The sequence below is a fragment of the Paraburkholderia sp. BR13439 genome (assembly GCF_040948805.1).
GTDB classification, from domain to species: domain Bacteria; phylum Pseudomonadota; class Gammaproteobacteria; order Burkholderiales; family Burkholderiaceae; genus Paraburkholderia; species Paraburkholderia youngii.
This window is the reverse complement of sequence record NZ_JBFPKN010000008.1, coordinates 115,343-323,391: the sequence shown is the minus strand read 5'-3', so window position 1 is coordinate 323,391 and position 208,049 is coordinate 115,343. Positions and strand designations below refer to the sequence as shown.

Below are 208,049 nucleotides of genomic sequence, written 5' to 3'. Positions count from 1 at the left end.
CGCTCTGAATGGTCAGGACAGCAAACTGCACTGCCATCGTCCCACTCGAACGGATGTGCCCTGCGGATGATCCCGGAGTCGAAGTCGCCAGCCAACCGCCTCCTCCCGCGTCAGCGGGTTAGTTCAATTCCGGTTATCGCCGCGATCCGCCGGCCCCCGTCCCGCCCACGCATGCCAGGCTGATCCCGACGCCCGCCGGGGCAGCAAGTGCGCCCCACTGCCGCCGGCGCCCCGTCCGGCCTTCCGGGGCATCTGACGGAGCAGTGCGGACATCCGGGCCGGCGTTTCAGTGACAGTAGATCGGCCATTGCCGACATTCGAGCGGACGGGGTCTATGTCGGCAATGTGGCCCATTGCCGACGATGGTGACGTCAAGTAGTGATAGCGGGCACGACGTGGCTGTGCTCGTCACCGAGCAGGGGCTTGCCGATCTGCGCGGGCTTTCGCCGAAGCAACGGGCTCGGCAGGTCATCGCGCAATACGCGCATCCCGACTACCGCCCTATGCTGCAAGACTATTTCGATCGGTCCTGCCGCGAAAGCTATGGCAAACACACTCCGCATCTGCTTGATGAGGCGTTGTCCTGGAACCAGCGCTATGTCCAGCGCGGCTCGATGCATGAAACATGCGGTCTAGCAACGGATCGGGTGGCGCTGTTTGGAGAATTGGCAGAGGGCAGGCAGTAATGCGCATGCTGCGTGGAAGGCCTACTATGAGAATCGCGGCGTCGAAATCCGATTCAGTGGCTAGATGCGGTAACCGATACTGACCAGCCAGCCATTCGGGGATTTGCACCATCGAATTCTTCCATCTTGGTACAGTGCGGAGAACCAGCGCCACAGCGAAGTGTCCTCTCTGTTCGCATGTTGACCCGCCTGTAAACGGATATCGTCATATAAAGTCACGAGCATATGCGCTTGCCTTAGGTCGATGCACTCGATCGGTGACGGGAAGTTAGTCACGAATCAGTTGTTGGCGACACGCACCTGCAAACCATAGGTCCTCCAGCATTCATCCCCGACCAAGCCCCATCGGCGGCAGCGTGACGCAGTGAATTCATCGCGTGCGAAATCCCGCAGATGCTTTTCAGAGAGTCCTTCGACCAATAAAATCCAATCTTCGGCAAAGCGATTGCCGCTTTGACGACTTTCTTCCGTTACATGCGTTGAAGCGATCTGGTCAGGCTCTGCGAAAGCAATTCGCACAATGCCGGGCCGTCTGCACCAATCGTTTAGTAGCTCCGACGTGATCTCTTCCTTTAACGCCAGTGCATCAAGCGATCGCACGCGGACCATCATCACAAACGCTGCTTCCGCGTTCCCAGAATCCGCCAGCAACCGGTATGCTGAGCGCAGGCCATCTTGGAAGGTCGGAAGGGTGGCGCGAGTCCATGTAGTGGGGTTATTCAGACGTTCGAGATAATCCGGCCGGGAAAGCACGGAAAGACTCTCGACATCGTAGAGAATCAAATAGCACCGTTTTGCATCCGTGCGCTCGAAGCGCCGGCCGCGTAGAAATCCAGGAATTGCAAGGCGCTCCGGAAAATGCTCGCGCGTGTGCCAAGCGACGAAGTTTTCTTCGTCGCATTCGCGTATGGTAAGCGTCGCACAGAGGATAGCTTGGCCGGATCGTGTCATGTTGTACCTTCGATTGAAACTACCACTCGACCGGCAATGAAACCAGTCCGAACACATTGCCGTTATGCTTGAACTCGAGTGCGTCGAAAGGCACAGCGAGACGCAGTGTTGGTAGCCGCTTGAACAGCGTCTCGAACAACACCTGAAGTTCAAGGCGCGCAAGCGGTTGCCCCAAGCACTGGTGCACGCCGAACGAGAACGCGACATGAGATGCACCCTTGCTATCACGACGAATATCGAACCGGTTGGGCTCCGAAAATGCCTCGGGATCGTGATTCGCCGCCTGCACCGGTGCGAAGACACCCTCGCCCTTGCGAATGAGCTGGCCCCCAATCATGACATCGGCGGTCGCCACACGGGCGGAATTCATATGCGTAATCGAATGAAAGCGCAGCATCTCCTCCACCGCGCTCCGCACCAGCGAGGGGTCCGCATTCAGCGCTGCCACTTGCTCGGGTTCCTGCAGCAAGCTTAGCAAACCAAGGCCAATCTGGTTCGCGGTGGTTTCGTGTCCGGCGAGGTACAGCAAAGCGCCCATTTGCACAGCGTCGGAGTGCGACAGCTTGCCTGGGTTGATCCACTCAATGGCGAGACGACTCAGCAGGTCGCTTCCTTCACCAGGATTCTCCTCCTTCTCGCGTAGAAGGCGGTCGATATATTGCTCCATTTCCTGAGCAGACCGCCTGAGCAATTCCGGGCTGATGTCGAGATTCATGCGATTGCTGCTTAGCATCTGCAACCGCGCGTGATCTTGATAAGGTACACCGAGCATGATGGAGATGACCATCGAGGGAAGCGGCAGCGCAACATCCTGAATGAAGTCGGCGGGCGCCCCCTTCTCGATCATCTGATCGAGCAAGTCATCGAGCGTCTTTTGCACGAACGGCCGCAACTCGTCGATTCGCTTCATCATGAATTCTTTGGTCAGCGTGCGCCGATACTGACCATGCTCCGGCGGGTCCATCGTGATAAATGTCTGATAGGACCTCGACTGCGCCGCGCGCGCGGGCGACACTGAAGGGTATCCAGGTGTCTCCGGCGATGCACTAAAATGCGGGCTCGTCAGTACCTCACGGAAGTCCTTCATCTTCGTCACGAGCCATACGGTGCTGCCGTCCCAGGCCGTTACGCGCTTGATGGGGTCACTCTCACGAACGATCGCGTAGCGGGGTGGCGGATGCAGCGGGCACTCCGCGGCGCGGGGCCACGGGAAGGTATCTACGTCCATTGGACATGAATGGACGGAAGTATCGTTGGTCATCAAGGTGGCTCCTCGAATTAAATAACTGCATTCGTTTAGCGCGCAGTAGCGCCCCCGTCAACGGGCAGCGCCACGCCGACGACGAAAGATGCCGCATCGGAACACAACCACACGACGGCATTCGCGATTTCTTCGGGTTGCGCCAACCGGCCAAGCGGATTGGCTGTCGCCGCGCGCGCGGACAGTTCGTCGCCGAAGCGGGCGCGCGTAAGCGCTGTTTCGACGAGCCCGGGACACACCGCATTAATGCGAATGCCTCTGGCGGCAAATTCAATTGCCGCTGCCTTCGTCAATCCGATGACACCGTGTTTTGCCGCGCCATATACACCGTCGGAGGGTACGCCGACGAGACCCGAGCGTGATGAATTGTTGACGATCGCACCCTTCCCCGCGACCAGCATGTGATCGAGTTCAGCCTTCATGCAGTGCCAGACGCCTTCCAGATTCACGGACATCACGCGGTCCCAGTTCTCCTGCGTAGAGACATGGAGGCTAGCGGCGCGATCCGGCACCCCTGCATTGTTGAACGCCATGTCGATCCTGCCGAAGCTGTCGACGGCCGAACGCACCATTGTCTTGACTGAGTCAGCATCAGTAACGTCCGCCTGAACGAACATCGCTCCTGCGTCACAGTGTGTCTCGATGAACTCGACCGTCTCACGTCCCCCCGCTGCATCAGCGTCCGCGACGACGACAGCCGCACCGTTGTGGGCGAATGCGATCGCCGTGGCCCGGCCGATGCCCGACGCGCCACCCGTGACCAACGCCACCTTTCCGACTAGCTTCCGATCCATTTAGTTGCTCCCCTTGTTGCTCGATGAAGCTTCACTATGCCGCCATCGCCAGACTGGCGAAAATCGCGATCAGCGCGTCAAGCGTTTCTCGCATGCCCTTCACAAACGAATGAGCCTTCATCTCTTCCTCCATCTACCAACGGACAGGCAGTGTCTTCAATCCGTAGACGAAGGACCTGTCCTTGTAACGCAGTGCATCCTCGGGTATCGCAAGCTCCAGATGCGGAAAGCGTTTGAAGATCGTTTCGAACACCACTTGAAGTTCGAGCCTTGCAAGCGGCTGACCGAGGCACTGGTGAATACCAAACGAGAACGCGACATGTGATTGGTCTTTCGTATCCCGGCGGATGTCGAAGCGCTCGGGTTCAGGGAACGCAAGCGGATCATGATTCGCGCCATGGAGCAGCGCTAACACGCCCTCGCCCTTCCGGATCAACTTACCGCCGATCATGACGTCTTCCGTCGCGACCCGGTTCGAGTTCATGTGCGTGATCGAATGAAAGCGCAGCATTTCTTCAACGGCGCCTTTGACGAGCGACGCGTCGTCCATCAATGCCGCGCGTTGCCCGGGATGCTGAAAGAGGCTCAGCAGCCCGAGGCCGATCTGATTCGCGGTCGTCTCGTGTCCGGCCAGGTAGAGAAGCGTCGCCATCTGCACGGCCTCAGCATGCGACACCTTGCCGGGATTGATCCACTCGAGTGCCATCCGGCTCAACAGGTCGCTACCGTCACCCGGGTCGCGCTCCTTTTGAAGCAGCAGCGCGTCAATGTATTGAGTCATATGCATTGCCGACTGCGTCAGCGCTTCGGGCGCGATGGACATATCCATTCGGTCACCGCTCCATTTCTGCAGCTTGTCGTGATCCTCGTAGGGCACGCCGAGCATGATCGAAATGACAAGTGACGGAAGCGGCAATGCGACAGCTTCGATGAAGTCGGCTGGCGCGCCGTGACGCTCCATGCTGTCGAGAAGCTGATCGAGGGAACTCTGGACCAGCGGACGCAACTCCTGCATGCGCTTTGCCATGAATTCCTTCGTCAGCGTCCGGCGATACTGGCCGTGCTCGGGCGGGTCCATCGTGATGAAGGTCTGATACGACTTCGACTGCGCGGCCCGCGACGGCGAGACGAACGGAAAACCCGGCGTCAACGGCGACGCACTGAAGTGCGGGCTCGTCATGACTTCGCGGAAATGCTTCATGTCGGTGACGAGCCACGCCAGACTGCCGTCCCACAAACTGACCTGAGCGACGGGGGAATGCTCACGCAACAGAGCGTACTGACGCGGCGGAACCAACGGCGCGGCGCCGTCTCGCGGCCACGGAAAGTGTCCCGTGGCGAATGGGCATGTGAGGGTGGTTTCGGTTGTGTCCATTCCTTCCTCGATGTTTGATGGAGAAACGCTGCCTCGATATCTGTCTAGAACCGGTGCCGCATGCCGACCCGCAGCACGACCTGATGCGGCGTATTGGAAGGCGTGATCGTCAGGAAGGACGCCACGGCGGGTTGGCCGGTCGAATCCACACCCGACGCGATCTGATAGTTCGCCATGAAATAAACGTCTGTCCTTTTCGAGAGAAAGTAGTCAAGCGTCGCATTGAACGTGTGGTACTTTGCGCTCTCCTTGCCGTCGATCGCCCCGCCCACGAGATAGTCATACGAGCCGTTGAGCCACAGGAACGGCGTGATCGCGTAACGCGCAAACACGTTGTAGCTGTTAAATGCAGCGCTGCCCGTGTAACCGCGTGGATTGGTCAGCGCGAGATTGCCCGACGAAGGTGAGTTCAGATCGCCGAACGTGATGTGCGAATAGTTGAATCCAACGATCGCGCTCTGCACCGCGTATTGAAACGCCGCGCCTATCACCTGATAATACGCCGCCGACGCGAAGGCACCATACACCGGGTTCGTCTGAACGCCACTTGTAGCGCCGAGGTTATTGGCCGTGGTCGAACTGTTCGGGTTGTTGCCGAAGAGCGAGCGGTTCGGATCGCGGGCACGCAGATACGCCACAGCGCCAATGAACGAGCCGATGGAATAGGAAGCGCCCGCGGAGTAGATGCTGTTCGTGCCGAACGAACCCGCGACGCCGCCAAAGCTATACAGCCCGCCGAACTTGAACCCCCCATACGTGTTGCTGGTGAATTTGACCGCGTTGTTCACCCGGTACGTGTTGCCGAAGTTGTTGATGTCATTTCCGTGCAGCGAGTAGGTGCCGTTACCAACTGATCCGGTGATCGGCCCGAGGTAGTCGACCACTGAGTCGTACTGGCGACCCATTGTCACTGTGCCGTATGGCGATGCGAGACCGACATACGCTTGTCGGCCGAATATGTTGCCACCCTGACCGAGCGCGCCCGTGCCGACATCGAAGCCGTTCTCCAATACGAAGATTGCCTGATAGCCGCCACCGAGTTCTTCAGTTCCGCGAAACCCCAGCCGGTTGCCCTGCATGATGCTGCTGCTCATCGCGTACTGCTGACCACCCGTGCGTCCACCATGCGTCGCCGTCTGCGCATTGTTGACAAAGTTCAGACCGTAATCGATGATCCCGTAAATCAACACGTTGCTTTGCGCCGACGCGTGCGCTGACACGAACAACACCGCGGCGGCTGACGACCATTTCCAATATTTCATTGCTGTCTCCATGTCTCATATGTTCAAGACTTTTGATTTGTAGTGCTACATTAAAAATTCGAATCGGCTAATGCAACCTGATCGATTCATCGTCCTCTTTTTACTCAACCGCAGATCAGACCGTGTGCGCGCAAAGACGGATTGCGCATGCCTGCAACAACGGCAGGGCGGAACCGGTACAGTACGTTCGCACGCAATACCGGTCCGGTCACGACATCGCAGTCCATTACGCATTCGAGATTCAGGTGCCAGTGGTCTCCCGCTGGCTGAATCGCTCTGACGGTCGCGCCGACCCGTAGACCAGAACCGGTCGGAACGGGTGCGGCGAACTGCAATTGTTCGATCCGGTGAAGCGCGACATTAAGCGTGTCCTCGAGCATGTAGATCTGCTGAAGCATTGGAATCAACAAGGCGAGCACAACGCTGCCCGGCACGAACGCGTGTTCCGCACCGTCGATGTCACCCGGTGACCGATCTTCGGTCAATGATTCAAAGCGCTCGAGCGTGGCCTGATCGACCTCGATCCAGTCGCTGTAGCCCAGGTGCATGCCAAGGCAGGCACGGATGCCGTCGACGCCGCTTAGGATGATGGGCACTGGTTTCTCCGTGTCGGGGACGTTCGACCGCCAGCTCTTTTCACAAGCCGAACAGTTCAGCATTGCCTTCGCCGAGCGCGGGCGCGGCCTGGCGAGGTTTGAGCAGGTGCCCGTTGAAGCGCGCCGGGTAGCGGATTGCCCGGACTGCACCCGCGGGCGTCTCCAGCTCCGAATACAACTGGTTATGCCGCACCTGCGGGTCGTTCAGATGCGCATCGGGCGCATTGACGGGACCGGCCGGCACATCGAGTTCGCGAAAGCGCACGAGCCAATGCGCGGTCGTCTTCTCTTTGAGCGGCGCCGCGATGCGCTCGAAAAAGGCATGTGTCATGTCGCGCTTACTGGTGATCTTCTTCAGCTCGTCTTTCCATTCGGGATGCCCGACGGCTTCGAGCGTCCGGCTCAACTGCTTTCCTGAAACGGGCGAAATCACCAGATACCCGTCACTCGTCGCAAGCACCGGCTGCGGCGCAAGCGTTTCGGACGATGTGTCGTCGACGAAAGCGCGGTTGTGGAACATATCCGGAAAGTTGTAGTACGACAGCATGTCGAGCATCGACGTCTCGAGGTGAATCGCCTTCTGGGCACGATCGCGCGCGATCAATCCCGAGAGCGCCATCTGCGCGGCGAAGATCGCGGCGACCTTGTCAGCGACGAAAGTGTTCGTCGCGCGCGGCCTGCCGCCCGCGGCTTCGTAGCTGAGCAGGCCGGTGCGACCCTGAATCAGCGCGTCGAAGGCCGGCTCCGCCGCGAGGTCGCCATCCGCGCCGTATCCGGTGATCGAAAGCTGAACGATGCGCGGATTCAGCGCGCTCACCGCCTCGAAGCTCAGGCCGAGCGACGCCGACACATGCGGACGCCAGTTCTCGATGTACAGGTCCGCGTCACGCAAAAGCGTCTGGAATCGTGCGAGATCTTCGGCGGCCTTGAGGTCGAGCGTGACACTACGCTTGCCGCGATTCGAGTTGGTCCAGACCGTGCCCACACCCTTCCAGCCGTGGCCGAAGTTGCGATAGGGATCGCCCGTTGGCGGCTCAACCTTGATGACTTCGGCGCCGAGGTCGGACAGCATCTGCGCGCAGAACGGGCCTGAGATATAGCTGCATGCCTCGACGACTTTCACGCCCGCGAGCGGGCGTCTGAAGTCGTTGTCATCTTGCGTCGCGGCCGTCGTTGATGCGTGTGTCATGCGTGTTGCTCCTGTGTGTTGATTACATGCGCCGCCGTGACGGCACGCAGTTGAGCCATCGCGAGCACGGCGTCGAGAACGGGGGTGGCCACGTCTTTGAGATCGCGCAGCGCGCGAATCGAGCGGCTCAGCGGTTCGAGTTCGAGCGGACGGCCCGCCTCGAGATCCTGCAGCATCGACATTTTGTGGTTCGATGCACTGACCGTCAGCGCGATACGCCTGTCGGGGGCCGGCCCGATCGCAAGCCCCAGTTGCGCGGCCAAGGCATCAGCTTCGGTCATCATCACGCGCACGATGTTCAGCACGCCGCTCGCCTCGGCCATCTCTCCCAATGTGCCCTGCGTGAGCAGCGCAACGGGATTGAACGCGAGACTGTTGACGAACTTCATCCAGATCGCGGAGCGGATGTCCTTGTTTACCTTCGAATCGATTCCGCTCGCGCATAGCAGCTCGCTCAACGCGCGCACGCGAGGCGAGTCGCTGCCGTCGAGCTCACCGATCGGACAGCCGGCCTTCGCACCGTCCTGCACGATGACGCCCGGCGCGCTCGCATGTGCGCCGATCCAGTAGACGCAGCCCAACACCTGCTTCGGCGGAATCGCGCGCCATTGACGCCCCTCGCGGTCGAGCGCGGGGAGTTGCCGGCCGTCGAAAGGTCCCGGAAACGCGTGAAAGAAATAGTAGGGAATGCCTGTGGTCGGCGGCAGCACCGCGGTTTCGGGGCCGATCAGCGGCGCGATCTGTTCGAGAGCCCCGTCGACCTGATGCGCCTTGAGCGTGATGAACACGTAGTCCTGCACGCCCAGCTCGCGTGTGTCGGAGGTGGCGCGCACGGGCACCGTGAACGCCTCGCTCGCGGTTCTGACGCGAAGCCCGTGGCTGCGGATGGCGTCGAGCGTCCTGCCCCTCGCGACGACACTTACCTCGCAGCGTCCGGCGCGCGCGAGATGCGCCGCCAGATAGCCGCCGATTGCCCCGCCACCGAAAATGCATACCCTCAGCATATTGCGCTCTCTTGCGAATCGGGTGAACCGCGCCTTGCATCGCTTCGGAGAGAAGCGACCGCAGACGCCTGCGATGAGCACAAGATACGGGCGACCAATGCAAGAGGGGAAATACTAAAAAACGATGATTCAAGCAGATCGGCGTATAGCTGAGAAAGCCCGCTATTGCGCGGGCTGTTCACTTCGTCTTGCGCGCCTGAAGGCCGCGGGCGCGACACCCACGGCACGGCTGAAAGCCGTACTAAAAGCGCTGTCCGAGTAATAGCCGATGGACAGTGCGATATCGATCATCGAACGCTCGCTGTTGATTAGCGCATCCTTGGCCAACGCGATGCGCCAGTTCGACAGATACGTCGCGGGCGCAACGCCGACACGTTCGGCGAAACGCCGCGCAAATGCGGCGCGCGACATGCCGACCTCCTTTGCAAGGCTGCCGACGGTCCAGTGACGCGCCACATCCGAGTGCATCCTCTGCAGCGCCAGGTGGATGTTTGGATCTGCCATTCCGCTGAACCAGCCCGCCTCGCGTGAGTCGATCTTCGTCAGCGGACGGCGCCACACTTCGACCAGCATGATCTCGACGAGGCGGCTCATCACAAGATCGTGCCCCGGCAGACCCGATCCCGACTCTTCTCCGATCAGTGCGATGAGGCGCGAGAGTCGCCCCGCCTCCTCATCCGACGAACGGATGTGCAGGAAGTCCGGCAACATCCCGGAGAACAGCGCGGTATGCTCGGGGCCGATTTCGAAGTAGCCGCCAACGATACGCACTTTGTCGCCGCCAAGCCCGTCGTCCCAGCGCACATATTGATCGCGAGCGACGTGTGTTTCCATCGCATGCAAGGTCTCGATGGCGTCGGGATCGCTGACGAGGCAGTAGCGGGCCGTCGCGCGCATCAGTAGATAGTCGCCCTGCCGCAGCAGGAGTGGCTGGCCGTGGCGCGGCACGTACCAGCATTGTCCCGTGACGACGAGGAAGAACACCGGTATATCCCGGCACGGCACGCTCATACCCCATCGACCCTGCACGTCGACCGTTCTCCAACTGATCGCCTGGGGTCGCATAAGTCGAATGATATCGGTCAGGATGTCCATGTTGAGACGATCGATAAACTTTCATAGACAGACTGTTATAGATTAACTCATTTAGTTGCGTTAAGTTTTTTCTCATCGACCGGCGCACGCTTGCAGCGGACGAGACGCCGGCAAAGAAGCCCGAACCCGGGCGAGAACAGAACGGAGACACGCAATGAAGCTCAAGGATCGAGTCGTCGTGGTCACAGGCGCGGCGCAGGGGATGGGCCGCGCGATCGCGATCGAGGCAGCGCTCCAGGGTGCCGCATGGGTCACGCTCGCGGACCTGCAGGAGGACCGCGGCACGACGGCCGCGCACGAGGTCGAAGAGGCCGGCGCGAAAGCCTGCTTTATCCGCACGGATCTGTCAGACACGGACGCGATCCGCCACATGATCGACGAGACCGCGCGCCTCGCGGGCGGCATCGACGTCCTCGTCAACAACGCCGGCGTCACCGACGACGGACTGACCGGCCGCGCCCCGACGATCGAAGACCTGCCCGAAGCCGTGTGGGACACGGTCATGACCGTAAATCTCAAGGCGATGTGGCTTGCGAGCAAGTTTGCCGCGCCGTGGCTGCGGAAATCCACCAAGGGTCCCGTCATCGTTAATGGCGCGTCCGTCGCCGGCAGCGTCGCCTATCCGGGTTTGCCCGCGTATGCGGCGAGCAAAGGCGGCGTCGTGATGCTGACCAAGGCGATCGCACTCGATCTCGCCGACGCTGGCATTCGCTGCAACGCCTACGCGCCAGGGGCGATCGACACGCCGATGCTGTCCCGCAGCGTCGAGCACGCGCAGGACCGCGAGAAGGCCCGCGCGCGTCTGTGGGGCACACATCTGCTCAAACGTCTGGGACGTCCCGAAGAAGTCGCGAAGCTCGTGTGCTTCCTCGCGTCCGACGAGGCGTCTTTCTCGACAGGCGGCACCTTCAGCGTCGACGCCGGCACGCTCGCATGGCGCGGCGTCCACTGAACGCGAACGCGGTGACCCGATGCGAGCGACGAACAGGCGCGGCGGAACATCGACGTTCGCGCGTCGCCTGGCGCACGCGCTAACCCTCGCCCTGTATATGACCGACCCGATCCGCCAAGGCGCCGACGAGCGCCTGGTCGCCCGATATCTCGGCGAGCTGGAATCGAATCTGTGTGGACCGATCGTCGCGATCGCCTACACGCGAACAGCAAGGAAGGAACGCTGACATGAACATGCGCCAACTCCAGTATTTCCTCGCCGTGGCCGCCGAGCTGAACTTCACGCGCGCTTCCGAGCGCGTGAACATCGCCCAGCCCGCGTTGAGCGCACAGATCATCGCCCTTGAAGACGAACTGGGCACTCCGCTTTTCACGCGCGAAAAACGCAAAGTACTGCTCACGCCGGCTGGGGAGATTCTCGTTGAGCACGCGCAGCGCGTGCTCAACACGGCGTCGGCGGCCATAGCGGCGGTACGTGCATCGGGCCGAGGGGCGCGCGCGCATCTGATCGTCGGCTCGATCTACACGGCGATCTACTGCTTTCTGCCGAACACGCTGCGGATCTTCAACACGCTCGCACCGAACTCGGACGTGAGCCTGCAGGAAATGACCATATCTCAGCAGATCGCGGGCCTCAAGGAAGGCCTGATCGAAGTCGGGCTTGTGCGCGGCCATGTCTTCGATCACAACATCGTGACCGAGCTGCTCTATCGCGAGTTGCTTGTGGTGGCCGTGCCCGCCGGAAGCGAATATGACGTTCCCGGACCGGTCAATCTGCGCGATCTCGCGAAGTGGCCGCTCATCGCCGTCGCGCGTGGCACGGCGACGGAGCGCGGTTACGGCGACAAGATTCTCGATATCTTTGAGGACGCGAACCTCAAGCCCAACATCGCAAAAGAGGCCTACGACATGCATACGTCCGCGTGTCTCGTCGCGGCAGGTGTAGGCGTTGCGGTCGTGCCCGCCATCATGCAACTGATGCAGCCGCACGGCGTCGCCTATCGGCCGCTCGCCGTCGAAACCGCGGGCGTCTCGCTGTCGCTCGCCTGGCACAAGGATCGCGTGCCCCCCCTTCTCAACGCATGGCGCGAGGCCGCGCGAGCGAACGCGGCGCAACTGATCGCGCGTCATCCACAGTACTTCATCAATACATCTTCGCCGAGTCTCGTCGAAGCTGCCGCGGCCTGACACGCTCAGCGCGGCGTGTCGCCCTCCTGCAACCAGGCCTCTATCTCTTCGCTGTGCTCGCCGAGACAGGGGGCTGCGCGCATCTCGGCCGGCCGAGTGTCGTGAAAGCGCACCGGCAGGCGCATCTGCAACGTGCCACCCTCCGACGGATGGGTTCTTTGCTCAAAGAAGCCCACCGACGTCAGATGAGGATCCGTGAGTACACCTTCGAGATCCCGGACCTCTGACGCGGGGATATCGCATTCGGCAAAGAGCATGAGCCAGTGGCGCAACGGCCTGTCCGCCACGATGCGGGCCATTTCCGCGTGCATTCGGTCGAGCGCGAGGAAGCGCTCGCGCGCCGTGCATAGCTTTTCCTGTTCGAGGAAGTCCGCATGCCCCGTCACGTCGAAGAAGCGCACCCAGCGCTCGTCCGTGTAAGGCGCGACCGCGATATAGCCGTCGAGACACTTCAGCGGCTGGCGCAGCGGATCGAGCTGGCGCGGGTAGCCAGCGGCATCGGTCGGCGGAATAAACGCACGGCCATAGAGATGCTCCTGCAACAGGAAATGCGTAAAGCTCTCGAACATTGGCACCTCGACGGCCTGCCCCTGGCCGGTCCGCTCGCGATGCAGCAATGCGCCGAGCACGGCGTACGTCGCATGCAGGCCGGCGACCTTGTCGGCCATCGCCATCGGGAGATAGCGCGGCGCGGGGTTGCCGTCGGCGCGCGGAAGAAGGCTTGCCGCCCCCGATGCAGCCTGGATGATGTCGTCGTACGCGGGCCGGCCTGAGTACGGACCGCCTTCACCGAAGCCCGTGCAATGCACATAGACGAGACGAGGATGCAGGGTGCGGATCGCATCATAGCCGAGGCCGAGCCGCTCGATCGCCTCCCGCCGCAGGTTATGAATGAACACGTCGCAGCGGGAAAGCAGACGCAACAGCGATGCCTTCCCGCGCGGCGTCTTCAGGTCCCATACGACGGAGCGTTTGCCGCGATTGAGCGTCATGTGCGCCGGTCCCATGCCGCGCGTCTTCGCGGGCCGCCCGACGCGCCTGATCTCGTCGCCGCCTAGTGGCTCGATCTTGATGACATCCGCGCCCATTTCGGCAAGTGTCGCCGTGCAATACGGGCCGAAGATCACCGACGTCATGTCGAGAATGCGGATGCCGTCGAGAATGGGCGATGCAGCCATGAATGTCTTTCTCCGCAACGGATTTCAGACCGCTTCCTCAAGCGTCAGCAACAGCTTCAGATCGAACGAAGGATCCGCGGCCTGCTCGCGCGTCGGACTGATACGCCTTTGCAACAACCGCCGCGCGGCCATATGTTCGGCGGGTCGGTTGCACGATTCGACGCCGGTCAGCCGATGATGCCGGTAGCGGAACACCGAAAACGCGCCAGACTCGGGATCGCCGCGCACGACACTGCTGTCAAGCCTGCGTGCGACGCCCGCTATCTGCAGCCGCGCGCCGCCTTGATCGCTCCAGAAGACAGGCGTCTGGTTGTAGGGCGCCGCATCGCCGAGCAGAGCGCGTGCCACATGGCGCGCCTGATCGACCGCGTTCTGCACCGATTCGAGGCGCAGCAGATCGCCGCCGTCGAACGCGTATGGAAACGCCGCGCAATCGCCGATGGCGGAGATCGCCGGATCCGATGTGCGCAGGCGCTCATCGACGATGACGCCGTTGAAGCCTGACAGGCCGCACGCGGTCGCGAGTTCGCTGTTCGGCACCACGCCGGCGGCCACGAGCACGAGGTCGGCGTCGAGCCGCGTGCCGTCCGCCAGTTCGACAGCGCAGACTTGATCATCGCGGCAGACGATGCGCTCGACGCGCGCATTGAAGAAAAAGCGCACGCCCGACGCCTGATGATGCGCGGCGTACGCAGCCGACATTTCCGCGGAAATCGCGCGCTTCATCACGCGATCCACGGATTCGACGACATGCACGTCGCAACCGCGCGCCGCCGCGATGCTCGCGACCTCCAGGCCGAGAAATCCCGCGCCGATCACGACGACGCGCCGCGCATCGGCGAGGCGCGCTTTGAGCAGTTGCGCATCGCACACCGAGCGCAGCGACACGACGCCGTGCGCCGGTTGCATCGCAAAGGGTAGCGAGCGGTTGCGCGATCCCGTCGCGAGGACGAGATGATCGTAGGGCACGATGCGCCCTGACAGCAACGAAAGCCTCTGACGCCGGCGATCGATCGCGCCGACGCGCTCACCGGCCAGCAGCTCGAGGCGCGCGTGGTCGAACCAGTGGGATTCTTCGAGACTCAGTTCGTCCGCCGCGATATCACCGGTCAGGAAGCTCTTGGACAGTGGCGGCCTTTGATACGGGAGCCCCGCTTCGTCGCCGATGAGCCGGATCGCGCCTTCGTACCCTTCGTCGCGCAAGGAGGCCGCCGTCTGCAGGCCGGCCTGCCCCGCGCCGACGATCACCACCGATTCGGGCCGCGCGTTCACTGCCCGCTCTCCTGCGTGTCTGCATCGTCGGTCAACTTCTCGACCTTGATCGCCTTTGACGGGCATTTGCGTGCTGCGCCGAGCACCTTTTCGTAGAGTGCCTCGTCCGGTTCTGTCTGCAACAGCTTCACGACACCGTCCTCGTCGCGCTGGTCGAACACCTCGGCAGTCGACAGCACGCAAAGTCCCGCGCCGACACACACGTCCTGATCCACTGCGACGCGCAGTTTGAAGTTTCCGTTTGCCATGCCCTGCTCTCCTTCATCGCTACTATGAGCGCGCTCCAGTTGATTACCAGGTAACCGGCAAGGCTTCGAGGCCTTGCACGAAATGATCGCCCTTGCCCTTGATCTCTTCGAGCGGCACGGCAAAGCGCAAGCTCGGCATGCGTTCGAAGAGCGTCGCGAACACGACCTGCAACTCGACGCGCGCAAGGGGCTGGCCCAGACACTGGTGAATGCCGTAGCTGAACGCGACGTGATGATCGGCCTTGCGCGTGATGTCGAAGCGATCCGGCTGCTCGAACGCCGTGGCGTCGTGATTCGCACCGGAAATCAGCGCGATTACGCCCTCGCCCTTGCGGATCATCTGCCCCGCCACTTCGACGTCTTCCGTTGCGACCCGGAAAGCGTTGTAGTGAACGATAGTATGAAAGCGCAGCATTTCCTCGACCGCATTGCGCAGCAGCGAAGGGTTCTCACGCAGCAAGCGCAGCTGGTCCGGGTTGGTGAGGAAGCTGAACACGCCGAGCGCCATCTGGTTCGCGGTCGTTTCGTGGCCGGCCATCAGCAGCAGCTCAGCCATGATCACCAGTTCGCGATGCGTCAGATGCCCCGGCCGCACCTGCTCGACGATGAGCCGGCTCAGCAGGTCCGTGCGGTTTTCCGCATCTTTCGCACGCTCGGTGATTAGCCGGTCGAGATACGCGAGGATGCGGTCTGACGCCGCCTTCGGAATCGACGGATCGACGTCGAGCAGCACCTTGAGCCGGCTTTGTTCCTGAAAGAAGCCGTGATCGCTCGCGGGCACATCGAGCAGGCCGGCGATTACTTCCGACGTCAGCGGCAGGAAGAGGTCTTCGACCAAATTGGCGGGCGGTCCCTTTTCGAGCAGTTCATCAATGAGTCGATTAAAAATCGAATCGATGCGCGGGCGAAGCTCGCTCACCCGCTTGATCATGAATTCTTTCGTCAGCATGCGCCGATAGTGGCCGTGCTGCGGCGGGTCCATGCGAATGAACGCGGGCTCCAGATCGAGGACGGCATTGCGCGCGGGCGAGAGGCTCGGGAAGCCGCTTACGTGCGGATCGCCGCTGAAGCGGTTATCGCCGAGCACGGCGCGCACATCGTCGTAACGCGTGAACAGCCAGGCGTCCCGGCCGTCCCACATCTGCACTTTTACCGGTCCCGGCTGCTGCTGAAAATCACGGTACTCTGCGGGCGGAACGAAAGGACATTGCCGTGGCATGGGGAACGCCGGCTTGCTGAAAGGACATCCAGACATCGCGCCTCCCGTCAGATCAATTGAATGCTTGAGTTCATGTCGGCAAGCCGCTTACAGACCGCCATTGACGTCGAGTGTTGCGCCGGTGACGTAGCGAGCGTCGTCACTCACGAGAAAGCCGATGGCCGACGCGATCTCTTCCGGTTCCGCGGCGCGCTGCAGGCCTGAGCCCGCGATGAGTTTGTCACGGATCTCCTTGGGCACCTTTTCGCCCATCGCGGTGTTGATGGTCCCCGGCGAGACGGCCGTGACCCGAATGCCATGGGGGCCGAGGGGCTTCGCGAGGCTCTTCGTCAGGTTGATGACCGCCGCCTTCGAACCGCCGTAGTCGGTCACGCCGCTGCCCGCCGTGGCCACGATCGACGCGAGGTTCACGATCACGCCGCCGCCGCCCGTTTTCACGAGACGCTTCGCCACTTCCTGGCTCAGGAAGAACGGCGCGCGCGCATTGACGCCGTAGGTGAAGTCGTAGTCGGCGGGCGAGATGTCGAAGAATGTTTTCCCGTGCCAGACGCCCGCATTGTTGATGAGCACGCGGATCGTGCCGTGCTCCGCGTCGATCGCTTCGACGGCCGCGCGAATCTGTTCGATATCTGTGACGTCGCACTTGCGGTAGGCGTACTCGCCCTTGCCCGACTCGGCGATGTCGAGTCCGACGACCTTGTAACCGCGCTCACTCAAGTTCTTGCAAATGGCTTGTCCCGTCAGGCCGTTCGAGCCCGTAACAACTGCAACGCTAGTGGTCATGTGTCACCTCTTCTCACGATATGGTCTTGAACCAGGATCATCTTCATGCACGCTCCACGTCGAGCGGCTCAGGCTCAAGATTCGCCCGGCTGGCGATGCAGGTCCAATACTGTTTTGCGAGAAAGTGAGACCGATTTCCTATCGTTGCCGCTTCGTGACGGCGCGCATCAGCGCTGAATGACGATGCCCGCGCGTTCGCGATCCCAACAGTCGTCGGTGACGCCTTCCGCGCGCAGCCGATACTTCTCGACGCGCTGGCTCGGCGTTTTCGGCAGGCTGTCGCGAAACGCGATATAACGGGGAATGGCGAAATACGCGAGACGCGGCTCGCACCAGCGAATCAGCTCCGCTTCCGTGAGTCGCTCGCCGTGTCTGAGCACGATGACGACCTTCACGTCGTCTTCGCCCATCTCGGCTGGTACGCCCACCACGCACGATTCGAGCACCGCCGGATGTGCCCCGATGACGGCTTCAACCTCGAACGACGAGATGTTTTCACCGCGCCTTCGTAGCGCCTGCTTCTTTCTGTCGACGAAGTGGAAATAACCGTCATCGTCCTGTCGCGCGAGGTCGCCCGTGTGAATCCATAGATTCCGGAACAGATCGAGCGTCGCGGCGGGGTCCTTGTAATAGCCGCTCGTGCCGAGAAACGGGCGTTGCGGTCTCGCGATCAATTCGCCGGTCGTGCCGCGTTCTACTTCATTGTCCAAATCATCCACGATACGTACGTCGTATCCCGTGATCGCCCTTCCACACGCGCCCGCGCGGCGGTCGTCGTACGGATTCACCAGACAGCTGCTGCATTCGGTCATGCCGTACAGTTCAAGCAGGCGCGTGTTGAAGCGCGCCTCGAAAGCATGCCAAAGATGCGGCGGCGCGGCGGCGCCCACCATCAAGCGAAGCGGATTGTCGGCATCGAGCGGCGATGGCGCCTGCTTCATCAGGATCGACAGCATCCCGCCGATGAATTTCGCCGACGTGCAGTTCCACCGGCGGCAATCGTCGAGCATGCGGCTCGCCGAGAAGCGATCGGCGAACACCGCCTGCGCATCCGCCAGAATTGCGGGACCGGTCGTCCCCTGCGCGCTCGTGTGAAAAAACGGCAGGCCGGTGTAGAGAACGTCTTCGTCTGTATAGCGCGAGTACTTCACCGCCTGCGACCAGATTTCGTACCAGTAGTGATGGCTGATCAGCACGCCCTTCGAGCGCCCCGTCGTGCCCGATGTGTACGAGATAGTCGATAACTGCCTGAAGTCCACCGCAACGCCGGGCGCGGTCTCCGCGCGGGACATGAGTTCGTCGAAGTGCAGCGCTTCGCGCCCTGGCCAGTCTGCGAGATGCGGCGTCGTGCGCGCATCCACGACAATCGTGTGATTCAGCTTCGGCAGCCGGTCCGCGATGGCGCCTAGCGTCCCGGCATAGGCGGGCTCGGCGACGAGCGCAACGCAATCTGCATGATCGATCTGATACGCGAGCCCTTCGCCTTTCAGCGCGACGTTGATCGGCACGCAAACCGCGCCAATTCTGTTAAGCCCGAACCACGCGAACAGGAACTCGACGCGGTTCGAAAGCATCAGTGCGACATTGTCGCCGGGCTCGATGCCGAGCGCGCGAAAGCCATTCGCCGCGCGATTCGACGATGCGTTCAGCTCGTCGAACGTAACGGTCCGGTCGCGAAACCGGAACACTTCATGATGCGGATGTCGCCGCGCCTTGTCCTCGATGATATGGCCGATCACGCGCTCGGTCTGCGCATACTCGTGCATCCTCCATTCGGCCCATCTCCGCGCGGCGCGTTCGAACTTGTCGTCCCACTGACCCATCGTGTCGCTCACCCTGATTCATTCATAGGTTGCGCGACGGCGTCACGCAAGACTCTCATCCTCATTGACGCGCATCAGCCCTTCCTGCATCGCCGTACCGATCCGCCGCCCGTCCTGATACAACGCGCCCGCGCCAAGCCCGCGATTGTTTGTCGCGCACGGCCCGCTCATTTCGTAGTAGAACCACGCATCGGGGCGCACGGGCGCATGGAACCACATCGCGTGATCGAGGCTCGCCGAGCGCGCGCGGCGGTCCATCGTGCCGTGGCCGCGCGGACGCATCGCGGTGGTCATGAGGTCGAGATCGCACGCATAGGCGAGCACGGCATGACAGAGCAGAGGATCGTCGCCGCACGGCTCGCGCAACCGGCACCAAAGCCCGTTGGAGGGCGCCATTACGCCCGGATCGAGCCAAGGCCGCCACATCTCGCTGCGCCGCTCGAAGAGCCTCATGATCGTCGATACGTGCGAGCGGCGTCGCTCCAGCAGATGGGCTTCGCGCGCGTAAAACTCCGCTTCGGCGGGCATGTGTTCGGGCGATGGCACGTCCGGCATCCGTGCGAGACGCTCGTGATCGCCCTCTGACGCCTGAAACGAGGCCGCGCCGATGAACACCACGCGCTCACTCTGCGTGACGGTCACCCGGCGCGTGCTGAAGCTGCGGCCATCGCGCACCAGTTGCACGTCGAAGCGGATGCGCTTCGACACGTCCCCAGGGTGTACGAAATAACCCTGCATCGAATGCAGGCCGTGCGCCTCGCGCACGGTTCGCCCCATCGCCATGATCGACTGGGCGAGCATTTGTCCGCCGTAAATGCGCCGCACGCCATCGAAGAGCGAGTCGCTCGCGAATACGTGACGACTTTCCTCGCGCACCCGAAGGACCGACAGCAGATCGCTCACCGTCAGCGCCATACGCCCTCCGGTCAGCCAGGAATCGCGACGACGAGGCCGTCCAGCTCCGGCGTGATCTCGATCTGGCAGCTCAGGCGGCTATTGCTGCGCGGCTCTCCGAGACCTTCGAGCATTTCGCGCTCGACATCGCACGCTTCGCCGACCACGCCCATCCACGCATCGTCGACATAGACTTCGCAGGTCGCGCAACTGCACGCGCCGCCGCATTCGGCGACGATGCCCGCGATCATGTTGTCGACGGCACCCTGCATCACGGAACTGCCGAGCGGTACGTCGACTTCCGTGGTCTCACCGCTTACCTGTACGTATTTGATGACTGGCATTGCACACCTCTCTGGCTAACTTGATCGGACTAGTGTTGCGCCGTTTCGAACAGCGACTTCAATGAAAACGCCTCGTCGGCCAAGCATGCCGGATCGAGTGGCACGGCTTCGGCGATCACGCGCTTGCTGAGCATAAAATCCTGCGCGCGATTGATGCAATCGACTGCGAGGAGCCGGCCTTCCTTCAGGTAGAAGGCGCTGAAACTGCGGCCTGTGTCGCGCGGCCCGCGCACAACGACCTGGTCGTAACCCGTGTTGATGCCCGCAATCTGCAGCTTGATGTCGTATTGGTCGGACCAGAACCACGGTGTCGCACGATACGGCTTATCCTTGCCGCACAGCGCCGCGGCGGCTGCTTTCGCCTGTTCAGTCGCGTTGGGGACCGATTCGAGTCGTATGCGGCCGTAGTACGGCGACGGATGTAGCGTGCAGTCGCCCGCCGCGACGATGTCCGGGTCTGATGTCCGTGCGCACTCATCGACGACGATGCCGTTATCGACATCGAGCCCGGCCGCCTGCGCCAGCTCGACGTTAGGCACCACGCCGACGCCGATCACGACCAGGCTCGCAGGGAGCGCCGTGCCGTCGTTCAGCACGATCCGCTTGACGTGCCCGTCGCCCTCGAAACGATCGACGGTGACACTCGTGCGGATATCGACGCCCTCTTCCCGATGCACGCGCTCGAAGAAGCCAGACACCTGCGGCGCAGTGACACGCGCGAGCACGCGCGGCGCCATTTCGAGCACGGTTACATGCATACCGAGACGCCTGAGCACAGCCGCCGTCTCCAGCCCGATATAGCCGCCGCCGACAATTGCAGCGTACCCGCCCGGCTGCACGTGGCGGCGAATGCGATCGATGTCTGCGATGCCGCGCAGGTAATGTACGCCTTCGAGTTGCGCGCCGGGGAGCGCAACGGTCCGCACACGTGTACCGGTGCAGAGCGCGAGCTTGTCGTAGGCGAGCGATGCGCCATCGCGCAGCATCACTGACTTGCGTTCCCGATCGATCGCGACGACCCGCTCGCCCAGACAAAACTCGATGCCGAGTTTGCCGTAAGCGTCCTCGGCCCGGATCAGCAGATCGTTGCTGCTCTTTTCGCCCAGCAAATACGCCTTCGACAATGGCGGCCGATGATACGGAAAATGGGGCTCGTCGCCGACCACAATGATGCGCCCTTGCCACCCTTCTTGCCGAAGACTCGGCGCAAGTTGCGCCGCCGCATGGCTCGCGCCGACGATGATGCAGGTCCTTTCCACGATGCCTCCTTGCTATTGCCGATCCCGTCTTATGCGACCACCACAGGCCATGCGCCGCCGTGCTGCTTTAGCACTTCCTCGTTGTGTTCGCCAAGCATCGGCGGCGAGCGGTCGATCCGCGTCGGCGTGGCGGAGAAGTTCAGCGGATTATTGATGATCTTGAATTCGCCGCCCTTCGGGTGCGGCAGCGTCTTCAACAAGTTGTCGACGACGTGCGGATCGCTGAAAACTTCGGGCCACGTGCGCACCGCGCCGTAGATCGCGCCCGCCGCGGACAGCCGCGCTTCCCACGCGTCGAGATCGCGGGTCGAGAAGATCGCGGCGAGCCGTTCGTTGACGAGTTCACGATTCGCAAGACGTGCAGCCTTCGTCGCGAAGCGCTCGTCGGTCTTGAGCTCCGGTGCATCGAGCGCGTCGCACAGCACCTGCCAGAACTTGTCGTTGATCGTGATGATCATGATGTCGCGGCCGTCGGACGTCGCGTATGTGTTGTTCGGCACGATGTCCCAGTGTTGGTTGCCCATGCGCAAGGGCGTCTTCGAAGTCAGATCGAAATAAACATCGCGCGGCACCTGGCTGAATATGCTCGCGTCGAGCATTGACAGATCGACGCGTTGTCCTTCGCCTGTGCGCTCGCGCGCCTGCAACGCGGTGAGCATGCCGATCGCCGCGAGCAGCGCGGTAACAAGATCCGAGAAGGGAAATCCCGTCTTGAGCGGGCCGGATTCTTGCGTACCCGTGACCTGCATCACGCCCGAGATGGCCTGAATGATCATATCGAGCGCAGGGCGATTGCGGTCGGGGCCGTTGCGGTCGAAGCCCGAGATCGAGCAATAAACGAGGCGCGGATTCAGTTCGCGTAGCGCTTCATAGCCGATGCCGACGCGTTCCGTAAAGCCCGGTCGAAAATTTTCAACCAGCACGTCGGCCTCGGCGGCGAGCGCTCGCGCGGCAGCGCGTCCTTCCTCCGTCTTCAGATCGAGCACGATCCCGCGCTTGTTGCGATTCACGCCAAGAAAGAACGCGCCGTCGCCGTTGAGCGTTGTCTCGCCAGAGCGGCGGAACGGATCGCCTTCCGGCTGCTCGACCTTGATCACGTCGGCGCCGCAATCGCCGAGCATCATCGTCGCGAACGGGCCGGTCATCATCTGCGTGAAATCGAGCACCTTCAGGCCCTGCAGCGCCGTCTTCATGCTTTGTCCTTTTCGGTGTAGAACGCTTCGCGCTCGTGGTTCGACGCACGCACGCCCTTGTCGCGGCGCTGCTTCATGAAGTTGTACTCGTCGGCTTCGTAACGCACGTTGGTGGCGAGTGTATGCAGAACGTGACCGTAGGAGAACTGGGCGTCGATGCCGAGCGCATTCATCGCCAGATTCGTCGCGGCCTTGCCCATTACGATGCCGTCGCGTGGCAAACGTACGATGCGCTCCGCCCATTCCTCGCCCGCTTCGACGAGCGACGCGCGTGGCACGACCTTGTTGACGAAACCGTTCGCGAGACAGGTTTGCGCGTCCCAGACGTCAGCCATCAGCAGTAGTTCGCGCGCCTTGCGCGGACCGAGCGTCATCATCTCCCAGGCGGCGAAGTAGGCAGCGCCTGACAGCCCGAGCTTCTGCTCCGGATGTCCCATCTTCGCGGTGTCAGCCGCGATGACGAGATCCGACGCTTCGGCCAGGTACAAACCGCCGCCGAGGCAATAGCCCTTGACGAGCGACAGCGTTGGTTTGAGAAACTTGAAAATCCGCTCAAAGCGTTCGATATAGCGCTTGTCGTGCAACAGCCGCGCACGCTGGCTCGGCTTGCGCGCACGACCCTTGTCGTCGTACGTGGTCTCTCCGTATTCGGTGCCGACTTCAGCCAGATCGTGGCCGGTCGTGAAGTCTTCGCCAGCGCCTTGCAACACGACCACGCGCACGTCGTCGTCGGCTTCGGCCCGGTCGTAGCCGTCCATTAGTTGATCGAGCATGGCGCTCGTCATCGCGTTTTTCTTCTCCGGGCGGTTGATCGTGATGTAGGCCCGGCCGTCCTTCGCGATGTAGTCGATGCTGCCTGTCATGGGTATTCTCCTGTCCTGTGTGGTCTGCGTCAGTTGTTCAGATTGATCGCGACCGCCTTGACCTCGGTGTAGAGCTCGATCGCCTCGAAGCCGCGTTCGCGGCCCCAGCCCGATTGCTTGTAGCCGCCGTAGGGCAAGGTCGCGTCGGGCGACGAGAGCGCGTTCACGTTGACGATGCCCGCCTGCATGCGGCGCGCCATCTTGTGCGCGCGGCCGATGTCCTTCGTCCAGATGCTGGCCGCGAGCCCGTAGCTGGAGGCGTTCGCGGTCGCGGCGATACGGTCGAGGTCGTCGTCGTCGAAGGACATCGCGCACAGCACCGGCCCGAAGATTTCCTCGTCATGCACCTTCATGCCGGGCTTGACGCCGGTCAGCACGGTGGGTTGCACAAAGTAGCCGCGTTCGCCCGACGAGCCGCCACCCGCGTAGAGCGTTGCGCCCTCTTCCTGTCCGCTGTGGATGTAGCCCGCGACGCGATCGAGCTGGCGCCGCGAGATGACGGGACCCATGTCCGTGCCAGCGTCGAGGCCGTGGCCCATCTTCATGCCGTTCGCGCGCTTGGCGATGAGCTCCAGCATCGGCTCGAACGCGCGTTCGTGGACGTAGAGCCGTGAACCCGCCGCGCAAATCTGCCCGGCATGAAAGAAGATCGACGAGCACACGCCCGCGACCGCGGCTTCGAGGTTCGCGTCGGGAAAGACGATCACGGGAGACTTGCCGCCCAGTTCCAGTGAGACGCGCTTGAGGTTGCCGCTCGCTGCCTGCAAAATGCGCCGTCCCGTCTCGCCGGAGCCCGTGAACGCGACCTTGTCGATGCCCGGATGAGCGGCGATCGCGGAGCCGACAGGATTGCCGAAGCCAGTCACGATGTTCAGCACGCCTGGCGGAATCCCCGCTTCCAGCGCGAGTTCGCCGAGCCTGAGCGCCGTGAGAGGGGTCTGCTCCGACGGCTTCATAACGACCACGCAACCCGCTGCCAGGGCGGGCGCGATCTTCCACATCGCCATGTTGAGCGGAAAATTCCACGGAATGATCTGCCCAACCACGCCCACCGGTTCGCGCAGCGTGTATGCGTGCCATTCGCCCGGCAGCGACACGTTCGGTGTCTCGCCGCTCATCTTGGTGGTCCAGCCGGCCATGTAGCGCAGCATCTCGATGATGCCCACCACGTCGCCGTTGCGGCAGAACGGCAGCGGCTTGCCGCTGTTGATGCATTCGAGCTGCGCGAGCTCGTCGCCGTGCGCTTCGATCAGATCGGCGAAGCGCAGCATCATGCGCGTGCGTTCCGATGGTGTGGTCTTGCGCCACGGTCCTTCCAGCGCGCGACGTGCGGCTTCGACGGCGCGATCCACGTCGGTGGCGGTCGCTTCCGCGACCGTGGCGATCACTTCGCCCGTCGCGGGATCGAGGATGTCGGTGCGCTTGCCTCCATCGGATGCGATCATGCGGCCGTCGATCAGCAGTCCGTGTTCGCGCGAAAGGAAGTCGCGGGCCGCCTCACCCAGTGCCGGATGAAAACTCGTCGTCATGTCAGTGTCCCTCATGGTCAATGTCGTTGTCCCACGTCACTTGCCGAGCAGCTGCCGCGCGATGATCAGCCGATGAATCTCGTTGGTGCCTTCGAGAATCTGGTTCAGCTTCGCGTCGCGCATGAAGCGCTCGACGGGATATTCCGTCGAGTAGCCGTATGAGCCGTGCACCTGCACAGCTTCGAGCGCGGCTTCCATGGCGACGTCGGTGACATAGCACTTCGCCATCGACGAAAGCAGCGTGAGGCGGCTCGTGTCGCCCGCGTCGATTTCCTGCGTGCTCGTGTAGAGCAGCGTGCGCGCGGCCTCGATCTTCATCGCCATGTCGGCGAGCTTGAACTGGATCGCCTGAAAGTCGCCGATCCGCTTGCCGAACTGGCGGCGGTCCTTCGCGTATTGCACCGACTCGTCGAGCGCCGCCTGTGCGAGCCCGAGCGACGACGCCGCGACCGAAGGCCGGTTCAGGTCGAGAATCCGCATGCAGGCCTTGAATCCGTGGCCTTCCTCGCCGAGCAGGCAATCGGTATCGACGCGCATGTTCTCGAAGAACACCTGATAGGTCGGCGAGCCGTGGCGGCCCATTTTCACTTCCTTGCGGCCGACCTTGAGGCCCGGCGTCTTCGTATCGACGAGGAACACGCTGATGCCCTCGTGCCCGCGCCCTTCCGACGTGCGCGCGAAAACGAGCATGAAGTGCGCTTGCGCGGCCCACGTTATCCAGCTCTTCTGTCCGTCGATCACATACGACGCGCCGTCGCGGCGGGCCGTGGTGCGGATCGCGGAGACGTCGGAACCGGCCTCCGGCTCCGTGATCGCGACCGACGAGATCGTGCGGCCCTTCGCGGCTTCCGGCAGATAGCGCGCCTTTTGTGCGTCGGTGCCGAAATGCAGCAACGGCAGGATGAGGCCGATCGAGTTGTTCGCACACAGCGTCGAGGCGGCCAGCGACACCTTGCCGATCTCCTCCTTCGCGATGCACACCGAGGTCAGATTGCCCCCCGGTCCGCCGTATTCCTCCGGTACCCACATCTGCAAGAGGCCGAGATCGCCGAACACTTCGACGAGCGCATCCGGAAAATCACGCGTCTCCTCCATTTCCGCGACGAGCGGGCGCACCTGTTCGTCCGCGACCCTGCGCACCATGTCGCGCAGCATTTCCTGTTCTTCGCTGAACTTCACCTTGTTCTCCTCATATGCCTTGCATTACGGCAGCGTCACGTCGCGAAAGCCGAGCGCGCGCATCGCGGGCTCGTCGCTCACGCAAATCAGTTGCGCCTGTTCGGACAGGCTCTCGATCGTGAACGCGTGCCAGCAGGGAATGGCGATCACATCGCCGCGCGTGAGCTCGACGGCGCCGAGCGGCTCGACGGTGATCCGCACGTGCCCGCTCATGACCGTGTACAGGTTGTTGTCGATGCGCGGTCGCTGTTCCTCGCGTGCGCCACGCGCCAGGCCGATCGACTGCACGCCGATGGTCTTCAGGCAATCGGTGGCGAGTTCGAAAGTGCCGTGTTCGCGCGCGCCGCGCTCCAGCTCGGCGCGCTTGTGACGCATCGGCGAATCCGGTTCGTGCGACGTCACCGGTTCGTTGCGCCGCGGATGATCCTCGAAGAACATGCATTCGAGGTTCTGCACCAGCGGCACATCGAGAAAGTCGATCCAGAAAGCGGGCTCGTCGCCGAAGTTGCTGTGGCCGTGCCAGTGCCACGACGGTGTGAGCACCACATCGCCCGGCGCGACGTCGATCTGCACGCCGTTGACGATCGTGAAAGTGCGCTCGCCCGCATCGAGAATCAGGCGCAGTGCATTGGGCGAATGCCGGTGCGAACGCGCGGTCTCGCCGGGCAGCACAAGCTGATACGCGGCCACCAGATTGCGGCAGGTCGGGTAGATGTTGTCGGCAATCGGATCGACCATGATCAGATTGCGGCGCTCCGCCTGCTCGGGCGAGACGAAGGCGCACGCGGCATCGAGTGCGGCGCGGGCATCGGCATAGCGCCACAAGGCGGGCACGAAACGCGGCCGTGGCGCCGGCCACATCTGCGGCACTTTCTTCGCCCAGCCCGGCGAGAGCGCGCGGGCCTGCAAGTCATCAAAGTAACCTTGAGGCGCGGCGGGCGCCTGTGTGACCGTGTGCGACATTGCTGCTCCCTGTTCGTTTGTCTGCATACGAAGCGGCGCGCGTTATACCGCCAGACCGGCTTTCGCCTCGTCCCACACGGCGTGCATGCCGAGTTCACCCTGACGCACGTCGAGCGTCATCGAGCCGACGCCGTCGATCACGATCTCCAGCACGTCGCCGTCCTCGACGGGACCGACGCCAGCCGGCGTGCCGCTCGCGATGATGTCGCCCGGTTCGAGCGTCATCACGGCCGAGGACATCGCGATCATCTCGGGAATGTCGACGATCAGATTGCGCGTCGAAGCCGACTGACGTTCCTGGCCGTTCACGAAGAGACGCATCTCGATGTTGTCGAAATCGGCGATTTCATCGGCGGTCGTGATCCACGGCCCGGTCGGGCAGAACGTGTCGAAGGACTTGCGCATCACACGCTCCTCCTTGCCGCGGACGACCATGTCGAGCAGACACGTGAAGCCGAACACATAGTCGCGCGCATCGGCCCGCGTCACGCCGCGCCCTCGCCTGCCGATCACAACGCCGAGCTCGCACTCGTGATGAATCTCGCGGCCTGCGAGCGGCGGCAGGACGATGTCGTCCGCGGGACCGCTCAGACTAGAGTTCGCCTTCAGGAAGAAGCCCTGGCCGCTCGCCTTGTAGGTCGAGATCACGCCGCTGCCGGAGCCATGCTTCATCTCGTCGATATGCGCGTGATAGTTCGCGGGAAACGCGATGACCTTGTTCGGCCACTGCACGGGCGCTTCGAGCCGAACCTCGGCGAGCGGCCTGCTTTCGCGTCGGGTCAGTGCGTCGTGCAGCGCGGGGCTGCGCGCCTGCCAGTCGGCGATCAGGCGCACCATGCCGACGGGCGGCCATGTGCCCGGCTCTGCGCCCGCGAGCTCGGTGATATCGATGACACGCTCGCCATCCACGATGCCGATACGGCCTTGATCGAATGTGACGAGCTTCATCGCGTGGCCACCTCTTCGGTGACGACCGCCTCGGGCTTCACGGGATACACGCCGCGAATCACGTCGATCAACGCCTGCGCATCTTCGGGTGCCGCGTCGGCGCGCCATGCCACGTGCCCATCCGGACGCACGAGCACGAGTGCGCGCTCGTACACGGCACGTGCCGCGTCATTGCCGATATCGACGACCGTGAAAGGCACGCCCGCGCGTTGCGCCGCGTCGCGCAGCGTTTCCACATCGAGCGATGCGTCGAAGCGCAGCAGCACGAAGCTCTGGCCGAACAGGTCGAGCGTGGAGCGGCCGGGCGCGAGCCACACATGTGGCGCGCGATGGCCCGGACGCGAAGTCTGCACATAGGTGCTGATCGTGTCCTCGGGCTCCGGCGTGCCATCGGGGACAACGATCGACGAGCCTTCGTACCGGAAGCCCAAATGAATACCGATCGTGTACCACTCGCGCTTCATCATCGCCGTGTAGGCATCGCCGAAAACACGGCGCGCCTCATCGCCCGCTTCGCCCGACTCGAACACGGCGGGGCTCAGATTCTTGCGTGGCGTGAGCATGAGCTTGAGATTGTTGGTCGCCTCGTTGACGTTGCGGATGGCAACCGGACGGCGTTCAAACTCGTAGGTATCGAGCAGATGTTCGCCGCCCCACCCCTCGACCATCGCCTGCAGCTTCCAGCCGAGATCCACGGAGTCCTGGATGCCCATATTCATGCCGAAGCCCCCGGTGGGTGAAGTCAGGTGGGCGGCGTCGCCGGCGATCTTCACGCGCGCGGTTCCGTAGTTGTCCGCGACAAGCTGGCGGCGAATCCACGGCATCACCGACAAGATCCTGAAATTGAAGTCATCGCGGCCTACAGCGCGCCGGAAAGCCTTCGCCACATCCTCTTCTGAGAGCGTGCGCATCGTGCCGTCGCCGACGATTGAAAAGCGCCACTGGTCCCGTCCATTGATCGCGACCACCGTGCTCCACGTGCCTTCTGGTCCGATGAAGATGTAGCGATAGCCAGGCTTCTTGTCGTGCAGCGCTTCGAGCCCCTTGCATTCGATAATCGCGTTGGTTGTATAAGTCAGCGCGGGCGTACCGGTCATGCGGATCCCGAGGTTCTCCTTCACGCGGCTCGCGCCGCCGTCGCAACCCACGAGATATAGGCACTCGATCGTATCTTCCTTGCCCGATGCCAGGTCGCGCACGGTCACAGAAACGCCGTCGTCATGCTCTTCATGCGATACGTATTCGGTGCAATAGCGGAACTGCACCTTACCCGTCTTCTGCGCGAAGCGCGTCAGCACGGGGTCGAAGAAATTCTGCGGGCAGCGCTCGCGCTTTTGCGGGCTCTGCTCGGGGCGCGCCTCATCCCGCACGCTCGGAAACCGCTCGCGGCCGAATTCATAGCCGCCCGCCAGTTGCGACACCCAGGCGTAGTCCTGCGGATAGTCTCTGTTGTAGCCCGCGTTCTCGACATCCTCGACGATGCCCCAGCGGCGGCAGAACTCCATTGTGCGGATGCCGACCATGTCCATCTTGGGCTGGGACACGGTGCCGTCGCTGCGTTCGATCAGCACGCAAGGAACGCCTCGCCACCCGAGATCGCCTGCGAGGGAAAGGCCGATCGGCCCCGCTCCAATAATGACGACCGGGGCGTGCCCGCTCGCTTCGATTTGCGCCATAGCTGAATGCTCCATCATGCTCCACGTGTCGTTAGAACCTACGTCGCACCGCCTTGCTTTTCGACAGCGGCACCTCGATGTGAAGCCACTCTAGCAAGCACCCCCGTGCCTCGACCAATACTGTTTGCAGAGGAATTCAGAGGATTTCCCTCTGATATGCACCCAAGTTTCTTCCTCTCAATGGATCGGAAAAACGTATTGGTTTCTGGCCCATATGCGTGGCTATCCTGTGAAGCAGCCGATAGGCCGAGACGCTTCGGCAGCCGACAAAAGCCAACATCAGGAGACACGACACCATGCCCGCCATCCGCACCGAATAATCGCCTCGCGACGGTTCTTCAACGACGGCGGTCTGTCCGCAAGTCCGGACGCATGGCCGTCGATTCGCATCCGCGCCGCGCACTTTCCGTTTGCGGCGCCGCATTTCAAAGGTTCACCATGACCACCCCTGAACGTCCCTGGTATCGCTGGTATGTGCTGTTCATCCTGACGCTGATCTACGCCTTCGGTTACATCGACCGGCAGATCGTGACCATCCTCGCGCCCTATCTGAAGAAGGATCTGGGAGTGTCCGACGCGCAGCTCGGCCTGCTCTACGGCACATCTTTTGCGCTGTTCTATTGCGTGTTCGGCATTCCGCTCGCGCGTCTCGCCGACGGCTGGAGCCGCGTGCGCACGCTCGCGCTCGGGCTGTCGTTCTGGTCGCTGATGACGGCGCTGTCCGGGTTGTCGCGCAACTTCGTGCAACTGGGCACGGCGCGCATCGGGGTGGGCATCGGCGAGGCAAGCGCCACGCCTGCCGCCGTCTCGCTGCTCGGCGACTACTTCGAGCGCGCGCGGCGCGGTACGGTGCTCGCGCTCTATTCCGTCGGCGTGTATGTCGGTGCGGGTGCATCGCTCGCGATTGGCGGCTCGATCGTGTCGGCATGGGAACGCTCCTTCGGGCACGGCATTGCGCCGCTCGGACTGACGGGCTGGCAGGCGTCCTTCATCGGCGTGGGCGTGCCGGGCATGCTGTTCGCGCTGATCGTGATGCTGACGGTTCGCGAACCGATGCGCGGCCGGCTCGACGCCGTGCCTGCCAGGAAGGACCCGCATCCATTCGCGAGCGCCGTGCGGGATCTCGGCTCGATGATTCCGCCATGGAGTTGGCTGCGGCTTCAGGCGCTTGGCGCCCCGCGTCGCGAATACGCGCGCAACTTCGTCTATCTGCTCATCTCCGTCGCGCTCGTGATCGTGGCCACGTGGGGCACGAACCAAGTGCTTTCGGCAGGCCGCAAGGCCGTGATCGCGACGGTCGGCGGCTTCGATATCACGAGTAACCTCGTGCAATGGGTTGCCATCGCGGTTGCGTTTTACGTGTGCTCCAACTGGTATCAGGCCACGCGGCTCAGCGACGCGTACGCGCACCGCCTCATCACGGGATCGCGGACCTTCGCGGCCGTCACCGTCGCGGGCGCTTTCCTCGCGTTCGCGATGAATGCGGTCAACGCCTTCGTGTTCGTCTACGCGAGCCGCACGCTCGGCCTGACCGCTAGCGCCGGCCTGCATCTGGGCGTTATCGCGATCATTGCGGGCGGATCGGGCATCAGCGTGAGCGGCTACCTGTGCGACTGGGCCAAGCGCAAGCACGCATTCGGCCGCCTTTATTTCGTCTGCGTGACCGCGACCGCGTTTAGCGCGGCGAGCGTGGTGCAGTACCTGACGCAAAACGTCACGGTGTTCTATTGCGCCTATGCAGTCGCGACATTCTTCGTCCCGATGTGGTTCGGTCCGCTTCAGGCGACCACGCAGGATCTCGTCATTCCGCGACTGCGCGGCACGGCGTTCGCCGCATTTTCGCTCGGGCCGAACATCTTCGGGCTGGGGCTCGGGCCGTACTTCGTCGGCATCGTCAGCGATGCATCTGGCGATCTGAGACTCGCGATTCTCATCGCGATCGGTGTGCTGCCCGTTTCGATCGGCGCGCTGCTGTTCGCGAGCCGCTCGCTGTTGCAGGGCGAAGCAGATGCCCATGCGGAGCTCGAGCGCTTCAATGCCGAAACGCGCGGTGACGGTTACGTGGAAGTCGGCGGTCCACAGTTGACGCACTGAGCCTCCGTACTCCGCTCGCTTTTCAGTTTCGCTATCCCGTCGATAAGGAATCAGGTAATGAGGTCATCAGCATGAAGGTATTGGTTACGGTCAAACGCGCCGTCGATCACAACGTGAAGGTGCGCGTCAAATCCGATCATAGCGGCGTCGAACTCGACAACGTGAAGATGTCGATCAATCCGTTCTGTGAAATCGCCGTCGAAGAAGCCGTTCGTCTGAAGGAAAAAGGTATCGCGACAGAAATCGTCGCGGTGTCAGTCGGACCCGCCGCTGCACAGGAGCAATTGCGCACGGCGCTCGCGATCGGCGCGGACCGGGCGATTCTGGTCGAGACGACCGGGACGCCCGGCGCGCTCGCCGTCGCGAAGCTGTTGAAGGCGGTCGTCGAACGCGAAGCACCGCAGCTTGTCCTGCTCGGCAAGCAGGCGATCGACAGCGACAACAACCAGACGGGCCAGATGCTTGCCGCGCTCACGAACTGGCCGCAAGGCACGTTTGCCTCGAGCGTCGACGTCGACGTCGACGTCGACGCCCAACGCGTGACAGTGACGCGCGAAGTGGACGGTGGCCTGCAGACGGTAACGCTGCGACTGCCCGCCGTCGTCACAGCCGACTTGCGTCTTAACGAGCCACGTTACACGACGCTACCCAGCATCATGAAGGCGAAGAAGAAGCCATTCGAGACGCTCGCGGCGAGCGCGCTCGGCGTTTGCGTCGGGACGACGCTCGAAACACTGCGTGTCGAGCCGCCCGCCGAACGCAAGGGCGGCGTAAAGGTGACGTCCGTCGCGCAACTCGTCGACAAGCTCAAGACCGAAGCAAAGGTGATCTGATGGCCATTCTCGTAATCGCAGAACATTCGAACGGCGCGCTCGGCGCGGCCACATTGAACACGATCGCGGCCGCTCGGGCGATCGGCGGCGACATCACGCTGCTCGTGGCCGGGCACTTAGTGCAGGACGTGGCGGCGCAAGCGCGCTGCATCGCACACGTGAAAACCGTGCTCGTCGCCGATCACTCTGAGTATGCGCATCAGTTGCCCGAAAACCTCGCACCGCTCGTCGTGTCGCTGGCAGTCGGCTTTAGCCACGTCCTGTGTGCGGCGAGCTCCCACGGAAAGAACCTGCTGCCGCGCATCGCCGCGTTGCTTGACTCGGACCCCGTTTCCGATATTGTCGCGGTCGTTTCCGCCGACACGTTCAAGCGCCCCATTCATGCGGGCAACGCGATCGCGACCGTCCAGTCGGGCGCGGCGATCAAATGCGCAACCGTGCGCGCGATTGCCTTCACGCCCGTCGATGCAACCGGCGGAAGCGCCGACATCGTGCCCGTCACGGGCGCTGTGGATAGCGGCACCTCAGTCTTCGTTGGCGAGAAAATGGCGCGCTCGGATCGCCCGGACCTCGGCGCTGCGGACATCGTGGTGAGCGGCGGGCGCGGCATGCGCAGCGCGGAGCTGTTCGAACTGCTCTATCCGCTCGCTGACAAGTTAGGCGCCGCCGTAGGGGCGTCGCGTGCGGCCGTCGATGCGGGTTTCGCGCCGAACGATCTGCAGGTCGGGCAGACCGGAAAGATCGTTGCGCCGCAACTGTATGTCGCCATCGGCATCTCGGGCGCGATCCAGCATCTCGCCGGGATGAAAGACTCGAAGGTGATCGTCGCGATCAATAAGGATGCCGACGCGCCTATCTTCCAAGTGGCGGACTATGGCTTCGTCGGCGATCTGTTCGAGGCGCTGCCGCAACTGCAGGACGCACTTTGACGCCCGTTCGTTCATCGTTCATTCAGGAGTTTTCGCATGACCTCGCTCACGCAGACATTGGCCGATTTCACCGTTCAGACGCGCTTCGAAGATCTTCCCGAGCCCGTCGTGCATGAAACGAAGCGCCTGCTGCTCGATACGATCGGCTGCGCGCTCGGCGCTGTCGATACGCCAAGCGGAAAAATCGCGCTCGACTATGTCGACATGCTCGGTGGCGCGCCACATGCGAGCGTCGTCGGCTCGGCACGGCGCAGCTCGGCGACGGCGGCCGCGTACGCCAACGCGCGACTCGCCAACGTGCTCGACGCTGACGACACTTTCCCCACGTCGACGCACTTCGGCAACGCCACCGTGTTCTCCGCGCTAGCGCTGGCCGAACTCGACAGCCGCAGCGGCCGCGATCTGCTCGGCGCGATCGCCGTGGGCTTCGATATCGGCGCACGGATCGGCAGCTGGATGGGCGCGCCGATGCAGATCGAAAACGGCAAGGTGATCGGCTGGAACGAGCTCGGCGGACCTGCCGCCACCATCACTTGGGCAGCTATCGGCGCGTCGGTGCACATCACGCGTCTGGACGGTAGGCAGGCCAATCACGCGTTCGGCATCGGCGGCAGCAATTCGCCGCAGCCTACGCTGCGCAAATGGGCGGAATCCGTCGAGCAGCCGATGTACAAATACGCCGATGCCGGTTGGTGCGCGGAAATCGGCGTATCGTCCGCGTTGCTTGCGCGACTCGGCAGCACGGGGTTCACGGACATACTCGACGGCGAAAATGCATTCTGGAAGTTCTACGGCTCGCCGGGCCACGACGATCGCGCGCTACTCGCCGGCCTCGGCGACGACTGGCAGATTCTCAATACGACCTACAAGCCCTGGCCGTGCTGCCGCTGGATCCACCATCCCCTGACCGCGTTCGCGCAACTGCTGGAACAGCACGCGCTGCGGCCCGATGAAATCACGCGTGTCGTAGTGCGGGCGAATCCGTTCGCGCTCACGCCCATCTTCCGTGAACAGCAGCCGAAGGATCTTCTCAGCGCCGAGTTCAGCCATGCGCACGCACTCGCCGCCCTCGCCCACGCGATTCCGCCGGGTCCACGCTGGTACGAATCGACAACAATGAATGACTCGCGCATCGCGGCGTTCCGCGAACGCGTGACGGTCACCGCCGAGCCGTCTTCTTCGAACATCGCAGAATGGATGACGGGCGGACAATGGCGCGGGGTGCCTGGCGGCGTCGATATTCATGCGCGCGGCACCGTCTTCAGCGCGACCTCCAATAACGCGACGGGCGACCCCTGGACCGACACGACGCGCTTCTCGGACGCGCAAGTCCGCAGCAAGTTCGGCGTGATGGCCGGGCTCGATGCGGCAGGCGGCGGCCCGGAGGAACTTCAGCGCGCGGTGCGCGAGGTGACGGACGTGGTCATGGCGCTCGACGAATTGCCGGTCGAACGGCTCACCGCGAGTCTCAGAGCCTTGTTCCTGTCAATGCGCACGCAGGTCACGGAAGCATGAGGGGCGGCGGGCGCGGCGTGATCAGGCCACCGCGCCCCCATCCACCGGCAAGGCGATGCCCGTGACGAAGCTCGCCGCATCGGAACACAGCCACGCGATGCATTCAGCGATCTCTTCGGGCTCGCCGATGCGCCCCATTGGATTCATCGTAGCTGCCAGCTCACCCAGGCGGTCACCGAACTTTCGCTCGACGAAAGGCGTGCGCACGAGTCCCGGGCAGACGGCGTTGACGCGTATGCCGTGTCGCGCGTAATCGACGGCAGCCGATCGCGTCAGTCCGAGCACGCCATGCTTGCCGGACGTATAGATCGCGTGCCGCGGCTTGCCCACCAAGCCCGTGCGCGACGACACGTTGACGATCGCCCCACCGCTTTCCAGCATGGCCTGGATCTCATGCTGCATCGAAAGAAATACGCCGCGCAGGTTGACCGACATGAGACGCGTCCAATGTTCGGGCGTGGCGTCGGTCAGATCGATCGGCGTCTCGGACAGGCCGGCATTGTTGACGGCGCAATCGATGCGGCCGTGTTCGCGCAAGGTGCGTGTGACCATCGCTTCGATGGAGTCCGGGCGGGTGACATCGGTCTCGAGGAACTGGGCATCGCCGTGGTCGCGACGCAGACGTGAGCCGAGCGCATTGCCCTCCTCGCGGCACCGGTCCGCGATGACGACACGCGCCCCTTCGCGTGCCAGCAGTTCCGCCGTTGCACGGCCGATGCCCGAGGCGCCGCCGGTGATCAACGCGACTTTGCCAGCAAAGCGCGGTGTCTCGGGTGCGCTCACCATGTGACGGGCAAGGCTTCCAGCCGATAAACCTGAGACGTGCTGTTGAACGTCAGCGTCTCGACCGGCACCGCGAGCCGCAATCCAGGCAGACGCCTGAACAGCATGCTGAAGACCGTCTGCAGCTCGAGGCGCGCAAGCGGTTGCCCTAGACACTGATGGATGCCGTAGGCGAACGCTACATGCTCCTGCGGGTTGCGGTGGATATCGAACGTATCAGGGTTTGGGAATACATCAGGATCGCGATTGGCAGCGAAGATCAGCGGGTAGACGCCTTCACCGGCGCGAATCAGGTTTTCTCCGACCACCACGTCCACCGTCGCCACGCGTGCCGAATTGAAGTGCGCAATCGTATGAAAACGCAGCATCTCTTCGACGGCGCTTGCGAGCAACGAAGGATCGGCATCGAGTTCGGCGCGCTGCTCGGGGTGCATCAGCAACGACAGCGTGCCAAGACCGATCTGGCTGCCCGTGGTGCCGTGCCCGGCTGAATACAACAGTGAGGCGATCCGCACCACTTCCTCACGTGTCACGTGTCCGGGACGAATTTGCTCGATGACCAGGCGGCTCAGCATGTCGCGCCCCTCGCCGGGATCGACCTCCTTCTGCGCGATGATCCGGTCCAGATGCGCTTCCATATTGCGCACCGCCTCCTGCACGATTTCCGGCGACGCGGTGTGATCGTTACGTGTCGTACTCCATGTGCCCAGTTTCGCGTGATCCTCGTACGGCACGCCGAGCAGCGCGGAGATGACCATCGACGGAAGCGGCTGCGAAAAATGCTCAACGAAATCAAGCGGCGGTCCATGCTGGAGCATCTTGTCGATTAGCTCGTCGATGAGCTCGCGGATCATCGGACGCAGGTCGCTCATGCGCTTCTGCATAAAGTCTTTCGTCAGCATCCGCCGGAAGCGCGCATGATCGGGGTCGTCCATGTTGATGAACGCCTGACGCGATCGTGCTTGCACGGCGCGTGCCGGCGAAACCGACGGATAGCCCGGACGAAACGGATCGACGCTGAAATGCGGGTTTCCGAGGATCGCGCGCACGTCCTCCCAGCGGGTCGCGATCCAGGCTGTCGACCCGTCCCACAGCCTGACCTTGCTGAGCGGTTGTTCCTCACGCAGACGTGCGTATTCGAGCGGTGGGCTAAGCGGGCCGCCTGGCCGTTGAAACGGAAAGTCGCGTCCGACGTGGTCGTGATCCGTCCCATCTCCATCCTTTCGCATGCGTCTGTCTCCACGAGACAAAACCGTTATTCCAAGCCGACGTTGCCTGCTGCCGAAACGCCAGGCGTGCCGTGTCCCACCTCCGCTTTCGATCGCGATTGACTGACCTGGAAAGCAAGAAATGCCGACATGAGGAAGAAGGCCGACATCACATAGAGTCCGGTCCGGCTGGTTCCGGTCAGATCCTGCGAAATGCCGAGAATCCACGGCCCGACGAGTCCTGCTGTACTTGCGACTGAGTTGATAAAGGCAATCGCGATCGCCGCGCGCGCACCACTGAAGGACATCGCGGGAATGGTCCAGAACAGCGGCACCGCCGCCTGCACGCCTGCAGCACTGATACAAATGCCGATCAGGCCGACGACGGGCGAATCGACGCGCGCCGTGATCCACAGGCCGACCGCAGAGAGCAGCAAGACGATCAGCAAGTGCCATTTCCGGTCGCCGGTCTTGCGCGAAGTCCATGCCACGAGCGCGATGCCGGCGACCGCTGCCAACCATGGAATCGAGGAGATCAGGCCCGCATGGACGGGATCGACGTGAAAGCGCTCCTGCACGATCTTTGGCAGGAAGTATGTGACGGCCCAGAAGCCGATGATGATCGAGAACTCGAGCGCGATAAAGAGCCATGTCAGCGAGTTGCACACGACGGCCTTGAATTCGCTCAGGCTCGCTTTTGAATGTCCGTGATCCGAAACGGTTCTCAAGAGTAAATAGTCTTGCTCTTCCTGCGTCAGCCATTTCGCCTGCTTTGGTCCATCCGGCAGAATGAAAAGGACCAGGAAGCCCATCAATACGGCCGGAATGCCTTCCAGCGCGAAGGCCCAGCGCCACCCGGCGATGCCTGCTACGCCCTCCATCAGTAGAAGTCCGGCAGTCACGACAGAGCCGAGCGCGAGCGATACGGGGACGCTTAGTTCGAGCGTCAAATAGGCCTGCCCGAGCAGATGTCGCGGATACCAAAACGTTAGGTAAAACAGCACGCCGGGAAAGAACCCTGCTTCGGCGGCACCAAGAACAAAGCGCAGCGTGTACAGCATCGGCACGCTGTGCGTTGCCGCGAGCAGGCAAGTGACGATACCCCAGCTGATCATGATCCGCGCGATCCAGCGTCTCGCGCCGAAGCGCACGATCGCCATATTCGATGGCACTTCGAACACGAGGTAGCCGAGAAAGAAGATACCGGCGGCGAAACCGAAAGCGGACGCCGTGAGATGCAGTTCTTTGGAGATGGGAGAAAATAGAACGCCGAGGTTGGCGCGATCGATATAGTTGATGAAGAAACACAAAATGAGGATCGGTACTATCCGCATCGTCACCTTCCGGAAAATCTTCCGTTCGATGGCGGCATGCATGTCGGACCGTTCGGGACCTTGCGCGACTGGGTTGATTTGCATCGTCTCCTCACTAGTGAGAATAATTGGGCACTGTCGACCGTTCTTTCACCGCTTCTTCATGGCGGCATTGCAAGCGTCAGGCAGGAGTCGAAAACGGGCCGCGCGGCGACAGTGTCGCGCCGGTCTCACGCCAATCGCGAAGACGACCGTGCACCCCGGGCCGCGAATACATTGCTCGTGGTCCGTGCGTTTAGGTTGGCTCGCTGAGGGTCATGCGCGGCTCGGGCGTCATGCCACGCGCATTTCGTTCTGTCTGGATACGTTTGTCTGTCGTTAGCTTATGCGCGAGCGAATGAGGCGACCAATACGTTTTTCCGATCCATTGAGACGAAAAATCTAGCGACGATCAAAAGGCTTTTGCCGCATGGAGTTGCGATGGCCGCGGCGTATGCGCCGGGCGCGACTTACTGCGCATTGATGAAGGGACGCGCCTTTTGCGGGGGATAGACCTGCCAGGAGCCATCGTCATGGCGAAAAAACAGCATCGACAGGTTGCGCGACGTGCGGCTGATCTCCACGCGCACGCAGCGATGCGGACCAGCTTCGTCACGCGCAAGGCGCACCACGCGAGCCGGAGCCGCAAGGTAGGGCGCCAGCCATTTCTCGACGAGGCTATGCAACGTCATCGACCGATCGTTCATTTTGCGACTCCCGGACCGCAACGTATTGGTCCTATGACCAAATATTAGCGGTCAACTGACCAACAAACAAGGAATTTGCGACTAGGCGTTTACCATTAACTCCTGTGAAACTCGAGCTGGCACGGTATAAAATCTAACGAAATTGGTCATAAGACCAACCTTTCTAGGTCAAACGCACTTCGGAACCAGTCTGGCGACTACACGGGACGAAACCATGGAAAATTTGACGATCGCGCTATCGGACGTGGCGGGACCGGGTAAAAAGGGGGCGCCACGCGGACGACGCGAAACGCGCGTGCCGGAAATCCTCGAGGCGGCGATCAGCGTGTTCGCGGCCGCGGGAAACGACGGGTTCACGCAGCGGGGTGTCGCAGCGGCGGCGAACATCCGGCTCGCCACGCTTCAACACTACTTCGGCAGCCGCGATTCCCTGCTCAAGGCAACCATCGAGGAACTAGCACAACGCTATCTGAGGCGCTTTCATGAATTGGGAGAAGATGCCCGGCTCACGCCCGAAGCGCGCCTTCACGCCGTGCTCGATGAGACATTCAATACGCTCGCCAGCCCCGGCAATCTCATCAGTCCGTTCGCTCTCGAATGCTGGTGCCTCGCCGAACATCATCCGGAAGTAAGGGAACTGATGGAGGAAGTGAGCGAGAAATACCAGTCGCTCTTCGGTGGCCTGGTCGCCCAGATCAATCCCGATCTCCCCGCGCAGGAGTGCCGCATAAGGGGTGCGCTGATCTACTCGCATTGGCAGGGCCTGATCGTCTTCCTGCGTCGCTCGGGGAGGAACGCTCCTGACCTGGCCGCGTTTCGCAAGGCGACAGGCGTCGTGTGGACCGCGCTCGGCAAGACGACTTCGTGAATCGCGATATCACTGGAGAGGCCCCGACCGTTCCACTTACCAGCCTGTCCGAATTTCCGCCGCCACCTCTCTCTATTTCGCTCGCGTCTTCACACAAGTCGTTAGTCGGGTCTGAATAATTCGGTTGGGTCGGCGCTTGCCCTCAAGCCTGGAAGTCGACGGTGATTGATCGGCTAAGCCAGGCGATCAGAACAAGGGCGTAAAAAAGCCTCAGCGTTCTGAGGATCATCCTCAGGTTGTGGCCAGCGCCGCACAGCACTGCGTGTATTGCATCGCCGAGTGCGCCTTTGAGCCAGTTCCGGTCGAGTTTGCCGTCGGCCTTCATGTGACCAATGGCAGGCTCGATTGCGCTTCGCCTTTGGATCATCGCGCGCAGGCCCCTCGTGATTCCGCGTCGCAATCCCGGGTGGTAGATCTTCACTCCCTCGACAGCGACACCCTTGTAACCGCGGTCCACAATGGCGACGTTGGGCTTCACATCGCTCAAGATCGCCGCTTGCTCCAACGCTTCAGCCAGCGTGTGACCGTCGTATGGGTTACCGGGCATCGAGCGCGCGCCAACCACAAGCCCTTCCTTGTGTGTCGTCGTGATCGACACTTTCACACCGAATTCGTAGGGCGTGCGGGCTTTGCCTTTCGCCAAACATTCAACTTCTGGAGCATGCAGTGCGTACAGCTTGTTTTTGCCCTTCTGCTTCTGAGACAGGATCCGCCTCGTGCGGCTGATCAATTCCTGCAGCGCGATGCGCCCAGTGTCGGCGACTGAATCGAGCTGACGCTCGACATCACGCATCACCCGCCCAACGCGCGAGCGCAACGTGCGCAGCGCCTTCTTCATGCGCTTGTACTGCTTCGCATGCGCGTAGCGGCCAATCTGACGCGCCAGGTGCGGCGCCTCGCGGTTGTAGTTCTGCCGCAGCTTCAACCCGTGCCGTGCCGCAGCCTTCACCAGATGTCTTCGTGAGATCGCGCAGGGCATCCTGCTCAGTGCCCTGCCGGGTAACCTCAACGGGCATGTTGACGTCCCGGAGCGCCAAGCCACGCTCTCAGCCCCACCTGCATTGCGGCACATGCGCCGATCTCGGCACGAAAGCCCGTCAACATCAATCCCTCCGCATGCGAACAACCAACGCGAGCAAGCGGGCGCGCATTTCATCGGCCGACAAGTGCGTGGGCCAGCCGTGACCAGGAAGCAACCAGTCGAAGCGATACGCGGCTAGCTTGCCAAGCGATTCGGTGAGCTCAGACCATGAATACCAGCACGCGTCCCTGAACGCGACGAGGTCCCCCGCGCGCGGGCTCCACGCGAGCGAATCACCCGAGAACAACACGCTGTCGTCGAGCAGGTACACGACGCTGCCGCGCGTGTGCCCGGGCACAGGGATCGCGCTTACGCCGACCGCAATGTCCGTTGCCGATCCATCGTCGAGCAGGTCCGTTGCATAAGGCGCGGCCGACATGTCTTCCCGGTGAATCCAGACGCGCGCGCCGAAATGACGGGCGTATTTATCTGCGTCCGCGACGTCGTCACGATGCGATAGAAGGATGTGCGCGATGCCACCGTTCTCATCAAACCATTTCACGAGTTCCGCCGCGTAGCGCGGTGAGTCGATCATCAGATTGCCGTCCGGACGCCTCGCAAAGTAAGAGTGCGCGCCAAACGACGACCGCGCGTTAAATCCGCAGCGCCATACAGCCGACGTGATCGGCTGTGGAAAGATCGCGGCACCCGGACGAGGCTGCTTCGTTTCACTCCGTACCGACGCCGTAGGACACACGAGCACCGCACGCCATGCGTCGACGTGCTCTTCGGGCGTAACGGGCTGCCGCAAGAAGACACTCTTGTCGTTGCGTTCGACAATCAGCCCCGGCGCGACGTGACGCGATGCACCGCAATTGATGCACGCTGTGTCGATGTACCACTCGCCTGGGACGGAATCGGCGTTGCGTGTCGGCTTCATTCGATGCTCCTGTCGTCCGGTCGGCAAATCAGGATCCACATACGTTTTCGCCCCGGCGCCCGCGTACGAGAGAAAGGGCGGCTCCATCACCGGTTGTGAGCAAGTTTGCTCCCACAAGCCTTTCCTTGCACACCGCCATCGCCAGGCTCCGCCCTTGATTCTGCATAAGCCATCGGATAGGCCACACCCGCGCGGTCTGATCCGCGGACGCGGTCACCACCCGCTGGCCGTCCGGGCTGAAGGCGGCGGATCTCACGGCTCCCAGGTGCCCGGTGAGTTGCGCGATCACCAGGCCAGTCGCCGCGTCCCATACTCGCGCGTTCTGATCCGCGGACGCGGTCACTACAAGCTGGCCGTCCGGGCTGAAGGCGGCGGAACCCACTGCCCCCTGATGCCCGCTGAACTGGGCGATCTGTTTGCCCGTCACCGCGTCCCACACCCGCGCGGTCCCATCCGCGGACGCGGTCACTACGCGCCGTCCGTCCGGGCTGAAGGCGGCGGAAAAAACGGTGCCGCGATGCCCACTGAGCACCAGGATCTGTTTGCCCGTGGCCGCGTCCCACACCCGCGCGGTCCCATCCCAGGACGCAGTCACCACCCGCAGGCCGTCCGAACTATAGGCGACGGAATCAACCGGCTCCTGATGCCCGCTGAGCACCAGAATCTGTTTGCCCGTGGCCGCGTCCCACACCCGCGCGGTCCCATCCGCGGACGCCGTCGCCACCCGCTGGCCGTCCGGGCTGAAGGCGGCGGAAAACACTGCCCCGTGATGCCCGCTAAGCTGGGCGATCTGTTTGCCCGCGGCCGCATCCCACAGCCACGCGGTCTGATCCGCGGACGCGGTCACTATCCGCCGGCCGTCAGGGCTGAACGCAGCGGAGTCAACCCACCCCTGATGTCCGCTGAGCAGCGCAATCTGCTTGCCCGTGGCGACGTCCCACACCCGCGCGGTCCTATCACGGGACACCGTCACCACCCGCTGACCGTCCGGGCTGAAGGCGGCGCAAACAACTGGCTCCTGATGTCCGCTGAGCAGCAAGATCCCCTTCCCCGCGTCCCACGCGCGCGCTGTCCTGTCACGCGATGCAGTCAACACCCGCTGACCGTCCAGACTGAAGACGGCGACGTTCACCGGCCCCTGATGTCCGATGAGCTGCACGATCGTCTGTCCGGTCGCCGCATCCCACACCCGCGCAGTCTTGTCATCGGAGGCGGTCACCACACGCAGGCCGTCCGGGCTGAAGGCGGCGGAGCTGACCGGTCCCTGATGTCCGGTGAGCTGCGTGATCACGTGGCCGGTCGCCGCATCCCACACCCGCGCGGTTTTGTCATCGGACGCGGTTACCACGCGCCGGCCGTCCGGGCTGAAGGCCGCGGAGAAAACCGGTCCCTGATGCCCGGCGAGCTGCGCGATCACGTGGCCGGTCGCCGCATCCCAAACCCGCGCGGTTTTGTCATCGGACGCGGTCAGCACGCGCCGGCCATCCGCGCTGAAGGCCGCGGAGCTCACCAGTTCCCGATGCCCGCTGAGCTGCGCGATCACCTGGCCGCTCGCCGCATCCCACACCCGCGCAGTCCTGTCCGCGGACGCGGTCACCACGCGCCGGCCGTCCGGGCTGAAGGCCGCGGCGAAAACCGGTCCCTGATGCCCGCTGAGCTGCACGATCTGTTTGCCCGTAGCAGCGTCCCACACCCGCGCGGTCCTGTCCGCCGAGGCGGTCAACACGCGCCGGCCGTCCGGGCCGAAGGCGGCGGAATAAACCAGATCCCGATGCCCGCTGAGCTGCACGATCTGTTTGCCCGTAGCCGCGTCCCACACTCGCGCGGTCCTGTCCGCCGAGGCGGTCACCACGCGCCGGCCGTCCGGGCCGAAGGCGGCGGAATAAATCAGCCCCTGATGTCCGCTGAGTTGCACGATCTGTTTGCCGGTAGCCGCGTCCCACACCCGCGCGGTCCCATCCCAGGACGCGGTCGCCACCCGCTTACCGTCGGGGCTGAACACGGCGGAATCGACCGCATCCTGATGCCCGCCGAGCAACGCAATTTGCATTGATGCCTGCGCGCCGCGCATGAGCTCCAGCTCTGCGTCAACCGATCCCGGCGAGAGCCAACTCTTGCGCATCGCCAGTATCGCGAAGCGCATCGCGCGATCGTAAATTCCCGCGTCGTTCGCCAACGTCGCCGACGACGCCAACACAACAGAAGTCTGGCGTGCGACCGTCCGGGTCTGATGAATGATCCACCCCCCTGTCGCAATCAGAATGAACGCGATTACGCCCATCAGTACCTGGATGAGTCGCTGCGTGGACGCTGTCCGTGTGTGAGCGATTCGCTGCAACTGCGACTCGCGCTCCGCGCGTGCGCCTTCCTCGCGCCCGCGACAAGCCCGCAAATAAGAAAGGCCATCCGTGCCCAGCATTCGTTCGAAATCCGAACGCTGCAGGATGGCCTCCGCGCTCGTCAGCCGCTCGCCGGCGTGGGCCAGCCAGGCCGTGCCCTGCCCGTGCTTTTGCCACTCGTGCGCCGCTCGCTGCACGGTTGCGACTGTCTTGAGCGCATCCGCGTCCGCGTCGAGCCAGGCGGCAAGGACAGGCCACTGCCGTAACAACGCCTCGTGCGCGAGTTCAACGATGGTGGTGTCCTCATTGCCAGCTTCGGCCTTGCGCCGGTCTTGCAATAGCAGTCGATACGGGATGAGACGCTTCAGGACGGCATGGGCGGATTCGGGAAGCTCATCCCAGCGTGCCACACGGCGCTTGCGCTGTTGCGTCAGCGGTTCGACGTGCGCGAGCCGAGGGATCAAGCCAATGCGCAGCAGGCGCTCGCGCTCGGCCTTATCTGCTGGAACGGCGGGCTCCCGTCCGGGATCGGCAAATGCCGATTCGACCGCGGCCTCGATGGAACCGCCCATACCCCCGATCGCCTGATAGTCGGCTACGCTGAAGTTTCCGGTGGCGCCATAGTCGGTAAATAGCCGCTCGAGCGTAAAGGCCAGCAAGGGCAATGCGTCTGCCCCTTCAGTATCCCGAAGAAGCCGCTCGGTCAGCGCTGGCTCGATCGTCAGCTTACGCCCGGCGGCGGTAGCCCGCGCGGCAGGACCCTCGATCACCGCCTTGAATTCCGCGCGCTCCAATGGAGGGAGACCGAAGACACGCGGTGGCACGCCGCGCAGCGTTGGCGCGCTCTGCAATTGCTCGAAAGCGTCTGTGCGGATCGCCACGACCGCAAGCGCACGCTGCCGTTTGCCGATCGTCTGCATCCCCTCGTGTTCCGCCGTGGCGAGCGTCCTCGCAAGCAGGGACAGGAAGTGCGAAGACTCCTCTTCGCCTTCTGCGCTGAACAATTCCTCGCCCTGGTCGATGCAGACCAGAACGGTCGGCGCAACGGCATCTGACGCGAGCCGCGAGCAGTGCAGCGTTTGAAGCTGGCCAAGCAATTGCTCGAATCCATCGGGAGTCTGAACTGCCTGGCGGATCTCGGCGCGCGTCCTGAGTACCGCGAGTTCCTGAAAGGCCAGTTCGATACTGACGACGAGTCCGGTGGCGCCAGTAACAACAGCCCGCTCCGGCCGGATCACTGGAAGCGGCAAAAAGTTTCGGTCATCGCGCTTCAGGCGCGGCCACAGGCCGGCCCGCACAAAGGACGACTTGCCCGTTCCGGATGCGCCGAGGATGACCAACATCCGCTCGATCCCCTGCTCGCGGACGCTGCGTAGCGTCTCGAGCCCGCGCAATACCGCCGTGTCCCGGCCAAAGAACACGGCCGCATCCTCGGCCTCCAGCGCTCTCAGTCCCGGATAAGGGGGGCGCTCGGCATCGTTAGCCGGCGGCCACGGAAAGCCCGACGGAGCGGACCCGGCTCGTCGCAGCCCAAGCTCGAGCCGGGCAAGCCCCGCTTTGGCGAAAGAGACTTCAGTTGCCGAAACGAGCGGGTCATGCGAGACCCGGAAGCTCTGGCGTCGAGTCCCGGCGGTGAGGTCACAGACCTGCCATTGGGCCGTCAATTCTTTCGGCAAGGCGTCGATCGGCGTCGCCTCGACGAGCGCACCGAAGATTGTCTTGCCCAGAAATCTGGCAAAGGATAACTGAGCCAGGCACGAGCGAGAGTCGCACCATGCGGGCGAAATCAGAAACAGCACGGCCTCGCAGCGGTCGGCCGCGGACTTGAGCGCTTCCTGCCAGCGTTCCCCAGCAGCCAACCCCTCGGCCGGCTCGAGGCCCAGGAAGTAATCATCCCAGCCGTTATCGGCAAGCCAGTGTCCGATCGCGAGCGCGAGAGCGTTATTCGCGCTGGCGTGGCTGATGAAGATCGTGGGCATTGCGCTGCGAACTTCAGTCCCGCAGTTGACTGCACTCGCAAAGGACACCATCCACCTCATGTGTTTGAGTCTGGCATCCCGCGCGCTGAATTGATTGCCTCAATGCTTTATAGCCCGCGCCTGGCGGACACGATGAGAGCGTCCAGCTTGTCCGCGGTCCTGCATTCGTCAAGCGGCGTGTAGACGGTGAGCTTGCGATCGGAGCCGTCCAGCAGCGCGAAACTGGTGTATTCGAAGACCATCAGGCCTTTTCGCGGATGTCTGATGCGTTTGATATTCGATAACGGATTGAGCACCTCGTGCCTGCGCCACCACGCATTGAATTCGTCGCTCCTGTGTCGCAGCGTCGATATCAGCCGTTCAAAATCAGGATCGCCCACATAGCGCGCACTGTCGTTACGGAACATCGCGAGGGACGCACGCGCCACTTCCTCCCAGTCAACGAGCAAACGGCGGTGCCGCGCATTCGCGAAAACCATGAACATCAGATTGCGCTCATCCACCGAAAGCTGCCCGTAGTCACCGAATACCAAGGTGGCGGCCCGATTCCAGCCCAGGATATCCCAGCGACGGCCAGTGACGTAAGCGGGCTGGCCTGACAGGCTGGCAAGCATCCGTTGCACCGGCTCCTCGAGCTTTTCCGGATTCGTCGACTGGAGTTCCGGCGACGGACGATCGCTCAATACGAACAGATGCCGCCGCTCAACGGCGTCCAGTCGCAACGCATCCGCGATTGCGATCAGCACCTCTTCGGACGCGCGGACGTCGCGCCCCTGTTCGAGCCAGGTGTACCACGTGATACCGACGTCCGCGAGCATCGCGACTTCCTCGCGGCGCAGCCCCGGCGTGCGTCGTCGAAAACCGTCAGGCAATCCGACCGCGGCCGGACTCAGGTGCTCGCGCCGCGACCTCAGGAATGCGCCTAGCTCACCACGGCGCCGTTCGGCGGCGAGGGTTCTGACGTTCATCGTCATCGTGGTAGCTCCCTATACCAGTATCGATCCAGCACTGTTTGTCGCGCGGCAAAGCGCACAGGATGAAGACGAAACCAACTTCCAGTCTATTCAATCATGAACATGACGAACAAGCTTGTGCTGGTTACCGGCTCCACCGACGGACTGGGACGCTGCGTCGCGAATCGGCTGGCAGCCCAGGGCGCGCATGTGCTCGTTCACGGCCGAAACATGGAACGGGGCGAATCCGTCGTTCGCGAGATAGCGGGTGCGGGAGGCAAAGCGACTTTTTATCCGGCTGATCTGTCTACGTTCGCGGAAGTTCAATCGCTGGCAAGCGCGATCGGACGCGCGCACGATCGACTCGACCTGCTTATCAACAACGCCGGCATCGGGACCGGTCCGCGTGGCTCGATCAGGCAAGTCACGGCGGATGGAATCGAATTGCGGTTCGCGGTGAACTACCTCGCGGGCTTTGCCCTGACGAGGCTTCTGCTACCTCTTTTGCTGACGGGCTCGAGATCGCGGATTGTCAATGTTGCTTCCGTGGGACAACGCCCGATCGATTTCGACGACGTGATGTTGAGCCACGGCTATAGCGGTACCGCGGCCTATTGCCAGAGCAAGCTCGCGCAAATCATGTTCACGTTCGATCTGGCCGACGAACTGGCGCAGACCGGCGTGACGGCGAATTGTCTGCATCCGGCCACATACATGGATACGACCATGGTGAGGAATGGCGGAATCACGCCTCTGAGCACGGTCGAGGAAGGGGCTGACGCGGTTCTTCATCTTGCGGCCAGCACCGCAATGGAAGGCCGTACCGGCCTCTATTTCGACGGCACAGGGCTCGCCAGAGCTCATCCCGACGCCTACAACCCTGCGCTCCGCAAGCGACTGCGTCAGCTCAGCTTTCAGTTGACGGACCCGTCGCTGGCACATTGACACATCGAACTTCGATGTCGGTCCGCCCGGGTTCCGGGAACCCGGCATTTTTCAAAGAGCGGAAACTTCAACCATGTCAGATCATGTCTTCATTGTCGGCGGTTCTTCCGGAATTGGCTTCGCTACAGCGAGCCGGCTACTGGACCGGAGATACGCGGTTACGATTGCCGGGCGAGATTCGGCGAAACTGGCCAAAGCGAAGGCCGCGTTGCGCGGCGCTGCAAATACGGTGAGATTCGATGCATCCGATGCATCGACCATCGCCGGCACGTTTGCCGAGATTGGCGCAATCGATCACCTGGTTCTCGCGCTCGGCAGTGGCAAGGGGGGAGGCCCGTTTTCAGCCGTCAGTCTCGATGCGGTGCGTATGGGATTCGATGAGAAAGTGTTTCCTCATTTCGCGTGTGCCCAGGCGGCCCTTGCGTCGATTGCGAAAACCGGCAGCATCACTTTTCTCTCGGCCGTATCGGCACACTCGGCCATGCCCGGAACAGCGGGCCTCGGCGCAGCGAACGCGGCGATTGCTGCGATCGTGCCGATCCTGGCGGCAGAGCTACGCCCGTTGCGGATTAACGCAGTTTCCCCTGGCGTCATTGATACGCCGTGGTGGGACTTTCTCTCGGAGCAAGATAAGGAGTCCGCGTTTGCCGGTTATGCGGTGAGAACGCCGGTAGGACGAATTGGCCAGCCTGACGACATTGCCATGGCGATTGAGTTTCTGATTTCGAACTCCTTCATGTCTGGGCAAACCATCATATGCGACGGCGGAATTGGTCTGGATTCGACTGGCCAGACCGTCCCGCTGACCGAGCCTCGCTGACGATCTGCATCAGGTGTCACCGGTGGGAACGATTCCCGCCGCCTCGACCATCAGGATCACCGTTTTCACAGGCGCTCGAGGGCGATGCAGCAGGCCTTTATGCACGACAAACGCTTGTCCCGGGCCCAGATCGACGACCTGGTCCTCGAGGTCGATCAGGAAGCGTCCGCTAACCACATAAAAGAATTCGTCCTGCGCGTCATGTTTGTGCCAATGATATTCGCCCTGCACGACACCCAGCCGAACTACCGACTGGTCCACCTGACACAGCGTCTGGTTATACCAGGGATGGCCGTTTGCCGCCACGAGGGCGGGCACGTCGATGACTTCGCCGAAGGAGTAGAGGACGTTAAGGTGGGTCGAGTACGGAAAGGAATCGGTGCTCACATCAGTCTCCGTGAACGTTAATTCGTGTCGAAGATGCGAGCCACTGTAGGCCTTGCCAGTTCTGTTGGTCTTGTACCGGACCGTCAATCTTTGGTACAGGAGCGACCTTCGAGCAACTGCGCGCGGTACGCGCCTGGCGTCAGCCCCATCCTGCGCCGAAACACGCGCGTAAAGTGGCTTTGATCGGCGAAACCGGCGGCCTGAGCAATCGCCTTGAGCGAATGGCGTCCACTGCTCAATTGAGCGCAGGCGAAATCGAGCCGAAGCTGACGCACGTAATCTCCGACAGTACAGCCATAGTGCTTGCGGAATTCCCGCGCGAGGTGGTCGGCGCAAACATGGCTGTCCGAAGCGACTTCGTCCAACGTCAACGTCTCACGAAAACGATCGTGCAGTAATGCTTCCACGCGAGCGAGCCATCGACGTGAACCGCCAACCGTCGCCGCGCGCGGGACGGCTCGCTCACACGCCGCAAGAAGTTCGAGTACCAGCCCTTCGACTGCTAGCGATGTAGCCGAATCCTGCTCACGGCACTCGCGAACGAGACGGCGCATGAACGACAACGGAGCTCCACTGGCGAAGTCATCCGGGCGATCGAGGACTTGGGTCCGACCGCCCAGCCGCTCTAGCCACGAAGACGAAAATTCGACATGGAGCGCCTTGCCGCCGGCCCCGTACCAGCAATTTGCGTGCGGTACGGCTGCGGGAAAAAGCGTCAGTGACATCGGCCCATCTTCGCCACCGCGTGACGGCCAGGATCGTGTACCGCGGCCGTCCAGCACGAAACAGAAAAACGGATTCACATGTTCGTGCTGCGGAATGATGAGATCCGTTGCGAATTGGGTCTCCACGACCGAGATGCCATCATCCCTGTATTGCAGGGTGGTAGCGCCGAAGTAGTCGCCCGGCTCAAGTACCCGTAGCATGGGATTGCTCCCAAAGAGACGTTGCAGTCGATATTACACACTTGTTGTCCCTGCGCGTCATCTCCTGCCACGATGTCCGAACGAGCACTTTATTTCAAGAATATTTTTACATTTAAATTATGATTGCATATCGATCGATAGATAATTTTTTGTGAAAAATTCATTCGGAATGCACATGCTTCAAACGTGTCATTCCACTGACATTCCAGACTGACTAAATGTTGCGGTGCTGAAAGCTCCAGAGCGGCACCGTTGCAATGCGTCCCGCCTGGACGAATCGCTGGCACATATCCTCGATCAGGTGCGACCGACCTGACAAATGATTCCGTTCCCACCCAATTTGGCTATTTTGTTTTGATTATCTGGAGAGAAACAAAATGCATCGAAATTTCATTCAATCTGGATTTGCATTGGGATTATTGACAAGCTGCATTGCATTTGCGGCACCGCAGGGCGACATGGAGCTTCTGCCGACCGGGCAGTTCATTTCCCCGCGAGCCATACCGGGTGCCGTGCAGCAGTTGCTCAACCCGCAGCTTTCGGCAAAGCCGACCCAGATCGTCAGCGGCGCCATCAAGTCACAACTCAGCCCGGATGGCAATACTCTTGCCGTGATTACGGCAGGCTATAACACCGTCTACACGGGTGCCAGCAACAGCACGCTGGACAAGACTGACTCGACCCAGTACATCTTCATCTACGACGTGTCGGGCGCCAACAAGGCCACCCCGAAGCTCGTGCAGGCCATCCACCAGAACAATGCGTTCGATGGCCTCGCATGGAATGGCAACCAGACGCTGTACGGCACCGGCGGCGCGGACGACACGGTGTATGTATATAGCCGCCCGTCGGCGCTTGCGTCGGCCCAATGGTCACAAACCGCAGCCATCGCCCTGAACCATAGCAAGGGTATCGGGTCGGGGGTGAAGCCGAACGCCGGTGGTCTCGCTCTCTCCGGCAATGGCAGGATTCTCGTCGTTGCCAACAACTACAACGACTCGATTACCATCATCGACACGACGTCGAACACCGTCATGTCCGAATACGATCTGCGCCCGTTCAATACGTCGGGCACGCAAGGCGTTGCCGGTGGCGAATACCCGTGGGCCGTTTCGCTGAAATCCGACGACACGGCGTTCGTCTCGTCAGTGCGCGACCGTGAAGTCGTGGTGCTCAACCTGTCGAACCCGGCCGCACCGCAATTCATCACTCGCATTCCGGTAAAAGGCAATGCCTATGGAATGACCCTTTCGCCGGATCAGTCCAAGCTCTACGTCGCGGTGGCGAATACCGACCAGGTTGCGGTCGTCGATACTGCCAGCCACCGGGTCGAGAAGACGATCGACATCGCTAGCCAGTCCGGCGACGGCAATGATCACGGCAGCGGCAGCAACAGGAAGTACGGCGGCCGCGACACGGTCAACGTAACCGTATCGCGCGACGGCAGAACCCTGTATGCGGTCAACAACGGCGACAACTCGATCGCCGTGATCTCGCTCGATGGCAACGAAGGCTACCACGTCACCGGCCTGATCCCGACCGCGTATGCGCCCAAGGACGTCACGCTGAGCGCAGACGGGTCGCAGATGTACATCATCAACGGCAAGTCGAACACCGGCCCGAACCCGCTGTACACGTCGGGCACGACGGCCCAGTACCAGTTCGGTCTCGAACAGAGCAGCCTCGTGAGCGCACCGGTCCCGAGGGGCGACGTGCTGGCCCGGCTGACCAGTCAGGTCGACGAGAACAACCACTATTCGGTCAGAGAGTCGCAGAGCGACCGCCAGACGATGAATTTCCTGCACGATCACATCAAGCACGTGATCTATGTCGTCAAGGAAAACCGGACGTTCGACCAGATTCTCGGCGACCTCGGCAACGGCTCGAACGGTGATCCGTCGCTGACGATGTATGGCAAGGCCACCACGCCGAACTTCCACAATATTGCTGGCAACTTCGTCACGATCGACAACTTCGCCGATCCGGGCGACGGCTCGATGGATGGCTGGTCGTGGGTGCAGCACGCGCACGTCACGCCGACCGAGGAAGTGTCGCAGCAGGAAAACTACGCTGGCGTGAGCCGCGGCATGTCGTATGAATCCGAAGGCGCCAATCGCGGCCTGCCGGTTGGCCTCGCCACCACCGCGATGCGCGATGGTGTCTCGGGTGGGGCCTACAGCACGGTCACGGCGTCGCTGCCGGGCGGCACGGCCAACGCGCTGCCAGGTATCGCCGACATTTCGGTACCGGATGCGCCGTTCGGCTACCAGAAGGCGAGCATCTATGACGCGGTGCTGCAGGCGGGCGGTACAGTCCGCAACTACGGCGGCATGGTCAACAACAGCGGTTCGATCGGCACGATCGCCAGCCCCGTCCTCAACCCGTTTGCCGCCGGCAACATTCAGGCGCACCCGCTCAAGCCGTCGCTCGTCACGCTGACGGACCCGTACTACCGCGGCTTCGACCAGGCCTATCCGGACACCTTCCGCGAACTCGAATGGAACCGCGAGTTCCAGCAGTACGTCGCGAACGGCAATCTGCCGTCGTTTGAATTCGTCCGCATGGGTTCCGATCACACCGGCAGCTATGCGCAGAACGTCGGACAGATGGGGACGGCCGAACAGGAGCAGGCGGACAACGACTTCGCGGTGGGCAAGCTGATCGAGACGGTCGCACACAGCCCGTACGCGAAAAGCACGCTGATCGTGGTGGTCGAGGACGACTCGCAGGCCGGTTCCGATCACGTCGACTCGCACCGCGCGCCGGCCTACGTCGTTGGCGCATACGTGAAGAAGAACGCCGTTGTCAGCACCGCATACAGCCAGGTGAACGCCATCCGTACCATGGAAGACGTGCTCGGCACCCAGCACATCAACCTGAACACCGCGTATGCGCAACCGATGGCCGACGTCTTCGACACTGGCTCGGATGGTTCGTGGACCTACACTGCCGTTGCGTCGACGATTCTGAGAGGTACGAACGTGGGCAACGTGGCCACCGGCCCGACATCCGGCGGCAGCGACGGCAATCAGTATGCACAGGGTCCGGACATTCATCCGCTGCATGACGCGACTTACTGGGCAAACGCGACGAAGGGCTTCGATTTCTCCAAGGAAGATCGGGTTCCGCCGGAGCTCTTCAACCGGGTGCTGTGGACCGGCGTGATGGGAGACAAGCCGTACCCGGCGCCGCATTCGATCTACACGAAGAGCTCTGCCGAGGGGACGAAGACGGTCGCCGCTGCCGACGACGATGACGATTGATCGAGCGATATCGTCCGAGCTTGCGGCGGGCGGTATCGCAACGCCCGTCGCGTTGCACGCACGGTAGCTGCCAACGGCGGGCGGCTGTCCAGATGGACAGCCGCTCGTTGTCGTGCCCCGATCAAAAGTCCGCGTGCAGGCGAACGTACGCGGCTAACGGCGAGCCGAGGTAGGCACCGACCACGTTGGTGGCGATGAAGTAGCGCTGGTTGGTGACGTTGTCGATGTTCAGATCGGCTCCCCAGTGACGCTCCGCGTAACCGAACTGCAGGTTCGCGATCACGGAGGCCGGTGCCCAGTCGTAGCCGTTGGCAAAGCCGTTCGTCATCCGGCTCATGTAGTCGATGCCCGCACCCGCATGAAAACCTGCCCTGCCGAACAGGCTGAAGCGGTAGGTCGTCCACAGGTTCGCCATAAAGGCCGGCACGCCCTGCGGGGCGGTTCCGACCGCGCCCGGGATGTCCGGGCTATAAGTGATTTGCGCCTGCTGTCCGGTAAAGTTCTCGTACACGTGCCAGTTCGACGTGAGATCCGCGTCGAACGAAGCCTCGCCGCCGCGCGTGCGCTGCGAATCGAACGCGAGTTGGTCCTCGCCGAACGGGGTCGCCACGTGTTCCCGCTTGACGTCGAACAGCGCGGTGTTGAGCACGTAGCGCCCGTCGTCGAACGACCACTTTATGCCCAACTCGTATTGCAGCGCTGATTCCGGCGGCCCGATGGAAAATGCCGTGTTTTCGGAGTTGAAATTCGCGAGATAGCTGCGCGATACGCCGAAGTACGGCGTCATCCACGGCGTCAGCTTGTACAACATCCCGGCGCTCCAACTGGTCGGGGCATCGTTGCGCGTGTACGTGTTGCCAGGAACCAGCGTGATGCCGTCGTTGGCCGTACGATTCGGCTCGCCGGGGACCGGGTTCAAGGTCAGCGACGTACCGAACCAGTCCTTGCGCACGCCTGCGCGGATCTTGAATCTGTCCGTCACATCCACCTGATCGGTCGCGTAAAGGCTGTAGAAATTCGCGCGCACATGATCGTTCTGGCACGAGTGAGAGGGCGCGCACTGGAAGTGCAGGCTTGCGATGGATGTTTCCAGCGGCACCGGCGCGAAGATGTTGCTTATGTCCGGAAGGTCTGCTGTGGTCTTCGCGCTGTTGAGATCCTGGTTCAGGTATTCGAAGCCCGTCAGCAGCGTATGGTGGATGCTGCCTGTCGAGAATTTCCAGACTGGTTCCAACTGGTAGTCGAACGTGTTGAGCGAATCGTCCTGATCGCGCAACTGGCGGCCGACGAATGCGTTGCCCTTGACCTTCGCGTGCGTGCTGTCGCCGTTGCTGTAGAAGTCCAGCGTGTGGTGCATGTAGGACAGGCGATTATTGATCGTCAGGTAGTCGCTGACGCGCCACTCGTCCGTCAGCGTGGCACGGAGGTAGTTGCCGTGCGCGTTCGCGAATGGCGTCGAATATTTGGCGTTGAACGGGACATTGCGAATCGGCGCACCGTTGTAGTAGATGATCCCGTATGAGTCAGGCGTTGCCATGTACTCTTGCGCGTCGATCGAGAATTCGACCTTGTGGTCGCCGATTTTCCACTGCAGATCGGGCCGGATTTCCCTGTTCCAGGATGCCAGTCCGCGGTAGCCGTCCGAGCGGCCGGCGCTGGCGTCGACACGATAGTTCAGTCCATCGATGCCGGTTGGACCGGTGACGTAGCCACTCGCGTTGACGGTACCGAAAGAGCCGGCCTGGATCTCGCCGCCCCAGTGGAACTGCGCGGACGGCGTGTGGTGGATCAGGTTGATCGAGCCGCCCGGCGGGCCGCTGCCTAGCAGCGCCGAGCCCGGACCTTTGAGCACCTCGATGCGCTCGACGCCCAGCAGTGAATGCATTGGGCCGTTGACCTGGTCGCCGTCCGAAAAGCCGTCGTCATAGGTCTGCGCCTGCAGGCCACGGATCATGAAGTGGTCGGTGAAGCCCTTCGAATCGGTACCGCCGTAGTTCACTCCGGACACGTTGCCTTTGCGGATCGCGTCCTGCAACGACATGGCGCCTTGTTCGTCGAGAATTCCGCGCGGAACGACCTCCACACTCATCGGCAGGTCGCCGAGCGGCGTGCCGGTCTTGCTAACGCTCACGATCTGTTCGGGGTCGTCCACGTTATCCGGAGCGGCCGCTGTTCTCGCCGCATTGACAACGATGGGTCCTAGAGTGACCGGCGCTTCAGTCTGTTGAGTGGCAGCGGGTTGAGTCTGTTGTGCATTCGCTCCGGTGGCGAGCGACAACGTTGCAGCGGAGACGGCGATGGCGATTCTGGATGGCGATGTTCTCATTGACTCCATTCCATTGCGGCACATTGCATCGGCTTCATGCTGTGGCAAATAAATCCTGAGCGGTCCTGCCCTTCGACCCGCGAAATTTATCGTTTGCGCGTGTCACAGACATGAACGGTTACACGGACAACGAATGCGAAATCGTTGTCGTGCAAGCGCGACGCCATCGCTTTCTATCGAGGGTGAGCTACGCGAGCTCGCATGGGAAAGCTGCCACGCAGCTATGCGGATCGCTTATGCAAACAGATCCGTTTCGCAACTGGGTGAGCGCCGACGGCTCGCCGGGACCCGGCGGGCGTGGCGGCTTTCTTGAGAGCGGGCAGCGCGCACTGAGTCGTGGGGCTGGTCAATCCAGCCAGCCGCGCAGCCGCGCGTGATCGAGGAAACGGTAGACGTCGGGCGCAAGTTCGGACGTGCCGAAAAGCCGTTCGAGTTCGCCGATGATGTCGTCGAGCTCGTGTTCTCCGTCGCAACGCGCGAGGATCGCGCCGGCGCTAGCGTTGAGCTTCACCATCCCTTCGGGATAGAGCAGCACGTAGGCGTCCTGCGCCGCTTCCCAGTGCAGGCGGAAGACGCTCCGCAGGCGGGGGCGCAGCGGCACGCCGCTATCCGAGTCACGCGTGTTCATCGCGATCCCAGTGTATTCATGGCCGTTCGTTGCGTGCGCCGCCCGCGGCGCCCAACGTGCAGCGCGGGCGGCACGCCGCAGCCCGCTCAGCGATTGGCGATGTACATCGTGATTTCAAAGCCGAAACGCACTTCGGCATACGACGGGGTAATCCATTGCATGGCATGTCTCCTTGTTTGCGATTGGATGAAAAACCGCACTCGATGCGCGGCCGCTCCCTTCAAAGCAAAGGATATGCCGATGTCGTAATGCGAGGCGCGGGCATTCGGGAGATGGGCGGTGTTGATTTTTGGAGCACCACTGCTGCGCGATGCAGCAGCGTGTGACAGCATGTAAGCGAAACAGAAGCGCCGATGAAAACGGCGCGATGGGCTCAAAAGTCGTCCACCGCACGCCCCGGTTCGACCGCGGGCATCTTCCGGTAGATCATGTTGCGCGACACGCCGAGCTCGCGCGCGGCCGCCGAAACGTTGCCGCCATGCCGCGCGAGCGCCGCGGCAATCACAGATACGGTCACGTCCTGCAGGCGCGCGCACTCCGGCACGCACGCATTGCGCGCGCCTCGCGTATCCGCCGCGCCGCTCGACGCAACGCCACAGCGCAGGTCATCGAAGAAGTCATCGGGCAAATGCTCGCGCCGGATCTCGCCGTCCGCGTCGACCATGGCCGCCGCGGTGCGCAGCAGATTGCCGAGCTGCCTGAAGTTGCCCGGCCACGGACAGCGCTCGAACATCGCCATCACCTCGGGCGCGACGTGAAGCGGCTGCCCGCTCGCGCTCGCGAGTGATTCGCGCAGCAACATCTTCTGGATCACGACCGCGAGATCGGTCCGCTCGCGCAGACGCGGCAGACGCACCACGAGGCCATTGAGCCGGTAGTAGAGATCCTCGCGGAAGCGGTTTTGCGCGATCATCACGCGCAGGTCACGGTGCGTCGCGCAGATGATCGCGACGTCCACCGCAATGCTGCGGGTCGAGCCTAGCGGGTTGACGACGCGTTCCTGCAGCACGCGCAGCAGCCGCACTTGCAGCGAATACGGCATGTCGCCGATCTCATCGAGAAACAGCGTGCCGCCGTTCGCCTGCAGCAGCTTGCCGATTGCACCTTTGCGCCGCGCTCCGGTGAATGCGCCCTCCTCGTAGCCGAACAGCTCGGATTCGATCAGCGTCTCGGGAATCGAAGCACAGTTGACCGCGACGAACGGCCCCGCATGGCGCGGCGAATCATTGTGGATCGCCTGCGCGAGCAGTTCCTTGCCCGTGCCGGTCTCGCCATTGATCAGGATCGGAATGTCCTTGCCGATCACTCTTTTGACCTTCGCAATGACCGCGGCGATCTGCGGGTCGCCCGTGTCGAGATAGCTCAGACGTGAAAGCCCGGCAACGGTCTGCGGCGGCTCCTCGCGCGCCGCCGCCCGCGCGCACTCGTGCACGGCGACCGGGCGGCTGCCTTCGGCCAGCGACGCTCGCCTGAACTGCACGCGCGCGCAAACCACCGCGCCGCTGCTCAGATTGAGCATCAGGTGCGGGTCGAGGCTCGCGCGCGCACGATCGATCAGTTGCGCGCTGGTGGTCTGGAACAACGACGAGAGCGTATGCGCGCGCAGCCCGGCGAGCGGCATGCCGAGCTGAAACTGCGCACTGCGGTTGGCCGACAGAAAACGTCCGTCGCTCGTGAACGCGACGATGCCTTCCATCAGCGTGCCGAGAAACTCCGGACGACTATGGAAGGACACTTGCAGCGTTTCGTGAAAGGTGGTCGTGAACAGATGATTCTCGATCATCTGCACCGACATTTTGGCGAGCGCCATCGTGTGCTGATGATAGCTGCGGTAATCGCCCGTCACGTCGAGCACGCCGATCGCGTCACCATACGGATCGAGAATCGGCACGCTCGAGCAGGTCAGGAAGCGGTTGGCCGCGAGGTAATGCTGGTCGCCGTGCACGACCATCGCGCAGCGCTCGGCCAACGCCGTACCGATCGCATTGGTACCCTGGCGGTCCTCGGCCCAGTTCGCGCCGGGCCGCAGCGCGACTTTCTCCGCGCGCGCGAGAAAATCGTCGTCGCCGATCGAATGCAGGATCAGCCCTTCGGCATTGGTCAGCACGATCATGCTTTGCGTGTTGGCGATCTGCTCGCGCAGCGTCTCCATCACCGGCATCGCGTGCGCGCACAGCACCCGGTTCTGCTCGCGTTTGAGCACGAGTCCTGCGTTCGAAAGAACCTCGTAATCCGGCCGCGCCGACGCGCACAGGCCAAACGTTTCGGACCGTTCGTGCGCTTTCTGAATCGCCGGCGCGGGAAAGTCATTGGACCGGACGGCCGTCTGAGCCACGGCCGGATGAACGTCATCGCGCATTGTCTCCCTCCAGCAGAGCCTGGTACCTTGCCAGACTTTTCTCCGTTCTCTTAAGCAAGCTCCGGGCCATTCATTTCATCGACGGTGGCGAAGCGAAGAGGCTGTATTACCGCAAATCGATGCGCGTTGCGATATGCGGAGTCACCCCGAGTGGCGCTCGACCCGCGCTGCTGGCGTCGCCCTCGCCCCGAGCGATGTGCGCGAGCGCCGCAATTGTGCTGTTTCTCAACACTCCATCGCCCGGCGTTGTACCGGGACGCAACAGATGGAACGCCACGCAAGCGATATATGCCGCCGCACGTTCAGGCGCGCCGCCCTTTCGGACTCGCTCACAAAAATGGCATGCGATTTGCAGTAACGGCATCGCATCCGGATCGACACGGAACGAAGGGGCGACGCCTCTGCCGGCACTGCATCGACAAACACTCAGGAGACGACCATGAAGAACCGTTCGCCCGCCGCTGGCCGGCTGGCTGTCCTTGGAGCGAGCATCGCGATCGCGATGGCACTGAACGTGGCTCCGGTGGGCGCCGCCCCGGACTATCCCACCGTGACCTACGAGCGCCTCGCTCAAGCGCAAAGCGACCCGGGCTGGCTCACCTATTACCGCAGCTATAGCGGCCAGTCGCATTCCCCTCTGAAGCAGATCGATGCATCGAACGTCGCCGGTCTCAGGCAGGCCTGGAGCTATCGCTTCCCCGCGGAACTCAAGCAGGGCTTCGAAGCAACTCCGATCGTCAACGGCGGGTACCTTTTCGTCAGTACACCCAAGGACAACGTCTATGCGTTCGATGTCAAAACCGGCACGCAGCTGTGGAAATACGAGCCGAAGCTCGGCGCGGAATCGTTCAAGACCGCCTGTTGCGATGTCGTGAATCGCGGCGTCGCGCTGTATGGCAAGAACGTCTATGTGGCGATGCTGAGCGGCGAGGTGGCCGCGATCGACGCGCAGAGCGGCAACCTCGTGTGGAAGAAGCAGATGTTCGAGCCGGGTCTCGGCTACGCGTTCTCGCTTGCACCGCTCGCGCTCGATGGCGCGATCGTCGTCGGCACGTCGGGCGGCGAGTACGGGATTCGCGGCTATATCGCCGCGCTCAATCCCGACGACGGCTCGATCATCTGGAAGCGCTATACGATCCCGAGTGCCGGTGAGAAAGGTAGCGACACATGGCCCGACGGCATGCAGGAACATGGCGGCGGCGCGGCGTGGCTGACCGGCACTTACGACGCGGCCACGCAGACGCTGTACTGGGGCGTCGGCAATCCGGGGCCGTGGCTCGCCGCGCTGCGTCCGGGCGACAACCTGTACTCCGATTCACTGCTCGCGCTCAACCCGAAAAACGGCGAGCTGAAGTGGCACTACCAGTACACGAACAATGACACGTGGGACTACGACGGCGTCAACACGCCGGTGCTTGCCAACATCAGCTACAAGGGCAAGCAGTATGACGCGATCATCCATGCCGACCGCAACGGCTTCTTCCACGCGATCGATCGCAAGACCGGCAAGCTGATCTACGCGGAGCCGTTCGTCAAGGCGCTGTCGGTGACCGGCTACACCGCCGACGGCAAACCGGTTCAGGACGCCAGCCGGTTTCCGAAGGCCGGCACGACGATCAACACCTGCCCAAGCTTTCTCGGCGGCAAGAACTGGTGGTCGACCTCCTACGATCCGGAGCGGCACATCGCGGTGGTGCCATCACTGCATGCGTGCATGAGCCTGTCCGGCAAATCGGTCAGCTACATGGAAGGCCTGCCCTACCTCGGCGAAGGCTTCGAGATTCAGCCCGAACCGGGCAGCCAGGGCTATGGCGAGCTTCAGGCCATCGACGTCAATACCGGCAAGAAGCTGTGGGGTCACTGGACCAAAATGCCGTGGAACGGCGGCGTCGCCACGACCGCGAGCGGGCTCGCCTTCAGCGGCTCGCTCGACGGCCATCTGTACGCGTTCGACGTGACGACGGGCAAGGTGTTGTGGGAGAGCCCGCAACTCGCGAGCGGCATCGTCGCGCAACCTTCCGTGTTCGAAGTCGACGGCAAGGAATACGTGGCCGTGCTGGCGGGCTACGGCGGTGCGAATCCGATCTGGGGCGGCCCGATGGCCGACGTCGCGAAGGACGTTCCGCGCGGCGGCACGTTGTATGTGTTCGCGCTCGATCGCAGCTGAACGCAGCCACCGCACCCGCATCGTTCTGCACCTCCGACTCTCGCAGTTGCATCTCTCCGCGCCCGCACGCAGTTCAGGCGGGCGCGGTGTTCCCGCCATCACAGGAACGCACCATCATGAACATTCGACTCACTCAGGTTGCCCTCGCCAGCGCGCTCGTCGCCGGCGCCGCGCAGGTTGCCGTCCATGCGGCGGCGCAGACGCCATCCAGCGTCCGCGTATGCACGATGCCCGGCAGCCCTTCGGCCGAGCTGGACAAGTCCGTTGCACGCGCGGTGTTGAGCACCGCGGGCATCGCCGCGACCTTCGCGTCGCGCGGCATCGACGACAACGGCGACGACGACGGCATCTCCGCTCGCGAGCTGTCGAAATCGCTGCAGCGCGACTGCGATGTGATCGCGGGCTTTCCGCGTTCGAGCGTGGCCGACGGCTCCGACTCCCAGCTACTCTTTTCCCAGGGCTATCTTCACTCCGGCTATGTCAGCATTGCGCTGCCCGGCGACCATGCGGCCAACACTAACGTCGCGGCACCGGACGGCAAGATCACGATTGCGGCCACCTGGTCGAGCCCGTCGCAACTGATCGCGGTCGAGCAGAAGAACGCGCGCTTCGATCTGGAAACCACCTCCAGGCTGACCGTCGACGCCGTCGCGAAAGGACGCGCCCAGCGCGCGATCGTCTGGTACCCGGCCGTGGTGGCGTATCGGCGTGCGCACCCGCAGCAGCACTTCGACGTCGCCGTCGCCGAATCGCCCTATGCCGACTGGAATCTCGTGTTCGCGTCGGGACCCGGCACGCAGCAGTTGCAAAAGCGCATCGACGGCGCGCTCGCGCGCTTGCGCAGCGATGGCCGGCTCGCGGCGCTGACGCGCAACTGGGCGTTACCAGCCACGATCGCGACCGGTTCGGCGACCACTCGCGCGAGCCTCGTGCGCAATCCCGCACGCTATCTCGACGGCCCGACGCAGCCGTCGCCGCGCGCGGACGTATGGCGCGTGAGCGGCATGCCGGCCGCCGGCGGCTTCATCAAGGTTGCGGCGACAACCGAGGCACCATCGTTCGATCACGAGCAGGTCGCCCACGGCGAACATCTATATGCCGATTCGTGCGCGAAATGCCACGGCGAAAAGCTCGAAGGCAACACGGCGCCCTCGTTGATCGGACCGGCTTTCGCGCCAGCGGCGAACTCGCATCTGACGATCGGCGGCATCTATCAGTACATGTCGACCAACATGCCCGCGGATCATCCCGGCAAGATGAGCGACGAGGAGTACGCCGATCTGATGGCCTTCCTGCTCTATACGAATGGCTACGACACCGGCAACGTGAAGCTGACCGCGCAGGCCGCGCAATCCTCTACCACGCCGCTGAACGCCGGACCGCGCCACTGACACGTTGCATCGCCCTGCATTGCAATGCCACGCCGCTTCGATCGAATGGGATGCGGCATGGCCGACCCATTTCTTTTCTCAGGACATCATCATGGTCTCTCACAATCGCAGACACTTCATCCTCCAGGCCGCGGGCCTGTGTGCCGCACTCGCCAGCGCCGACCTCGCGCTCGCCGCGCCGCCGCCCGTCGATGAAAACGACGCCACGGCCGGCTCGCTCGGCTATCGTGCGAAAGCGAGCAGCGTCGACGCCGCGAAGTTCCCCAAGTACCACGCGGGCCAGACCTGCGCGAACTGTCGTTTCTATACCGGCGCAGCGGGTGAGGCCGCCGGACCGTGCCCGATGTTCCCCGGCAAATCCGTTGCCGCTGAAGGCTGGTGCAACGTCTATGCGCCACGAGCTTGAGCGCTGGTCCGTGGGTGCGCCGCGAAACGGCGCACGCGCGACGGATCCGCCGACGCTTCGCTCGCTGATTCGATGCGATTGCTGAACGACGTTGGAGCTCTGCTAAGCTACTGTCCGCCGCATGTATTCTTAGTCTCCCGAACAAACAGCGAGCACATTTGAACCGGAGCAGATCGATGTCAACTCCCTGGACGGGGCGCTGCCTGTGCGGCGCGGTGCAATACAAAGCTCACGGTGATTCACTCGCGCAACTCATCTGCCATTGCCGCGATTGTCAGCGCGCTTCCGGTTCCGCGGGTTTGCCGGTCGTCGTGGTGAGAGCCGCCAGCTTTTCGTTCGAAGGTGAAATCAGGCCTTATACGAAAATCGGCGGCAGCGGAATGCCGACGACGCGCAACTTCTGCCCTCATTGCGGCAGCCTGCTATTCGGTACGCCCCATCACGCGCCGGACATCGTGACGCTCTACGCCGGCACGCTCGATGATCCTTCCAGATTCAACCCCGAGTTCGCTCAGTTCACATCGGAACGCCATCGACTGGACGCCCACCTGCCGGACATGCCCCACCATCCGCGAAGAGCCCCCTGACCGGCGCAATTGCAGGGAAACCGGATTGGCTTGATTCGGCTAGTTGGACTCGAAAGATCTTCGTAAAACTACGAGCGCTGTCACTGTCCGTATCCCCTGCACTTCATCACGATCAGACGCAATCAAAACGGAGTGGAATACCTCACTCACGTCAAAAAGCCTCATCAAGGCCTGCCTTCACGCGGTCGCAGCATTGGCATTGATAACGCCCATGCATCAATGCTTCCAAAAATCGCACTTCTACTCCTGGTCTTCTTGCGCAACTATGTGTCACAGAAGCCCGAGAAAACGGTTCAAAAGAACAGCGCATTAGAAGAAGAACCTACAAGCGCGTGACGCCGTTCCTATCAGCGCATCCGACCGCGAGCTCGAGTCACGTTCGCGGCGCTGCGCACCGACGCATCTTTTGCACGACACACGTCGCCGTTGATTCCCGCTGCCACAAGCACGCGCGCTCGACGACGCGGGTTTCGCTCGCACCTGCTGCGAGCGAAGCGCAGCACTGGTCGCATGCAAAGCCGCTTTCCGTTCATATCGCAGGAAAATTCAGGAGACTTCTACATGCAAATCACTGGAATGCTGCACGGCGCGCGCCTGCTGCAATTTGTCGGATTTCCGGCCAGCGAAGTGCTGGGGCCCGGGGCGAGCGAGGAAGAGATCAAGTCGCTGATCGACCGTCACAAGCAGATCTTCATCAAGCCGGTATTCAAGGGCGGCGTGGGCAAAAAGGGCAAGGCCGGATTGCTCGGCCGCGCGACCGATCTCAAGACCGCGCTTGCGGAGAAAGAGCGCCTCTACTTCGCCGAGCATATCGTGGGGCACGTAAGGGCCAAGGCGAACGGCGTGACGTTCGAAGCCGGAGTACCAGCCAAGCACGAAGTCTACTTTTCGATTACCGATTCCACCCGCTTTCGCGCTCCGACCATGACGCTCTCGCATAGGGGCGGCATGGATATCGAGGAGGTCGATCCCAGGCACGTCGCAATGGTGCCCTTCGATGCGTTGACCGGCCTGAAAGCGTTCGTCGTCGCCAATGCGCTGAGCGAGATCGGTGCGCCGCGCGAGATCATTTCTCCGCTCGTGCAGCAGTTGCCCAAGCTCTGGGAGCTCTTTCACGACTTCGGCATGACGACGCTCGAACTGAATCCGATCCGCATGCGCGAGGACAAGAAGGGGCGCCTCATTCCGGTGGCCTGCGACTTCAAATGTGGATTCGATCGCGACGACCCGCGCTTCTCCCGTCTCGGCCTGCCCGCTCACCTGTTCGCCGCGGACTACTCGGACTTTGAGCAGGAGATCAATCAGCTTCGCACTCACCAGGGTCAAAGCGATGTCTACGTGATCAACGACAAGGGAACGATCCTCGCGCCCACGTTCGGCGGCGGAGCCAATTCGCTCGTCACGGAGATGTTGGGCGACGCGGCCATCATCTCGTCGGATTTTGGTGGCAATCCGCCCTACGAAAAGATGAAGGAAGTGGCGCGCATCTGCTTCCGACATTGGCTGAAGCAGTCCAACGTACTGTTCATCATCGGCGGCAAGTCCAACAACACCGACATATACGAAACCCTGCGCGCGATGGCCGATGCACTGCGCGAGCACTTCAGCGAGCACGGTCCGACGCCGCTCTATGTCGTCCTCGGACGCGGCGGCCCGAACCTCGTGCGTGGCATGTCCGCATTGCGCGACACCTGTGATGCGCTCGGCCTGCCCTATCGCTTCTTCGGGTTCGATTCCGACATCAGCGAAGTGATCCAGTACGCACGCAAGGCCGATGCGTGGATGCAATCGGGCGGACGCGCGCAGGTCGCGGCGCGTATCGGCGCGCGCGAGGCGCACCCGCAAGCAGAAACGCACGTGGCATAAGGAGATAGACGTGGTCAAGCAAGGCATCAATCATTTCAGGTATTTCGTAGGCATCCAGTCGCTCGCACAGATCGCCACGCGCGAAGACCGGGTATGCGTGCTCAACATACTGGGCGGCGAGTCGTCGGAGGTGACGCCGGTGAGCCATGCTTTTTCGGGCGCGAACGTCGTGTTCGGCACGGCGCCTGGCAAAGGCGGACAGGTGCTCGCAACTCCCGCGGGCGATATCCCCGTCTACAACAACGTGCGCGAAGGCCTCGAAGCCGGGCACCGGTTCAATTGCGGCGTCGTGTACCTGCCGCCTTCGGCCGCGCGCGACGGCGTAGCCGAATTGATCCGCGTGAATCCCGATCTGCGCAAGATCTTCATCATCACGGAGAAGATCTCGGTGCACGACGCGCGGGAGATTCGCGCGATGGGCCAGCAGGCCGGCATCGACATCTTTGGTGCAAACGGACTGGGCGTCGCAGATTCGTGGCAGCGCGTGCGCATCGGCGGCGCGCTCGGCGGCGATGATCCCGGCGCGACCTTGCGGCAGGGCTCGATCGCGATCTTTTCCAACTCGGGCGGATTCAGCACCACCATCGCGCAATATCTGCGCATGAGCGGCTGGGGCTCGTCGACCGTGGTCTCCAGCGGCAAGGACGTCTACATCCACTATGCCGCGCCGGAATTCGCCTTCGCCCTCGCCAACGACGCGCGCAGCAAGGCCGCCGTGCTGTACTGCGAGCCGGGCGGCTACTACGAGGCCGACGCCGCATTCACGAAACCGGTCGTCGCGTGCGTGGTGGGACGCTGGAAGAGCCGTCTCACGCGTGCGGTGGGCCACGCGGGCGCAATGGCGGGCGGCGCCGACGATGCGCGCGCGAAAGAGCGCTGGTTCATGGAGAAGTTTGGCGTCGAGCGGCTCTTCACGCCGGACGATCCGTGCTGCTCGGCAAAGGGCGCGGTGGTGACGAACATCGCGCACATTCCGGCGGCACTCACGGCGGTGATGCGCGAGAACGCGACGATGCCCGACTTCGAGCCCGAAGGCAGCCTTGCGCTCAAACCGTGGTTTGGCTCGGATCAGGGTCTCGCACTGCCCGATGAACTGGCCCTGCCTGTGGTGGAAGCCATCGCGCCGTACAACGAGCAGGTGGCGCGGGTGAACAGCCACATAGGCGCGGTCCCGCCGCGCCAGCCGTTGAAGGATGCCTCGGGCGCCTCTCAGATGGACGCGAGATCGCAGGTGAGCAGCCTGCACGGCGTGTCGATGCTCGAAGCGGCGACCCACTCGCTCGAAGCGAATGTCTGTCTCGCGCTACTGCACGAATTGGGCGGAGCGAACGACGCGAAGCTCATCGACGTGGCGGTTGGCGCGGCGGTGAACTTGCACGGCACGCCGGAACTGGCGGCCGCGCAGGCTTCGCGCGAGGCGGGCAATGCGCCCAACGCCGTGCTCGCGGCCGCGGCGGCGATCGTCGGGCCGATTCGTCAGCGCGCCGCGCGTGAGGCGGCAGCACTCATGATCGACCGCTTCGCGGCAGCCAGGCTCACGGACGCATTCGATGAGACTTTCGATACCGATGCCGTCGATACCACCGGCAGCGCGGCGCTCTTCTCCGATGAACCCGACCCGAAAGCGCAAGCGATGCTCGCGGCGCTCGCCGCGCGCGGCGTGAGTTCCGCAATCATCCGGTGGCTGGCGCGCGGCCCGGGACATCCGCGTTCGGAAGCCGTGCTCGCGGCCATCACGACGACGCTCGCCTGGGGTCCGCTCATGCGCAAGCGCATCTCGCGCCTGACGGCGGAAAGTCTGCCGTGGTGGACGAAACTCTTCGGCACGATGATCGGCGCTTCGGCGGATGCTTCGCGCCACAGCTCCGAGGGCTTTTGCGGCTTCGCCACCGAAGAACTGCTTGGCGAGCGCACCCTGACCGAAATCGCTTTCGCGGCGCTCCTCAACCTGAAACCCACCGCCGACGATTTGTTCGCCTTCAGGACGCTCGCCGGCTTGTTGCTGACAAACGGACCAGGCGCGATTTCGGCACAGGGCGCAAAGGGCGCGGTATCCGCAGACGGCCCCGAGAGCCCCGAGCGCGTGCAGTTGAACAAGGCGCTCGCGGGGTTCCTCACACACACCGGCTATACGCATGGCGGCAACGGCTATGAAGGCATTGCGTTCCTCAACGAGGCGTTCCGCGACAGCGGCCTCGATGATCCTTCCGATGCGCACCATGCCGTCGACCTGGAAGCGCTCGCGCGCCGCTCTGTCGATCGTTACGCGCAGTACAAGGCACGCCAGAAGCATGCGGGCAGTCTCGACATCGCGAAACTTCCGGGTGTGAATCATCCGGTCTTCAAAGACAAGCCGGTGAATCACGACCCGCGCGAGGTCTTCATAGCGAACCTCTATGAAGCTCGCGGAGAGTACAACGTATTCCATGCGTATTACCGCGCGCTCGTTCAGGCGCTTTTCGATGCCGGCGTGTCGCGTAACGTCTATTGCGTCAATGTCGACGCAGTGATCGCCGCGCTGCTGCTCAAGATGCTGTGGAAGCCGCTCAGGCGCGGAGCGTTCAGCGAGGCGGATCTCGAAACGGCCGCGTTCACGATCTTTCTCTATCCGCGCATGCTCGGCTGCGCTGCTGAAATTGACGATCACCTGAACCGCGGACGCAATATGGATACGCGCACGGCCGCTTCCCAATGCCACTTCGTTGCGTGACAAAAAAGGCCTCTGACGGCCGCCGCCGTGCTCGGGTTGCGCGGCGCGGTGGCGACGGCAGGGCCGCGATTGATAACGGCAGAACATCAATCGTTCCGAAAGTTGCACTTATCGTTTTGCCGCCTCCAGGCCAATATTGCCAAAACCACAATCGGCCGGACCACCGCGTCTTTTCAAGATTTCAGGAGACACCTCGATGCACCCCTCGTCTAACCTTTCCACCGGACGTTCGAAGGCCGCCACGGTTTTCCGTGTAACGGCCGGGAATTTCCTGGAGCAGTTCGACTTCTTCCTGTTCGGCTTCTACGCCACGCAGATCGCCAACGTTTTCTTTCCCGCCCACAGCGAGTTCGCCTCGTTGATGATGACGTTCGCCGTCTTCGGCGCCGGCTTCCTGATGCGCCCGCTGGGCGCGATCGTGCTCGGCGCCTACATCGACGACGTCGGCCGCCGCAAGGGCCTCATCGTCACGCTTTCCATCATGGCGAGCGGCACGATCCTGATCGCGTTCGTACCGGGCTACGCGACGATCGGACTTCTGGCGCCCGCGCTCGTGCTGCTCGGACGGCTGCTGCAGGGCTTCTCGGCGGGCGCGGAGCTGGGCGGCGTGTCGGTGTATCTTGCCGAGATGGCCACGCCCGGCCGCAAAGGGTTTTTCACGAGCTGGCAGTCCGCGAGCCAACAGGTGGCGATCGTCGTCGCCGCGGGCCTCGGCTTCGGGCTCAATCAGTGGCTGAGCGCATCGGCCATCGCAGCGTGGGGTTGGCGCGTGCCGTTCTTCGTGGGCTGCATGATCGTGCCGTTCATCTTCATGCTGCGTCGCAATCTGGAGGAAACGCAGGAGTTCAAGGCGCGCCAACATCGTCCGACCATGAAGGAAGTATTCGGCACGCTGGTCCAGAACTGGGCCGTCGTCGTCGCAGGCATGATGCTGGTGGCGATGACCACCACGAGCTTTTACCTCATCACGGTCTACGCGCCGACCTTCGGCAAGACGGTCCTGCACCTGAGCACCGCCGACAGCCTGCTCGTGACGCTGTGTGTCGGCGTATCGAACTTCGTGTGGCTGCCGATCGGCGGGGCGCTCTCCGACAAGCTCGGCCGCCGGCCGCTCCTCGTCGCCATGACGGTGCTCGCCATCGCGACCGCCTACCCGGCACTGTCGCTGCTCGCTCACGCGCCGAGCTTCGTCAACATGCTGCTCGTCCTCCTTTGGCTCTCGTTCATGTACGGCATCTATAACGGCGCGATGGTCGTCGCGCTCACGGAAGTGATGCCGGTGCAGGTGCGCGTTGCCGGGTTCTCGCTCGCCTACAGCCTCGCGACGGCCGTGTTCGGAGGCTTCACGCCCGCGATCTCGACGGCGCTCATTCATATGACTGGCGACAAGGCCGCGCCCGGATACTGGATGAGCCTCGCCGCAGCGTGCGCGCTTTTGGCGACGTTCGCGCTCTATCGCCGCCGCGCAGTAACGCTGACGCCGGCGCACTGATGCGCTTGCCCCGCATCCATCGCAACCGCACACGACCATGACCATGAAAAATCTGCTTCTGAAACTTTGCGCCGCGGCGCTCGTCGCAGGCTCGGCCGCCGCGGCGAACGTGCAGGCCGCCGACCTGCACGTCATGAGCTCCGGCGGCTTCACCGCCGCGTACAAGGTGCTCGGCCCGAAGTTCGCGTCCCAGACTGGCAACACGCTCGACACCTCGCTCGGGCCCTCGATGGGCAAATCGCCCGAAGCGATCCCCAACAGGCTCGAGCGCGGCGAGCCTGCGGACGCCGTCATCATGGTCGGCTACGCACTCGACGAGCTGATCAAGCAAGGCAAGGTCATCCCCGGATCGCGGGTAGAGCTGGCCGATTCGCGCATCGGCATGGTCGTGCGCGAAGGGGCGGTGAAGCCCGACATCGGCTCCCCAGAGGGCCTCAGGCAGACCCTGTTGCAGGCGAAGTCGATCGCCTACTCGGACAGCGCGAGCGGCGTCTATATCGAGCGAGAGCTGTTCAAGAAGCTGGGCATCGAGGATCAGGTCAGGTCGAAGGCGAAGATGATCCCGCGGATTCCGGTGGCGTCGGTGGTGGCAAACGGGGACTACGAAATCGGCTTCCAGCAGGTGAGCGAATTGCTGCCCGTCCAGGGCGCCACGTTCGTCGGCAAGATTCCCGAGTCTCTGCAGTCCGTCACGCGTTTCGCCGCCGGCATTCCCGTCGGTGCGCGGCATCCGAAGGAAGCGAAAGCGCTTCTCGACTATCTTGCTTCACCCGATGTACAAGCGGAAGTGAAATCGACCGGGCTCGATTCCGTCCTGGCACATTGAGGCAGAACCACGAGAAGGCTTGTCTCAGCCAGCATTCCCGTCACCGCAAGGCGTCTGTCGCGGAATCATTCGCGACGTCCGGGCGGGCTGGCTCGGGCGCCCTGAGCATCTGTGCGAGACGTGCTCGATCGCACGCGCCTTCCCACATCGAAACGAAGATCACTGCGCACGCGTTGCTGATGACGCTCGTCAGCGCGCGCGCCTCGGACATAAAGCGGTCGATGCCCACCAGCAGCGCGGCCCCGGCAACCGGCAAGTCCGGAATCACCGTGAGCGTAGCGACGAGCGCGACCAGCCCGCTGCCGGACACGCCGGCCGCGCCCTTGGAAGTGAGCAGCATGACGGCGAGCATCGTCGCGGTCTGAGACGCGGATAGCGGCACATCGCACGCCTGAGCGATGAACATCGAGGCGAGCGTCAGATAGATCGCGGTGCCGTCCAGATTGAACGAATAGCCCGCGGGCAGCACGAGCCCGACGACGCCCTTGTCGCAACCGAGCGCCTCCAGTTTCCCGATCAAACGCGGCAGCACCGGCTCCGTCGACGATGTCGCGAGAACGATGAGCAATTCCTCGCGCATGTAGCGCAGAAGTCGCCAAAGCGCGAAACCGTGCAGCCGCGCGAGCGGCGCGAGCACCAGCGCAACGAACATCACGCATGCGACGTAGAACGACACCATCAGCATGCCAAGCGAGCCGACCGAGCGGATGCCGAAGCGGCCCACCGTGAACGCCATCGCGCCGAACGCTCCGAGCGGAGCGAGCCGCATGATCATTGCGAGGACGCGAAACAGGATCTGGGCGACGCCGTCGATGAGCGCCAGCACGGGCCGGCCGGCCTGCGGATATGAATTCAGAGAGAAGCCGAACAGCAGCGAGAGCAGCAGCACCGGCAGCACCTCGCCCTTCTCGAAGGCCCCGAGCATCGTCTCCGGGATCACGCTCAACCCGAACGCCACGAGTCCGCCCGCCTGCGCGTGCTTCGTATATTGCGCGAGGATGCTCGAATCGAGATGATGTACGTCGATGTGCATGCCCGCGCCAGGTCGCAGCACGAACGTGATGCCGAGTCCGAACACGAGCGCGACGGCCGTCAGGCAATAAAAAAGCGCCAGCGCCCGGATGATCGTGCGTCCGATGGTCTTCCCGCTGGCGAGCGACGTAATGCCCGAGACGATCGTGCAGAAGACGATCGGCGCGACCATCATCCGCACGAGCCCGAGAAACGCGTCGCTGAGCGGCTTGAGCAGCGCGCCCGTTGCCGGCCAGAAATGGCCGAGGATCATGCCGAGCACCATGGCCAGCAGGACTTGCACATAGAGCGGACGAAGCGGTCTTGCCATCCTCACGATGCGGTCTTCCTTCTTGTCTTGACTGTCGCCGTTACGTTATTGCCCATGGCATCACCGCTTGCGGCTCCGGCGCGCTTCATCTCGATGATCGTCCGATGAAACTCCTGGGCGGCCGGTGTGAGCGGCCGTCCGCGCCGTCTTACGATTCCCACGCGTCGTCTCACCACCGGTTCGACGAGCGGCACGCTCGTGAGGATCGGGTGGTCATGTCCGGGCATGGCCATCGACGGCACGGCGGCCACGCCGAGCCCCGCTTCGATTAACCCGAGCATGGTCGTCACGTGTCGCGTCTCGCAGACGCTCGGCGCACGTGGCGCGACGCTCGAGAGCGCCTGGTCGAGCAACAGACGGTTGCCGGAAGTCTTGTCGACCGAGACGTAATCGTGCTCGTAAAGCTCGGTCCAGGTCACGCGCTTCTTGCGTGCGAGGGGATGATCGCGGCGGCAAGCAGCAACGAACCGCTCTTGCAGCAGGACTTTGAACTCGATCTCGGACTCTTGACTGCCCATGAAGCTCACGCCGAAATCAGCCTCGCCGCTGATGACGGCGCCAAGCACCTCGTTGGCGCTCGCATCCAGAAGCTTGACCCGGATGCGTGGAAAGCGGCGATGGTAGCTCGCGATGACACTCGGCAGAAAGTAGTACGCCACCGATGGCACGCACGCGATAGTCACATGACCCAGGCGGCTCGATGAAACATCGCGAATGCCGAGCAGTGCGATGTCAAGGTCATCCAGCAGTTGTTCTGCGCTCGGGGCGAACACGCGGCCGACAGTTGTGAGTGTGACGCTACGCGTGGTTCGCTCGAAGAGACGCACGCCGAGCGCTTCCTCGAGCTTGTCGATCCGACGACTCAAGGCCGGTTGGGAAATGCTCACCGCCTCGGCGGCCTTGCGGAAGCTGCCCAGTTCCACCACCGCGCGAAACGCCTGCAAGTCGTTCAAGTCGAAGTTGACGCCCACGACCGGTCTCCGCATCTTGGAAACCGACTATTTTGCATTATTCAGCAGAGGTCCCCTCCATTCGAACGATGCTCGTATCCGAAGGCTTCGATGGGGCCGCAGCGATCAAAGATGCCGCGTTTGCTCGGGCGGATTGCCCCAGTCATTGTGCAACCCATCGCGATAAGTCACGGGCGCACTCAACGCCGCATCGAGATCGAGTTCATCGATGCACATGATATTCACGTTGATATACGGATACCCCGTGCCGTTCGGCATATCGATCCGATCGAATACATGGACCCCGCAGCGCCGGCAGAACGGATGATGCGCGACCGCATTTTTCCCCTGATACTCGCTGAGCGCGGCTTCGTCCGAAAGCAGACGAAAGTCCTCGCGGCGAACCTGCACATGCCAGAATCGCAGCCTGCTGCAATAACTGCAATTGCATTTCGACGTGCCCTTGTCGAAATCGATGCGAGCCTCGAACTTCACGAATTGGCAATGGCAACTTCCGAGGTACGTGCGCAGCATGGGGTTCTCCGAGGTTAAGGGCCGCTGCAATTATGGACGGCACGACTTCGTGCTGCCAACGCACGAGCCGTCGCAACCCTCGCAGTAGTGGCGGTCGCGCACCGCGCGATCCACGCGCCAGACGTTAGCCTCGGTCGGCCGCGCCGTTCCCACCGAGCGGCCGTTTTCCCGAGCATGAAAGCTCGGCTCGCCCGCCTTGCCGCGGCGAATCGCTTCATCGATGCCCGGCTCGCCGAACGCCGCTTTCAGTTCGGCCACGAACGCCGCGATCTCGGGCATCGGATGCCCGGCCGGCTTGCGCACTCGCATGTCCATTCATCCGCTCCCGAAAAAAGTGCCTATTCGCCATATCTTGAAAACGATGTAGGATACTGTATATCCATACAGGTATTTTCGCAAATGACAACCGCCCTGCCAGCACCGGAAGCCATTCACCCGTCCTTGTGGCGGGCGTCCCAGCTTGGCGCTGGCCGCGGCCGCAGCGTTGATACCGGCTATCCGGCCCTGTCGGCGGAATTGCCCGGCGGCGGCTGGCCGCTCGGCGCGCTGGTCGATCTGCTGGTGCAGCAGGCCGGCGTCGGCGAACTGCGGCTGTTGCAGCCGGCGCTCAGCGCCGTCGGCGAGCGTCCGGTCGCCTTCGTGCAGCCGCCGCACACGCCGGACGGCCTCGGGCTCAACTACATCGGCCTGTCGCTGCAGCAGGTGCTGCGCATCAACGCGCCGAAAACCGCCGACGCGCTGTGGTCCGCCGAGCAGATCCTGCGCGCCGGCAGTTGCGGCGCGCTGATCTTCTGGGCGCAATACGCGCAGGCGTCGTCGCTGCGCCGCCTGCATCTGGCCGCGCAGTCGTCGGAGACGCTTTTCATCATGGTGCGGCCGCTCGCCACCGCGCAGGACGCGTCGCCCGCGCTGCTGCGGCTCGCGCTCAGGCCATCGGCCGAGGGTCTCACCATCGACATCGTGAAACGACGAGGGCCCGCTCGCGCAGAGCCCCTGTCGATTCCCCTTCAACCCACACCCGTTCTGCTTTCCCGACATGCGCGTCTTTCTCGCCGTTCATCTGCCAAAGTTGCCGCTCGAGGTCTTCAGACCGAAGTGGTCGCCTGAGCCCGCGCATGGCTGCGCGGTGCTGGAGAAAGACAAGGTGGTCATGGCCGATCCCGCCGCGCGCTCGGCGGGCGTGCGTCCCGGCATGAAGCGCGGCGGCGTGCTGACGCTGTCGCCGGAAACGGCAATGTACGAGCGCGACAGCGGCCGCGAAACGGCGGCTCATCGCGAGGTTGGGATCGCACTGATGCGCTTCTCACCCGAAGTCGCGCTGCTCGATGAGGCGACGGTGGTCGTCGAGATCGGCGCGAGTCTGCGGCTCTTCGGCGGCCTGCTCGCGCTGTGTCGCGACGCCAAGGCCATCCTCGATGCGCTCGGCTTCACCGCGCGCATCAGCGCCGCGCCGACCGGCCAGGGCGCGTGGCTGCTCGCGAAGTTCGGCAACCGCCGCGTGCTGAAGCTCGCGTCGCTCGAACAGCGCCTCTGCGCGCTGCCGATGCTCGCCGTGCCCGAAGTCCGCCCGTTCGCCGACTGGTTCACGGGCCTTGGTTGCGAGCGCATCGCCGATCTGCGCCGCCTGCCCCGCGCCGGCTTGCAGCGCCGCTGCGGCGAACATCTGCTCGACTCGCTCGACCGCGCGTTCGGGACCGCGCCCGAACTGTTCGACTGGCTCGAATTGCCGCCCACGTTCTCGGCGCGCATCGAGATGCCGGACCGGCTCGAACACGCGGATGGCGCGGTGTTCGGCGCGCAGCGGCTCGTCGTGCAACTGTGCGGATGGCTGTGCGCGAAGCAGCTCGCGGTCAGCGGCATTCGCCTGTCGCTCGAACACGAGCGCGGCCGCAATGCGATCGAGCCGACCACGATCGACATCGCGCTCGGCGAGCCGACCTGGCGCGAAGAACATCTGATGCGGCTGCTGAAGGAACGGCTGCATCGTATCGAGCTCGCCGCGCCCGTGATTGCGTTGCGGCTCGATGCGTCGAACGTCGAGTCGGCCGCGCCCGCGTCGGACACGCTGTTTCCCGAACCGGGCGGCTCGCAGGAAGACCACGAGCGCCTGCTCGAACTGCTGGTCGCGCGGCTCGGCGAAGAGAACGTGCTGAAACCCGCGCCGAGCGCCGATCATCGCCCGGAGATCGCGAACCGCTGGCTGCCGGTGTCGCAGCCGGTCAAACCCGGACCGCTGCCGCAGAATCTGCCGCGCCCGACGTGGATGCTCGATACGCCGGTGCGTCTGTTGATGCGCCAGCACCGCCCGTTCTATGGCTCGCCGTTGCGCATGGTGTCGCCGGGCGAGCGTATCGAGAGCGGCTGGTTCGACGGCGAACTCGTCACGCGCGATTACTTCGTCGCGCAGGCGGACGACCAGAGCTGCTACTGGATCTACCGCGAACGCGTGAGCAGCCGCGACGCGGAAGAAGAGCAACGCTGGTTCCTTCATGGCCTGTTCGGCTGACAGGCGCGGCTGATATGCGCGGATGAACGGCCATGGACACCACCTTCACGATGCTGCCGGCGTATGCCGAGCTGTTCTGCTTTTCCAACTTCACGTTTCTGCGCGGTGCGTCGCACGCTGAGGAACTGGCCGAGCGTGCCGCGCAACTCGGCTACTCCGCGCTCGCGATCACCGACGAATGCTCGCTCGCGGGAGTCGTGCGCGCGCATGTCGCGGCGAAGGAAGCGAAGCTGCCGTTCATCGTCGGTTCGTATTTCCGGCTCGTCAATGCCGATGGTTCGCCGGCCTTCGGCCTGATCCTGCTCGCCCGCAACCGCAACGGCTACGGCAATCTGTCCGAGCTGATCACGCTGGCGCGCATGCGTGCGCCCAAGGGCGAATACCGGCTCACGCCGCAGGATCTGTCGCGCCCGGAGAAGGACTATCGCCACCTGCTCGGCATGCCCGACTGCCTCGCGATTCTGGTGCCGGATTTCCCAGCCAGCGAAGACGCGCTCGACGCGCAGGTCGAATGGCTCGACGAAACCTTCACCGGCCGCGCATGGGTCGGTCTCGTGCTGCATCAACGCGCGATGGACGACATGCATCGCGGCGCGGTCGAATTCGTCGCGAAGAGCCGCGACGTGCCCGTCGTCGCGCTCGGCGAAGTCGTGATGCACGTGCGCTCGCGCAAGCCGCTGCAGGACACGATGACCGCGATCCGGGTCGGCAAGCCGGTCCATGAGTGCGGCTACGATCTCGCGCCGAACGCCGAGCAGCATCTGCGCTCGCGGTTGCGGCTCGCCAACCTGTACCCGGAAGACGCGCTGGCCGCGACCGTCGACATCATGAGCCGCTGCACGTTTTCGCTCGACGAGCTGCGCTACGAGTATCCCGACGAGCTGGTGCCGCCCGGCCATACGCCGGCCTCGTATTTGCGCCAGGAGACCTATATCGGCGCGCAGCGGCGTTTTCCGGCGGGGATCCCGCATCACGTGCAGCAGCAGATCGAGCACGAACTCGAACTGATCGCGGACCTGCAGTACGAGCCGTATTTCCTGACCGTCTATGACATCGTCCGCTTCGCGCGCAGCCAGCACATTCTGTGTCAGGGGCGCGGCTCGGCCGCGAACTCGGCGGTCTGCTACTGCCTCGGCGTGACCGAAGTGGACCCCGCGCGCGGCAACATGCTGTTCGAGCGCTTCATCAGCAAGGAGCGCGGCGAGCCGCCCGATATCGACGTCGACTTCGAGCACCAGCGGCGCGAAGAAGTGATCCAGTACATCTATCGCAAGTACGGCCGCGACCGGGCCGCGATCGCGGCGGCGGTGTCGACCTATCGTCCGCGTGGCGCGCTGCGGGAAACCGGCAAGGCGCTCGGCGTCGATCCGCAGATCGTCGATGCGGTCGCGAAGTCGCATCACTGGTTCGATGGCCGCCAGGATCTGCTCGCGCGCTTCGCGGAATCCGGCCTCGATCCGGACAAGCCGCTGATTCAGGCCTGGGCGAAGCTCGCCGCGCAACTGCTGAATTTTCCGCGCCATCTGTCGCAGCATTCGGGCGGCTTCGTGATCAGCCGCGGCAAGCTCACGCGGCTCGTGCCGGTGGAAAACGCGGCGATGGCCGACCGCTCGGTGATCGAGTGGGACAAGGACGATCTCGAATCATTGGGCTTGCTGAAGGTGGACGTGCTCGCGCTCGGCATGCTGTCCGCGATCCGGCGCACACTCGACCTCGTGTCGGAACAGCGCGGCGAACGTTTCGAAATGCAGGACATTCCGTCTGAAGATCCCGCGACCTACGCGATGATTTCAGCCGCCGATACGGTCGGCGTGTTCCAGATCGAATCGCGCGCGCAGATGAGCATGCTGCCGCGCATGCGGCCACAGACGTTCTACGACCTCGTGATCGAAGTCGCGATCGTGCGGCCGGGTCCGATTCAGGGCGGCGCCGTGCATCCGTACCTGCAGCGCCGCCAGGGCTTCGAGCCCGTCACCTATCCGAGCGACGCGTTGAAGACCGCGCTGGGCCGCACGCTCGGCGTGCCGATCTTCCAGGAGCAGGTGATGCAGGTGGCGATTCTCGCGGCCGGCTTCACGGCCGGCGAAGCCGACCAGCTGCGGCGCGCGATGGCCGCGTGGAAACGCAAGGGCGGGCTCGAAAAATACTATGACCGCATCGTGCTCGGCATGCAGGAGCGCGGCTACGACCAGGCCTTCGCCGAGGCGATCTTCGAGCAGATCAAGGGCTTCGGTGAATATGGCTTCCCCGAAAGTCACGCGGCCAGTTTCGCGCTGCTCGTCTATGCGAGCAGCTGGCTCAAGTGTCACGAACCCGAGGCCTTTCTCGCCGCGATGCTGAACAGCCAGCCGATGGGCTTCTATTCGCCGTCGCAACTGGTTCAGGATGCGCAGCGGCACGGCGTCACGGTGTTGCCGGTCGATGTGACGGTGAGCGGCTGGGACTCCTCGCTCGAACCGCGTGCGGGGGCGATGCGCCCTGCCGTGCGGCTCGGTCTTTCGCTGCTGCGCGGCATGAAGGACGGCGCCGCCGAACGGATCGAGAACGCGCGCGCGGTTCGTCCGTTCGCGAGCGTCAACGATCTGGCGCGCCGCGCGCAGCTCGACCGCAAAGACCTGCATGCGCTCGCGGACGCGAATGCGTTGGCAGCGCTCGCGGGAAACCGCCGCGAAGCGCTGTGGCAGTCGGTCGCCGCGGTGCCGGACAAGGATATGCTCGCGGCCGCGGCGACTCAGGACGAAACGCCCGAACTGGGCGCACCGAGCGAAGCGCACGACATCGTCGCCGACTACCGCTCGCTCGGCCTGACGCTGAATCGTCATCCGCTGGAACTGCTCAGGCCGCAGTTGCTCGCGAACCGGCTGATGCCGGCCTCGACGCTGCGGACCTATCGCGACGGCCGCCTCGCGCGCGCCTGTGGACTCGTGACGGTGCGTCAGCGACCTGGCACGGCCAAGGGCGTCGTATTCGTCACGCTCGAAGACGAGACGGGCAACGTCAACGTGATCATCTGGCCGGGCCTGCTCGAAAAACAGCGCAAGGAAGCGTTGGGCGCCACGCTGCTCGCCGTGTACGGCACGTGGCAGTGTCAGGGAGAAGTACGGCACCTCGTCGCGCAGCGGCTCGTCGATATGTCCCATCTGCTGGGCAAGTTGCAAACGACGAGCAGAAACTTCTGCTGACGCGAGCGCGCGAATGCGTATCATCGGAACAGCAAACGGAGGGCATCCATGTGCTATTCGGCTCAGATTCTGGCGGACTACCGGCGCTACGTCCGCATGTTCGGCGCGCAGATGAGCATCGAGGAATTCGCGCGGCTTTTCTTCGAACGCGCTGAGGACAGTCAGGCCAGGATTCCCAAAGCGATGGAAGACGCCTTCTCGGAACCGCAGTCCGACGCGGAACGGGAAGTCTGGGCGCTGATCGAACGCTTCCGGTCGCAGCAGACCGTGAAGCTCGAACAGGAACTGTTCAAACAGCGCACCCGCTTCGCCGATGCCGAGCGCTCCTTGCAGACCAAAGTCACCAAGGCGGCGACCGAGAGCCAACGGATCGCCAAAGACAAGATCGACCGCACGCTCGAACGGCTCGACGACCTCCGCCGGGTCGATCCCAAAGCAGCCGACTCGCGCATCTTTCCAGGCTACTACGCGCCGGTACTGGTGATGGAAAACGGCCAGCGCGTGGTCAAGCCGATGCGCTATCAGTGCCGCCTCGCCGGCAAGCCGGCATCGTACGACACCCGCTATCCGGGCACGTACAACGCTCGCCGGGACAGTCTCGAAGGTTTCTGGAAAACACTATTCGGCTACTCGCACGGACTCGTGCTGGCCAGTTCGTTCTATGAGAACGTATCGCGCGCGCGGATGGAAGGCCGTGAACTGGCGCCCGGCGACAAAGATGAAAATGTCCGGCTGGAGTTCAGCCCCAACCCGCCCCATGACATGCTGGTCGCATGCTTATGGTCCCGCTGGAGCGGCAAATGCGAGCCCGATCTATTGTCCTTCGCGGCCATCACCGATGATCCGCCGCCCGAGGTTGCCGCCGCCGGCCATGATCGCTGCATCATTCCGATCAAGCCCGAGCATATCGACGCGTGGTTGAATCCCGATCCGCGCGATCTGGCAGCGCTGTACGCGATTCTCGACGATCGGGACCGGCCGTTCTACGAACATCGGATCGCAGCCTGATGCCAGAGGCGGTTTTCCGGGCCGCGCAATACGGTGTCGGATCATGCTTGCAATCTTCGCGCAGTAACATATTCTGCGTTATGAATCTTCGTCGGCTGGCAAAAATACCCGGTCGCAGAGGTTCGCGAACAGGTGCCATCGGGACCCCGTCAATCATCGAAGCGCCTGCGCAACGCGCCCACCACCCTGCACCATGCGCATACGCACGCCACGGACCGCGCCGAGGTCGCCGACTGGGTCTGGCCCTTCTGAACCTCACGCGCAGCACGCACCGGGGGAAAGCTCCATGGACGACGCTCCCACCACGACCACGCCGCAAAGCATGGATGCGGCGCGCACCGGCCTGAGCGCCGCCGCGCTGCAGCGCGGCGTGCTCGACAATCTGCTGTGCCTGCTCGGCCGCTATCCGGCCATCGCTTCGCCGCACGACTGGTACATGGCGCTCGCCTACAGTGTGCGCGACCGCATGCTGGCGCGCTGGGCCGCCTCCGTCCAGACCTACGCCGTCAGCGATGCGCGCGTAGCCTGCTACCTTTCCGCCGAATTCCTGATCGGCCCGCAACTCGGCAACAACCTCGCCAACCTCGACATCGAGGCCAACGCGCGTGAAGCGCTGGCCTCGCTCGGCGTCGACCTCGATACGCTGCTCGAGATCGAGGAGGAGCCGGGGCTCGGCAATGGCGGGCTGGGCCGGCTCGCGGCCTGCTATCTGGATTCGCTCGCGACGCTGGAAATCCCGGCCATCGGCTATGGCATCCGCTACGAATTCGGCATCTTCGACCAGCTGATTCGCGACGGCTGGCAGATCGAAACCACCGACAAGTGGCTGCAAAGAGGCAATCCGTGGGAGATCGTGCGCGCCGAGGTGGCGTACTACGTCGGCTTCGGCGGCAGCACGCACAACGAAACCGATGCACGCGGGCACCTGCGTGTGCGCTGGACACCCACGCGGCAGATCAAAGGCGTAGCGTGCGACATCCCGATGCTGGGCTATCGCGTCAACACCTGCAACACCTTGCGGCTGTGGAAAAGCGAAGCGGTCGAGTCGTTCGACCTGCAAGACTTCAACGCCGGTGACTATTACGAGGCCGTCAACGAAAAGGTCATCTCCGAGACGCTATCGAAAGTGCTGTATCCGAACGACGAGCCCGAGATCGGCAAGCGCCTGCGTCTCGCGCAGCAATACTTCTTCGTGTCGTGCTCGCTGCAGGACATGCTGCGCCTGCTCGAAATCAAGGGCGAACCGCTCGGACACTTCGCGGATCTGTTCAATGTGCAACTGAACGACACGCACCCGTCGATCGCGGTCGCCGAGCTGATGCGTCTGCTGGTGGACGACAAGGAGCTGCCGTGGGACGAGGCCTGGGACATCACGCGGCGCGCGCTCGCGTACACCAATCACACGCTGCTGCCCGAGGCGCTCGAAACCTGGGGGCTGCCGCTGATGCGCAACCTGCTGCCGCGCCTGCTCGAAATCATCTACGAGATCAACCGGCGCTTCCTCGACGAGGTCCGGCAACGCTTTCCGGGCGATGAAGCGCGCCTCGCACGCATGTCGCTGATCGACGAGCGCGGAGACAAGCTCGTGCGCATGGCGCATCTCGCGACCGTCGGCGCCCACGCGATCAACGGCGTGGCCGAACTGCATTCCGGCCTGCTCAAGCAGACCGTGCTGCGGGACTTCGCCGAATTGTGGCCCGAGCGCTTTCACAACGTCACGAACGGCGTCACGCCGCGCCGTTTCATGCTGCTTTGCAATCCGGGGCTCGCGCGGCTGCTCGACGAGACCGTCGGCGCTGGCTGGGTCACGGATCTCGCGCGATTGCGCGAGCTCGAAGCCTATGCCGACGACGCCGCGTTCCAGCAGCGTTGGCGTAGCGTGAAGCAGTCGAACAAGGCGGTGCTCGCCGAGCATATCCGCCGCGTCACGGGCATCGGCGTCGATACTGCCGCGCTGTTCGACGTGCAGGTCAAGCGCATCCACGAATACAAGCGGCAGCATCTGAACGCGTTGCTGATCGTCACACTGTACCGGCGCCTGCTGCGCGATCCGCAACTGGCGCTGACGCCGCGCTGTTTCGTCTTCGGCGGCAAGGCCGCGCCCGGCTATGTGATGGCCAAGCTGATCATCCGTTTGATCAACGGCATTGCCGAGGTCGTGAACAACGACCCGGTGGTGAACGGCCGGCTGAAGGTCGTGTTCTATCCGGACTTCAATGTGAAGAATGCCCACTTCATGTACCCCGCCGCCGATCTGTCCGAGCAGATTTCGACGGCCGGCAAGGAGGCGTCTGGCACCGGCAACATGAAGTTCATGATGAACGGCGCGCTGACGATCGGCACGCTCGACGGCGCCAACGTCGAAATCCGCGAAGAAGTCGGCGACGAAAACTTCTTCCTGTTCGGCCTGACCGCCGACGAAGTGGCAGGAGTGAAGCGCACGGGTTATCACCCCGCGGACTACGTGAAGGACAACGCGGAATTGGGCGAAGTGCTGCAACTGATCGCCGACGGTCATTTCTCGCGCGGCGACCGTGAAATGTTCCGCCCGCTCATCGACAATCTGCTGCACGCGGACCCGTTTCTCGTGCTCGCCGATTACGCCGCCTACGTGGCGCGTCAGGACGACGTCAGCGCCGCGTGGCAGGACACGCGGCGCTGGACCCGCATGTCGATCCTGAACACCGCGCGCTCGGGCAAGTTCTCCTCCGACCGGGCCATCGGCGAATACTGCAAGAAGATCTGGAGGATCTGCCCGATAAGGATCACCCTTGATCAATGACCCTGAAACGGCATTGCTGCGTGCTCACGCGGTTCGCCCCGGCTCGCGGTTTCCGACGGGCGTCAGCGCGGTGCCCGGGGGCATCAATTTCTGCATCTTCTGCCGCCACGCGACGCGCGTCGAGCTATTGCGGTACGAGGCCGCGGACAGCCCCGAGCCGTTTCAGATCATCCCTCTCTGTACCGATGAGAATCGAACCTTCTTCTTCTGGCATGTGATGGTGGAAGGACTGCCGTTCGGCACGCACTACACGTGGCGAGTGGATGGTCCGCGCGATACGCAGTCCGGCGGCTCCGCGTTCGATCCCGAACGCGAACTCCTCGATCCGTATGCCCGCGCGGTCAGCGACGTTCTGTGGACACGGCGTGGGGCCGGCAACCCGAATCCCGCCGCGCACGCCACGCACCGCGCGATCGTGACGGAACCGCTGCGCGCGCCCCCCAACCGTATCTCGCGCGGCCTCGACAACGCGATCATCTACGAGTTGCACGTGGGCGGCTTCACGCGTCATCCGTCGAGCGGCGTCCAGCATCCCGGCACCTTCGCCGGCCTGATCGAGAAGATTCCGTATCTCACGCAACTCGGCGTGACCCACGTCGAGCTGCTGCCGGTGATGGCCTTCGACGAGCAGGACGTTCCGCCCGGGACGGCAGCCCTCGGCCTGATCAACTACTGGGGCTACAGCACGCATAGCTTCTACAGCCCGCATCCTCGCTACTGCCTGGACCCCGCGCGCGCGCCGCAGGAGTTTCGCGCGCTCACCGACGCGATGCACGCCGCGGGCATCGCGGTGCTGCTCGACGTCGTGTTCAACCATACGGCGGAAGCCGGCGAGACGGGACCCGTCATCAACTTCAAGGGCCTCGTCAACGATATTTTCTACCACCTCGACGAGACCGACCGGCGTCGCTATCGGGACTACACCGGCTGCGGCAACACGGTCAATTGCAACCATCCGCTGGTGACGGCGTTCATCGTTCATTGCCTCGAATACTGGGTGGAGGAGCTGGGCGTCGACGGTTTCCGCTTCGATCTGGCGAGTGTCTTCGCGCGCGACCAGCACGGCGAGCTGATGGCCGATCCACCGCTGCCCTGGGCGATGGAGTCTTCGCGTGTGCTTGCGCACGTGCCGTTGATCGCGGAAGCGTGGGACGCCGCCGGCATGTACCAGGTCGGCGCCTTTCCCGGCATGGCGTGGGCCGAGTGGAACGGCCGCTATCGGGACGTGATTCGCCGTTTCGTGCGCGGCGACCCGGGCCTGATCGGGGAGGTCGCCACCTGCATCGCGGGCAGTTCGGACCTGTATGCGGACGGCGGCAGGCTGCCCGACAACAGCATCAACTTCGTCACGTGCCACGACGGTTTCACGCTGATCGATCTGGTGAGCTACGAGACGAAACTCAACGAGGTCAATGGCGACGGGAATCGCGACGGCAGCTCCAATAACCTGTCGTGGAACTGCGGGACCGAGGGCGAGACCGCCGACCCGACGATTCTCGCGCTGCGGCTGCGCCAGGCGCGCAACCTGATGGCCATCCTGTTCCTGAGCCAGGGCGTGCCGATGATGCTCGCCGGTGACGAGGTGCTGCGCAGCCAGCGCGGCAACAACAACGCCTATTGTCAGGACAACGCGCTCAGCTGGTTCGACTGGACACCCACTGAAACCGGCTCGGCCATGTCGCGCTTCGTGCGTGAATTGATTGCGCTGCACATGCGCCACGCAAGTTTGCGCCGGCAAAATTTCCTGACCGGCCGGCCATCGCCCGGGCAAACGCGGCCGGATGTGGCATGGCATGGCGAGCGCCTGAACGAGCCCGGCTGGCACGATGCCGGCGCGCGGCTTCTCGCCGTCACGCTGGGCGGCGAAAAGCCGGGCGAGCCGGCACTGCACATGGTGTTCAACATGAGCGATTGCGCGCGCACGGTCGAGTTGCCCGCGCCAGACGCGCGGCACTGGCGGCGTATCGTCGATACCGCGCGCGACAGTCCGCATGACATCGTGCAAGTTGCGCAGCAGGGCGTCATCGAAAGCGAGCAATGTCGGGTGGAAGCGCGCAGTGTCGTGGTCCTGGAAGAAGCGAGCTGAAGTTACCCAAATCACCCGGTCTGTCGTCCTCTAATGTCGATCGCGGAGGGCATCATGAGAATCAGCGTATATGGGCCGTCCGTCGTCCTCGCGATGGTTGCGCTCGTGTTGCATGGCAGCGCATTCGCGAGGTCCGAAGCGTGCCATCCGGCCTCGGAGAAGCAGATTTCCGCACTGTTCGATCGCTGGAACGACTCGCTGAAAACCGGCGACCCGCAGAAGGTCGTGGCGAACTACGCGCCGAACTCGATCCTGCTGCCGACCGTCTCGAACAAGCCGCGTTTGACCGCCGACGAAAAGCTCGACTATTTCAAACACTTCCTCGAAAACAAACCGGTCGGCACGATCGACTTCCGCGACATCATGATCGAGTGCAATACGGCGATCGACTCGGGGCTCTATACGTTCAAGTTCGCGGACGGCTCGGTCGTCAAGGCGCGCTATACGTTCACCTACGCGTGGAACGGACACAAGTGGCTGATTACCAGCCATCATTCGTCGAAAATGCCGGAAGGCAATTAGGCGATGCGGTTGAGAAGAAACCAGGCTGGGACTTGAACCTCATTCACGAATGGCCTGAATACGTCCCGCCTTGACTGCCGCTTTCAAAACCGTCCAGTCCGCCTCATTCTGCTCCGCATAAGCGAGCGCGAATTGCACGACGGCTTCGTCGAATGCCTCCGACTTGCCGACATATCCGCTGAGCAATGCGGGGTCGCCTGCTTTCGCCATCGAATGCGCCAGCGCGTGAGCGCAGGACACCGCATATTCGCCCAGATCTTCGACGTCGAACGTGGTGAAGTCGAACGCCCCCTTCATGTCGCGCAATTGCCGCACATAGAAGTCGTTGCCGGTGTGATGCATCTTCGACCAGCCGAGGAAAATGTCGCTGGCCGACTGCAGCAGACGCTGCCCGTTCACCACGCGCTGGCCGTGATTGGCATAGCGGCTCGGCGGCAGATACTCCTCCAGCACGGAAGCCCGCGCCTCCTTGAGTTGCAGGAACAGCGGGCACTCTCCGTCGGCCATGAAGAGCGTCTCGTAGCAACGCGTTCCCACCGAGCCGATGCCCACCACGCGAATGGCGATATCCACCAGCTCATAGCGATCGAACAGTGCGCGCCTGTCATCGGGAAGCGTCAGTCGATAGTCGGCGAAAAAGCGCCGTACCAGCGTTTGGTACTGTTTCTGGTCGTGCTTGCTCTCGAGCGGGACGTGGTACACGAGCGGGGGCGAGTCCTTGATGCGCAGCTTGCCGTTGACCATCTCGGTTGCGCGAGTCAGCACGGAACGTGATGATTGCTGCCTCGCTTTTTCGATGACGGCCAGTTCTTTCCGTCTTTCCTCCACCGAATCGGCAATCGCCAGCATGCTCGCTGCCTTGAACTGGCAATACCAGACGTCGAGCGTGTCCATGCTGCTCAATCCGGCGAGCCGTTGCCGGAAGGTCTCGCAGAGCCGGCCTACCACGGCGCGCTGGTCGCGAATCGTAAAGCCTCGTTCGCGCGCGGCGATCACGAACGAAGCGGCGAGCCTGCGCACGTCCCAGTCGAACGGACCCGGCAGGGTTTCGTCGAAGTCGTTGGGGCCGAAAAGAATGCGCCGTTCCGGACTCGCGAACAGCCCGAAATTAGCGAGATGCGCATCGCCGCCCAATTGCACGCTCACGTTGGAATGAGGCAGCTTCGACAGGTCGTGCGCCATCAGCGGCGCGGCACCCCGATAGAACGCGAACGGACTCGCGACCATCCGACCGTAGCGGATCGGGATCAGCTCCGGCACGCGGCCCACGTTGGACGCATCGAGCAGAGCGATGGGATCGCGATCGACGATCTTGCAGATTCCCAGCTCCGCGCGCGGCGCCTTCTTGCGCGCCGCCTTGCCCTGCTCCATGCGCGCGGCCAGCGAGCCACGCCCGGCGAACAGCATGGACGGATCTTCCTGTGCCGCCAGCGTCTTCGGATCGGCGCGATCCGTGGCGGGTTGGATGGACTTCTCAGCAGCGGAATCAGACACGCGTCACTCCTTGTTCGAATCGGGATCAAGCGGCCTTGTCATGTCATGTCACTTCCCTTCCCGTCACTTCACTTTGCCTTGCTTTATCCCGGCTTGTCGGCGTCCGGGGCTGCCGCCCACGCGGGTGGCGACAGATCGCGCAGTGCGTCGATCGCCGCATCGACCGTCTCGAAGATCTCGCGATGCGCGCCGCTCATCCGCAGTGCCTTATACCGCTCGAGTTCGTGCCGCACGCCAGCCGGCACCGCGACCACCGCGATACCCAGGCCGCGCTGGTCGAGTTCCGCACCCAGCTGGAGCAAGGTCTTGCCGGCCGTGTAGTCGATATTGCTGATCTCGGTTGCGTCGATCACGACCCAGCGCAACGGAACGTTCGCTTCTTTGACGATTTTCAGCACTTCCTCGGTGAAGCGCCCCGTGTTCGCATAGAACAGATCCGCCTCGAACCGGTAGATGACGATGCCGGGTGCCGCGAGCAGATTCGGCTCGACGTGATGGGGAATCCAGTGGCCGGTGGGGCCGCGCGTCAACACGCGCGTGCGCAGCCGATAGCTATGCCGCGCATGGGCGATCAGCGACAGCACGACGGCGGCGAGAATGCCGTGCATCACATCGACGAACACGACCACGCCCGCCGCGAGCAACGCAACGACGAATTCGTCCTTCTGCATGCGAAACAGTTCGGCCATCCCCTTCACGTCGATCAGCTTCACACCGATCATGAAGACGATTGCCGACAGCACGGCGGCAGGCATCAGGCTGAGCGGCCTGGTGAGGAACAGCAGCACCAGCAGCACGATCACGGCGGTGCTCAGATGGGCGACCTGGGTGCGTCCTCCCGCATCGTCGATGATCTCGGTCTTGGTCGGACTGCCGTTCACGACGAAGGTGCCGGTAAACGCCGCGGCCGCGTTCGCCGCCGCGAGTCCGATGATGTCGGCGTTATCGTCGCCCTTCTCGTTGTTGCGGGCCGCGTAGGCACGCGCCGTCGCCGCGCTCTGCGCGATGATGACGATGAAGCACGAGGCCGCCGTCGCCAGTACCTGGTTGATCTCGCTCATGTGCAGCGGCGGCACGAACAGCGACGGCAGTCCGCCGGGCACTTCGCCCGTCACCGCGATGCCGTGTGCGGCGAAATTGAACACCCCGCTCGCCACGATGGAGCCGACCACGGCGATCAGCGCGCCTGGCGCATGCGGCGCGAGACGCTTGCAACCGATGATCACCGCGAGTACGGCAAGCGAAAGGAGCGTGGTCGGATAGTTCGCTTCGGCCACACGTTGAACCACGCTCACCAGTTGCATGACGGGGCCATGCCCCTCTTTCGCGAGCCCGAGCAGCCCGGCGAGTTCCCCCGCCGCGACCTGCACGCCTACCCCCGTCAGAAAGCCGATCAACGCGCTTCGTGAAAGAAAGTCGGCCAGAAAGCCGAGCCGAAAGATTCGCGCGATCACCAGCATCACGGCGACCGTCAGAGCCACCGTGCTGGTCAGCCCGATGTATTCCTTGCTGCCCAATGCAGCGACGGTCGTCAACGTACCGGCGAGGATCGCGGCCGTCGCGGAGTCCGCCGCGACTACCAGTTGACGCGAAGCACCCAGAACCGCGAACGCCACCAGCGGCAACAGGATCGTATAAAGACCCGTGACGGTGGGCGTGCCGGATATCTTCGTGTACCCCATCACTTCGGGTATGCCGAGGGCCGCCAGCGTGAGCCCGGCGATGATGTCGCGCGGCAGTTGGGAGGAATTGAAGGGCAAAAGCCCTTGCAGAAACGGCGAGTGATGCAGATGAGCGCGCGTGGAAGCCGCTGGTTTCATGTGTCCACCTCCACTCAGGTCGTGAGTTTGCCGACCAGCGCGTTCGCGATGATCTCGGTCGCGATCACCACGTTGGATGCCCCCGCGCTCTCGAACAACATCTTTCTCAAGGGGTTTTCGCCGGGCACTGCAATCGCGAGCGACGCATTCAGCGTATGCGCCGCCAGCGTGATCGCCAGATTGTTGTTGCTGTCGGGGGTCGTCACGACCAGCGCTTTGGCACGGTCCAGCCGCGCGTGCTTAAGCACGTCGTCGAATTCCCCGGGCGGACCTAGCATGACCTGAAAGTCGTGATCCGCCGCCCGTTCGGCCTGCCCCTGATCGCCCACGAGCACGAGCACCGTATGTCCGGCGTCGCGCAGCCGCTCGGCGACCAGTTCACCGAGCGAATGAAATCCCACTACCACGACATGATCGGCAAGTTGGTCGAGCTTGCGCTCCATGATCCTGTTCTCCCGATAAGCCATCACGTCGTCGCCGGATAGCATGCCAGTGAGCCTCGAAACCGCGAATCCGCCGATCAGCATGGTCGCGATCATGGCTACCAGCATGAAGATCTTTTGAGGCCGATTGAATTCGCCAAAGGCGCCGAGTGTCGTGACGAGGTTGAGCCCATTCCACACCGATGTAAGTACTTTGTTTGGGAACGAGGTATTGGACTGATCGAGGATGAACAGCCCGGTGGCGGCACTGCAGAGCAGCAGAACGAGAAGGCCGACCGTGTGGCGTGCGTGGCGGCGCCATTCGCGAATACGGATGGCTCCAAGACGAGGCTCATTTACACGGAAGATCCACATGGTCACCTCGGATAGTCGAAACGATCGAGACAACAGCGAACCCAACCCAAGCAGACAAGCTCCCCCTTTTTGCGCCGGTAGTCAATAGTCAAGAGCCCCATGAAAGAGGCTCTGTAAGCGCCTTGATCGCCTTCTACGGCAATGCTCCCCCTGCTTCGGAGACGGGCTCGAACACCACCCGCTGCTCCTGCGAGTCGTAGCGGCAAACCACTCGCATCCCTTCACCGATTTCGCCATTGATCAGCGCTTTCGCCAACGGATTCTCGACGCGCTGCTGAATCTGCCGGCGCAGTTCGCGCGCGCCGAACTCGGGCCGATAGCCCTCGGTCGCGAGATGGTCGACGAGCGAGTCGTCGAAGCTCAGCTCGATGTCCTGACTGCTGGCAATGCGTCGCACCTGCTCCAGCAGAATCCGCACGATATGACGCGTCTCGTCGCGGCCCAGCGACTTGAACACGATGATGTCGTCGATCCGGTTGAGGAACTCCGGCCTGAAATGCTGCCGCAGCACGTTCATCACGCCGCTTTCCACGCTGACGGAGCCCGCCTGGCTGAAAAATCCCGGCCCCGTGCGGTTCTGTCCGGTGATCACGTCGGACGCGAGATTGCTCGTCGCGATGATCAGCGTATTGCTGAAATCGACGACGCGCCCTTTGCCGTCCGTCAGGCGTCCATCGTCGAAAACCTGTAGCAGCACGTTGTACACGTCGGGATGCGCCTTTTCGATTTCGTCGAGCAGGATCACGCTGTACGGTCTGCGCCGCACCCGTTCGGTCAGCTGCCCGCCCTCTTCGTAGCCGACGTATCCGGGCGGCGAACCGATCAAACGCGCGACGGTATGACGCTCCATGTATTCGCTCATGTCGAAGCGCAGCATCGCATCCTCGTCGCCGAACACGACTTCGGCGAGCGCTTTCGCCAGTTCGGTTTTGCCGACACCGGTCGGCCCCAGAAACAGAAACACGGCGGTGGGCCGGTGCCGCGCCTGCAAGCCGGCACGCGCGCGCCGCACGGCATCGCTGACGGCCACGACGGCTTCGTCCTGGCCGATCACGCGCTGATGCAAGCGCTGCTCCATATTCAGAAGCCGCTCCTTTTCCTCGGCCGTCAACTGCGCGACGGGAATGCCCGTGAGACGCGCGACGATTTCCGCGACCTGCCCGATGCCCACATGCGATGTGTGGGTGCCGACACTCTTCTTCCACGCGTCGGTCGACTCGCGCAGCTGCTCTTCCTTCGCGGTGATCTCGCCGCCGAGCGCATGCGCGCGATCGAATTGCTTGCGCGATGCCGCATAGTCCTGCTCGCGGCGCAATTGGCCGATTTCCGCTTCGAGTTCGAGCACGGCGGCAGGACGCGATGTCGACGACAGATTGACACGCGCCGCGGCCTGATCGATCAGGTCGATCGCCTTGTCGGGCAGAAAGCGCCCGGAGATATAGCGATCCGACAACTCCGCCGCGCCGACGATCGCATCGTCCTGGATCGTCACCTTGTGATGCGCCTCCAGCCTGTCGCGCAGTCCGCGCAGAATGTTGATGGTCTGCACGACGGACGGCTCGGCGATCAGCACCGGCTGAAAGCGCCGCTCGAGCGCCGCATCCTTTTCGATGTACTTCTGATATTCGGCGAGCGTCGTTGCGCCGATCAGATTGAGTTCGCCGCGCGCCATCGGCGGCTTGAACACGTTGGCGATGTCGAGACCGCCTTCGCCACCGCCCTGCCCCGCGCCGACGATCGTATGCACTTCATCGACGAACAACACCAGCGAGTCCTGGTTTTCCAGCACTTCGTCGATCACCTGCTTCACACGCTCTTCGAATTCGCCCCGATATTTCGCGCCCGCGACGATCGAATTCACGTTGAGCTCGACGAGCCGCTTATTGCGCAGCGACTCCGGCACGTCACCGTTGACCATTCGCTGTGCCAGCCCTTCGACGACCGCCGTTTTGCCGACGCCGGGCTCGCCGATCAGCACCGGGTTGTTCTTGCGCCGGCGCGCGAGCACTTCGACCATCGTTTCGATTTCGCTGGACCGTCCGATCACGGGGTCGAGCCGACCTTCGCGCGCCAGGACCGTGAGGTCGCGGCTGTGCTTGTCGAGCTGCGGCGTGCGCGACGGCTGGCGCGGCGCCGCTGGCTTCTGCACGCCGGCCGCGCGCAGCGTCTGCTGGCGCAGCGCCGGCGCTTGAACGCCGAGCCGGCCTAGCAGTTGCCCCGCAAAGCTTTCCGGCACTTCGGCCAGACCGATCAGCAGATGTTCGGCGCCGACCGAGCTGTGACCCAGTTGGCGGGAAGCCAGGAACGCGCGATCGAGCGCGCTCTTCAGCCGCGGCGAGACGCCCATTGGCTCGCGCGGGCTCGGTGCGGCGGGTTCGCGCTTCTCCGCGTTCGCGTCGATATAGGCGCGCAAATCGCTCCCCTTCACACCGAGCGAAGCGAGGATGGCTTCGACGGCCGCATGGTCGGCCAGCACGTACAGCAGGTGTTCGGTATCGACCTCGCGACGGCCGAACTGCGCCGCGGTTTCAGCGGCGCGCTGCAGCATCTCCATCGCGACGTCGCTGAAATGCCGCTCGATGCTGAACGATTCGCCGCCTTCGACGGGCTGCTGCGCGGCATGCGGATCGCCAGCGGACGGCTCCTGGGCCGATGCCTGCGCGCGAAACAGCGCTTCGAGCGGCGAGATAGAGCGTTGATGGCGGGTCAGTTGCGCGTAGTGAAAATCACAGACGTCGAGCACCTGACGCTGGTTGTTCTGAAGTACCGCAAGCCGCACCGTCGCCGGCCGGACACCGCAGATATCGCAAAGCAAGCGTGCCATTGTGTGTCGTCTCCATTGCGTCAAGACTTCGAGGGAAGCATACCGCGCGCCAGCCCGTCTTCCCGGCGACGGCGACGCCGACATCGCACGGCCGGACTTTGCCCGCACGCGATACCTTACCTCGCTATCCGGTCCTTTGCCCCGATGCGCAGCCTCCTGCACGCCACGTACGGCCGGCGGCCACGATCAAGCCGGTGAAGACCACGCCGATCACCGGGTCGGCTTTGCGGCATGGCGCACCACCTCACTCCACCCGGCGGTGTTGCTCGAAAAGCAGAAGCATCAAACATGCGTAGACCGTGACGGCCAGAAAGAGCCCCATTCGCACGGCAAACGCGGTGTAGACATCCTTGCCCGCCACGCTGTCCTGGACCGATTGCCCGAGCAGAATGATCATCGTCACGAGACTGTTCAGCCAGAAGCCCGGCGAACAACGCGTCGGTTGCAGGCCGTATAGTTTGCGTCCCACCAGCAGGCCGAACAGCAGCATCCACAGAAAGAACATCCACAGATGCACGAACAGCCTCAGCGCAAACCAGAACGCGATCGCGAGCAGACCGCCGAGCAGCGTCGAGCCGATCAGATCGCGCGCGGCGCCGCGAGCCGAGGTCGTGCAGGTTTGTCTGCCGAGGCTCACGGACTTCATGATGATCGGCATGTAATTCGCCGGATCGGTCATCGCGAGCAGATAGGCCGGCATCACGACGAGCGCGGCACGCAGCGCGATATAAGCCGCCGTGTCTTGCGCCATCGCTGCCGCGGCGGGCTGTTCTCGTGCGTCCGTCCGCTCGGGAAACAGGCTGTGCGCAAGCGTCGACACCAGCACGGCCAGCAGCAGCCCCTTCGCCAGCGCGCCGACGACCGTCAGTGCCAGCTCGAAGTCCGCCGTGCCCGCGGCGGAAATCATCGTCAGTCCCGCGACCAGAAAAGTGGCCACGAGATTGTTGCCGCCGCGCAGACCATAACGAAACGCGAAGAACAACATCAGGCCGACGATCATCACACCGGCCAGCGCGTAATGACGCAGCAACGGAACCAGCAGCAAGCCGCTGCCGGTGGTCGACGCAACGACCAGCGAGAGAATCACGCCGGCCTTCAACGACAGCGGACGATTCTGCGTGGCCAGCAAAAAAACCGTGAATACCGGCGCGACGACCGGGATCGGAAAATCGAGTCCGAAGCTAACCGCAACAGCGGTGGCCGTTCCGAGGGCAACACGTATCGCGCGATAACCGAGGCGCTGGGTCACGAGCTGCATGGGCTTCTCAATAGACGTAGGAAAGCCAGCTCATCAGCCGGATGAACGCGTGTCCCAGCGGATTGAGCGGATTGCCCTGGGTCGGAAACGCCATCACTTCGGCCTGCCCGCCCACCCGCAGATCACGCAGACGGGCGCGCTCGCTGTCGTCGAATTCGACGATCACCGGAAAACGTTGCGCGGGACGCAGCCAGTCGCGGCTATTCTGCACGGTGGGCAGGCTGCCGGCCGGCGTGGTCTGTCCCACGCTCACGCCATAGCCGATACTGCGGACGCGCCCGTCGAACACTTCACCGGGCAGCACGTCCAATGCGATCTCGACGCGCGTGCCGGGTTTCAGATGGCCCAGATTGTTCTCCGTCATGTCGGCGCTAACCCACACGTCGCGGATCGCGATCAGCGTCATCACCGGATTGCCCGCCGCCGCGAACTGACCGACTTCCGTGCGCAGATCGGTTACGACACCGCTCGAACGGGCCCTGATCCGCGCGTTGGCGAGATCGAGTTCGGCCTTCTCCAATGCGCTGGCTGCGCTGCGCAACTGCGCGTTTTCCGCCTCGTGTCCGCCCTGTTGCTCCCGCGCGCGCTCGACTTCGGCACGTGCTCCGTCGACCTGGCTTAGCGCCTGTGCATGCGTCGCCCGCGCGACCTCGAGACGTCGCAGCGACACGGTGCCCTCGTCTTCACGATAGAGCCGCTCGAGTCGGTCGCTGTCCTGGCGCGCCTTGACCTCGTTCGCGACGGCGGCCCGCAACGCCGCGAGAGCCGACTCGATGCCGGCCGTGCCGGCACCGACCTGACGACGCGTGGACTCCAGATCGGCGCGCGCCCGGTCAGCGGCAATGCGGTAGGGCTCGCTGTCGACTTCGAACAGCACGTCCCCGGCGTTGACATCCTGGTTGTTGTGGACGAACACCCGGGTCACGCGTCCCGACACCTCGGCGGCGACGGGCACGACATAGGCCTGAATGCGCGCCTGCTGCGTATACGGCGTGAAACGGTCGGCGAGCAGATACCAGATCAGGCTCAGTACGATCAGACAGACCACCACTTTGACCGCCCTGCCCGAAGGGTCGGCGGCGGGCGTCGACGACTTCGGCGCGGCGGCGGTTGGAGGCTCGCGGGTATCCTGGGTATCGCTCATCGTGACGCCCCTTCGGCCTGCCCCGGCGTACCGGAAGCCGGCGCCGTTTCGTCGAGCAGGTCGCCCCAATCCGTGCGTTGCCGCATCTGCGCGCGCGTCGCCGCATCGACGAGCGGCTGTTCGGTCTCCCAGCCGCCTCCGAGCGCCTTGTAAAGCGCGATCACGCTGCCGAGCGCATTGCTGCGATTGACCACGTACGCGTCCTGCTGCGCAAACAGCGCGCGCTGCGCATCGAGCACCCGCTGGAAGTCCGAATACCCTTCCCGATAGATCGTGTTGGCGAGCGTCAGCGAGCGCCGCGCCGCGCCTTGCGCGTCATTCAGAATGGTGTCGCGCTGCAACGCGGCGATCAGCGCGGTCGCGGCATCGTCGGCCTCGCGCGCCGCCTCGCGCACCGTGTTCTGATAAGCGACCGTCAACTCTTGCAGCCGAGCGTCCTGGACGCGCACGTTGTTCGTGATCCTGCCGTAATCGAACACGTTCCACGTGACGCTCGGGCCCGCGGCAAAGAGCAGTGTGCTCGGTGCGCCCGCGAGCGAACTGGCGCTCCAAGTCAGCGTGCCGAGCAACGATACGGACGGGTACAGATCCGCTTTAGCGACGCCGATCAGCGCCGACTGCGAAGCCATCTGATACTCGGCCGCGCGAACGTCGGGGCGGCGCAACAGCAGATCGGCCGGCACGTCTTGCAGCACCGCATGATCGACTAGCGGCACCACGCCTTCCTTGCCCGCCTGCACGTCGAGTTCCGGCAGCGGCCCAGGCGCTCGCCCGATCAGCACCGACAGCGCATGACGCGCCAGCACGATCTGGCTTTCGAGATCGGGGATGCTGCTCAGTGTCCCCAGGTACTGCGTCTTCGCCTGCTGGAAGTCGAGTTCATCGGATTCGCCGGCCTTGAAGAGCTTTTGCGCGATGTCGTAGCTGCGTTTCTGCAATTGGGCGTTCTCGCGCGCGATACGTAGCCGCGCCTGTGCGACCCGCAGCGTGAAATAGGTATCCGCGACCTGAGCGTGCAACAGAACCAGCGCATCGTCGCGGTTCGCTTGCGCGGCGAAGAACGCGGCGTCGGCCGCTTCGATCGCGCGGCTGAAACGCCCCCAGAAATCCAGCTCCCAGCCGATGGCGAAACCCGCGCCGTACTGCACGAACGCACCCGAGCGCGGATTGGAGCCCCCGGAGCGCTTGCGCGCTGAAGCGAGTACCTCGGCACTCGCCTGCTGCACCTGCGGATAGCGTCCCGCGAGCGCGATGCCGAGCTGCGCGCGCGCCTCGAGCACGCGCAGTCCGGCGATCTTCAGGTCGCCGTTGTTCTCGTCGGCTTCTGCGATCAGACGTTCGAGATTCTGGTCGCCGAAAATCAGCCACCATTGGCGCACGTCCGGCTGTGCGCTTTGCTGCGTGACCTGCGTGATCGACGCACTGCTCCAGTGCTCGCTCCACGCTTCGTGCTGCGGCTTGAAGTCCGGACCCACCCGCATGCATCCGCTCAGGCCGAGCGCCCCAAAGAGCGCTGCGATCCCGTACGGACGCGTGAACGGTGACACGGAGCCATCCTCGCGCTTCAGGTCTGCTTTTGTTCGTGGATCTGCGCGGTTTGCGTGGGTTGCGGCTGGTCACGGACCCAGCGCCAGAACAGCTGATAACCGACGGCAAGCATCACGGGCCCGACGAATAGCCCGATCACGCCGCCCGTCACCATGCCGCCGAGCGCTCCGATCAGCACGACGGGCATCGGCACCGCAACGCCGCGGCCCAGCATCAAGGGTTTGAGCACGTTGTCGGCGAGGCCCGCGACGAACACGTAGACCGCGAAGATGATGTTTTCGGTGCTCACGCCGTCCGTGACGATCACGAAGGCGATCACCGGAATGGTGATCAGCGTGGCCGGCAATTGCATGATGCCGAGCAGCAGCACGGCCAGCGCGAGCAGCCCCGCGCCGGGTATCCCCTTCACGACGAAACCGATGCCGATCAGCAGCATCTGGATAAACGCGATGCCCACCACACCTTGGGCCACCGCGCGAATCGTCGCCGTGCACAGATCGGCGATCTGAACCCCGTTCTCGGGACCCGAAATGCGCGAGGCGATCTGCACCGCGCTGTGATAGCCCTTCTCACCGTGGGCCATCAGGATTCCAGCGATGATCAGCGCGACAAAAAATATCACCAGTCCGGCGCCGAGGCCCGTCACCGTTGCCAGCACGGCGAGGCCGGCCTCTTTCAGCTGCGGGGCGAACCTTTGTGCAAGGCCGGTCAGATCCGTCGATGCCTGTTGCCAGAAGTCGTACACACGCTGGCCGACTATGGGCCAACTCGCCACCGACTCCGCGGGAGGCGGAATCTGGAAGCTACCGCTCTTCGCAATGGCTATCGATTTCTCGATCGAATCGGCGACCGCGAGACCCAACGCATACGTGGGCACCAGAATCACGGCAAACGCGACGAGGATGATCAGCGTGGCGATCAGACCATCCTTGCCGCCGAGCGTATGGCGCAGACGGACCTGCAGCGGATACAGCGTGATCGCCAGAATCACCGACCAGGCCATCAGGTTAAGAAACGGCGCGAAGATCCGAAAGCAGAACACGGCCAGGATCGCAATGAGTCCGGCGCGGATCAGCACATCGAGCATCTCTCTCGCAGGCGTGCGTTGTGAAAGCGGTGTGAGCAGCATAGGTTCCTCTCCGGCCAGGTCGCGGCGCGGTGGCGCGGCGACACCGTGATATGCCAGCAACGCGAAAACTCGAACCCACTGGAACGTTTTTGACGCCAATACCAAGGCCTGCCTGCAATTCCGGCATCTTCAGGAAGAGAATCGCGCCGGCCTTGTCGTCGACAGAACGCGGCGTTTCACTACTATTGAACCCGCACCTCGAATATTCAATTGGACTTTGGTCTCATAGCTTTGAACCGTCCGGCGTTCCGCCCGCCGACGACGATCATGGAGAGCACCGTGAGATTGATGCTTATCGTCGCCGTTCTGCTGGCCTTGGTTGCTGGCGCGCCAGCCCGCGCCGCCGGGGTCGGCTTTCTGAAGATCAACATACCGAACGCCGCCGAGCCGCCGCTCACTGCCGGAATCTGGTACCCGACCGACGCACCGGCCACACCGCACGCGTTGGGCGGCGCTACCCAGACCGTCGCCGCCGACGCTTCGATCGCGGGCAATCATCTGCCGCTGGTGGTGTTGTCGCACGGCGGCGGCGGCTGGTACGGCGCTCATTACGACACGGCTCTCGCGCTGGCTCGCGCGGGCTTCGTCGCGGCGGCGGTCAGTCACGCCGGCGATACCTTCGATGATCAGAGCCACGTGCTGGAACTCTGGCGCCGCCCCGCGCAGCTTAATCGGTTGGTGGACTACATGCTCGACGACTGGCCGGAGCGCGAGCGGCTCGATGCAGACCGCATCGGCGCATTCGGCTTTTCCAACGGCGGCTTCACCGTGCTCGTGGCCGCGGGCGGCATCCCGGATCTGTCGAAAATCGCCCCGTTTTGCGAAGTCCACCCGGATCATGACCTGTGCGACGCTTTGCGGCATGCGAGCGTCGACGTCCATTTCGGCGCGCATGTTCCGGCCGGTGTCTGGGTCCACGATGCGCGCATCAAAGCCGTTGTTATCGCCGCGCCTTCGTTCGGCTTCGCGTTTGGCCGCGCGGGCTTGGGCCGCGTGCGCGCTGCGGTCCAACTGTGGAGCGCCGCCGACGATCGTCATCAGCCGCATCCGTGGTACGACGAGCCGGTGCGGGACGACCTGCCCCGCGCTGCCGATTATCGCGTGGTGGCCAACGCAGGCCACTACGACTTTCTGCCGCCCTGCGATGCGCGTCTTGCGCGGCTGCGCCCGCAGATCTGCGACAGCGCGCCGGGCTTCGACCGGGCGGCGTTCCATCAACGATTCAATGCCGAGGTGGTACGGTCTTTCGAGGCGATGCTGCGATAGGAAAAGAGTTAGCCGAATTCGTCGTGTTGGGGCAGTTGATCGGTGATCGAATACCACGGCGCCTTGGAACCCACGAAAATGTGGGCAGTGGGAGAGATGGAAGGCGAGTCCGTGAGTGTTCCCAGCGTGACGTGAACGTATTCACCGTTACGAACCACTGAGAACATCAGGCTTCCACATTTTTTGCAGCGCACATCGTGCGACGCCTGCTCATCACCGAAGATCCACAGGCTGTCTTCGCCCTCCGTGATGCGCAGCTTGTCGCGCTCGATCCCCGCGAAGGGTTTGAACGCCGAGCCGGTTGCGCGCCGACAGTTCGAACAGTGGCAGTTCAACGCATAGACGAATTCGTCTCTTACCGAGTAATGGACGGCGCCGCAAAGGCATCGGCCGGCAAGCAATGGTTTCATGGCTGCCTTTAGACAGAAGGTACATCGCTAATTGGAAAGTCGCGCAGCCATGATTATTCGCGAGTCGAAGCGCGATGTCGAACCGGCAAACCGCTAGCGCCTGAACATCACCTGCGCCGTGCCGGCCTCGATCGGAGAAGAGGTGTGCTGGTGGACGATCTTCCATCCGTCGGCCTGCTGCCTCAGCGTCATGGTCAGGCGATTGTCCATCGCACGCAGTTCCACGCCGCCGGCGTCGACGGCTTTGTATGTTGCGAAGGCGTGAACGACGGCAAGCTCAGCGGCAACCATGGTGTGCGCGTCACTGAAATCCACGATCACCCGTTCCGCACCCAGCGAACCGAACCAGCCGTCCGCCATCGCGCGCCACGATGCGGTGCCGTTGTACGACCATGTACCCCACATGTCGAACACCACCGCGTCGCGGTCGTAGAGCGCGACGAACGAGTCCACGTCTTTGGCCCATACCGCGGCCTTGTAGCCTTCCAGGACTTGCAGGATCGGATTGTCGAGTTTGTTCACAGTGTGTGCTCCTGAGTGGGACTACGAGGGGTTCCTGACCGATTGTCTTGCCAGGTAACGACGATCGACGCACCACCGGATCGACATCCAGGCGGAAAAAATCTTCAACGCGATATGCCGTTGCATTGATCAGATCACGCGCACGTCACTGGGCGGTCTGCTGACGTTGATACTCGTTGTGCTTCATCTGCAGATAGTCGGCGCGGCTGACCTCGTGCAATTGCCGCGGATACTGCTCGGTCGCATCGAACCAGTCGGTCAGACGTTTGTCGAGACGGGCGTTGGGCGGGCTGGCAAGCGCGCCAAGATAGGCATCGATGGCGAGGAAATAGCGCATCGTATTGCGTTCGACCAGGCCGCGCACGCCGCCGATGTATTGCGGCTCGCTCGCCGACGAATCGGGCGTCAGGGAAAAGCCGACTTTGTCGCTGCCGATCGTCGCCAGATAGGTTTTCATCGCAATCCGTCCCGCGGTGCCGTATCCGTATGCGTAGGTCAGGTGAATAAAGGTGCGGTTATCGTCGACCGGGATCGCTTCCAGCACGATACGGTAGTCTTTCGTGCTCAGCGGACCCGTGGCCGCGGAGAGCTCGACGCGAAAATAATCAGGCGTGCTCGCTACCGGGCGAAAGTTGAATTGCACGCGGTACGACGACGAAAGAGCTTCCTCGGTCTTCTTGCCGATGTTCACGGTGAGGACCGTACCGCTGTCGCTAGTGGACGCGTGGCAGTATTTGGTGTTCTGATGCAGGATCAGCACGTCGCACCAGTTGGCCGGGCCTTGAGTCGGGTCGCTGAGCGCGCCGCTCACTACCGCGAAAGGATGGCTGAGCACGCCGTAGATATCGCCCTTGAGCGCCGACGGCAACTCCTGCGATTCGAGGTACAGCGGTCGATGAAACTGGTTGTGCGCGAGTTGCTGCGTCAGACTTTGATATTTCTCGCGCAGGCGAGCCGCGCTGTCGTCCGCTTGCGCGACGACGTGGTGGCACAAGAAGCAGAACACCGTGGCGGTCAGGACGATCCACCGCGATCGCATCCGCCGATTCTCTGCCAGGGACGTGGCAAGCCTGCTCATGGTCCTTCTCCTACTTCGAATCAGGTTGTGGCGCAACGGGCGTGGACACGATCCTGCGAACACTCATCGCTGGCCCGGCTTCCACTCCGGACTATAACCTCCGAGCGCCGGGTGATACATCTCATCGCCCGAGTGCTGAGTGAATTCGACGTTGAGCCGGTCTTCGCGCAAGCCCAGAATCTCGATGCAGAGCGAGCAAAGTGCTTTGGCCAGCTCCATGCGTAACTCCGGCGGCCGCCCTCTTCTGATATCGAGCATCATCAACGCGACAGGCACTGGCTCACCGCTCTCCTCCTCAATGCGCCACACGCTGCCCGGACCGAGTTCTCGTATGGCTACGCTGATTCGCCTGACATCGACCGACATCATTCGGGCATACGTCTCACTCATTTTCGCTGCGAGCAGTCTTTTACTCTCGACAGAGTAGTGATCGTTTACATCAAGTTGCAGATAAGGCATCGCGTCGGTCTCCGAGGAAAGTTTTTCGCACGCGCCAACTATATGCCGCACCATCAAATCGATCAAAACCATCGCAATCGATATGACGTTTCTGACGTGCCGCGTGGCTGAGGTGAACTTTGTTTTGGCCATTCACCTTTGCATGATGGTCTTCACTATTTACACGAGTTCGCTGTCATGAGCTCGCGCCCGCATTCAACAGCAATGATTCGTTTATTTCATTGGCTGTCCTACTGTTTGCGCACCTTCTCGCCCACTGCGTGCCTGCTGTCAAATCGATCGTCAGGAGAATCGTCATGCGTAAGATGCTTACCCTCGCTGTCGCAGCGTTTTGCATTGCGTCCTTTTCGCACGAAAGTCGCGCGTCTGGCGACGATGACGTCCCACAAGCCCGATGCACGCTACCTCAAGGTACGGTCGCATTGGTGGAAAAGCAGTTGCATACGGTCGTGAACCTGTCCGATGGCAACGGCGGGATCTTCAAACCCAACCGGATGTGGGCGGCCATCGTCGATCGCCAGGGACATCTCTGTTCGGTGATCGTGACCGGAGATGCCTGGCCTGGCAGTCGGGCCATCGCCATCGCGAAGGCCTATACCGCGAACGGCTTTAGCAACGATGCACTCGCGCTATCCACGGCAAACCTCTACGCGGCCACGCAACCGGGCGGCTCGCTTTATGGACTGAATAATTCGAATCCTTTTGACGCGCGCTTCCTCGAACAGGGCAGCGGCATCGGACACACGCTTGGCGGCGTCATTACCTTCGGCGGCGGCGTCGCACTTTATGCCGGAGGGAAAGTCATCGGAGGATTAGGCGTGAGCGGCGATAGCGCCTGCGCCGATCATGCGATCGCGTATCGCATGCGCAAGCTCGCGGGGCTCGGCAGTGTGCCCGCCGGCCAAGGCCCGAACAACACGGATAACATCGTCTACTCGACGAGCGGATCTCCGATGGGCTTCGAGCATCCGCATTGCTTCCCGAGCGACCTGAGCGCCGCCAGGATCGAGCAGATACCTTCGCATTGACGGCAATCGTCGCCCCATGGAATCGGGCTTCCGGACCACGGATCGGAAGCCCGCACGCTGGCGCGGTGAAAATCGTCAACGCATCTGCCCGTCGATTTGCTTGCGCAGACGGTTTTCCTCTTCCTGAAGCTCGGGCGTAAAGGCTTCGCCAAAGTCCGCCGGCTCAAAGAACGGGCGAATCTCGATCTCCGAATCACTCATCATCGGATTCGGGCAGCGCTTGACCCATTCGATCGCTTCGTCCATCGATTCAACCTGCCACAACCAGTACCCGGCAATCAATTCCTTGGTTTCCGCAAACGGGCCGTCGATGACGGTGCGGTCCTTCCCTGAGAACCGCACGCGAGCGCCGGCCGAGCTCGGCTTCAGCCCGTCGCCGCCCTGCATGATGCCGGCCTTGACCAGTTGCTCGTTGAACTGCCCCATCGCCGTGAGGAGTTCCGTACTCGGCATTTGCCCCGCTTCCGATTCGGGGGTTGCCTTGATGATGACCATGACGCGCATTTGGGTTTTCCCTTTGAAGACGAAAATATCTGAAGGCAACGGCGCCTCCAGTGACTACGACGAATCATCACGGGAGAAATCGACATGCGCAAGGCACGCCTGCTCCGATTTACAGAACGCTTCTCGATCAGGGTAAAGGCGTCTGGCTGCCTTGAGCATTGACATCGATACCCTGAACCCGCATCACGGGCTCCGCATCGCCAGGCACGAGCTGGGGTTGCGATGAAAACCGCACCTGCAAAACCGCGGCGAACGCGCGCTCGAAGGCGTTGGCATCGCCGGCCGGCATGATCGCCTCGAGCGCCTTTGCGAAGCCGGATGCGCCTTCGATGTCCGCACGGCTGAAAGCACTGCTGCCGCGCGAAAAGACGCGTTGCACGTCTTCTTTCAACTGCTGAAGGGCCGCGACGACCTTTTCATAGGCGTGAGCAGGCGCTTCTGTGTGGTCCGGAGGTTCGGCTGTGCACAGCGCCGGCATGAAGGCGAGCACGTTCCTGTCGATATCGACGCGCGCAGCAAGGGTCTTGATGTGTGACGCCTGCACTGATGGACCGGCGTCGCGACGGCGACACCACGCTTGCGCGCGCGCCGCACCCAGCATCGCCGCTGCGAAACACCGGAAATCATCGAAGCGCAGATGCCTCGCGGCACAGTCGAGAACGGCGTCGGGCGTCAATTCCAGCTCGTGCGCCACCGCCAGGCTGGTCTTCATCACGATCAGGACAAGCTCACCCCACTCGTCCTGACACCCCCCTCTCGTCGAGTTCGCGTACATCGTAGGTCCCTCTATGCACGCCCCGGACACGTCGCTAAACCCTCGCCACCGGCGACATGACCGCGCGTCACAGCTCAGGCTAGCCATCGCGGCGACACGAAGTGCAGTTCGGCTCACGGCACCGCGAGCACTTTGCGCACCGGCTTTTCGCCTGTATCGGCGGCCCATTGTGAGCGGATCTTCGTCACGACCAGGTCTGGCAGCGCTACGTAGTCCAGTGCGTTGACCGTCGGTCCGCCGTGGCTCAACGCCCATTCGAAAAACTTCAACGTGGCTTCGTCGTGGCCCGGCTGGTTCGGCGTCGCGGGTAGCAACACATAGGTCGCGCCCATGACCGGCCAGGCGTCCTTGCCCGGCTGGTTGGTCAGCAACTGCGACAGGGAACCCGACCAGTCGGCGCTCGCCGCCGCTGCGTTGAAGGTGGCGGCGCCGGGCTGCACGACATTGCCCGCCGCATTGGTCATGGCCACGTACTTCAAGCGGTTCTGTTTCGTGAAATCCCACGCGACATAGCCTATCGCGCCGGGCAGATAGCCGACGTACGTGGCAATGCCCTCGTTGCCTTTGCCGCCGATGCCGAGCGGCCATCGCACGCTAGTGCCTTCGCCGACCCTGCGCTTCCATTCGGGACTGACCTGCGCGAGGTAGTGAGTCCAGATCAGCGTCGTGCCTGAGCCATCCTGGCGACGCACCACGGCGATCGGGTAATTCGGCATCTTGATCTTCGGGTTCAACCGCACGATTGCCGGGTCGTCCCAGAACTGAACCTTGCCGAGAAAGATATCGGCGATGACCGGCCCGGTCAGCATCACTTCGCCGGCTTTGAGCCCCGGAAGGTTCACGACGGGCACCACGCCGCCGATCACGATTGGAAACTGCCGCAGGCCGTTGCGGGTCAGTTGATCGTCGGTCAGTGGCGCGTCCGAGCCAGCAAAGTCGACTTCCCGGGCGATCACCTGCTTGAGCCCATCGGACGACCCCGTGCCCTGATAGATCACCCTGCTTCCACCCGACTTCTGGTAGTCGGCGGCCCAGCGGGTATAGAGAGGAGCGGCGAACGTGCTGCCGGCTCCTTTAATGTCGGCCGCGTAGGCAGCGGCCGCGCATGAACAGCAAATCAGACCAGCGCTGATGGCGCCCAGTGTTCTCACCAATGTCTCCCATCGGTTCTTGTTCCGGGACATCGCTGATCCAGACCTGCAGTGCGTGAGCTCGTTGGAGGGCGACCGTGCCGGCGATTCAATGTGCAGCTTTCATCCGGGGTGTGGCTCTCCTGCATTACGCGCCATATCGCACATTAAAGAACGGTGCCTGGCCGAATTCCAGTTGAATCATGCTATCGAACGCGCCACGGCCGGCGCCCGCCGCCGCTTTTGCAGGCATCCTATGTCGGGAGTTGCCGACCCCATCCCTTCACGTCTTGTCCCACGGCGGCACGCCCGAGAACGCGTTGACCAGAAAATCGATTGCCGCACGAACTTTTGCGCTCACGTGGCGACGGCTCGGATACAGCGCGAGCACATCGATATCCGGCAAGCGGTATTCAGGCAATACCCGCAGCAGCCGGCCTGCGCGGAGGTCCTCGCCGATCAGAAACGTCGGCTGCCAGATCACGCCGTGCCCCGCGAGCGCCGCCGCGCGCGCGGTGTCGCCGTTATTGGTGTGCATCTGGCAGTTCACCTCGACAGCATGCGTTTTGCCGTCCTTGTCGATCAGTTGCCAGACGTCCGCCGTGGCCGCGTACGTATAGCCGATACATCGATGTCCGAGCAGGTCCAGCGGCGTTTCCGGATATCCCGAACGTTTCAGGTAATCGGGCGATGCACACAGGATGTTTGTCGACGTCGCCAGTTTCCGGGCCGCGTGATCGACCGTGCCGGCGCGCGAGATGCGAATGGCGAGATCGAAGCCCTCTTCGACGATATCGACGACGCGGTCTATCAGCGTGATGTCGAGCTCGACGTCGGGATATTGCTGCATGAACCGTGGCCACAGCGGCGCGAGATGCTGGATGCCGAAGCTGACCGGTGCATTGATACGCAGCCGTCCCCGCGGTTCGATCGACGTTGTCGACACGAGTCCTTCCGTTTCGGCAACGTCTTCGAGAATGGCCTTGCAGCGCGAATAAAGCGTTTCACCGGCCTCGGTAAGAGACAATCTGCGTGAGGTGCGATTCAGCAGTCGCGCGCCGAGGTGCGCCTCCAGGTCATTCACATAGCGGGTCACGTTCGCGGGCGAGGTTTCGAGCGCATCGGCCGCGCGCGCGAAGCTGCCCCGGGTGACGACCGTTACGAAAACCTCAAACGCGCGCAGCCGGTCCATATGGCGCTCCGATCATTCATAAAACCTGAATGATACTGCCATGTTTTTGGTCTTTCTGTCTCAAGAACGGAATCTTATAGTGCTTCTCAACGAGCCGACGCAGTGGGCATCGGCCGCTGATCAAACCGGAGATTCAACATGCAACGCTTGACAGGAAAAGTCGCTATCGTCACCGGCGCCAGCGCGGGCATTGGTCGCGCTGCCGCAAAGTTGTTCGCCGCGGAAGGCGCGAAGGTTGTGGTGGCCGCACGCCGCGAAGCCGAACTCGACACGCTGGTCAGCGAGATCGCTCGCGACGGTGGTACGGCTGTCCCGCTGGCAGGGGACGTGCAATCCGAAGAATTTGCGAAAGCGCTGGTCGCACTCGCCGTCAGCCGTTTCGGCCGTCTTGACATCGCGTACAACAATGCGGGGACGCTCGGTGAGATGGGACCGTCGACCGGCGTGTCGGAAGCAGGCTGGTCAGCGACGCTGGCCACCAACCTGACCAGCGCGTTCATCGGCGCCAAGCATCAGATTCCTGAAATGATCAAGCAAGGCGGCGGATCGATCATCTTCACGTCGACCTTCGTCGGCTACTCGTTCGCCTTCCCGGGAACGGCCGCCTATGCGGCGAGCAAAGCCGGGCTGATCGGACTGACGCAAGCGCTCGCGGCCGAATACGGTGCGCAAGGCGTGCGCGTCAACGCGATCCTGCCGGGCGCGGTGGACACGGAGATGTATCGCGGCATGAACGATACCGCTGAATCGCAGACGTTCGTGACCGGGCTGCATGCGCTCAAGCGGGTCGCGAGGCCGGAAGAGATTGCCCGCTCGGCGCTGTACCTCGCTTCCGACGATTCGTCCTTCGTGACGGGTACCGCTTCGTTGGTCGACGGTGGGGCTTCGATTACACGTACCTGAGCTGCGTTCGGGCGCGAACGTCGATCAGCGTCGGCTGATCGACGAGCCCGTTACCATAAAAAATAAACGAACACTGTACGGTTCCTCACCTAATCTTTGATCAGCTGACCGCGAAAAGCGAAGCGCGAGTCAGCTGGAGTAATTAACAAGGAGGTGGGCCATCATGAAGACGTTAGTCCACACAGTTTGCGCGGTTGCTGTCATGGCTTTGCCAATTGCATCGGCGGCACAGACCGAAAGCACACTGACGCACGCACAAGTCCAGGCAGAGATCGCGCAACTCGAACAAGCCGGCTTCAATCCGGCCAATGCGAATACCGTCGACTTTCCTACCTATATGCCGACCATCACCGCCCCTGCCGCAGGTCAGAGCAGCGGCTATGGCCCTGCGACCAGCGGTACGCAGCAGATGGGCCATCCGGCCGGCGCGACTGGGATGAAGCCGGTGTTCTTTGGCGGATCTTGAGCTTGCTCGTCTGACCAGCTCGACGATGCAGAAAATGCCGTCCCTGCCCGGGACGGCATGGAGCGTTGTGCTTTACGCGCTTGCTTTTGAAATATTTGCCGAATTTCGCACGCACCCGCACCGGGCGCCATATTGCATGACGCCCGCTGACTTGCTGATCCTCTTTCGCTGAGCGCCTGGGCGCGACCAGCTAACACATATCAACGTTTGTTAACGTCGACGGTCAGGATTTCGTATCCGGGGTCGGCGTTCTCGGTCGCGACTTTATTCGCTTCCTCGTACGAGCGAAACGACGTGGCCTCCTTGATCTCCGGCGCCATGCCGATGTCGCCATCCTCCGCGGTGCAGAGGAACTTCTCGCCGGTCTTTACGACGTAGACGGTCGTCATATCTCCCTCCGTAGCTTGCAGGGCAATTTCCAGTCTAGCAGGCTGGAAGAGTTGCGCAGGCTCCGCCGGGTCACCGAGCGCCGCCAACCAGCCGCTCCGCTGAATCCGCCAGCACGTCCCGCAGCTTTTCCAGCGACAACGGCTTGCTCAGATGATGATCGAAGCCCGCGGCAAGCGTTTGGCTGCGGTCCGAGTCCGACGAATAGCCGGTCAGCGCGACGAGTATCGTGCCGTTCAGCTCGGGGTTCGCGCGAATTCTGCGTGCCACTTCGAAGCCGTCCATCACGGGCATCGCCACGTCGACGATGGCAAGCTCCGGCCTCGTTCGCGTGATCAGGTCGATGGCCGCGCGACCGTTGTCGACCGCGGACACGCGATAACCCTCCAGGTCGAGCAGCACGCACAGTACGTGCAACGCGTCGACGTTGTCGTCCACCAGAACGATGCGCAGCGCCCGGAAGTCCCTGCCCTTGTCGGTGGCGTCGCCAGGCGTCGCTAGCGGCTGCGTTCGCAGGATCGGCAAACGCAGTGTGACGCGGGTGCCGCAGCCCGGTCCATCGCTATGGATGTCGATTTCGCCATCGTGCAGCTCCACCAGCCGTTTGGCGACAGCCAGACCGATACCGAGCCCGCCTTCCGAGCGCGCGCTGCCGCTCGAGCACTGCGCGAACAGGTCGAACACATGCGGGGCGATCGACGAATAGATGCCGATGCCGTTGTCGCTGACCTCGATCACCAGCATCCGCGCGTCGGACGGATTTCCCGAGCGAACCGTCAGCTCGATCAGTCCGCCCGCCGGCGTGTACTTCGCCGCGTTCGACAACAGATTGCCGAGCACCTGACTGAGCCGCACATGGTCGGCGCGCACCGGAATCGCGCGGTCCAGACCGGTCAGTTTCAGCGTATGGCCGCGCGAGCGCACGTCGTGGTCGATCGCGGCTACCGCGTCGGAGACGATCTCGGCCAGCAACGTAGCGCTGCGCCGGATCGTCAGCTTTCCGTGCTTCAGACGCGCGGCGTCGAGCAGGTCATCGACGAGGGTGCGCAGATGCTTCATCTGCCGTTGCGCGATGGTCAGCACCGCGTCCGCCTTGTCGTTATCGACCACCAGACGCTTCGCCGCGGCGATCGCGCCATCGATCGGCGCCATCGGGTTGCGCAACTCGTGCGCGAGCATCGCGATGAACTCGTTGTGGCGGCGGTCGTTGTCCGCGCCGTCGTCGCGAACGTTGACCATCGTCACGGCCGCGCCCGCGACCATCGCGAGATCCGACAGCACCCGTGCGTCTTCGCTGTCGAAGCGGCACCCTTTGTTGTGCGACATCGCCCATATCGCGCCGAGGTGGCCGTTATCGCACGGAATGGGTACGACGATCCCCTCGGGCACCTCGACGCCCGGAAAGTTCAGACTGGGAAACTGCTGTTGCGGATCGACGAACAGGCGCGCCGCGCCCCCTTCGAGCGTGACGCCGCATGGACATTCGTCCCACGCGGTCGTGCGCCCCTGCAAGCCGGCGCACAGGCCCGCCACCGCGAGCCAGCGAAAGCGCCGGCCGTCGGGTGGCCCCTCGACCAGACTGATGCCCGCGCTGCCCGCGCAGCATAACGCCATGGCCTCGCTGGCAATCGCGTTCAGCAGGTGTTCACGCGAGCCGGTTTGCGCGCGCGCGAGCCGCAGCAGCGACTGGTTCTCCCGGGCGTAGTCAGCCTCTTTGGCTGGACGGCTCGCTAATTCGTCAGCACTGGGAGCCATGATGTTCCACCGACGTTGACGGGCACCCGCGCGCAAGGCGGGCGTAAGGGCCGATACCGCGCCGATACCGCGCCGATACCGCTGCCGACGAGTGTAGGTCAGCTGGGTCGCGCGGTCTCGGCGTCTGTCATTTGCACAGCGCTTTTTACTTCTATTTGTCCGCAACGTCCTGCTCCGCTCACCGTCGACATGGCGTCCCATGAACAGCGGACGACGCAGTATAGGAACTCAGTGCCATGCCGCGGCTGTCCGTAACTCATGGGCACCGGACAGCCGAGCCAGCCTTGACGCGAGCACGCTTGCAGTCAACTGGACGGCGTTATACGGATCGCGAAGTCGCGAAAAGCGTTGTGGCTTGCCGCATATGACGATCACTGCGATCGATAGCTGAATCCGTCGGTTAGCGCGATGACATCGGGTTGTTACGATCGCTCGATTCCCCCGTTTTCAACGCTCGACAGGACGCCCACATCATGACGCAAATAACACGGCGCGCATTCACCCGCTTCGCAGTGGCATCACTGCTGGCCGCCAGTGCTCCGCGCGGCTTCTCGCAAACCCCGCCTGTCGCGCTGCGCATCGGCTATCAGAAGTCTTCTACGCTCATCACGTTGCTGAAGGCACGCGGATCGCTGGAAAAAGCGCTCGCGCCGCTCAACGTGCGCATCTCCTGGAATGAGTTCGCGAGCGGACTGCCGCTGACCGAAGCGCTCAACGTCGATGCCGTCGACTTCAGCGCCGATGTCGCCGACACCGTGCCGATCTTCGCCCAGGCCGCGCATGCGCGCTTCGTCTATGTCGCGCAGGAAGCGCCATCGCCGGGCGCGCAAGCGATCATCGTGAAGAAGGACGGCACGCTGCGCACGCTGGCCGATCTGAAGGGCCGCCGCATTGCGGTGACGAAGGCGGCGGGCAGCCACTATCTGCTGCTTGCGGCGCTCGCGCGCGCGGGGCTCGAGCCCGCCGACGTCGGCGTGAACTACCTGAGTCCGGCCGATGGACGCGCCGCGTTCGAGCGCGGCAGCGTCGATGTCTGGATCACCTGGGATCCCTATGTAGCGTCGGTCGAGCGCGACGCCGACGTGCGCATACTGAGCGACGGCGCGGGCCTTGCGTCCTATCAGCGCTACTACCTCGCGTCGCGCACCTACGCCGACGCGCATCCGCAAATCATCGAGACCGTGTTCGAGCAGTTGAAGACGGCCGGCGACTGGTTGCGCGCTAATCCGCTCGACGCGGCCAACACGCTCGCGCCGGTGTGGGGACTCGACGCGCCGACGATCGAACGCGCCAACACCCGGCGCAGCTATCTGGTGCGAGCGCTCGCGCCGCCGAACTTCAGCGAGCAGCAGACGATCGCCGACGCGTTCTATCGCGCGGGACTGCTGCCCGCGCCGGTCGAGACGAAGCAGGCGCTGTACTGGGACTTCGCGGCGAAACGGGCGAAGCCGGTCGGCGCGTGAGCGATCACTGCGCGATGGACCGCCGCACATTGCGGGCAATCCACGCGGCGGCACCCGAACGGCCCGCGATCGACAGCGTGCGGCGCGGCCCCAGCACGATGCCGCCGACCACCAGGGCGAGCAGCAACGCGACATGCGGCGCCTCGGCGAGCGACGCGAGCACCGTTCTGACCGGGAAGCGCGACGCCGCGCGCGCCGCGGGCAGCGCGGCCGTCCGGTTCGCCACTACCAGGGCGGTTCGCGAAGCCTCCATGCGTTCCAGAATGGTGAGCCGGGCAAGCTCGTTTGCGTGACTTGGCTGACTCATTTGAGCGACTCCCTGAGAGCGTCGAGATCGGAGTGAATCTCGGCCTTGAGCACGTGAAGCGATTGCGCCGGTTTTTGCGCCCGCAAGACCAGTAAGGACACGATGCACACGAGCAGCCACGCGGCAGCCACGCCCCAGACCACCGCAAGAAAGTAAGGCGTCTGCCACGCGGTGGCGATGATCGCGATGCAAATGAAGGACAGCGTGAACAGCCCCGCGACCGCCAACGCCACGAGTGCGCTCAACTCGCGCACCAGGCGCTTTCGCGTCTCCTCGATTTCCAGCGCGAACAGTTCGCTATAGTCGGTGACGCGCTCGACGCAGAATCGCCCGACGTTGCGCCACCTTGTGACCTTCGCATGGATTGACATTCCGTCCTCCTCACGATTCATTTGCGCCGGCTGCGATAAGCAAACACTTCGCTCCTCGGCCGACCGAGCGAAGCGGCACCAGCGTTGAACGCAGCGCAAGAGCCGGGCCCGCGCTGAACGCGATCGCACGCCGCGTGCCCGTAGCCGGATGGATGCCTTCCCGCGTATGCGTTGGCGGCACAGAGCTTGCTCGCACAGGGCAGATCAATTCGCTCGCCGAGGACAGCATGACCCCGCTCCCCCCAACCGATCACACTGACCACACCGCCGGCGCCGGCATCGGCGAGACCGGCTCCGATATGGCTACCCCGGACGGACGCGCGATGCCGGCCGCGCGCGAGGAGCGCGGCTTCCACCACGCGATGCATGACGCGCACCGCGGCGCGCTGATCACGGTGACCACGCATCGGAACTCGCGAGGCGCCTGGATCGCCGACGTGTCGATTTCCCGCGACGGTCGACCGATGGAGATACCGGCCTATCTGGCCAACGTGGAGCCCGTGACGCCGGAATGGCTCACCGAGGAGGAAGCGTTGCGCGCCGGCATCGAACAGGGTCGCTATCTGATCGACCGGACTCTCGGCGAGCACGCCGCCACCCTGTCGGCGTCGCAGCCGCGCCGCGACGACGAGCGATAAGCAAGGCCCGATTCGGAGGAAACTCACATGCTACTGAGCGATGAAGAACTGGCGCGGCTGGAAGGTGTCGAGCCGTTCCTGCGGGAAGAAGCCAGAAGCGCTCTTCCCGCCGACGCCGATTACGAAGTTCTCGCCGAACTGCACGAGCATTTGCAGCCCGGAATACGCATTCGTGTGCCGGCCGGTCCGGACATCGCGATGGAACCGCGAGTGCCGCCCTACCCACTCGATCTGTTCGTCGGCTTGCCGCTGGACGAACTGCGCGACGTCGCCAACGATGAAGGCGCCGCACGCGAAGCGGCGCTCGCACGGTTCGCCACGACATTCGCCCCAAGGCTGCAGCGAGCGATCGCCGCGCTGACACCGCACCGGATCGATCTCGCGGCAGGGGTGCAAAGCGAGCGAGGAACGCTCACGGTGATCCTGGAGCCGGTGCGCTGACGCGTAAGCCGCACACGCGCATGTCGCAACCGCGTTAATCGTCGCTATCGAGCCCGCCTGGCGGCGGCCCGATCGTGATGCCCGCGCCCGAACCTTTGCGGGTCCCCGGCGGATAGGCATCGGTTGCGGTCTCGGGCGGAACGTCCGCGACGCAGCGGCTCGCATCGCCGCCGCGCAGACATTGCACGAAACGGTCCGCCTCCTGCGGCGAGCGAAATTGGTAGATCTTGCTGGCAACCTGCACCTGCGTGTCCGACAGTCGCTTCGACAGTGTTTCCATCACCACTCCTTTTTGCTCGTAGATCTATCGCCATGAGCAACGCGCGCGCCAGCTCTTCATCAGAGGCCTAGCGCGCCGCGCTCAACCGTCTTGCGTCCGCGATGCCGACCGCGGCCCGCAAGTCGTCCGGATGAACCATTAATTCCCGAACCTCGCGCAGCGTCGCGTACTGTTCGAGCACCGTCCGCCATCTCGGCGATTCGAGCAACTGATGCCACACCGGTTCGAGATCCGCGCAGTCGGCGTCGCGTCCGTCCGCCAGCGCACCTGCGAAATCGAGGCTGGCCTGGGCCGACAGCAGCTGCATCCGGCTCGCGGGACTCAGCACGCGCGGCGCCGCTTCGACCGGAGCGTCACAGCAATAGAGCACGGTGCTGCGAAGACCGGTTGCGTCGCTCGTCAGCGCGGCAAGCGACGCGCCGCTCAAATGCACCGTCCCCTGCTGCGTGCGAAACGAGTAGACGGTGTGCGGCTCCGCGTGCGCCAGCAGCGTCAGTCCGCGCACGAGCCGCGGCAGATCGGTGGTGGCCGCGTCGACCGATGCCTTCGCTTCGACGAGCAGGCATACGTCCCACGCCGCTGCGTCGGCCGGGGGCTGTGCCTGGCGCAGCAGCACCACATCCCATTCGGTTTTGGCGCGCTCATGGCTTGCGGGTATCGCGGCCGGCACGCGCATCGAGTTCACGACGCGGTAGGTGGCGACCGCTCCCTGAGCGTCATTGAGGCGCTGCGCGAGCGCGTCGAGTGCATCGGCGGCCAACGCTTCGACCGCGGCGCCGCGCTGTTTCGAACTCAAGCCTCGCTCGACCGCGCTCGAGCTTCCCGGGCGCGGCCCCTGACGATCCCACAGCGTCTGGTAGTGGCGCACGCGCTCGTCGGAGGTCAGCGCGTCAAGGCGCCGTAAGCGCTGCAGCGCGGCACTCTCCAGCAATTGCGCGAGGCCGCGTTGCAGCGCCGCGTCGTGCGCGATTTGCGGCGTATCGATGCAAGTTTGCACGGCTTCGGCCAGTTCGGGCCACGCTTCGGCGACCGCGAGCGCGTGCAGACGCGCCAGCGCGTCGCGTTGCGGACCGGGAAGCAGCCGCTGCTGTTTGGCCGGATGCGCGATCGCATTGACGGCCGCGTAGATCAGCCGGCGATCGACGCTCGCGTGCGCGGCCAGCGACGCGTACTCGCGCACCACCGCGCTGCGATGCCGTAGCAACATCGCCTGAAACACCGGGTCGCCGGCTTCCTCGCGCAGCGCCTCGCGGATCATGCGCGCCAGCGCCTCGACGAAGAAGCGTCGGTTCGCCGCATCCGGCGCTTCGCCACGCGCGCGCGCCTCGCGAGCCTGCTCGATCGCGAGCGCGAGCACGGTGGCGGGACTCGCTTGCGGCGTCGGCGCGCAGACGGCCGCGAGCGCCGGCAGGCGATAGCGGCGCACGACAGCGTCGAGCATCTCGTCGAGCAACGAAGGCGATGGCGTCACGGACATAGCGATATGTCGATAAGTTGGCGAAATAACTTTACCTGAAGGTTCGGTGCGGCGCGCGGACCGGCACGGGCCGCTCGCGGCTGGCGCGCGTCGTGCTGCATCAGCGCTCGACGGAGCCACTTTATCGTCGCGGCAGCGCGAGGCGAGCGTTCGCGCGCTGCCGCAAGCCGAGGAGAGCATGTCAGCACCGCAACCGAAAACCGCAGCGAGACCCGCTCGCTGGCGCCACACGATCAACGTCGCGAGCGACGCCGCCAGCCGCTTTATGTCGGACCGATGCGCGATGCTCGGCGCCAGCATCGCGTTCTATTCGGCGTTCTCGCTAGCGCCCACGCTGCTGCTCGTGCTCGCGGTCATCGGCTGGATTTTCGGCCGCGATGCCGCGCAGGGGCGGCTTTTCGAGCAGGCGCGGCAACTGGTCGGCAACGACGCGGCGCACGCGATGCAGGACATCGTCGCCCACGCGCACTACGCGGGCGGCAGCGGCGTCGCCGCGGCGTTCTCGATCGCGCTGCTGCTGGTCGGCGCGTCGGCCACGTTTTCATCGTTGAATACCGCGCTCGACATCGTGTTTGCCGCGCACCCGCGCAAAGGCATTGCCGGGCTGGCGCTGCTGGTGCGCGCGCGGCTCGTATCGATCGGTCTGCTTATCGGGCTCAGCTTTCTGCTGGTCGTGTCGCTCGTCGTCGATGCGGCGATTCAGACCCTGGGCGGTGCGCTGTTCGGCAATTCGGCGCTGGGCATCGTTGCCGAGGTGCTGCAATCGTTACTCGGTTTCGTCATTCTGGCCGTCGGGCTCGGCGCGCTGATCAAGTGGCTGCCCGACGCGGCGGTGCCGTTGCGCCCCGCGCTCGTGGGCGGCAGCGTCGCGAGCCTGCTGTTCACGGCGGGCCGGCATCTGTTCAGCTTCTATCTCGTGCATGCGGGCACGGCGGGCGTGTTCGGCGCGGCCGGCTCGCTTGCGGTGCTGATGATGTGGCTGTACTTCTGCGCGGCGGTGTTCCTGTTCGGCGCGGAAGTCACCGCGTCGCTGTGCCGGGATGCGGCCTCCCCCGCTCATCCCGGGCTTCGGCGAGCATGAAACCGTTCCGCGCACAAAACGGCATTGCCATAAACTTTATAAAAAATCGGCTCGCGGAAAATTCAGATAAATATTACAAAAACGCCGCCAATAAACCGACAATTACATTTACCCGACCTTTAGCCATGCATGACCGATTCAGCACGAATATTGCTGTGGGCATTAACACGGAGAAAAACGGCCACAACCATGCAAACGCTTAATGCCCGGCGTACACTCGCCGGGAAGCGCTTGCCATAAGGCGCAAGGGCTGCGGTTCCGACCGCGATCAAACGCGGATTTGCGAATACTCAGGAGGCAATCAATGAGCTGGACTCGGGAACAGAGAAACGTCACGATCGCCGCCTATCTAGGCTGGACGCTCGACGCATTCGATTTCTTTCTGATGGTGTTCGTATTGAAAGATATCGCGCAGGAATTCAATACGGACATTCCGTCGGTCGCGGTCGCGATCATGCTGACCCTGATGATGCGCCCGCTCGGCGCATTGATTTTTGGCTGGCTCGCCGACAAATACGGCCGCCGTCCAACGCTGATGATCAACATCGGGTGCTTCTCGTTGCTCGAACTGCTGTCCGGTCTGTCGCCCAACCTGATGACGCTGCTCGTGCTGCGCGCGCTGTTCGGTATCGCGATGGGCGGCGAATGGGGTGTCGGCGGCGCGCTGACCATGGAAACCGTGCCGCCGAAATCTCGCGGCATCGTCTCGGGTCTGCTGCAGGCCGGTTATCCGAGCGGCTATCTGCTCGCGTCGATCGTGTTCGGCGTGTTCTATCAATACATCGGCTGGCGCGGCATGTTCTTCGTCGGCGTGCTGCCGGCGCTGCTGGTGCTGTACATTCGCGCGCACGTGCCGGAGTCGCCCGCGTTCCAGACGCTCGAAAAGAAGGTACGTCCGGGCCTCGTCGCGACGCTCAAGCAGAACATCGGCCTGTCGATCTACGCGATCATCCTGATGACCGCGTTCAACTTCTTCTCGCACGGCTCGCAGGATCTGTATCCGACTTTCCTGCGCGTCCAGCTCAAGTTCAATCCGCACACGGTGTCGTGGATCACGATCGTCCTGAACATCGGCGCGATCTGTGGGGGTCTGTTCTTCGGCTGGGCATCGGAGAAAATCGGCCGCAAGCGCGCGATCTTCATCGCCGCGCTGATCGCGCTGCCGGTGCTGCCGGTATGGGCGTTCTCGACCACGCCGTTTCTGCTCGCGCTCGGCGCATTCCTGATGCAGATCTCGGTGCAAGGCGCGTGGGGCGTGATTCCGGTGCACCTGAACGAAATCTCGCCCGATGAAATCCGCGCGACCTTCCCCGGTCTCGTGTACCAGCTGGGCAATCTGATCGCGTCGGTCAACGGTCCGATGCAATCGAAGATCGCCGAGATGCACGACAACAACTACGCACTCGTGATGGCGGTCGTAATCGGCATCGTCGCGATCGTGATCTGCGCGCTGATTCCGTTCAGCCGCGAGCGCCGCGGCATCGACATGACGCAGTCCGCGCGCGAGATCGTCGGCGCGGGATCGACGGGCGGCGCGGTCGGAGGACAGCGCATATAACCGCTTCGGGCGTTCGAATCAACGCCTCGCGCCCATCAAATCGCAACGCAATACGAGGCCGTTCCGATTCGCCCGGAACGGCCTTTTCATTTCCGACGCGTTATCACGAGCCGCACCTCGCAAGCACGGCTTTCGTCAGATCTTCTAGAGGAGTTAATCGACCCCGCTCCTTGCTCGCACCGTCCCTCCTTTTTTATCCTGCAAAAAACGATTGTTTCAAATATCAATTTGAATCGCGTGTTTGCGAGCCGGCGGCGCCGGCAACTGGGAGACGCAACATGGCAGTTCGCACCACGGGCCGGCATGCCGGCGATACCAAGTCACGCATTCTCGACGCCGCGGAGACGCTGTTCATCGAATGCGGTTATGAGGCGCTGTCGCTGCGCCAGATCACTTCGCGCGCCGAAGTCAATCTCGCGGCGGTCAACTATCACTTCGGCCACAAGGAATCGCTGATTCATTCGATGCTGTCGCGCCGGCTCGATCCGCTGAACGAGGAGCGCGTGAAGCTCATCGACCGCTTCGACGCGATGCTCGGCGCGCGCCTGAGCTGCGAGCACGTGCTCGGCGCGATGTTCATTCCGGCTCTGCGTCTGTCGCGCGATCCGCGTGTCGGCGGCAAAGCGTTCCTGCGCCTGCTCGGGCGTGCGTACACCGATCCGTCGTCGTTCATCCGCGCCTTTCTGAACGCGCATTACGAGTCGGTGGCGATGCGCTTCTTCGACGCGTTCCAGCGCGCGCTGCCGCATCTGCCGCGCGAGGAGCTCGGCTGGCGGCTGCATTTCGCGATCGGCGCGCTGTCGGGCGTGCTCGCCGGCACCGATACCGACAGCCTGATTGGCGAGTTCTCGCAAGGCAAGCCGATGAACGATCTGCAGCTGATCGCACGCCTCGCGTCGCTGATCGTCGCCACGCTGAAGGCGCCGCTGCCGGACGGCACGCAACTGGCCGCATTCGCGGCGGTGCTCGGCGATGCAACCGACGACCACGGCGCGCCCGGCACGTTAGCTAGTGCGCACCGAGACACCAGCGGCGAGGCGGCTGCGTGCGCCGCGGCATGTGACGCATAGCGCGGCTCACAGGTGGCCCGGCGATTGCATCACCACAGAAAAGGCAGCGAGGAAATCAGCAGAGCGCGAGCGGTCCGCGCCCGTGGGACGCACTCGCACGCAGCATCGACAGAGGAGGAAGCATCATGCCGTGGTTCATCCTGGCGCTCGTCGTCGCCGCAATTGCTCTCGTCTACGTTCACGCGCGCGCCTCGTGGTGGCTCGCGGCGCTGATCGTCTGGGTCGCGGCCGCGTACCTGAGCGGCGCGGCCGGCCCGCTGCTGACGACCCTGCTCGCGATCGTGTTCGTGCTCCCCGCCCTCGTGCTGACGATCAAGCCGCTGCGCCGCGCATGGCTCGCGAAACCGGTGCTCGACACGTTCCGCAAGATCCTGCCTGAGATGTCGCCGACCGAGCGCGACGCGATCGAAGCCGGCACGGTGTGGTGGGACGCCGAACTGTTCTCGGGCCGCCCGCACTGGGACACGCTGCTCGGCTACGGCCCTGCCACGCTCAGCGCCGAAGAGCAGGCGTTTCTCGACGTCGAATGCGAGCAGCTGTGCGACCTCGCGAACGACTGGGAAACCACGATGGTCTGGCAGGACCTGTCGCCGCAAACGTGGCAGTTCATCAAGCAGCACGGCTTTCTCGGCATGATCATTCCGAAGCAGTACGGCGGCAAACAGTTCTCCGCGTACGCGCATTCGCAGGTGATCATGAAGCTCGCGACGCGCTGCACGGCCGCCGCGGTCTCGGTGATGGTGCCGAACTCGCTCGGCCCCGCCGAGCTGCTGATGCGCTACGGCACCGACGCGCAGAAGAATCACTATCTGCCGCGTCTCGCGCGCGGCGAGGAAATCCCCTGCTTCGCGCTGACGAGCCCGTATGCCGGTTCCGACGCCGCTGCGATTCCCGATGTCGGCATCGTCTGCAACGGCATGCACGAGGGTCGCGAGACGCTCGGCTTTCGCGTCACGTGGGACAAGCGCTACATCACGCTCGGGCCGATCGCGACCGTGCTCGGCCTCGCGTTCCGCGCGCTCGATCCCGACCATCTGCTCGGCGCGAACGACGAACCCGGCATCACCTGCGCGCTGATTCCGACCAACCATCCGGGCGTGAATATCGGCCGCCGTCACTGGCCGTTGAACGCGGTGTTCCAGAACGGCCCGAACTCGGGCAAGGACGTGTTCATTCCGCTCGACTGGGTGATCGGCGGACGCGCGCAGGTCGGCAACGGCTGGCGCATGCTGATGGAGTGTCTGGCAGCGGGCCGCGCGATCTCGCTGCCGTCGTCGAATGTCGGGATGGCGAAGGTCGCGGTCCGCAGCACCGGCGCGTACGCGGCGATTCGCCGCCAGTTCCGCGCCGCCGTCGGCAAGTTCGAGGGCGTGCAGGAAGCGCTCGGCCGCATGGGCGGCAACCTGTACGTGATGGACGCCGCACGCCGCCTGTCCGCGCTGGCGGTCGATCTCGGCGAAAAGCCGTCGGTCATTTCGGCGATCGCCAAATATCACATCACCGAGCGCGCGCGCAGCGTCATCAACGACGGCATGGACGTCGTCGCCGGCAAGGGTATTTGCATGGGGCCGTCGAATTTTCTGGCGCGCGCGTATCAGCAGATGCCGATCTCGATCACCGTCGAAGGCGCGAACATTCTGACGCGCTGCCTGATCATCTTCGGCCAGGGCGCGGTCCGCTGCCACCCGTACGTGCTGAAGGAAATGACGGCGACGCGCGAGCCCGATCGCGCGAAGGCCTTGCGCGAATTCGACGCGGCCTTCTTCGGTCACGTGAACTTCACGGTATCGACCGTGCTACGCAGCGCCGTGTATGGGCTGACCGGCGGCGCGCTGATCGTGAAGCCGCGCCGCGCGTATGCGCCGCTGCAGGCGTACTACCGCGCGGCAACGCGTCTGTCGACCGTGTTCGCGCTGCTCGCCGACGTGTCGATGCTGATGCTCGGCGGCGATCTGAAGCGCCGTGAACGCATCTCGGGACGCCTCGGCGACGTGCTGTCGCAACTGTTCCTGATCTCGGCCACGCTGAAGCGTTTCGAGGACGACGGGCGTCAGCGGGACGACCTGCCGCTCGTGCGCTGGGGCGTCGAGGATGCGCTGTACAAGGCGCAGCATGCGCTCGACGGCGTGCTCGCGAACTATCCGAACCGGCTCGCCGCGACGCTCGTGCGCGTGCTTGCGTTCCCGTTCGGCCTGCCGCATCGCGAGCCGTCGGACCGCCTCGGCAGCGAGATCGCCGAACTGATGCAGACGCCCGGCGCCGCGCGCGAGCGGCTCGTCGCCGATTCTTACGTGCCGCATCCCGACGTCGACGCGCTCGGCTACGGCGAGCTCGTGTTCGCGCTGAATCCGCAGTTCACGCTAATCGAGCACAAGCTGCGCGACGCGGTCAAACAGGGCCTGCTCGAACCGCTGCCGCAAAGCCTGCCGCAGCTCGCCGCATGGACCGATGCGGCGCAACGCCATGGCCTGATCGACGCCGACGAGCGGCGCGTACTCGACGACTACGCGCGCTACGGCGCGCAGGTCGTCAAGGTCGACGATTTCCCCGCCGACTTCGACCTGCTCGCGAGCTTGCAACAGCGCAAGCAGGCGCTCGAAAAGGCGCTGGATCTGGCGGCCTGACGCGCGCGCTCACGCAGAAAAAACTACCGATGCGGCGCGGCAAACCGTACCCGAGTCACGCAACTCAAGGCACACTGACACACGTCCGGCACCCCTGAAACATCGATGGGGCTGCCCGAAGCGCGTCCAGTGGAGCAACCGATAACATGAACGACTCCTACCTGAAGTTCGTCAACTCGCCGTTCGGCGGCCGTCTCGCGCGCTCGCTCGGCCTGCCGAAGCCCGAGGTGCTGCGACGCTACCGCGCGGACCGGCCCGAGTTCGACGGTCTGATCGCGATCGGCGCGGGCCGCGAGCCGCGCCTGTTCGACGCGCTCGCGAGTCTGATCGCCAGCATCGGCATGACGAGCGTCGCGCACGAAAGCGCCGGGCTGTGGGTGCCGCTCGCCACTCGCCACGGCCTGATGACCGGCCGCTTCGAGCCGGCCGAAGCCGGTGCGCCGGGCAAGCTCGCCGCGCTGCTGTTCGATGCGAGCGGTATCGACGACAGCAGCCAGTTCCAACCGCTGCACGGCTTTTTCCACGACACGCTGCGCTCGCTCGGCAAGTGCGGGCGCATCGTCGTGCTGGGGCGGCCGCCCGAGGCCTGCGCGAGCCCGCGTCAGTGGACCGCCCAGCGCGCGCTCGAAGGGCTCGTGCGCTCGCTCGGCAAGGAAGCGCGTCGCGGCATCACCGCGAATCTCGTGTACGTCGAGGACGGCTCTGAAAGCGCCATCGACGCGACGCTGCGTTTCTTCCTGTCGCCACGCTCGGCCTATGTGTCGGGTCAGGTGGTGCGGATCGCGGGCAGCCGCAACGGAGCGCCGCCGCCCCATGCGCCCGCGTTCGACTGGCGCCAGCCGCTCGCCGGGAAGCGTGCGCTCGTCACGGGCGCCGCGCGCGGCATCGGCGCTGCTATCGCGAGCGTGCTTGCGGCCGAGGGCGCGCATGTGATCGGCGTCGACATTCCGTCCGCCCGCGACGCGCTCGATGCAACGACGCGTCAGCTGAACGGCAGCGCGCTCGCGTTCGACATTGCCGCGCCCGAAGCACCCGCGCAGATCGCAGCGGCGCTCGATGAGCTCGGCGTCGACATCGTCGTGCACAACGCCGGCATCACGAAGGACAAGACCATCGCGAGGATGACCGACGCCGCGTGGCAAAGCGTGATCGACATCAATCTGAGCGCGCAGGAGCGCATCGACGACGCGCTGCTCGCGGGCGGCATCCTGCGCGACGGCGGGCGCATCGTCGCGGTGTCGTCGATCAGCGGCATCGCGGGCAATCCCGGCCAGACCAACTATGCGACCTCGAAGGCCGGCGTGATCGGCCGGGTGCAGAGCATGGCGCCGCAACTGCGCGCGCGCGGCATCACGATCAACGCGGTCGCGCCCGGCTTCATCGAAACGCAGATGACCGCGAAAATGCCGCTCGCGCTCCGCGAGGCCGGCCGCCGCATGAACTCGATGAGCCAGGGCGGCCAGCCCGTCGACGTCTCGCAGACCATCGCGTGGCTCGCGCATCCGGGCTCGGCCGGCGTGACGGGCCAGGTCGTGCGCGTGTGCGGTCAAAGCCTGATTGGCGCCTGAACGGGAGCATGGCTATGGACGAACCGCGTGATCCGTTCGGCAGCCGTCAGCTCGCACCCGCGCCGGGCGGCGACGGCGCGCGGCCGAAAACCGTCGTGATCGAAACACTGCCCGCGCCGGCGAAGCTGTACGGGCGCGCGCTGACGGGCATCGTCAAGCGCGGCCGCGAATCGCGGCTGCCGCCGTTGCGGCTCGTGCGCCCCGCCGTCGTGCTCGAGCCCGGCCCCGCGTGGCCCTATGCGCGCGTGTGCGGCTTCATCCCCGAGCACGGCGTGCCGCTCACCTACCCGCATCTGCTCGCGTTTCCGCTGCATCTGCTGATGCTGACCGACCCCGCGTTTCCGTGGTCCGCGCTCGGTCTCGTGCATCTGGCCAATCACGTGCGGCTGCGCCGGCCGCTCGCCTACAAGGATCTGTTGCGCATCGAGGTCGAATTCGGCGCGCTGCTGCGTCACGACAAGGGTCAGGCGTTCGTCGTGCATACGCGCATCTATCGACGCGGCGAGGCGGTGTGGGACGGCGACAGCATCTATCTGAAGCGCGCGGTGCCGGCGCTCGGCCATCCGCTCGAAGCGCTGACGCTCGGCCCCGACGCGCTGCAACGGATCGCGCGCTGGCAGCTCGCGCCGCAACTGGGCCGCGACTACGCGAGCGTGTCCGGCGACTACAACCCGATCCACCTCAGCGCGTTGTCGGCGAAGGCGTTCGGCTTTCCGCGCGCGATCGCGCATGGCATGTGGACGCTTGCGCGCGCCGCGTCGTCGCTGCAGCCGCCGAAGCCGCTCGCCGAAGCGACGCTCGCCGCCGAGTTCAAGCTGCCGATGCTGCTGCCCGGCGAAGCGTCGCTGTGGAGCGCCTCGCCTTCGCTGCTCGAGCGCGATCTCGAGGTGCGCGATATCGCCGGGGTCAAGCCGCATTTGCGCGCGCGCATGCAGTGGCGGCTGCTGTGAGCCGCGAGCGCGCCGTTCGTAGCGTTTGCATCGTTTGCTTCCACCAATAATCTGGGTACGACCCAAGGAGCCGAGCATGTCCCACCCGCAACCCGCCGTGCGCCGCGTCGCCGTCATCGGGGGCAACCGGATTCCGTTTGCGCGCTCGAACACCGCGTACGCGAGCGCATCGAATCAGGACATGCTGACCTTCACGCTGCAAGGGCTGGTCGATCGCTACGACCTGCACGGCGTGCGTCTCGGCGAAGTCGCGGCAGGCGCGGTGATCAAGCATTCGCGCGACTTCAACCTGACGCGCGAGTCCGTGCTGTCCACCACGCTCGCGAAGGAAACCCCCGCCTACGACGTGCAGCAGGCCTGCGGTACCGGCCTCGAAGCCGCGATCCTCGTCGCCAATAAGATCGCGCTCGGGCAGATCGACGCGGGCATCGCGGGCGGCGTCGATACCACGTCCGATGCGCCGATCGGCGTCAACGAGCGGATGCGCAAGATCCTGCTCGAAGCGAATCGCGGCAAGAGCACCGGGCAACGTGTTGCCGCGCTCAGCAGGCTGCGGCCCGGCATGTTCTTCAAGCCGCTGTTGCCGCGCAACGTCGAGCCGCGCACGGGGCTGTCGATGGGCGAGCATTGCGAGCTGATGGCCAAGCGCTGGAACATCTCGCGCGAGGCGCAGGACGTGCTCGCGTACGAGAGCCATCGCAAGCTCGCCGATGCGTACGCGCGCGGCTTCGTCAACGATCTGATGACGCCGTACAAAGGCCTCGCGCGCGACAACAACCTGCGCGCCGACCTGTCGCTCGAAAAGCTGTCGAATCTGAAGCCGGTGTTCGACCGCGACGCCGGCACGCTGACCGCCGGCAACTCGACGCCGCTGACCGACGGCGCATCCGCGGTACTGCTCGCGAGCGAAGCATGGGCGGCCGAGCGCGGCTTGCCGGTGCTCGCGTATCTGAGCTGGTCGGAAACCGCGGCGGTCGACTTTTTCGACAAGCAGGAAGGCCTGTTGATGGCGCCCGCCTACGCGGTGCCGCGCATGCTCGCGCGCGCCGGCCTCGCGTTGCAGGACTTCGATTTCTATGAAATCCATGAAGCATTCGCGGCCCAGGTGTTGTGCACGCTCGCGGCATGGCAGGATGACGAATATTGCCGCACGCAGCTTGGCCTCGCCGGCGCGCTCGGGTCGATCGATCGCACGAAGCTCAACGTGAACGGCGGTTCGCTCGCGACCGGCCATCCGTTTGCGGCGACGGGCGGACGTATCGTCGCCGCGCTCGCGAAGATGCTGGCGCAACTCGACAAACCGGCTGGCGGCGCACGCGGGCTGATCTCGATCTGCGCGGCGGGCGGCCAGGGGGTCGTCGCGATTCTGGAACGCTAGCGCGGCAGCGGATACCAACATCTCAGGAGCAACCGATGATCGAGCCCACCCAGGCGCCGCAGCACGTGCCGGATCCAGGCGGCACTCAGGTGCCAAACCCGGTGCCAAACCCGGTGCCAAACCCGGCGCCAAGCCCGGCGCCAAGCCCCGCGCCGAACACCGACGGCATCTGGTATGCGTCCTACCCGGACGACGTGCCGCGCGACATCGACGTCACGCAATACGAATCGCTCGATCAGTTCTTCGACGAATGCACCGCGCAGTTCCGCGAGCGCGTCGCGTACGTCAGCGTCGGCGCGAGCCTGACGTACGGCGAGCTGGCCCGCAAGGCGTGCGCGTTCGCGGCCTACCTGCAAAGCATCGGCGTGGAGCCCGGCGAGCGCGTCGCGATCATGCTGCCTAACACGTTCCAGTATCCGGTCGCGCTGTTCGGCACCATCAAGTCGGGGGCCGTAGTCGTCAACGTGAATCCGCTCTATACGGTGCGCGAACTCGCGCACCAGCTAAAGGACAGCGGCGCGCAGACGATCGTCGTGTTCGAAAACTTCGCGAAGACGCTCGAAGACGCCTTGCCCGGCACCAGGGTGCGCAACTTGATCGTGACCGGCCTCGGCGATCTGCTCGCCGACGGCATGAATCTGAAAGGCCACCTGCTCAATTTCATGCTGCGTCACGTGAAAAAGATGGTGCCCGCGTACACGCTGCCGCAGGCGGTGCCGCTGCTCAAAGCACTTTCGATCGGTTACGCGCGGCCGCACACGCCGGTTCGCGCGAGCCACGAAGACATCGCGTTCCTGCAATACACGGGCGGCACCACCGGCGTCGCGAAAGGCGCGATGCTCACGCACCGGAACATCATCGCCAATCTGTTGCAGGCGAAGGCGTGGGCCGCGGGGCAACTGTCCGGCGAAGGAGAAACGGTGCTCACGCCTCTGCCGCTTTATCACATCTACTCGCTGACCGTGAACGCGCTGATCTTCATGGGGCTTGGCGGGCGCAACATCCTGATCGCGAATCCGCGCGACATGAAGCGCGTGATGATGATCCTGCGCCACGAAAAATTCACCGGCATGACCGCGGTCAACACGCTCTATAACGCGTTCCTCGACAACGAGGAATTCTGCCGGCGCGACTTCTCGGACCTGAAGCTCGCGATGGCGGGCGGCATGGCGACGCAGAAGAGCGTCGCGGAGCGCTTCAAGGCGGTGACGGGCAAGCCCATCGTCGAAGGCTACGGGCTGACCGAGTGCTCGCCGATCGTGTCGATGAATCCGGTCGATCTGCGCGACTTCGAAGGCTCGATCGGCTTGCCCGCGCCGTCCACGCAGGTGCGCTTCAGGAAAGACGACGGCAGCTGGGCCAATATCGGCGAGGCGGGCGAGCTGTGCGTGAAGGGCCCGCAGGTGATGAAGGGCTACTGGAACCGCCCCGACGAAACCGCGAAGGTGATCGACGACGACGGCTGGCTCGCAACCGGCGACATCGGCGTAATGGACTCGCGCGGCTTTATCCGTCTGATCGATCGCAAGAAGGACATGATCCTCGTGTCGGGCTTCAACGTGTATCCGAACGAAATCGAGGATGTGATCGCCGCGCATCCGGACGTGCGCGAAGTGGCGGCGATCGGCGTGCCCGATCCCGCGCAGGGCGAGCGCGTGAAGGTGTTCATCGTTCGGCGCACGCCGACACTGACCGCCGAGCAGGTGATCGCGTACTGCCGCAAGAATCTGACTGGCTACAAGGTGCCGAAGCTCGTGGAGTTTCGCGACGAGCTGCCGCAAACCAATGTCGGGAAAATTCTGCGCCGTGCGTTGCGCGACGAGGAACTCGCGAAACAGGGGTCTGCCTGACGGGAATAAGCATTGCTGCAATGCGTTATAGCTTTGTTGCTTGGCGTTATTGCCTTGCATGTTGCATGAGCGGCCGCGTCACTTTCTGGAGAAATTCATGAAGCACCGCATGTCCGCCCGTTCGCATCGTCTGCGACCCCGCTTGCGACCCCGCTTTCTGCCGGGTGCGCTGCTCGTCATGCTCGCCCTGCTTTCGGCACCGATGGCGTTCGCGCAGAACGACGACCGTCCGCCCCCGCTCGACACCGCGAGCGCCGTCAAGCCGCCCACCACGCCGCCCGCGCAGGTCGGCAAGCTGACGCTCGACCAGCAGGTCAAATGGCTGCGTGCCGCGCAGCAAAGCGGCACGCTCGAAAAACTCGACGACGCGCAACTGGTCGCGCTGTTCAAATCGCTCGATCCGCTGACGCTGCCGCGCTATATCAAGGAAGGGCCGAACGGCTACCCGTCGTACGAGTTCACGATGTCGCGCTCCGAGCGCATTCGCGGCATCTGGCCCGACAAGCCCGATCACATGCTCGTGCGCGTCGCGCACGACCCGCTGCGCATCTACGCCAAGTGGCTGCCCGACGGCGCGCACGCGGGCCAGGAAATCATCTACGACGAGTCGAAACGCAGCGACGAAACGTTCGGCCACCTCGGCGGCATCATGAACGTGATGCCGTTGTGGACGTCGCTGACCGGCGCGCTCGCACGCTCGCAATCGAATCACAGCGTGCGCGATCTCGGCACCGAGTACGTGGCCGACCAATACCTGAATGAAGGGAAAAAATACAGCCAGACCGGCTTGCCGCGTTCGGTGCAGATCGAAGTGAAGACGATCGACGATGTGCGCGTCGTCGCGTTCACGTTCGAAACACCGGTCGGCCAGCCGCAGTTCTACGCGAAAAAGGAAACGCTCGGGCTCGATTTGCGGCATCCGTTCTTTCGCACGATCGAGTCTTATGACAACGAAGGCAAGATTTTCGAGCAGATCGTGTTCGAGAGCATCACGCCGAAGACGTTCGACGATTCGACCTTCGATCCGAGCAACAAGGACTATAAGTTCTAGCCGGGTTCTAGCCGCGCCCGCTGCGCGGCGTCAGGGCGAAGGCCACGTGGGCAGGTTGCGTAAGCAGCCCCTCGCGCGCTTCGTGACGATGCTCGACGAAGCGTCCGGTGCGCAGCGCGAGGTGTTGCAGCACGAAGTAGTCGGACGCGCGCGTGAAGCCGATCAGCGCGGGCATCGCCTGCGGGGTCCGGCCGTCGTCTAGCAGGGGCGCGAGGGTGGTGAACCACAGCGCGCCGGCATCGTCGCCGGTTTCGAAGGTCGGCAACCGCAGGTGCGCGGCATAGCGCGCGAACGACGCGCCGCATTCGAGCGTCGAGTCGACGATCGCGAACGCGCGCGCATCGTCGGCGCACGCGGCGGCTCGCGCGAGCCACGGCCATGCGCCGCCCGCTGCCGTCGCGAGCCATGCACCGGTGAGCATGAAAGTGCGTCGATCCATTGGCGTGTACGTTCCATTCACTCGTTGTTCACGCGTTGTTCATGCGCCTGTTCGCGCGCTTGTTCACGTATAGCCTCGCCGGTCGCGCCACGCCGCCGGCCAGATGCCCTGCTTGCCCGGCGCGAGAATGCCGTTCGGGTCGAGCGCATCCTTCAGCGTTTCCGCGAAGCGCAGCGACGCACCGTCGTTGAAGCTGTATTGCGCGGCCGCGAAATCCATATACGCGAGATGCGCGCGGTATTCGCCGTAGCCGGCCGCGCGCGCGTCGCTCATCAGCGAGCGCAGCAGTTCGCCGGCCTGCTCCACCTGGTTCCCGTCGTTGCGGTCGAAAATCGCCGCGAAAATGTGATGCAGATGCCGCGCACCTGCCGTGAAGCCGCCGTAGTAGTCGAAGCCGTATTCCGCGGCGCGTGCTTTGACCATCGTGTACTGGCGCATCGCGTCGCGCCCGGTCGCCGGACAGATCGGCGCGAAGTCGACGTGCGCACCCGCGCCGCCGCGCCAGTCGAGCATGCGAAACGCCGTCATCGCGGGAATGCCGGCCATGTTGCGGTCGCCGCCGCCGGTCGGCTGCGTGTCGCCCGCATAACGCGCCGCCGCGAGCCGCGCATCCGGCACCCGCGCGAACGCGCGTTCGATCAGCGCGTAGCGCGCGTCGATCAGCTCGGGCGTGCCGTATAGCGCGAAATGCAGGTTCCAGCGGCCGACGCCGAGTTTGTCGAGCATCGCCTGCAGCGCGCTCTCGGGCATCGCGCCCGCGCCGACGTACCACTGCCGGCGTGGCGACAGGCCCGCCGCGCGCCGCAAGCCGCCCTCGATCACCGCGTGATTGCGGATCGTGCCGTCGAGCCGCAACGGCCGCAGAGTCTCGACGATCGCCTCCAGATCGGCCTCGCGGCGAAACTGGATTTCGCCGAGCAGATACGCGGGCGGTGCGGGCATCAGCCACACGCCGAGCTTCGTCACGATGCCGTAGTTCGACTGCATGAACAGCGCATCGAACGACGGCCCGTAGCCCGGCCGATACAGCTGCCACGCAGTGCCGATCTCGACGCCGCCCATGCCGGTGCGCAGCAGGTCGCCGTTGGCGAGCATCACCTCCATTCCGCATTGCGCGGCCGCGTGGTCGCCGTAGTCGGTATAGCCGAAGCCGCGCTCGAGCGTATTGCCGACCACGCTGCCCCAGCCGGCGGCCGGTGGATCGATCCACAGCTTGTAGCCCTTGTCGCGCAGATGCGCGTACAGATCGAAATAACTGACGCCGGGCTCGACGAGCGCATAGGCGAGCGTTTCATTCACTTCGAGGATGCGGTTCATGCGCTGCAAGTCGAGCACGACCGACCCGGTCAGACGCGGCGCGGCGCCGCCGTACGCGAAGTTGCGCCCGGTCGACACCGTCCACAGTGGAATCCGGTACTGATTGGCGATGCGCAGCACCGCGCGGATTTCATCGACCGACGCGGGCAGCACCGCGGCGCTCGCGGCGAACGCACCCGGCTCGCCGGGCGCGAACGGATCGATATAGACGGCGAGGCCGGCGTCGGAACTCAGCACGTGCGCGTCCCCGACGATCGCGCGCCAGCCGGCAAGCGCACGGTCGAACTGCGCGGCGCTCAGGTTGGGCGGCAGCGTCTGGGGCAAGGCGTCTCCTTGTCGGTCGGGTAAGCCGAGGGTGCGATCTCGCGTGGGGCAGCAATGCGTGCGTGACCGCCGACGGCCTTTACGACACGCTACCGCCCGCTACTGCTGCCACGTCTCAGGCTTGCCACCGAGCTCGCTGCACACGTCGATCGCGATCTCGCGCAGCTTGCCTTCCGCGATCGCGCCGGACAGCGCGTAGCCCATGCGGTCGCTGATCCAGTAGAAGGTTCGGCGGTTGCCGTCGCGAAACAGGCGGAACTCGGTTTCGTCGCGCGTGACGCCGGTCACGTACAGCGTCAGGCGCGCGCCGTCCTGGTTCTCGTACATGAACTGCGCGGCCGGCCCGGCCTCGCCGGGCAGCAGCCGGCCGCCCACCAGCGAATAACCATACTCCTGCAGCGACGGCACCGACAGCGGACGATTCAGCCGCTTTGACAGCCACGCGATCAGATGCTCCTCTTCGCTCGCCGCGACTTCGACCGGATGACGCCGCTCCGGCGAGTACACCGCGTACGCGACATCCGCGCGCTGCGCAAAACCGGCCGGCTGGCCGCCGAAGCCGCTCCACGCGCCGCCGCTCAGCCGCGGCGCGAGCGGGCCGAGCACCAGCGCGAGCCCGGCGCCGGCCGCGAGCCAGCAGGCGGCGAGACCCGCGCGCTGCCACCACGGCCGCGCACGCCGCACCACGATAAAAGCCGGCTCCTCCGCCTCCGCGGGCTGGCTGCCTGGGTAGCGTCGCTCGCCCGATTCAGCGGCTTGCTGCTCAAAGTCGGCCCCGTGCCCCGCTTGCGCTTGCCCTGCATCGCTGCCCGGCACGCCGCACAGCGCCCGCAGCGCCGCCTTCTGCGCGCGCCACGCCGCGACGCGCGCGGCGGACTGCGGATGCTGGCGAAGCTGAGTTTCGACCGCGGCGCGCTGCTCATCCGTCAATTCGCCGTCGACATAGGCCGACAGCGAGCGCAGATCGGGCTCGTCGGGCAATCCGGATTCGGGGTTATCGTTGTTCATTATCGGTTTCTCACCACTTTCAGCGGCGCTACTTTGTGCGCCGTCCGCGGCGCACGGGGCTGCGGTCCGTGCATTGGCCCCGGTGGCTCCTCGCACAGCAACGCGCGCATATGCTCACGCGCCCGCGACAGCCGCGACATCACTGTACCGATCGGCACCCCCAATGCACTCGATGCCTCCTGGTACGACAACTCCTCCACGCACACCAGCAGCAGCACTTCACGCTGCTCGAGTGGCAGGCAGTACAGCGCGCGCTGCACGTCGCGCAGTACCAGACCGTCGACCTCGCCGTGCGGCGCCTCGAGATTGCGCCACGGCGCGCTTTCCTCGTCGACGGCGATCTCGCGCCGCCCGCGCAGTTGGTCTATGTACAGATGCCGCAGGATCGTCAGCAACCACGCGCGCAGGTTGCTGTTCGGCCGGAATGCCGACCAGCGCGCAAGCGCGCGCTCCGCCGTATCCTGAACGAGATCGTCGGCCCAGGCGCGGTCGCCCGTCAGTGCGCGCGCATAGCGGCGCAGCTGGGGCAGCCACGCGATCACTTCCGATTCGAAGGTCACCCGGTGTGCCAGGCCCGGTCGCGGCTTTAGTAGCCGCCGCTGCTGTTGCTGTTGCCGCTCGAGCTCGACGCGGCGTTGTCGGTGTCGGCCGCGTGAGCAAGGGAGCCGCACGCGAGCGCGAGCAGGACGAAGAGCGCTGACAGAATACGGGATGCTTTCATCATGTTGAATCTCCTCACGGATGCCCAGCGCGCGATCGACCGAGGGGCGCGGCGGGCGGTGGGCGGCAGGCCGCGCAGTGCGGTGCTGCCATACTGGGCTTAACGCTGCGACCGCGCGGTTTATTCCACCGCGGTCGTGGCGCCGTATCGCTGCGCTGCGGTTGCGCTGCTTTCTCCGGAATTTTTGGGTTTTTTCGGGCGCTTCGACGCCGCCGCGGGTGCTCGCGCAGCACACCACTATGTTCTTCCTTTTCCGCCAACCTTGCCGGCAATGCCTGGAGAGACCGGAAGAAGACGCCATTGACCAGCAGATTCGTAACTCAACGTTACAGTCTCGCGGTATCGGATGCTTATGGGCTCACAAGCCGTTATAGTGGACGAAGTTCGCCCTGTCGACGCGTACTGCCCCGCCCGGAACAGAAAGGGTAGAATCGCGGCGAACCACCGTCTATCTAACCTGAATTGTCCATGGCTTCCGCAGAATCGCATCCGCAAAACGACTTCATGAACGCCGCGCGCAAGGAACGAAAGCGCGTCGAGATCTATCTGGTCAACGGCATCCGCCTGACCGGATGCATCGAGTCGTTCGATCAGTACCTGGTGATGCTGCGCACGCCGGTTGGCCTGCAAGGCATCTACAAGCGCGCGATCTCCACGATCCAGCTCGATACCGGCACGCGGCCGGCGCCGCGCACGGGCCGAACGTCGCATGGCGAACATGGCGCGCGCGGTCCGCATGGTTCGCGCGAACATCGCGAGCCGCGCGAGGGGCGTGAACCGTATGGCGCGCCGGCGGCGGAACGCGCGCCGGGCGAGCGCAGCGGCAACTCCGAGGGCCCGGTCGTTGTCACGCGGCGGCGGCGTCTATTCGGCACCGGCGGCGAAGGTGGCAATCATGGCGGCAACCACGGTAGCGGCAGCCCCGGCGGCAATCAGGAATAAATACGAAGAAGCGGTAACGCCCGCGCCTCGCTAGTCCGCTGACAGACCGAGGCGCTGCAGAATTTTCTCCAGTTGGTTCAGCTGCCGCTCGGTCAGCTCGAAACTCCCCTTGACCGCCAGCACGCGGCGCCGCCAGTAGCCGGCGTCGAACAGGTGCAGCGCCGGTTGCCGCGTCGCCCAATCCAGGTGTTCCAGTTCGGCGTCCACGACGTGGGCTGCGAGCACTCGTCGCGTAGCCGCCGGCTTTTTCCCGTTCATGTGGTTCGCTGTCGGATGGATCGATGGAGGTGTCGCTTGTGGCAAAAGCGCGACTCAAGCGCGGCTCAGGCGCGGCTCAAGCGCGGCCGGGACACTCGGAGAACGAATCGATGCGGGCCGGTTTCAAACGACGCGCCTGCGCGATTCGGCCGACGTTCGTCGATAGCCGCAATGCGCTATGCTGAATCATTGATCCTCTACCGATGGAGCGCGCCATGACCAGCAAAAGCCAGCATGCCTCCCGGCCTGCGCGCACGCGCCGGACACCACCGACGTCCGCCGACACGCGGCTCGATGAAGCGCTGATGGAAAGCTTTCCCGCCAGCGATCCGATCGCCGTCGATGTGACGGAGCCGTTTCGCGAGCGGATGCGCAAGACTCAGGCGGATACGCGCAAGCGGCATTGAAGTCGCGCCGTCTTGGGTCGCACGACGGCGCGGCAGCGAGTCATCGTGGCTTGCGAACAATGTCGAGTGGAAATGCCGAAAAGCCCGGCGGCCAGAGTGCGAAGCGCGGGTTGGCGGGTGCGGAAAGCACCAATCAGACTTAACGACGGTAACGTCCGGGGACGGGCCGGACGGCGCATCGAATTGCGCGCCGTCCCGCCCCTCCACCGAGGCTCACATCGCCGTTGCTCAATGCAGCGGCAAGCCGCTCTCGAGCTGACGCTGCAGGTTGCGGACCTGACGCTGCGCGACGCGCAACTGATCCTGCGCGGCGGCCTTCTGCTGCGCCAGTTCGGTCGCCTCGGCGCGCTTCTGCTCCTGCTGACTCGCGACGATGCTCTGCTGCTGACGCGCGACGTCGAGGTCGGCCTGCAGCCGGCTCGCGCGTTCCTGCGACAACGCGACCAGGCGCTGCGTGAACGCCTTCTGCGCTTCGAGTTGCGTACGGCGGATCTCAACGTCCGACAACTGCATCGTCTGCCGCGCGAAATCCTTGTAGATCAGCTCGGCGCGCCCGGCGTCCTGCGTCTTGATCACGCGCCAGAAGTTTTTCTGTTGGAACAGCGCGACGTAGTAGGTCATCTCCTTGCCATAGAACAGCAGGCTCGCGCCATAGCTGCCGTTATACGTGGTGCGCAATTCGCTCAGATCCGGGCCGTGGATCATCTGCTGCAATTCAGCCACGTTCCCGGTGGCGGATTGCCGGCTTTCATCCGGCGTCAGCGCAGTGGTCTCTGCCTGGCCGCCTTGCGACGTGTCAGTCGGCGCGCTCGTGGGACCCGGCTGGGACACGATCGTACCGCTCGCATCACTGTTCTGCAGAGCCTGTGCATTCGCGCCCTGAAGGGCCCCCATTACGATGCATGCGGCCAGAGCAATCTTTCGTAGCTTTGACTTTCGGTCCATGTGACACCTGTTGAACAGATCTTGTTTTAGTAGAAAACGGGGAATTATTACTCAATTTTGCGAGTTCCGGGCTCTTCGTCGAAAATATGGCAATTGCGCGTTTTGCTCCCTTGGCGGCGCGGTACTACAGCCTCGATCTTTTGGTCGCGAAAGCGGTCATGGATGCGCTGGTGGACAGCGCATCAACGCGAGCCTCTTCCGAATAGCTGAATTGACACACCTCCGAAGTACCGCGTGCCGATTAGAAGCTCCTCTATCGACCGTCTTAGAACTGGGCAAAGCCGCGCCGGTATTGGGTTCTGTGGATTTAGAGCGGCGATTCCCCGCAACGATCCCCGCATAACGTTTTCCCACAGCGGCTTCGGGCTTCGGGGATCGAGAGAACGGGCTAGGCTGGGATCGTGCCGGACGCGCACGGCTTCGCTTGAGCCGACCCAAGGCGAACCAGCCGACGCGCCCGGTTCCAGCCCGAACCGATGCATTTACCCCACGCTCCCTAGTGCGTCAGTTGGCTGCTTGCTATATTGCCGCCCAGACCAGCAGCAGATAAGAACACCAACTAGAGAGAAAACCGTGCTTTCATCTAATGTCCGAGCGATCTGCGCCGCCCTCGCCGCGCTTACCGTCCTCTCCGCCTGCGACTCAAGCAACAGTGACGCACCTGCCGCGCCCAAGCCGACGACCCTAACTGCCTGCGCCTGGGATCAGATGGACCTGCTTGGCGTAGACACGCTCTCGCACACAGACGCGGTGACCGTATGCCAAACGATTCAAAACTCGCTTGGTCACGTGCCGTCGCTTCGAATCGCCAAAGAACTCGCCACTGCGATGTCTGCGATGCAAATGAAGGGCGACAAGACGCCGATTGGCGATCAGGCCTATCAATATATGAACATCGTGGAAGCGCGCGGCCAGACCGATAGCGACGACGCGATGTACGACACCTTCAATGTGGTGTTCAAGATTTACAACGGCTCCATGGGTCACGTTACGCCGCGTGACATAAACATGGCGCTTCGTGCAATGGCCCCACAGCAAGCACGAAAGATAAACGACGATGCGATATACACGTTGGGTGCGGTGATCCAAGAAGAGAAGAAGGCGAACGGGGAATAACCGGCAGCCGCGCCGCCGACGCCGGCCAGCGCTCGACACGTATTATGTAGGTGGTGTATAAAAGCGACAGACCAATTTCGGGGAAACACATGGCAGGCCTCAAATTCAAAATCGGTGACATCGTTCAACTGAAATCGGGCGGCCCGGAAATGACCGTTCAGACGTTGCCCTACGAGCGAAATTCTCGCTATCGCTGCCAATGGTTCGCGGGCAAGAAGCTCGAATCTGGCGAGTTTCCCGAAGAATCGATCAAGGCAGTCAAGGCTGTGGCGAGCGCGAAGTGATGGACGCTGCTGCGGCTGCAAAGTGGATGCTCGCGCAACTAGAACGCGAAGGTTGTATTTACCAAGATGACGTTGTTGACCACTTGGTGAAGGCAAAGGCCGATGCTCTTCTGCGCGAGAACAGCGACGGCAATTTAGTCGTTGGCCGCGCCCTGCTCGATGCCTTCAAAAACCTAACGGAAACGACCGTTGTGTGGGTCAAGCCGGATCGCTACTGGCGCTGGCGCGTTAAAGAAGACGAACCTGGCCGCGAAGCGCGCGGTTGAACACTGTGGTCGTGGGCCGGTGGTCGCTGGCCGGATCGACCGAGTGTCTAATATGTATACGGCGGGAGCCGCGAAGCCAAGAAAAAGGCCGCTGCGCCCTTTGGAGACGCGCGGCCTTGGTTCGGTACTCTGGTGATGCTGCGAGGCGAAAAGGTCACTCTTGGTGAGGTCTATTGGCCTGTGCTGGAACGCGAAGAATTTTGTAAACGCGTACCGTATCAACGCCGATCATCGCCAAAATCTCGTTCAGCGCGTTCTTCCTAGTCGTCGGATTCGCGGATGAATCGTTAGCAAGGTCCACGAGCGCGGCAATGGCCTTCTTCGTGCTCCATGGAAGTTCGCGTTCGATGCTCATTTCAGCCTCCCGTAAATAGTGTCGAATTCGTCCACGCTGGCGGCAGAGTCGAATGTGCCGCGAAGGTTACGGTTTTCGAATGCCGCCAGCGTGTCGAGGATATGAACGCGATATCGGAAGGCCGTGCCGCACATGGTCTTCTGCACGTTGCTTTTCGGTGGCGCGGCCTTCACCATCGCGTCAATCGCTTCACGTCGCTGCTTAATGCTCATGGCGGCCATGCTGCCGAAGAGCGTTTCAATCATGGTTGGCTGGTCCATCCGCTCCAACGCGCCGAATAGGCGCTCCATCATCGTTTGGTCGGTCATTACCGTTTTCCTCTTAACCGGTTAATCAGTCGTCGCGCGGCGCGCACGCAGGGTTCGATCAAGGTCATCACCCGTAACGCACCCCACGCAGCGAATAGAAGGTCACGAACGCTGTCGTTAGTCGTCTGGGGCTCCATCAGGCGGCCAGTCGCAAGGCTTCGAGCGAAAGCTCATAGGGCAAATCTTTCGCCGCGCGTTGGCAAAAGTCGTGATAGCCGTCACACGCTTCTTGCCGTGATCGCGACGGGCCGCTGATTCTGGCCTTGTGTTCTGCGACCGTACCCAAAGGCAACTCGCCCGTACTTTCGAGAAAATCCAGCACGCTGAGGAAGGCGCGAATTCGAATCTCTGGCCGACCGTCGTGGTAGGCGAATTGCGAGAGACTTGCCTTGCGCAGTCCGTTGCGAAGCGAAAATGAAATTGAAAAAGGTGATAGCGATGTGTTTGCTCCCACCATGAAACACCCGGAATACATGACGATGTCACTTTTCTGATCGGCGGGAATGGATCGGTTCACACTGGACACCATCCAGATTCGATTGAAGTCGGGCTGGAAGTTTTGCATCGGCATCGAAAGACGAAAAAGTTTTGCCGCAAGGAAGGATTCGAAAATATTCATGATTAGTCTCGAAATTTGTAGAAGAGCCGCGCCGTGATCAATTTGACCGGCGCGGCTGCATCGCTGTTTAAACTCGCGTCGTTTTGGCGTTCCAGAAGAAGTCAATGTCATCCGGCGACAGATTGCGCCGGTGATGCTCGATTTCCTTGGCCAGTTCCGCTTGCAGCTTCGCTACGTCAGCATCGGTCAGCGCGAGAAGCCAATCACGCATGACCTTGTGACGTGGAAGAAACTCGCCGCGCTGCGCGATGCGACGAAGGATAGGAACCGCAGTAACGAGCCGCGCTGCTGCTGCGCGAAATTCCGCCGTCTCTTTCCGAAGGCCAGGAAGGTCGGCAAGTTTGGCGTAGAACTTTCGGGCGGCCGCGTCGAGTTGTTCGCGTGTCGGGGCATCCGGGAAAAGTCGTTGGGCTTGGGGCTGCATCACTTGCCCTCACGACCCAGCGCGAACAGGTCGTCAGCCGTCGCTACTTGATCAGGAAGGCCCATCGCAACGCGAGCCGGGTTGATCGCTCCGGCCAAGGATGCCGCCTTCAGCTTGGCGTCGAATGTTCCGGCCTTGCGCGATGCGCTCGCCGCGTCGTACTCTGCTAAACCTTCCTCTTTCGCGATACGGCGGTTGATCTGCTCGCGCTCTTCTGCGCTTCCTGCGACTTCGTTGCGGGCCGCGCTGAGTCCGTTGCCGCTGGCCGTCGAGGGTTCTTTGGCCACTGGTGCAGCGGCAGGAAGCTCGATGCCGTGCGATGCAAGCAGCTTCGCGAATTCCGCCATCAATTCCTTGTTGCCGAGTACGCGCTCAGCAAGTGCCTTCGCTTCGGGCAGGTCACTATCACGCGCGTCGAGCAATGCGCGCAACACCTGCGGTGCGTCCTGTACCCTTCGCGACGCGCCTTTCATATCGCCAATCTTCTTTTGCATCCACTGCGGCAAATTCGCCACTGCGGCTTCAGCGCTTGAACGCGGGATGCGATCGTGAATCAATCGGGTTGCCATTTTCGTTACTCCAGTTTGTAATGTAGTCCTAAGTGACTACGGGTTGTGAAATCTACGAAATATCTATGCGCTGCTAATTTCTATCGTCCGCCTGCCGTTACCTATTCCGTCCCTGCTTGATTTGATCGACGTTCTCAGCAGCTATCTGGATCGCGTCAGCAAGACGTAGCGCGCCGGGAAAGACGTATTGCGCGCAAGTCGTGTTGGAATGGCGCTTCGCGCCTACAGACTTCATTGCCGTGCCGAGTTCGCGCGTGGTGAACGATGGACACTTAAGCGCGACAGCAGCCGCGCGCAGGTCGTTTGCCCCAACGACAATCTCGCCGGTGTTGCGTGCGCGCTTCGTCTTGGCAACAGCGAGAATTGCCGGCATGGCGCTGAGAAGGTTAGCGTTCATGCCGCGCCTCTCACTGATAAACGTTCTTGCGTGCGTTCGGATCGTAGGCGACAGGCGAGCCGGTTTGACCCTCTGCGCGCTTCCCGTGCCAAAGGTCGTTCTCTTCGTAGTTGACGCCGAACAGGGTCGTGTTGCTGTGCGATGCTGGTTGCGGCGGCCGGTCCCAATTTTCCGCGCGCCGATCCGCAAGTTGCTCGTTCTCCCGTTGATCCACGAGCGCGGCCCACGCTGCTTCGTCGCTGCGCACGGCGACTTCGTTGACCTGCGGCTTGAAATCGACCAGTCCGGCGCGCAGACTCATGGCGGCATCACGAGCCGCAACCGACAGTTCCTCGCAGCGCTTCGCCCACTCGATCTGCAAGCGCTTCGTGCCGATCTCTTCGCAGACTTGCTCATACTCGCGCTGATAGCCGCGCGTCGTTTCGAACGCCGTGGCGAATTCGCACAGCGCGTCCACGTGGCCGCTGATGATCTTGCCGAACGCGACGATGCCCGCTTCGAGCGCGCTGTAGCCGAACGCGCGAATGCACGCGTACAGGCGGCGATCTTCGGCGCTGATGAGGTGATTAACGATGCCCTTAATCGCCGCGTCTTGCGGTTGCAGCGTGAAGGCATCGTTGCCTTTGATATAGATGGCGCGATTCATGTTCTTGATTCTCCGTGTGTAGAACGTTCGACAATTCGGTTAGTTCTTATTTTCGAACGTTCTAGTGTTCGAATACCCGCATCGTTCTTTGTGTCCAGCCGCGCGGCAAACTAATATTTCGATGTCCAAATCAACGGGGCTTTACATGAACGCATTCAACGTGTTTAGCGGAATGGTCGCCGCGCTGACAGAAGGTGGTGATGCTCGTAAGCTGTCGCAGGTGCGCGATGATCGTTTTGTGGGCACGGCGTCAAACGCTTCCGCTGTGGCGGAAACGTGGACCGATCCTGACGTGCGGAAGGAGCGGATGACGCGGGACCGTGTTCAGGTCACGTTGCCTAGCGGCGAGGTGCGAACCTATAGGTCAGTGCGCGACGCGTTCCGTGGCTTGCACCTGCCCGATTCAAAGCACATCCGATTCCGGCTTAAGCTGAAGCAGGAGCGTGTGCGTAATTGGACGCGTGACGATGGCCGCCTGTATCGGTTTGAGATTGTGCCGCTGCTGGCGTAGACGTTCCGGTGCAGAGTCGCGAATCTCTGCCGGACGTTGTGACGCTACTGGCTACCGCACTACGCGAGCGTCAGTGTGGGCGAATTCCCCGCACTAATCCCCGCAAGGCGATTGTAAGCATATCGTCAGACTCCGTCGCCAGAGTCAATGGCCAATTCTCGGTTTTCTTCACCTGCTCCGGGCTGGACTTTCCCAGTGTTAGACTTCTCGCCAGTTAATTGCGGTTTGGAGACCGGTTCAAAATGGATAAGAAATACCAGGTGTTCATCTCTTCCACCTACACGGACATGCGGGTGGAACGTCAGGCTGCTGTCGAGGCGATTCTGGATGCCGGGCACATTCCGGCGGGAATGGAGTTGTTCGCAGCGTCCGACAAAGCGCAAATGGATGTTATCAAGGGATGGATTGATGAAAGCGATCTATTTGTTCTAATACTCGGCGGCCGATACGGCAGCGTGGAACCAGAATCCGGTAAGAGCTATATTCAACTTGAGTACGAATATGCCGTTTCAAGCGGCAAGCCCTTTTTCGCGCTGTACCTAACCGACAGCTTCATCCAGGAAAAGACTAAAGGCCCGCTTGGTCTCGATGCGATCGAGCGTAGCGACACTAAGAAGCTCAACGAATTTCGCGCCTTGGTAAAAAGTAAGTTGTGTAGCGAGATACATGATGTGAAGGATGTGCACATCCAAATCCCGAAGTCGATTCGGAGTTTGTCCGCAACACGCAATCTGGGCGGCTGGGTACGTGCCTCCAGCGTTCCCGATTTGGGGGCACTTCTCCAAGAAATGACAGACCTGCGGGAGCAAAACACTAAGCTGAAGCAGAGTCAAAAGGCATCATCCGTCAACGTTTTATCTGCGGATGATTTCGATGGCGCGCCTACTATCGATCTGGAAATCCCACTCACTCTCACCTACTCGTACGGAGAATTCGACAACGCGGAGCTCGAAACGTACCATTACGAAGACGAATGGGAAGGAACATACAGCGAAATTTTCGTTCGGATCGCGCCGAAGATTCTGCAAGAACCAATCGAGACTGTGGTCGGAAGGTATGTAGACGCAGCGATTAGCGAGGTGGTGGGAAAGCAGAAAGCGGAGGTCGCTGATGGTGATTTTCAGAAATTGAAAATTAAGCTCGTCAAGATGGGGCTAATCAATTTGCGTAACTCCTCACGCGGTCTTCACTGGTGTTTGACCGACGCTGGAAAGGCAATCTTGGTTGCTTCGGTCTAGCTGGTTGGTGATTTCGCCCGGACGACCTGGTGTTTGTGCTGGAGATTCTGCCTTAGACGTACTAGGCAGAGTCGCTAGTCTCTGGCAGAAGCGCTGACGGTACTGACGGATACATCGCCGCGCGCACGTTAGGTCCGAAATCCCCGTTTAAAAACCCGCAGAGGCTGGTGCGAGGTGCTGAAATGGACGATAAGACAGTAACGATTGTGAACATCGCTGTCGGGGCCGTAAACTTCGTGCTGATCGCCGTCAATGTGTACATGCTGGTGCGCGCGCGGCTTGTTTCACTGAAGGTCGTGCCGACCATACCGCAAGATCGACCGGCGCTTGCCGGAGACCGCGACACATATGAGATACGCATCGAAGTGACTAACCTCAGTCAGTTCCCCGTATACATTCGTGAGGCTGGTGTGCGGCCAAGAGATTCAAACGATGAGCCCGTCAAGTTTGTCGCGCCTGAAGGATTGACTTTTCCGTTTGAGTTGAAACCCCGCGAGTCTGCGCGGCTCCTTCCTGCACGAAACGATGATATGCGCGTGTCGGCTGGACGATTCCGTTGCGCGTATTCGAAAACAGCCTGCGGTCGCACGAGAAGCGGCACGAGTCCGTCATTGCAGCAGCAGGAGTTGAATGTGTACAAGTCGAGGCACGCGAGCAAGCTTGGAGCCGCGTGGTTGCACGTGCGTCACTGGTGGGAGCGGATAAGGTACTAGGCGTATGCGCTTGTTCAGCGCTTCATAAACGACATTAAGCGTTCAAGCCCGGTTCGTGCTCGTTCCTCTTCGGCCTGTTTGCGTGCCGCCCTCTCCCGCTCGCTCATCGCACTCCAGCCGCGTGCACGGTGGGTGCTTAGCTCTGTGAGCGGATCGGTATAGCGGTTGGAAAAGAATGTCCCGGCTGGTTCCTGCCGCGCGGCTGAGGTCGGAGCTTGCACTGCGGGCTTCGGGCCTTCCTGTGGTGCGGCTGGCTTCCCTGCACCGAAGAACGTTGAGGTTTCTGCCGGGTCTTTCGGCTCCGCCGCGCCGGTGTTACGTTTATTGAGTCCCATTTGCAAGCCTCTCTATCCATTGTTCATCTCGCACTGCGAACTCGCTCGCAATCTGCGCTTCGTTCGGCACCATGTGATTGGCGTCCGGTCGTGGCCAGCGACGTTCGAAAAGCACGAACAGCACGAAGCTATCAACGTTATTCGTCGTCTCTTCGAACTCACGCCACTCTTCGCTCGCGTCACCAAACGATGCATAACCGAGCACCAAGTCACGCATGTATTTATATTGCGCACTGGTCGCCGCATTCAGTTCAGCGACCCAATCGCGCGTCGTGCCTTGGATCTTCAAAGCCGCGTTGATGAAGTGTTGCTCGCTGTCGGTCTGGTAGAAGTCGCGAAAGCCGGTAACGTCCAGCAGCGTTGCGTCGTCAGCGGAGCGTGTGCGCTCGTCTTCTGGCAAGCGTTCCTCGTTTCCGTACATGGCGTAGAAGTCACTAAGCGCGAAGTTGACCTTGCCTGCTTTCTTCGTCGTCGCGTAGAGCCAGCGGTTGGCGACGCGGCGCCCGAAGTCGCTGGCAACGCTCCTATATTCGTGTTCTACGGCGTCCGTTCGCATCGCCCCTTACTCCGGTATTCCGTGACTCGTCGTTGGCTCGTATCGAGCCTCAGTGCCGCGTCGCTTCGTTCGTTTCAGGAGCCGTGCCGTACTGACGTTCAACTCGCAGCGCGTAGAAGTCCGTGAGCGACTTGTCGATGAGCTTCTGTTGGCCGGCGTCGGTCAACTCCGTGATCCCCAGCAGGAGATTCAGCTGGCCGATAGCGTTGAGCCGCGCAGACTCCCTGTTACGCTCGTCCATGACGATCTGAAGGAGCTTGTGGGCCGCGAGCCTGCTGTGCCAAAGGTCATCCGGCTTCGATGCCTTGATCCGCTCTGCGACCTTCGTGGCGATGACGGGGACAGACAGCAGCGCCTGCGACAGAAGGTCCGCGTTGCCCAGGTGCTTGCCATACTTGATCATCTCGAAGGCTCTGATCACCGCAACGTCACGCGGAGTGCCCTTCACGTAGAGGTCGATGAAACAATCGACGTTCTTTGCGAGATCAGGGAACAGCCATTCGGCGTCGGCAAAGTTTCGTGGATCGTGGCGCTGTACGTCTTCACCGTCGTTGTATCGGCTCATGGTTCGGTATCCTATGCTTACTTGCGCCCGAATGTACTAGCGTTCGGTGTCGGAGTCGAGCGCGCGGAAGCTAGTTGCGGGGATTGATGCGGGGAGTGCGTCGGCGCGCTGGCGATTGTGAGTGTATGACTCAAGCAGGGATTGGGTTCGCCGCGCGCGGTCTACGCTTTGGGGCAGAACTTCTAAGCTCGTTTCACGTTCGGCGGGTGGCTGGCGGGCCGGTGCTGGTGTGGGACGGATCGAGCCGCCTGCCGGTGAGGTGATAGAGCATCGCCGCGCCTGTGGTTACTCCGGTTACTCCTAGTCCTATCGACGCGTAACCAAGCAAAGCCGCGCCCTATCTAGCGGTTACTCCAGTTACTCCGGTTACTCCTAAAAATATATAAGAGGGTATCAGCCGGGCCACTAGCGCATAGCACTTTGTTTGTTTGTTTTTTCTTATTAACCAACCACGCGTTTGAATGATACAAAATCATCTTCTTTCTCTATTTCTCTCTCTATCTCTCCGAAAACTGGAGTAACCGGAGTAACTGGAGTAACCTCCTTGATTTTAAAGCGTTTTTACGAGTAACCAGCGCTGGGGTTACGAGTAACCGGAGTAACCAGCGCCGGGTTTCGAGTAACCAGCGAGGCGGCGAGACCAAAGAAAAAGGCGTCACAGTGGACGCCTCAGTGTTCAAACCGCTCACTAGCCGAAGAACCGTGCTACCCGTTCAACGCTTCCCGCACTTTGTCTAGGTCAACGTGATACATCCGCACCGACCCTTTCCCCGGCACTTTCTTTGGCTTAGCTGCACGCCCATCTTTCGCCTGTTCAAACAGTGAGTCAGCGGACAGCAGAGCTTTCGTCACGCGCTTGGCGTCAAAGCCCTTCGTCACCGCTTCGAGTCCAGATGACGTCAAGAAGTAACGCCGCCGCACATTGCCCTCGTCAAACGCTTCCAGACCCGGCGCGGTGTCCTCTTCAGCCACAGGCGTATCGTCCTTAATCGCTTCCCAATAGCCATACCTGTCACCGCTAACTCGATGTGCGACAGACTTGATCACCTTCTCGCCGTTCTCAACAACCTCCAACTCCCGGAGTTCGCCATAGCGAATATCCGAAAACTTCGTGTCTTCGGAGCGTTCAATGCCGTCGAGCAGCAATTGAAGAATCTGTGCATCTTCGGAGTTTGCCAAGTTCGATGCAGGACGATAAGACTTCCACGCCTTGAACGAAGCAAGCGCGGCGGCGAGCGCGTCCCCATCGCCCCACGGCGTAATACCGTACTCGGTCGCCATCTCGCCAGCCAGAGCGCACATAGCAAACGCCCTCGCAACCCTGCGCTCTTGCCCGTCAGCGGCTTCGAACTTCGGCATCAGGGCATCGAGCCGTTCGCCCAGCTTCACACCAGCGGCGAGACCGACAATCAAGCGCTCTACGAACGCCACGCCAGCCCACCCGTAATTCTCTGCCGCCAAACGTGAGACTTCATCGGAGAACGCCGCGCCCGACGAACGGCCGTGAAGCTCATCGAACGCACCAAACTTCCTCGACGCTGGAACATCGAGCAATCGCACTTGCTGCCCCGCCTTCGCTTGCAGGTCGTCTTGTTGAAGCAGTGCGCTCATCGTGCCTTCGCCGTTCGACATCAGGAACACGCGCCATGTCTTCGACTCTCGCACGTCGCCGTTTTGCTGGGCGCGGCTTCGACCGGAGCCGTTAATCAGCGCGTAGGCCGCTTCGTACACATCGCGCATATCGCGGGCCTGCCCCATCTCGTCCAGAGCCAGCAGCGTGTCCGTATGCGTGACCGCCGCGCCTTCCAAGCCGTTCGCCGTCGCGTTCCACGTCCGCATAAACTTCGAGCCGCCCCACGTCGCGACCGCAGCACGCGCGATAGTGGATTTACCGGTCGAGCTATCACCGAAGAAGTGCAAGCCCGCGCCGGACACGTGTAGATGCTTCAGCAGCGGCCCAGCAAACGAAGCGCTAATACCGAGCATCAAGAGCGGATTCCCGCGAGCGAGCGCGGCCATGCCCTTCCATCCTTCGAGCGAGCCGCCAGAGCCGTACGGCGCGACGACTGAGCGCGACTGAAAATAAATGTCATTGCCGCCGATCACCCGCTCAGGCAACACGAACGAAGCCGCCCCATCCCAACCGGTCGTAGAAGCGCTGAACAGCTTTCGATCCGACTGGAACATGCGGAAGTACTTCACCAACTCTTTCTCTTCGTCAGGGTTGATCTTCAGCCCGTTCTTTGTGAGTTCGCGCTTCGCGTCGGTCGCGTCACCGACAAGCATCGCTGAGGGCACGCACCACTTCTTCCATCCCTTCTCCGTCTTAAACTCGATCAAGATGCCATAGTCAGAATCGTTCCGGTCGCGCGTCTCAGCAAGAATCCGCAGCGGCGAGCAAAGATGAGGGTTGAAGTTGGTAGCGTTATTGTCCTTGTCGTACTTGACGCCGTGGAAGTATAGGCCCGCAAGGTACTTGCGCTTCTTCATCTCAAACGGCTCGTTGTACACGCGATAGCACGGACGCTCTTCGGCCTTCGGGAAGTAGCCGTTGCCTTCGGCGGTCGCGCCCGGTTCCACGCCCAGCTTCGACTCCAGAGGCTCTTTTTCGGACACTTCGTCGCCGCCGCTTTCCGGCGCATCGGACTCCGCTACATCGCCGAGGTGTCCTGATTCCCCCGATTGCGCGGTAACTTCGTCGGCAATCATCCGTTCCCACTCGTCCGTATCAGCCCATAGCGCGTTGACTGCGCGCAACTCTTCTTCGTCCTGACTCTCTTCTGCAGCGATGGCGGCCCGTTCCTGCGGCGTGATCATCGAGTCAACATTCATATCGCGCACTACTTCAAACCACCGATTCTTGCCGCCTTCGCAACTCGTGTGCGAGCAGCAATACCTATAAGCGTGCTCGGCCTCGTCGCGCGGACCCGACAGATAGGCGCTATTTGCGTGCGTGTTGTCGTATAGACAGTCGATTCGCCAATGATCGTCGCCGGTCTCGATGACGCGGCCGGCCTTCTCCGCTGCCGCGAGCAAGATACGAAGGCGAGCATCGTCCAACGCGTTGCGCCGTCCCTCGACACGCCTAGAAGGGCGCGGCACAGGCTTCGCGGTAACAAAGCCGAACGCGGCTTCAATCTCTTCCTTCGAGTAGCGCAGCGAGTAGTCTGCCGACTCAAGGCGCACTTCCCAAAGTTGATCGCCGTCAGCATACTTGCGCGCGTCGGAGTTCTTTTCACGCTTGCTGTTTACGCCGAACGGCAGACGGAAAACGCGCGTGGGGTCTTTCAGTCCGTCGCCGCCCATCTCGTTGACCTTGCTCACAGCGCTTTGCAAAAACGATTTCGCCAGATCGACATCGAGAATCGGCTCACGTAGAAAATACACGCACTGGTAGTTATTTGGCGAAGTCTCCACCACGGCGGTCGGCGGAAGAATCGCGCGCAAGCGCTCCAGAGGGAGATTGCCCTTTGAGCCTTTACCCGTGCCGATGTCATCGAGCATTAATGCGAGTAAGCCGCCCACATACTTATCTTGCCTGCGATAAACCCTCTTTTGAGGGTTATCAGGATAGTGCGAGGGTTTAATAGCGCTGATACAGACGTAGACGTTTTTGTCTTCGCTAAAGTTAAACTGAACGTCCGGGCTGGGGTTGAAGTGCCTGGCCTTCCATTCGCGCACATCTTCTTCTGTTCTGGACTCTGCTTCTGTCGGTTGACAGATCACGACACGCGTGTCAGCAGGCGCGGCTTTGGAGAGTTCACGCGCGAATTTGTCCGCGATTTCGCGACGCTCGATTAGCTTCATGTCGTTGACTTTAAACGACTTATCTAATACGATCATATCCTATTCCTTCGTTATACTTATCGGCTGCAACCGGTAAGCGGGTCTTGGTGAGAGTGTTAAGCCGCTGCTAGTCACAGCGGCTTTTTCTTTTCGCCGACGCGCCGACCGTGCGTGATCGGACGGCCACGACGCGCACCGCTACTATCCGGGAACGGATTGACGCGCGTTTTCGCCAGATGGATAGTTGCCCTACGCAAATACTCCGATAGCGTCAGACCGATTTCAGCCGCAGCCGCGTTCGCCTGTTCGAGAAGCGCCGGGGTCAGTCGGCACGCAACTTTTGCTGTGTTGTCCATGTGGACCTCCTGTTAGTTACGGGTTCTATTTTCGGCTGTCGGAGTGTCCAAACTCGCTCAACGAAAGGCCTACAGGCGGCTCGATCACCGGCTCTGCGGGCGGCCCCACGAGCGTCACGGCATCACGTCGCTCAAGCACAGCGCATTGCTACCTTGCGGACGCGCTGAAACCTCTTTTCGATGGAATCCAAGTCAACTTTGGCGTCCGGGTCGAAGTTCAGCGCGGCACCCTCCACACGCCCGACATTCAACAGCGCGATGTGCACCGGTACAAGGTTGACCCACGAGTATTCGAAGTGCTGTTCAATTCCTGCGGCGGTCGTAGTTCCGTTCCACGCAACAGGATCGCCATTGATCGAGACCGACAGGTCAACTACGTGGTGTACAAATATTTCTTTGGCGATTGCATTCGTGGTCATCGTCAGGTCGGCAACCACCCACTCACCGTCAAAGCGCGCGGCGGATGATTTGCCCTCAATGTGCCGCGCCTCGACTTCGTTCAAGTGCCCCAAGATGACGGGCAGGCCTTCGAAGGCTTTCAGAAAGGGCTCATCGCTCAGAGCGGCCGCCGAATAGTAGGTGTTGAACCACTTCCGTTTATCAGCGACAGCGGACAATCCAAGCTCGAAGCCCGAACACTCGATGACGCCCGCCCTGAACAGGCGGCAATCAGTGAAGACCACACCACCTCCTGGCCTGATTTGAAGAGCCATCACGCCGCTCCAGACTCAGCAGCCTGCGGATGTGCCGCCAACCAAGCATCCGGCCCAACGCGCATCCACTCACGAAGGTCCGCGACGTTCCACAAGCGCAGGCGCGGCGACACCCGCAACGGCTGAGGGAACCGGCCATCCTTCACCCACCGCCAAATGGTCGCGTCCGATACCGGAACGATGCCCTTGAACTGCGAACGCCGCACCAAGCCGGTCGGCGGCAGTTCCTTAGTTATACTTATTTGATTGTCGTTGTTGGTGTCGCTCATTTTTGAAAAGTCCTTGGTCGGTCTAAATCGTCGGTCCAAAAGAAAAGGCGCGAAGACCGAACGCTCATCGCTGAACGTTTGGGCCTCGCGCCTTTCTCCGCAAGGTACTGCTCTTTCTCTGTAGGACGCTTTCACGTCCGTTGCCGTTGCTAAAAATCCGTTCTCGTCGTTAAAAATCCGTGACTCGCCGCGAGAATACCGGCTTCCAATGACGTCACCTAATAGAATTCATTGATTGCAGCCAAGAGTCAAATTGCAAGTCGCTATGCCGCCTTCGGTCGGCGCGGCTTCAGCACAGACACTTTCTCGCTCGCCGCCAGCTTGTCGATCAGGTCGGCGTAAAACTGGAGCGCTTCGCGGCGTTCTTCTACTAGCTCGTGATGGTGATACGCGCCCGCTACGCCCTTCTCCGTGTGCGCCAGCAGTAGCTCTACAACGTCGCGGCGGTAGCCGTGCTCACGAAGGATCGTTGCGCCCGTACCGCGCAGACCGTGCGGCGTGAAGTCGGACGGTACGCCTTCGAGCCGCTTGAAGAAGAAGGTCATCGTTGCAGGCGAAGTCGGCACGGCGAGCTTAGATGATGTCGTAAAGACCCAGCGGCCAGCGCCGGTTAGCGCGTATTGGGCGTCGAGCACGGCGACCGCCTGACGGCTCAGGAACACGCGGTGGGGCTTACGCATTTTTGTCCGCTCTGCCGGGATATTCCAGACGGCCTTATCCAAATCGAATTCAGTCCACTCGGCCTTGAGCACCTCAAGCTTGCGGCAGAGGGTCAGCGCGATAATCCGGGCAGCAGCGATAGTCGAAGGATGGGCCGCGCCGTCTACTTGCCGCGCGACCGCGCGCCAGAACGCGCCAAGCTCCGTTTCGTTGAGGTGACGGTGATGCTTCGATGGCGGCACCTTGATTGCACCGCGCATAGCGGCAGCGGGGTTCGCGCCGCTCTCGACGCGCAGCAAACGAATAGCGTGATCGAATATCTGTTTGGTCAGCGAGCGGAGCTTTTCCGCCGTTCCCGGGATGTCGCGGGCCGTTTCCATGATCGCGAGAACATCAGCCGGTCTAACATCGATCAGCGCCTTACGTCCAATCGACGGCCAGACGAAACGCTCTAACAGTGATCGCATCTTCCGCTGGTAAGCTGGCGTCGCGTCGCCTAGTTGCTCGTTCAACCACTTCTCGGAGAACGCCTTGAACAACCGGTCATCAATCGCAGCTTCGCGCTTCTTCTCTTCGCGTTCGGCCTTCTTCGCTGCGGCAGGATCGACACCTGCGGCGAGTTGCTGACGGGCGGCGAAGTGCAGTTCACGCGCGGCCTTGATGCCGACTTCGGGGAACTGCCCAAACGTGACCTCTCCGCGCTTACCGGTCGCCGCCGTATAGCCGTAGCACCATGTGCGCGTTCCAGCCGAAGAGACACGAACGAACAGGCCGCCGCCGTCCGCGAGCTTGTAGGGCTTTTCCTTGCCGCGCGCGGCGTTGAGCTTCGCCGTGGTGAGCGTGTAGTTAGTCGATCTCATAGTCCGTTCCTTTCGTTTATCTTACTCAGTAAGGTTTAAGGGAGAGCCGCCCGCAATCCCCGTTTAATTCCCCGCGTTTCCCCGCGATTGTAAGCTAAATGACAGGAAACAACGAGAAACGATAACCTCACCTTAAGTTCTTGATTTTACGTACTTTTAATGTGCAGAACGAGCGACGGCAAACAACCGGAAACAACGAGAAAGAAGGATTAGAAGCTCCTCTATCAAACGGCGCATGCACTTTCGCGTATTCTGCGCTGGCGATGCAAACGGCACGCCGTTAGCATCGTCCCGCATCGCGAAGACCGGTGCCGCAGATCCGACCACGATGCCCATAATGCCGCGCGACCACGATCGCGCCGTCTCATATCAAGGAGGAAGGTAATGACTCGATTCACTCAACGTGCGCGCGCGCTCGCGCTGCGCACCGCCCGTCACGCCGCGCTCGCCGGCGCCCTGCTCGCCAGCGCCGTGACCGCGATGGCGCAGACTGAGACACCGATCGGCACGTGGCAAACCATCGACGATCATACGGGCCAACCGAAAGCGCTCGTGCAGATCACACAAGACGCCAATGGCGAATTGAACGGCAAGGTCATCAAGGGTCTCGGCGCGAGCGACCAGTCGGATCGCCGCTGCACTGCATGCACCGACGCGCGCAAGGACCAACCGATCCTCGGCATGACCATCATCAACAGCATGAAGAAGGATGGCGACGCGTGGGATCATGGCCAGATTCTCGATCCTGAAAACGGCAAGATCTACAAGTGCAAGATGCATCTCGAAGACGGCGGCAACAAGCTCGTGGTGCGAGGCTATATTGGCGTCGCATTGCTCGGCCGCTCGCAGACGTGGATCCGGCAGCAGTGAGCTTCGACGGGGGGCCCATGTGCGGCGCCTGGCACATTGCCTGAATGAGCGCCTCATGCCGCAACGATGGCGCGCTCAGCCCCAGCAGGTACAGCATAAAAAACGGCCGGCGATCAACAATCGCGCGGCCGTTCTTCATTGGGGCAAGTTGTTTGCGAGGGTCATGCTGCCTGCTTGAACGATGCAGCGTAACCTAACGGCGTCGCCGGCACCGACGTGGCGGATACCTGGTCATACACGGCGGGCGGAACACGGAACGCCGCGGCTGCGCGACGGGCCGCGGCGCGCTTGTGCTGCGCGCTCGCGTGCGTGCGCATACGCGCTTCCATCAATCTGCAAAGATCTTCGCTCGCGGTACCGAGCAGTTGTTCCGTGACGTGTTTGAGCACGCCCGATTGGTACCAGGACTTGAAGCGGCGATGACAGGTCTGATACGACGGGTAGCGGCGCGGCATGGTGGACCAGGTGGCGCCGCTATACATGACCCAAAGCACGCCGTTGAGCACTGAGCGGGTATTGGCAAGCGGACGGCCACGCATTTCGGTACGCGGCCGGAGTTCGGGCAGCAGTGGCGCAATGCGCTGCCATTCTTCATCGGTGATTTCGCGGTACGAGTTCATGCTTCCTCCTTTGTCAGAACAACGACAAAAGATAGCCAGTCACCCGCGCGCGGAATATAAGACCACTCCGATTCCTAAAAACTGTCGTACGCCGATGCTCAGGTTAGAGACGTGTCGACGATCCGGCGAGGTGTATCGAGATACTCCTTCGACTGCATCTCGACGATTCGCGACACCGTCCGCGTGAATTCCTTGGCCATCGGGCCATCGACGTACAACTCCTCCGGCGGCACCGCGGCCGACATTAGCAGCTTGACCTTGTGGTCGTAGAACACGTCGATGAGCCACGTAAAGCGGCGCGCTTCCGACGCCATGCGCACCGACATCTGCGGCACGTCCGACAGGATCACCGCGTGAAACCGGGTCGCGAGTTCGAGGTAGTCGTTCTGCGAGCGCGGCCCGCCGCACAGCGTCGCGAAGTCGAACCAGACGACGCCGTCCGCGCGGCGCAGCGCCTTCAGCTCGCGCTTCTCGATATGCAGCAGCGGACTTTCGTCGGGCACCGCGGCGAGGCGCGCGAAAGCGTCGCGCAGCGCCTTGCCGGCAGCGGCGTCCAGTGGCGTGTGATAGACCTCGACCTGGGCCAGCGTGCGCTGGCGATAGTCGATCCCCGCATCGACGTTGACCACGTCGAGCTTCTGCTTGATCAGCTCGATCGCGGGCAGCATGCGGTCGCGATGCAGGCCGTCCGGATACAGCGTGTCGGGCGCGTAGTTGGACGTCATCACGAACTGCACGCCGTTCTCGAACAGCTTGTCGAGCAGGCGATACAGGATCATCGCGTCGGCGATGTCCGATACGTGGAATTCGTCGAAGCAGATCAGCCGATAGCGCTTCGCGATGCGGCGCGCGAGTTCGTCGAGCGGATCGGCGCGGCCCTTGAGTTCTTCGAGCTCGCGATGCACTTCACGCATAAACTCATGGAAGTGCAGACGGGTTTTGCGATGCAACGGCACGATCATGTAGAAGCTGTCCATCAGGAAGCTCTTGCCGCGGCCCACGCCGCCCCACATGTACACGCCGCGCGGCAGATCCGGGTGAATGATCAGCTTCCTGAACGCGTTCGAGCGGCGCGCCTTGTATTCGGTCCACTCTTCATAGCACCGCTGCAGGCGGTCGACCGCCGCGCGCTGCGCCGGATCGGATTGATAACCCCGCGTCTGCAGTTCTTTTTCGTAGTATTCGGTGACGTTCATCGTGTTGCTGCAAAAAGAAAGGCGGGAGGGAGTGAACCCCGCCCGCCTTTGGTGATGCCAAGGTTGCGTTTCGGTCGGGCGTGCGCGCTTACATGTTCAGCGCGCGCTTGTCGACGGCGAGTGCCGCTTCACGCATGACTTCCGACAGCGACGGGTGCGGATGGCAAATCCGGCCGATGTCTTCCGACGCCGCCTTGAACTCCATCGCCACCACGGCTTCCGCGATCAGGTCCGATGCGTTTGCCGAGATGATGTGCACGCCGAGCAGTTCGTCGGTCTTCGCGTCGGCGATCATCTTGACGAAACCGTCCGCCTTGTTGATGCCGAGCGCGCGGCCGTTCGCCATGAACGGGAACTGGCCCGTCTTGATCTCGCGGCCCTCGGCCTTCAGCTGCTGCTCGGTCTTGCCGACCCACGCGATTTCCGGCTCGGTGTAGATCACCCACGGAACGCAGTTGTAATCGATGTGCGGCTTCTGGCCGTCGATCACTTCCGCGACCATCACGCCTTCGTCTTCAGCCTTGTGCGCGAGCATCGGGCCACGCACCACGTCGCCGATCGCGTACACGTTCGGCACAGCCGTCGCGCAGTGGTCGTCGACGTCGATGAAGCCGCGCTCGTTGGCCTTCAGGCCGATCGATTCGAGGCCGAGGTTGTCGGTGTTCGGCACGCGGCCGACCGACACGATCAGGCGGTCGGCTTCGAGCGTCTGCGCGTTGCCGTCCTGGTCCGTGTAGGCGATCGTCACGCCGTTCGCGCCCGTCTTCACTTCGCCGACCTTCACGCCGACGTGGATGTCGAGACCCTGCTTCTTGAACTGCTTGGCCGCTTCCTTCGACAGCGCCTGGTCAGCCGAACCGAGGAACTCCGGCAGCGCTTCGAGCACCGTCACGTCAGCGCCGAGACGGCGCCACACCGAGCCGAGCTCCAGACCGATCACGCCCGCGCCGATCACGGCGAGCTTCTTCGGTGCCGTGTCGAACGACAGTGCGCCTTCGTTGTCGGCGATCAGCTTGTTGTCGACCGGGATGCCCGGCAGATGACGCGCCTTCGAACCCGTCGCGATGATCACGTTCTTCGCCGTGACGACTTCGGTTTCACCCTCGCCGCTCACTTCGATCTGCACGCCGGCGTCGGTCTTGCCGGTGAACTTGCCATGGCCCTTGAGCCACGTGATCTTGTTCTTGCGGAACAGGAATTCGATGCCCTTGGTCATCTTCTCGACGATGCCGTCCTTGCGGGACATCATCTTCGAGATATCGACCGAGACGTTTTCGACCGAGATACCGTGGTCGGCGAGGTGATGCGACGCGTTTTCAAACTCTTCCGACGACGCGAGCAGCGCCTTCGACGGAATGCAGCCGACGTTAAGGCAGGTGCCGCCGAGCTTCAGCGCGCCGGCCGGGTTCTTCCACTTTTCGATACATGCGACGGTCTTGCCGAGCTGCGCTGCGCGGATGGCGGCGATATAACCGCCGGGGCCTGCGCCGATCACGACGACGTCAAATTCTTTGGACATGACAATCCCTTTGATGGCGGAACGGCGCCGGGCCACCCGAGGTGGCGCGCGCCGTTCCTGTACTGCGGAATGCTAAAGACGTACTGACTAGATGGCGCCGGCTTGCGATTTCACAAGCCGGCGCCATCCGAGCGGGCGCTTAGAGGTCGAGCAGCAGACGTGCCGGATCTTCCAGCGCGTCCTTCATCGCGACCAGCGACAGCACTGCTTCACGGCCGTCGATGATACGGTGGTCGTACGACAGCGCGAGGTAGTTCATCGGGCGGATCACGATCTGGCCGTTTTCGACCACAGCGCGTTCCTTGGTGGCGTGCACGCCGAGAATCGCGGATTGCGGCGGGTTGATGATCGGGGTCGACAGCATCGAGCCGAATACACCGCCGTTCGAGATCGAGAACGTACCGCCGGTCATTTCTTCGATCGACAGCTTGCCGTCCTTCGCCTTCTGGCCGAATTCGGCGATCTTCTTCTCGATGTCGGCGAGGCTCAGCTGATCTGCATTGCGCAGGATCGGCACCACCAGACCGCGCGGCGAACCGACCGCGATACCGATGTCGAAGTAGCCGTGATAGACGATGTCGTTACCGTCGATCGACGCGTTCACGAGCGGGAACTTCTTCAGCGCATGAACAGCCGCCTTCACGAAGAACGACATGAAGCCGAGCTTCACGCCGTGTTCCTTCTCGAACTTGTCCTTGTACTTGTTGCGCAGATCCATGACCGGCGCCATGTTCACTTCGTTGAACGTCGTGAGGATGGCGTTGGTTTGCTGCGACTCGAGCAGACGCTCGGCGATACGCGCACGCAGACGCGACATCGGCACGCGCTGTTCCGGACGGTCCTTCAGCCACTGGTCGGCCGATGCCGGAGCCTTGACGTCCGGCAGCGACGGCTTCGCAGCCTTCGGTGCGGCAGCCGGAGCCGGAGCCGGTGCAGCCTTGGCAGCCGGAGCGCCTGCGGTCAGCACGTCGCCCTTGGTGATGCGGCCGTCGCGGCCGGTGCCGGCGACGTCGCCAGCAGCCAGACCCTTCTCGGCCATCAGCTTGCCGGCAGCCGGCGAAGCAGCGGTGTTCGAGCCTGTTGCGGCGGCAGCCGCAGTTGTCGACTGAGCCGCCGGCGCGGGAGCCGCTGCGGCGACCGGAGCCGGCTTCACTTCGGCTTCGACAGCGGCGGCGCCTGCGGTGCCTTCGGTGTCGATCTTCGCGATCACCTGGTCCGCCGTGACCGTGTCGCCGTCGTTCGAGATGACTTGCGCGAGCACGCCTGCTGCCGGAGCCGGCACTTCGAGCACGACCTTGTCGGTCTCGATTTCGATGAGGATTTCGTCCTGAGCGACAGCCTCGCCCGGCTTCTTCTTCCACTGCAGCATGGTCGCTTCCGAGACCGACTCGGAGAGCTGGGGAACCTTGACTTCAACAATAGCCATTATGAGTATCCTGAATACGTATCGGGTGACGGCGCTTCATCGCGACCGCCTGCGAACCACGAGCGCCGCGCCTGAATCTCATGGGATCGTTCGGCGCGGCGCGGGAAAACGCACTGCGTTTTCCCGGGCTCGTCTGTTTCTTTACTTGGCGATCGACGCGCTCTTGAGGCGGCCGAAAGCGCCTTCGACCAGCGCCTTCTGCTGCTCGTAGTGCTTCGCGTAGTAGCCCACCGCAGGCGAAGCCGAAGCCGGACGGCCGCTGTACGCCAGCTTCTGTCCTTCCTTCATGCCTTCCTTCAGATGGTGCTCGATGTAGAACCACGGGCCCTGATTCTGCGGCTCGTCCTGCACCCACACCACTTCGGTTGCGTTGTCGTACTTCTTCATTTCCGCTTCGAACTGCTTGTGAGCGAACGGATACAGCTGTTCGATACGGACGATCGCGACGTCGTTCACCTTCGCTTCGCGGCGATGCGCGACCAGGTCGTAGTACACGCGGCCCGAGCAGACCAGCACGCGCTTGACCTTCTTCGCGTCGATGGTTTCGTCCACTTCGCCAATCACCGGCTGGAACGAACCCTTCGCGAGTTCCGACAGATCCGACACGGCTTCCTTGTGACGCAGCAGCGACTTCGGCGTTGCGACGATCAGCGGCTTGCGGAACAGACGGATCATCTGGCGACGCAGCAGGTGGAAGATCTGCGCCGGCGTGGTCGGCTGTACGACCTGCATGTTGTGGTCTGCGCACAGTTGCAGGAAACGCTCGATACGCGCCGACGAGTGTTCCGGACCCTGGCCTTCGTAGCCATGCGGCAGCAGCATGGTCAGGCCCGACACGCGGCCCCACTTCACTTCGCCCGACGAGATGAACTGGTCGATCACGACCTGCGCGCCGTTCACGAAGTCGCCGAACTGCGCTTCCCACGCGACGAACGTATTCGGTTCAGCGGTCGAGTAACCGTATTCGAAGCCGAGCACCGCTTCTTCCGACAGCACCGAGTCGATCACCGTGAACTTCGCCTGACCTTCGGCGATGTTCTGCAGCGGCACGTACGTGCCGTCGTTCCAGCGCTCGCGGTTCTGGTCGTGCAGCACCGCGTGACGGTGCGTGAACGTGCCGCGGCCCGAATCCTGACCGGTCAGGCGCACCGCGTAACCGGATGCGACCAGCGATGCGAACGCGAGGTGCTCGCCCATGCCCCAGTCGAGCTTCGCTTCGCCGCGGCCCATGGCGCGACGGTCGTTGATCACGCGCTCGACGAGCGGGTGAACCTTGAAGTTTTCCGGAATCGTGGTGATGCGCTCGGCGAGGCGCTTCAGTTCCGCGAGCGGCACGGCCGTGTCGGCCGCGTCGGTCCACTTGCGGTTCAGGAACGGAACCCAGTCCACCGCGTACTTGCTCTTGTAGTTCGAGAGCACCGGGTCGATCGTGTGATGGCCTTCGTCCATCGCCTTGCGGTAGGCCTTGACGAATTCATCGCCTTCGTCGGCCTTGATGACGCCCTGCTGCACGAGCTTTTCAGCGTACAGCGCGCGCGTGCCCGGGTGCTTCGAGATCGTCTTGTACATCAGCGGCTGCGTGACCGCCGGGGTGTCCTGCTCGTTGTGGCCGAGCTTGCGGAAGCAGACGATGTCGACGACGACGTCCTTGTGGAACTGCATGCGGAAGTCGATCGCCATCTGGATGGCCAGTACGACCGCTTCGGGATCGTCACCGTTCACGTGCAGCACCGGCGCTTCGATCATCTTGACGACGTCCGAGCAGTACAACGTGGAGCGCGAATCGCGCGGGTCCGACGTCGTGAAGCCGATCTGGTTGTTGATGACGATGTGCAGCGTGCCGTGCGTGCCGTAACCGCGCGTTTGCGCGAGGTTCAGCGTTTCCATCACGACGCCCTGGCCTGCGAACGCCGCGTCGCCGTGGATCTGCACCGGCAGCACCTGGATGCCGTTTTCGTCGCCGCGGCGGTCCATACGCGCTTTCGCCGAGCCCTCGACCACCGGGTTGACGATTTCGAGGTGCGACGGGTTGAACGCGAGCGACAGGTGAACCGGACTGCCTTCGGTCGCGACGTCCGACGAGAAGCCCTTGTGGTACTTCACGTCGCCGGCCGGCAGATCGTCGACGTGCTTGCCTTCGAATTCGGCGAACAGGTCGGCCGGCATCTTGCCGAGCGTGTTGACCAGCACGTTCAGACGGCCACGGTGAGCCATCGCGATGACGATTTCCTGAACGCCGCGCAGACCGCCGTGACGCACGACTTCGTCCATCGCCGCGATGAAGCTTTCGCCGCCTTCGAGCGAGAAGCGCTTCTGGCCGACGTACTTGGTGTGCAGGAAACGCTCGAGGCCTTCAGCGGCCGTCAGGCGGTTCAGGATGTGCTTCTTTTTGTCGTTGCTGAAGTTCGGCGTCGAACGGATCGATTCGAGGCGTTCCTTCCACCAGCGCTTCTGTTCGGGATCGCTGATGTACATGTACTCGGCGCCGATCGTGCCGCAGTACGTGTCGCGCAGGGCTTTGACGATCTCGCGCAGCGTCGCGCGCTCGAACCCGAAGTACAGATTGGTTGCGCTGAACTCCTGGTCCATGTCGGCTTCGGTGAAGTCGTAGAACGCGGGTTCAAGTTCGGGGATCGCGGGACGTTCGCGGCGCTTCAGAGGATCGAGATTGGCCCATTGCGAGCCGAGGAAGCGATATGCGCCGATGAGGGACTGGACGTAAACCTGTTTGCGGGCGGTTGCGAGATCTTCGCCGCCGGTAGTTGCGCGCGGCAGGAAGGCATTGGCCTTGGCACGCTGTGCAAACGATTCGACGATCGGGCCGTGGGCCACGTCGTTGGCGTTGCTGCCGTCCGATGCGGGGACGTTCTGCAACGCATCGAAATAGCTGCGCCAGGTCTCGGGCACTGACGCCGGATTATCGAGATACGCTTCGTACATTTCTTCAACGTACGGAGCATTGCCGCCGAACAGATAAGAGTTCGACTGGAATTGCTTCATCATTTTTACGCTCACCTTTCTTCGAGTTTCTCGAGAAATAGCGGGTTACAGAACCTTCCGCGACACGGCCTGACCGTTTAGCGGATTGCGCGAATCAAGTCTTGCTTGGAAGGACCTAAAACTTTGCACCCGGGAGCATAGCACAGAACGAATAGCCCAGATAGCGGACAGCACGCGCGGCAAAGCCAGTGATGGCGGGCGTTTCACGGGTGACGGGGTGCTTCTTCACAGCGCGCAATAGTGTTCTGTGGAAAATGAGAAGGCAAATTGCGCAATAGGTGTCTACACCTGTGCCGCCCGGAAAGTGCCGGGCATCATGCAGCGCCACAAGTGTCGATGCGCCGAAAACGAAAAAGCCACCCGAAGGTGGCTTCCGTTGCCTGCTATCCAGACGGATTCGAAACCCGCTTATTCGCCGGCAACCTTGTTGCGGCTCGCGCTGCGGCGCTCATGTTCCTTCAGGTAGCGCTTGCGCAGACGGATCGACTTCGGCGTGACTTCGACCAGTTCGTCGTCGTCGATGAACTCGACCGCGTATTCGAGCGACAGCTGAACCGGCGGCACGAGACGCACGGCTTCATCGGTGCCCGACGCGCGCACGTTGGTGAGCTGCTTGCCCTTGATCGGGTTCACGACGAGGTCGTTGTCGCGGCTGTGGATGCCGATGATCATGCCTTCATACAGCGCCTCGCCCGGCGACACGAACATGCGGCCGCGATCCTGCAGCTTCCACAGTGCGTACGCGACTGCCGCGCCGTCGTCCTGCGAGATCAGCACGCCGTTGCGACGCTCGCCGACCGCGCCTTCCTTGACCGGCTGGTATGAATCGAACGTGTGGCTCATCAGACCCGTGCCGCGCGTCAGCGTGAGGAATTCCGACTGGAAGCCGATCAGACCACGTGCCGAAATACGGTACTCGAGACGCGTGCGGCCACGGCCGTCCGACGCCATGTCGAGCATTTCGCCCTTGCGGCGGCCGAGTTCTTCCATCACGCCGCCCTGGTGGGTGTCCTCCATGTCGACGGTCAGGTTTTCGTACGGCTCGTGCTTCTCGCCGTTGATTTCCTGCATCACGACACGCGGACGCGACACGGCCAGCTCGTAGCCTTCGCGGCGCATGTTTTCGACCAGAATGGTCAGGTGCAGCTCACCGCGGCCTGCCACTTCGAATGTGGTTTCGTCGCCGGTATCGCGCACGCGCAGCGCGACGTTGTGGTTCAGCTCTTTCATCAGGCGATCGCGAATCTGACGGCTCGTGACGAACTTGCCTTCGCGGCCCGCGAGCGGCGACGAGTTGACGAGGAAGTTCATCGTCAGCGTGGGTTCGTCGACGGTGATCATCGGCAGCGCTTCCGGCTGCTCCGGCGAGCAGATCGTCACGCCGATGCCGACTTCCTCGATACCGTTGATCAGCACGATGTCGCCCGCTTCAGCCGAATCGACCTGCACGCGATCGAGACCCTTGAACGACAGCACCTGGTTGATCTTGCGATTGAGGATTTCGCCTTCAGGGCCCGAGCGCACCGCGACGGCCATGCCCGGCTTGATGCGGCCGCGCGTGATACGGCCAATGCCGATACGGCCGACGTACGACGAGTAGTCGAGCGACGTGATCTGCAGTTGCAGCGGACCTTCCGGGTCGGCCGGGCGCACCGGCACGTGCTGAAGGATTGCCTCGAACAGCGGACGCATGTCGCCGTCGCGCACGTCAGGCGTAAGACCCGCATAGCCGTTCAGCCCCGATGCGTAGACGATCGGGAAGTCGAGCTGCTCTTCGCTCGCGCCGAGCTTGTCGAACAGGTCGAAGGTCTGGTTGATCACCCAGTCGACCCGCGCGCCCGGACGGTCGACCTTGTTGATCACGACGATCGGCTTCAGGCCGAGCGCGAGCGCTTTCTTCGTGACGAAGCGGGTTTGCGGCATCGGGCCTTCCACCGCGTCGACGAGCAGCAGCACCGAGTCGACCATCGACAGCACGCGCTCCACTTCGCCGCCGAAGTCGGCGTGCCCCGGCGTGTCGACAATATTGATGTGCGTGCCTTCGTACTCCACCGCGCAGTTCTTCGACAGGATCGTGATGCCGCGCTCTTTTTCGATGTCGTTCGAGTCCATCACGCGCTCGGCGATCTGCTGGTTCTCGCGGAACGTGGCGGTCTGACGGAGGAGCTGATCGACGAGCGTGGTCTTGCCGTGGTCGACGTGAGCAATGATGGCGATGTTGCGTAGGGCGCGGGTCATAGGAAACCTGAAGACGGTTGAGTGCGCCGCTTGCTTATGCTGCTGGTTGACGAGCCAATCCACGACAACAAGCCCAAAGCGCACTTTTGGGAACCCAAAATTATAGCACGCGCGGATGATCCTTTCTGGTATTCCCCGATAGACCGTACGCCCTCCGCGTCCCCGCTGACTTCGCGAATACCGCGTCGCCCGCGCCCTACGCCGATCCGTACGGCATCCGACTTGAGCAGGAAATAATCCTTGCATAAGCTGTATTTACGCTTGTCGTGTCAATCAACAGCCAGCTATACTAATGCCTAGTCAACCATTGCAATCGCACGAGAATCATGACGGAGCCGTCCAACGAACCCACGCCGGATCTCAGCGAGTATCAACTCGGCGAAAGCGTCGGTTATCTCATCTCGCGGGTGAAATCGACTCTGCACAATCTGGTTACGCAGCGCAGCATGGCCGAACTCGGCATCACTAGCCAGCAAGGCAGCATCCTGTTCATGGTGGCGAGCGGCAAATGCCTGCTCGCGGCCGAGTTGGCGCGTGAATATGGTATCGACGCAAGCGCCGTCACGCGCCTGATCGACCGGCTCGAAAAGCGTGGCCTGCTCAAGCGGGTGCGCAGCAACGAAGACCGGCGCGTCGTGCGCCTCGCCTTGACGCCGGAAGGCAATGCGATCGCGGCCCGCATGCCGGCAATTTTCAACGGCGTGCTCGATACCCTGCTGAACGGGTTCACCCCGGAGGAAGTGGGCTTCCTGAAGAGCATGCTGCGCCGCGTGCTCGCCAATTCCGGCGAACACACGGGACTTTCCCGCGATGCCTCAAGCCATCCCGATAACAAATCGTAATAGCTTGCTTGCTGCGTCCATCAATACATTCCACTCAAAGAAGAGTCGAGCGATGAAATCCCTTTCCCTGTCCGCGCCCGCGCTGTCGAGCCGGGCTGCTGTCGCCGCCGCGGTGACGGCGCTCGCCCTCACAGGCTGCGCGAACTACTTCGGCGTCAAGAGCGACAAGCAGATCGCCTCGCCGACGCAGTATGAGTCGACGCAGAGTCTGCCCAACGAGGGCGGCCAATGGCCATCGCTCGACTGGGCCAACCAGTTCGGGGACCCGCAACTGCCGAAGCTGATCGCGGAAGCGCTCGAGGGCAGCCCGTCGATCGCCCAGGCGCAGGCGCGGCTCGCGAAGGCTTCGTCGTATATCGAAAGCTCGCGCTCGGCGCTGTTCCCGAAGGCCGAACTAAGCTATTCGTGGACCCGCGAACTGTACTCGGCGAACGCCCTCTTCCCGCCTCCGTTCGGCGGCACCTGGTTTAGCGAGAACAACGTGCTCGCGAGCGCGTCGTGGGATCTTGACCTGTGGGGCAAGAATCGTCAGCGCCTCGGCCAGGCCGTGTCGCAGCAGAAAGCCGCCGAAGCCGACATGCAGCAGGCGCGCGTAACGCTCGCCGCGTCGGTCGCGAGCACCTACAATCAGCTCGCGCAGTTGTACGCGTTCCGCGACATCGCCGCGCGTGAAATCGCGAACCGCCAGGACGTCGGCCGTATCACGGATAACCGCGTGACGGCCGGTCTCGACACCAACGTCGAGAAGCAGACCGCCGCCGGCAACATCGCGACGAGCCAGTCGAACCTGACCGACCTCGACGGCCAGATCACCGTCGTGCGCTACCAGTTGGGCGCGCTGCTCGGCAAAGGCCCGGACCGGGGCCTGCAGATCGACAAGCCGGTGCTCACCGGCGGCAACGTGGTCGCGCTGCCGGACAACATCCCGGCCGACCTCGTGGCGCGTCGTGCGGACATCGTCGCCGCGCGCTGGCAGGTCGAGGCCGCGATGCACGACGTCAAGGAAGCGAAAGCCGAGTTCTTTCCGGACGTGAATCTCGCGGCCGGCTTCGGCTTCGACGCCTTCGGCTGGGGCCGTTTCCTGACCTCGTCGAGCCGTCAGATCCAGTTCGGCCCAGCGATCCATCTGCCGCTCTTCGACGCCGGCGCGTTGCGCGCGCAGTTGAAGGGCCGCTACGCCGACTTCGAGGGCGACGTCGCGAACTACAACCAGACGCTGATCAACGCGCTGCAGGACGTGTCCACGCAGGTGTCGTCGATCCGCTCGATCGACCGCCAGGAAGGCGACGCCCAGCGCGCGCTCGAGGCGTCGAGCAAGGCGTACCAGCTGGCCGTGATCCGCTATAAGGCCGGGCTGTCGCCGCAACTGCAGGTGCTGACCGCGGACGACAACCGCCTCGCCGCAGAGCAGACGGTCACCGGTCTGCAGATGCGCCGCCGCAGTCTGCAGATCGGCCTGATCAAGGCACTGGGCGGCGGCTTCGACGCGACCCAGACCGGTCTCGTCGTGCCGACCGATGCTCCCGCATCGGCCAACGCCGCGAACCACGCCACGAGCACCGCCGCGAACTGAGCGAGACCGCCCGCGCCGACCCACACGCATACACACGAACACCCGAATAAACGACGTCGTTCAAAAGAACCCGGAGCACATCAATGAGCACCCCCCAGCAGCCCGCCACTCCACCGCAAGCGGCCAACAACGGCAAACGCAAGCGCATGATGACGCTGCTCGTCATCGTGATCCTGATTGCCGCGGTCGCGTACGGCCTCTACTACTTCCTCGACGCACGCTTCCATGAAGACACCGACGACGCCTACGTGAGCGGCAACGTCGTGCAGATCACGCCGCAGGTCACGGGCACCGTGATCGCGGTCAATGCGGACGACACCCAGGTCGTCAAGGCCGGCGACCCGCTCGTCGTGCTCGACCCGGCCGACGCGCGCGTCGCGCTCGAACAGGCCGAGGCCAATCTTGCGCAGGTGGTGCGCCAGGTGCGTGGCCTGTTCGCCGACGACAGCCAGTACGAAGCGCGGGTCGCAGCGAGCCAGGCCGACCTGTCGCGAGCACAGGACGACCTGAAGCGCCGGATGACGGTGGCGCAGACCGGCGCTGTATCGCAGGAAGAAATCTCGCACGCACGCGACGCCGTGAAGAGCGCACAAGCCGCGCTCGACGCCGCCAAACAGCAACTCGCGGCCAACCGCGCGCTGACCGCGAACACCACGATCGCCAATCACCCGAACGTGCAGGCCGCCGCCGCGAAGCTGCGCGACGCGTACCTGAACCACGCTCGCAATACGCTGCCCGCGCCGGTCACCGGCTATGTCGCGAAACGCTCGGTGCAGGTCGGCCAGCGCGTATCGCCGGGCACGCCGCTGATGGCGATCGTGCCGCTGCACGACGTGTGGGTCGACGCGAACTTCAAGGAAGTGCAACTGAAGCACATGCGCATCGGCCAGCCGGTCGAACTGACGGCCGACGTCTACGGCTCGTCGGTGCCCTATCACGGCAAGGTGATCGGCTTCTCGGCCGGCACGGGCTCGGCGTTCTCGCTGCTGCCAGCGCAGAACGCGACCGGCAACTGGATCAAGGTCGTGCAGCGTCTGCCGGTGCGTATTTCGCTCGATCCGCAGGAACTGGAGAAGCATCCGCTGCGTATCGGCCTGTCGATGCAGGCTGACGTGAACATCAAGGACGACACCGGTGGCCAGCTCGGTCAGGCGCCGTCCACGGCTTACCAGACCAACGTCTTCGACAAGTACGGCGCGGAAGCCGACGCGGAAATCGCGCGGATCATCGCGGAAAACGCTGGCCAGAACGCGAACGGCGGCGCGCAGAAGTCGACCGCGGCGAGCGCCGCGGCTGCCACGAAACCGGCAGCCCATAAGAGCTAAGGCTCCGCCCGACGATTCCTAGAAGGCTCTTTTAATGGCTCAGGCTCAGGCGCAAGTCCCTCACCCGCCGCTCGAGGGCGCGCAACTGGTGATCGGCACCATCGCGGTGTCGCTCGCCGTGTTCATGAACGTGCTGGACACGTCGATCGCCAACGTGTCGATCCCGTCGATTTCCGGCGACCTCGGCGTGTCGTCCGACCAGGGCACTTGGGTGATCACGTCGTTCGCGGTGGCCAACGCGATCTCGGTACCGCTGACCGGCTGGCTCACCGACCGCATCGGCCAGGTGCGGCTGTTCATGGCGTCCATCGTGCTGTTCGTGCTGTCGTCATGGATGTGCGGGCTGTCGCCGAACCTGCCGTTCCTGCTCGCGTCGCGCGTGCTGCAAGGCGCGGTGGCCGGCCCGATGATCCCGCTGTCGCAAACGCTGCTGCTCGCGAGCTATCCGCGCGCGAAGGCGCCAATGGCGCTATCGATGTGGGCGATGACCACGCTGATCGCGCCGGTTGCCGGTCCGATTCTCGGCGGCTGGATTTCCGACAACATCTCGTGGCCGTGGATCTTCTACGTCAACATTCCGGTCGGCGCGGTCGCGGCGGCCGCGACGTGGATGATCTTCCGTAACCGCGACTCGGTGATCAAGAAGGCGCCAATCGACGGCGTCGGCCTCGGTCTTCTGATCGTCTGGGTCGGCTCGCTTCAGGTCATGCTCGACAAGGGCAAGGACCTCGACTGGTTCTCGTCGACGACGATCGTCGTGCTCGCGCTCGTCGCGGTGATCGCGCTCGCGTTTTTCATCGTGTGGGAGCTGACGGCCGAGCATCCGGTGGTTGACCTGTCGCTGTTCAGCCGGCGTAACTTCACCGGCGGCACGATCGCGTTGTCGATCGGCTATGGGCTTTACTTCGGCAATCTCGTGCTGTTGCCGCTGTGGCTGCAGACCGATATCGGCTATACCGCGACCGAAGCGGGACTCGTGATGGCGCCCGTCGGCGTGTTCGCGATCCTGTTGTCGCCGATCACCGGCAAGGTGTTGCCGCGCACCGATCCGCGCTATATCGCGACGCTGTCGTTCCTGATTTTCGCGCTGTGTTTCTGGATGCGCTCGCGCTATACGACGGGCGTCGATACGTACTCACTGATGCTGCCGACGCTGATTCAGGGAATCGGCATGGCCGGCTTCTTTATTCCGCTCGTGTCGATCACGCTGTCGGGTTTGCCGGGCCATCGGATTCCGGCGGCCTCGGGGCTGTCGAACTTCGTGCGGATCATGTGCGGCGGTATCGGCACGTCGATTTTCCAGACCGCGTGGGATCACCGCACGATCATGCATCACGCACAACTGACCGAGCAGGCGAACGCTTACAACCCGGTGTTTGGTCAGTCGATTCATCAGATGGGCGCAGCGGGCCTGGATCAACAGCAGACCTATGGTCTCTTCAATACCATGGTCACGCAGCAGGCCGCGCAGCTCGGCGTGAACGATCTGTTCTTCATTTCGGCCGGTATTTTTGTCGCGCTGATCGCGCTGATCTGGATCACGCGGCCGGAACGGGCGGGCGGTGACTCGGGAGCGGCGGCGGCTGCGGCGCATTGAGTGGGTTGCTCGCGGTGTTGCTTGAGTTCGACCCGCTCCACTGTAGGGCATAAAAAAGCGGGATCGCACGATGGCGTTCCCGCTTTTTTATTGTCCGCGCCGTGCTGGCAAAACGGCGGCCTCTAGCTCTCCGTCGTCACGACCAGACGTTCGGGTGCGAGCACGCCTTCGCCCGGTTTCGCGACCCCCAGAAGCCGACCTTGCGCCGAGTACACCCTCACGCGCGGGGCCTTCACGGCATCGGCGGCGATCGTCAACGACGACAGCTTCAGGCGCTGGCCGTGCAAGAAGCGACGCGTGTCGTCGTCGTTCAGCGTGACCTGCGGGAACGTCGACAGCAACGCGTCGACCGGTTGCAGCCATGCGTCGCGTTCGGGTAGGGTCGCGTCGCTCAACGCATCGAGCGTGACCGAATGATCGAGCGTCAGCGCGCCGACGCCCGTACGGCGCAGCGCGACCAGATGCGCGCCGCAGCCGAGCGCCTCGCCGATATCCTCGGCAAGCGTGCGCACGTACGTGCCCTTGCTGCACGTCACGCGAAACGTGACATCCGGCAGCGCGCACGCAATCGGCTCGAGCGCGTGAATCGTCACGTGCCGCCCTTCGCGCTCGACCGTTTGGCCGGCGCGCGCGTACTCATACAGCGGCTTGCCGTCGCGCTTGAGCGCCGAGTACATCGGCGGAACCTGAACGATCTCGCCGATGAATCTCGGCAAGGCCGCCCGCACCGCCGCTTCGTCGCAGTCGACGGCGCGGATGTCGAGCGCCTCGCCCTCGGCATCGCCGGTGGTCGTGCGGATGCCGAGGCGCATCGTGGCCTCGTAGGTCTTGTCGGCTTCCAGCAGGTCTTGCGAAAACTTGGTCGCCTCGCCGAAACACAGCGGCAGCAAGCCGGTAGCGAGCGGATCGAGCGTGCCGGTGTGGCCTGCCTTTTTGGCCAGATAGAGACGTTTCGCGCGAACCAGCGCGTCGTTGCTCGACAGGCCGAGCGGCTTGTCGAGGAGCAGCACGCCGTCGAGCGCGCGACGCGGCACGCGGGGGCGTTGAGGTGCGGTCATGTCGAGGGAGGCAGAACGTTCGGGAAACACGAAAAACGGGCGCCGCGCGCTACACGGAACGCGACGGCATGGCAGACGCTCAGTCGTCTTTCGCGCGCGTGGAATTTGCCTCGTCGATCAACCGCGACATCTCCACGGCGCGCTCGATCGTCTTGTCGTAGTGGAAATGCAGCGTCGGCACCGTATGGATATGCAGGCGCTTGAACAGCAGATTGCGCAGATGGCCGGCCGCGTGCGTCAGCGCTTCGAGCGTCTGCTGCGGGTCGCCCGTCAGCGTCGTGAAGTAGACCTTCGCGTGCGCGTAGTCGGGTGTCAGCTCGACGCTCTGAAACGTGACGATGCCGATGCGCGGATCCTTGACCTCGCGCAGTAGCTCGGCCAGGTCGCGCTGGATCTGATCGGCGATCTGCACGTTGCGATTAGGAGTAGTACGTTTCTTAGGCATGGTGTTAAGTGCTCCGCTATAACGGATGCAAAAATTGGTTCGCACGAGCCGTGTTCGTTTTCTGTTCGATACGACGGCGTCGCGCTCGCCGCGGCCAGTGAGAGTCCATTTGCGACGAACGCGGCAACGAAGCCAGCGACAAACTCGACGCAGCGGGCTCAAAAACAACGGGCGGAGCGGGCGTCAAGCCCGTTCCGCCCGTTGTGCCGTGTCGCGTGGATTACAGCGTACGCGCGACTTCGGTGACCTCGAAGACTTCGAACTGATCGCCTTCGACGATATCGTTGAAGTTCTTGATCGACATACCGCACTCGAAGCCCTGACGGACTTCCTTCACATCGTCCTTGAAGCGCTTGAGCGAATCGAGCTCGCCCGTGAAGATGACGACGTGGTTGCGCAGCACGCGCACCGACGACGAGCGCTTGACGAAACCGTCCGTGACCATACAGCCCGCCACCGTGCCGACCTTCGGTACCTTGAAGACCTGGCGCACTTCGACCGTGCCCGTCACGACTTCGCGCTTCTCCGGCGCCAGCATGCCCGACATCGCCGCCTTCACGTCATCCACGGCGTCGTAGATGATGTTGTAGTAGCGGATATCGACGCCATTGGCTTCCGCGAGCTTGCGGGCCTGCGCATCCGCGCGGGTGTTGAAGCCGATGATGACCGCCTTCGACGCCGTCGCGAGGTTGACGTCCGACTCGCTGATGCCGCCGACCGCGCCATGCACGATCTGCACGCGCACTTCGTCGGTGGAGAGTTTCTGCAGCGACTGCACCAGCGCTTCCTGCGAACCCTGCACATCGGCCTTGACGATGAGCGGCATGTACTGCACTTCGCCTTCGCCCATCTGCTCGAGCATGGTCTCGAGCTTCGCGGCCTGCTGCTTGGCGAGCTTGACATCGCGGAACTTACCCTGACGGAACAGCGCTACTTCACGCGCCTTGCGCTCGTCCGGCATCACGATCACTTCTTCGCCTGCCTGCGGCACTTCCGACAGACCCTGGATTTCGACCGGGATCGACGGACCCGCGGACTTGGTCGGCTTGCCGGTTTCGTCGAGCATGGCCCGCACGCGACCGTAGGCGCTGCCTGCCAGCACGACGTCGCCACGGTTCAGCGTACCCGACTGGACGAGGATCGTTGCAACCGGACCCTTACCCTTGTCGAGCTTCGCTTCGATCACGAGCCCCTTGGCCGGCGATTCGACCGGTGCCTTCAATTCCAGCACTTCGGCCTGCAGCAGCACGTTTTCGAGCAGATCGTCGATGCCCGCGCCGGTCTTTGCCGACACCGGCACGAACGGCGAGTCGCCGCCGTACTCTTCCGGCACGACGCCTTCCGTGACGAGTTCCTGCTTCACGCGCTCCGGATTCGCTTCCGGCTTGTCGATCTTGTTGATCGCGACGACGAGTGGCACGCCGCCAGCCTTCGCGTGGGAGATAGCTTCCTTTGTCTGCGGCATCACGCCGTCGTCGGCGGCCACCACCAGAATCACGATGTCGGTCGCCTTCGCACCGCGGGCACGCATTGCCGTAAAGGCTTCGTGACCCGGCGTGTCGAGGAACGTGATCACGCCGCGCGGCGTGTCCACGTGGTAAGCGCCGATGTGCTGCGTAATACCGCCCGCTTCGCCTGCCGCAACCTTAGCGCGGCGGATGTAGTCGAGCAGCGAGGTCTTGCCGTGGTCGACGTGACCCATCACGGTAACGACCGGCGGACGCGGCAGCGCTTCGGCATCGCTCGCTTCGCCTTCGACCAGCATGGCTTCCGGATCGTCCAGCTTCGCCGCGAGCGCACGGTGGCCCAGTTCCTCGACGATGATCATCGCCGTTTCCTGGTCCAGCATCTGGTTGATCGTGACCATCTGGCCGAGCTTCATCATCACCTTGATGACTTCCGAAGCCTTCACCGCCATCTTGTGCGCGAGATCCGCCACCGTGATGGTTTCCGGCACGTGCACTTCACGCACGATCGGTTCGGTCGGCGCCTGGAACGTGGTGGTCTGCTCCTGATGCTTGCCACGACCCTTCGGACCGCCGCGCCAACCGCGATCGACGCCGCCGCTCGAATCGCCGCGCGTCTTGATGCCGCGGCGCTTCGCTGCGTCGTCCTGCCAGTTGCCGCCGCCCTTGCCGCCGGCGCCGGGCTTCTTCTTGTCGCCCGCGGACGGAGCGCTTGCGGGTGCCGGAGCCGCGGCTGCCGGCTTCCTGGCTGCGGGGCGAGCCGGTGCTTCGCCTGCCGGACGCGCCGGCTTGTGCAGCGTACCCTTGGCTTCGGCCGCCTTGGCAGGCTCAACGGGCTTCGGTGCCGGTTCCGGCGCCTTCACCTGCGCCTTGCGCGGCGTGTTCATCATTTCGCGAATCGCGCGCGCTTCGGCTTCGGCCGCGGCACGGCGCTTGGCGATTTCCTCCTGTTCGGCGCGCGCCTTTTCGGCAGCCACGCGCGCAGCGTCTTCCGCTTTCTTCGCAGCTTCACGTTGCGCGGCGCGTTCCGCTGCCGCGCGTTCGTCGTCCTGATCGCTTGCCTTCGCGGCAACCGGCGCAGCGGCTTGCGCCGCCGCCTGCTGAGCCTTCTCTCGAGCCGCCGCCTCGGCCGCAGCCGTTGCGCGCTTCTTCGCTTCTTCTTCCGCGCGCTGACGCTCGGCTTCCGCAGCCTGCTCGCGCGCCTGACGCTCGGCCTCTTCGCGCTCGAGTTGCTCCTGACGCGCCTTTAGCTCCTGCGCCTGCTTTTCCAGCAGCTCGGCTTCGTGACGTGCTTCTTCCTCGCGACGCTGCAGTTCGAGATCTTCGACGTCCGCGCTTTCGGCCACATGATTCGATGCATCCCCGCCTTCCGCGACGGTCTCGTCGCGGCGGACGAACGTGCGCTTCTTGCGCACCTCGACCTGAATGGTGCGAGCTTTGCCCGTCGCATCGGACTGCTTGATCTCCGACGTATGCCGGCGCGTCAGCGTGATCTTGCGCTTGTCGGCATCGTTCGAGCCATGCGACTTGCGCAAGTGATCGAGCAGACGCGCCTTGTCCGCCTCGGACAGGTTGTCGTCTTCGCTCGCTTTCTGGACGCCCGCTGCCTGCAGCTGCTCGAGCAGCACGCCAGCAGGCATTTTCAGTTCCGCGGCAAATTGGGCTACGTTGTTACTCGCCATTCATTCCTCTTAATGCAAGGACCGATTCCTTGCGGTTAGCATCGGGTCATGCGGCCTCGCGGCCGCGTTCAATTCAGTGCGCCATGGTCATTTCTCACTGGAACCAGTGTTCACGTGCTTTCATGATCAACGCCTTAGCGGCATCCTCTCCCATCCCAGTCATCTCGACCAGTTCATCCACGGCCAGCTCGGCGAGTTCGTCGCGCGTCTGGATCTGATGTTCGGCCAGTTTCGCGAGCAGGTCGGCGTCCATGCCGTCCAGGCTCTTCAGGTCGAGCGCTACATTCTCGACCTTTTCTTCGTTCGCGATCGCCATTGTCAACAGCGCGTCGCGCGAGCGGTTGCGCAGTTCGTGGACGGTGTCTTCGTCGAATGCCTCGATTTCGAGCATTTCGTTGAGCGGCACGTAGGCGATCTCTTCCAGGCTCGTGAAGCCTTCGTCGATCAGGATGTCGGCAACTTCCTCGTCGACATCGAGACGCGCCATGAACAGGTCACGCAGGACGCCGCGCTCCTGATTCTGCTTCTGCGCAGATTCGTCCGGCGTCATGATGTTGATCTGCCAGCCGGTGAGCTCGCTGGCAAGTCGCACGTTCTGGCCGCTGCGGCCGATCGCGACCGCGAGTTCGTTCTCGTCGACGACGACGTCCATCGAATGCCTTTCTTCATCGACGACGATCGACTGCACGGCTGCCGGCGCGAGCGCGCCGATCACGAACTGGGCGGGGTCTTCCGACCATAGCACGATGTCGACGTTTTCGCCACCGAGCTCGTTGCGCACTGCCTGCACACGCGAGCCGCGAATACCGACGCAGGTGCCGATCGGATCGATGCGCTTGTCATAAGCGACCACGCCGATCTTCGCGCGCACACCCGGATCGCGAGCCGCCGCCTTGATCTCGAGCAGGCCCTGCTCGATTTCCGGCACTTCCATCTCGAACAGCTTCATCAGGAATTCCGGCGCCGTACGCGACAGCTCGATCTGCGGACCACGCGCGGTGCGGTCGACCTTCGCGATATACGCGCGCACGCGGTCGCCCACGCGAAGGTTTTCCTTCGGGATCAGCTGGTCGCGGCGCAGCAGCGCTTCGACGCGGCCCGACTCGACGATGAAGTTGCCCTTGTCGAGGCGCTTCACCGAGCCGGTCATGATGTGTTCGCCGCGCTCGAGGAAGTCGTTCAGGATCTGCTCGCGCTCGGCATCGCGCACCTTCTGCAGGATCACCTGCTTGGCGGCCTGCGCGCCGATACGGCCGAATTCGATCGACGGCACCGGCTCCTCGATGAACTCGTCGAGCTGGATGTCGGGCTGCTGCTCGCGCGCCTCGAACAGCAGGATTTCCTGATCCGGCTCCTGCAGACCGGCTTCGTCCGGCACCACTTTCCAGCGGCGAAACGTTTCGTGCTCGCCGCTTTCACGGTCGATGTGGACGCGGATATCCGCATCTTCTTCGAAGAGTTTCTTGGAGGCCGAAGCGAGAGCCGCTTCGAGCGCGGCAAATACCACGTCCTTGTCGACATTCTTCTCGCGTGCCAGCGCATCCACCAGCATCAACACTTCGCGACTCATTGTTTGCGGCTCCTAAAGTCAACTTTCGGAACAAGGCGCGCCTTGTCCATGTCCGCGAGCGTGAAATCGAGCATCGCGGCGCCTTCTTTTCCTTCAAATTCCAGACCGATCGTCTCGCCCTGCGGAGCATGCAAAATACCCCGGTACGATTTCCGACCGTCCAATGGCTTTTTCAGTGTGATAACCGCTTCGCTGCCCGCGAAACGTTCAAAATCCGCCAGTTTTTTCAGCGGGCGGTCGAGACCGGGCGACGAAACTTCGAGCCGCTCGTAATCGATATTTTCGACCGTCAGAACGTGCTGGAGCTGACGCGTGACTTTCTCGCAGTCTTCGATTGCGATGCCGGCTGGCTGGTCGATATAGATACACAACATGCCGCGCCCGGTGCGCTCGAGATCGACGAGCTCGTAGCCGAGTCCCACGACCGTGGTTTCAATCAGTTCCGTCAGTTGCACAGTGCCCTCTTAGATGTTCGCGCAGCGAGCCTCGCCTCTTCTGCAAACAACCAATGCGGGCCGCGCGCCAAGCCGGCGCACGTTGGTGCGAACCCGAGATGCCGAACCACGATGAACTGAGCGGCAAAAAAAAATGGGCTGAACGCCCATCATCTTATTGCCGGTGGTCGCACCTGAGCCGCACATGAAACCGTACGCCCAGCGACTTCGCGATTGTAGCCATTTTTCGGCCCAAAGGCAATCCGCAGAACGACGGGCGATGCGCATTTCCACTTGATTTGATAGGAATCTTTCGACAATGTGGCGGCAAATCCGGGGTTTTGCAAGGTCGCGCGAGCCGTGCGGAAAGGGAGCCGGACAGGTTACGTCAGCGCGTTGCGGTGAATCGTGCTTATGGCATTCGGCGCCGTCTCGCACGGAGTTTGACGGATCGGAAAGCCGCTCGCTTGAGGGCGGCGGCATCAAATCGGCAAGAACAAAAAAACGGCTCGTCCGGCAAGCATTCCGCATTGACGTGCGTCGCGTTTGCCGAACGAGCCGCCTGAAGCGGCTGTAGCCTTGCAGGTCGTACGAACTGCACCGAAGGGTATGACCGCATCGGTACAGCGCCCCGCTTAACGGCCTCGCGAGCGACCGCGCGCCGTGCCACCACCACGATTCGCACCACCCGGACCCGCGTTACCACCGGCGCGGTTGGTGTTGCCGCCACGATTGCCACCCGGCCCGCGATTGCCGCCGCTGTTCCCGGCCGGGCCGGCACGCTTGCCGCCCGTGCGCGCACGATTGCCGTTGGGCGACGGCGCGCGATTGCCGTCGACGTCGCGGCCGCGCGGCCCCCCGCTGCCACGATTGCCTGCGCCGGCACCGAAACCAGCGCCGCTCCCCATGCCCGCACCGAAGCCGCCGCCCGCCGCGCCGCGGCGGCCCTGGCCGCGCGGCTGCTGCTCGAAGCGGCTATGCGACATCAGCACTGGCTCGCGGCTGATGAAGCCCATCGACGTCTGCATCGGATCCGGCTGACGACGCTCCGGCGCCGCATTGCGGCTACCGCGCTCCTCGGTCGGCGCCTTCAGCCCGACCGAGGCCATCAGCGCGCGCACCTGATTGTCCTCGAGCTCTTCCCAGCGGCCGCGCTTCAGACCACGCGGCAGCGAGATCGGGCCATGACGCGTGCGGATCAGCCGGCTAACCATCAGGCCGGCCGCTTCGAACATGCGGCGCACTTCGCGATTCCGCCCTTCGGCGAGCGCGACGTGGTACCAGTGATTGGTGCCTTCGCCACCACCGTCGCGGATGCGCAGGAAGTTCGCCGGGCCGTCCTCGAGTTCGACGCCGTGCAGCAGTTTCTGGCGCATACCCTCGGCCAGTTCGCCGACGACACGCACCGCATATTCGCGCTCGACGCTATAGCGCGGATGCATGAAGCGGTTCGCGAGATCGCCCGATGTGGTCAGCATCAGCAGACCTTCGGTGTTGAAGTCGAGACGCCCGACCGCAACCCACTTGGCGGTTTTCATCGGCGGCAGCTTGTCGAACACCGATGGACGGCCTTCCGGGTCCGCGTGGCTGACGATTTCGCCGGTCGGTTTGTGGTACAGCAGCACGCGCGGCGGCTTGCTGGCGAGCTTGCGCTTGACCGGCTTGCCGTTGATGCGGACCTGATCGGTCGGCATGATGCGCTGGCCGATGTGCGCCGGCTCGCCGTTCACCGACACGCGGCCGGCAATGATCAGCTCTTCCATGTCGCGGCGCGAGCCCATGCCCGCCTCGGCGAGCACCTTATGCAGCTTCGGCGCGTCGTCATCGGGCGACAACACCCGCTTCGGGCCCGCTGCCTTGCCACGGCGCAGCATCGGCGCGCGTACGCCGCCAGTCGTGGTGTTGTCGGCATCGAATGCAGGCGACGTCACGTACGAGAACAGATCGTCCTGAGCCGATTCGGTAGCCGCGGCCGCATCGGCGCCGCGTCGATTCTGGCGCTGGCCCTCACGTTGACCTTCGCGCGGCTGGCCCTCACGTTGACCTTCGCGCGGCTGACGCTCGCGCTGGCCTTCGCGCGGCGCGCCCTCGCGCTTCGCCGCGCCGCCGGCATTGCGACGTCCGCCCTGTTTCGCGCCCGCGTCCTTGTGCGGCGCACGCGCCTGGGCGCCAACCTCGCCGTCCGGCGGTGTTTCGGCGACGACCGGCGCGCCCTCGGCTGCCTTCGTCTTCGCGCCGGCGCGGCGTCGCGCGATCAGGCTGCGCGGCCCGCGACGCAGACCGCGGCGGGGGCGCTCTTCGCCCTCTGCTTCCGCGCCGTGAGCCGGGCGCTCGCCCTCGCCTGCCGACGCTTGCGTAGTGCGTTCGTCGGTCCGCGCCGACGGCACGGGGCGCTCGGATTCGGACGAATCGGTGTCGTGGGTATGTGTCAAAACAACCTCAAAATGTCAGGTCGCGCGCGCCCGTTGCGGGCGCGGCAAAAAAGTTCGGTTACGTCAGGCGCTGCGCGACTCGGTTTCGTCGTCGGTCAGAAAACCTGCGTCCTGCGCGGCATCGCGGCGATCCTCGGGACCGTCGTGCGCCGCCTCGATCGGGTTCGGCTCGGCGGCGTGCTCCGTACTGCGAGCCACGCCCGAGTCGTGCGCGGGTGTTGCCGGATCGGTCGGGGTGACCGGATCTTGATGCTGTGCCGAACCGGCGACGCTGGTCTGCGTTGCCGTGGGTGCCGGTTCGGGCTGTTGTTGCGTGCCGTGCGGCGCGCTCGACGCGTCTGATGCACTTGACGCATTCGTCGTGCCGGACTGCCCAGTCGCTTCTGCACGGGGCTCCGACTCGAACGTCGACGCGGCTACGGTCTCGGGCGGCGCTGCTGCAAATCCCGACGCCGACTGCTGCCCCGCTTCCGGCGAAGCCGGCTCGCCCGCGTCACCCGCCATGTCGAGTCCTGCATCCTGATCTGGCAGCGGCACGCTATGCGCGTCGCCTTCGGCAAATTCGATTGCGTGCTGACCCAGCAGATCCGCGTTCAGTTGCGCGGACGGATCGGCCAGCGGCGGCAATTCGTCGAGCGCTGTTAGGCCAAGGTCGTCGAGGAACTGACGCGTGGTCGCATACAGCGCTGGACGCCCCGGCACGTCGCGATGACCGATCACCTCGATCCAGCCGCGATCCTCGAGCTGCTTGACGACCTGCGTATTCACCGTCACACCGCGAATTTCTTCGATATCGCCCCGCGTCACCGGTTGCCGGTAGGCAATGATCGCGAGCGTTTCGAGCACCGCGCGCGAATATTTCGGCGGTTTTTCCGGATGCAGTCGATCGAGATACGAACGCATCGCGGGCTTGCTTTGAAACCGCCAGCCCGACGCCAGCCCGACCAACTCCACACCGCGCCCGGACCAGTCCCGCTTCAGGTCTTCGAGCAAAGTCCGAACAGTGTCTGCCGACACGCCGTCGGCAAAGAGCTTGCGCAATTCGCCGAGCTTTAACGGCTCCTGCGCGCAGATCAAGGCAGTCTCGAGGACGATCTTCGCCTCTTGGGTATTCATGCAGCTAGGTCAGACCCTGTGGTCAAAGAACCGGATCAAACAGACGATGTGGAACTGAAGACGCGCTCGCCCGATTCTGATCGGTCATATTGATGGGAGCACGCACCGGGGGGTGGCGAACAGACTTATCGAGCCAGACCCAGCCGGACGGAGCGGCGATATTCCTGAAAGGATTCGCGTGAACTGAGCGCCATATTACGCAAAAACGACCGGGGCGTAAAGCCGCGATCCTCCGTGCATCTTCTGCCGCGGCGGCGACCGGTGTGCCCGCGCTCGCCGGGACCGGGTCGCCAGTGAGAAGATTTCCACGATTCGCGGCCTTTCGCCGCTTGCGGCGCGCCAGGTCAATACGCGACGGACGCGCGACGCCATGCGCTCACGCGCCGGCGCGGCGCGCCAGAAACCGCATCAAGCGCTCGACGCCCGCATCGAGCCGCGCCGTATCGCACGCATAGCACCAGCGCACGAACCCCTCGCCTTGCGGCCCGAACGCGCTGCCCGGTGCCACGCCGAGCCCGACCTCACGCACCATCGCCTTGCACAAATCGAGACTGCGCGTCGAGCCCGGCATCGCGAAGAACAGATACATCGCGCCCAGCGGAGCCTTCACGTCGACGCCGGGAACTGTCGACAGCGCGCGCACCAGATGATCACGCGAGCTCCTCAGGTCGCGCACCAGCTCCTGCGTAAAGCGCTCGCCCTGTTCGAGCGCCGCGATGCCCGCCTGCTGCACGAACGACGGCGCGCATGACGTGTTGTACTCGACCAGCTTCGCCAGGTCATCCATCAACGCGGTCGGGGCGACGATCCAGCCAAGCCGCCACCCGGTCATCAGCCAGGCTTTCGAAAACGAATTCACGCAAATCACGCGTTCGTCGCGCGTCGCGAGATCGAGAAACGAAGGCGCCGTGCGCGCGCCGGCCGCCTGCGCCGCGTCATCACCGGGATAGTAGAGCCGCTCGTAGACCTCGTCCGCGACGATCCAGATACCGTGCCGCCGGCAGTGTTCGAGCACGGTGCGCTGGTCGTCGCGATTCATCACCCAGCCGGTCGGATTGTTCGGCGAGTTGATCATCAGCATCTTCGTGTCGGGTGTCAGCGCGGCAAGCAATTGCCCGACGTCGAGCGCCCAACCGCGTTCACCGTAGCCGAGCGCGACAGTTTCGACCTGCGCGCCGAGAATCTTCGGAATCTCGACCAGATTCGGCCATAGCGGTGTCACCGCAACGACCCGGTCACCGGCGCCGACCACCAGTTGCGCGGCGAGCATCAGCGCGTTGACGCCCGCGCTCGTAACCGCGATGTGCTCCAGTGACGTTGCGCCATGCAGCTCGCTGACGTAGCCCGCGAGCGCCGCGCGCAACGGCGCGATGCCGAGGTTGTGTGTGTAAAACGTCGCGCCGGCGGCGAGCGCGGTGCTCGCGGCGTCGCGGATGAATGCGGGTGTGACGCGGTCGGACTCGCCGAACCAGAACGGCAGCACGTCGCCGACGCCGAAACCGGCGTTCGCGACTTCCCGGATTTGTGATGGACGCAGCGCGCGCACGGCGTCGCGCGCAATCGGGATGGAGGGCACGGGCAGGTCCAATTCGCTCATCGAGGCTTCCGGGAGGGTGGAGGATAAGGGGCTCTGGGCGCAACCGCGAAGGCGTGCGCGATGACGGCGGTAGTTTAGCGCGCCGGGTGACCGGACAGCGGCGGAACGCCTGGCGGGTGCAGGACGGGCGGCGGGTCGCGCCTGGCACTACCCCACCAGTTGGACAGACCGCACACGATCCGGCCCGTTAATTCAACTCCTCGGCCCGCCCGGGCAACTGCCGGATCAGATTCCACACCGCCTCGGCCGCGGGCGACAGCGACCGGTCGCGCCGCCGCACCAACTCGACGCGGCGCTCCGCGCGCGGCACCAGCGGACGCGCGACCAGCGACGCCCCCGCCGGCAGCGGCAGCGCGAGCCACGGCAGCACGCTGATGCCGACGCCCGCCTCGACGAGCCCGAACACCGTCGCCGAATGGCCGAGTTCCTGCACCACGGTGGCGTTCACGCCCTGCGCCTGCATCACGGCGTCGATGAGCGGGCGGCTGCCGGACGCATAGTCGAGCATCACGAGTTGCTCGCCGTCGAGGTCCTTCCACGTAACCTGTTTGCGCGCGGCGAGCCGGTGATCGTCACGCGACACAATGCAGAACGAGTCGGTCATCAGCGTCTCGCTGAGCAGGTCGTCGTCGGAGAACGGACCGATGATCACGCCGAAGTCCACTTCACCCGACTTCACCTTGCGCACCACGTCGCTTTGCACGTCGTCGCGCAGGCTGAGCGTCACATAAGGAAACTGCTGCCCGCACGACGCGACCACACGCGGCATCAGCCGGCACGCGACGGTCGGGCTCGCCGCGACCACCACGCGTCCACGGCGCTGCTCGCCGATTTCGCGGATCTCGCGCAATGCGTCGTCGAGATCCGACAGCAGCCGCGACACGCTCGACACCAGATTGCCGCCGACGTCGGTTAGTTGCACTTCGCGCGTCGTGCGATCGATGAGCTTCAGGCCGATTTCGCCTTCGAGCTCGCGCACGCAGCGACTGACCGCCGACTGTGTGAGGCCGATTTCATCGCCGGCCCGACTGAAGCTTTGCAAGCGCGCCACCTCGATGAAAACCCTGAGCTGTCGCAGCGTGACATTCATTTGTCGACCTCATCAATAAGGCAATTTAATGCACATTGTAGGTTAAATCCGCGCGGCACAGCGCCAGTCACAAGGGTCCCCGCGATGCAGCAAAAAGGCGCGAACGCCCGCTGGCCGGGCCCATCTGCACAAGATTGGTGATTGTCCCGATTTGCGAGATGGGCTTTTTGGATTCATATACGGCCCTGGTTGGCGCCCGCGTTGGCCCGCCGCCACGGGGCTTTCAGGCAATCGATATCAAATTGGCACACTTCGTGCGTTATGAGACGCGCAGGGTCGGCGCCATGATTTCCGACTGAAATGGCAATCCGTGGCAAGCCCGTCCCCTTTGGCACTCGCCTATCGAGTGCATGAAGAGTGCGCGGCGCGGGGCAGCGCACCGGAGTTAGCTTCGCTGAGGTGATACATGATGCTGTTCGACGATTTGAGAGATAACGAGTGGGCGCTGGTCGAGGCTTTGTTCTGTGCCGAGCCGGCGCGCAGCGAACGGCGCGGTCGACCGCGCGTGGAAGCTCGGGCGGTGGTCAACGCCGTACTTTGGGTGTTGTCGACGGGCGAAGGCTGGTCCAAGCTGCCGGGCCGCTATCCGTCCCCGCCGACTTGCCGCCGGCGTTTCGACGAGTGGCAGGCCGATGGCACGCTCGCTGAAATTGTGAAGCGGCTCGGCACCAGCGGCCGTGAAATCTCGTTGCGCGGCAGGATCGGCGCAACGGCCGCGAAACCGCCGGCACCACCGAGCCGCGACCGTATGCGCGGCGCGTTCTGGACCAATCCAGAATCGTGGCGCGCGCCGGTCAAGATGGCCTGACGCGAAACTACGTTGTCACCGGGCGCCTGCGGGCGCCCGGTTTTTTTATCCAGCCGCCTTATTCTCGATTGCGTGCACGCCACGACCCGCCAGCATTTGACGGTCGCCGCGGGACGCCCCCTGGTTTCGCGCCCGCTTTCGGTGCGCCATCCGCACGGAGTGATCATTGCGGTCCGCCTCAGACTCGCAAACTGCCCGATAGCTCCGGGTGAAACATCCATTTACTATTAATTACAGCACCCTTTCTTACCCCGGCATAACTTAATACCTATGCAAACAGGCCTTGAGTCGCGACGGGCTCGAGGTTGAGGGGGATTTCGGAATGAAACCAATGTCACTGCTGTTGTGCGGCATTGTGATTTCATCGATGGCCGCGCCGGCATTTGCCCAACAACGCCCGCAAGGGTGGAACTGGCGCCCGGACCGTCAGGCTACGCTGGAAGCGTGGCAGCAAAGCGAGGCCCACAGTCGCGACTTCACGCCGCCCACGCCGCGAGGCGATCTGCGCGGCGATATCGCCAGCAATGTGCGGGCACGGCCCGATGCGCCGCGCGCGGACCAGCGACGGCGTTGATGTCGTGTGTCGCCGCGTGGATGGAGCGTCGGGCGACGCGGCACCAAGTCTCTCGCATTGCGTATGCACGATCGGGGAACCACCGGACGCGGCACCAGTCTGACTCAACGCCATTAGCACAGCGTGGCAGTAGTAATTCCGGTATGCCCGTATCCTCGTGATACGGGCTTTTTTTCGCCCCCGTGGCGTTGATGGCATGACAGGCGCGCAACGGCAAACGGTCGGCGCGGAACGCGTCACCGCATCGTCGATTGGGGAAGCCGAGAGTCGCCCGCGGACGCGCACAGCGACCGGCCGACGGTAGAGACCGCCCGCCGTGGGGGTGACAGGCCCGGGCGGACAGTGATTCAGATAAGCGATGAACCTTGAGCTAAGGCCTGACTTCGGCTGTCGCCGCGGACTGCGTTTCAGCCGCGCCGACAACGTAATCATTCATGCGTTGCGCTGTCCATGTGAGCAGACGCTCGTCGTGCTCGAGCCGCGCAAACTCCGCTTTGCCGCGTTCGGTGAGCACGGCGATGTCGACGGGGGCATGAAAGCCCGGCGCCGGTGCGACGGTTCGCTGACGAACGGTGTCCATCAGCCCCAGCGCGCGAAGATATTGGAAGACACCCGGCCTTCTGGCCCAGGGAACCTGGCGATATTGCGCTCGCCGCAGCGCTTCAAGTACCGCTTCGTTGGAATACGTGGTCATCTCACTTCTTTCTTAAAGTGCAGCTATGACACATTCATGCCCACGCGTCGCTGCGCCACCGGCGACGCGCGTAGCACCCGCTCCTGGTCAGAAGCTCGCCGCCTGTTCGACAGCGGATTTCCGCCAGATGCTGCCTGGTCTCGTTTTCGGAACCCCCGTCAGAACGGCATGTTAGCGTTCTCTCCCCGAACCGACGATGCAACCGCCGCGGCGCGATGGCAGGCCCGTGGATTTATCCCGAAAGACATACGTTACCCCATTTAAATTGATTCTATTCACTTTATTAGCGCTTTTTTTTGCAGCAATCGTGCTATGGAAACGTGCGCGACGGCCGCTCATCGTCTGCATGATCGCGCTGTTCTGGCTGCTCGCGGCCGGCTGGCTGAGCGCGCCACTGCTCGATCTCGCGCAGCCGCAACGACAGAGCGCCGAGGCCGCCACCTTCGCGCCACGCACCGCGATCATCCTGCTCGGCGGCGGCACGGTCTACGACCACGACCACGTGCTGGTGCCACCGCGTGACGTGCTTTCGCGCATCGAAGTCAGCGCCCTCAACTATGCGGCCTGCAAGCGCACGGCGATCGTCTGCCAGGTGATCGTGAGCGGCGGCAATCCTCAGCGGCACAGCGCGACGGAAGCCGACACCTACCTGCCCTATCTGCTGCGTCAGCAGGTGCCGCGCTCGGACATCGTGCTCGAGAAAAGCAGCCGCACGACCTACGAGAACGCGCGCAACGTCTCGGTCATTGTCGGCCAATCACATTACGACACGTTGATACTCGTCACTTCCGCGTATCACATGCCGCGTGCGCTGCTCGACTTTCGCCGTTTCGGCGTCGAGCCACAGCCGCAGATTTCGAGCGCGCGGCGCGTGCGGCTCGGCGTGCTGCCGCGCTTCGGTAATCTCGTGGCGGCGGAGATAGCGTTGCATGAACTCATCGGCCTCGCGCAGTTTCACCTGTATCGCGCGATCGGCTGGTTCTGACGAACGATGTAGGCCGACCCGGTCTCGCAGATCGATGAAGTCATTACAAAACGTAACAAATGTTGAGCGCGGTTACAAAGCCATCGGCTGCAGCGGAGTTTGCTCGATAGAATGTCCACCACCACTCTATGGAGGTAACGATGAAGAAAGTGTCCATGGCGATCCTGGTTTCCCTGTGTGCCGCGGCCGGCGCAGCTTACGCGCAGGACCAGGGCATCACGACGAGCACCGATCCGGCCAAGGCCGCCGACGTCGAGCAGCGTGCGCAAGCTTTGCAAAACCGCGAGCAGTCGATGGAAAGCGCACCCGCCGCCCCGGCCAAGCATCACAAGATGGCTCCGCATCATCCGAAGAAGGGTGCGGACACGTCGGGTACCTGAGCGACTTCGCGGATCTCGCCTCGCGGCCTCGTCGTGAAGGTGAAAAAGCCGAAGCCGGCAGCGCCGGTTTCGGCTTTTTTATTTGCGTGATCGGCTCGCTGCCGACGAGGCACTCCGAACGCGCATCGGTCTGGCGAAGCCTCCGGCGCACAGCATTCTGTATGCTAAAGTCGCGCACCGACCGGCGAGCCGCCGGCATCCCCTAACCCGTGCGCACCCTGGTGCGGAGGACAGCATGAGCAACATCCAGCTTGATATCGAATGGACCGAAGCAGCATCTCGCAAGATCGAAAAACTGATGCCGCGCGGCGGTCAGGAAGCGTACCTCGCGCTGCCGCCCGTCGAATGCCTGCCGATGGAAGGCGACGTGCTGTTTCTCGGCCCGGCGGGCAAGCAGCAGCCGTTCATCGTCGCAGAGCGTCAGTATCACCATGACGGCGACGCCGACTGGACCATCATCCTGATTCTCGATGTCCCGCAAGCAACTCACTAATCGCTGACGGCGCGCCGGCGGCCGCGGTGCCGCCGCACCTGGCCGGCGTGTTGTCCGCGCGCCGCTGACGCCCGCACCCGGACTCAGGCGATCTTCGACACTACGCGAATCTCCGCGTGCTCGATCCAATCCGCGGCCGCTTTCTTATAAGCCTGGATATGCGCGGATTTCGCATGCGCCGCGAGCGCGTCCTGGCTTTCCCATCGCTCGACGAACACGAACCGGCGCGGCTCCTGCACATCGCGGTGCAAGTCGTACTGCAGCACACCCGCTTCTTTGCGCGTCGGCCCGACGATGCCTTCCAGCGCCTCGCGCAACAGCTCCTCGTGCCCCGGTTTCGCCACCGAAATTGCGACCACCGCGATTTCCGCCATGCCTGATCTCCTCCTTAAGAAAACCAGCAGCATACCCGCCGGTCGCCGAACCTGCCGACGACGGCGCCAACCAGCCGGGCGACGCATGAATCTCGCCTCTGCCCGCCATGCCGGACCACCGTCGCGTCAAGCCAGAATCCGCCCGGCAAAGCAGTGCCAAGCCCGCCGCCCGAACCGCCACATCAGCCCGCGCACCGGCGCTAACATGGGTGCACCGTCGGCGCCTGGAGTTTGGCGGGCGACCACTGGGCGCCCTGCTACCCTCGGCGTGGTATGGCAACTGATTGCGATTGAGAATCGGTTTCACGCGTGGCAAGCGCGCGAAACGCTCCGGCGCATGACCGCAACGGGTTGCCGCACGGCCGTTGGCAGCCGTTTTGCGGACTATTTTCGCGCTTATGCCTTTGTGATAACCCGCACATTGATCCGCGCTGCAAACTGCTAGACTCATTTTGACCAATTCGCCGGAGTCCAGCGTAGCTGGTACTGCCCTCCCTGTTCGCGGGACGCATTCCTGACGTCCCGGCGACGCTTCGGGTGTGCGAACGCTGCGCGCCGAATGGGTTTGCGAGCCCCTTCACCCCTTGCCGCAACAATCCCATGTCAGCTCTGATGCCCGCTTCTATGCCATCCGTCAGCGAATTGACCGTGAGCGGCGTGCTCCCGCACCTGGTCCGCGGCGAGTCGGGCTGGACCGCGACCTGGCGCGCATTGACATTGCACAGCGTGTTCCAGCCGGTGCTGTCGGTCACGCATCAGTGCGTGGTCGGCTACGAGGGGCTGTTGCGCGCGTTCGATCCGGTCGGCCTGCCCGTCTCGCCCGAAGTACTGTTCTCCGGCACGCGCTCGGCCGCCGAAGCGCGCGAACTCGACCGCATCGCGCGCTGCCTGCACGTGGCGAACTTCATGGAGCAAGGCATCAGCACCGGGTGGCTGTTTTTGAACACGCGCCCGCAGGTATTCGAGACCGGCTGGCCACAGCGCGCGTTCATCGACGAGTTGTCCGCGCATTTCGGGCTGCCGCAGGAGCGCATCGTGATCGAAGTGCTCGAGCAACCCGCCGACGATGAATCCGCCGTCGCCAGCATGCTCGCCGCGTCGCAGCCGCGCGACTTCCTGATCGCGATTGACGACTTCGGCACCGGCTTCTCGAACTTCGACCGCGTGTGGCGCTTCCGCCCCGACATCGTCAAGCTCGACCGTTCGCTCGTTGCGCGCACGGGCAAGCGCGAGGGCGACGAATCGATGATCAGCCATCTGATCGCGATGCTGCATCAGTCGGGCACGCTCGTGCTCGCCGAAGGCGTCGAAACCGATGAAGAGCTGATGATCCTGATGCAGGCCGACGTCGATTTCGTGCAGGGCTTCTGGTTCGGCCAGCCGAAGAGCAGCGTGCGGGCCGCCTGCACGAAAGTGCCCGCGCTCGTCGAGTCGATCTGGAGCAAGTTCGCCGACTACGAGCGCGCGCACGCCGGCCACCAGCGGCTAGGCTTCGAGGGCTTCGCGGAAGCGGTACTGGCCGCCGCCGACACCTACAAGGCGACCGGCAACCTCGAACAGGCTGCGCAAAAGGTCTGGCATCTGCCCGAGGCGCGCCGCGTGTTCCTGACCGACGGCCAGGGGGAGCAGACCCGGCCTTCGGTGACGGCCGCCTCGGTCTCGCCGCCCCCGAAGCGGCTCGCACCGCTCTATACGGAGACGCGCAGCAACTGGTCGCGTCGTGCGTATTTTCGGCACGCGCTCGCGGCGCCGGGCCGCGTCGCGATGATGGGGCCGCACTATTCGCTCGCCGATGGTCAGGACTGCTACACCGCGGCGATCGCGTTCGAGCGCGACGGCACGAACGTGCTGTGCGTCGACTTCGTGCCGGAGGCATCGCCGCCGGATGTGCGCACCGGCAGACGCGGCGCGAAGCGTTAGCGACCCGCGCCGCTACTCGTGCACGCGGCCGCGCCCCGACTTCACCTCGCTGCGCTTGGCCTTGCTGTCGAGCCGTCGCAGGTTCGACGCGCGGGTCGGCCGCGTCGCGACCCGATGCTTGCGGGTCACGCTGACACTTTCGATCAGTTCATCGAGCCGCGCGAGCGCCGCCGCGCGGTTCATCTCCTGGGTTCGATGCTCCTGCGCCTTGATGACCACGACGCCGTCGCGCGTGAGCCGATGGTCGGACAGCGCGAGCAGACGCATCTTCAGCACTTCGGGCAGCGAGGAGGCGCGCACGTTGAAACGCAGGTGGATCGCGCTCGATACCTTGTTGACGTTCTGCCCACCCGCCCCTTGCGCGCGCACGGCGGTCAATTCGATTTCGTTCGGCGGGATCGGGTAGCGGGATGTCATGGGCGGTCGGGAAGAGAGATGCATCAGTGTACAAGCGCTCGGCGCGAGATGCCCGAGGTCGCCGGAGCACGCGAGAGCGCCAGGTGCAGTGCTCGGCGGCGCCGGCTTGCGATCGCGTTACGAAAAAAACCATTTGCGTCGGCGCGACCGGCTCATCGATACTGGCTCTTTCGCTTACGGCGTAAATTCAAATGAAAATCCGTCCCGGTTTCGTGCTCGAACTGGCGGTCAACTTTCTGCTGCCGTGGCTCGCCTACCGTCTCGCGTTACCGCGGGTAGGCGAGACCGGCGCGCTGATCGCGTCCGCCGTGCCGCCGCTCATCTGGAGCGCGATCGAGCTCGCGCGCTTCAGACGCGTCGATGCGCTCAGCGTGATGGTGGTTGCGGGCATCGTGTTGTCGGTGGCGGCCATGGCGCTCGGCGGCAGTCCGCGCATGCTGCTGTTGCGCGAGTCGCTGGTGTCCGGCGCGGTCGGCGTCGTGTTCCTGCTGTCGCTGCCAATGCGCCGGCCGCTGATCTTCTACCTCGCGCGCGCGACGGTCGCGCGCGAAATGGAAGGCGGCGCCGCGCATTTCGAGGCGCTGTGGCGCGAACGCCCCGGTCTCGCCCCCGCGATGCGAACCATGACGCTCGTGTGGGGCGTCGGCCTGACCGCCGAAACCGCGCTACGCGCGTGGATGGCGCTGACGTGGCCGATCGAACGTTTCCTCGTCGTGTCGCCCTTTATCGGCTACGGTATCTACGCGGGACTCGCGCTGTGGACGCTGTGGTATCGCAAGACGATGCGCAGCCGCGTCGAAGCCATCGAGCGGGCGAGCGGCATGGCCGGTTGAGCGCCGCTCGCACTATAGGGCCCCCCCGCTCCGCGTGTTCCGCCTGCCTCGCGCGATCAACGCGACGCCTCCGCAATTCGCGCGGCCAGCCCCGAATCACGCTGCGTCGGCGTCGCGATCGCCTGCGCGAGCACGGCCCGCGCGCCGATCACCTCGACGCGTTCGCGCGCGCGAGTAATCGCCGTGTACACGAGCTCACGCGACAACACCCGGCTGAACGCCGACGGCAGCACCAGCACCGCGTGCTCGAACTCCGAACCTTGCGACTTGTGGACCGTCAGCGCGAACGCGGTGTCGTGCGGCGGCAGCGCGGCTGGCGACACCGCGCGCACCCCGCCGTCGCCGGTGCGGAAGTACACGCGCAGCGCGCCGCCCGCACCGGGCAACGCAATGCCGATGTCGCCATTGAACAGCCCCAGCGCGTAGTCGTTGCGCGTAACCATCACCGGACGTCCAGCAAACCACTGCGCGCCGACCGCGAGCGTGACGCCCGCAGCACGGCGCACCTGGGCCGCCATCGCCGCATTGACCTGATCGACGCCACGAGGTCCGAGCCGCGTCGCACAGAGGATGCGGAAGCGGTTGAGCGCGTCGAACAGCGGCAATGGATCGGGCGTATCGGTGGCGAGCGCCGCCGCAAGTGCGTCGGCGTACGGCGCGAAGCCGGCGGCAAGTCGCGTGACGGTGCGCTCGGCGAGCGTCGTGTGCGCGTCCTCATGCAGCGCCGCGGCGCAGTCCTCGGTCGGGTCGGTCCGCAATACGTCGAGCGCCGCGCTCGCTGAGCCGTTGCGAATCGCAACCGACAAACGCCCGATCGGCGACTCGAGGCCGAACCGGTAGTTGCGCTCGAGCCAGACGACGCAGTCCGCGAGCGGATTGCGTTCGTTCGCCAATTGCATATCACGACCGGCCTGCTCGTCAGCCGCCGCCGTCGCGAGACCGGCGAACAGATCGCCCGATGCATCCGGCTCGAACGTGTGCAGCGCCTCGGGTGGCACAAAAAAATCATCCACCGGCGCTTCATCGTCCTGACGCGACGCACGCGGCAAAGCCCGCGCGAGCCGCGCCTCGTCGATGTCGAGCGCCTGCGCGACCCGGCGCAATCCGCTCGCGCTCAACGCCGGCCGCGCACTGAGTTCGGCGAACACCGCGCCAGCTTCGACCGCGGCGAGCTGGTCCTTGTCACCGAGCATCACGAGCCGCGTTTGCGGCCCGATCGCGTCGAGCAGATGCGTGGCCATCGCAACGTCGATCATCGACGCCTCGTCGATCACGACCACGTCATACGGCAACGGATTATCGCGATGATGCCGGAAGCGTCCGCCCGGCCCCGAGCCAAGCAATCGATGCAGCGTGTACGACGTCTGCGGCAAACGCTCGGCGAGTTCTGCCGGAAGCTCGCCCGCGCGCGCGAGCAATGCTTCCTGCATCCGTTGCGCCGCCTTGCCGGTCGGCGCCGCGAGCGCAATGCGCAGATCGGCGCGCGCATCGAGCAGACACGCCAGCACGCCGACCACGGTCGTGGTCTTGCCGGTGCCCGGACCGCCGCTGACGATGGTCAGCCGCCCCGACAGGGCCATCACGGCCGCGACGCGCTGCCAGTCGACTTCGTCGTCTTTCGGCGGGCCGAAGTAGCGCAGCAGGCGTTCGCGCAACACGGTGGGCGCGGAGTCGGCGTTAACATTCGCAGTGTTCGCGTCGGCCGTCGCCTGTGCGACCAGAGCGTGCGCCAGGCGCCGCTCGTAGTCGTAGTAGCGCGCGAGATAAAGACGCCCCTGGGCGTCGATCACGAGCGGCCGCAACGCCGCCGCGCCCGCCGCGCCGGCCGCGTCCGCTGCGCCATCGCTTGCCATGCCGCTCGCGAGCAGCGCCGCGCGCACCTCGGCGCTCGATGCGTCGAAGCGGCGCGCAAGCGCCGCGAGCGGCACGCATACGTGCCCTTCGGCGGTCGCACGGCTCGCCGCGAAGGCGCCGCGCGCGGCCCATTTCACCACCTCGGTCGATGCACCACTGCGCCGCGCCAGCATGCCGATCCGACGCGCGAACCCTTCGGCCAGCGCGATGCTGAAATCGGCCGGCGCGGGCAGGTTGACGCCGATGTCTTCGAGCCCCAGCGGCGCGGCCGCGCGCTCGTCAAGCGTGCCGCGCGTACTCATGCGCCACCTCCGATCATCGCCGCGTCGAGCAGCGCCACCAGTTCGAACGGCGCGCGCCGCCTATGCACGCCGGCGGCGCCGTCGACATCGCGCCAGTCCGGCCGCACGCCGCGAACGAACAGATACAGATAGCCGCCGATATGCGTGTCGTACGCATAGTCGCGCACGCGCGTCTTCAGATAGCGATGCAACGCGACCGTATAAAGCAGCGCCTGCAGGTGATACGCGTGGCTCGCCATCGCCGCTTCGAGCGACGCAGCCGCGTAATCGGCCGCGCTGTCGCCGAGATGGTTCGATTTCCAGTCGACGATCCAGAAGCGGCCGTCGTGCTCGACGATCATGTCGATAAATCCTTTGATGTACCCACGCAGCACGCCGGGCTCCAGCGCGACGTCGGGATAGCCGTATTCGATCAGCAGCTCGCGCAGCGCGGGAAAATCAAGCGACGGCGCCGCGAACAGAAATTCGAGTTCGTTCAGGCGCCGACGCGGATCGAGCCGCGCGAGCGTCATGCCCGGCACCAGTTCGGTCGAGACGACGTCGGCGATCAGCCGATGCATCATCGCGGGCAAGCGCGCGGCGAGCTCGGGCGCGGCCGGCGCCGGTCGCTCGCGCAGCGCGCCGCGGATCGCGTCGGGCCAGCTGCGCGCGTCGCTGAAATCGGCGAGCTCGAACATCCGATGCAGGCAATCGCCAGCCGCCGCACCGCGCGGGAACGCGAGGATGTCGTCGTCGGCATGCGCCGGGGCGTTGGTCGCGGCGACCGGCGCGAGCAACGGCGCGGCCTGTAGCGCGTCGGCGATCTCATCGTGATCGGGCCGCACGTCTTCCTGCAGCGCATGCGCGTGCGCATCCCCGTTCCTCGCGCCGGACGCGATCAGGCCGCTGAAACTCGCCATGCGCCACTGATCGCGCAACGGCCGCCGATTCGCGCGCGCGTGCAGATGCGCGCCCTTGTCCTGCAGACTTTCGAGCGGCACGCGACGCGTCACTTCGGGCAGCGCCCGCAACGTGACCGGTCCGCCCGCGAGTGCATGCCAGCTCGCCGCGAGCGCGGCTTCATCGGGCGGCTCGGCGAGCCATGCGTCGAACGTATGGCCGTTGCCGCCGACGAGCCAGTTCAGCACGCTGCGGCGCGACTCCTTGGTCGAGCGCGAAGACAGATAGGTGCCCGCGACCAGGTAGCAGCGATACACCGCGCGCGTGAGCGCCACATAAACGAGCCGCGCGCGTTCCGCTGCCTGCTCGCGCACCGCGTAACGCGACGCGCGCTCGGCTTCCTGTTCGTCGCAACCGTAGTGCAGCACCGCGTCGCCGCTGTCGTCGTGATACTCGCGCGCATCGGGCAAGCCCGACGACGGCGGCTCGCGCAAACCACCATCGTTCAGGAACGGACAGAACACGACCGCGTATTCGAGTCCCTTCGATTTATGGACCGTGACGATCTGCACGAGATTGCGATCCGACTCGAGCCGCAGTTGCGCCTCTTCCCCGCCGCCCTGCTCGCGCTGTGCGGCGAGCCAGCGCAAGGTCGGCGCGATGCCGGGCTGGGTGGCCGCGCGCGCCTGTACGAGCTCGGCGAGATGGTTCACGTTGGTCAGCCGACGCTCGCCGTCGACACCCGCGACGAGCCGCTGCGCAACGCGCAGCTCGCGCATCAGCGTGCGCCACATCACCGCGAAGCCGCGTTCGTGCCACAGCATCCGGTAGCGCGAAAAACGCTCGACCCAGCCCATCGCGTCGGCGGGATCGAGTGTTGGCGCGGGTTCGTCAAAGGCCTCAGGCGCTGGCGCCTCGGCGACCTGCGTAAGACGCCACAGCGCGGCGGCGTCGAGCCCGAGCCAGTCGGTAGCGAGCGCGGCGCGTAGACGCCGCAGATCGCCGGGCGTGTCGATGGCGGCCAGCACGCGCTCGATCTGCTCGGCATCCAGCGTCGCGAACACCGACGCCTGCGCAAGCTCCACGCTGCCGACGCCCCATGCCGCGAGCACGCGTTTGACGAGGCTGCCCTGCTTGTGCGTCTGCACGAGCACTGCGATATCGCCCGGCGCGAGCGGCTTGTCGCCAATCGTCACGACGCCTTCACGCGCCCCTCGCAACAGCCGCACGATCTCGGCCGCGCACGCTTCGCTCGCCGCGCGCTGCGCGTCGCGTTTGCTCAATGCGGTCTCGCCTCGCGGCAACGTCCAAATGCGGAAATCGCCGCCGGCCGCGTCGGGATCGGCGAACGGGGCACGCCGCCGCTCGCCCGCGCGCACCGGCTGATAGTCGAGCCCGTCGAGCACGAACGCTCGAGGGTTCGCTTCGAAGATCCGGTTGCACGCGTCGACGATCGGTGCGGTCGAGCGCTGGTTGACCGCGAGCGTGTAGCACGCGGACGCCGCCTCGCGCGCCGCAAGGTACGTATGCAGATCCGCCGCACGGAAGCTGTAGATCGCCTGCTTCGGATCGCCGACGAGGAACAGCGGCCCGGCCGGCGCGAAGATGCGGCTGAAGATCGCGAACTGCAGCGGATCGGTGTCCTGGAACTCGTCGATCAGCGCGGCCGGATAGCGGTTGCGCAACGCGTCGGCGAGCCACGGATGCGCGGCCAGCGCGCGATACAGATTCGCGAGCAGATCGTCGAACGACACGACGCGGCGCGTGCGCTTGCGCGTCACCAGCTCGGCCGGCGCGAAGTCGAGCCATGTCTGCACGAGCCCGAGCCAGCGCGCGCGCTGCGCGGCCTCGGCGGCGACCACGGCCGCGGCCAGCGCTTCGGCATGCTCGAAGAACGGATGCGCGGGCGGCTCGAACTTGACCTTGGTCGCCTTCTTCAGCGCCGACGCCGTCAGCTTCAACGCCGCGCGCGGCGGCGGCGCATGGCAGTCGCCCCGCGCGAAGTAGTCGGTCCACGCGGCGATCGCGGCGCTGACGTGATCGGGCTTGTGCGTGGTCTTGCTCAGGCGCTCCTGGGCCTCCGCTAGCAGCGCGACGATCGCGTCGCGCTCGGCCTGCCAGATCGCGCACGCGACATCGAAGCCGGCCTGCGGATCGGCGCTGGCGCCGTCCGCGTCGACGCCGCCCCAGCGCAATTGCGCGAGCGGCTTTTTCAGGCGTCGCGCCAACTGTTCGTCGAGCGACGCGGGACCGGCGCGCCTCGCCACCAGCCACGCGGCGAACGCCGGATGCGCATGCGCAACCGGCTCGACCTGCTCGCGCCAGAAGTCGGCGGCGAGTTCGAAGCGCAGCGCCGCGTCGTCGGCTTCCATCTCGAACGCGAACGGCATCGCGGCGGCGAACGGCGCTTCCTGCAACGCGCGCTGACAGAACGCGTGGATCGTGTGGATCGCGGCCTGATCGAAGGTGCGCAGCGCACGGCGCACGACCTTCAACGCCGCCTCGCGCTCGATACCGTTCTCCGGCGCGAGCGTCGTTTCGAATAGCCGGCGGATGAACGGATCGTCGCCGTCGTCGTCCATCTCGATCGCGCGATGCAGTTCCGCGAGACGGCCGCGAATGCGCTCGTGCAACTCCGCGGTCGCGGCCTTCGTGAACGTGACGACGAGAATCTGATCGGCGTTCAGGTTCTTTTCGAGCAGCAGCCGCACGTACAGCGCGCAGATGTTCCACGTCTTGCCGGTGCCCGCCGACGCTTCGATCTGGTTCACGCCGTCGAGCGGACACGCGAACACGTCGAGCTCGTCGGCGACGAGGTTTTGATGGCGCAGCGCTTCGCTCATGAGGCGCTCCGCACATGCTCGATCAGTGGTTTGAAGACGATCGCGGCGAGGCTGCCGAACGGTTCGGCGAGCGTGAGCGGCGTGCCGCGCAGCGCGATGCGCAACGCGGGGTCGTCGGATTCGCCGCGTACACGGTCGTTGATCCATACGCCCTGTGCCGCCGATTCGCTTTCGCTGACTCTCGCCCATGCGCTCTTCGGAAAGAAGCGCAGCGGCAGCCGGCGGCCGGCATTGAAGAGCGCCGCCAACGGCGCGAGTTCGTCGAGCGGCGCCGCGACGGGCGCGAGCTCGAAGCTCTCACCGCTGCCGTGCCACACGGTGCGGCGCGGACCGTCCGGCTGCGCCGCGCAATAGACCAAATGCGCGAGCCACGCGGACAGATAGTCGCGCGCGCTGGCTTTGGCATAACGAAAGATCACTTGTCCCGTTCCGGTCAGCAGGTTCAACGTGCCGCGCATTTGCAGCGGCGTTTCGGCGGACTCGCGCAGCAGCGCGTCGTAGTCGCCGAACAGCGAATTGGCGCTGTCGGTGCGATCACCGTCTTGCGGCCAGCGCGGCATGATGTCGAGCACGAACGGCAAGCGCTCGACACCGGCGGCCACTTCGCGCCGCACGCTTTGCGCCAACTGCCGCAGCGCGGACAGTTCGCGCGCGCGCCACACCGCGCCGGTCGCGCCGCCCGGCAACTCGGGGCTCGCCTCGGCGACGCGCTGCACGCGGCTGTACATCACCTCGTCTGCGGTGTCGGCGTCGAGCAGCACCGGCAGCAGGCGCTCGGCGAGCGCGTCGCGGCCCGCATAGTCGAGATCGAACGGCTCGGTATCGAGCAGCTCGCCCTGCGCATCCGACAACGCAATGCCGAGCCGGTCGCGCAACAGCGCGCGCGCCGGATGACGCCAGAACCGCACGAAGTCGTCGAACTGCACCTCGTGCATATCTTCCGGCGGCAGCGGTTGATCGAAGAACGGCGCGGCGGCGGCATGCTGCGGTTCGGCGAGCAATGTGGCCAGCTCGGCGCGATCGGCGTCGTAGGTGAACAGATCGGGCTTCGCCGCAAAATAGTCCGACGCGAACGCCTGCAACGGATGCTCGACGATGAACTCGCGCCGCGCGCTGTCGACCTCGGCCGGACTCGCGTCCTCGCCCGCCGACACCTGCGCGAGATGATCGAGCAGTTCGTCGACGAGCGCGGCCGGCGGCAGCGGCGCGTTATCGCGAATGCTGCGGCCCGTGTACGCGATGAAGAGCCGCTCGCGCGCGGCGAGCAGCAGATCGAGGAACAGATTGCGCTCGTCGTCGCGGCGCTGACGGTCGCCGGCCTTGCCGAACGCGGCCATCAGATCGAATTCGTCGGCGCGCGCGAGCGACGGCAGCACGCCGTCGTCCATGCCGAGCAGGCAGACCACACGGAACGGCAAACCGCGCAGACTCGTCAGCGAAGAAAACGTCACGCTGCCCCACGGCACGCCGCCGCGCGCGGGGTCGTCGAGCGCTTCGGTGAGCGCGGTGCGCACCACCGAGGCCGGCAGCAACACATCATGCGCGCCGGCCTGCATCGCGGCGCTCATCGCATCGAGCGCGTCGCGCACGTCCGCGAGCGAATCGGCGAACTCGACGCCGCCGTCGAAGCACTGCCCGAGCGTTTCGAGCAGCAGCTGCGACCAGTCGGCGGGCGTGCGCTCGATCGCGCAGCTCGCCGCGAAGCTGTCGATATCGTCGACGAAGCGCGACAGACGGCCGAGCAATTCGGCGTCCGAACCGTCCGCGCCTTCGACCGGCAGCCACGCATCGACCGGCTCGCCGCCGGCCGGCATCGCATAGCCGAGGTACAGGCGCGTCAGCGCATCGGCGAACGTATGACGCGCGACCGGCACATGCTCGCCGACCGGTTCGAGCGGCGCGAGCCCGCGCCGCGCGCCGGCGGCCGCGAGCCATTCCTGCGCGGCTTCGAGCGAATTCGCATCGATGCCGTAACGCACCGCGACCGCATCGACACGCAGCCATTCGATCAGATCCGGCGCGCCGACGCTGCGCTCGGGCAGCGCGAGCCAGTCGAGCAACAGACGCGCGACCGGATTGGCCTGCGACGGCGGCAAGCCGGTGATCCGGTACGGAATGCGGCGGGTGTCGCCGGCGGGCGTGGTGCCGAACACCGCATCGATCAGCGGACCGGCCGCCGCCAGATCGGACACCGCGACCAGCACGTCGGACGGCTGCAGATCGTCGAACTCGTCGAACCAGCCGAGCAGGCGATCGTGCAGCACTTCGAGCTGCCGTGACAGGCTATGGCAAACGTGTACCTCGATACCGCGCTCGATAGGCAACTCGTCGGCATCGGCTTCATTGCGCAGATCGAGGATGCCGTTCTGCACGGCGGCGAGCCAGCTCGGCTCGGGGTTCCCGGTGAAGTCACCGGTCTCGGCCGATGCCGCGCTTTCGGTCAGCTCGTGCAGCATATGCAGCTGCGCCTGAGTCTGCCGTCCCCATTCGGCGAGCAGCGGATGACCGACTTCCTGATAGTCGAGCTGCCCCGCCGCATCGAGCGCCTGCACGCGCCCTTCGCTGACCACGTCGAACCAGAACTCGCGGCATGGGTTCATCACGTACAGACGCACGTCGATCCAGCGCGACAGCGCGCGCAGCAATGCGATATGCAGCGGCGGCATGGTCGGCAGCGCGAACACGCTGACCGCCTCGGGCCATCGCGCGTTCGAGATTGCCTCGAGATCGAGCGAGCCGAATTCATCGAGAAACCGATACGCGGGCGGCAGCGCGGCCGCGGATGTTTGCGCATGACCGCCGGCTTGCGCGAGCTCGGCGAGCACCGCGCGCCACAGCGCCGCTTGCCAGCGCTCGTCTTCGCGGGCCGCATCGCTCGCGCCGGTCAGACGCGGACCGGTGTCATCAGCCGCGCCACTCGCGAAGATCGAGCCGCCCTTCTGCCACTGCAGCAGCCATTCGGGGCGATAGGTCAGATAGTGGTCCAGCACGGTCGCGACGCGCCGCGCGAGTTCGTAGCGCATCGACGCGTCGGCCGCATCGAGATAGGTGCGCAAACGCGGCGACGCATTCCACGGCAGCGCCTCGTCCGTGTCGTCGAGCAGCCGGTAGCAGCGCCACACGAGGCGGTCCGGCGCGAACGGCGAATGCTTCGGCACCTCGATCACGCCGCCGATCTGCGCCCACAGCCATTGCGCGAGATAACCAAAGTTCACGTTCGCGCAGATGCCCTGGCGCGCGGCGATATCGAGTTCGAGACGCCGGCGTACGGCCGCGCTCGGCACGATCACGGGACGCGCGGTCCAAGGGTCGGACGGCGCTTGCGCGAGGTCGTCGAGCAGCGCGTCCACCAGCGTTTCGTAGCGGTTCGAGTAGAAGAGCTGAAGCATGGATTCCAGATCACATTTGGCACGCTGATGGCCCGCGAGTGATGCTCGCGAGCCGCGGCGGACATTGAAGCGACAGCATAACAAACCGATCCCCCAGGGCATAACCTGGCCGAATGGGCGAGGTCAGAACGCGCGCAAAATCAGTTAGACTCGACGGCAGTTTCGCGCTGTCTTTCCAACTGCGGTTTTCTCGATGAATGGATTCAGGTAGTCGATGCGCTATTCGGTCGAAATAAGAAAATTCCTTTATAGCCAGTACTTTTATGGCGGCCTGCGCATCGCGGTCGGCGTGTCGTTACCGGCCATCCTGTGCCTGATCGTGTTTCACAATCGTGAACTCGGCTTCACGATCGCGACCGGTGCGCTCGGCGCCTGCGTCGTCGACATGCCGGGCCCGCTCAAGTACAAGCACAACGAGATGCTGGCCTGCTCGGTGATCGGCTTTCTGTCCGCGCTCGCCACCGGCCTCGCCACCGTCAATCCGATCGCGCTGTGGTGCACGGTCGTGCCGCTTACGTTCGTGCTGTCGCTGATCGTCGTGTACGGCAACCGCTGGCCGCAGATCAGCTTCGCGACGCTGTTCATGATGATCATGACGCTGGAGGAGCACTTCACGCCGCTGCAGGCGCTCGTCAATGCGTCGTGGATACTGCTAGGCGGCCTCTGGTACACGTATTGGTCGACCCTCGTGAGCCGCTGGATGGTGCATCGGATCGAGCAGCAGGCGCTCGCCGAAAGCGTGTTCGCGTGCGCGGACTATCTGCTTGCGCGCGCCGCGTTCTACGATCTCGACAACGACCTCGACGAGTGCTACCGCAACCTCGTCGACAAGCAGATCTCCGCGGTAGAGCGCCAGGACGCCGCGCGCGACATCGTGCTGCGCAACCTGCCCAGGCTCAAACGCGGCAAGCTCGAACCACGCCGCGCGATGCTGTACAACCTGTTCATCAATACCGTCGATCTGCACGAGCTGTTCGTCGGCGCGCAAACCGATTACACGCTCGTGCGCAGCACGTTCGGCGGCTCCGACCTGCTGGTGTTCTATCGCGATCTGATCCGCAAGGCTGCCGAAGATCTCGAGGAGATCGGCCTCGCGGTGCTGCAGAACCAGGCGCCGCGCAAGCGCGTGAACGTGAAGGCCGAGTTGCGCGCGATCGAGTATGAAATCGAGCTGATGCGCAAGCAGGAATTGCCGACCCAGAACCCGGAGGCATATTCGGCGGTGTCGTCGAATTTCCGCCGCATCTGGAGCGCCACGCGGCTGATCGACAAGATGCGCCGCAGCCTCACCACCGAGCCGAGCCCGACCGAAACGGAACTGCGCATCGATCAGGCGCTGAGCCGCTTCGTGACGAGCCGGCGCGTGCCGTTCGGGCAGATCTTCTCGAATCTGACCATGGCCTCGCCGAGCTTTCGCCATGCATTGCGCGTGACGATCGCGGTCGCCGTGGGCTTCTGGCTCGGCCGCCTGCTGCCGCTGACCAACGCGTACTGGATCGTGATGACCACCGTCATCATCCTGAAGCCCGGCTACTCGCTGACCAAGCAGCGCAACGGGCAGCGGATCATCGGCACGCTGATCGGCTGCGCGGCGAGCATCGCGTTGATCATCTTCGTGAAGGAGCCGCACATCCTGATGGTCGTGATGTTCGCGTCGATGGTGATGAGCTACAGTCTGCTGCTGTTCAACTACACGGCGAGCGTCGTGTTCACGTCGTCGTATGTGCTGCTGCTGTTCCATCTGCTTGCGCCGGGCAGTCTGCGCATCATCGGCGAGCGCGCGATCGACACCGTGGTCGGCTGCGCGATCGCGATCGCGGCGAGCCACCTGTTCCCTTACTGGGAGTACCGCTTGATGGGCAAGCTCGTCAACAACATGATCAGCGCGACGCGGCAGTACCTCGAAGCGAGCTGGTGGTGGAGCGGCAAGCCGGCCGCCGCGGTGGTCGCGGCCGTGACCGAAGCGGGCGCGCGTGCGCCGGCGGCCGCGATGGCGGATCCGGCGCTCGGCTTTGGCGGCCCGGCGCTCGCTGTCGCTGGAGCCGAAGCCGAAGTGGAGAGTGGCGCCGGTGCGCGCCGCGCGGAACGCGCGAGCCGTGCACCGCCGCTCGCCGACGCTAGTGCAGAGGCGAACGCGGGCGACGCAGCCCAAGGCACCACCACGATCCGCAATCCGACCGCGCGCCCGGCAAGCGGCGCATCGGCTGCCGCTGCCGCGGCGGCGACCGCGCTCGACCGTGATTACCGCTATCGGCTCGCGCGCAAGAACGTTCACGTTGCGTTCGCGAATCTCGGCCAGGCGTTCCAGCGCATGATGCTCGAACCGAAGTCCGCGCAGAAGTTCGTGCCGGAGTTGAACGGTCTGCTGGTGCGCAGCCACGTGCTCGCGTCGCAGATCACGGCCGCCGCGCCGCTGCTGCGCACCTCCGCGCAACAGCAGCAACAGGTCGAGGACATCTCGCTACAGCCGCTGCAGCGCGCATTGAGCCTCGTGCGCGACAACCTGAGCGCCGCCGAAGCAGGCACCGCGTTGCCCGCCGAGCAGAGCGAGCAGATCAAACTGATGAGTCGCGAACTCGATGCGATGGTCGTCAACACGGAGAAATCGCCGGACTATACGGCCGATGCAGTGCACGACACGAAGCTGCTCGCGCATCAATGCAAGCAGATGCTCGCGGCGTCCGCGCAGATTCGCAAGGACGCGAGCATCATCCGGTTGCCGGAGGAGTGAAGCTGCGAGGCGCGCGGGCGTTATTGCGCTGCGCCGCTCGCCGGTTTCAGTGCGTTGACTGCCGCGGCTGCCTCCGAGGCCACCGGCGGCACCTGCGTGGGCTGGCTCTCGAACTCGTGCTTTTGACGGATCGCGTTGTAGATCAGCGTTGCGATCACGAGCAGAATCGCCACCACGATAAAGACGGCGATGCCAAAGGTCGGGTTCTTCTTGCGCGGCGGTCTGGTCATGAAGCGGGCTCGGTTCGCGTAGCAGTCGCGGATGGGTCGGAGAAGGCGGCATTCTACGCCCAGTGAGCTTGCACGCGGCTTGCAGCCGACGGGAGCGGTATGGATGCGCCGTGGCGCGTTTGCTATCGAAACAGCAAGCGGCGCTCCTGGCACTCACGGATGCTCCACAAGCATCACGTTACCGCCGACGAACGCACCGGCAACGCCGTCGAATACTTGATCTGCTCCATCGCGAAGCTCGAACTCACGTCGTACAGCGGCACGGCCGTGATCAACTGCTTGTAGATCCGGTCGTAGTCGTCGATATCGGAGACCACCACGCGCAGCAGATAGTCGGTCTCGCCGCTCATCCGGTAGACCTCGACCACTTCGGGAATATCGCGCACCGCTTGCGTGAACGCGGCGGCCCATGTCTCCGTGTGCTGGTTCGTGCGCACCGCCACGAACACCGTGGTTCCGACGCCGAGCTTGCGCGCGTCGCACAGCGCCACCTGCGCGCGAATCACGCCCGCCTCCTTCAGGCGCTGCAGCCGCTTCCAGCAAGGCGTCTGTGACAGATTCACGCGCTGCGCAAGTTCGGCGATCGGCATCGTCGCGTCCGCCTGCAGCAATTCGAGCAGCTTCCGATCGATGATATCCATACCCATACCCCCACCTCTCATAGGAAATTATTCTACTTTTCTGACGGTCGAGGGAATTATATGGAAACTCTTTCTCCGGGCAAACCGGTATAAATATCGATACCGAAAATTGCCGACCAGCAGCGCCCGTGCTGCATCAACACCATGAGCGACGACCTTCGCGCCACCGCTATCGAGCACATTCCCGACTACCTGAAGTCGCTGCCGGACCCGGCCCGACTCGAAGCGGCCGCGTTATCTACGCACACGCTGCGCGATATGAAGCGCACACCGCTCGAGCGCCTGTGCGACACGCTCGACGCGATGTTCGAAGCCTGCGCGAAATTTCCGGAACCGTCGCATTCGACGTTCTTCGCGCGCAGCATGCGGCTCGCGCTCGCCGAGGCGGCCGCCGATCCGGCGCTGCTCGCACCGATACAACGCGAAGGCTCCGCCGACACCTATCGGCGCCATCTGCTCGTCGCCGATCCGCAAGGCCGCTATGCGATCGCCGCGCTGGTCTGGCAGCCCGGCCAGGCGAGCCCCGTGCATGCGCATCACACGTGGTGCGGTTACGCGGTGGTCGAGGGCAAGCTGAGCGAAACGGTCTTCGAATGGGACGACGCGCAGCAATGCGCGAGTGCGCTGCGCATTCAGATACGCAAACGCGGCGCGGTGTCGTACGTGCGCGGCGGCCGTGCCGCGATTCATCGGCTCGGCAACAGCAGTGATGCGCCGGCGGTGTCGCTGCATATCTACGGCGTCGAAGGCGCGCGGATCGGCACGCACGTGAACGACATCGTGCGCACGTCCGACGCCGCGGAGATGGTTTAACAACGGTTGCACGTCACTGCGACACGTGACGTGATGTGATGTGACGCGTTCGCGCGACTACGAAGTCATGCGAGCACACAAGCACGCGACCGTCCTCGCACGGTCGCCAACAAACCCCCGCCTCAACTCTTCCCGCCGACATCGCCCGCCGTCGGAATTTGCGGCGGAATCGGCGCGGTCTGTCCGGTCGGCGGCGGCGCCGGACGCGGTTCGTGCGACACGTCACGCGCGGGCGCAAGCGGCACTTGTGTCGATGCGCGCGCCGACGGGCCGACGGCGCCCACTTCATACTCCGCTTCGCGCAGATGCTCGTGCGCCGCTTCGCGGGTTCGTTCGCGCGCGGGTTCATGCGCCCTTTGATGGTCTTTGCCGTGCGCGCCATCGCGCGGCCGCTGGTGCGCGTCGGCCCCCGCATCCACAGGCGCGACGAACCCGGTCATCTCATCGTCGCGCAACGGCTCGCCGTCGCTATCCTTCGACGACGTGTACACCCGCATCTGCGCGACCGGAATCTCGATGCCCGCCTCGTCCATCTTGCGCTTGAGCCTTAAATTGAACGCCCGCGCGACGCTCCATTGCTGCAGCGGCCGCGTCTTGATCTGTCCTTTGACGACCATCCAGTTCGGATCGAAGCGGTCGAGACCCCACACCTCGATCGGCCCGAGCATCTCGCGCCGGTAGCGGAAGTCGGCCATCAGCTCCGCGCCGACTTCGCGGATCAGCTGCGTGATCTCGTCGACATCGGTCGAGAACGACATGCGCACCTCGAACACCGCATACGCGAAATCGCGCGACAGGTTCTTCACGATCTTGATCTGCGAGAACGGAATTGCGTGGATCGCGCCCTGCCCGTCGCGCAGCCGCACGGTGCGGATCGACAGATGCTCGACCGTGCCCGCATGGCCGCCATCGACGTCGATCCAGTCGCCGACCGAGATCGTGTCCTCGATGATGATGAAGAGCCCGGTGATCAGGTCGGTCACCAGCGACTGCGCCCCGAAGCCGATCGCCAGACCGATCACGCCCGCGCCGGCGAGCAGCGGCGTCACGTTGATGCCGAGGTTCGCCGCGGTGACGATGCCGCCGATCGTCATGATCGACACGAGCAACACGTTGCGCACCAGCGGCAACATCGTGCGGGCGCGCGTGCTCGGGCTGCGCGCCTTGTTGCGCGGGCTGCCCGGATTGAGCGTTTCGGTGATCGCGGTGTCGACCAGAATCCACAGCAGCCACGCGATAAATACGGTGGCGACGATCGCCGTCATCGCATGCGCGATGCCGCGCGCCGCCACGTTCCTCTCGATCACCTCGGCCAGCGACACGTCCCACAGCCGCGCCGCGAATTCGAAGAAAAACAGCCAGATGAACAAGGTCAGCAAGGTGCCGCAAAAGCGCAGCAACCGCGTCAGATATGGCGAGCGGCGCCGCGCGCGGGCACTGCGCGGGCGCGTCATGCGCAGCACGATCGCCGACAGGAAAAACGCCAGCACCAGCAGCAGCGCGGTGACGATCGAGATCTGCAGCACGTTTTCGCTGGAGCCGGAGCCACCCAGCGTCGCGACCACCGACGCGGCCGCCAGCACCAGCACCGGCACGTGCCACATCGCGGCAAGCACCTCGAACGCATCGGTCGCCGCCCTGTGGTCGTTGCGCTGCTCGTACGGCCGGTTGCGTATCAGGTGCGCGACCGGCCGGCGAAAAGCGAGCGCGAAATAGCCGGTCAGCACGGCGGCCGTCATGTTGGCCGCGGTCGAAATCAGCGCGGCGAGGTTGGTGCCGATCTGATGCTCGACGTCGTAATTGACGGCCGCGTCGCCGAGCGCACCGCACACGCCGATCACGAACAGCACGCGGCGCGCGTGATCGATCAGCAATCGCACCGCGACGCGTCGGTGGCCCGAGCCGAACAGCGAGAACATGATCAGGCAGATCGCGGAAAACACCGCGCCCGCGACGATCGCATACGCGACCACCATGCCGAGCGTGCGGCCGAGCGCATCGGGCATCGCGCGCATGAACAGTAGCGCCGCGATGAACGCGATGATCCACGGACCGACGCGGCGCAACGCGAAGATCAGCAGCTCGCGCGTGGTGGGATTGGGCCGCAGCACCAGCTCGACGCCGAAGCGCCGGTGCAGCCGATGCTGCAGATAGATCAGCGCGCCGGCACAGGCGCCCCAGCCGGCCAGCATCCCCAGCATCGCCAGCAGGATCGTGCCGAGACCCTCGCGCCCCTGGCCGGAGACGATCGTGTACAGCTCATTGCCGGCAGCGGTCACGCGCCCGCTCCAGTAGCGCACTGGCGTGCGGCCCTGATGCACGTCGGATTCGAACGACGCGATGCCCGACGCGATCGCGCCGAGCAGGCCCGGGCTAGGTTGCACGGCCATCGGCGCGGGCGGGCCGACGGTCTGCGCGGCGCTTTGCGATACGTCGCGCAACTTCTTCAACTGGGCGACGAGCGCGCTGCGCTGGCGGTCGTTGTCGAGCGTGGCGATCACGCTGTCGAGCGAGCGCGCAAGCTCCGCCTGGCTCGCGGGCGACGGCGCCGACGCCGCCTCGGGCGCCGACGCACCCGAGGCCGCGGACGCGGGCGTCGCGTTCACCGTCGCGCTGTTGATCAGGCTCTGCAATGCCGGGATCACCGGCGTGCCGCCGCCGACCGCGGGGCCGGCGGCCTGCGCGATGCGCGGCAGCGCGCCGAGGCACAGAATCAGCGTGGCGCACGCGAGCGCGGTCAACCAACCCAGCACATATGCGCTCGCGCGCGGGTGGGCGTCGCCGCTGGCAGTGCCGCGAGCGGCGTGATCGGAGGAGAGATGAGGGGCGGTGAGAATCGCCGGCTGCTGCCCGCCGCCAGACGGCGCAGCCTCGGACTCACGCCGCGACGGGCATGACTGCATGGCAATCCGTGAGAAAACGGCAGACGCCAGTGTAGCCGCAGTTACGCCCGGCGCGCCCGAACATGCGTAACCGAATGTTAGTACGCTTGCGCGGCCGGCAAATTCGATGCGCCGGTCGTCAGTACGCGACCGTCGCGATCTGGCGGACGAAGCGGCCCTGCTCCAGTTCGTCGACGAACGCGATCGCGTAGTCTTCGGCCGAAATGCGGCTGTTGCCGTCCGCATCCGCGATCAGCGTGTTCGCGCCCGTGCGGAACTTGCCGGTGCGCTCGCCCGGCGCGATCAGCGCGGCCGGCGCGAAGAACGTCCAGTCGAGATCGGTCACGCCGCGGTAGTAGTCCAAGGCGTCGCGATGCGCGAGCGCGATGCCCTTGTACGCCTGCGGAAAACTGTCGGTATCGACCAGTTGCTTGCCCGGCGCGACTTCGAGCGAGCCCGCGCCGCCTACCACGACGACGCGCTTCAACCCCGCCGCGCGCACCCCTTCGACCAGCGCGCGCGTGGCCTGCGTCAGCGTGGCGAGATCGCCTTGCGGCGGCGCATACGCGCTCGCGACCACGTCCTGACCGCGCACCGCCGCGCCGACGCTCGCGGCGTCGAGCAGATCGGCCTGCGCCGCATGCAGATTCGCAACGCCGTCCGGCACGCGCGCCGGATCGCGCACCAGTGCCGTCACCTGATGCCCGCGACGCGCGGCTTCCGCGGCAATCCGCGAGCCGATCATGCCGGTCGCGCCAAACAAGGCGATCTTCAGTTGCTTGCTCATATCAGCGTACTCCTCAGGTTGTTTTATATGTAACACTGATAGTTACATATAACGAGAAAAAAACGGGGCTCTCACCCCGTTCATTGGTTAGTCACCGTCAAGCCCGGCGCTTGCGCTCGCGATGCTTCTCCGAGCGGACCACGTCGGCGGTCGCATCGGCGAGCGTGCGTGCGGCCAGCGCCGCTTCCATCGCCTGCTGCGCTTCGCCGATGATCCCGCTCAACACGCTCTGGATATTGCGCCCCACCATGCACGCGGGATTCGGCTCCTCGCGATGCAACGCGAACAACTGCGCGTCCTCCACTGCGCGATAGACGTCTAGCAGCGTGATCTGTTCCGGCCGCCGCGCGAGCAACGCGCCGCCACCGGCTCCCATCTGCGACGTGGTGAGGCCGGCCTCCGAGAGCATGGCCAGAAGCCGGCGGATCAGCGCGGGATTCGTGTTCACGCTGCCCGCGATCATCTCCGACGACAACGGCACACCCCCTTGTAACGACAGCAGTGCGAGCACATGCACGGCAAAGGCAAACCGGCTACTCGTGTTCACGGCAGATCCGTCCCGCAACGACAATGTGTAACCATCGTAATTACATATACCTCTAAAGTCAAACGGCGAAAGCCGGATCGAACCGCGCGCGGGTCATTTGTCCATCTGCTTCTGCGCGTCGGCGGACTCGGCCGATGCGCTCGACGAAGCCGACGAGCTCGCATTCTGCGCCGACCACGCCTGCAGCTTGCGCCCCGCCGTTTCGAGGCCCTGGCCCGTGATCGACGCGGCCCTGCCGAGCTGCGCGTTGGCCGCGCTCGCCGCGTTCTGCAGATTGGCCTGCGCGCTCGACGCGAGCGCGGCCGGGTCGATCCTGATCGACGGCGCGGAGGCCGAGTCGAGGTTCTGCTGTGCGGCGTCCTTGGTCGCGGTGACCTGTTGGCCGACGTAGCTCGCGGCCTGATCGAGCTTCTGACCGGCAAGCTGCGCGGCGTCGTTGAGCTTGCCCGCGACCTGGCCGGCCGAAGCGTCGTTTTTCTGGCACGCGGCCAGCGCGCCGAACACGAAGACCACGACCGCCGCGCGGCGCAATAAGGATGAGGAAACAGATGAAATCATGATCAGAAGGAGCCGCACCGAGCGGCTCGCACTTGCGAAGATGTGCCCATGATACCGCCGTTGCGCCGCGCGGCCGCTTCGAGTCACCCCGGCGAGCCATCGACGATTACGACGAAACCTCGGGTGCGGTTCGCCGCAAGGCCATGCAACTTAACCACAACCCCGCGTCGACCAATGCGATCATCGCCGGGCCAGGAAACGGAAGCGTGGAAACAGCTGTCTTCATCGACCGACTTCGCTGCCTAAGCGAAGAAAGCAGCGGTTCGGCATTTCGCCGAGCCGCTGCTCGCCCGAATCGCCGTTGCGCGAATATCACCGAGCCAGTTAATTCGCCGGCGTCAGTATCGGTGCGCCGGCATCCTTCAGCAGAAAAACCAGGAATTTAGCAGGCTTGGTCTTGCTGGCATTGCGCCCGACCGTGTGCACGTCGTTCGGCCCTTCGTAGAAGGTTTGCCCCGGCTTCAGCGTGACGGTCTGGCCGCCGCGCACGCCCATCACGATCGAGCCTTCCAGCACATAGATGAAGCCGTGTGCATCATGCCGATGTACCGGGTCCGCACTGCCGGGCGGATACTCGACCGAGAGCACCGTGACTTCCTTGCCCGGATAGTCTTCCAGCGCCCTGGTCATCAGCGGCGTAACTTGCGCTTGCGGCGGCTCGTGCGCGTGTGCGGCGCCTGCTGCCAGCAGCAGCGATGCGATCAGCCATCTGGAAATATCCATGACGGTGCTCCGTTGCGCGTCGCTCAGGCGAGGCCCGACTTGTCCACGCCAAAGGCTTTGTCGTAGATGCCCGGCGGGATGCGAAAGCCAATGTTGACCCGATTCCACGCGTTGATCGACATCACCTGGAAGGTCAGGTCGGACAACTCCTTCTCCGAGAACTGGGTCCGCACGCGATCGTAGATTTCATCGCTCACACCCAGCGGCGAAATCTGGGTCAGCGCCTCGGTCCAGGCTAGAGCGGCACGCTCGCGCGGCGTGAACAGATTGGACTCGCGCCACACGGCCACGTGATGAAGGCGCAACGGACGCTCGTCATGGATCGTGGCCTCCTTCACGTGCATGTCGACGCAGAACGAGCAGCCGTTGAGCTGCGACGCGCGGATGTCGACGAGATGGCGGATGGTTTCCTCGATTGCGGACTTCTTGAGCACGAGGCTGAACTCGACGAACTTCTTGAACAGTTCCGGGGATTGCTGCTGATAGTCGATGCGCTGGGTCATGGCATGTCCTTGGTGCGGTTGGAGAAAGGAGAAACGTTGCGGGAATGCGGTTCAGTCCTTCGCGACGGAGCGGCTGAGCCAGGTGTGGAAGCGCGTCGGGCCGATGCGATGACCGCCGCCGGCGACCAGGGTGCGGTCGTCCAGCTCTGCGCCGAAATAGCGAGCGTGGACATCGGCGATCACCGTGCGTGGATCATTGTGCGCGGCGAGGAACTTGCGGGCGAGTTCGTCGAGTGGGAAGCGGTCCGGACCGGCGAGTTCGGTCATGTCGTTCAGCGGCATCCCCGCCGCAAGATCGGCGAGCACTGCGCAGACGTCGTCGGCGGCGACCGGCTGGATCAGCGCGGGCGAAAGGCGCACCTCGCCTCGCTGGGCGCTGGCCTCGATGATGCCGCCGACGAATTCGAAGAACTGGGTGGCACGCAGCAGCGTGTACGGGACGGGCGACGCCTTGACCAGCGTCTCCTGCGCAGCCTTGGCGCGAAAATACCCGCTTTGCTGCAGGCGTTCGGTGCCCACGACGGACAGAGCAAGATGGTGCTCGACGCCCGCCGCGTGTTCGGCGGCCAACAGGTTGCGGCCCGCCGTCTGGAAGAAGCTCATCACGGCCTCGTCCTCGAAGGACGGCGCGTTGGCGACATCGACGACGACATGCGCGCCTTCGAGCGCTTTCGCCAACCCGTCGCCCGTCATCAAGTCCACCCCGGTCGACGGGGATGCGGCCACCACGTCGTGACCATCGCGGCGAAGCCGCCGCACCACGTTCGAGCCGATCAGTCCGCTGCCACCAATGACGACCACTTTCATGTTCCTCTCCCTCCGGTTCGGTTGACGAAGCGCTTGCTGCTTGATCCGATGGGTGCAGTATCATTTCCAGCCGCCGGCGCCGCTTTGTCGGCGCCTTGTATTTCCGTCCAAAATTCCTCCATCCGCTTCATCAGCGCGCCGGGTAGCGCATACCTGTCGGCTTTCCCGTCCTGGAGTCCCCAATGCAATGGGTTTTCGCTGACTGCACGCTGGACCTGGAGCGTCGCGACTTGCGCCGCGCTTCCCAGGAGGTCGCCACGACGCCGAAAGTGTTCGATCTGCTGGTTTATCTGGCGAGCCATCGCAACCGGGTCGTGGGCCGGGATGAGTTGATCAATGCGGTGTGGGACGGACGCGTGATTTCCGAATCCACCATGGCCAGCCACGTGAACGCCGCGCGCAGCGCGGTCGGCGATGACGGTCAGCAGCAACGGGTGATCAAAACCGTGGCGCGCAAAGGATTCCGGTTCGTCGCCGACGTCATCGAACATCCGGCATCGGATCAGGCCAGCGAGAAAACATCGACGCCAACCGAGAGGTCATCGCCGGATGCGGCGCAGGCCAGCAAGCCTTCCATCGCCGTCTTGCCTTTCGTCAATCTCAGTGGTGACCCGGAGCAGGACTACCTGGCCGACGGTGTGATCGAGGACGTCATCACCGCGCTGTCGCGATACCGCTGGTTGTTCGTCGTCGCGCGCAACTCGAGCTTCACTTACAAGCATCGCAACGTGGATGTGAAGCAGATCGGGCGAGAGCTCGGCGTGCGCTATGTGCTCGAAGGCAGTTGGCGGCAGGCACAGGGCCGCGTTCGCATCACCGGCCAGCTCGTCGATGCGGGCACCGGCGCGACCCATTGGGCTGGCCGCTTCGAAGGCGTGCTCGACAATATTTTCGAGTTCCAGGATCAGATCGCCGACAGTGTGGTCGGCGCGATTGCGCCGCAGGTCGAACAGGCCGAGATCGCTCGCGCGCGGTTCAAACCGACCGAAAGTCTGCGTGCCTACGACTACTACCTGCGTGGTATGGCGCAGCTTCATCGAGGCAGCCGCGAAGCGATCGACGAAGCGTTGCCGTTATTTCAGCGCGCATTTGCGTGCGACGCTGAGCTTGCATCGGCGTATGCGATGGCGGCCTGGTGTCATTGCTGGCGCAAGGTCAATGGCTGGATGCACGATCGCCCAAGAGAAATGGCGGAAGGCGCCCAGTGGGCGCGTCGTGCCGTGGAGTTGGGCAAATACGACGCCGTCGCTCTCGCGCGCAGCGGTCATGCGCTATCGCATCTGGCCGGCGACCTGCTCGAAGGTATCGCCTTGCTGGATCGGGCGCTCGAATTGAATCCCAATCTTGCCGCCGCGTGGTTTCTCGGCGCATTTCTCCGCTTGTGGCATGGCGAAACTGAACAGGCGATCAGGCAATTTGCCCATGCGATGCAATTGAGCCCGTTGGATCCAGAGCGTTATCGGATGCAGTTTGGCTTGTCGGCTGCGCACTTGTTCATGGGCAACTTCGTCGAAGCCGCTGCGTGGGCCGAGAAAGCCATCCGGGATTTGCCGAGTTTCGGCCTGGCCTACGCAACGCTCGCCGCGAGTCAGGCCTGGCTCGGCAAACCAGCAGAAGCTCGACAAGCTGCGATTCGCTTACGCGAGCTGATTCCCGACTTGCGCCTCGGCAACTTGACCGACTGGATGCCGATCCGGCGCGACGAAAACCTTGCCGTCTTCACGGAAGGCTTGGCCAAGGCGGGATACGATTCTGAACCCTGCGAGGATTGATCCAATCCTGCAGCGGGCGTCGGCATGCAGCGGCGCTCGCCTCGACATCGTTCAAC

Annotated in this window: 181 protein-coding genes and 2 pseudogenes; 66 read left to right on the top strand and 117 right to left on the bottom strand. The window is 63.6% G+C overall.

Annotation, left to right across the window (positions count from 1 at the left end; all coding sequences use genetic code 11):
* Positions 1 to 383 precede the first annotated feature (383 nt).
* Positions 384 to 686 (top strand): annotated as a pseudogene (locus AB3X96_RS18680) (acetyl-CoA hydrolase/transferase C-terminal domain-containing protein); the annotation flags it as partial.
* Between the two features lie 279 nt (positions 687 to 965).
* Here AB3X96_RS18680 and AB3X96_RS18675 read toward each other — a convergent pair.
* The 9 genes from AB3X96_RS18675 to AB3X96_RS18635 form a co-directional block, all read right to left on the bottom strand.
* Entirely contained in the window at positions 966 to 1,637 is a 672-nt protein-coding gene (locus AB3X96_RS18675; RefSeq protein WP_368590839.1) for a hypothetical protein, read from the bottom strand.
* Positions 1,638 to 1,656: 19 nt separating this feature from the next.
* Entirely contained in the window at positions 1,657 to 2,898 is a 1,242-nt protein-coding gene (locus AB3X96_RS18670) for a cytochrome P450 (protein ID WP_368590838.1), read from the bottom strand.
* Positions 2,899 to 2,933: 35 nt separating this feature from the next.
* Complete coding sequence (locus AB3X96_RS18665) at positions 2,934 to 3,692, bottom strand: glucose 1-dehydrogenase (RefSeq protein ID WP_368590837.1); 759 nt, start codon at positions 3,690 to 3,692, stop codon at positions 2,934 to 2,936.
* 133 nt (positions 3,693 to 3,825) lie between these two features.
* Positions 3,826 to 5,067 carry a cytochrome P450 gene (locus AB3X96_RS18660; protein WP_368590836.1) on the bottom strand — a complete coding sequence of 414 codons (1,242 nt, stop codon included), beginning with the start codon at positions 5,065 to 5,067 and terminating at the stop codon, positions 3,826 to 3,828.
* Between the two features lie 44 nt (positions 5,068 to 5,111).
* Positions 5,112 to 6,329: a porin gene (locus tag AB3X96_RS18655; protein ID WP_368590835.1), complete on the bottom strand. Its 1,218-nt coding sequence runs from the start codon at positions 6,327 to 6,329 to the stop codon at positions 5,112 to 5,114.
* 104 nt (positions 6,330 to 6,433) lie between these two features.
* Positions 6,434 to 6,988, bottom strand: coding sequence for an acyl dehydratase (locus AB3X96_RS18650; protein WP_368590834.1), 555 nt, complete (start codon positions 6,986 to 6,988; stop codon positions 6,434 to 6,436).
* Positions 6,966 to 8,114, bottom strand: a complete 1,149-nt coding sequence (locus AB3X96_RS18645) for a CaiB/BaiF CoA transferase family protein (RefSeq protein WP_368590833.1) — start codon at positions 8,112 to 8,114, stop codon at positions 6,966 to 6,968. Before AB3X96_RS18645 ends, AB3X96_RS18650 begins: the two co-directional genes overlap by 23 nt.
* Positions 8,111 to 9,118, bottom strand: coding sequence for a ketopantoate reductase family protein (locus AB3X96_RS18640; RefSeq protein WP_368590832.1), 1,008 nt, complete (start codon positions 9,116 to 9,118; stop codon positions 8,111 to 8,113). Before AB3X96_RS18640 ends, AB3X96_RS18645 begins: the two co-directional genes overlap by 4 nt.
* Positions 9,119 to 9,280: 162 nt before the next feature.
* A complete protein-coding gene (locus AB3X96_RS18635) occupies positions 9,281 to 10,213 on the bottom strand; it encodes an AraC family transcriptional regulator (RefSeq protein WP_368590831.1) in 933 nt (310 codons plus the stop codon).
* 154 nt (positions 10,214 to 10,367) lie between these two features.
* Between AB3X96_RS18635 and AB3X96_RS18630 the strand changes: the two genes are divergently transcribed.
* The 3 genes from AB3X96_RS18630 (at position 10,368) to AB3X96_RS18620 (ending at position 12,352) form a co-directional block, all read left to right on the top strand.
* Positions 10,368 to 11,165 (top strand): SDR family NAD(P)-dependent oxidoreductase, encoded by a 798-nt coding sequence (locus AB3X96_RS18630; protein ID WP_368590830.1) that lies wholly within the window; start codon positions 10,368 to 10,370, stop codon positions 11,163 to 11,165.
* Between the two features lie 97 nt (positions 11,166 to 11,262).
* On the top strand, positions 11,263 to 11,391 hold the full coding sequence (locus AB3X96_RS18625; RefSeq protein WP_368590829.1) for a hypothetical protein: 129 nt from the start codon (positions 11,263 to 11,265) through the stop codon (positions 11,389 to 11,391).
* A gap of 1 nt (position 11,392) precedes the next feature.
* Positions 11,393 to 12,352: a LysR substrate-binding domain-containing protein gene (locus AB3X96_RS18620; protein WP_368590828.1), complete on the top strand. Its 960-nt coding sequence runs from the start codon at positions 11,393 to 11,395 to the stop codon at positions 12,350 to 12,352.
* A gap of 5 nt (positions 12,353 to 12,357) precedes the next feature.
* On the opposite strand, the gene AB3X96_RS18615 is transcribed toward AB3X96_RS18620, so the two are convergent.
* The 16 genes from AB3X96_RS18615 to AB3X96_RS18540 form a co-directional block, all read right to left on the bottom strand.
* Positions 12,358 to 13,530 carry a CaiB/BaiF CoA transferase family protein gene (locus AB3X96_RS18615; RefSeq protein ID WP_368590827.1) on the bottom strand — a complete coding sequence of 391 codons (1,173 nt, stop codon included), beginning with the start codon at positions 13,528 to 13,530 and terminating at the stop codon, positions 12,358 to 12,360.
* A gap of 24 nt (positions 13,531 to 13,554) precedes the next feature.
* Positions 13,555 to 14,802 (bottom strand): NAD(P)/FAD-dependent oxidoreductase, encoded by a 1,248-nt coding sequence (locus tag AB3X96_RS18610; protein ID WP_368590826.1) that lies wholly within the window; start codon positions 14,800 to 14,802, stop codon positions 13,555 to 13,557.
* Entirely contained in the window at positions 14,799 to 15,050 is a 252-nt protein-coding gene (locus tag AB3X96_RS18605) for a ferredoxin (RefSeq protein ID WP_176107949.1), read from the bottom strand. Before AB3X96_RS18605 ends, AB3X96_RS18610 begins: the two co-directional genes overlap by 4 nt.
* A 43-nt stretch (positions 15,051 to 15,093) precedes the next feature.
* The gene (locus tag AB3X96_RS18600) at positions 15,094 to 16,269 is read right to left on the bottom strand and encodes a cytochrome P450 (RefSeq protein WP_368590825.1); all 1,176 of its coding nucleotides are present in this window, start codon (positions 16,267 to 16,269) and stop codon (positions 15,094 to 15,096) included.
* Between the two features lie 87 nt (positions 16,270 to 16,356).
* Positions 16,357 to 17,052, bottom strand: coding sequence for an SDR family NAD(P)-dependent oxidoreductase (locus tag AB3X96_RS18595; RefSeq protein ID WP_368590824.1), 696 nt, complete (start codon positions 17,050 to 17,052; stop codon positions 16,357 to 16,359).
* A 167-nt stretch (positions 17,053 to 17,219) separates the two neighbouring features.
* Positions 17,220 to 18,887, bottom strand: coding sequence for an ATP-dependent acyl-CoA ligase (locus AB3X96_RS18590; RefSeq protein ID WP_368590823.1), 1,668 nt, complete (start codon positions 18,885 to 18,887; stop codon positions 17,220 to 17,222).
* A 30-nt stretch (positions 18,888 to 18,917) separates the two neighbouring features.
* Positions 18,918 to 19,790 carry an acyl-CoA thioesterase gene (locus AB3X96_RS18585; RefSeq protein WP_368590822.1) on the bottom strand — a complete coding sequence of 291 codons (873 nt, stop codon included), beginning with the start codon at positions 19,788 to 19,790 and terminating at the stop codon, positions 18,918 to 18,920.
* Between the two features lie 11 nt (positions 19,791 to 19,801).
* On the bottom strand, positions 19,802 to 20,113 hold the full coding sequence (locus tag AB3X96_RS18580; protein ID WP_184225740.1) for a 2Fe-2S iron-sulfur cluster-binding protein: 312 nt from the start codon (positions 20,111 to 20,113) through the stop codon (positions 19,802 to 19,804).
* 29 nt (positions 20,114 to 20,142) lie between these two features.
* On the bottom strand, positions 20,143 to 21,372 hold the full coding sequence (locus AB3X96_RS18575; protein WP_368590821.1) for an NAD(P)/FAD-dependent oxidoreductase: 1,230 nt from the start codon (positions 21,370 to 21,372) through the stop codon (positions 20,143 to 20,145).
* Positions 21,373 to 21,401: 29 nt separating this feature from the next.
* Positions 21,402 to 22,565: a CaiB/BaiF CoA transferase family protein gene (locus tag AB3X96_RS18570; RefSeq protein ID WP_368590820.1), complete on the bottom strand. Its 1,164-nt coding sequence runs from the start codon at positions 22,563 to 22,565 to the stop codon at positions 21,402 to 21,404.
* Complete coding sequence (locus tag AB3X96_RS18565) at positions 22,562 to 23,428, bottom strand: enoyl-CoA hydratase-related protein (protein WP_184225738.1); 867 nt, start codon at positions 23,426 to 23,428, stop codon at positions 22,562 to 22,564. The genes AB3X96_RS18570 and AB3X96_RS18565 overlap by 4 nt, the downstream gene beginning before the upstream one ends.
* Before the next feature lie 29 nt (positions 23,429 to 23,457).
* A complete protein-coding gene (locus AB3X96_RS18560; RefSeq protein WP_368590819.1) occupies positions 23,458 to 24,957 on the bottom strand; it encodes an aldehyde dehydrogenase in 1,500 nt (499 codons plus the stop codon).
* 36 nt (positions 24,958 to 24,993) lie between these two features.
* Positions 24,994 to 26,136, bottom strand: a complete 1,143-nt coding sequence (locus tag AB3X96_RS18555) for an acyl-CoA dehydrogenase family protein (RefSeq protein WP_368590818.1) — start codon at positions 26,134 to 26,136, stop codon at positions 24,994 to 24,996.
* A 24-nt stretch (positions 26,137 to 26,160) separates the two neighbouring features.
* Positions 26,161 to 27,099 carry a cupin domain-containing protein gene (locus AB3X96_RS18550; RefSeq protein WP_368590817.1) on the bottom strand — a complete coding sequence of 313 codons (939 nt, stop codon included), beginning with the start codon at positions 27,097 to 27,099 and terminating at the stop codon, positions 26,161 to 26,163.
* Positions 27,100 to 27,141: 42 nt separating this feature from the next.
* Positions 27,142 to 28,047: a fumarylacetoacetate hydrolase family protein gene (locus AB3X96_RS18545; RefSeq protein ID WP_368590816.1), complete on the bottom strand. Its 906-nt coding sequence runs from the start codon at positions 28,045 to 28,047 to the stop codon at positions 27,142 to 27,144.
* Positions 28,044 to 29,723 (bottom strand): FAD-dependent oxidoreductase, encoded by a 1,680-nt coding sequence (locus tag AB3X96_RS18540; RefSeq protein ID WP_368590815.1) that lies wholly within the window; start codon positions 29,721 to 29,723, stop codon positions 28,044 to 28,046. Before AB3X96_RS18540 ends, AB3X96_RS18545 begins: the two co-directional genes overlap by 4 nt.
* Before the next feature lie 438 nt (positions 29,724 to 30,161).
* On the opposite strand from AB3X96_RS18540, the gene AB3X96_RS18535 reads away from it, so the two are divergent.
* From AB3X96_RS18535 to AB3X96_RS18520, 4 genes are all read left to right on the top strand, one after another.
* Entirely contained in the window at positions 30,162 to 31,817 is a 1,656-nt protein-coding gene (locus tag AB3X96_RS18535) for a spinster family MFS transporter (protein WP_368590814.1), read from the top strand.
* Positions 31,818 to 31,888: 71 nt separating this feature from the next.
* Positions 31,889 to 32,650, top strand: coding sequence for an electron transfer flavoprotein subunit beta/FixA family protein (locus AB3X96_RS18530; RefSeq protein WP_368590813.1), 762 nt, complete (start codon positions 31,889 to 31,891; stop codon positions 32,648 to 32,650).
* Positions 32,650 to 33,579, top strand: coding sequence for an electron transfer flavoprotein subunit alpha/FixB family protein (locus AB3X96_RS18525; protein ID WP_368590812.1), 930 nt, complete (start codon positions 32,650 to 32,652; stop codon positions 33,577 to 33,579). Before AB3X96_RS18530 ends, AB3X96_RS18525 begins: the two co-directional genes overlap by 1 nt.
* Before the next feature lie 36 nt (positions 33,580 to 33,615).
* Positions 33,616 to 35,094, top strand: a complete 1,479-nt coding sequence (locus AB3X96_RS18520) for an MmgE/PrpD family protein (protein ID WP_368590811.1) — start codon at positions 33,616 to 33,618, stop codon at positions 35,092 to 35,094.
* 21 nt (positions 35,095 to 35,115) lie between these two features.
* On the opposite strand, the gene AB3X96_RS18515 is transcribed toward AB3X96_RS18520, so the two are convergent.
* The 4 genes from AB3X96_RS18515 to AB3X96_RS18500 form a co-directional block, all read right to left on the bottom strand.
* Positions 35,116 to 35,880 carry a glucose 1-dehydrogenase gene (locus AB3X96_RS18515; RefSeq protein ID WP_368590810.1) on the bottom strand — a complete coding sequence of 255 codons (765 nt, stop codon included), beginning with the start codon at positions 35,878 to 35,880 and terminating at the stop codon, positions 35,116 to 35,118.
* A complete protein-coding gene (locus AB3X96_RS18510; RefSeq protein WP_368590809.1) occupies positions 35,874 to 37,106 on the bottom strand; it encodes a cytochrome P450 in 1,233 nt (410 codons plus the stop codon). Before AB3X96_RS18510 ends, AB3X96_RS18515 begins: the two co-directional genes overlap by 7 nt.
* 26 nt (positions 37,107 to 37,132) lie before the next feature.
* On the bottom strand, positions 37,133 to 38,461 hold the full coding sequence (locus AB3X96_RS18505; RefSeq protein WP_368590808.1) for an MFS transporter: 1,329 nt from the start codon (positions 38,459 to 38,461) through the stop codon (positions 37,133 to 37,135).
* Between the two features lie 446 nt (positions 38,462 to 38,907).
* Entirely contained in the window at positions 38,908 to 39,144 is a 237-nt protein-coding gene (locus AB3X96_RS18500) for a hypothetical protein (protein ID WP_368590807.1), read from the bottom strand.
* A 214-nt stretch (positions 39,145 to 39,358) separates the two neighbouring features.
* Here AB3X96_RS18500 and AB3X96_RS18495 point away from each other — a divergent pair, with 214 nt between their 5' ends.
* Entirely contained in the window at positions 39,359 to 40,012 is a 654-nt protein-coding gene (locus tag AB3X96_RS18495) for a TetR/AcrR family transcriptional regulator (RefSeq protein WP_368590806.1), read from the top strand.
* 142 nt (positions 40,013 to 40,154) lie between these two features.
* Here the strand turns inward: AB3X96_RS18495 and AB3X96_RS18490 are convergent.
* The 4 genes and pseudogenes from AB3X96_RS18490 to AB3X96_RS18475 form a co-directional block, all read right to left on the bottom strand.
* A pseudogene (locus tag AB3X96_RS18490) lies at positions 40,155 to 40,967 on the bottom strand (IS5 family transposase); the annotation flags it as partial.
* Between the two features lie 148 nt (positions 40,968 to 41,115).
* A complete protein-coding gene (locus tag AB3X96_RS18485) occupies positions 41,116 to 41,973 on the bottom strand; it encodes an MBL fold metallo-hydrolase (protein ID WP_368590805.1) in 858 nt (285 codons plus the stop codon).
* A gap of 28 nt (positions 41,974 to 42,001) precedes the next feature.
* Entirely contained in the window at positions 42,002 to 46,291 is a 4,290-nt protein-coding gene (locus AB3X96_RS18480) for a TIR domain-containing protein (RefSeq protein ID WP_368590804.1), read from the bottom strand.
* 107 nt (positions 46,292 to 46,398) lie between these two features.
* Entirely contained in the window at positions 46,399 to 47,259 is an 861-nt protein-coding gene (locus AB3X96_RS18475; protein ID WP_368590803.1) for a helix-turn-helix transcriptional regulator, read from the bottom strand.
* Between the two features lie 108 nt (positions 47,260 to 47,367).
* On the opposite strand from AB3X96_RS18475, the gene AB3X96_RS18470 reads away from it, so the two are divergent.
* Positions 47,368 to 48,189 (top strand): SDR family NAD(P)-dependent oxidoreductase, encoded by an 822-nt coding sequence (locus tag AB3X96_RS18470; RefSeq protein WP_368590802.1) that lies wholly within the window; start codon positions 47,368 to 47,370, stop codon positions 48,187 to 48,189.
* A gap of 73 nt (positions 48,190 to 48,262) precedes the next feature.
* Positions 48,263 to 49,009 (top strand): SDR family oxidoreductase, encoded by a 747-nt coding sequence (locus tag AB3X96_RS18465; RefSeq protein WP_368590801.1) that lies wholly within the window; start codon positions 48,263 to 48,265, stop codon positions 49,007 to 49,009.
* A 9-nt stretch (positions 49,010 to 49,018) separates the two neighbouring features.
* Here AB3X96_RS18465 and AB3X96_RS18460 read toward each other — a convergent pair whose 3' ends face one another.
* Positions 49,019 to 49,396: a cupin domain-containing protein gene (locus AB3X96_RS18460; protein ID WP_312883599.1), complete on the bottom strand. Its 378-nt coding sequence runs from the start codon at positions 49,394 to 49,396 to the stop codon at positions 49,019 to 49,021.
* Positions 49,397 to 49,479: 83 nt separating this feature from the next.
* Complete coding sequence (locus AB3X96_RS18455; RefSeq protein ID WP_368590800.1) at positions 49,480 to 50,322, bottom strand: helix-turn-helix transcriptional regulator; 843 nt, start codon at positions 50,320 to 50,322, stop codon at positions 49,480 to 49,482.
* 458 nt (positions 50,323 to 50,780) lie between these two features.
* Between AB3X96_RS18455 and AB3X96_RS18450 the strand changes: the two genes are divergently transcribed.
* A complete protein-coding gene (locus AB3X96_RS18450; RefSeq protein ID WP_368590799.1) occupies positions 50,781 to 53,585 on the top strand; it encodes a bifunctional YncE family protein/alkaline phosphatase family protein in 2,805 nt (934 codons plus the stop codon).
* Positions 53,586 to 53,706: 121 nt separating this feature from the next.
* On the opposite strand, the gene AB3X96_RS18445 is transcribed toward AB3X96_RS18450, so the two are convergent.
* The 4 genes from AB3X96_RS18445 to AB3X96_RS18430 all read right to left on the bottom strand — a co-directional run bounded on the left by AB3X96_RS18445 (position 53,707) and on the right by AB3X96_RS18430 (position 58,898).
* Positions 53,707 to 55,737 (bottom strand): TonB-dependent receptor, encoded by a 2,031-nt coding sequence (locus AB3X96_RS18445; RefSeq protein WP_368590798.1) that lies wholly within the window; start codon positions 55,735 to 55,737, stop codon positions 53,707 to 53,709.
* 520 nt (positions 55,738 to 56,257) lie between these two features.
* Complete coding sequence (pqqD, locus tag AB3X96_RS18440) at positions 56,258 to 56,539, bottom strand: pyrroloquinoline quinone biosynthesis peptide chaperone PqqD (protein WP_368590797.1); 282 nt, start codon at positions 56,537 to 56,539, stop codon at positions 56,258 to 56,260.
* 86 nt (positions 56,540 to 56,625) lie between these two features.
* Positions 56,626 to 56,916, bottom strand: coding sequence for a pyrroloquinoline quinone precursor peptide PqqA (gene pqqA / locus AB3X96_RS18435; RefSeq protein ID WP_368590796.1), 291 nt, complete (start codon positions 56,914 to 56,916; stop codon positions 56,626 to 56,628).
* A complete protein-coding gene (locus AB3X96_RS18430; RefSeq protein WP_368590795.1) occupies positions 56,913 to 58,898 on the bottom strand; it encodes a sigma-54-dependent Fis family transcriptional regulator in 1,986 nt (661 codons plus the stop codon). Before AB3X96_RS18430 ends, pqqA begins: the two co-directional genes overlap by 4 nt.
* A 439-nt stretch (positions 58,899 to 59,337) precedes the next feature.
* Between AB3X96_RS18430 and AB3X96_RS18425 the strand changes: the two genes are divergently transcribed.
* The 8 genes from AB3X96_RS18425 to AB3X96_RS18390 all read left to right on the top strand — a co-directional run bounded on the left by AB3X96_RS18425 (position 59,338) and on the right by AB3X96_RS18390 (position 70,343).
* A complete protein-coding gene (locus tag AB3X96_RS18425; RefSeq protein ID WP_368590794.1) occupies positions 59,338 to 61,065 on the top strand; it encodes a methanol/ethanol family PQQ-dependent dehydrogenase in 1,728 nt (575 codons plus the stop codon).
* A 116-nt stretch (positions 61,066 to 61,181) separates the two neighbouring features.
* Positions 61,182 to 62,456: a c-type cytochrome gene (locus AB3X96_RS18420; protein ID WP_368590793.1), complete on the top strand. Its 1,275-nt coding sequence runs from the start codon at positions 61,182 to 61,184 to the stop codon at positions 62,454 to 62,456.
* 91 nt (positions 62,457 to 62,547) lie between these two features.
* Entirely contained in the window at positions 62,548 to 62,862 is a 315-nt protein-coding gene (locus AB3X96_RS18415) for a high-potential iron-sulfur protein (RefSeq protein WP_176108846.1), read from the top strand.
* 176 nt (positions 62,863 to 63,038) lie between these two features.
* Positions 63,039 to 63,449, top strand: a complete 411-nt coding sequence (locus AB3X96_RS18410) for a GFA family protein (protein WP_368590792.1) — start codon at positions 63,039 to 63,041, stop codon at positions 63,447 to 63,449.
* A gap of 561 nt (positions 63,450 to 64,010) precedes the next feature.
* Positions 64,011 to 65,315 (top strand): ATP-grasp domain-containing protein, encoded by a 1,305-nt coding sequence (locus AB3X96_RS18405; protein ID WP_368590791.1) that lies wholly within the window; start codon positions 64,011 to 64,013, stop codon positions 65,313 to 65,315.
* Positions 65,316 to 65,325: 10 nt separating this feature from the next.
* Complete coding sequence (locus AB3X96_RS18400) at positions 65,326 to 68,025, top strand: CoA-binding protein (protein WP_368590790.1); 2,700 nt, start codon at positions 65,326 to 65,328, stop codon at positions 68,023 to 68,025.
* A 196-nt stretch (positions 68,026 to 68,221) separates the two neighbouring features.
* On the top strand, positions 68,222 to 69,517 hold the full coding sequence (locus tag AB3X96_RS18395; protein ID WP_176365802.1) for an MFS transporter: 1,296 nt from the start codon (positions 68,222 to 68,224) through the stop codon (positions 69,515 to 69,517).
* Between the two features lie 43 nt (positions 69,518 to 69,560).
* Positions 69,561 to 70,343, top strand: a complete 783-nt coding sequence (locus tag AB3X96_RS18390) for a substrate-binding domain-containing protein (protein ID WP_368590789.1) — start codon at positions 69,561 to 69,563, stop codon at positions 70,341 to 70,343.
* A 40-nt stretch (positions 70,344 to 70,383) separates the two neighbouring features.
* On the opposite strand, the gene dctA is transcribed toward AB3X96_RS18390, so the two are convergent.
* From dctA to AB3X96_RS18370, 4 genes are all read right to left on the bottom strand, one after another.
* Positions 70,384 to 71,691 (bottom strand): C4-dicarboxylate transporter DctA, encoded by a 1,308-nt coding sequence (gene dctA / locus AB3X96_RS18385; protein ID WP_368590788.1) that lies wholly within the window; start codon positions 71,689 to 71,691, stop codon positions 70,384 to 70,386.
* Positions 71,688 to 72,656, bottom strand: coding sequence for a LysR family transcriptional regulator (locus tag AB3X96_RS18380; RefSeq protein WP_368590787.1), 969 nt, complete (start codon positions 72,654 to 72,656; stop codon positions 71,688 to 71,690). The genes dctA and AB3X96_RS18380 overlap by 4 nt, the downstream gene beginning before the upstream one ends.
* A gap of 105 nt (positions 72,657 to 72,761) precedes the next feature.
* The gene (locus AB3X96_RS18375) at positions 72,762 to 73,169 is read right to left on the bottom strand and encodes a GFA family protein (RefSeq protein WP_368590786.1); all 408 of its coding nucleotides are present in this window, start codon (positions 73,167 to 73,169) and stop codon (positions 72,762 to 72,764) included.
* 30 nt (positions 73,170 to 73,199) lie between these two features.
* Entirely contained in the window at positions 73,200 to 73,484 is a 285-nt protein-coding gene (locus AB3X96_RS18370) for a hypothetical protein (protein WP_368590785.1), read from the bottom strand.
* A gap of 84 nt (positions 73,485 to 73,568) precedes the next feature.
* Here AB3X96_RS18370 and imuA point away from each other — a divergent pair, with 84 nt between their 5' ends.
* The 7 genes from imuA (at position 73,569) to AB3X96_RS18335 (ending at position 85,255) form a co-directional block, all read left to right on the top strand.
* Complete coding sequence (gene imuA, locus AB3X96_RS18365) at positions 73,569 to 74,276, top strand: translesion DNA synthesis-associated protein ImuA (protein WP_026228047.1); 708 nt, start codon at positions 73,569 to 73,571, stop codon at positions 74,274 to 74,276.
* Positions 74,206 to 75,675, top strand: coding sequence for a DNA polymerase Y family protein (locus AB3X96_RS18360; protein WP_368590784.1), 1,470 nt, complete (start codon positions 74,206 to 74,208; stop codon positions 75,673 to 75,675). Before imuA ends, AB3X96_RS18360 begins: the two co-directional genes overlap by 71 nt.
* A 32-nt stretch (positions 75,676 to 75,707) precedes the next feature.
* Entirely contained in the window at positions 75,708 to 78,857 is a 3,150-nt protein-coding gene (locus AB3X96_RS18355; RefSeq protein ID WP_368590783.1) for an error-prone DNA polymerase, read from the top strand.
* A gap of 48 nt (positions 78,858 to 78,905) precedes the next feature.
* A complete protein-coding gene (locus AB3X96_RS18350; protein ID WP_368590782.1) occupies positions 78,906 to 79,865 on the top strand; it encodes an SOS response-associated peptidase family protein in 960 nt (319 codons plus the stop codon).
* Between the two features lie 286 nt (positions 79,866 to 80,151).
* Entirely contained in the window at positions 80,152 to 82,647 is a 2,496-nt protein-coding gene (locus tag AB3X96_RS18345; RefSeq protein ID WP_368590781.1) for a glycogen/starch/alpha-glucan phosphorylase, read from the top strand.
* Positions 82,637 to 84,733: a glycogen debranching protein GlgX gene (glgX, locus tag AB3X96_RS18340; protein ID WP_368590780.1), complete on the top strand. Its 2,097-nt coding sequence runs from the start codon at positions 82,637 to 82,639 to the stop codon at positions 84,731 to 84,733. The genes AB3X96_RS18345 and glgX overlap by 11 nt, the downstream gene beginning before the upstream one ends.
* Positions 84,734 to 84,787: 54 nt before the next feature.
* A complete protein-coding gene (locus tag AB3X96_RS18335; RefSeq protein WP_368590779.1) occupies positions 84,788 to 85,255 on the top strand; it encodes a DUF4440 domain-containing protein in 468 nt (155 codons plus the stop codon).
* Positions 85,256 to 85,294: 39 nt separating this feature from the next.
* On the opposite strand, the gene AB3X96_RS18330 is transcribed toward AB3X96_RS18335, so the two are convergent.
* The 8 genes from AB3X96_RS18330 to AB3X96_RS18295 all read right to left on the bottom strand — a co-directional run bounded on the left by AB3X96_RS18330 (position 85,295) and on the right by AB3X96_RS18295 (position 97,269).
* The gene (locus AB3X96_RS18330) at positions 85,295 to 86,749 is read right to left on the bottom strand and encodes a DUF2252 domain-containing protein (RefSeq protein ID WP_368590778.1); all 1,455 of its coding nucleotides are present in this window, start codon (positions 86,747 to 86,749) and stop codon (positions 85,295 to 85,297) included.
* A gap of 83 nt (positions 86,750 to 86,832) precedes the next feature.
* A complete protein-coding gene (locus tag AB3X96_RS18325) occupies positions 86,833 to 88,569 on the bottom strand; it encodes a SulP family inorganic anion transporter (RefSeq protein WP_368590777.1) in 1,737 nt (578 codons plus the stop codon).
* Positions 88,570 to 88,583: 14 nt separating this feature from the next.
* Positions 88,584 to 89,366, bottom strand: a complete 783-nt coding sequence (locus AB3X96_RS18320) for a TrkA family potassium uptake protein (protein WP_368590776.1) — start codon at positions 89,364 to 89,366, stop codon at positions 88,584 to 88,586.
* Positions 89,367 to 89,499: 133 nt separating this feature from the next.
* Entirely contained in the window at positions 89,500 to 92,190 is a 2,691-nt protein-coding gene (locus AB3X96_RS18315; protein WP_368590775.1) for an AAA family ATPase, read from the bottom strand.
* A gap of 244 nt (positions 92,191 to 92,434) precedes the next feature.
* Positions 92,435 to 93,448 (bottom strand): DUF2955 domain-containing protein, encoded by a 1,014-nt coding sequence (locus tag AB3X96_RS18310; protein ID WP_368590774.1) that lies wholly within the window; start codon positions 93,446 to 93,448, stop codon positions 92,435 to 92,437.
* Positions 93,449 to 93,455: 7 nt separating this feature from the next.
* Positions 93,456 to 94,592, bottom strand: coding sequence for an HlyD family secretion protein (locus AB3X96_RS18305; protein ID WP_368590773.1), 1,137 nt, complete (start codon positions 94,590 to 94,592; stop codon positions 93,456 to 93,458).
* Entirely contained in the window at positions 94,589 to 96,139 is a 1,551-nt protein-coding gene (locus tag AB3X96_RS18300) for an efflux transporter outer membrane subunit (protein WP_368590772.1), read from the bottom strand. Before AB3X96_RS18300 ends, AB3X96_RS18305 begins: the two co-directional genes overlap by 4 nt.
* A 17-nt stretch (positions 96,140 to 96,156) precedes the next feature.
* Positions 96,157 to 97,269 carry an AI-2E family transporter gene (locus AB3X96_RS18295; protein WP_368590771.1) on the bottom strand — a complete coding sequence of 371 codons (1,113 nt, stop codon included), beginning with the start codon at positions 97,267 to 97,269 and terminating at the stop codon, positions 96,157 to 96,159.
* 288 nt (positions 97,270 to 97,557) lie between these two features.
* Here AB3X96_RS18295 and AB3X96_RS18290 point away from each other — a divergent pair, with 288 nt between their 5' ends.
* Positions 97,558 to 98,535 (top strand): alpha/beta hydrolase family protein, encoded by a 978-nt coding sequence (locus AB3X96_RS18290; protein WP_368590847.1) that lies wholly within the window; start codon positions 97,558 to 97,560, stop codon positions 98,533 to 98,535.
* An 8-nt stretch (positions 98,536 to 98,543) separates the two neighbouring features.
* Here the strand turns inward: AB3X96_RS18290 and AB3X96_RS18285 are convergent, their stop codons facing one another.
* The 4 genes from AB3X96_RS18285 to AB3X96_RS18270 all read right to left on the bottom strand — a co-directional run bounded on the left by AB3X96_RS18285 (position 98,544) and on the right by AB3X96_RS18270 (position 101,004).
* Positions 98,544 to 98,945, bottom strand: a complete 402-nt coding sequence (locus AB3X96_RS18285) for a GFA family protein (RefSeq protein ID WP_368590770.1) — start codon at positions 98,943 to 98,945, stop codon at positions 98,544 to 98,546.
* 93 nt (positions 98,946 to 99,038) lie between these two features.
* Entirely contained in the window at positions 99,039 to 99,467 is a 429-nt protein-coding gene (locus tag AB3X96_RS18280) for a nuclear transport factor 2 family protein (protein WP_368590769.1), read from the bottom strand.
* Positions 99,468 to 99,612: 145 nt separating this feature from the next.
* On the bottom strand, positions 99,613 to 100,545 hold the full coding sequence (locus tag AB3X96_RS18275) for a hypothetical protein (RefSeq protein WP_368590768.1): 933 nt from the start codon (positions 100,543 to 100,545) through the stop codon (positions 99,613 to 99,615).
* A 63-nt stretch (positions 100,546 to 100,608) separates the two neighbouring features.
* Positions 100,609 to 101,004 carry a 4-oxalocrotonate tautomerase family protein gene (locus AB3X96_RS18270; RefSeq protein ID WP_368590846.1) on the bottom strand — a complete coding sequence of 132 codons (396 nt, stop codon included), beginning with the start codon at positions 101,002 to 101,004 and terminating at the stop codon, positions 100,609 to 100,611.
* Positions 101,005 to 101,429: 425 nt separating this feature from the next.
* Between AB3X96_RS18270 and AB3X96_RS18265 the strand changes: the two genes are divergently transcribed.
* Entirely contained in the window at positions 101,430 to 102,032 is a 603-nt protein-coding gene (locus tag AB3X96_RS18265; protein WP_368590767.1) for a heme-binding protein, read from the top strand.
* 75 nt (positions 102,033 to 102,107) lie between these two features.
* On the opposite strand, the gene AB3X96_RS18260 is transcribed toward AB3X96_RS18265, so the two are convergent.
* From AB3X96_RS18260 to AB3X96_RS18245, 4 genes are all read right to left on the bottom strand, one after another.
* The gene (locus tag AB3X96_RS18260; protein ID WP_368590845.1) at positions 102,108 to 102,536 is read right to left on the bottom strand and encodes a YciI family protein; all 429 of its coding nucleotides are present in this window, start codon (positions 102,534 to 102,536) and stop codon (positions 102,108 to 102,110) included.
* A 127-nt stretch (positions 102,537 to 102,663) separates the two neighbouring features.
* Complete coding sequence (locus tag AB3X96_RS18255) at positions 102,664 to 103,026, bottom strand: hypothetical protein (protein WP_368590766.1); 363 nt, start codon at positions 103,024 to 103,026, stop codon at positions 102,664 to 102,666.
* 398 nt (positions 103,027 to 103,424) lie between these two features.
* On the bottom strand, positions 103,425 to 104,495 hold the full coding sequence (gene pstS / locus AB3X96_RS18250) for a phosphate ABC transporter substrate-binding protein PstS (RefSeq protein WP_368590765.1): 1,071 nt from the start codon (positions 104,493 to 104,495) through the stop codon (positions 103,425 to 103,427).
* Positions 104,496 to 104,724: 229 nt separating this feature from the next.
* Positions 104,725 to 105,633 carry a LysR family transcriptional regulator gene (locus AB3X96_RS18245; RefSeq protein ID WP_184225618.1) on the bottom strand — a complete coding sequence of 303 codons (909 nt, stop codon included), beginning with the start codon at positions 105,631 to 105,633 and terminating at the stop codon, positions 104,725 to 104,727.
* 138 nt (positions 105,634 to 105,771) lie between these two features.
* Here AB3X96_RS18245 and AB3X96_RS18240 point away from each other — a divergent pair, with 138 nt between their 5' ends.
* Entirely contained in the window at positions 105,772 to 106,536 is a 765-nt protein-coding gene (locus AB3X96_RS18240; protein ID WP_176108876.1) for an SDR family oxidoreductase, read from the top strand.
* A gap of 163 nt (positions 106,537 to 106,699) precedes the next feature.
* On the top strand, positions 106,700 to 107,002 hold the full coding sequence (locus tag AB3X96_RS18235) for a DUF4148 domain-containing protein (RefSeq protein WP_176377973.1): 303 nt from the start codon (positions 106,700 to 106,702) through the stop codon (positions 107,000 to 107,002).
* Between the two features lie 200 nt (positions 107,003 to 107,202).
* Here AB3X96_RS18235 and AB3X96_RS18230 read toward each other — a convergent pair whose 3' ends face one another.
* Both AB3X96_RS18230 and AB3X96_RS18225 read right to left on the bottom strand, forming a co-directional pair.
* Positions 107,203 to 107,391 carry a hypothetical protein gene (locus AB3X96_RS18230; protein WP_176108878.1) on the bottom strand — a complete coding sequence of 63 codons (189 nt, stop codon included), beginning with the start codon at positions 107,389 to 107,391 and terminating at the stop codon, positions 107,203 to 107,205.
* 70 nt (positions 107,392 to 107,461) lie between these two features.
* A complete protein-coding gene (locus AB3X96_RS18225) occupies positions 107,462 to 109,144 on the bottom strand; it encodes an ATP-binding protein (protein WP_368590764.1) in 1,683 nt (560 codons plus the stop codon).
* Between the two features lie 473 nt (positions 109,145 to 109,617).
* Here AB3X96_RS18225 and AB3X96_RS18220 point away from each other — a divergent pair, with 473 nt between their 5' ends.
* Positions 109,618 to 110,607, top strand: a complete 990-nt coding sequence (locus AB3X96_RS18220) for an aliphatic sulfonate ABC transporter substrate-binding protein (RefSeq protein ID WP_368590763.1) — start codon at positions 109,618 to 109,620, stop codon at positions 110,605 to 110,607.
* Between the two features lie 4 nt (positions 110,608 to 110,611).
* Here the strand turns inward: AB3X96_RS18220 and AB3X96_RS18215 are convergent, their stop codons facing one another.
* Together AB3X96_RS18215 and AB3X96_RS18210 are read right to left on the bottom strand one after the other, a co-directional pair.
* Positions 110,612 to 110,914, bottom strand: coding sequence for a hypothetical protein (locus AB3X96_RS18215; RefSeq protein WP_246392059.1), 303 nt, complete (start codon positions 110,912 to 110,914; stop codon positions 110,612 to 110,614).
* A complete protein-coding gene (locus AB3X96_RS18210) occupies positions 110,911 to 111,285 on the bottom strand; it encodes a phage holin family protein (RefSeq protein WP_176108881.1) in 375 nt (124 codons plus the stop codon). The genes AB3X96_RS18215 and AB3X96_RS18210 overlap by 4 nt, the downstream gene beginning before the upstream one ends.
* Before the next feature lie 227 nt (positions 111,286 to 111,512).
* Between AB3X96_RS18210 and AB3X96_RS18205 the strand changes: the two genes are divergently transcribed.
* Both AB3X96_RS18205 and AB3X96_RS18200 read left to right on the top strand, forming a co-directional pair.
* Complete coding sequence (locus AB3X96_RS18205; protein WP_368590762.1) at positions 111,513 to 111,923, top strand: DUF6566 family protein; 411 nt, start codon at positions 111,513 to 111,515, stop codon at positions 111,921 to 111,923.
* A gap of 27 nt (positions 111,924 to 111,950) precedes the next feature.
* Positions 111,951 to 112,364: a hypothetical protein gene (locus tag AB3X96_RS18200; protein ID WP_368590761.1), complete on the top strand. Its 414-nt coding sequence runs from the start codon at positions 111,951 to 111,953 to the stop codon at positions 112,362 to 112,364.
* Between the two features lie 34 nt (positions 112,365 to 112,398).
* Here AB3X96_RS18200 and AB3X96_RS18195 read toward each other — a convergent pair whose 3' ends face one another.
* Entirely contained in the window at positions 112,399 to 112,644 is a 246-nt protein-coding gene (locus tag AB3X96_RS18195) for a hypothetical protein (protein WP_368590760.1), read from the bottom strand.
* A 67-nt stretch (positions 112,645 to 112,711) separates the two neighbouring features.
* The gene (locus AB3X96_RS18190) at positions 112,712 to 114,121 is read right to left on the bottom strand and encodes a 3-deoxy-D-arabino-heptulosonate 7-phosphate synthase (RefSeq protein ID WP_368590759.1); all 1,410 of its coding nucleotides are present in this window, start codon (positions 114,119 to 114,121) and stop codon (positions 112,712 to 112,714) included.
* 178 nt (positions 114,122 to 114,299) lie between these two features.
* Between AB3X96_RS18190 and AB3X96_RS18185 the strand changes: the two genes are divergently transcribed.
* From AB3X96_RS18185 to AB3X96_RS18145, 9 genes are all read left to right on the top strand, one after another.
* On the top strand, positions 114,300 to 115,202 hold the full coding sequence (locus AB3X96_RS18185; protein WP_368590758.1) for a YihY/virulence factor BrkB family protein: 903 nt from the start codon (positions 114,300 to 114,302) through the stop codon (positions 115,200 to 115,202).
* A gap of 304 nt (positions 115,203 to 115,506) precedes the next feature.
* Positions 115,507 to 116,760: an MFS transporter gene (locus AB3X96_RS18180; protein WP_368590757.1), complete on the top strand. Its 1,254-nt coding sequence runs from the start codon at positions 115,507 to 115,509 to the stop codon at positions 116,758 to 116,760.
* 278 nt (positions 116,761 to 117,038) lie between these two features.
* Positions 117,039 to 117,830, top strand: a complete 792-nt coding sequence (locus tag AB3X96_RS18175; protein ID WP_368590756.1) for a TetR/AcrR family transcriptional regulator — start codon at positions 117,039 to 117,041, stop codon at positions 117,828 to 117,830.
* A 125-nt stretch (positions 117,831 to 117,955) separates the two neighbouring features.
* Entirely contained in the window at positions 117,956 to 120,454 is a 2,499-nt protein-coding gene (locus tag AB3X96_RS18170) for an acyl-CoA dehydrogenase (protein WP_368590755.1), read from the top strand.
* Between the two features lie 146 nt (positions 120,455 to 120,600).
* Positions 120,601 to 122,022 (top strand): 3-oxoacyl-ACP reductase, encoded by a 1,422-nt coding sequence (locus tag AB3X96_RS18165; protein ID WP_368590754.1) that lies wholly within the window; start codon positions 120,601 to 120,603, stop codon positions 122,020 to 122,022.
* A gap of 14 nt (positions 122,023 to 122,036) precedes the next feature.
* Positions 122,037 to 122,972 (top strand): MaoC/PaaZ C-terminal domain-containing protein, encoded by a 936-nt coding sequence (locus AB3X96_RS18160; protein ID WP_368590753.1) that lies wholly within the window; start codon positions 122,037 to 122,039, stop codon positions 122,970 to 122,972.
* 76 nt (positions 122,973 to 123,048) lie between these two features.
* A complete protein-coding gene (locus AB3X96_RS18155; RefSeq protein ID WP_176365773.1) occupies positions 123,049 to 124,350 on the top strand; it encodes an acetyl-CoA C-acetyltransferase in 1,302 nt (433 codons plus the stop codon).
* A gap of 35 nt (positions 124,351 to 124,385) precedes the next feature.
* Positions 124,386 to 126,200 (top strand): AMP-binding protein, encoded by a 1,815-nt coding sequence (locus AB3X96_RS18150; RefSeq protein WP_368590752.1) that lies wholly within the window; start codon positions 124,386 to 124,388, stop codon positions 126,198 to 126,200.
* A gap of 97 nt (positions 126,201 to 126,297) precedes the next feature.
* Positions 126,298 to 127,251 (top strand): DUF1571 domain-containing protein, encoded by a 954-nt coding sequence (locus tag AB3X96_RS18145; protein WP_368590751.1) that lies wholly within the window; start codon positions 126,298 to 126,300, stop codon positions 127,249 to 127,251.
* Between the two features lie 7 nt (positions 127,252 to 127,258).
* Here AB3X96_RS18145 and AB3X96_RS18140 read toward each other — a convergent pair whose 3' ends face one another.
* The 5 genes from AB3X96_RS18140 to AB3X96_RS18120 form a co-directional block, all read right to left on the bottom strand.
* A complete protein-coding gene (locus AB3X96_RS18140; protein ID WP_368590750.1) occupies positions 127,259 to 127,690 on the bottom strand; it encodes a hypothetical protein in 432 nt (143 codons plus the stop codon).
* Between the two features lie 63 nt (positions 127,691 to 127,753).
* The gene (locus AB3X96_RS18135; RefSeq protein WP_368590749.1) at positions 127,754 to 129,331 is read right to left on the bottom strand and encodes an FAD-binding protein; all 1,578 of its coding nucleotides are present in this window, start codon (positions 129,329 to 129,331) and stop codon (positions 127,754 to 127,756) included.
* Between the two features lie 99 nt (positions 129,332 to 129,430).
* On the bottom strand, positions 129,431 to 130,339 hold the full coding sequence (locus AB3X96_RS18130) for an anti-sigma factor (RefSeq protein WP_368590748.1): 909 nt from the start codon (positions 130,337 to 130,339) through the stop codon (positions 129,431 to 129,433).
* A complete protein-coding gene (locus tag AB3X96_RS18125) occupies positions 130,339 to 130,899 on the bottom strand; it encodes a sigma-70 family RNA polymerase sigma factor (protein ID WP_176108898.1) in 561 nt (186 codons plus the stop codon). The genes AB3X96_RS18130 and AB3X96_RS18125 overlap by 1 nt, the downstream gene beginning before the upstream one ends.
* 26 nt (positions 130,900 to 130,925) lie before the next feature.
* Positions 130,926 to 131,063 carry a hypothetical protein gene (locus tag AB3X96_RS18120; protein WP_176108899.1) on the bottom strand — a complete coding sequence of 46 codons (138 nt, stop codon included), beginning with the start codon at positions 131,061 to 131,063 and terminating at the stop codon, positions 130,926 to 130,928.
* Positions 131,064 to 131,528: 465 nt separating this feature from the next.
* Here AB3X96_RS18120 and hfq point away from each other — a divergent pair, with 465 nt between their 5' ends.
* Positions 131,529 to 132,002, top strand: coding sequence for an RNA chaperone Hfq (hfq, locus tag AB3X96_RS18115; RefSeq protein WP_176108900.1), 474 nt, complete (start codon positions 131,529 to 131,531; stop codon positions 132,000 to 132,002).
* 30 nt (positions 132,003 to 132,032) lie between these two features.
* Here hfq and AB3X96_RS18110 read toward each other — a convergent pair whose 3' ends face one another.
* Complete coding sequence (locus AB3X96_RS18110; protein WP_368590747.1) at positions 132,033 to 132,260, bottom strand: hypothetical protein; 228 nt, start codon at positions 132,258 to 132,260, stop codon at positions 132,033 to 132,035.
* 215 nt (positions 132,261 to 132,475) lie between these two features.
* On the opposite strand from AB3X96_RS18110, the gene AB3X96_RS18105 reads away from it, so the two are divergent.
* Positions 132,476 to 132,667, top strand: coding sequence for a hypothetical protein (locus AB3X96_RS18105; RefSeq protein ID WP_018432239.1), 192 nt, complete (start codon positions 132,476 to 132,478; stop codon positions 132,665 to 132,667).
* 228 nt (positions 132,668 to 132,895) lie between these two features.
* Here AB3X96_RS18105 and AB3X96_RS18100 read toward each other — a convergent pair whose 3' ends face one another.
* The gene (locus AB3X96_RS18100) at positions 132,896 to 133,612 is read right to left on the bottom strand and encodes a DUF2968 domain-containing protein (RefSeq protein WP_368590746.1); all 717 of its coding nucleotides are present in this window, start codon (positions 133,610 to 133,612) and stop codon (positions 132,896 to 132,898) included.
* A 573-nt stretch (positions 133,613 to 134,185) separates the two neighbouring features.
* On the opposite strand from AB3X96_RS18100, the gene AB3X96_RS18095 reads away from it, so the two are divergent.
* The 3 genes from AB3X96_RS18095 (at position 134,186) to AB3X96_RS18085 (ending at position 135,278) form a co-directional block, all read left to right on the top strand.
* On the top strand, positions 134,186 to 134,728 hold the full coding sequence (locus tag AB3X96_RS18095; RefSeq protein WP_368590745.1) for a hypothetical protein: 543 nt from the start codon (positions 134,186 to 134,188) through the stop codon (positions 134,726 to 134,728).
* An 89-nt stretch (positions 134,729 to 134,817) separates the two neighbouring features.
* Positions 134,818 to 135,012, top strand: a complete 195-nt coding sequence (locus AB3X96_RS18090) for a YodC family protein (RefSeq protein WP_368590744.1) — start codon at positions 134,818 to 134,820, stop codon at positions 135,010 to 135,012.
* Positions 135,012 to 135,278: a hypothetical protein gene (locus tag AB3X96_RS18085; RefSeq protein WP_368590743.1), complete on the top strand. Its 267-nt coding sequence runs from the start codon at positions 135,012 to 135,014 to the stop codon at positions 135,276 to 135,278. The genes AB3X96_RS18090 and AB3X96_RS18085 overlap by 1 nt, the downstream gene beginning before the upstream one ends.
* Positions 135,279 to 135,432: 154 nt before the next feature.
* Here the strand turns inward: AB3X96_RS18085 and AB3X96_RS18080 are convergent, their stop codons facing one another.
* The 7 genes from AB3X96_RS18080 to AB3X96_RS18050 form a co-directional block, all read right to left on the bottom strand.
* Complete coding sequence (locus AB3X96_RS18080) at positions 135,433 to 135,633, bottom strand: hypothetical protein (RefSeq protein ID WP_368590742.1); 201 nt, start codon at positions 135,631 to 135,633, stop codon at positions 135,433 to 135,435.
* Positions 135,630 to 135,941, bottom strand: coding sequence for a hypothetical protein (locus AB3X96_RS18075; protein ID WP_368590741.1), 312 nt, complete (start codon positions 135,939 to 135,941; stop codon positions 135,630 to 135,632). The genes AB3X96_RS18080 and AB3X96_RS18075 overlap by 4 nt, the downstream gene beginning before the upstream one ends.
* 136 nt (positions 135,942 to 136,077) lie before the next feature.
* Complete coding sequence (locus AB3X96_RS18070) at positions 136,078 to 136,560, bottom strand: hypothetical protein (protein WP_368590740.1); 483 nt, start codon at positions 136,558 to 136,560, stop codon at positions 136,078 to 136,080.
* 67 nt (positions 136,561 to 136,627) lie between these two features.
* On the bottom strand, positions 136,628 to 136,984 hold the full coding sequence (locus AB3X96_RS18065) for a hypothetical protein (RefSeq protein WP_368590739.1): 357 nt from the start codon (positions 136,982 to 136,984) through the stop codon (positions 136,628 to 136,630).
* Positions 136,984 to 137,553, bottom strand: a complete 570-nt coding sequence (locus AB3X96_RS18060; protein ID WP_368590738.1) for a hypothetical protein — start codon at positions 137,551 to 137,553, stop codon at positions 136,984 to 136,986. Before AB3X96_RS18060 ends, AB3X96_RS18065 begins: the two co-directional genes overlap by 1 nt.
* Before the next feature lie 97 nt (positions 137,554 to 137,650).
* Positions 137,651 to 137,950: a hypothetical protein gene (locus AB3X96_RS18055; RefSeq protein ID WP_368590737.1), complete on the bottom strand. Its 300-nt coding sequence runs from the start codon at positions 137,948 to 137,950 to the stop codon at positions 137,651 to 137,653.
* A gap of 10 nt (positions 137,951 to 137,960) precedes the next feature.
* Positions 137,961 to 138,596, bottom strand: a complete 636-nt coding sequence (locus AB3X96_RS18050) for a hypothetical protein (protein ID WP_368590736.1) — start codon at positions 138,594 to 138,596, stop codon at positions 137,961 to 137,963.
* 145 nt (positions 138,597 to 138,741) lie between these two features.
* Between AB3X96_RS18050 and AB3X96_RS18045 the strand changes: the two genes are divergently transcribed.
* The 3 genes from AB3X96_RS18045 to AB3X96_RS18035 all read left to right on the top strand — a co-directional run bounded on the left by AB3X96_RS18045 (position 138,742) and on the right by AB3X96_RS18035 (position 141,058).
* Positions 138,742 to 139,107, top strand: coding sequence for a hypothetical protein (locus tag AB3X96_RS18045; RefSeq protein ID WP_368590735.1), 366 nt, complete (start codon positions 138,742 to 138,744; stop codon positions 139,105 to 139,107).
* Between the two features lie 242 nt (positions 139,108 to 139,349).
* Positions 139,350 to 140,345 (top strand): DUF4062 domain-containing protein, encoded by a 996-nt coding sequence (locus AB3X96_RS18040; protein ID WP_368590734.1) that lies wholly within the window; start codon positions 139,350 to 139,352, stop codon positions 140,343 to 140,345.
* A gap of 182 nt (positions 140,346 to 140,527) precedes the next feature.
* Positions 140,528 to 141,058: a hypothetical protein gene (locus AB3X96_RS18035; protein ID WP_368590733.1), complete on the top strand. Its 531-nt coding sequence runs from the start codon at positions 140,528 to 140,530 to the stop codon at positions 141,056 to 141,058.
* A 14-nt stretch (positions 141,059 to 141,072) separates the two neighbouring features.
* On the opposite strand, the gene AB3X96_RS18030 is transcribed toward AB3X96_RS18035, so the two are convergent.
* The 8 genes from AB3X96_RS18030 to AB3X96_RS17995 form a co-directional block, all read right to left on the bottom strand.
* Complete coding sequence (locus AB3X96_RS18030; RefSeq protein ID WP_368590732.1) at positions 141,073 to 141,393, bottom strand: hypothetical protein; 321 nt, start codon at positions 141,391 to 141,393, stop codon at positions 141,073 to 141,075.
* A complete protein-coding gene (locus AB3X96_RS18025; protein WP_368590731.1) occupies positions 141,380 to 141,949 on the bottom strand; it encodes a hypothetical protein in 570 nt (189 codons plus the stop codon). Before AB3X96_RS18025 ends, AB3X96_RS18030 begins: the two co-directional genes overlap by 14 nt.
* A 49-nt stretch (positions 141,950 to 141,998) precedes the next feature.
* On the bottom strand, positions 141,999 to 142,514 hold the full coding sequence (locus AB3X96_RS18020; RefSeq protein ID WP_368590730.1) for a hypothetical protein: 516 nt from the start codon (positions 142,512 to 142,514) through the stop codon (positions 141,999 to 142,001).
* Between the two features lie 705 nt (positions 142,515 to 143,219).
* Positions 143,220 to 146,357: a DUF927 domain-containing protein gene (locus tag AB3X96_RS18015; protein WP_368590729.1), complete on the bottom strand. Its 3,138-nt coding sequence runs from the start codon at positions 146,355 to 146,357 to the stop codon at positions 143,220 to 143,222.
* A 74-nt stretch (positions 146,358 to 146,431) separates the two neighbouring features.
* Positions 146,432 to 146,656 (bottom strand): hypothetical protein, encoded by a 225-nt coding sequence (locus AB3X96_RS18010; RefSeq protein ID WP_368590728.1) that lies wholly within the window; start codon positions 146,654 to 146,656, stop codon positions 146,432 to 146,434.
* Positions 146,657 to 146,787: 131 nt separating this feature from the next.
* A complete protein-coding gene (locus AB3X96_RS18005; RefSeq protein WP_368590727.1) occupies positions 146,788 to 147,369 on the bottom strand; it encodes a DUF2213 domain-containing protein in 582 nt (193 codons plus the stop codon).
* Entirely contained in the window at positions 147,369 to 147,638 is a 270-nt protein-coding gene (locus AB3X96_RS18000; protein ID WP_368590726.1) for a helix-turn-helix transcriptional regulator, read from the bottom strand. The genes AB3X96_RS18005 and AB3X96_RS18000 overlap by 1 nt, the downstream gene beginning before the upstream one ends.
* A gap of 263 nt (positions 147,639 to 147,901) precedes the next feature.
* Entirely contained in the window at positions 147,902 to 149,158 is a 1,257-nt protein-coding gene (locus AB3X96_RS17995) for a tyrosine-type recombinase/integrase (RefSeq protein WP_368590725.1), read from the bottom strand.
* Positions 149,159 to 149,542: 384 nt separating this feature from the next.
* Between AB3X96_RS17995 and AB3X96_RS17990 the strand changes: the two genes are divergently transcribed.
* Entirely contained in the window at positions 149,543 to 150,028 is a 486-nt protein-coding gene (locus AB3X96_RS17990; RefSeq protein ID WP_368590724.1) for a DUF2147 domain-containing protein, read from the top strand.
* A gap of 161 nt (positions 150,029 to 150,189) precedes the next feature.
* Here AB3X96_RS17990 and AB3X96_RS17985 read toward each other — a convergent pair whose 3' ends face one another.
* From AB3X96_RS17985 to typA, 6 genes are all read right to left on the bottom strand, one after another.
* The gene (locus AB3X96_RS17985) at positions 150,190 to 150,648 is read right to left on the bottom strand and encodes a transposase (protein ID WP_368590723.1); all 459 of its coding nucleotides are present in this window, start codon (positions 150,646 to 150,648) and stop codon (positions 150,190 to 150,192) included.
* A 98-nt stretch (positions 150,649 to 150,746) separates the two neighbouring features.
* Positions 150,747 to 151,844 (bottom strand): cell division protein ZapE, encoded by a 1,098-nt coding sequence (gene zapE, locus AB3X96_RS17980; RefSeq protein ID WP_368590722.1) that lies wholly within the window; start codon positions 151,842 to 151,844, stop codon positions 150,747 to 150,749.
* Positions 151,845 to 151,932: 88 nt separating this feature from the next.
* On the bottom strand, positions 151,933 to 153,363 hold the full coding sequence (lpdA, locus tag AB3X96_RS17975; protein WP_368590721.1) for a dihydrolipoyl dehydrogenase: 1,431 nt from the start codon (positions 153,361 to 153,363) through the stop codon (positions 151,933 to 151,935).
* A 139-nt stretch (positions 153,364 to 153,502) separates the two neighbouring features.
* Positions 153,503 to 154,789 carry a 2-oxoglutarate dehydrogenase complex dihydrolipoyllysine-residue succinyltransferase gene (gene odhB, locus AB3X96_RS17970; RefSeq protein ID WP_368590720.1) on the bottom strand — a complete coding sequence of 429 codons (1,287 nt, stop codon included), beginning with the start codon at positions 154,787 to 154,789 and terminating at the stop codon, positions 153,503 to 153,505.
* Between the two features lie 141 nt (positions 154,790 to 154,930).
* Positions 154,931 to 157,792, bottom strand: a complete 2,862-nt coding sequence (locus AB3X96_RS17965) for a 2-oxoglutarate dehydrogenase E1 component (RefSeq protein WP_368590719.1) — start codon at positions 157,790 to 157,792, stop codon at positions 154,931 to 154,933.
* Between the two features lie 405 nt (positions 157,793 to 158,197).
* Entirely contained in the window at positions 158,198 to 160,027 is a 1,830-nt protein-coding gene (typA, locus tag AB3X96_RS17960; RefSeq protein WP_176108910.1) for a translational GTPase TypA, read from the bottom strand.
* A gap of 326 nt (positions 160,028 to 160,353) precedes the next feature.
* Here typA and AB3X96_RS17955 point away from each other — a divergent pair, with 326 nt between their 5' ends.
* The 4 genes from AB3X96_RS17955 to AB3X96_RS17940 all read left to right on the top strand — a co-directional run bounded on the left by AB3X96_RS17955 (position 160,354) and on the right by AB3X96_RS17940 (position 165,364).
* Positions 160,354 to 160,869: a MarR family winged helix-turn-helix transcriptional regulator gene (locus AB3X96_RS17955; protein ID WP_368590718.1), complete on the top strand. Its 516-nt coding sequence runs from the start codon at positions 160,354 to 160,356 to the stop codon at positions 160,867 to 160,869.
* 52 nt (positions 160,870 to 160,921) lie between these two features.
* Complete coding sequence (locus tag AB3X96_RS17950; protein ID WP_368590717.1) at positions 160,922 to 162,442, top strand: efflux transporter outer membrane subunit; 1,521 nt, start codon at positions 160,922 to 160,924, stop codon at positions 162,440 to 162,442.
* Positions 162,443 to 162,525: 83 nt separating this feature from the next.
* Positions 162,526 to 163,767, top strand: coding sequence for an EmrA/EmrK family multidrug efflux transporter periplasmic adaptor subunit (locus tag AB3X96_RS17945; protein WP_176108913.1), 1,242 nt, complete (start codon positions 162,526 to 162,528; stop codon positions 163,765 to 163,767).
* 34 nt (positions 163,768 to 163,801) lie between these two features.
* The gene (locus AB3X96_RS17940) at positions 163,802 to 165,364 is read left to right on the top strand and encodes a DHA2 family efflux MFS transporter permease subunit (RefSeq protein ID WP_368582705.1); all 1,563 of its coding nucleotides are present in this window, start codon (positions 163,802 to 163,804) and stop codon (positions 165,362 to 165,364) included.
* 122 nt (positions 165,365 to 165,486) lie between these two features.
* On the opposite strand, the gene truB is transcribed toward AB3X96_RS17940, so the two are convergent.
* The 9 genes from truB to AB3X96_RS17895 all read right to left on the bottom strand — a co-directional run bounded on the left by truB (position 165,487) and on the right by AB3X96_RS17895 (position 178,254).
* Positions 165,487 to 166,422 carry a tRNA pseudouridine(55) synthase TruB gene (truB, locus tag AB3X96_RS17935; protein ID WP_368590716.1) on the bottom strand — a complete coding sequence of 312 codons (936 nt, stop codon included), beginning with the start codon at positions 166,420 to 166,422 and terminating at the stop codon, positions 165,487 to 165,489.
* Between the two features lie 79 nt (positions 166,423 to 166,501).
* The gene (gene rbfA, locus AB3X96_RS17930) at positions 166,502 to 166,867 is read right to left on the bottom strand and encodes a 30S ribosome-binding factor RbfA (RefSeq protein ID WP_008922231.1); all 366 of its coding nucleotides are present in this window, start codon (positions 166,865 to 166,867) and stop codon (positions 166,502 to 166,504) included.
* Positions 166,868 to 167,087: 220 nt separating this feature from the next.
* The gene (infB, locus tag AB3X96_RS17925) at positions 167,088 to 170,015 is read right to left on the bottom strand and encodes a translation initiation factor IF-2 (protein ID WP_368590715.1); all 2,928 of its coding nucleotides are present in this window, start codon (positions 170,013 to 170,015) and stop codon (positions 167,088 to 167,090) included.
* Positions 170,016 to 170,109: 94 nt separating this feature from the next.
* The gene (nusA, locus tag AB3X96_RS17920; protein WP_176108917.1) at positions 170,110 to 171,585 is read right to left on the bottom strand and encodes a transcription termination factor NusA; all 1,476 of its coding nucleotides are present in this window, start codon (positions 171,583 to 171,585) and stop codon (positions 170,110 to 170,112) included.
* The gene (gene rimP, locus AB3X96_RS17915; protein ID WP_006052964.1) at positions 171,582 to 172,040 is read right to left on the bottom strand and encodes a ribosome maturation factor RimP; all 459 of its coding nucleotides are present in this window, start codon (positions 172,038 to 172,040) and stop codon (positions 171,582 to 171,584) included. Before rimP ends, nusA begins: the two co-directional genes overlap by 4 nt.
* Positions 172,041 to 172,654: 614 nt before the next feature.
* Positions 172,655 to 174,451, bottom strand: coding sequence for a 23S rRNA pseudouridine(2605) synthase RluB (rluB, locus tag AB3X96_RS17910; protein ID WP_368590714.1), 1,797 nt, complete (start codon positions 174,449 to 174,451; stop codon positions 172,655 to 172,657).
* A 63-nt stretch (positions 174,452 to 174,514) separates the two neighbouring features.
* Complete coding sequence (gene scpB / locus AB3X96_RS17905) at positions 174,515 to 175,567, bottom strand: SMC-Scp complex subunit ScpB (protein WP_368590713.1); 1,053 nt, start codon at positions 175,565 to 175,567, stop codon at positions 174,515 to 174,517.
* A gap of 376 nt (positions 175,568 to 175,943) precedes the next feature.
* Positions 175,944 to 177,164: a pyridoxal phosphate-dependent aminotransferase gene (locus AB3X96_RS17900; protein WP_368590712.1), complete on the bottom strand. Its 1,221-nt coding sequence runs from the start codon at positions 177,162 to 177,164 to the stop codon at positions 175,944 to 175,946.
* Positions 177,165 to 177,351: 187 nt separating this feature from the next.
* Entirely contained in the window at positions 177,352 to 178,254 is a 903-nt protein-coding gene (locus tag AB3X96_RS17895) for a LysR substrate-binding domain-containing protein (RefSeq protein WP_368590711.1), read from the bottom strand.
* A 406-nt stretch (positions 178,255 to 178,660) separates the two neighbouring features.
* Here AB3X96_RS17895 and AB3X96_RS17890 point away from each other — a divergent pair, with 406 nt between their 5' ends.
* Complete coding sequence (locus tag AB3X96_RS17890) at positions 178,661 to 179,062, top strand: transposase (protein WP_013089147.1); 402 nt, start codon at positions 178,661 to 178,663, stop codon at positions 179,060 to 179,062.
* 322 nt (positions 179,063 to 179,384) lie between these two features.
* Positions 179,385 to 179,636, top strand: a complete 252-nt coding sequence (locus AB3X96_RS17885) for a hypothetical protein (protein WP_368590710.1) — start codon at positions 179,385 to 179,387, stop codon at positions 179,634 to 179,636.
* A gap of 370 nt (positions 179,637 to 180,006) precedes the next feature.
* Here AB3X96_RS17885 and AB3X96_RS17880 read toward each other — a convergent pair whose 3' ends face one another.
* A complete protein-coding gene (locus tag AB3X96_RS17880; RefSeq protein ID WP_368590709.1) occupies positions 180,007 to 180,330 on the bottom strand; it encodes a hypothetical protein in 324 nt (107 codons plus the stop codon).
* A gap of 346 nt (positions 180,331 to 180,676) precedes the next feature.
* Here AB3X96_RS17880 and AB3X96_RS17875 point away from each other — a divergent pair, with 346 nt between their 5' ends.
* The 3 genes from AB3X96_RS17875 (at position 180,677) to AB3X96_RS17865 (ending at position 182,188) form a co-directional block, all read left to right on the top strand.
* Positions 180,677 to 181,315, top strand: a complete 639-nt coding sequence (locus AB3X96_RS17875) for a YdcF family protein (RefSeq protein ID WP_176110607.1) — start codon at positions 180,677 to 180,679, stop codon at positions 181,313 to 181,315.
* Positions 181,316 to 181,455: 140 nt separating this feature from the next.
* The gene (locus AB3X96_RS17870) at positions 181,456 to 181,695 is read left to right on the top strand and encodes a hypothetical protein (RefSeq protein WP_018432260.1); all 240 of its coding nucleotides are present in this window, start codon (positions 181,456 to 181,458) and stop codon (positions 181,693 to 181,695) included.
* A gap of 235 nt (positions 181,696 to 181,930) precedes the next feature.
* Positions 181,931 to 182,188: a hypothetical protein gene (locus tag AB3X96_RS17865; RefSeq protein ID WP_008923870.1), complete on the top strand. Its 258-nt coding sequence runs from the start codon at positions 181,931 to 181,933 to the stop codon at positions 182,186 to 182,188.
* Positions 182,189 to 182,271: 83 nt separating this feature from the next.
* On the opposite strand, the gene AB3X96_RS17860 is transcribed toward AB3X96_RS17865, so the two are convergent.
* On the bottom strand, positions 182,272 to 182,562 hold the full coding sequence (locus AB3X96_RS17860) for a putative quinol monooxygenase (protein WP_176108925.1): 291 nt from the start codon (positions 182,560 to 182,562) through the stop codon (positions 182,272 to 182,274).
* 624 nt (positions 182,563 to 183,186) lie between these two features.
* Here AB3X96_RS17860 and AB3X96_RS17855 point away from each other — a divergent pair.
* On the top strand, positions 183,187 to 184,482 hold the full coding sequence (locus tag AB3X96_RS17855) for an EAL domain-containing protein (RefSeq protein ID WP_368590844.1): 1,296 nt from the start codon (positions 183,187 to 183,189) through the stop codon (positions 184,480 to 184,482).
* Positions 184,483 to 184,494: 12 nt separating this feature from the next.
* On the opposite strand, the gene arfB is transcribed toward AB3X96_RS17855, so the two are convergent.
* Positions 184,495 to 184,899, bottom strand: a complete 405-nt coding sequence (gene arfB, locus AB3X96_RS17850; protein ID WP_368590708.1) for an alternative ribosome rescue aminoacyl-tRNA hydrolase ArfB — start codon at positions 184,897 to 184,899, stop codon at positions 184,495 to 184,497.
* A 191-nt stretch (positions 184,900 to 185,090) separates the two neighbouring features.
* Here arfB and AB3X96_RS17845 point away from each other — a divergent pair, with 191 nt between their 5' ends.
* A complete protein-coding gene (locus tag AB3X96_RS17845; RefSeq protein WP_176378010.1) occupies positions 185,091 to 185,732 on the top strand; it encodes a VC0807 family protein in 642 nt (213 codons plus the stop codon).
* Positions 185,733 to 185,788: 56 nt separating this feature from the next.
* Here the strand turns inward: AB3X96_RS17845 and AB3X96_RS17840 are convergent, their stop codons facing one another.
* From AB3X96_RS17840 to recC, 3 genes are read right to left on the bottom strand one after another with little or no spacing between them, the layout of a single operon-like run.
* Positions 185,789 to 187,888, bottom strand: a complete 2,100-nt coding sequence (locus AB3X96_RS17840; RefSeq protein WP_368590707.1) for an AAA family ATPase — start codon at positions 187,886 to 187,888, stop codon at positions 185,789 to 185,791.
* Positions 187,885 to 191,610: an exodeoxyribonuclease V subunit beta gene (gene recB / locus AB3X96_RS17835; RefSeq protein ID WP_368590706.1), complete on the bottom strand. Its 3,726-nt coding sequence runs from the start codon at positions 191,608 to 191,610 to the stop codon at positions 187,885 to 187,887. Before recB ends, AB3X96_RS17840 begins: the two co-directional genes overlap by 4 nt.
* Entirely contained in the window at positions 191,607 to 194,999 is a 3,393-nt protein-coding gene (gene recC, locus AB3X96_RS17830) for an exodeoxyribonuclease V subunit gamma (protein ID WP_368590705.1), read from the bottom strand. Before recC ends, recB begins: the two co-directional genes overlap by 4 nt.
* 214 nt (positions 195,000 to 195,213) lie before the next feature.
* On the opposite strand from recC, the gene AB3X96_RS17825 reads away from it, so the two are divergent.
* A complete protein-coding gene (locus AB3X96_RS17825) occupies positions 195,214 to 197,730 on the top strand; it encodes an FUSC family membrane protein (RefSeq protein ID WP_368590704.1) in 2,517 nt (838 codons plus the stop codon).
* A gap of 20 nt (positions 197,731 to 197,750) precedes the next feature.
* Here the strand turns inward: AB3X96_RS17825 and AB3X96_RS17820 are convergent, their stop codons facing one another.
* Both AB3X96_RS17820 and AB3X96_RS17815 read right to left on the bottom strand, forming a co-directional pair.
* Positions 197,751 to 197,960 (bottom strand): hypothetical protein, encoded by a 210-nt coding sequence (locus AB3X96_RS17820; RefSeq protein ID WP_176108931.1) that lies wholly within the window; start codon positions 197,958 to 197,960, stop codon positions 197,751 to 197,753.
* A gap of 173 nt (positions 197,961 to 198,133) precedes the next feature.
* Positions 198,134 to 198,607: an Lrp/AsnC family transcriptional regulator gene (locus AB3X96_RS17815; protein WP_013089133.1), complete on the bottom strand. Its 474-nt coding sequence runs from the start codon at positions 198,605 to 198,607 to the stop codon at positions 198,134 to 198,136.
* Positions 198,608 to 198,745: 138 nt separating this feature from the next.
* On the opposite strand from AB3X96_RS17815, the gene AB3X96_RS17810 reads away from it, so the two are divergent.
* Complete coding sequence (locus AB3X96_RS17810; protein WP_368590703.1) at positions 198,746 to 199,414, top strand: cysteine dioxygenase; 669 nt, start codon at positions 198,746 to 198,748, stop codon at positions 199,412 to 199,414.
* Positions 199,415 to 199,536: 122 nt separating this feature from the next.
* Here the strand turns inward: AB3X96_RS17810 and AB3X96_RS17805 are convergent, their stop codons facing one another.
* The 7 genes from AB3X96_RS17805 to AB3X96_RS17775 form a co-directional block, all read right to left on the bottom strand.
* The gene (locus tag AB3X96_RS17805) at positions 199,537 to 202,317 is read right to left on the bottom strand and encodes a mechanosensitive ion channel domain-containing protein (protein WP_368590702.1); all 2,781 of its coding nucleotides are present in this window, start codon (positions 202,315 to 202,317) and stop codon (positions 199,537 to 199,539) included.
* A gap of 118 nt (positions 202,318 to 202,435) precedes the next feature.
* Positions 202,436 to 203,083: an NAD(P)-dependent oxidoreductase gene (locus AB3X96_RS17800; RefSeq protein ID WP_368590701.1), complete on the bottom strand. Its 648-nt coding sequence runs from the start codon at positions 203,081 to 203,083 to the stop codon at positions 202,436 to 202,438.
* Between the two features lie 97 nt (positions 203,084 to 203,180).
* Entirely contained in the window at positions 203,181 to 203,630 is a 450-nt protein-coding gene (locus tag AB3X96_RS17795) for an Rrf2 family transcriptional regulator (protein WP_176108935.1), read from the bottom strand.
* Between the two features lie 93 nt (positions 203,631 to 203,723).
* On the bottom strand, positions 203,724 to 204,188 hold the full coding sequence (locus tag AB3X96_RS17790) for a hypothetical protein (RefSeq protein WP_176108936.1): 465 nt from the start codon (positions 204,186 to 204,188) through the stop codon (positions 203,724 to 203,726).
* Between the two features lie 324 nt (positions 204,189 to 204,512).
* Complete coding sequence (locus AB3X96_RS17785) at positions 204,513 to 204,911, bottom strand: cupin domain-containing protein (RefSeq protein WP_368590700.1); 399 nt, start codon at positions 204,909 to 204,911, stop codon at positions 204,513 to 204,515.
* Positions 204,912 to 204,934: 23 nt separating this feature from the next.
* Positions 204,935 to 205,414, bottom strand: coding sequence for a carboxymuconolactone decarboxylase family protein (locus AB3X96_RS17780; protein WP_018432277.1), 480 nt, complete (start codon positions 205,412 to 205,414; stop codon positions 204,935 to 204,937).
* Positions 205,415 to 205,465: 51 nt separating this feature from the next.
* Complete coding sequence (locus AB3X96_RS17775; RefSeq protein WP_368590699.1) at positions 205,466 to 206,221, bottom strand: SDR family oxidoreductase; 756 nt, start codon at positions 206,219 to 206,221, stop codon at positions 205,466 to 205,468.
* A 182-nt stretch (positions 206,222 to 206,403) separates the two neighbouring features.
* Here AB3X96_RS17775 and AB3X96_RS17770 point away from each other — a divergent pair, with 182 nt between their 5' ends.
* On the top strand, positions 206,404 to 207,993 hold the full coding sequence (locus tag AB3X96_RS17770) for a winged helix-turn-helix domain-containing tetratricopeptide repeat protein (RefSeq protein WP_368590698.1): 1,590 nt from the start codon (positions 206,404 to 206,406) through the stop codon (positions 207,991 to 207,993).
* The last annotated feature ends 56 nt before the right edge of the window (positions 207,994 to 208,049 follow it).

Coding starts and splice junctions, on each gene's coding strand:
- AB3X96_RS18410 (WP_368590792.1), top strand. CDS start 63,039: ATGTCAACTCCCTGGACGGGGCGCTGCCTGTGCGGCGCGGTGCAATAC.
- AB3X96_RS17890 (WP_013089147.1), top strand. CDS start 178,661: ATGATGCTGTTCGACGATTTGAGAGATAACGAGTGGGCGCTGGTCGAG.
- AB3X96_RS18600 (WP_368590825.1), bottom strand. CDS start 16,269: ATGCCACGGCAATGTCCTTTCGTTCCGCCCGCAGAGTACCGTGATTTT.
- AB3X96_RS18530 (WP_368590813.1), top strand. CDS start 31,889: ATGAAGGTATTGGTTACGGTCAAACGCGCCGTCGATCACAACGTGAAG.
- AB3X96_RS17885 (WP_368590710.1), top strand. CDS start 179,385: ATGAAACCAATGTCACTGCTGTTGTGCGGCATTGTGATTTCATCGATG.
- AB3X96_RS18195 (WP_368590760.1), bottom strand. CDS start 112,644: ATGGAAACACTGTCGAAGCGACTGTCGGACACGCAGGTGCAGGTTGCC.
- AB3X96_RS18310 (WP_368590774.1), bottom strand. CDS start 93,448: ATGCAGCTCGTGACCCAGCGCCTCGGTTATCGCGCGATACGTGTTGCC.
- AB3X96_RS18630 (WP_368590830.1), top strand. CDS start 10,368: ATGAAGCTCAAGGATCGAGTCGTCGTGGTCACAGGCGCGGCGCAGGGG.
- AB3X96_RS18230 (WP_176108878.1), bottom strand. CDS start 107,391: ATGACGACCGTCTACGTCGTAAAGACCGGCGAGAAGTTCCTCTGCACC.
- AB3X96_RS17815 (WP_013089133.1), bottom strand. CDS start 198,607: ATGGGTATGGATATCATCGATCGGAAGCTGCTCGAATTGCTGCAGGCG.
- AB3X96_RS18325 (WP_368590777.1), bottom strand. CDS start 88,569: ATGAAACCAGCGGCTTCCACGCGCGCTCATCTGCATCACTCGCCGTTT.
- AB3X96_RS17825 (WP_368590704.1), top strand. CDS start 195,214: ATGCGCTATTCGGTCGAAATAAGAAAATTCCTTTATAGCCAGTACTTT.
- AB3X96_RS18525 (WP_368590812.1), top strand. CDS start 32,650: ATGGCCATTCTCGTAATCGCAGAACATTCGAACGGCGCGCTCGGCGCG.
- AB3X96_RS17855 (WP_368590844.1), top strand. CDS start 183,187: ATGCCATCCGTCAGCGAATTGACCGTGAGCGGCGTGCTCCCGCACCTG.
- AB3X96_RS18180 (WP_368590757.1), top strand. CDS start 115,507: ATGAGCTGGACTCGGGAACAGAGAAACGTCACGATCGCCGCCTATCTA.
- AB3X96_RS17995 (WP_368590725.1), bottom strand. CDS start 149,158: ATGAGATCGACTAACTACACGCTCACCACGGCGAAGCTCAACGCCGCG.
- AB3X96_RS18505 (WP_368590808.1), bottom strand. CDS start 38,461: ATGCATGCCGCCATCGAACGGAAGATTTTCCGGAAGGTGACGATGCGG.
- odhB (WP_368590720.1), bottom strand. CDS start 154,789: ATGGCTATTGTTGAAGTCAAGGTTCCCCAGCTCTCCGAGTCGGTCTCG.
- AB3X96_RS18580 (WP_184225740.1), bottom strand. CDS start 20,113: ATGCCAGTCATCAAATACGTACAGGTAAGCGGTGAGACCACGGAAGTC.
- AB3X96_RS18395 (WP_176365802.1), top strand. CDS start 68,222: ATGCACCCCTCGTCTAACCTTTCCACCGGACGTTCGAAGGCCGCCACG.
- AB3X96_RS18350 (WP_368590782.1), top strand. CDS start 78,906: ATGTGCTATTCGGCTCAGATTCTGGCGGACTACCGGCGCTACGTCCGC.
- AB3X96_RS17955 (WP_368590718.1), top strand. CDS start 160,354: ATGACGGAGCCGTCCAACGAACCCACGCCGGATCTCAGCGAGTATCAA.
- AB3X96_RS18005 (WP_368590727.1), bottom strand. CDS start 147,369: ATGGCTCTTCAAATCAGGCCAGGAGGTGGTGTGGTCTTCACTGATTGC.
- AB3X96_RS18655 (WP_368590835.1), bottom strand. CDS start 6,329: ATGAAATATTGGAAATGGTCGTCAGCCGCCGCGGTGTTGTTCGTGTCA.
- AB3X96_RS18160 (WP_368590753.1), top strand. CDS start 122,037: ATGGACGAACCGCGTGATCCGTTCGGCAGCCGTCAGCTCGCACCCGCG.
- AB3X96_RS17880 (WP_368590709.1), bottom strand. CDS start 180,330: ATGACCACGTATTCCAACGAAGCGGTACTTGAAGCGCTGCGGCGAGCG.
- AB3X96_RS17770 (WP_368590698.1), top strand. CDS start 206,404: ATGCAATGGGTTTTCGCTGACTGCACGCTGGACCTGGAGCGTCGCGAC.
- AB3X96_RS18455 (WP_368590800.1), bottom strand. CDS start 50,322: ATGCTACGGGTACTTGAGCCGGGCGACTACTTCGGCGCTACCACCCTG.
- AB3X96_RS18085 (WP_368590743.1), top strand. CDS start 135,012: ATGGACGCTGCTGCGGCTGCAAAGTGGATGCTCGCGCAACTAGAACGC.
- AB3X96_RS17985 (WP_368590723.1), bottom strand. CDS start 150,648: ATGAACTCGTACCGCGAAATCACCGATGAAGAATGGCAGCGCATTGCG.
- AB3X96_RS18535 (WP_368590814.1), top strand. CDS start 30,162: ATGACCACCCCTGAACGTCCCTGGTATCGCTGGTATGTGCTGTTCATC.
- AB3X96_RS18220 (WP_368590763.1), top strand. CDS start 109,618: ATGACGCAAATAACACGGCGCGCATTCACCCGCTTCGCAGTGGCATCA.
- AB3X96_RS18450 (WP_368590799.1), top strand. CDS start 50,781: ATGGAGCTTCTGCCGACCGGGCAGTTCATTTCCCCGCGAGCCATACCG.
- AB3X96_RS18550 (WP_368590817.1), bottom strand. CDS start 27,099: ATGTCGCACACGGTCACACAGGCGCCCGCCGCGCCTCAAGGTTACTTT.
- AB3X96_RS17805 (WP_368590702.1), bottom strand. CDS start 202,317: ATGCAGTCATGCCCGTCGCGGCGTGAGTCCGAGGCTGCGCCGTCTGGC.
- AB3X96_RS18615 (WP_368590827.1), bottom strand. CDS start 13,530: ATGGCTGCATCGCCCATTCTCGACGGCATCCGCATTCTCGACATGACG.
- AB3X96_RS17965 (WP_368590719.1), bottom strand. CDS start 157,792: ATGATGAAGCAATTCCAGTCGAACTCTTATCTGTTCGGCGGCAATGCT.
- pqqD (WP_368590797.1), bottom strand. CDS start 56,539: ATGAACACGCGTGACTCGGATAGCGGCGTGCCGCTGCGCCCCCGCCTG.
- recB (WP_368590706.1), bottom strand. CDS start 191,610: ATGAGCGAAGCGCTGCGCCATCAAAACCTCGTCGCCGACGAGCTCGAC.
- AB3X96_RS18560 (WP_368590819.1), bottom strand. CDS start 24,957: ATGACGACGAGTTTTCATCCGGCACTGGGTGAGGCGGCCCGCGACTTC.
- AB3X96_RS18420 (WP_368590793.1), top strand. CDS start 61,182: ATGAACATTCGACTCACTCAGGTTGCCCTCGCCAGCGCGCTCGTCGCC.
- AB3X96_RS18570 (WP_368590820.1), bottom strand. CDS start 22,565: ATGAAGACGGCGCTGCAGGGCCTGAAGGTGCTCGATTTCACGCAGATG.
- AB3X96_RS18640 (WP_368590832.1), bottom strand. CDS start 9,118: ATGCTGAGGGTATGCATTTTCGGTGGCGGGGCAATCGGCGGCTATCTG.
- AB3X96_RS17860 (WP_176108925.1), bottom strand. CDS start 182,562: ATGGCGGAAATCGCGGTGGTCGCAATTTCGGTGGCGAAACCGGGGCAC.
- imuA (WP_026228047.1), top strand. CDS start 73,569: ATGACAACCGCCCTGCCAGCACCGGAAGCCATTCACCCGTCCTTGTGG.
- AB3X96_RS18415 (WP_176108846.1), top strand. CDS start 62,548: ATGGTCTCTCACAATCGCAGACACTTCATCCTCCAGGCCGCGGGCCTG.
- AB3X96_RS17775 (WP_368590699.1), bottom strand. CDS start 206,221: ATGAAAGTGGTCGTCATTGGTGGCAGCGGACTGATCGGCTCGAACGTG.
- AB3X96_RS18175 (WP_368590756.1), top strand. CDS start 117,039: ATGGCAGTTCGCACCACGGGCCGGCATGCCGGCGATACCAAGTCACGC.
- AB3X96_RS18275 (WP_368590768.1), bottom strand. CDS start 100,545: ATGAGCAGGCTTGCCACGTCCCTGGCAGAGAATCGGCGGATGCGATCG.
- AB3X96_RS18205 (WP_368590762.1), top strand. CDS start 111,513: ATGACCCCGCTCCCCCCAACCGATCACACTGACCACACCGCCGGCGCC.
- AB3X96_RS18285 (WP_368590770.1), bottom strand. CDS start 98,945: ATGAAACCATTGCTTGCCGGCCGATGCCTTTGCGGCGCCGTCCATTAC.
- AB3X96_RS18485 (WP_368590805.1), bottom strand. CDS start 41,973: ATGAAGCCGACACGCAACGCCGATTCCGTCCCAGGCGAGTGGTACATC.
- AB3X96_RS18170 (WP_368590755.1), top strand. CDS start 117,956: ATGCCGTGGTTCATCCTGGCGCTCGTCGTCGCCGCAATTGCTCTCGTC.
- AB3X96_RS18240 (WP_176108876.1), top strand. CDS start 105,772: ATGCAACGCTTGACAGGAAAAGTCGCTATCGTCACCGGCGCCAGCGCG.
- AB3X96_RS18260 (WP_368590845.1), bottom strand. CDS start 102,536: ATGCGCGTCATGGTCATCATCAAGGCAACCCCCGAATCGGAAGCGGGG.
- AB3X96_RS18100 (WP_368590746.1), bottom strand. CDS start 133,612: ATGGACCGAAAGTCAAAGCTACGAAAGATTGCTCTGGCCGCATGCATC.
- AB3X96_RS18390 (WP_368590789.1), top strand. CDS start 69,561: ATGAAAAATCTGCTTCTGAAACTTTGCGCCGCGGCGCTCGTCGCAGGC.
- rbfA (WP_008922231.1), bottom strand. CDS start 166,867: ATGCCTAAGAAACGTACTACTCCTAATCGCAACGTGCAGATCGCCGAT.
- AB3X96_RS17945 (WP_176108913.1), top strand. CDS start 162,526: ATGAGCACCCCCCAGCAGCCCGCCACTCCACCGCAAGCGGCCAACAAC.
- AB3X96_RS18470 (WP_368590802.1), top strand. CDS start 47,368: ATGACGAACAAGCTTGTGCTGGTTACCGGCTCCACCGACGGACTGGGA.
- AB3X96_RS18110 (WP_368590747.1), bottom strand. CDS start 132,260: ATGAACGGGAAAAAGCCGGCGGCTACGCGACGAGTGCTCGCAGCCCAC.
- AB3X96_RS18540 (WP_368590815.1), bottom strand. CDS start 29,723: ATGGCGCAAATCGAAGCGAGCGGGCACGCCCCGGTCGTCATTATTGGA.
- AB3X96_RS18335 (WP_368590779.1), top strand. CDS start 84,788: ATGAGAATCAGCGTATATGGGCCGTCCGTCGTCCTCGCGATGGTTGCG.
- AB3X96_RS18515 (WP_368590810.1), bottom strand. CDS start 35,880: ATGGTGAGCGCACCCGAGACACCGCGCTTTGCTGGCAAAGTCGCGTTG.
- AB3X96_RS18080 (WP_368590742.1), bottom strand. CDS start 135,633: ATGAGCATCGAACGCGAACTTCCATGGAGCACGAAGAAGGCCATTGCC.
- AB3X96_RS18190 (WP_368590759.1), bottom strand. CDS start 114,121: ATGTCCGTGACGCCATCGCCTTCGTTGCTCGACGAGATGCTCGACGCT.
- AB3X96_RS17820 (WP_176108931.1), bottom strand. CDS start 197,960: ATGACCAGACCGCCGCGCAAGAAGAACCCGACCTTTGGCATCGCCGTC.
- AB3X96_RS17800 (WP_368590701.1), bottom strand. CDS start 203,083: ATGAGCAAGCAACTGAAGATCGCCTTGTTTGGCGCGACCGGCATGATC.
- AB3X96_RS18270 (WP_368590846.1), bottom strand. CDS start 101,004: ATGCCTTATCTGCAACTTGATGTAAACGATCACTACTCTGTCGAGAGT.
- AB3X96_RS18200 (WP_368590761.1), top strand. CDS start 111,951: ATGCTACTGAGCGATGAAGAACTGGCGCGGCTGGAAGGTGTCGAGCCG.
- AB3X96_RS18650 (WP_368590834.1), bottom strand. CDS start 6,988: ATGCTGAACTGTTCGGCTTGTGAAAAGAGCTGGCGGTCGAACGTCCCC.
- AB3X96_RS18295 (WP_368590771.1), bottom strand. CDS start 97,269: ATGCTGCTCACACCGCTTTCACAACGCACGCCTGCGAGAGAGATGCTC.
- AB3X96_RS18605 (WP_176107949.1), bottom strand. CDS start 15,050: ATGGCAAACGGAAACTTCAAACTGCGCGTCGCAGTGGATCAGGACGTG.
- AB3X96_RS17870 (WP_018432260.1), top strand. CDS start 181,456: ATGAAGAAAGTGTCCATGGCGATCCTGGTTTCCCTGTGTGCCGCGGCC.
- AB3X96_RS17840 (WP_368590707.1), bottom strand. CDS start 187,888: ATGAGTACGCGCGGCACGCTTGACGAGCGCGCGGCCGCGCCGCTGGGG.
- AB3X96_RS18315 (WP_368590775.1), bottom strand. CDS start 92,190: ATGGCACGCTTGCTTTGCGATATCTGCGGTGTCCGGCCGGCGACGGTG.
- AB3X96_RS18670 (WP_368590838.1), bottom strand. CDS start 2,898: ATGACCAACGATACTTCCGTCCATTCATGTCCAATGGACGTAGATACC.
- arfB (WP_368590708.1), bottom strand. CDS start 184,899: ATGACATCCCGCTACCCGATCCCGCCGAACGAAATCGAATTGACCGCC.
- AB3X96_RS18155 (WP_176365773.1), top strand. CDS start 123,049: ATGTCCCACCCGCAACCCGCCGTGCGCCGCGTCGCCGTCATCGGGGGC.
- AB3X96_RS18360 (WP_368590784.1), top strand. CDS start 74,206: ATGCGCGTCTTTCTCGCCGTTCATCTGCCAAAGTTGCCGCTCGAGGTC.
- AB3X96_RS18595 (WP_368590824.1), bottom strand. CDS start 17,052: ATGACCACTAGCGTTGCAGTTGTTACGGGCTCGAACGGCCTGACGGGA.
- typA (WP_176108910.1), bottom strand. CDS start 160,027: ATGACCCGCGCCCTACGCAACATCGCCATCATTGCTCACGTCGACCAC.
- AB3X96_RS17810 (WP_368590703.1), top strand. CDS start 198,746: ATGAGCGACGACCTTCGCGCCACCGCTATCGAGCACATTCCCGACTAC.
- AB3X96_RS18065 (WP_368590739.1), bottom strand. CDS start 136,984: ATGCAGCCCCAAGCCCAACGACTTTTCCCGGATGCCCCGACACGCGAA.
- AB3X96_RS18405 (WP_368590791.1), top strand. CDS start 64,011: ATGCAAATCACTGGAATGCTGCACGGCGCGCGCCTGCTGCAATTTGTC.
- AB3X96_RS18075 (WP_368590741.1), bottom strand. CDS start 135,941: ATGACCGACCAAACGATGATGGAGCGCCTATTCGGCGCGTTGGAGCGG.
- AB3X96_RS18585 (WP_368590822.1), bottom strand. CDS start 19,790: ATGGCGCTGACGGTGAGCGATCTGCTGTCGGTCCTTCGGGTGCGCGAG.
- AB3X96_RS18045 (WP_368590735.1), top strand. CDS start 138,742: ATGAACGCATTCAACGTGTTTAGCGGAATGGTCGCCGCGCTGACAGAA.
- AB3X96_RS18010 (WP_368590728.1), bottom strand. CDS start 146,656: ATGGACAACACAGCAAAAGTTGCGTGCCGACTGACCCCGGCGCTTCTC.
- AB3X96_RS18625 (WP_368590829.1), top strand. CDS start 11,263: ATGACCGACCCGATCCGCCAAGGCGCCGACGAGCGCCTGGTCGCCCGA.
- AB3X96_RS18475 (WP_368590803.1), bottom strand. CDS start 47,259: ATGAACGTCAGAACCCTCGCCGCCGAACGGCGCCGTGGTGAGCTAGGC.
- AB3X96_RS18150 (WP_368590752.1), top strand. CDS start 124,386: ATGATCGAGCCCACCCAGGCGCCGCAGCACGTGCCGGATCCAGGCGGC.
- AB3X96_RS18165 (WP_368590754.1), top strand. CDS start 120,601: ATGAACGACTCCTACCTGAAGTTCGTCAACTCGCCGTTCGGCGGCCGT.
- lpdA (WP_368590721.1), bottom strand. CDS start 153,363: ATGTCCAAAGAATTTGACGTCGTCGTGATCGGCGCAGGCCCCGGCGGT.
- AB3X96_RS18130 (WP_368590748.1), bottom strand. CDS start 130,339: ATGAACAACGATAACCCCGAATCCGGATTGCCCGACGAGCCCGATCTG.
- AB3X96_RS18500 (WP_368590807.1), bottom strand. CDS start 39,144: ATGAACGATCGGTCGATGACGTTGCATAGCCTCGTCGAGAAATGGCTG.
- AB3X96_RS18665 (WP_368590837.1), bottom strand. CDS start 3,692: ATGGATCGGAAGCTAGTCGGAAAGGTGGCGTTGGTCACGGGTGGCGCG.
- AB3X96_RS18060 (WP_368590738.1), bottom strand. CDS start 137,553: ATGGCAACCCGATTGATTCACGATCGCATCCCGCGTTCAAGCGCTGAA.
- AB3X96_RS17780 (WP_018432277.1), bottom strand. CDS start 205,414: ATGACCCAGCGCATCGACTATCAGCAGCAATCCCCGGAACTGTTCAAG.
- AB3X96_RS18025 (WP_368590731.1), bottom strand. CDS start 141,949: ATGCGAACGGACGCCGTAGAACACGAATATAGGAGCGTTGCCAGCGAC.
- AB3X96_RS18185 (WP_368590758.1), top strand. CDS start 114,300: ATGTCAGCACCGCAACCGAAAACCGCAGCGAGACCCGCTCGCTGGCGC.
- AB3X96_RS17990 (WP_368590724.1), top strand. CDS start 149,543: ATGACTCGATTCACTCAACGTGCGCGCGCGCTCGCGCTGCGCACCGCC.
- AB3X96_RS18225 (WP_368590764.1), bottom strand. CDS start 109,144: ATGGCTCCCAGTGCTGACGAATTAGCGAGCCGTCCAGCCAAAGAGGCT.
- AB3X96_RS17785 (WP_368590700.1), bottom strand. CDS start 204,911: ATGGATATTTCCAGATGGCTGATCGCATCGCTGCTGCTGGCAGCAGGC.
- AB3X96_RS17900 (WP_368590712.1), bottom strand. CDS start 177,164: ATGAGCGAATTGGACCTGCCCGTGCCCTCCATCCCGATTGCGCGCGAC.
- AB3X96_RS18035 (WP_368590733.1), top strand. CDS start 140,528: ATGGACGATAAGACAGTAACGATTGTGAACATCGCTGTCGGGGCCGTA.
- AB3X96_RS18105 (WP_018432239.1), top strand. CDS start 132,476: ATGACCAGCAAAAGCCAGCATGCCTCCCGGCCTGCGCGCACGCGCCGG.
- AB3X96_RS18210 (WP_176108881.1), bottom strand. CDS start 111,285: ATGTCAATCCATGCGAAGGTCACAAGGTGGCGCAACGTCGGGCGATTC.
- AB3X96_RS18675 (WP_368590839.1), bottom strand. CDS start 1,637: ATGACACGATCCGGCCAAGCTATCCTCTGTGCGACGCTTACCATACGC.
- AB3X96_RS18000 (WP_368590726.1), bottom strand. CDS start 147,638: ATGAGCGACACCAACAACGACAATCAAATAAGTATAACTAAGGAACTG.
- AB3X96_RS17940 (WP_368582705.1), top strand. CDS start 163,802: ATGGCTCAGGCTCAGGCGCAAGTCCCTCACCCGCCGCTCGAGGGCGCG.
- AB3X96_RS17845 (WP_176378010.1), top strand. CDS start 185,091: ATGAAAATCCGTCCCGGTTTCGTGCTCGAACTGGCGGTCAACTTTCTG.
- AB3X96_RS18030 (WP_368590732.1), bottom strand. CDS start 141,393: ATGGGACTCAATAAACGTAACACCGGCGCGGCGGAGCCGAAAGACCCG.
- AB3X96_RS18020 (WP_368590730.1), bottom strand. CDS start 142,514: ATGAGCCGATACAACGACGGTGAAGACGTACAGCGCCACGATCCACGA.
- AB3X96_RS18120 (WP_176108899.1), bottom strand. CDS start 131,063: ATGATGAAAGCATCCCGTATTCTGTCAGCGCTCTTCGTCCTGCTCGCG.
- AB3X96_RS17790 (WP_176108936.1), bottom strand. CDS start 204,188: ATGATTTCATCTGTTTCCTCATCCTTATTGCGCCGCGCGGCGGTCGTG.
- AB3X96_RS18565 (WP_184225738.1), bottom strand. CDS start 23,428: ATGACAGGCAGCATCGACTACATCGCGAAGGACGGCCGGGCCTACATC.
- AB3X96_RS18480 (WP_368590804.1), bottom strand. CDS start 46,291: ATGCCCACGATCTTCATCAGCCACGCCAGCGCGAATAACGCTCTCGCG.
- AB3X96_RS18545 (WP_368590816.1), bottom strand. CDS start 28,047: ATGAAGCTCGTCACATTCGATCAAGGCCGTATCGGCATCGTGGATGGC.
- AB3X96_RS18620 (WP_368590828.1), top strand. CDS start 11,393: ATGAACATGCGCCAACTCCAGTATTTCCTCGCCGTGGCCGCCGAGCTG.
- AB3X96_RS18305 (WP_368590773.1), bottom strand. CDS start 94,592: ATGAGCGATACCCAGGATACCCGCGAGCCTCCAACCGCCGCCGCGCCG.
- AB3X96_RS18320 (WP_368590776.1), bottom strand. CDS start 89,366: ATGTGGATCTTCCGTGTAAATGAGCCTCGTCTTGGAGCCATCCGTATT.
- AB3X96_RS18090 (WP_368590744.1), top strand. CDS start 134,818: ATGGCAGGCCTCAAATTCAAAATCGGTGACATCGTTCAACTGAAATCG.
- AB3X96_RS18245 (WP_184225618.1), bottom strand. CDS start 105,633: ATGGACCGGCTGCGCGCGTTTGAGGTTTTCGTAACGGTCGTCACCCGG.
- AB3X96_RS18235 (WP_176377973.1), top strand. CDS start 106,700: ATGAAGACGTTAGTCCACACAGTTTGCGCGGTTGCTGTCATGGCTTTG.
- AB3X96_RS18015 (WP_368590729.1), bottom strand. CDS start 146,357: ATGATCGTATTAGATAAGTCGTTTAAAGTCAACGACATGAAGCTAATC.
- AB3X96_RS18290 (WP_368590847.1), top strand. CDS start 97,558: ATGCTTATCGTCGCCGTTCTGCTGGCCTTGGTTGCTGGCGCGCCAGCC.
- AB3X96_RS18355 (WP_368590783.1), top strand. CDS start 75,708: ATGGACACCACCTTCACGATGCTGCCGGCGTATGCCGAGCTGTTCTGC.
- AB3X96_RS18465 (WP_368590801.1), top strand. CDS start 48,263: ATGTCAGATCATGTCTTCATTGTCGGCGGTTCTTCCGGAATTGGCTTC.
- AB3X96_RS18215 (WP_246392059.1), bottom strand. CDS start 110,914: ATGAGTCAGCCAAGTCACGCAAACGAGCTTGCCCGGCTCACCATTCTG.
- zapE (WP_368590722.1), bottom strand. CDS start 151,844: ATGAACGTCACCGAATACTACGAAAAAGAACTGCAGACGCGGGGTTAT.
- AB3X96_RS18375 (WP_368590786.1), bottom strand. CDS start 73,169: ATGCTGCGCACGTACCTCGGAAGTTGCCATTGCCAATTCGTGAAGTTC.
- hfq (WP_176108900.1), top strand. CDS start 131,529: ATGGCTTCCGCAGAATCGCATCCGCAAAACGACTTCATGAACGCCGCG.
- AB3X96_RS18345 (WP_368590781.1), top strand. CDS start 80,152: ATGGACGACGCTCCCACCACGACCACGCCGCAAAGCATGGATGCGGCG.
- pstS (WP_368590765.1), bottom strand. CDS start 104,495: ATGTCCCGGAACAAGAACCGATGGGAGACATTGGTGAGAACACTGGGC.
- nusA (WP_176108917.1), bottom strand. CDS start 171,585: ATGAGTCGCGAAGTGTTGATGCTGGTGGATGCGCTGGCACGCGAGAAG.
- AB3X96_RS18425 (WP_368590794.1), top strand. CDS start 59,338: ATGAAGAACCGTTCGCCCGCCGCTGGCCGGCTGGCTGTCCTTGGAGCG.
- recC (WP_368590705.1), bottom strand. CDS start 194,999: ATGCTTCAGCTCTTCTACTCGAACCGCTACGAAACGCTGGTGGACGCG.
- AB3X96_RS18495 (WP_368590806.1), top strand. CDS start 39,359: ATGGAAAATTTGACGATCGCGCTATCGGACGTGGCGGGACCGGGTAAA.
- AB3X96_RS17950 (WP_368590717.1), top strand. CDS start 160,922: ATGAAATCCCTTTCCCTGTCCGCGCCCGCGCTGTCGAGCCGGGCTGCT.
- truB (WP_368590716.1), bottom strand. CDS start 166,422: ATGACCGCACCTCAACGCCCCCGCGTGCCGCGTCGCGCGCTCGACGGC.
- AB3X96_RS18145 (WP_368590751.1), top strand. CDS start 126,298: ATGAAGCACCGCATGTCCGCCCGTTCGCATCGTCTGCGACCCCGCTTG.
- scpB (WP_368590713.1), bottom strand. CDS start 175,567: ATGAATACCCAAGAGGCGAAGATCGTCCTCGAGACTGCCTTGATCTGC.
- AB3X96_RS17895 (WP_368590711.1), bottom strand. CDS start 178,254: ATGAATGTCACGCTGCGACAGCTCAGGGTTTTCATCGAGGTGGCGCGC.
- AB3X96_RS18055 (WP_368590737.1), bottom strand. CDS start 137,950: ATGAACGCTAACCTTCTCAGCGCCATGCCGGCAATTCTCGCTGTTGCC.
- AB3X96_RS17875 (WP_176110607.1), top strand. CDS start 180,677: ATGATCGCGCTGTTCTGGCTGCTCGCGGCCGGCTGGCTGAGCGCGCCA.
- AB3X96_RS18645 (WP_368590833.1), bottom strand. CDS start 8,114: ATGACACACGCATCAACGACGGCCGCGACGCAAGATGACAACGACTTC.
- AB3X96_RS18660 (WP_368590836.1), bottom strand. CDS start 5,067: ATGGACACAACCGAAACCACCCTCACATGCCCATTCGCCACGGGACAC.
- AB3X96_RS18635 (WP_368590831.1), bottom strand. CDS start 10,213: ATGGACATCCTGACCGATATCATTCGACTTATGCGACCCCAGGCGATC.
- AB3X96_RS18430 (WP_368590795.1), bottom strand. CDS start 58,898: ATGCGCGATGACGTTCATCCGGCCGTGGCTCAGACGGCCGTCCGGTCC.
- AB3X96_RS18040 (WP_368590734.1), top strand. CDS start 139,350: ATGGATAAGAAATACCAGGTGTTCATCTCTTCCACCTACACGGACATG.
- AB3X96_RS18510 (WP_368590809.1), bottom strand. CDS start 37,106: ATGCGAAAGGATGGAGATGGGACGGATCACGACCACGTCGGACGCGAC.
- AB3X96_RS17865 (WP_008923870.1), top strand. CDS start 181,931: ATGAGCAACATCCAGCTTGATATCGAATGGACCGAAGCAGCATCTCGC.
- AB3X96_RS18050 (WP_368590736.1), bottom strand. CDS start 138,596: ATGAATCGCGCCATCTATATCAAAGGCAACGATGCCTTCACGCTGCAA.
- AB3X96_RS18140 (WP_368590750.1), bottom strand. CDS start 127,690: ATGGATCGACGCACTTTCATGCTCACCGGTGCATGGCTCGCGACGGCA.
- AB3X96_RS18370 (WP_368590785.1), bottom strand. CDS start 73,484: ATGGACATGCGAGTGCGCAAGCCGGCCGGGCATCCGATGCCCGAGATC.
- infB (WP_368590715.1), bottom strand. CDS start 170,015: ATGGCGAGTAACAACGTAGCCCAATTTGCCGCGGAACTGAAAATGCCT.
- AB3X96_RS18070 (WP_368590740.1), bottom strand. CDS start 136,560: ATGAATATTTTCGAATCCTTCCTTGCGGCAAAACTTTTTCGTCTTTCG.
- AB3X96_RS18520 (WP_368590811.1), top strand. CDS start 33,616: ATGACCTCGCTCACGCAGACATTGGCCGATTTCACCGTTCAGACGCGC.